Here is a 230,686-nt window from a genome sequence, read left to right as displayed (position 1 = left end):
TCCGAAGTGGAAGAAGTGGACGTAGCACTATTCCATATAGATGAGCGGAAGAAGACAAACGATGTCGAAGTTGTTCAGGAAAAAACAATGCAACAACAAGCAGCAACCGCCGAGAAAGAACAGCGTCCGAAAAGCGTTGAGGCAAATGCAGCGACAAAGCAATCGATACCAGCAAATAAAACGATCCGCGTTAATATCGAACGACTCGATATTTTAATGAATTTATTTGAGGAGCTTGTCATTGACCGCGGGCGTTTGGAGCAAATTTCCCGCGAATTAAATCATCCGGAACTTCATGAAACGGTGGAACGAATGTCGCGCATTTCAAGCGATTTACAAAACATTATTTTAAATATGCGCATGGTGCCGGTAGAAACGGTCTTTAACCGCTTCCCGCGCATGGTTCGAAAGTTGGCGCGCGAATTAGGGAAAAAAGTAAAGCTAGAAATCATCGGGGCGGAAACAGAGCTTGATCGCACGGTTATTGATGAAATCGGCGATCCGCTTGTTCACCTTCTCCGCAATGCAATTGACCATGGCATTGAAACACCAGATGTGCGTCGGGCAAACGGCAAACCGGAAGAAGGAACGGTAAAGTTAAAAGCGTATCATAGCGGTAATCATGTGTTTATTGAAATAGAGGACGATGGTGCCGGCATTAATCGTGATAAAGTGTTGCAAAAAGCGATGGATAAGGGAATTATTTCCCAGCAAAACGCCGCTAATTTAACGGATAGGCAAGTGTATGAGCTTATTTTTGCTCCTGGTTTTTCGACCGCAGACAAAATTTCTGATATTTCTGGACGCGGAGTTGGGCTTGACGTTGTCAAAAGCACGATCGAATCGCTCGGCGGTGCGGTGACAGTGGATTCCGAGGAAGGAAAAGGATCCATTTTTTCGATTCAACTGCCATTAACATTGTCCATTATTTCAGTGCTGCTTGTCGAAATTCAACAAGAAAAATATGCTATTCCATTATCATCCATTATTGAGACAGCGATCATTAAGAAAGAAGATATTTTCCATGCGCATAATCAGCGAGCCATTGATTTCCGTGGAAAAGTTGTCCCGCTTGTATTCTTAAAAGAAATTTTTGAAGTACCAACTATAACGGAAGAGAAAGAATTAGTTTCCGTAGTCATCGTTCGCAAAGGGGAAAAAATGGCAGGCCTTGTTGTTGATTCCTTTATTGGGCAACAGGAAGTCGTATTAAAATCGTTAGGAAACTATTTAACTTCTGTATTTGCTATTTCTGGGGCCACCATATTAGGGGATGGGCAAGTAGCGCTTATTATTGATTGCAATGCGTTAATTAAATAATAGTGTTTTTAATTGGAAGGAGGAATGTAAGATGGTTGACGTTCAGGAGTCGGAATGGAAAGTGATTGTTTTTCAACTAAAAAATGAAGAATATGCACTCCCAGTTCAATACGTTCGTTCCATTGAAAAAATTCAACATATTACTCGAGTTCCGCGTACGGCGCATTATGTGAAAGGAGTTATTAATTTACGCGGTGTAGTAACACCGATTATTGACTTGAGAGAACGATTTGGTTTTCCTTCTTCCCCTTATTCCGAACAAACGCGCATTATTATTGTTGCACTTCAAGATATAGAAGTTGGGTTGATTGTCGATGCTGCTAACGATGTGCTTGATATACCCGCATCAAGCATCGAACCGCCGCCAGAAGCGATTGGCGCTGTGGAAGTGGATTATATTCATGGGGTAGCAAAGGTAGGAAAAAGATTGCTTATTTTGCTCAATTTAGAAAAAGTGTTGGAAACATAATGCCATTGCCGGGAAAGCTTTGCTTTTATCGAGAGGAGTTACAAAATGATGGAACATATCAACAAATTAAGTGGCGCCCATATTGATATTTTAAAAGAAATCGGCAATATCGGAGCAGGGAATGCAGCAACAGCCTTATCAAAACTATTAAATAAAAAAATTGAAATGGCTGTTCCATATGTTCAAATTGCTACATTTGATGAAGTAATGGAGCTTATTGGCGGTGCGGAACAAGTAGTAGCATGTGTGTATTTGCGGATTGAAGGAGATGCTCCGGGAAATATGTTTTTTGTACTTTCATTGGCACAGGCAGAGCGGTTTATACGTCAAATGACGGGAGATGAGGCGTTTACGTTTGATACACATCCATCAGAACTGGGACAATCAGCGCTGCAAGAGCTGGGAAATATACTTGCCGGTTCCTATCTTTCGGCATTGGCTGACTTTACTAATTTAGCATTTTATCCATCTGTTCCGATGCTAACCGTTGATATGATTGGCGCTATTTTGCAATATGGATTATTGGAATTGTCTCGCGTTGGTGATTATGCCATTCTTATTGATACCGCTTTGTATGATGAACGCCGTCCAGAAGATAGTGTCAATGGGCATTTCTTCTTGCTTCCTGATCCAGATTCGTTCGCTTCCATTTTTCGCGCATTAGGTGTGGATCTTCCGTGAGCGAAACCATTCATGTAGTGAAAGTTGGCATTGCCGATATGAAGGTGGTTCATGCGCCAAATTTAATTCGAACATCTGGATTAGGATCATGTGTCGGCGTCGTCATTTTTGACCAATGGAAGGAAGTGGCGGGACTTGCGCATGTGATGCTTCCTGATTCTTCGCTTTCGAGATCGGAAACAATGAACGTAGCGAAATATGCAGATACAGCGATCGAAGCGTTAATAGAACTCGTTGTTCAGGCGGGAGGAAGAAAAGGGATGCTAAAAGCAAAAATGGCCGGTGGAGCGCAAATGTTTTCTCTTCCTTCCAAAAGTACGGATATGATGCGAATTGGAGCAAGGAATGTCGAGGCAGTTAGGCAGCAGTTGAACCGGTTTCATATTCCGATCGTTGCCGAAGATGTTGGCGGCAACAGCGGACGAACGATCGAATTTAATCCGAAAACGGCCATTTTATCGATTCGTACAGTGAATCAAGGGACGAAAGAAATATGAGAGAAATAACAGCGGCATTTTGAAAAAGATGAGGTGGAATCACATGGCGAACGTTTTAACGAGCGAAGAACGCAAATATTGGGATCGTTGGATATATCACCGTGACCCGCAAGCCGGAGATAAGCTCGTGCAAACATATATGCCGCTTGTTCATTATCATGTTCAACGAATAGCCGCTTCGTTGCCAAAAACTATAAGTAAACAAGAATTAATAAGTCTTGGATTAATGGGGCTTTACGACGCGCTCGAAAAGTTTGATCCCTCCCGTGATTTAAAATTTGATACGTACGCCTCATTTCGGATTCGCGGCGCCATTTTCGATGGGCTGCGCAAAGAAGATTGGCTTCCGCGCAGCGTAAGGGAAAAGGCGAAAAAAATTGAGGAAACGATCGAAAAGCTGGAGCAGCGGTATATGCGGTCTGTTACAGCAAAAGAAGTTGCCGATGAACTAGGGATCACAGAAGAGGAAGTATATACGGCAGTAAATGAGAACTTTTTTTCCAACGTCTTATCTTTTCAACATGTTATTACGGAAAACAAGGAAGAAGAAAACGCGCTTCTAGCCATTCGTGATGAAAAAACACCTTCTCCCGAGGAAGAAGTTTTAAAGCAGGAATTGTATGAGAAATTGGAAGAAGTAATCCAGCAGCTAAGTGAAAAAGAGCAGCTTGTTATTAGTTTGTTTTATAAAGAAGAACTTACTTTTACCGAAATTGGAGAAATTTTAGGACTTTCCACATCAAGAATTTCCCAGCTTCATTCAAAAGCCATTTTTAAGCTGCGCAAAATTCTAGAACAAGCGCTTTAGCTTAAAAGGAAGTGGGGACATATGGACATCAAATTAATCGAATTGCAAATAGCGTTCCCAAAAACGTACGATGCTGGAAAAATTCAAAATGCTTTGCACCATCACCCACAGCTTGTGCAATCGCAGCTTGCTGAAGCAACAAAAAAACAAGAGGAGCGAGCGCGAAGGCAAGTGACAGAAAAACGAACAAGCGCCAATATTTGCCGGGAACAAAACAATAAAAATATCCATCCATATAAAGGAAAAACTATTGATATGATAGGATAGAGGGATTCGATGATTGCATTTTTGCTTGTTGTCAGTTTTATTCTTCATGCGCTTTCATTGTTCGTTATTATTTTGCTTTATTTACAATTATCGAGAGTGAAAGAAACAGAAAAACGTCAGCAACAAATGGCTGAGGAGATGGAACAAACGTTTTCTGCATATTTATTAGAGTGGAAGGAAGAAAATGAGCGTTTTCTAAAAGAGTTGTCTGACGTGCTGACAAATCGCACTAAGGCTGATAGAAAGCAATCTCCTTCCAAAGCCAACGCAACATCGACAAAAGAAGAAGCGCTGCCCGACTATTTTCCAAACGTCGACGATGTGAAAGACATCGTTGATATACGTCATCAAGCTATGCCTTCGCTTGTCGAAGAGGCATGGCAGCTTTTCGAACAAGGAAAAACGATTGAAGAAATCGCTAAAATTCTAAAAAAAGGAAAAACGGAAATCGAGTTATTATTAAAATTTCGCCAAAAGTAGGCTAATAATCGCTTGATTGTCACATACAGTTATGATATATTTTACATGGTGTGAATACACACGCCCATCGATTTAAGCAACGGTGCTGACGCTGTCAGTCTTGCTTAAAAATGACGTGGGCGGAGGAATAAAAACCAAGCAAATAGGAGGATCTTGTAATGTCAGTTATTTCTATGAAGCAATTGCTTGAAGCTGGTGTTCATTTTGGACATCAAACTCGCCGTTGGAATCCAAAAATGAAAAAATATATTTTCACAGAACGCAACGGCATTTATATTATCGACTTACAAAAAACCGTCAAAAAAGTGGAAGAAGCATATAATTTCGTAAAAGAATTAGCAGCAAACGGCGGTAAAATTTTGTTTGTCGGTACGAAAAAACAAGCGCAAGAGTCTGTGAAAGAAGAAGCAGAACGTTGCGGCATGTTCTATGTGAATCAACGTTGGTTAGGTGGTACATTAACAAACTTTGTAACGATTCAAAAACGTATTAAACGTTTAAAAGAAATTGAAAAAATGGCGGAAGACGGCATCTTTGACGTACTTCCGAAAAAAGAAGTTATTCGTTTAAAGAAAGAACAAGAACGTTTAGAGAAATTTTTAGGCGGCATTAAAGAAATGAAAGAATTGCCGGACGCATTGTTCGTAATCGATCCGCGCAAAGAGCGCATTGCTGTTGCAGAAGCGCGCAAATTAAACATTCCGATTATCGGGATTGTAGATACAAACTGCGATCCGGATGAAATTGACTATGTCATTCCAGCAAACGACGATGCAATTCGTGCCGTAAAACTTCTTACTTCCAAAATTGCGGACGCAGTGTTAGAAGCAAAACAAGGCGAAGAAGCAGTCGTTGCTGCTGAGTAATGTGTTTTGGGAAAGGTGATAAGAGGGGAAAAGCCTTTTATCACCTTTTTTTGAGACAGAAAATGGCCGTAGTTGGCTATACTAATTACGGGAGAGAGCAAAATTAGCTTCCGCCGATTTTGCTTGAACGATACATATATGCGAGTTTAAAGGAGGATTTTTATTTATGGCGATTACAGCACAAATGGTAAAAGAATTGCGTGAAAAAACTGGCGCGGGGATGATGGATTGCAAAAAAGCGCTCACAGAAACAAATGGTGATATGGAAAAAGCGATCGATTGGCTTCGTGAGAAAGGGATCGCCAAAGCGGCGAAAAAAGCGGATCGTATTGCTGCGGAAGGAATGACGTTGGTCGAAATCGACGGCAACACGGCTGTTATTTTAGAAGTGAACTCTGAAACGGACTTTGTTGCGAAAAACGAAGCGTTCCAAACGTTAGTAAAAGAACTTGCTGCACACTTGTTAAAACATAAACCAGCTACGCTTGAAGAAGCGCTTGGGCAAACAATGGATAACGGGGCAACAGTTCAAGAACATATTAATGCTGCAATTGCAAAAATTGGTGAAAAAATCACGTTGCGTCGTTTTGAAATTGTGGAAAAAGGAGAAAATGATGTTTTTGGTGCGTATTTGCACATGGGAGGCCGCATCGGCGTATTAACATTATTAGCAGGTTCGGCAAACCAAGAAGTAGCGAAAGATGTGGCAATGCATATCGCCGCATTGCATCCGAAATACGTTTCCCGCGACCAAGTGCCGCAAGAAGAAATTAATCGCGAACGCGAAGTATTGAAACAGCAAGCATTAAATGAAGGAAAACCGGAACATATCGTTGAAAAAATGGTAGAAGGCCGTTTAAACAAATTTTATGAAGATATTTGCTTGCTAGAACAAGCGTTTGTGAAAAACCCAGATGTAAAAGTCCGTCAATATGTTGAATCTAACGGCGCGACAGTGAAAACATTTATCCGTTATGAAGTAGGCGAAGGTATGGAAAAACGCCAAGATAACTTTGCTGAAGAAGTAATGAATCAAATGAGAAAGCAATGAATGAAGTCCATAGGGAACACACGCCGTGTTCCCTATTTTTAAAAATAGAACGTTACAACGCTTAGCTTGACAAGGAAGCAATGCGGCATTTTCTTTGCGATGTTTCCTTGGAAATAAACGTTATTTCGCTTTTAATTAGCTGCATGGAGGTTTGACATGGAAAAGCCAAAGTATAAGCGAGTTGTATTAAAATTAAGCGGTGAAGCGTTAGCTGGTGAACAAGGATTTGGTATTAATCCTTCGATCATTCAATCCATTGCAAAACAAGTAAAAGAAGTCGCCGAACTTGGTGTTGAGATTGCGATCGTCGTCGGCGGCGGCAATATATGGCGCGGAAAAACGGGAAGCGAGATGGGAATGGATCGCGCCACAGCGGACTATATGGGAATGCTTGCAACAGTGATGAATTCGCTTGCTCTCCAAGATAGCCTTGAAAATCTCGGTGTTGAAACGAGAGTGCAAACATCCATTGAAATGCGGCAAGTTGCTGAACCTTACATACGAAGAAGAGCGATCCGTCATTTGGAGAAAAAACGCGTCGTTATTTTTGCAGCAGGAACAGGAAATCCATATTTTTCAACCGATACGACTGCCGCATTACGTGCTGCTGAAATTGAAGCAGACGTTATTTTAATGGCAAAAAATAACGTTGACGGTGTTTATAGCGCTGATCCGAAAGTTGATGAAAACGCTGTAAAATATGATGAAGTATCCTATTTAGATGTTATTAAACAAGGATTAGGCGTGATGGACTCCACTGCTTCATCGTTATGTATGGATAACGATATTCCGTTGATTGTTTTCTCCATTATGGAAGAAGGCAATATAAAACGTGCCGTTCTTGGTGAAAATATAGGAACAATCGTAAGGGGGAAATAAAGATGGTACAACAAGTTATCAATACTGCAAAGGAAAAAATGGACAAAGCTGTTCAGGCGTTCACTCGTGAACTTGCGACCATTCGCGCAGGAAGAGCAAACCCGAGTTTATTGGAAAAAGTAACAGTTGATTATTACGGCGTGCCTACACCAATTATCCAGCTGGCAAGCATCAGTGTTCCGGAAGCGCGTCTGCTCGTCATTCAGCCGTATGATAAATCGGTGATCAAAGATATCGAAAAAGCCATTTTATCTTCTGATTTAGGATTAACGCCATCCAACGACGGGTCAGTCATTCGCATCACCATTCCGCCATTAACGGAAGAACGTCGCCGCGAGCTAGTGAAGCTTGTCAAAAAATATTCGGAAGATGCGAAAGTTGCTGTTCGTAACATCCGCCGTGATGCAAATGATGAGTTGAAAAAGCTTGAGAAAAACGGGGAAATTACTGAAGACGAATTGCGCGGTTATACGGACGATATTCAAAAGCTTACCGATGACCATATCGCAAAAATTGATACGATTACGAAAGAGAAAGAAAAAGAAGTTATGGAAGTGTAATGAAATAGGAAAGACCCTCTATTTTCATGGAGGGTTTTTTTGTTATAATGAAAAAGCAAATGAGACAGAGAGTTAAAATAGCTGTTTCGAAACTCACTAGTCGCATGGTACATTAATAATAAAATATCTTCATATGGAGGACTAGTATGTTTAATAAAATTTGGAAAAATAAAGAGGATGTGTCGTCCTCTTCTCTTGTTTACACAAAGGAAGAAATAATGCAAAATCCGATCCCGAAACATGTCGCCATCATTATGGATGGAAACGGGCGATGGGCGAAAAAACGCGCATTGCCGCGGGCGGCAGGCCATTATGAAGGCATGCAAGTCGTTCGCAAAATTACTCGTTTTGCCAACGAACTTGGCATTAAAATATTATCATTATATGCATTTTCAACAGAAAATTGGAAGCGTCCGAAAAGCGAAGTAGATTATTTAATGAAGCTTCCAGAGCAATTTTTAACGACATTTCTTCCTGAATTGGTGGAGGAGAATGTCAACGTTCGCGTGATTGGCAATATCGAGCAGCTTCCAGAGCATACACGGCGAGCGGTAGAAAGAGCCATTGACGAAACAAAGGAAAATACAGGATTAATTCTTAATTTTGCTTTAAACTACGGAAGTCGTGCGGAAATTACATATGCGATGCAACAGATTGCCAAAGAAGTGCAAAAAGGCTGGTTATCTCCAGAGGAAATTACGGAAGAATTAGTGTCTTCATATTTAATGACAAAGGATTTAACAGATCCGGATTTACTCATCCGTACAAGCGGAGAAATACGTTTAAGCAATTTTATGTTATGGCAGCTCGCTTACACTGAATTTTGGTTTACCGATGTGTTATGGCCAGATTTTACAGAGCAACATTTATTAGAAGCGATTGCTGCTTTTCAAAAGCGTAATCGCCGGTTTGGAGGAGTTTAAACAAGATGAAGCAACGGATCATTACTGGAGTCATTGCCGCCGCACTGTTTTTACCGATTGTTATTTTTGGCGGATTTCCGTTTATAATAGTAACATATATATTGGCAACGATTGGGCTGTTTGAATTATTGCGCATGAAACGTCTTCGCGTGTTTTCTATAGAAGGAATCATTGGTTTTCTGCTTTTATGGGGGCTTCTTATTCCGAAAGCCTACACCAATTGGCTCGAGTCCTTCAATATAACGAAAATCGAATTATTAGTAGTTGCCGTATTATTGTTGCTTATATATACGGTGGTGACAAAAAACACATTTACATTTGAAGAAGCGGGATTTATATGTTTATCCATTCTTTATGTTGGCTTTGGGTTTTATTATTTCATGGAAACCCGCTTTATTGGTTTAGCTTATATGGTTTATGCTTTATTTACCATATGGGCGACAGATACGGGAGCGTATTTTATCGGTCGGGCATGGGGAAAACGCAAGCTTTGGCCGGAAATTAGCCCGAATAAAACCGTAGAAGGCTCGATTGGCGGAATTGTTTGTGCGGTTGTTATTGCTATTATATATCAACTATGTACAAACCTTTTTGACAGTTTTGCCCTTTTAATTGTGATGACGATTGTTCTTTCCATATTCGGCCAATTAGGGGATTTAGTCGAATCCGCATTTAAACGGCATTATGGCGTAAAAGATTCAGGAAATATTTTGCCGGGTCATGGCGGTATTTTGGACCGCTTTGATAGTTTATTATTCATTTTGCCGATTTTGCACTTTTTCATCAATGCAGCGTTATAAGGGAGTTAGGAGTGAAGGAATTGAAATATATTAGTATATTAGGGGCGAGTGGTTCCATCGGCACCCAGACGTTGGATATTATTCGTTCCTATCCAGATGAATTTCAATTAACAGCAATATCGATTGGAAAAAATGTGGACATGGCGCGAGCGATTATTGAAGAGTTTGCTCCTCGGCTTGTCGCTGTTGCTGAAGCGGACGCTTATGAGAAGCTTCGCAGCGAATACGCAGGAAAAGTGAAAATCGTTTTTGGCGAGGAGGGATTAATTGAAGCAGCGGCTTTCCCAGAAACGGATATCGTTGTGACAGCCGTTGTTGGAAGCGTAGGTCTTGTTCCGACACTAAGAGCTATTGAAGCAGGCAAAACGATTGCATTAGCGAACAAAGAAACACTCGTAACAGCAGGGCATATTGTAACAGCAGCCGCTAAAAAACACGGCGTTTCTTTATTGCCAGTTGACAGCGAACACTCGGCAATTTTTCAATGTTTACAAGGAGAAAAACGAAACCGTGTGGAAAAAATTATTTTAACAGCCTCCGGCGGCAGCTTCCGTGATAAAACAAGGGAAGAATTAAAAAACGTAACAGTGGAAGAAGCGTTGCGCCATCCGAACTGGTCAATGGGAGCAAAAATTACGATTGACTCGGCGACAATGATGAACAAAGGGTTAGAAGTTATTGAGGCGCATTGGCTTTTCGAGTTGCCATATGAGCAAATTGATGTGCTATTACATCGTGAAAGCATCATTCATTCGCTCGTTCAATTCCGTGATACGAGTGTGATCGCCCAGCTCGGAACGCCAGATATGCACGTACCGATTCAATACGCTTTAACATACCCTGAACGCTTGCCGCTAGCCAATGCGAAACCGCTTGACTTAGCAGAAATTAGCACATTACACTTTGAGCGGGTAGACTTTGAGCGTTTTCGTTGTTTACAATTAGCATATGAAGCAGGAAAAGCGGGCGGGTCGTTGCCAACGGTGTTGAACGCCGCGAATGAAGAGGCAGTTTCCGCCTTTTTGCAAGGCCGTATCGCATTTTTAACTATTGAGGAATATATTGAACGTGCACTAGAGCGGCATGAATTTGTAAAAGAACCATCGCTGGAGGAGATTCGTGAAATTGATGCGGAAACCCGCCGGTACGTTCGGTCACTACTATAAAAAAAGGTGGTTGAAACATTGGAAACGATCATTGCGTTTATTGTGATTTTCGGTGCGCTTGTGTTTTTCCACGAACTTGGCCATTTGATTTTCGCTAAGCGCGCGGGAATTTTATGCCGGGAGTTTGCCATCGGCTTCGGTCCAAAAGTATTTTCATTTAAGAAAAACGAAACCGTATACACGATTCGTTTGCTCCCATTAGGCGGTTTTGTCCGCATGGCCGGTGAAGACCCGGAAATGATCGAAATTAAACCCGGGCAAGTCGTCGGATTAGAACTAGATCGCAACGGCAACGTCGACAAAATTATTGTCAACCATAAAGACGACTATCCAAATGCGAAAATAATTGAAGTAGAACAAGCAGATTTAGAACATCAGATGTACATTACCGGCTATGTGGATCAAAATGAAGATCGCCTCGAACGATTTTCCGTGAACGAGCCAGCCTTTTTCGTCGTCGACCATCAAGAAATTCAAATTGCTCCGTACCATCGTCAATTTGCCGCGAAAACGTTAGGGCAACGGACGATGGCGATTTTGGCAGGGCCGCTTATGAATTTTGTGTTGGCATTTGTTGTATTTTTGCTAATCGGATTGCTTCAAGGATATCCGGTTGACAAACCGATAATCGGCGAACTGACAAAAGACGGTGCGGCAAAAGAAGCGGGGCTCAGGCAAGGTGACATCGTTCTTTCGATCGATGACGAACCGGTCAAGACGTGGACGCAAGTCGTTGATATTATTCGTGCCCATCCAGAAGAGGAATTGCTTTTTAAAATACAACGGAATGGAAAAATTATGGATATTACGGTAACGCCTGACGCGAAAACAATACAAGGAGAAACGATTGGTCTTATTGGTGTGTACGGGCCGATGGAAAAATCGGTTTTCGGCTCATTAAAACAAGGAGTCATTGAAACGTATTATTGGACGAAAGAAATTCTTGTAGGCCTCGGACAGTTAGTCACTGGTCAATTTAAGCTCGATATGCTATCGGGGCCGGTTGGCATTGCCGTTTCAACTGGAAAAGTGGCAGAATCGGGAATTTACTATTTAATGAAATGGGGGGCGATTTTAAGCATTAACCTTGGTATTGTCAACTTATTGCCGCTTCCTGCGCTTGATGGTGGGCGATTGCTCTTTTTCGCCATCGAAGCGCTGCGCGGCAAACCGATTGACCGCCAAAAAGAAGGAATGGTTCATTTTATCGGTTTTGCCCTTTTAATGCTATTAATGCTTGTTGTTACATGGAATGACATTCAAAAGTTTTTCCTATGAAAAGTGAAGGAAAGATGGGAAGTCTTCTTCCTTCTTTCCTTGAACAAAAGAGATAGAGAAAAAGAGGTGCAAGAAGATGAGACAAAGTCAGTCATTTATTCCGACATTGCGTGAAGTGCCTGCAGACGCAGAAGTGAAAAGCCATCAGCTGTTGTTGCGCGCTGGATTTATTCGACAAAGCGCAAGCGGTGTATATACGTTTTTACCGCTTGGCCAACGCGTATTGCAAAAAGTAGAGGCGATCATTCGTGAGGAAATGAATCGTGCCGGAGCGATCGAATTGCTCATGCCGGCGCTGCAGCCAGCGGAATTATGGCAGCAATCCGGCCGCTGGTATTCGTACGGTCCGGAGCTTATGCGCCTGAAAGACCGTCATGAACGCGATTTTGCGCTTGGACCGACGCATGAGGAAATAATTACTGCGCTTGTGCGTGACGAAGTGAAAACATATAAGCGCCTGCCGCTTACGCTTTATCAAATTCAAGTGAAATTCCGTGATGAAAAACGCCCGCGCTTCGGTTTATTACGCGGCCGCGAATTTATTATGAAAGACGCCTATTCGTTCCATACGTCACAAGAAAGTTTGGATGAAACATACAATAAAATGTATGAAGCGTATTCGAACATCTTCCGCCGCTGCGGTTTAAATTTCCGTGCCGTCATTGCTGATTCCGGAGCGATTGGCGGAAAAGATACGCATGAATTTATGGTATTATCGGAAATCGGTGAAGATACGATCGCCTATTCCGATGCCTCTGATTACGCGGCAAATATCGAAATGGCCCCTGTTATTACTACATATGAAAAAAGCGATGAGCCGCTTCGCAAATTGGAAAAAGTGCATACACCGGGGCAAAAAACAATAGAAGAGGTAGCTTCCTATTTACAGGTGACGCCAGAAAAATGCATTAAGTCATTGCTCTTTAAAGTGGACGACCGTTACGTACTTGTACTTGTCCGCGGCGACCATGAAGCAAACGATGTAAAAGTGAAAAACTTATTTGACGCATCGGTCGTAGAGCTGGCAACACCGGAAGAAACGAAGCAAGTAATGAACTGTGAGGTCGGTTCGCTCGGTCCAATCGGTGTTAGCGAATCCGTTACCGTCGTTGCCGATCACGCGGTAAAAGCAATTGTCAATGGTGTATGTGGGGCGAATGAGGAAGGATATCATTATATTGGCGTAAATCCAGAGCGTGATTTTACTGTTTCTGAATATGCAGATTTACGTTTTATTCAAGAAGGAGATCCGTCTCCAGATGGAAAAGGCACGATTCGCTTTGCCCGCGGCATTGAAGTTGGCCACGTGTTTAAATTGGGCACGCGTTACAGCAAAGCGATGAACGCGACTTATTTAGATGAAAATGGACGTTCGCAAACGATGATTATGGGCTGCTACGGCATCGGCGTTTCCCGGTTAGTTGCTGCGATTGCCGAGCAATTTGCCGACGAAAACGGTCTTGTGTGGCCGGCATCGGTTGCTCCTTTCCACGTCCATCTTATTTCGGTGAATGCAAAAAATGAGGAGCAGCGTCAGCTTGCTGACGAATGGTATGAAAAGCTTGGACAAGCCGGCTTTGAAGTATTATATGATGACCGTCCGGAGCGCGCTGGCGTTAAATTTGCCGACAGCGATTTAATCGGAATTCCGATTCGGGTGACAGTTGGAAAGCGCGCTAATGAAGGAATTGTGGAAGTAAAAGTGCGCCAAACAGGCGAATCAATAGAAGTGTCTGTAGACGAACTGATCGACACGATTCGACGTCTTTTACAGCAATAAATATAGATTTTGAAGGGCTGTGCTGGTGGAAAGTAGAAACATTACTTTTCAGACAGCCCTTCTGTTATTATATTAGAAGAGATGTGTAATCATTTTGAGAGGGGAAAGGATCGACGTCATGTTAACGAACGAGCAAAAAGAGCGATTTCAAGTGTTGTTGCAGCAGCTTGAATTGACGTCTGACGAATTTGTTCCGTATTTCTCTGAGGCAGGCATTCAAAAGCTTGTCATTGAAAAGGAGAAAAAATGCTGGCATTTCTATTTTTTGCTGCCGAAAATTTTGCCTTATCGGGTTTATCAACTGTTTACACAAAAGCTTGTTCATGCGTTTCATCATATCGCAAACGTGAAATATACAATACAAACGATCGATGCGCATTTTACGGAATCGGATGTGCGTGACTATTGGACGCTCTGTTTGCAAGAGTTGCAAGAAGGGGCCTCGCCGCTTTTATCATTGCTTCATGAGCAAGTTCCGACTGTGAAAGGAAATAAACTATACGTTACTGCTCGCAATGATGCAGAAGCAATGGCGGTGAAGCGCCGCTTTGCCAAAAAAATAGCTGAAGTATATCAAACGTTTGGTTTTCCGCTTTTGCAGCTGGAAATAGAAGTCAAACAGTCTGAAAAAGATTTTGAGCAATTTTTAGCGCAAAAACAACAAGAAGATGCGGAACGTGCTTTAGCGGCGTTAACGGAGATGACGAAAGAAACGAAATCAGAAACAGCGGGCAATGCGCCGGCAGGGCCGCTTATTATCGGTTATCCAATTAGAGAAGAAGAGGAAATTCGCACGCTAGACAGCATCGTCGAAGAAGAACGCCGCGTCGTCGTACAAGGATATGTGTTTGACGCGGAGATCAATGAGTTAAAAAGCGGACGGACGTTATTAACACTAAAAATTACCGATTATACAAACTCGATTTTAGTAAAAATGTTTTCACGCGATAAAGAAGATGCCGCACTGATGGCGGATGTAAAAAAAGGAATGTGGGTAAAAGTAAGAGGAAGTGTGCAAAATGATACGTTCGTCCGGGATCTTGTGTTAATCGCCAACGATATAAACGAAGTAAAGGCGAAAGAACGCCAAGATACCGCTCCGGAAGGAGAAAAACGGGTGGAACTTCATTTGCACACGCCGATGAGCCAAATGGATGCGGTCACTTCCGTTACGAAGCTCATTGAACAGGCGAAAAAATGGGGCCACCCAGCGATCGCTGTTACGGACCATGCCGTTGTGCAGTCATTTCCGGAAGCGTACAGTGCGGCAAAAAAATACGATATGAAAGTATTGTACGGCGTCGAAGCAAACATTGTCGATGACGGTGTGCCGATCGCCTATAACGAAGCGCATCGCTTGCTTTCCGAGGACACGTACGTCGTCTTTGACGTGGAAACGACCGGTCTATCGGCGGTGTATAATACGATTATTGAACTTGCCGCTGTGAAAGTGAAGGACGGAGAAATTATCGACCGCTTTACTTCATTTGCCAACCCGCATCATCCGTTATCGATTACAACGATCGAGCTGACAGGCATTACCGATGACATGTTGAAAGATGCCCCAGATGTCGAAGAAGTGCTGCGCCAGTTTTACGACTGGATGGGCGATAGCATCCTTGTCGCACATAACGCTAGCTTTGACATTGGATTTTTAAATGTCGGCTTTACGAAACTCGGTCTTGGTAAAGTGACGAATCCGGTTATTGATACGCTTGAATTAGCGCGGTTTTTATATCCAGAATTGAAAAACCACCGTTTAAACACGCTATGTAAAAAATTTGATATCGAGCTAACCCAGCATCACCGGGCGATTTACGATGCAGAAGCGACTGGATATTTGCTTATGCGCCTATTAAAGGACGCGCAAGAACGAGGAATTTTATATCATGACGAATTAAATGAACGTTCGAAGGAAGAAGTGTCGTATCAACGATCCCGTCCGTTCCATGTGACATTGCTTGCGCAAAATGACATTGGATTAAAAAATTTATTTAAACTTGTTTCTTTATCACATGTGAAATATTTTTACCGGGTCCCGCGTATTCCTCGCTCAGTGCTTCAGCAGCATCGTGAAGGAATTTTAGTCGGTTCCGGCTGCGATAAAGGGGAAGTATTTGACAATATGATTCAAAAAGCGCCGGAAGAAGTCGAAGAAATCGCGAAGTTTTACGATTTTCTCGAAGTGCATCCGCCGGAAGTGTACAAACCGCTGATTGAAATGGATTACGTAAAAGATGAAAATATGATTAAGGAAATTATCCGCAAGATCGTGATGCTCGGGGAAAAATTAAACATTCCTGTCGTCGCAACTGGAAACGTTCATTATTTAAATCCAGAAGATAAAATTTACCGAAAAATTTTGATTCACTCCCAAGGCGGAGCAAATCCGCTCAACCGTTATGAGCTGCCGGATGTATATTTTCGGACGACGGACGAAATGCTCAAGTGTTTCTCCTTTTTAGGAGAAGAAAAAGCGAAAGAAATCGTCGTTATGAATACGCAAAAAATCGCTGATCTTATTGGCGAGGTAAAGCCGATTAAAGATAAGCTGTATACGCCGCGCATTGAAGGGGCGGAAGAGGAAATTCGCGAAATGAGTTATCGGCGCGCCAAAGAAATTTACGGTGATCCGCTGCCGGAAATTGTTGAGCAGCGCTTGGAGAAAGAGTTAAAAAGCATTATCGGACACGGCTTTGCCGTCATTTATTTAATTTCCCATAAACTCGTAAAAAAATCGCTTGATGACGGCTACCTTGTCGGTTCGCGCGGATCTGTCGGGTCCTCTTTTGTCGCGACGATGACGGAAATTACGGAAGTAAATCCGCTGCCGCCGCACTATGTTTGTCCGAATTGCAAGCACTCGGAATTTTTCAATGACGGTTCGGTCGGTTCAGGATTTGACTTGCCGGATAAAAATTGTCCAAAATGCGGCACAAAATATAAAAAAGATGGGCATGATATTCCGTTTGAAACATTCCTTGGCTTTAAAGGGGATAAAGTTCCGGATATCGACTTGAACTTCTCGGGGGAATATCAGCCGCGCGCCCATAACTATACGAAAGTATTGTTCGGAGAAGATAACGTATATCGCGCAGGAACGATCGGTACGGTGGCTGATAAAACGGCTTACGGTTTTGTCAAAGGGTATGCGAGCGATTTGAATTTGCAGCTGCGCAGTGCGGAAATCGACCGTCTTGCCGCGGGATGTACCGGGGTAAAACGGACAACCGGGCAGCATCCAGGAGGCATTATCGTCGTTCCGGATTATATGGACATTTACGATTTTACGCCAATTCAATATCCAGCTGACGATACGAGTTCCGAATGGCGCACGACGCATTTTGATTTCCATTCGATCCATGACAATCTTCTGAAGCTAGATATTCTTGGGCACGACGATCCGACGGTAATTCGTATGCTCCAAGATTTAAGCGGCATTGATCCAAAAACGATTCCGACGGACGATCCAGAAGTGATGAAAATTTTCAGCAGTACTGAATCACTCGGCGTCACGCCGGAACAAATTATGTGCAATGTCGGCACGCTCGGTATTCCAGAATTCGGAACGCGCTTTGTCCGGCAGATGCTTGAAGAAACGAAGCCAAAGACATTTTCCGAGCTGGTGCAAATTTCCGGCCTTTCCCATGGAACGGACGTCTGGCTTGGAAACGCTCAAGAGTTAATTCAAAACGGCACTTGCACCCTTTCTGAAGTAATTGGCTGCCGCGACGACATTATGGTTTATTTAATTTATCGCGGGCTTGAGCCGTCGCTTGCCTTTAAAATTATGGAATCGGTGCGGAAAGGAAAAGGGCTAACGCCGGAATTCGAAGAAGAAATGCGCAAACATGATGTGCCGGAATGGTATATTGAATCATGTAAAAAGATTAAATATATGTTCCCGAAAGCGCACGCTGCCGCGTACGTATTAATGGCGGTTCGCATTGCTTACTTTAAAGTGCATCATCCGCTTTTGTACTATGCTTCTTATTTTACAGTGCGTGCGGAAGACTTTGATTTGGACGCGATGATTAAAGGTTCTGCGGCGATTCGCAAACGCATCGAAGAAATTAATGCGAAAGGATTGAACGCGACGGCAAAAGAAAAAAGCTTGTTGACGGTATTAGAGGTCGCTTTAGAAATGTGTGAACGCGGATTCTCGTTTAAAAACATCGACCTTTACCGTTCACAGGCGACCGAATTCGTCATTGACGGCAATTCGCTTATTCCGCCATTTAACGCCATTCCGGGTCTTGGGACAAACGTGGCGCTCAACATCGTCCGTGCTCGCGAAGAAGGAGAATTTTTATCAAAAGAAGATTTACAGCAGCGCGGAAAACTTTCAAAGACGCTCATCGAATATTTAGAGAGCCGCGGTTGTCTTGATTCGTTGCCAGACCATAACCAGCTTTCCTTATTTTAAAGTCATCTGATCGCGTTGTCAGCGCTAAACAGATTAGCAAATAGGCTTTTCGTTTGTAACGGCATATAGTGCAAAACCGATGTCCCATTTTCAGCCGGACCTTAAAAAATCCATGACAAATAGGATCTCGTTTCGTTTTCCCATTGCAATATATTTTCCAATATGTTATAGTTTTAGTGGAAATGGTAAAGATAATGGGTAAGGAAAGAGTGGGGAAACCCACTCTTTCGTCTTGAATGGATGCCAATTGCTTTTCATTCCCCGCAGATTTGCAGGGGATTTTCTCGTTATAACGAACGGATTGCAGTTTCTCTATGTTAGGAGGAAAAGAATGAGCAAAAAAGTGACGAATATAGTAGAAGAACTAGTCACTCCAATTCTTGCCGACATGGATTTAGAACTTGTGGATATCGAGTATGTAAAAGAGGGAAAAAATTGGTTTTTGCGTGTCTTTATTGATTCCGATAATGGTGTTGATATTGAACAATGTGGTATGGTGAGCGAAAAGTTAAGTGAAAAACTAGATGAAGTCGATCCAATTCCACACAACTATTTTCTTGAAGTTTCTTCACCTGGGGCGGAACGACCGTTAAAAAAGCCGAAGGACTTTACAAAAGCGATTGGGAAAAATGTATATATAAAAACATATGAACCAATTGAAGGAGAAAAGGAGTTTGAAGGCGAACTTATCGGTTTTGATGGAACAACAGTGTCTGTCACTGTTAAAGACAAAACTCGCAAAAAAACAATCGATATTCCGTATGAAAAAGTGGCGAGCGCAAGACTTGCTGTTATCTTTTTTTAATGGTAAAAGGGGGATTTTCGTTTCATGAATACACAATTACTCGATGCCCTAGCGGATATTATCCGTGAAAAAGGCATTAGCAAAGAAGTTGTGATGGAAGCGATTGAAGCGGCGATCATTTCCGCGTATAAACGCAATTTCGGCCAGGCGCAAAACGTACGGGTTGATTTAAATACAGAAACAGGAACGATCCGTGTATTTGCTCGTAAAGAAGTGGTTGATGAAGTAAATGATCCGCGCCTCGAAATTTCTTTAGAAGAAGCACAACGAATCAATCCGAATTATCAAATCGGCGATGTTCTTGAGTTAGAAGTAACGCCGAAAGATTTTGGCCGCATTGCTGCGCAAACAGCGAAACAAGTTGTTACACAACGGGTGCGCGAAGCAGAGAGAAGCGTTATTTACGCTGAGTTTGTCGACCGTGAAGAAGATATTATGACAGGGATCGTACAACGTGTAGATTCTCGCTTTGTTTATGTCAGTCTCGGTAAAACAGAAGCGCTGCTGCCGGCTAGCGAACAAATGCCGAACGAAACATACAAACCGCACGACCGCATTAAAGTGTACATTACAAAAGTGGAAAAAACAACAAAAGGACCACAAATTTTTGTTTCACGCACCCATCCGGGGTTGCTTAAGCGTCTTTTTGAACTGGAAGTCCCAGAAATTTATGATGGAACAGTAGAAATTAAATCGATTGCCCGTGAAGCGGGAGACCGCTCGAAAATTTCGGTGCATTCCGACAATCCGGAAGTGGATCCGGTCGGCGCGTGCGTCGGTCCAAAAGGGCAACGGGTTCAAGCGGTTGTGGAGGAATTAAACGGGGAAAAAATTGATATTGTCCGCTGGTCTGCAGATCCTGTTGAGTTTGTCGCAAACGCATTAAGTCCGGCAAAAGTGTTGCGTGTAATCGTCAATGAAGAACAAAAAGCAACGACCGTAATCGTGCCGGATTATCAGCTGTCATTAGCAATCGGCAAACGCGGGCAAAACGCTCGGCTAGCAGCAAAGCTGACAAACTGGAAAATTGATATTAAAAGCGAATCGGAAGCGAGAGAATTAGGAATCGATCCATATGCGCAATCCACTTTTCTTGATTCAGAAGAGACATCGGTCAATAATGAAAATGACAGCAACCAATCATTCGATTTACAAGAAGAGAAAATCGAGTGAGGGGGGAGCGAGATGGCTGGTCAAAAGAAAGTTCCGTTGCGAAAATGCGTCGTGACTGGTGAAATGAAGCCAAAAAAAGAAATGATGCGCATCGTCCGCTCAAAAGATGGTGAAGTTTCCATTGATCCGACAGGAAAAAAGGCTGGTCGTGGCGCGTACATTACACTAGATAAAGAATGCATTTTACTAGCAAAAAAGAAAAATATTTTAGCCCATCATTTAAAAACGGAAATTCCTGATGCGCTGTATGATGAGTTGCTTCAGTTGGCAGAAAAGGAGACTGCTGCTGGAAATGAGCAATAACCGATGGGCATCATTATTAGGATTAGCGAATCGAGCACGGAAAGTAATTTCGGGTGAAGAGCTAACGGTCAAAGAAATTCGCAGCGGCAAAGCAAAACTCGTACTTTTAGCGGAGGATGCGTCAGAAAACACAATGAAAAAAATCAAAGATAAATGCTCTTCCTATGGCGTTCCGCTCCGTAAAGTGTCTGACCGTTATACGCTCGGGCATGCGATTGGAAAAGATGCCCGCGTCGTTGTTGCGATTATAGATGAAGGGTTTGCCAACAAACTACTGACGATGCTCGATTGATCTTTATGGGGGTGAATCTATGTCTAAAATGCGTGTATATGAGTACGCGAAAAAAAACAATGTACCGAGTAAAGACGTCATTCATAAATTGAAAGAAATGAATATTGAAGTTACCAATCATATGGCAACGTTAGAACCAGAAGTTGTCGAAAAGCTTGATCATACGTACAACAAAAAAAATGAGCGGCCACAAGCTTCTGCTCCAAAGGAAAAACAAAAGGCGCCAGTAAAACCGAAAAATTATGTCGATGATTTTGATGACGAAGATGAAGAAGTAGTGAAAACAAAAGTTCCGAAGAAAAAAGGGGCAAACAAAAAGAAAGAAGGAAAAAAACACGATTTGCAATTACAGCAGCAAGAAAAGAAAATTTTCCATCAACATAAAAAGAAAAATAAAGGAAAAGCAAAAGCGAAAGAACAGCAACCTGTACAACAAGAGCAGCCCGTGAAGAAAGAAAAAGAGCTTCCTAAGAAGATTACGTTTGAAGGAACATTAACGGTTGCAGAACTAGCGAAAAAACTTGGGCGCGAGCCGTCAGAAATTATTAAAAAGCTGTTTATGCTCGGCGTTATGGCAACGATCAATCAAGAGTTAGATAAAGATGCGATCGAACTTATTTGTTCCGATTACGGAGTAGAAGTCGAGGAAAAAGTAGTTATTGATGAAACAAATTTTGAATCGATCGAAATTGTCGATGATCCTGAAGATTTAGTAGAACGGCCGCCGGTCGTCACGATTATGGGGCACGTTGACCATGGGAAAACGACGCTATTGGATTCGATTCGTCACTCCAAAGTGACGGAGCAAGAAGCAGGGGGTATTACGCAACATATTGGCGCATATCAAGTGACAGTTAACGATAAAAAAATTACGTTCCTTGATACGCCAGGACATGAGGCGTTTACGACAATGCGTGCAAGAGGAGCGCAAGTAACCGATATTGTTGTCCTCGTTGTCGCTGCGGATGATGGGGTGATGCCGCAAACAGTAGAAGCAATTAACCATGCGAAAGCGGCGAATGTCCCAATTATTGTTGCCATCAACAAAATAGATAAGCCGGATGCCAATCCAGATCGCGTGATGCAAGAATTAATGGAGTATAATCTCGTTCCAGAAGAATGGGGCGGAGATACGATCTTCTGTAAACTGTCAGCAAAAACAGGAGAAGGTATTGACAATTTATTGGAAATGATTTTGCTTGTTAGCGAAATGGAAGAATTAAAAGCAAATCCAAATCGTCGCGCAACTGGAACTGTTATCGAGGCAAAACTGGATAAAGGCCGTGGACCAGTGGCAACGTTGCTTGTTCAAGCAGGAACGTTGCATGTCGGCGATCCGATTGTTGTTGGCTGCACATACGGCCGCGTGCGGGCGATGGTAAACGATACAGGGCGTCGTGTGAAAGAAGCAGGTCCTTCGACACCGGTGGAAATCACTGGTCTTCATGAAGTACCGCAAGCCGGAGACCGTTTCATGGTGTTTGAAGATGAAAAGAAAGCGCGGCAAATCGGAGAAGCGCGCGCACAAAAACAATTAATGGAACAACGCAGCATGAAAGCTCGCGTTAGCCTGGATGACCTCTTTGAACAAATTAAACAAGGTGAAATGAAAGAATTAAATATTATTGTCAAAGCGGATGTTCAAGGATCGGTTGAAGCGCTGGTTGCCGCTCTGCAAAAAATCGAAGTCGAGGGAGTGCGCGTCAAAATTATCCATGCCGCTGTCGGGGCGATTACCGAATCGGACATTCTTTTAGCAACGACCTCAAATGCCATTGTCATCGGCTTTAATGTCCGTCCGGACGCCAATGCAAAACGCGTTGCCGAATCCGAAAAAGTCGACATTCGTCTGCACCGCATCATCTATAAGGTTATTGAAGAAATTGAAGCAGCGATGAAAGGAATGCTTGATCCGGAATATGAAGAAAAAGTCATCGGTCAAGCGGAAGTTCGTCAAACGTTTAAAGTATCGAAAGTTGGAACGATTGCCGGATGCTATGTGACAGATGGAAAAATTACGCGTGACAGCAAAGTGCGCCTGATCCGTCAAGGCATTGTCGTTTACGAAGGAGAAATCGATTCCTTGAAGCGCTTTAAAGACGATGTCAAAGAAGTAATGCAAGGATATGAATGCGGTTTGACGATTAAAAACTTCAACGATATTAAAGAAGGAGACGTTATTGAAGCGTACATTATGCAGGAAGTGGAAAGAAAATGATCGGCTTTGTCGCCTGTGAATGTGTAATTTATGATGCGCAATCATTAAAAGAAAAACGTGCTGTGTTACAACGAATAATGACACGGTTAAAACAAAAATATAATATATCTATAGCCGAAATCGATCACCAAAACGTATGGCAGCGGACTACGCTCGGGATTGTCGCGATTACGTCCAATCGGGTGACAACCGAGCGGGAGCTGCAGCGAGCGCTTGCTTTGATCGATTCCTTTCCAGAATTGGAAAGAACGGTTACGACATTTGAGTGGTTTTAATCGAGGTGATTGTCAATGAATTTACGGGCTACACGTGTCGGTGAACAAATGAAAAAAGAATTAAGCGATATTATTGGTCGCAAATTAAAAGATCCACGTATCGGTTTTGTCACTGTTACTGATGTGCGCGTCACAGGCGACTTACAACAAGCAAAAGTGTATATAAGCGTGTTAGGTGATGAAGAACAACGCCAAAACACTTTAAAAGGGCTGGAAAAAGCAAAAGGATTTATCCGCTCCGAAATTGGACAGCGCATTCGCTTGCGGAAAACTCCAGAAATATTTTTCGAAATTGATGAATCGATCGAATACGGCAATCGCATTGAGCAATTAATCCGCCAAATTTCCGCTGAGCACGAAGGCGAGAAAAAAGAAGAGAGAAACAAAGAGGAATAATGGATAGACAATTTGTCTATCCATTTCCATTATGTACATAATATATAAGCTATTTGTTTATTACTTTACTAAGAAAGGGTGCGCAAATGGACGGAGTATTATTATTGTATAAACCGCCTGGAATGACATCACATGACTGTGTTGCACGCATTCGCCGCATGCTGCAAATAAAAAAGGTAGGGCATACAGGGACGCTTGATCCAAACGTATCAGGAGTATTGCCGATTTGCATTGGCAAAGCGACGCGCATCGCTGAGTTTTTAACAGGGGCCACGAAAACATATGAGGGGGAGGTTACATTAGGGATTGCTACAACAACGGAAGACAGCACAGGTGAAGTTATCGCAAAACAAAAGGTAGACCGCGTCATTTCGCGTGGTGAAATCGAAGCGGTGTTTCGTCAATTGACGGGAGAAGTTGCGCAAACGCCGCCAATGTATTCCGCGGTAAAAGTGAAAGGAAAGAAACTATATGAATATGCGCGTGCGGGCATTGAAGTTGAGCGGCCGACTCGCATTGTGACGATCCATGAACTGACATTGCTCGATGAAAGAGACGCATTTGCAGGAGACATCGTTTCGTTTCGCTTTCGTGTCACTTGTAGCAAAGGTACATATATTCGCACATTAGCAGTGATGATTGGCGAACGTCTTGGCTACCCAGCCCATATGTCCGATCTTGTTCGTACCGCATCCGGCCCATTTTCCTTGCAAGATTGCGTCACATTTGAACAATTAGAGCAGTACATAGAGCGCGGTCAACTGCAGTCGATTTTACTGCCGATTGGCAAAGCACTTTTTCATTTGCCGAAATATGAAATAAATGATAAAGTAGCAGAGAAAGTAAAAAACGGAGCAATATTGCCGCTTCCAGCTTTTTTGCAGTCGCTCGAGGGACCAGTACTAATGATAAGCAAGCAAAGAGAGGCACTTGCCCTTTATATAAAACATCCTACCAAACCTCACTTAATGAAACCGTTAAAAGTACTTCGATGATAAAGAAAGTGTAAAAAAACAGAAGGTGATTATGGAAAATGAAAACATTGTTTATTTCGCACCCCCATCATATAAAAAAAGAAAAGCTGCCTCCTACTGTTATGGCGCTTGGCTATTTTGACGGCATTCATCTTGGACACCAAGAAGTAATTCGCACAGCGGTGAAAATCGCGGCGGAGAAAGGATATAAAAGCGCGGTAATGACGTTTCATCCCCATCCTTCTGTCGTGCTTGGGAAAAAAGAAAAACACGTTCATTTGATTACGCCGCTAAAGAAAAAAGAACAGCTAATTGCCCAACTTGGCGTTGATTATTTATATATTGTTGAGTTTACTCCTGAGTTTGCACAACTGTTTCCGCAACAATTTGTGGATCAGTATATTATCGGTTTACACGTGAAACACGTTGTTGCCGGCTTTGATTTTACTTACGGGCGTCTTGGAAAAGGAACGATGGAGACATTGCCATTCCATTCGCGTGACCAGTTTACGCAGACGGTGGTTCCAAAATTGAGCATTGCCGGAGAGAAAATAAGCTCCACTTATGTTCGAAAGTTGCTGAAAAACGGAGACGTAGATCAACTGCCACGTTTGCTCGGCCGCTTTTATGAAGTGGAAGGAACGGTTGTTAACGGCGAACGCCGCGGAAGAACAATTGGATTTCCAACGGCAAATATTGCGTTAAATGATGATTATTTATTGCCGGCGCTTGGTGTATATGCCGTGAAAGTAAAAATCGGGACGGACGTATTTGAAGGAGTGTGCAATGTTGGATATAAACCGACTTTTCACACCAACCGTGAAGGCATGCCGAATATCGAGGTGCATATTTTCGATTTTGCGAAAGACATTTATGGGGAAACGATGACAATTGAGTGGCATTTGCGCTTAAGAAGTGAGCAAAAATTTGCGAGCGTGGATGAATTGATTGAGCAAATCAAGCTGGATAAAGAAAAAGCGCAAGCATACTTTCGCAATTTCACCGAAAACACTTGCATTTTATCGCAAAAAGAGGTATTCTAATGAATGTATGTAAAATAACCATTGCTTGGCATGTCGAGTCACCGACGCTTGCTAGGTAATTGGGGTTTATAAACGAGGAGGTGAATAAGGATGGCATTATCACAAGAGCGTAAAAGAGAAATTATCGAGCAGTTTAAAATTCATGAGAACGATACAGGTTCTCCGGAAGTGCAAATTGCTATCCTTACAGAGCAAATCAACAATTTAAATGAACATTTACGTGTTCATAAGAAAGACCATCATTCACGTCGCGGATTGCTTAAAATGGTCGGTAAACGTCGCAATTTATTGACTTATTTACGCAATAAAGACATTACGCGCTATCGTGAATTAATTAACAAACTTGGATTACGTCGATAAAAAAAGCGGGAGCATTCCCGCTTTTTTGCTAGTTATATAAGAGATTTTTCGCTATGATTAATAAATAGGAACTGATACATTGCCAATGATTCGTCCATACTAACAGTATATACATTCGTTTAATTTCGACTTGTACATAGAGAGGAGTACTCGTTTATATGGAGCAGGAAAAACACGTTTTTTCCATAGACTGGGCTGGACGGCCGCTTGTCGTGGAAATTGGCCAATTAGCGAAACAAGCGAATGGAGCGGTATTAGTCCGTTATGGCGACACAGTAGTATTAAACACAGCAACGGCATCGAAAGAAGCAAAAAACGTCGACTTTTTTCCACTAACGGTCAACTATGAGGAGCGTCTTTATGCGGTTGGTAAAATTCCGGGAGGATTTATTAAGCGGGAAGGACGTCCTAGTGAAAAAGCGATTTTAGCAAGCCGTTTAATTGACCGGCCTATTCGTCCATTGTTTGCGGAAGGATTCCGCAATGAAGTGCAAATCGTTTCGATGGTCATGAGTGTAGATCAAGACTGTTCTCCGGAAATGGCGGCGTTATTCGGTGCGTCACTTGCCTTAACGATTTCCGATATTCCGTTTGAGGGACCGATTGCCGGTGTTACAGTCGGCCGTGTGGATGGAGAGTTTGTGATTAATCCGACTGTCGAACAATCGGAAAAAAGCGATATTCATCTTGTTGTTGCCGGCACGAAAGACGCGATTAATATGGTCGAAGCTGGAGCGGACGAAGTGCCGGAAGAAGTGATTTTAGAAGCGATTATGTTCGGACATGAAGAAGTAAAACGGCTGATCGCTTTCCAAGAGGAAATCGCCGCCCAAGTAGGCAAAGAAAAAATGGAAGTAGTTCTTTATGAGCTTGATCCTCAACTAGAAGCAGAAATTCGCCAACTGGCGGAAGAGGATATTAAACGAGCTGTTCAAGTGCCAGAAAAATTGGCGCGTGATGCAGCGATTGAGGAAGTAAAAGCTAGTGTCATCGCAAAATACGAAGAACAAGAAGCGGATGAAGAAACATTAAAACAAGTAAATGAAATTTTGCATAAACTTGTTAAAGAAGAAGTGCGGCGGCTTATTACCGAAGAAAAAATACGTCCGGACGGCCGTAAGATTGACGAAATTCGGCCTCTCTCCTCTGAAGTCGGCGTATTGCCGCGCACGCACGGTTCAGGGCTGTTTACGCGCGGACAGACGCAGGTGCTTAGCGTTTGTACGTTAGGAGCGCTTGGCGATGTACAAATATTGGACGGGCTTGGTATTGAAGAAACGAAACGGTTTATGCACCACTATAACTTCCCGCCATTTTCGGTTGGTGAAACAGGGCCGATGCGCGGGCCAGGCCGCCGTGAAATTGGGCACGGAGCGCTTGGAGAACGAGCGTTAGAACCGGTTGTTCCATCTGAAAAAGAATTTCCATATACCATTCGCCTTGTTTCCGAAGTGCTAGAATCGAACGGTTCGACATCTCAAGCTAGCATTTGTGCAAGCACGCTCGCGATGATGGATGCAGGCGTCCCGATTAAAGCACCGGTAGCGGGAATCGCGATGGGACTTGTGAAAAACGATGACAATTATACGATCTTGACAGATATTCAAGGCATTGAAGACCATCTCGGAGATATGGATTTTAAAGTAGCGGGTACGGCAAAAGGCGTCACCGCTTTGCAGATGGATATTAAAATTAAAGGCTTATCTCGTGAAATATTAGAAGAAGCGCTTCAGCAAGCGAAGAAAGGCCGTATGGAAATTTTAGAACATATGATGCAAACGATTCGCGAGCCGCGCAAAGAGTTGTCGAAATACGCTCCGAAAATTTTAACGATGCAAATTAATCCAGAAAAAATTCGCGAAGTCATCGGCCCAAGCGGAAAACAAATTAATAAAATTATTGATGAAACCGGCGTAAAAATTGATATCGAACAAGATGGAACAATTTTCATCTCGTCTGTCAACGAAGCGATGAACCAAAAGGCGAAGCAGATTATCGAAGATATCGTTCGCGAAGTCGAAGTCGGGCAAATTTATTTGGGTAAAGTGAAGCGCATTGAGAAATTTGGGGCATTTGTTGAATTGTTCAACGGCAAAGACGGTCTCGTTCATATTTCCGAATTAGCAGAAGAGCGTATCGGAAGAGTGGAAGATGTCGTTTCGATCGGCGATGAAATTTTAGTAAAAGTAATGGAAATTGATAAACAAGGGCGCGTTAATTTATCGCGAAAAGCAGTATTGCGCGAGCAAAAGGAAAAAAGAGGTAAACGGCCGGAACGGCGTAGAATGAAGCCTTAGGATTTCGCTCCTTAAGGCTTCTTTGTTGTGGGGGAAAGTTCTATCTTGTCCCTTCTTCACATATTTGTAGTATAAAAGGAGGGACAGGTGTGAACAGAAATTATACCCGCTATTTATTGGTGGCGGTTATGTTTTTCTTTGTTTGGGTCATCATCAATCAGCCGCCAGTGAGCCAATATATTGCCGTTTTTTTACACAAAGGGAATATTATGGCTATGAAAGAAACCGATAAGCTGTATGCAGAAATTGTAGAAAAAGCAAAACAGTATGAAATTCCCCCACAAGATGCGGTCATCGATCGAGTATGGAAAGCAACGCCTGGTTATAACGGATTAAAAATCGATGTGCAAGCTTCGTATGAAAATATGAAAAAGGAAGGAAAGTTTGATGAACGGAAGCTTGTGTACAAACAAGTTCCTCCACGTGTTCATTTAGGAGATTTGCCGCCATCGCCGATTTATCGGGGACATCCGGATAAACCGATGGTCGCATTTCTCATCAATGTAGCATGGGGAAATGAGTATATTCCGAAAATGCTCGATATTTTAAAAAAGCATAACGTGAAGGCAACGTTTTTTTTAGAAGGGCGTTGGGTAAAAAATCATCCTAATATGGCAAAAATGATTGTAGATGCTGGCCACGAAATAGGAAATCATTCATATAGCCATCCTGACTTTAAGTCACTAGATAATGAAAAAATCCGCAAGGAACTAGTCAAAACGAACGAAATCATCGAAGCGACAACCGGGGTGAAATGCAAATGGTTTGCTCCTCCAAGCGGGAGCTATCGTGATGATGTCGTGAAAATCGCCGCTGATTTAGATATGAAAACAATTATGTGGAGCGTCGATACAATTGATTGGCAAAAACCGTCTCCATCTGTTATAGTGAGACGGGTAATGTCCAAAGTTCATCCCGGTGCAATGATTTTGATGCATCCAACGCTATCAACGGCCGAGGCGCTTGAGCCGCTTATTATTTCGATTCAGCAAAAAGAATATGAAATTGGTAATGTGTCTACATTATTAGACGAAAAGAGAATTGTACAAAAATAGGAGGAACGCGATGTTGATTAATAAATATACTTGCAAAAACGGAGTACGAATCGTGCTAGAACAAATTCCGACAGTGCGTTCTGTCGCGATCGGGATATGGATTGGAACAGGTTCACGCAATGAGACGGAGCAAAATAATGGAATTTCACATTTTTTGGAACATATGTTCTTTAAAGGGACAAAAACGCGCACGGCAAGAGAGATTGCCGAAGCGTTTGACAGTATTGGCGGTCAAGTAAATGCGTTTACTTCTAAAGAATATACTTGCTATTATGCCAAAGTATTAGATGAGCATGCATCATTTGCTCTCGAAATGTTAGCGGATATGTTTTTCCATTCTACTTTTGTTGATGAGGAATTACAAAAGGAGAGAAATGTCGTACTAGAAGAAATTAGAATGTATGAAGATACACCGGATGATATTGTTCATGATTTATTAAGCAAAGCTTGCTATGCGAACCATCCGCTTGGTTATCCAATTTTAGGAACGGAAGAAACGCTGCGCACGTTTACGAGCGATTCGTTGCGCGGATATATGGCTGATTATTATACTCCGGATCGTGTCGTTATTTCCATTGCCGGTAATGTTGACGAAAGTTTTGTTCAGCAAGTGGAAAGCTATTTTGGTTCTTTCACGGCAAAACAAAAAGCTAGCGAATCACCAGCGCCGTTATTTCAGCCGCGAAAATTAGTGCGGCAAAAAGATACGGAACAGGCGCATTTATGTATCGGATTCAACGGGCTTCCTGTCGGCCATCCGGATATTTACACATTAATTATTTTAAATAATATTTTAGGCGGTAGCATGAGCAGTCGTCTTTTCCAAGAGGTCCGTGAACAGCGCGGTTTAGCATATTCGGTCTTTTCTTATCACTCTTCTTACCAAGATAGTGGATTACTAGCGATTTATGCCGGAACGGGCAACAATCAGCTTGATTTGTTATTTGAAACGATACAAGAAACGATCGATGCATTAAAAGAAGATGGAATTACTGAAAAAGAACTAAAAAACAGTAAAGAACAGATGAAAGGAAGTTTAATGTTAGGTTTAGAAAGCACAAATAGCCGGATGAGCCGCAACGGCAAAAACGAATTGTTGCTTGGGCGACATCGTTCTCTTGATGAAATTATTGAGGAAATCAATAGCGTAACCGTGGAAAAAGTGAATGAACTTGCACGTTGTATTTTTAATGAAGATTATGCGCTTGCCTTAATTAGTCCAAGCGGTCAATTACCGAACCGAATCAGTTCGTAAGCAGTTGATAACAACATCGTTCTGAGAAAATGCCTGCCAAAATGCAGGCATTTTTTTATTTTCCCCATCTTACAATAATAGAAAGAAAAGAAAGGAGGAGGACGCGGTGAGGTTAAGCGAGTTAAGCGGCAAAGAAATTGTGGATGCAAGACGCGCCGAACGGCTCGGGGTGCTAGGACAGACGGATTTGGAAATCAATGAGCAAACAGGGCAAATTCAAGCATTGCTCATTCCGACAGGAAAATGGTTTGGATTTCGGAAAGAGGGAAGCGAAATTCGCGTTCCGTGGAAATATATAAAAAAAGTTGGTACGGATATGATTATTATCGATTTTCCGGATGAATGATCAAGAGTGCATGTGATCGCCAAAGGCGGTCACTTTTTTCTTTTAAACTGGAGATATTCACCTACAATTCCTTTTTTACATAAGATGTGAAAAGAAATAAAGCTAAAATATAAGTTTCGTATAAAGGAAGGTGAGCATACACGATGATGCTAACAGGCATGCATATTGCCATTATAGGTGGGGACGCAAGGCAATTAGAAGTCATACGCAAATTAATTGAGCTAGATGCGAAATTGTCTTTAGTTGGCTTTGATCAATTAGCGCATCATTTTGCGGGAGCGACAAAGTTGAGAATAGATGAAGTCGATTTCGCCGATTTAGATGCGATTATTTTGCCGGTTCACGGAACAACTCCGGAAGGAAAAGTAAATACCGTGTTTTCGCATGAACCAATTCCCTTTACAGAAGAAATGATGTTAAAAACACCGAAGCATTGCACGGTCTATTCCGGGATTAGTAATAGCTACTTGGACAATTTAATGAAAACCGTCGACCGCAAATATGTTCAATTATTTGAACGCGACGATGTAGCGATTTATAACTCGATTCCAACCGCAGAGGGAACGATCATGATTGTCATTCAGCATACCGATTTTACGATTCATGGCTCTCGCGTAGCGGTCCTTGGGTTTGGGCGCGTCGGCATGACGGTTGCACGTACATTTGCTGCACTTGGCGCAAAAGTGAAAGTAGGAGCACGCCGCTCGGAGCATCTGGCCCGCATTACAGAAATGGGTCTTACCCCGTTTCATCTCAATGATTTAGAAAAAGAAGTGCAGGATATCGATATTTGCATTAATACCGTTCCGCATTTAATCGTAACGGCAAGTGTCATCGCGAAAATGCCGGTGCATACGCTTATCGTTGATTTAGCTTCAAAGCCTGGCGGCACCGATTTTCGTTACGCCGAAAAGCGTGGAGTAAAAGCGATCCTCGCACCAGGGCTGCCGGGAGTTGTTGCTCCAAAAACAGCAGGGCAAATTATCGCAAATGTTCTTTCACAACTATTATATACAGATTTAGAAAAAAGAAAGGGGAATGTGTAAATGAGTTTAAAAGGAAAGCGAATCGGATTTGGGCTGACAGGTTCTCATTGCACGTATGATGCGGTCATGCCGGAAATTGAAAAATTAGTAAACGAAGGAGCGGAAGTGTTGCCAATTGTTACGTATACAGTAAAAACGACAAACACTCGCTTTGGCGAAGGAGAAGAATGGGTGAAGAAGCTAGAAGAAATAACAGGAAACGAAGTGATTGATACGATCGTCAAAGCAGAGCCGCTCGGTCCGAAAATTCCGCTTGATTGTATGGTTATTGCTCCACTGACAGGAAACTCGATGAGCAAACTTGCTAACGCGATGACAGATTCGCCTGTATTAATGGCAGCAAAGGCAACGATGCGTAATCACCGCCCGGTTGTTCTTGGCATTTCCACGAATGATGCGTTAGGATTAAATGGGATAAACTTAATGCGCCTAATGGCGGCGAAAAATATTTATTTTATTCCGTTTGGCCAAGACGCCCCGCATACAAAACCGAATTCGATGGTGGCAAAAATGTCGCTGTTGCGTGATACCGTCCTTGCCGCATTAGAAGGAAGACAGCTTCAGCCGGTCATTATTGAAAAATTTCGGGATCAATAAGCAATCGATAGAAAATTCACTCCTATGCATAAAAATTTTCACTCCTTTAAAGTGGAATATGATAAAATAAAAACTATAAATTTACCAATGTGATATTGAGTGACTATGCGGAAGGAGAATGGTTCATGGAACAAAGACGTTTTCATGTTGCAGTCGTAGGAGCAACTGGCGCAGTTGGTCAACAAATGGTGCAAACGCTCGAAAATAGAAATTTCCCAGTCGGAAAGCTGACATTATTATCATCAGAACGTTCAGCAGGAAAAAAAATGCGCTTTCGCGGTGAAGAAATCGAAGTGCAAGCGGCGACACCAGAAAGTTTTGCCGGGGTGGATATCGCCCTATTTAGCGCAGGTGGATCTGTCTCAAAAGCATTGGCACCGGAAGCGGTCAAACGCGGGGCAATCGTGATCGATAACACGAGCGCGTTTCGTATGGAAGAAAACGTCCCGCTCGTTGTCCCGGAAGTGAACGAAAATGATTTAACATGGCATAATGGCATTATCGCCAATCCGAACTGTTCAACGATCCAAATGGTCGTTGCGCTTGAACCGATTCGCCAAGCGTTCGGCCTAAAAAAAGTGATCGTTTCCACGTATCAAGCTGTATCCGGTGCCGGGGCGCAGGCGATTGAGGAATTAAAGGCGCAATCGAAAGCAGTGTTAAACGGTGAGCCGGTGACACCAGAAATTCTGCCAGTAAAATCGGACCGTAAACATTATCAAATTGCTTTTAATGCCATCCCGCAGATTGATAAATTCCAAGAAAACGGCTTTACATTTGAAGAAATGAAAATGATCAATGAAACGAAAAAAATTATGCATATGCCGGAGCTGCAAGTGGCAGCAACATGTGTGCGCATCCCGGTCGTCAGCGGCCATTCGGAATCCGTATATATTGAAATTGAAAAAGATGGAGTCAGCGCAGACGACATTAAAGCGGTATTAAAAGATGCTCCGGGTGTCATTTTACAAGATGACCCAAGCGAACAAGTATATCCAATGCCAGTTGATTGTGTTGGCAAATACGATGTGTTTGTCGGACGAATTCGCAAGGATTTAGATCATGACCGGGCGTTCCATTTATGGGTCGTATCTGATAATTTACTAAAAGGCGCGGCATGGAATTCCGTGCAAATTGCGGAAAGTTTAATTAAACTAGGGCTTGTAAAATAAAAAGAGAAGCGAATTACATCGAGGTGTTAACATGAAAATCATTGTTCAGAAGTTTGGCGGCACATCCGTCCGTGACGAACGCGGGCGTGATTTTGCACGCAAGCATATTGAAAAAGCGCTTGAAGACGGCTATAAAGTAGTTGTTGTCGTCTCGGCGATGGGGCGAAAAGGAGAACCGTATGCGACGGATACGCTCCTTAGCCTCATCGGCGGGGCTAACAATTATGTCACGAAGCGCGAACAAGATATGCTAATGGCGTGCGGTGAAATTATTTCTAGCGTTGTTTTTACGAATCTATTAAATAAGCATGGAATAAAAGCAACTGCGTTTACTGGCGCGCAAGCAGGTTTCCGAACGAACGATGATTATACGAATGCGAAAATTATCGAAATGCGGTGCGAACGCCTGCTTGAAGCATTGAACGAATACGATGTCGTTGTCGTTGCTGGCTTTCAAGGCGCGACAGAAAATGGCGATATTACAACGCTTGGGCGCGGCGGAAGCGATACGTCTGCGGCGGCGCTTGGTGCGGCGTTAAACGCCGAATGGGTCGATATTTTTACCGATGTCGAAGGGGTGATGACTGCAGACCCGCGCATTGTCGAAAACGCCCGTCCGCTCGATGTCGTCACGTATACGGAAATTTGCAATATGGCCTATCAAGGGGCAAAAGTGATTCATCCACGCGCTGTTGAAATTGCGATGCAGGCAAAAGTGCCGTTGCGCGTTCGTTCAACGTATTCCGATTCTTTAGGAACGCTTGTTACATCTGCTATTCGTTCGAAAAAAGGAAGCGATGTAAAAGAGCGGTTAGTCACTGGCATTACTTATGTTTCCAATATTACGCAAATTAAAGTACAGGCGAAAGAGGGACATTATGAATTGCAGTCCGATGTTTTTAAGGCGATGGCGAATGAAGGAATTAGCGTCGACTTCATTAACATCTCGCCAAACGGTGTTGTTTATACGGTTTCTGGTGAAATGACAGAGCGAGCGGTCGCTGCCCTTCGCCGTATTGGTTATGAACCGATCGTTACACCAGGATGTGCGAAAGTATCTACAGTCGGAGCAGGGATTGCTGGAGTCCCTGGAGTGACGGCAAAAATCGTTACGGCTCTTTCTGAGCAAGGAATTCAAATTTTACAATCAGCCGATAGCCATACGACCATTTGGGTATTAGTGAAAGAGGAAGATATGAAAAAAGCGGTGAACGCGTTGCATGATGCATTCCATCTTTCCGAGGAATCGGCGGAAGAGTACGATTTAAAATTGGAGTGAGGAGTGAGGGTATTGATCCAATTTGGCAAAATCGTGACAGCGATGGTAACGCCGTTTGACCACAAAGGGAATATCGATTTTGCAAAAACGACCAAGCTTGTCGATTATTTGCTCGAAAACGGAACAGATTCGCTCGTTGTTGCCGGAACGACAGGCGAATCGCCAACATTAACGACGGAAGAAAAAGTTGCTTTATTCCGTCACGTTGTTTCGGTTGTGAACGGGAGAGTTCCAGTTATTGCTGGGACTGGAAGCAACAATACACACGCATCGATTGAGTTGACGAAGAAAGCGGAAGAAGCTGGCGTCGACGCGGTAATGTTAGTAGCGCCGTATTATAATAAACCGAATCAAGAAGGGTTATATCAACACTTCAAAGCGATTGCCGAAAGCACGTCGCTTCCGGTGATGCTCTATAATATTCCTGGACGTTCTGTTGTGAACATGTCTGTTGACACGGTTGTTCGTTTATCGGAAATTCCAAACATCGTTGCTATAAAAGATGCGAGCGGCAATTTAGATACGATGACGGAAATAATCGCCCGGACGAGAGAGGATTTTCTGCTTTACAGCGGTGACGATAACATCACCCTTCCGGTATTGGCGATTGGCGGTGCCGGCGTTGTGTCTGTTGCCTCTCATATTATTGGCAATGAAATGCAGCAAATGATTGCTGCCTTCGAAGCAGGGGAACTTGCCAAAGCGGCAAAACTGCATCAAAAGCTGTTGCCAATTATGAAAGGGTTATTTGCAGCGCCAAATCCTGTACCGGTAAAAACGGCGCTGCAGTTAAAAGGATTAGACGTCGGTTCTGTCCGTCTGCCGCTTGTCCCGCTCACCGAACAAGAGCGCATCGAGCTAATGAATTTATTAAATACATTATAAAAGCCAAAAGGAAAACCAATCCGCATAGGCGGATTGGTTTTTTGCTGTTATAAAGCGCTTCATAAATCATCTTGTATTCAAAATCTCCCATCAGTTATAATAAAATCAAGTGACTTTGAGCGGGTTAGTATCATCATAGGAGGACGTGACATTGAGAACGAAACAAGTAGAGAAAATAAGGATTTTTTCCCTTGGGGGAGTCGGGGAAATCGGTAAAAACATGTATGTGGTCGAGCTGGATGACGACATTTTTGTGATCGACGCCGGCGTCATGTTTCCTGAGGACGAGATGCTTGGGATTGACAAAGTGATTCCTGACATTAGCTATCTCGTTGAACGCCAAGATCGCATTAAAGCAATTTTTTTAACCCACGGGCATGAGGAACATATTGGAGCCATTGCTTACGTGTTGAAAAAGATTACGGCGGTGCCGGTGTACGGAACAAAGCTTACATTGGGATTGGCAGAATCGATTTTGAAGGAACAGGGGATTACAAACGCAAAACTAATCGAAATTCGCTCCGATTCGGAAATTTTGTTTGATAAAGCAAAAGTGACGTTTTTCCGAACGATTCATAGCATCCCTGATTCGGTTGGGATTAGCATTCATACATCCCAGGGCGCCATTGTCTATACGAGCGACTTTAAATTTGACCAGACTCCATATGGCAAAAATCGAGCGGATTTAGGGAAAATGGCGCAGATTGGCGAACAAGGAGTGCTTTGCCTATTATCCGATAGTACGAATGCGGAAAGACCAGGTTATACGGGATCGGACACGCTTGTAGCCCAGGAAATTGCCGATGTTATTTATAACGCGAATGGTCGGGTTTTTGTTGCTTGCTATGCGTCGAACATCACAAGAATTCAGCAAGTATTACATGCGGCAAAAATGTACGGACGGAAGGTAGCGGTTGTAGGGAAAACGTTGCATAAAGTGATGGATATTGCTGTTCGGCTTGGATATTTACATCTTCCGGAAAAAGTGACTATTTCCATTCATGACATTGGCCGCTATGATGACAAGGAACTTATTATTTTAACAACAGGCGGGCATGGCCAACCGATGAGCGCATTGGCCCGTATGGCTAAACAAGTACACAAGCAGGTCAACATAAAAGAAGGGGATACTGTCATTGTTGCGGCATCGGTGATGCCTGGATATGAATTAGTATTTTCAAAAACCATTGATGCACTGTATCGTGCCGGAGCGAACGTCATTTACCGCGAGAGAAAAGTGCACGTGTCTGGACACGCATGCCAAGAAGAATTGAAGCTAATGCTTAATTTAATGAAACCGAAATATTTTATTCCTGTTCATGGCGAATATCGTATGCAAAAAGCACACGCTAATCTTGCAAAAGCGGTTGGCATCTCCGAAGATAGGACGTTTTTGATTGACAAAGGTGATGTCATTGAATTTCGCAATGGAGTGGCTCGCCCTGGAGGAAAAGTTCCGTACGGCAACATTTTGATTGATGGTCTTGGCATAGGCGATGTTGGCAACATTGTTTTAAGAGACCGGCGTCTTCTTTCGCAAGATGGGATTTTAATTGTTGTCGTTACATTGAGCAAAGAGTCAAAAAAAATTATCGCTGGACCGGAAATTATTTCGCGTGGTTTTGTCTATGTCAGAGAATCAGAATCATTGCTTGATGAAGCAACAAAAATCGTTGCAAATATTGTGAATAAATGCTTGCAAACCTATATGATCGAATGGTCGTCATTAAAATCAAACATTCGCGAAGCATTGAGCCAGTTTTTATTTGAAAAAACAAAACGAAAACCGATGATTTTACCAATTATTATGGAAGTATAATACAATCATGCTCAAAGTCAACGAACATGCCGATAGGAAATTCCTATCGGCATTTTTCTTTTCCAACTCGAGCATACTATATGTATGACGGAAAGAAAGGAGAATATGCATGGAAAAAGAGCGTTACATACAATCGGAATCAGAAGAAAACCAAGAAACGAAAGAGGAACAAGTAACAGCGGCGATTCAACAGCTAGGCCAAACAAACATTCCACAAATGACGCCGGATACAAACATTCATTGTTTAACGATTGTCGGGCAAATTGAGGGACATATTCAACTTCCACCGCAGAATAAAGCGACGAAATACGAACATGTTATTCCACAAATTGTCGCCATTGAACAAAATCAAAATATTGAAGGCCTGCTCGTTATTTTAAATACGGTAGGCGGAGATGTAGAAGCAGGATTAGCGATTGCGGAAATGCTTGCGTCCTTATCGAAACCGACCGTTTCTATCGTATTAGGAGGCGGTCATTCGATTGGTGTGCCGATTGCGGTTTCTTGTGATTATTCATTTATTACCGAAACGGCAACGATGACGATTCACCCTGTTCGATTGACTGGGCTAGTCATTGGCGTTCCGCAGACATTTGAATATTTGGATAAAATGCAAGAGAGAGTTGTTCGCTTTGTTACAAAACATTCCAAAATCACGGAAGAAAAATTTAAGGAACTTATGTTTTCCAAAGGGAATTTAACGCGTGATATCGGCACCAATGTTGTCGGTCCTGATGCGGTAAAATATGGACTTATTGATGAAGTCGGCGGCGTTGCTCAAGCGATGAACAAATTGCGCGAATTAATTGAACTGAACAAATCAGGGGAAAGGAAGATTGTCCAATGATTTTATATACGATCATGCCGGAACATCTTATCTTCCAAACTGCTAAGGAAGAATACGAAAAACGAACAATGGTATACTATGATGGAATTCCATTTCTTGTACAAAAAACGGAAACCAATGAATATGAAATTGTTCAAAATTTAAGTACGAATCCGCTTCATTTTTTAGAACAAAAATATGCACCAGGAACGAGATTTCCGATTTCTTCCGCAACATCGTAATGAATTCCATGTCCATTCGTGATATAATAATAAACAAACGGAAAAAAGCAGCCAAGTATGGCTGCTTTTTTCCAATCTTTCAGTTTGTTTATTGGAGTGAATAGTTGTGGCAAAACGGAAACGACAGAAAAAATCAAGACGGTCAAAGCAACATTGGAAAGAGACATTTCAATTTGAATTGCTTGGTCTTACGATGTTAGCGATTTCCGTCATTGCGATGGCGCGCCTTGGGCTAGTTGGAAAGACGCTCGTATTTATTGCGCGTTTTTTCTTTGGAGAATGGTATATGCTGCTGTTTGTAGCCTTATTTATATTGTCGTTTTATATCATTTGGAAGCGTGCATGGCCTTCGTTTACTCATCGCATTCTTCTCGGTTTATATATTATCGTTTCCGCGCTTTTATTACTAAGTCACGAAACGTTATTCGATTTGTTGTCCCGACGCGGGCAATTTGACCCTAGCATCATTCGAACGACATGGGAGTTGTTTTGGAACGAAGTGCGGGGAGAATCGGCGAATACTGACTTAGGCGGCGGGATGGTCGGGGCGTTTTTCTTCGCGGCAAGCTATCAATTATTTGATGAACTTGGAACAAAATGGATTTGTTTTTTTCTTTTTATCATCGGGGCCGTTTTCATTACCGGAAAATCATTGAGTGAAACAGTGGGAAAAGTGGTGATCATAATCGCTTCTTTTCTCAAGGAGCAATGGCTGGCGTTTGTTGCGGATATAAAACAGTGGGGCGGTAAAAAGCAGGGACGAAAACGGCAAAAAACAAGAACTACACAACCCGACAAGCAGCATGACAGCACAGAAGAGGAACCGATCATACAAGAAGGGGAACCGCTCTCTCCTCCGCCGATTATTTCCGATTTTACTGCCGCGCGTTCGAATGAGATAGAACAAGAACGAGAGCAAGAAAATATAGAAGACACCGAGGAAGAAACATCTGGGCCGTTAGCGTTTTCGGAAATGGAAAATATTGATTATCAGCTTCCGCCTCTTGAGCTGCTCCATCTTCCGAAACAATCAAACCAAGCGAAAGATCACGCAAATATTTATGCAAATGCGCGCAAGCTGGAAAAAACATTTCAAAGCTTTGGCGTAAAGGCGAAAGTAACTCAAGTTCATCTTGGTCCTGCAGTAACGAAATATGAAGTATACCCGGACGTAGGGGTGAAGGTAAGTAAAATTGTTAGTTTGAGCGACGACCTTGCCCTTGCGCTAGCTGCAAAAGACATTCGTATTGAAGCGCCGATTCCCGGAAAATCCGCGATCGGCATTGAAGTTCCAAATGAAGAAATTGCGACTGTTTCTTTAAGAGAAGTGTTAGAAGCGATTGATCATTACAAACAAGAAGCGAAACTATTAATTCCGTTAGGCCGTGACATTTCCGGCGAGGTCGTTGTCGCTGAACTTAACAAAATGCCGCATTTATTAATTGCCGGGGCAACTGGGAGCGGGAAAAGTGTGTGCATTAATGGAATTATCGTAAGCTTGCTTATGCGTACAAAGCCGCATGAAGTAAAATTAATGATGATTGACCCGAAAATGGTAGAATTAAGTGTATATAACGGGATACCGCATTTGTTGGCCCCGGTTGTTACGAATCCGAAAAAAGCGTCACAAGCGTTAAAAAAGGTTGTTCAAGAAATGGAAAGAAGATATGAATTATTTTCACACACAGGCACACGAAATATCGAAGGATATAATGAATACGTGCAGCGCCATAATCAAGAATCGGAAGGAAAACAGCCGCTGCTTCCTTATATTGTCGTTATTATTGATGAGCTGGCAGATTTAATGATGGTTGCTTCTTCCGATGTGGAGGATTCGATTACGCGCTTGGCGCAAATGGCGCGCGCGGCAGGAATTCATTTAATTATTGCGACGCAGCGGCCTTCGGTTGACGTCATTACAGGTGTCATTAAAGCAAACATTCCGTCACGGATCGCTTTTAGCGTTTCTTCCCAAACCGATTCGCGGACTATTTTGGATATGGGGGGAGCGGAAAAACTGCTGGGCCGTGGCGATATGCTGTTTTTGCCGATGGGTGCTTCCAAACCGATTCGTGTCCAAGGAGCGTTTGTTTCCGATGAAGAAGTCGAAGAGGTTGTCAATTTTGTTATTTCCCAGCAAAAAGCACAATACTATGAAGAGATGATGGTCAGCGAAGAGAATGGTGAGAGCGAGGAATTTGACGATGAATTGTATGATGAAGCGGTTCGGCTTGTTGTAGAGATGCAAAGTGCTTCGGTTTCCATGCTGCAACGGCGCTTTCGCATCGGTTATAATCGTGCGGCTCGTCTCATAGATGCGATGGAGGCACGTGGAGTTGTTGGACCCTATGAAGGAAGTAAACCTCGCGCTGTACTTATTCCAAAAGAAAATGTAAAAACATCATAGGGGAGCAGGCAAACTTGTTGCCTGCTCTTTTAAAAAATATATCACATTGAAAACGTTATCAATCGTTTTTTTGCTTTTTTCGACAAAATTTTTATTTACTATTTATTTATCCCAAAAAAAATGGTATAGTAATCTCGAAGAGTCTACATGTCTAACGTCAGAGGTCTGATATCTGTTGAAATGAAAAATGGGGGATTTTTTCATGTCCATCAAGTCAGACAACCGTCACCTATATTTACAAGTGATTGATCGAATTAAGCGTGATATTGAAACAGGCGTGTATAAAGAAAAACAAAAGCTCCCATCGGAATTTGAATTAGCGAAACAACTAGGTGTCAGCCGTGCAACATTGCGTGAGGCATTGCGTGTTTTAGAGGAAGAAAACGTGATTATTCGCCGGCATGGTGTTGGAACGTTCGTCAGTGCAAGACCGCTGTTTACATCGGGGATCGAGCAGTTAAGCAGCGTTACTGATATGATTCGGCAGGCAGGTCGAAAACCTGGAACGATTTTTTTATCTTCTTCCATTCAACAGCCGACGGAAGATGACATCCGGAGATTTCAATGTTCGGCGGACGATGACATTCTTTTGATTGAACGTGTCCGTACAGCTGACGGGGAGCCTGTTGTATATTGTATAGACAAAATTTTATGTAAATATTTGCCAAAAGGAATTTCCTATGAGCAAGAATCCCTTTTTGAAAACTTACACAATCAGGCGAATCGCGATATTGCTTATGCTGTAGCTCGCATTGAACCGCTCGGTTACCATGAGAAAGTGTCGCCGATTTTGCAATGTGAGCCAGAAACTGCGCTTCTTGTGTTAAAGCAAATGCATTTTGATAAAAATGATGAGCCGATTTTTTATTCCATCAACTATTTCCGTTCTGACAAAATCAGCTTTCATGTACTTCGAAAACGCCTTAGTTTTTAAGGAGGTGACATCCATACATAGAAATATAGGGATGATTTTATAATAAGTAAGAAGGCAAAACAATTTTTTTATGGATTAGGGGGTATTTGTAATGAAAAAACGATTTGGACTCGCCCTTTCCCTTGTTTTAGCGGCAGGTACACTATTAAGCGCATGCGGTGGACAAGGGGAAAATAATGCTGGCGGCAAAGACACGTTTAGTGTTGCGATGGTAACAGACGTTGGCGGTATTGATGACAAATCTTTCAACCAATCTGCTTGGGAAGGTTTGCAAAAATTTGGAAAAGATAATGGCTTGAAAAAAGGCCGAGGAGGTTATGATTATTTACAATCGTCAAGCGATGCTGACTATCCGACAAACTTAAATAAGCTTGTGCGCAGCGACTTTGATTTGATTTATGGAATTGGATATTTAATGGGAGATGCAGTAAAAGAAGTTGCAAAACAAAACCCGAAAAAGCATTTTGCGATCGTCGACACGGTTGTTAAAGAACCAAATGTTGCTAGCATTACGTTCAAAGAGCATGAAGGTTCATTCCTTGTTGGTGTCGTTGCCGGCTTAACAACAAAAACGAATAAAATCGGATTTATCGGCGGCATGGAAATTCCATTAATTGAAAAGTTTGAAAGCGGATTCCTTGCAGGAGTAAAAGCTGTTAATCCGAAAGCGAAAGTCGAAGTGCAATATGCCGGTGCGTTTGACCAAGCGGATAAAGGAAAAGCGATTGCATCAAGCATGTATGCTTCCGGAGTCGATGTCATTTATCATGCCGCTGGCGGAACAGGAAATGGTTTGTTCTCTGAAGCAAAAGACTTGAAAAAGAAAGATCCGAACCGTGAAATTTGGGTAATCGGTGTGGATAAAGACCAATCGCCTGAAGGTGTTGTGAAAGTTGGCGGCAAAACGTATAACGTTACATTAACATCGATGGTAAAACGTGTCGATGTGGCTGTATATGACTTGGCAAAACGAGCAAAAGATGGCGATTTCCCTGGCGGAAAAACGCTTGAATATGGTCTTCAAGAAGACGGGGTTGGCATTGCGCCTACACAAGACAACATTAAGCCGGAAGTGTTAAAAGCAGTCGATGAATGGAAGCAAAAAATCATCAAAGGCGAAGTAAAAGTTCCAATGACTCGCAAAGAATACAAACAGTTTGAAGCATCCTTAAAATAATTGAATAAAAAGGCTAGTGGTTACGCTAGCCTTTTTATTCGCAAAAAATCATAAAATGAAAGGCTGCAATCGGATATTGCATCCTTCCATTTTATGATTTTACCTTGCTTAAGTAAGGAGTGAATTTATTTGGAATATGTTATTGAAATGTTGAACATTCGAAAGGTGTTTGGCAATTTTGTCGCAAACGACAACATTACATTGCAGTTAAAAAAGGGGGAAATTCATGCGCTCTTAGGGGAAAACGGAGCAGGAAAATCGACGCTCATGAACGTGCTGTTTGGCCTTTATCAACCGGATGGCGGCGAGATTCGTGTGAAGGGTAAAAAGGTGAAAATTACTAACCCAAACGTTGCGAATGAACTTGGGATTGGCATGGTGCATCAACATTTTATGCTTGTTGATACGTTTACAGTCACGGAAAACATTATTTTAGGCAGTGAACCGAAAAAAGGCGGAATCATTGATATAAAGCGAGCGGAACAAGAAGTACGCGAACTGTCGGAACGGTACGGTCTTGCGGTAGACCCGACGGCAAAAATCGCTGATATTTCGGTTGGAATGCAGCAGCGCGTCGAGATTTTAAAAACGCTATATCGCGGGGCGGACATTTTAATTTTTGACGAACCAACGGCAGTGTTGACTCCGCAGGAAATTCATGAACTGATTCAAATTATGAAAAAATTAGTGAAAGAAGGAAAATCGATTATTTTAATTACCCATAAGTTAAAGGAAATAATGGAAGTGTGCGACCGTGTCACCGTTATTCGCCGCGGAAAAGGAATCGCTACTTTAAATGTTTCAGAAACAAATCCAAATGAGCTTGCCTCTCTTATGGTCGGCCGCGAAGTGCAGTTTAAAACAGAAAAGAAACCGGCACAGCCAGGCAAACCAGTGCTGGAAATTAAAGATTTAGTCGTAAAAGACGCGCGCGGCGTGGCTACCGTCAATCATTTAGACTTAACGGTGCATGCTGGAGAAATTGTGGGTATTGCAGGGGTAGACGGCAACGGGCAGACAGAACTGATTGAGGCGCTTACAGGGCTTGTTAAGGTGGAATCGGGATCGATTTTGTTGAACGGCCGCGATATTACGAACCTTCCGCCGCGAAAAATTACCGAAGCAGGCGTCGGCCATATCCCGCAGGATCGCCATAAACATGGCCTTGTTCTGGACTTTCCAATTGGGGAAAATATGGTGCTGCAAACATATTACAAATCCCCATATTCGAAACGCGGAATTTTAAATTTTAAAGCGATTTACGATAAAGCGCGTCAGCTTATTGCCGAATTCGATGTGCGCACGCCGGATGAATTTACGAAAGCGCGCGCCCTGTCTGGCGGGAACCAACAAAAAGCGATTATCGGCCGGGAAGTAGACCGAAATCCGGACTTGCTTATTGCCGCACAGCCAACACGCGGTCTGGATGTTGGGGCAATTGAATTTATTCATAAACGTTTAATTGAACAGCGTGATCAAGGAAAAGCGGTGCTTCTTGTTTCATTTGAGCTAGATGAAGTCATGAATGTAAGTGACCGTATTGCTGTTATTTACGAAGGAAAAATTGTTGCCATCGTTGATCCGAAAGAGACGACAGAGCAAGAACTCGGATTATTAATGGCGGGAAGTAAACGGAAGGAAGCAGGTGTGTCTTCATGAAGTTGAGTGAACTTAAAAAATTTTTTGTTTCCGCATCGTCTGCCTTTGTTGTTCCTGTATTGGCCGTATTGTTAGGGATGATTGCCGGTGCGATTGTAATGATCGCAAGCGGTTATAATCCGCTCGCCGGATATTCGTCTCTTCTATACGGTGCATTTGGCGATCCATATTACATTGGAGAAACGATTCGACAAACGACACCTTATATTTTAGCAGGTCTTGCAGTTGCTTTTGCATTTCGTACCGGTTTGTTTAACATCGGTGTAGAAGGTCAGCTCATTGTTGGCTGGCTTGCGGCGGTATGGGTCGGCGTGTCGTTTGAACTTCCGAAAGTCATTCACCTGCCGATGGCGATTTTAGCGGCAGCGCTGGCAGGAGCGATATGGGCGCTTATTCCAGGGATTTTAAAGGCGTATTTAAGAGTCCATGAAGTGATTATTACCATTATGATGAACTATATTGCCCTTCATGTGACAAACGCTATTATTCGCTCTGTTTTATCGGATGAAGGGTTTAAATCAAAGCCTGTGCATGAAAGCGCATCGCTTCGTTCGGAGTTTTTAGAATCCATTACGTATCACTCTTCCGTACATTATGGCATCCTTATCGCGATTATCGGTGCGATCGTTATGTGGTTTCTTCTTGAAAAAACGACAAAAGGATTTGAACTGCGTGCTGTTGGGTTTAACCAGCATGCTTCTCAATATGCAGGAATGAACGTAAAAGCAAATATTATTTTATCGATGATTATTTCTGGAGCATTCGCTGGAATCGCTGGGGCGATGGAAGGTCTCGGTACTTTCGGAAATATTTCCGTGAAAGCCGGTTTTACCGGTGTAGGATTTGATGGAATTGCTGTTGCGCTGATTGGCGGAAACAACGCATTTGGAATATTGCTATCGGCATTATTATTTGGCGCGTTGAAAGTTGGGGCGCTTGAAATGCCGTCAAGCGCTGGTGTGCCAACAGAACTAGTGGATATTATTATTGCACTCATTATTTTCTTTGTCGCGTCAAGTTATGTCATTCGTTTATTACTATCTCGTTTGAAAAAGGGGGCGGAATAAGTGAGCGTCTATGAAGTATTGCAAGTAATTATTCCTTCTGCCATTTTCTTTGCTGCTCCCCTTATTTTTACAGCGCTTGGTGGCGTATTTAGCGAACGATCCGGCGTTGTGAATATTGGTTTAGAAGGGTTAATGACCATTGGAGCATTTGTTGGTATTGTTTTCAATTTAACGTTTGCTGACAAATTTGGAGCGCTTACCCCATGGCTCGCTTTACTCGTTGCCATGGTTGTCGGCATCATTTTTTCGCTGTTTCATGCCGTTGCATCTATTTCGTTTCGCGCTGATCAAGTGGTTAGCGGTGTGGCGATTAACTTTTTAGCTCTTGGATTATCGCTCTTTTTAGTCAAAAAAATATACGGAAAAGGGCAAACCGATCAGATTCAAGTTGGATTTGATAAAATAGACGTTCCGGTATTAAGTGATATTCCAGTGATCGGGCCGCTCTTTTTCTCCAATATGTACATTCCATCGTATTTGGCGATTATTTTGGCGTTTGTCGTATGGTATGTCATTTACAAAACGCCATTTGGCCTTCGTCTTCGTGCAGTCGGTGAGCATCCGATGGCGGCGGATACGATGGGAATTAATGTGACGAAAATGCGTTATATTGCCGTTATGATCAGCGGGGCGTTAGGCGGGCTTGGCGGTGCGGTGTACGCGACGATTATTTCTCGCGATTTCAGCCACGCAACGATTTCCGGACACGGCTTTATGGCGCTTGCGGCGATGATTTTCGGAAAATGGCATCCGATTGGGGCGATGGGAGCGGCGTTGTTCTTTGGTTTGGCGCAAAGTTTAAGTATAGTTGGAAAAACGCTTCCATTTCTAAAAGATGTACCGACGGTTTATTTGCTGATTGCTCCATATGTGCTAACGATTTTAGCGCTTGCCGGCTTTATCGGGCGCGCGGAAGCACCAAAAGCTTTAGGTACGCCTTATATTAAAGGAAAACGGTAAAAGACGTAGTGAAAATCGTGAAAAAAGAACTCGATCGTAAAGTTCGAGTTCTTTTTTGCTTTTATTTGCATTTTATGTTTTGTGAAAGGTATATTGTTGATATGATGAACACAACAATAAAATATCGATAAGTTTACAAAGGAGGAGTTCGATTGATCAATGAAAAAATAACGACAATCCAAAACATGAACGTCCATACAATTCCGACCGATAAATATAAAACAAATACACTTGTATGGAAAATGAAAGCACCGCTTACAAAAGAAACGGTTACGTTACGCGCGCTTTTGCCGTATGTGCTTCAAAGCGGCACGGCGGAGTACCCAAGTGTAAAACAATTGCGCACATATTTAGATGAACTATATGGCGCAACATTAAATGTGGATTTATCGAAAAAAGGTGAAAGTCATATTATTACGATTCGAATCGATGTGGCAAATGAAGTGTTTTTACAAGAGAAAATTCCGCTTCTTCGCAAAGCGCTCAAGCTGTTAAGCGATGTTGTTCTTCGTCCTGCTTTACAAGACGGCCGGTTTGTCGATCATATTGTCGCGCAAGAAAAGCGAGCGCTTAAGCAACGTATTCAAGCCGTGTACGACGATAAAATGCGGTATGCCAACTTGCGGCTTATTCAGGAAATGTGCAAAGGAGAACCGTATGCCTTGCACGCAAATGGCGAGCTAGACGATGTGGATCGCATTACTGCAGAGCAGCTGTTTCAATATTATAAAAAAACGCTGGAAGAAGATGAAATCGATTTATACGTCATTGGTGATGTACAAGAAGAGACAGTATTGGAAGCAGTTGCATCGCATTTTTTACTGCCAAACCGCACGGTTCGCACATCTGTGAAAGAAACAGTTTCAACTAAAACGCGCGATAAAGTAAATGAAGTGATCGAAAAACAAGATGTCAAACAAGGAAAATTGAACATCGGTTATCGGACGAACGTCACGTATGAAGACGATGACTATTACGCTCTCCAAATGTTTAATGGCATTTTTGGCGGTTTTTCTCATTCGAAATTGTTTATCAATGTTCGTGAAAAAGCAAGCTTAGCGTATTACGCCGCTTCGCGTTTAGAAAGCCATAAAGGGTTATTAATGGTGATGTCCGGCATCGAACCGTCCAATTATCAAAAAGCGTTGCAAATTATTGAAAAACAAATGGAAGCGATGAAAAACGGTGATTTTACCGATGAAGAAATCACGCAAACGAAAGCGGTTATTCGCAATCAATTGTTAGAAACGATCGATACGCCGCGCGGATTGGTGGAAGTGCTTTACCATAACGTTGTCTCAAAGCGGAAACGGCCGATTGAAGAATGGCTATCAGGTGCAGATCGCGTATCGCGGGAGGAAATCGTGCGCGTTGCGGGCAAGGTCGAGCTCGACACGATTTACTTCCTGACCGGAATGGAGGGAGCGGAATAATTATGGAGAAAATTGTATACGAACAGCTGCAAGAACAACTGTTTTATGAAAAAATGGAAAACGGTTTAGATGTGTACATTTTGCCAAAAAAGGGGTTTCATAAAACGTATGCAACGTTTACGACCAAATATGGATCGGTCGACAATCAATTCGTTCCGCTCGGAAAGACCGAGATGAAGCAGGTGCCGGATGGAATCGCTCACTTTTTAGAGCATAAACTGTTTGAAAAAGAAGATGGCGATGTGTTCCAGCAGTTCAGTAAACAAGGAGCATCCGCAAACGCCTTCACCACGTTTACGCGTACGGCCTACTTGTTTTCCAGTACAGCAAATGTGGAAAAAAATTTAGAAACGCTCATCGATTTTGTGCAAAGCCCATATTTTTCCGATCAAACGGTAGAAAAAGAAAAAGGAATTATCGGCCAAGAAATTCGCATGTATGATGACAATCCGGATTGGCGCGTTTATTTCGGTGTCATTGAAAGCTTGTATCAAAACCATCCGGTGAAAATTGATATTGCCGGTACGGTTGAATCCATTTCTCATATTACGAAAGAATTGTTATATGAATGTTACGAAACGTTTTACCATCCGAGCAATATGTTGCTTTTTATCGTTGGACCGGTTGATGAACAAAAAATAATGCAGCAAATTCGCGATAACCAAGCAAAAAAATCGTTTCCGCAAGCTAGTGAGATTCAGCGCTTTGTATACGATGAACCGAAAGAGAGAGCGGAAGAAAAGAAAGTCATTCCGATGCACGTGCAAACGAGTAAATGTCTTGTCGGAATTAAGGCGCCAACTGTTCACCCAGCCGGCAAAGAAAAATTAATTCATGAGTTAGCGTTCAATGTTTTGTTAGATTATTTATTCGGAAAAAGTTCTCCGCATTATGAACGGTTGTATCAGCTTGGGCTTATTGATGAAACATTTATGTACGATTATACAGAAGAGCGGGAGTTTGGCTTTGCCATGGTCGGCGGGGATACGAGCGATCCAGATCGGCTTAGCGAAGAAGTGAAACAAATATTGTTGTCCTTTTCCGGTGATTCCATGACAGATGCAGAATTAGAGAGGGTGAAAAAGAAAAAAATTGGTGCGTTTTTACGCTCGCTTAACTCTCCAGAATATATCGCCAACCAGTTTACGCGATACGCATTTAACGAAGTAAGCCTGTTTGATGTTATTCCAGTATTACAATCATTAACGATCGAACAGATGGATCAAATTGCAAAACAATGTTTCCGCGAATCCCAAATTGCGGTATGCCAAGTTGTTCCAAAAGAAAGAAAGTAGCATCCTTCATTATGGAGGGTGCTTTTTTAGGGGGATTATCATGAAATACGCGCTTATTACTGGAGCAAGCGGAGGAATTGGGACAAGCATTGCCCGCCAACTTGCTTCTGATGGTTACGGGCTTTTTTTGCATTATCATCGCCGGTATGAACGAGTAGAAAAACTGAAAAACGAGTTAGCAAATGTCCATGTCATTCCTGTCCAAGCGGATCTTTCGGATGAAAATGGAGTAAGCATGCTTCTTTCTCAAATCAATCGTCCTATCGATGTCATTATTCATAATAGCGGAAACAGCTATTACGGCCTCATTACGGATATGAGCGATGAGCTTGTTAGGAAAATGGTTCAGCTTCATGTGACAAGTCCGATTTTATTGACGAAAAAACTACTGCCGCGGATGATTGCGAACAAGCGGGGAAACATCGTTGTTATTTCTTCGATTTGGGGACTCACAGGCGCTTCTTGCGAAGTCGTCTATTCCATGGTCAAAGGCGGACAAAATGCGTTTGTAAAAGCGCTCGCAAAAGAACTGGCGCCCAGCGGAATTCGTGTGAATGCCGTCGCTCCAGGGGCCATTGATACAGATATGCTGCGCCGGTTCAGTGATGAGGAATTGCAATCCATTGCGGACGATATTCCGATCGGGCGTATCGGCACACCCGATGAGGTTGCGAAAACAGTGTCATTTTTGCTTTCGGATGCTGCTTCATACATAACGGGACAAATTATTTCCGTCAATGGCGGTTGGTACTGTTAAGTATATTTTATCAAAAAGCAGGCAAACTATCCTTGAAAGAAAATGAAGGAGGTTAAACATATGTCTGTATTAGATAACTTTGAACAATGGAAAGACTTCCTGGCAAATCGTCTTGAACAAGCGCAGCAACAAGGATTAAGCCAACAAGTGATTTCAGACGTTGCTTATCAAATCGGTGATTACCTAGCAAAACAAGTAGATCCAAAAAACCCGGAAGAACGGTTGCTTGCGGACCTTTGGAAGGTTGCAGACGAACAAGAGCAGCACGCTATCGCCAACATGATGGTAAAATTAGTGCAACAACAATAACGTGTAGAGAGGGGTTCCCTCTCTTTTTTCATTCCAGTCCCTTTTCTGTTGCTTTTCCATTCGATATTATAGTAGTATGAATTTATCATAGGGAGTTTGTGCGGGCATTAAGGATGAGGGAGGAAAGATGGGATGGGGAAGCAAGAGTGGTATTTGGAATATGAGATACATATTAACCGACCGGGTTTGTTAGGCGATGTTGCTTCATTATTAGGAATGCTGTCTATTAACATCGTTACGATTAACGGTGTCCGCGATTCGCGGCGCGGCATGCTTCTTCTTTGTGATAATAACGAACAAATCGAGCGATTGTCTACCATTTTGCAAACGATGGATAATATTACAGTGACGAAGCTGCGCCAGCCAAAACTGCTTGATCGCCTTGCCGTCCGCCACGGCCGTTACATTCAGCGGGATGCCGATGACAAAAAAACGTTCCGCTTTGTCCGTGACGAGCTCGGGCTGCTTGTCGATTTTATGGCGGAAATTTTTAAAGAGAAAGGCCATAAACTTATTGGCATCCGCGGAATGCCGCGCGTCGGCAAAACCGAGTCGATCGTTGCGGCAAGTGTTTGTGCGAATAAACGATGGCTTTTCATATCCTCAACGCTGATTAAGCAGACGGTGCGCAGCCAGCTGATCGAAGGCGAATATAGCGAAGATAATATTTTTATTATTGACGCCATCGTGTCTACTCGCCGGGCAAATGAGAGACATTGGCAACTGATTCGCGAACTGATGCGCCTTGAGGCGACAAAAGTGGTAGAGCACCCAGATATTTTTGTCCGCCATACCGAATACACTCTTGACGATTTTGACTATATTATTGAGTTGCGCCATGATCCAAATGAAGAGATTACGTACGATGTCATTGATCAGCCGCCACTGTTTGGAAACGATGGTTTTTCAGAATTTGATTTTTAATCAAAAAATGGAAGGTGTTTGTCGTTGACGGAATTAGGTAAACGTTTGAAGGAAGCAAGAGAAGCGAAAAACATTAGTTTGGATGAGTTGCAAGAGATGACGAAAATTCAAAAGCGCTATTTAATCGGTATTGAAGAAGGAAATTATGCGATTATGCCGGGGAATTTTTATGTTCGGGCGTTTATTAGGCAATACGCCGAAGCAGTTGGGCTTGACCCGGATGAAATATTTGAAGAGTACAAACAAGATATTCCACAATCATATGATGAAGAAATCCCTCAGCAATTATCGCGGGTAAAAACGCGGCAACAAATTTCACCGAACAGCACGAAATGGTTAGATTTACTTCCAAAATTGCTTATTGCTGCAGGGATTGTCGGCATTGCTGTTGTGATTTGGCTGTTTTTGCAACATAATAACGCAGGGGACAAACAGCAAAATCAAATTGCCGGGGAGACGACGGAGGTAGAACGCCCGAAAAATTCACCGCTTGAAAAAGCGAAAAAAGAAGAAAAAGAGAAAAAACAAGAAACTGAGGACAAACAACCAAAAGCGGAAAAAGAAACGGAAAAATCACCTTCTTCAGCTTCGACGCTTACTGTTGTCGAAACACGCGGTAATTTATCGACAATCGAATTAACAAATACAAACGAATTTGTTATTGAATTGACGTCAAAAGGAAACTCTTGGGTAGAGGTATATAATACAAAAGGCCACTCCTTTTTCAAAGGAAATTTAACAAACGGGCAAACGCAAACGTTTGACTTATCAGCAGAGACGGAAGTGTTTGTAAAAATCGGGAGAACGCTCGATGTTGACATAAAAGTAAATGGACAACCTTTCACCTATCCAATGAACCCAAAAGACGAAGTATATCAAAAAATGAAATTTATCTTTAAAAAATCATAAAGTCATCTTTCCTGTAGATGGCTCTTTTCACATGTTTACTAGCGGAGGTATTCAGAGTGAATTTACCTAATAAAATAACAGTAGCAAGAATTATGCTAATACCGTTATTTTTGATTGTCATGTTAGTTCCGTTTGGATGGGGCAGCGTGAAAATAGGAACAGAAACGCTGCCAATTGCCCATCTGATCGGTGCGCTTATTTTCATTATTGCCTCAACGACTGACTGGATTGACGGATATTATGCCCGTAAATATCGGCTAGTAACTAATTTAGGAAAGTTTTTAGATCCGCTTGCGGATAAACTTCTTGTATCGGCAGCGCTCATTGTGCTTGTCGAACTAAAGGCCGCTCCTTCATGGATGGTGATCATCATCATTAGCCGTGAATTTGCGGTTACGGGGCTTCGGCTTGTGCTTGCAGGAGAAGGGGAAGTAATGGCTGCCAACATGCTTGGTAAAATTAAAACATGGACGCAGATTGTCGCCATTTCTGCTCTTCTTTTACATAATTTCCCTTTTTCTCTTATTTCGTTTCCGTTTGCCGATTTAGCGCTTTGGGTTGCAGTCATTTTTACGATTTGGTCCGGATGGGATTACTTTGCGAAAAATAAACATGCTTTTTCGCATTCAAAGTAGAAAGATGTACGCAGTCAAACAAAGGGGGCATTTTCATTGAATGCGGAGATTATTGCTGTCGGCTCTGAGTTATTGCTTGGGCAGATTGCCAACACGAATGCACAGTTTTTATCTGAAAAGCTTGCTGAACTTGGAATCAATGTCTATTTTCATACCGTTGTAGGCGACAATGCCAGCCGGCTCGAACAGGCGGTAAGAGTGGCGCAGGCGCGTGCCGATCTCATTATTTTTACTGGCGGGCTTGGGCCGACGAAAGATGATTTAACGAAAGAAACGATCGCCCGCCTGTTAGGGCGCGAGCTTGTGATCGATGAGGAAGCGCTTCGTTCCATTGAAGCATATTTTGCCCGCACAAACCGGACCATGACAGAAAATAATAAAAAACAGGCACTTGTATTACAAGGATCTACTATATTGAAAAACGAACACGGAATGGCACCTGGAATGGCAATTACGCTGAATTCAATTACGTATATGCTTCTTCCTGGCCCTCCAAAAGAAATGCAGCCGATGTTTCTCAAATATGGCCGCCCATTTTTGATGGAACAGCTTGGCCGTCATGAGCGCATTGAATCGCGTGTATTACGCTTTTTCGGAATCGGTGAGTCGCAGCTGGAAACAGACATTGAAGATCTTATTGATCAACAATCAAACCCGACGATTGCCCCTCTTGCTGGTGACGGAGAAGTAACGTTGCGCTTGACCGCGAAACACCATTCCGAAATCGAAGCAAAAAAACTTTTAGATAAAACGGAACAAGCGATTTTAGAGCGAGTCGGCCGCTATTTTTATGGCTATAATGACGAAACGTTGTTTAAAAAGACCGTGAAGATGTTGAAGGAAAAAAAGAAAACGATCGCGGCGGCAGAAAGCCTCACAGGCGGACTTTTCTTAACCGAATTAACGGCCATTCCCGGCGCTTCTCAAGTTGTCCGAGGCGGAGTTGTCTGCTATGCCAATGAAGTAAAAGAGAAAGTTCTTCACGTTCCTGCTTCTGTTTTGACAACAGATGGAGCAGTAAGCGAACGTTGTGCGCAGCTATTAGCGGAAAATGTCCGCACACTTTGTCATGCTGATATTGGCATCAGTTTTACAGGCGTAGCAGGACCAGACCCGCTTGAAGGAAAGCCAGTCGGCACTGTATATATTGGCATTTCCACCTCTGAAAACGAGACAGAAGTCTATGCCCTTACATTACCCGGTCAGCGTGATGCGATTCGAATTCGTACCGCGAAATATGGTTGCTCCATTATATTAAAAAAATTGGCGGCTGCATATGAAGGGTAGCTGCCTTTCCTCTTTGATGTTCCCCCTCTTTTTATTTCATCACAAATGGAGAATGTTTCTATTTTCGCCACAAGAAAAACGAATGAACGTTCGATTTTTTTCTTGGCAACTGCCCTGAAAAACGGTATAGTATAAGTAGTTGAGAAAAAGGAGGAGTTTGTTAGTGAATCAAGACCGTCAAGCCGCCTTAGAACAGGCGTTAAAACAGATCGAAAAGCAATTTGGAAAAGGCTCGATCATGAGACTTGGAGAACAAACAGACCGGAAAATTTCCACTGTATCAAGCGGATCGCTTGCACTGGATATCGCTTTAGGAGTCGGCGGATATCCGCGTGGACGCATTGTTGAAATATATGGGCCTGAATCTTCCGGGAAGACAACAGTTGCGCTTCATGCGATTGCCGAAGTGCAAAAACAGGGGGGACAAGCTGCGTTTATTGATGCGGAGCACGCGCTTGATCCAGTTTATGCACAAAAGCTAGGCGTAAACATCGATGAGTTGTTGCTTTCCCAGCCGGATACAGGAGAACAGGCATTGGAGATTGCCGAGGCATTAGTAAGAAGCGGCGCGGTTGATATTATCGTTATTGACTCTGTCGCGGCGCTTGTACCGAAAGCGGAAATTGAAGGAGAAATGGGCGATGCCCACGTTGGTTTGCAAGCGCGTCTTATGTCACAAGCATTGCGCAAATTATCCGGAGCGATTAATAAATCAAAGGCAATCGCTATTTTCATCAACCAAATTCGCGAAAAAGTCGGAGTGATGTTTGGAAATCCGGAGACGACACCAGGCGGACGCGCTCTAAAATTTTACGCTTCGGTCCGTTTAGAAGTGCGCCGTGCCGAACAAATTAAACAGGGCAATGACATGGTTGGAAATAAAACAAAAATTAAAGTAGTAAAAAATAAAGTTGCCCCTCCATTTAAAACGGCTGATGTAGATATTATGTACGGAGAGGGAATTTCCCGAGAAGGCGAAATTATCGATATGGCATCAGAGCTGGATATCGTGCAAAAAAGCGGTTCTTGGTATTCGTATAAAGACGAGCGTCTAGGTCAAGGACGCGAAAATGCAAAACAGTTTTTAAAAGAAAATCCGCATATCGCTGAAGAAATTGCACAAGAAATCCGTAGACATTACGGAATTGAATCGCCTTCTGTTTTGAACAACGCAAACGAGACGCAACAAGAGGAGCTTGGATTTTTAGAAGACTAAACTAGGGAGGAAATGCTGTTTCCTCTCTTTTTTATTTCTTCTTTTGCGACAGGGAGAAACTTCTATATCTTGACAATAAATTTTGCCACCTTTAAAATTAACATGTATATTTTATACAAAGAATCAGCCACGAAAGTCCGTGACTCCGGCTAAATGAAAGTGGCTCATGCAAATGTATTTTGGATTGAGCCAACTTTATAAAAACACCAATGATGTTTTTTTATTGTCTGTAAACATTTAGCAGAAACTGGAGCGCGTCCGCATGAAAAATGGAAAGAAAGTTCTCGCTTGATCGGCTTTAGCGGCGCATACGTTCGGCTAATGGGCGGATATATGTGTTGCTGATTTCGATGTCAGTAAGTATGGTACTGTATGTTGAAACGTTTGTAACAACGTACATGCCGACAGTTATTTCGAAATAATTTTATAGCAAGAGGAGGTGAAAAAAATGGGATCAATCATCATCTCCGCTTTGCTTGCCTTAGTTGTCGGTGCCGTTGTCGGCTTTTTTATTCGAAAATCCATTGCAGAAGCGAAAATTGGCGGTGCACAAGCAGCTGCAAACCAAATCATAGAAGATGCGAAACGAGAAGCTGATGCGCTGAAAAAGGAAGCGCTTCTTGAAGCAAAGGATGAAATTCATAAACTTCGTACAGAGGTTGAACGTGAAATTCGCGATCGAAGAAGCGAGTTGCAAAAACAAGAAAACCGATTGCTGCAAAAAGAAGAAAATCTTGATCGAAAAGATGAGGCGCTGAATAAACGAGAAGCGCTCTTAGAATCGAAAGAGGAAGCACTGAATCAAAGACAACAACATATTGAACAGATGGAAAGCAAAGTGGAAGAGCTCGTTCAAAAGGAACAAATGGAATTGGAACGAATTTCTGGTCTAACACGCGAAGAAGCACGCCAAGTTATTTTGGAACGTGTCGAAAAAGAGCTATCTCATGAAATTGCAATGATGGTGAAAGAAGCCGAGACCCGCGCGAAAGAAGAGGCGGATAAAAGAGCAAAAGCAATTTTATCGCTGGCGATTCAGCGCTGTGCGGCTGACCATGTCGCCGAAACGACCGTATCTGTCGTTAATTTGCCAAACGATGAAATGAAAGGCCGGATCATTGGCCGTGAAGGACGGAATATTCGTACGCTTGAAACGCTCACCGGTATTGATTTAATTATCGATGATACGCCGGAGGCAGTTATTTTATCGGGATTTGATCCAATCCGCCGTGAAACGGCTAGAATTGCCTTAGACAAACTTGTTCAAGATGGACGCATTCACCCGGCAAGAATTGAGGAAATGGTCGAAAAAGCAAGACGTGAAGTGGATGAGCATATTCGTGAAGTCGGCGAACAAACCACCTTTGAAGTTGGCGTTCACGGGTTACATCCGGATTTAATAAAAATTTTAGGACGCCTCAAATTCCGGACAAGCTACGGGCAAAACGTCTTGAAGCATTCAATTGAAGTGGCGTTTTTGGCCGGGTTGATGGCGGCGGAACTTGGCGAAGATGAAATGTTAGCAAGACGTGCTGGCCTCCTGCATGATATTGGCAAGGCCATTGACCATGAAGTGGAAGGAAGCCATGTTGAAATCGGTGTAGAATTGGCGACAAAATATAAAGAACACCCGGTTGTCATTAACAGCATCGCTTCCCATCATGGTGATACGGAGCCAACTTCCGTCATTGCCGTGCTCGTTGCAGCGGCTGATGCACTTTCTGCGGCAAGACCGGGAGCGCGCAGCGAAACATTGGAAAACTATATTCGCCGCCTCGAAAAATTGGAGGAAATCGCTGAATCATATGAAGGTGTGGAGAAATCATATGCGATTCAAGCAGGCCGAGAAGTGCGTATTATGGTGAAGCCGGATATGATTGATGATTTAGAAGCGCATCGATTGGCGCGGGAAATTCGTAGACGGATCGAGGAGGAACTCGATTATCCGGGGCACATTAAGGTTACCGTTATTCGTGAAACAAGAGCGGTAGAATATGCAAAATAAAGTGGCGATATTGCCACTTTATTTTTTTTATATTTTATGCCAAACTTGAACTAGTTAGATTTCAGCTTAGAAAGGGATATACAATGAAATTTTTGTTTATTGGCGACGTTGTCGGTTCACCGGGAAGAAAAATGATAGAACAATATTTGCCCAAGTTAAAAGAAAAATATAAACCGAACATCATTGTCATTAATGGGGAAAATGCCGCAGGCGGAAAAGGAATTACGGAAAAAATTTATCGTACGTTTCTTGAGCAAGGCGCCCATGTCGTCACGCTTGGCAATCACGCATGGGATCAACGCGATATATTTGAATTTATCGATGATGCAAAGTCATTGATACGGCCGGCTAATTTTCCGGAAGGTGTCCCAGGAAAAGGGATTGTATATGTACAAGTAGAGCAAATGGAAGTTGCGGTTATTAATTTGCAAGGGAGAACGTTTCTGCCCGCCATCGATTGTCCATTTAAAAAAGCAGATGAGCTAATTGAAGAAGCAACCAGGCGCACGCCGATGATTTTGATTGATTTTCACGCGGAGGCAACAAGTGAAAAGCAGGCGATGGGTTGGTATTTGGATGGACGTGTTTCTGCAGTTGTTGGTACACATACGCACGTTCAAACTGCCGATGCTCGTATTTTGCCGAAAGGAACGGCGTATATTACTGATGTTGGGATGACTGGTCCGTATGATGGAGTTTTAGGAGTGGATCGTGAGGCGGTGTTGCGGAAATTTTTAACATCATTACCCGTTCGTTTTGAGGTAAAAGAAGGGAGAAGCCAATTAAACGCTGTGCTCATTGATGTTGATGAGAAAACGGGACGAGCAAATAAGATCGAAAGAATTGTGATAAATGATGACAATCCTTATTTTGAATAGTCGTTGTTTTAGGAATTTTTAAAAAATATTTATAAACTTAGCAGGAATACTCGCTAAAACAGTGAATATAGTAACAGTAGAACTATTTTTGAGGAAATGAGGGAGGAGCTAGAAATGGAAATATTAAAAGTTTCAGCAAAGTCGAATCCTAACTCTGTAGCTGGTGCACTTGCCGGGGTATTGCGTGAACGCGGATCAGCAGAAATTCAAGCAATCGGCGCAGGTGCATTAAACCAAGCCGTTAAGGCAGTAGCTATTGCACGAGGATTTGTGGCACCGAGCGGCATGGACCTTATTTGTATTCCTGCATTTACGGATATTATTATTGACGGGGAAGAACGTACGGCGATTAAATTAATTGTAGAACCTCGTTAATAGTAGTAACGCTTTTATGATAGAAACATAACCTGTTTGTGCCTTCCATTGGAAGGCAGGCAGGTTATTTTACTTTATAAAGGGGGATATGTATGATTTTTGATGCGCATTGTGACGCGCTGATGAAATTATGGATGGATCGGTCTTTATCGTTCCAAGATGGCAAAAGCCTTCATGTCACCTTTCCATCACTTCTAGAGGCGAAAATAAAAGTTCAATGTTTTGCCATTTACATACCGGAAACTGTTCCGGAAGAAGCTCGTTTTACGGTTGCGCTAGAAATGATAGACATTTTTTTTGAACAAATGATTGAGCGATTTCCAATGATGAAATTTGTTCGTTCGAAACGCGATATTGACGCATTGGGAGAAAATGAAATTGGGGCGATGTTAACGCTTGAAGGATGCGACGCGATTGGGACAAGCCTTGTAAAATTAAAAACATTGCTTCGCCTTGGCGTCTCGTCTGTTGGACTGACATGGAATTGGTCCAATGCTGTGGCAGATGGTGCTTGGGAAGTGCGCGGTGCCGGATTAACGGAATTCGGAAAACAAGTGGTGCGGCATCTTAACGAGGCAAAACGTTGGGTCGATGTTTCCCACTCATCGGAAAAAGCATTTTGGGACGTGATGGAAATCGCGCAATTTCCGATTGCTTCTCATTCTAATACATATCGCTTTTGCCCACATCCGCGTAATTTGCGAGATGAGCAAATTCGCGCGTTGGTTGAGAAAAATGGGATGATTGGAATTACGTTCGTTCCGTACTTTTTAACGAAAGAAAAAGAAAAAGCGGCGATTTCTGACGTTCTCCGCCATTTGGAACACATTTGTTCACTCGGGGGAGCAAGGCACGTTGGGTTTGGCTCTGATTTTGACGGGATGGAAGAAACGGCAAAAGGACTCGAAAATGTGCGGTGCTATACAAATTTAGTCAACGAGCTGCAAAAACACTACTCAGAAGATGAGGTAGAACGGTTTTTATTTCGCAATTTTTATGACCATTTGCCGCAGTAAAATAAGAGATTGATGGCAATAGAAAAGAGTTTTTTTATAAGTAAGGTTGCATTTTTTTTCATATAGGTCTAGAATGAAATCGTTTGATATATTTTTATATGTTTAAATTTTTGTGAAAATCATTGCCTGCAAGTCTAGTGATTTTATTGGAAAAGTGCTACACTTATAATTGTAATTTTTGACCGAACTTAAAGGGGTGTAAGAAATGATTAGTCAACTTTCATGGAAAGTTGGAGGGCAGCAGGGAGAAGGAATTGAAAGTACCGGTGAAATCTTCTCCATTGCGTTAAATCGTCTAGGCTATTATTTATATGGGTACCGTCATTTTTCTTCACGGATTAAAGGCGGTCATACGAATAACAAAATTCGTGTAAGTACAACACCAATTCGTTCGATTGCCGATGATCTTGATATATTAGTGGCGTTTGACCAAGAATCGATTGATTTTAATTTTCATGAACTTCGTGATGGCGGCATCGTGATCGCTGATGCGAAGTTTAATCCAACGATTCCGGAAGGTCAAAATGTAACGTTATATGCAGTTCCGTTTACAGATATAGCGACAAATTTAGGAACATCGCTTATGAAAAACATGGTCGCTGTTGGAGCGTCAAGCGCAGTTCTTGGCCTTGATATTAACGTATATCAAGAAGTGGTACAAGAAATTTTCGGAAGAAAAGGCCAGCAAGTTGTCGAAAAAAACATGGAAGCGATCCGAGCAGGCGCTCAGTATATGAAAGAACAGCTTGGCGATCATGTTCAAACAATGAAACTAGAAAAAGCGGATGGGAAAAAGCGGATGTTCATGATCGGCAACGACGCGCTTGCATTGGGCGCATTAGCCGGCGGTGCGCGTTTTATGGCGGCATATCCGATTACTCCGGCTTCGGAAATTATGGAATATTTAATTAAAAAACTTCCGGAACTAGGAGGAGCTGTTATACAAACGGAAGATGAAATAGCCGCATGTACGATGGCGATTGGTGCCAACTATGCTGGGGTGCGGGCATTCACCGCATCAGCAGGTCCGGGCCTTTCCCTTATGATGGAGTCGATCGGGCTTGCTGGAATGACAGAAACACCGCTTGTTATCGTTGATACACAACGTGGCGGCCCAAGTACAGGATTGCCGACAAAACAAGAACAATCTGACTTAATGGCCATGATTTACGGAACGCACGGTGAAATTCCAAAAATCGTCATGGCGCCAAGCACAGTGCAAGAAGCGTTTTACGATATGGTGGAAGCGTTCAACCTTGCCGAAGAATATCAATGTCCGGTGATCGTTTTATCTGATTTGCAACTTTCCCTTGGCAAACAAACGGTTGAACCGTTAGAGTACGATAAAATAGAAATTCGCCGTGGTAAACTGGTAACAGACGAACTCCCGCCGTTGGAGAAAAAAGATAATTTTAAACGTTACGAAGTTACCGAAGATGGCATTTCTCCACGCGTAATTCCAGGAACACCAAACGGCATCCACCATGTAACAGGAGTAGAACACGCAGAAACAGGAAGACCGTCTGAAGTTGCGGCAAATCGGAATGCACAGATGGATAAACGTCTGCGCAAATTAAAACATATTCGCTTCAACACACCAGTTCATAAAAATGTTAAACACGATGAAGCAGATTTGTTAATTATTGGTTTTATTTCTACGCGCGGTGCGATCGAAGAAGCGATCGACCGTCTTGAGCAAGACGGCGTGAAAGTCAATCACGCGCACATCCGTCTTCTTCATCCGTTCCCAACGGAGGAAGTGTTGCCGCTTGTCGAATCAGCGAAAAAAGTCGTCGTCGTTGAGCAAAATGCAACAGGCCAACTTGCAAACATTCTTAAAATGAATGTTGGACATGCTGAAAAAATTTCTAGTGTATTGAAATATGACGGTAATCCGTTCTTGCCGAACGAAGTTTATACAAAATGCAAGGAGTTGTTATAAATATGGCGACTTTTAAAGATTTTCGTAACGATGTAAAACCGAACTGGTGTCCAGGGTGTGGCGATTTCTCCGTTCAAGCTGCCATTCAGCGCGCTGCGGCAAACGTCGGGCTTGAACCTCATCAATTAGCGGTTATTTCTGGAATCGGCTGCTCGGGACGTATTTCCGGTTATATTCATTCGTACGGCTTTCACGGCACCCATGGCCGCGCGTTGCCGCTTGCCCAAGGAGTGAAAATGGCGAATCGTGATTTAACGGTCATTGCCGCAGGCGGTGACGGAGACGGATTTGCGATCGGCATGGGTCATACCATTCATGCGATTCGCCGCAACATCGATATTACGTACATTGTCATGGACAACCAAATTTACGGCTTAACAAAAGGGCAAACATCGCCGCGCAGCGATGTTGGCTTTAAAACGAAAAGCACTCCGCAAGGTTCGGTCGAACCGGCTCTTTCGATTATGGAAATCGCGCTAAGTGCTGGCGCAACGTTCGTAGCGCAAAGCTTCTCGAGCGATTTAAAAGAATTAACGAGCTTAATTGAAGAGGGGATTAAACATAAAGGGTTCTCGCTTATTAACGTATTCAGTCCATGTGTTACATATAATAAGGTAAACACATACGACTGGTTTAAAGAAAATCTTGTGAAAGTAAGCGAGATTGAGGGATATGATCCATCGGACCGCACCATGGCAATGCAAACGGTAATGAAATATAAAGGATTAGTAACAGGGCTGATTTATCAAAATAAAGAACAAAAATCGTACCAAGAACTGCTTCACGGTTATAGCGAAACACCGCTTACGGAGGCAGATCTTCAACTAAGCAAAGAAAAATTCGATGAATTAATTTCTGAATTTATGTAATTTGGAAATGATTCACTCCCAATTAGGTATTGCCTAGTTGGGAGTGATTTTGTTATGATGACTTGTTCAGCGTTAAACTGAATAAGAAAAGTATTGTTTAAATTTGTGATCAATTATATACTATGATAATGTGTATGATGAAAAGAAAACAATTGTTTTCTATAGCTATAGAAAGGAGATTATTATGAACGAAAAACAACGTTTAGAGCAAACAGGACAAATTCAAACAGCTGATCATCCAACGGACAAAAAATCCGCTTTGGATGCGTTAAAGAAAAAAACGAGCAAAGATTACGAAAAATATTTTACTAGCGTATTTATTCCGCCAAATTTAAAAGAAGCGAAAAAACGCGGAAAAGAAGAAGTAAAATATGTTAAAGACTTCACTATACCGGAGCAATTCCGCGGCATGGGCGAAGGCCGCAAGTTTTATATTCGCACGTATGGCTGTCAAATGAACGAACATGACACTGAAGTAATGGCGGGAATTTTTATGGCGCTCGGATATGAGCCGACTGACCGCCCAGAAGATGCGAATGTCATTTTATTGAATACGTGCGCGATCCGCGAAAACGCGGAAAACAAAGTGTTCGGCGAGCTCGGCCACTTAAAGCCGCTGAAGCAAAACAATCCGGATTTGCTTCTTGGGGTATGCGGCTGTATGTCGCAAGAAGAATCGGTCGTCAATAAAATTTTGAAACAATATCAATACGTTGACATGATTTTCGGTACGCATAACATTCATCGCCTTCCATACATTTTACATGAAGCATACATGTCAAAAGAAATGGTTGTGGAAGTTTGGTCAAAAGAAGGCGATGTGATCGAAAATCTTCCAAAAGCGCGCAGAGGCAACATTAAAGCATGGGTAAACATTATGTACGGCTGCGATAAGTTCTGTACGTACTGTATCGTTCCGTATACGCGCGGGAAAGAACGAAGCCGTCGTCCGGAAGACATTATTCAAGAAGTGCGCCATCTCGCCGCCCAAGGATATAAAGAAATTACGCTTCTTGGCCAAAACGTCAACGCCTACGGGAAAGATTTCACCGATATGAAATACGGTCTTGGCGACTTGATGGACGAACTTCGCAAAATTGATATTCCGCGCATTCGCTTTACGACTAGCCATCCGCGCGATTTTGACGATCGTTTAATCGAAGTGCTCGCCAAACGCGGCAATCTAGTCGAGCATATTCACCTGCCAGTGCAATCCGGCAGCACGGAAATATTGAAATTGATGGGCCGGAAATATACGCGTGAGGAATATTTAGAGCTTGTTCGCAAAATTAAAGCAGCGATTCCAGACGTTGCGTTAACAACGGATATTATTGTCGGCTTCCCGAACGAGACGGAAGAGCAGTTTGAAGAAACGCTGTCGCTCTACCGCGAAGTCGAATTTGATTCTGCATACACGTTCATTTATTCACCACGTGAAGGCACACCGGCAGCAAAAATGGTTGATAATGTACCGATGGAAGTGAAAAAAGAACGCTTGCAGCGGCTAAACGCGCTTGTCAATGAAATTTCAGCGCGAAAAATGAAGGAATATGAAGGGAAAGTTGTCGAAGTATTAGTTGAAGGTGAGAGCAAAAACAACCCGGATGTCCTTGCTGGATACACGCGGAAAAACAAGCTTGTCAACTTCATCGGTCCGAAATCGGCGATTGGCAAACTTGTCAAAGTGCGGATTACCGAAGCGAAAACATGGACATTAAACGGGGAAATGGTAGAAGAAGCGATCGAGGTGAAATGAGATGGCAAAATATACACGTGACGAGATTTTAGCACAGGCGAAAGAGCTCGCCAAAATGATTGCCGAGACAGAAGAAGTTGATTTTTTTAAACGCGCGGAAGAAAAAATACACCAAAACGAAAAAGTGCGCGCGATGATCGATCAAATTAAATCATTGCAAAAACAGGCAGTCAACTTAAAACATTACGGGAAATATGAAGCGCTGAAAAAAGTAGAAGCACAAATTGATGCGATTTACGAAGAGCTTTCGCAAATTCCGATCGTTAGCGAATTCCAGCAATCGCAAACGGAAGTGAACGATCTGCTTCAATTAGTCGCTTCTACCATCTCCAATACGGTGACCGATGAGATTATCGCATCAACAGGCGGCAACGTGTTGCGCGGGGAGACAGGTGCACAAATACGCTGTAGTGGAAACGGCGGCTGCGGCTGCCATTAAAATTTGACTGACGTCCTTGGTTTTCAAGGGCGTTTTTTTTTATTGCGGAAAAAGTAGGCACATCATACAGGAACCCCGCATACAATGAACTATAAGGAATAATTTATAAACTTATGTGCACATTAGGCGAAATCATGCATAGGATGAAATGAAGATTCATTTGAGGAGGGTTTCTTTATATGTCTGAATACAGAGAAATTATTACAAAGGCGGTCGTCGGGAAAGGTCGTAAATTTACGCAATCTACTCATACGATTACTGCTCCGAATCGTCCATCAAGCATTTTAGGATGCTGGATTATTAACCATCGTTACGATGCGAAAAAATGTGACAAGACAGTAGAAATCCATGGGAAATATGACGTTAACGTTTGGTATTCATATGACAACAATACAAAAACAGAAGTTGTCACAGAAACAGTAACATATGCGGATGTAGTGAAATTAAAATACCGTGACGATGATGACATTATTAGCGATGATACAGACATTATCGTTCGTGTCATTCAGCAGCCGAACTGCCTAGAATGCACCATTTCGCCAAACGGAAATAAAATTGTGGTAGATGTAGAACGCGAATTTATTTCCGAAGTCATTGGGGAAACGAAAATATGTGTCGCGATCCATCCAGACGGCTGCGGCAATGATGACGATGATTTTGATTACGGTGACCTAGATGAAGAACTAGAAGATTTAAGCCCAGATTTGCTTCTTGGCGATGAAGAGTAAAACTAGGAAGGAAGATCTTCCTAGTTTTTTTTGGTTGAAAAGGGATGGAATGGAGCTTAACTTTTTTATTTATCTGTTTCGTATCAATATTTACATCATATTCATCACTTTTTTATATATATTCACTATTCAAAACAATAAAAAAATTATAAAAAATTAAAATTTTTTTGTAGACATGTGATTTTATATGTGCTATTCTATTTAACAAATAAACCATACTAATTGTGAATTAATATATTTAGAGATTTTAAAACGTGTTAAATTTATCCTCTGTTTTCTATCAAAAGCTAGAAATTGATGAGGCAAAAAACGCTTTTGATGGAGCATGCGTTGATGTTCTTCAGTTGTTTTAGTCGTTGAAGCAACGTTTCCACTCATTGAAATACCTCAACCATCTCTTCATGATTTAACATCAGACATAATGATTCTCCTATTCTCTGCCTACACGAAGCAACGGTCCTGCACACTGAATATGTTCCAGTCCAAACAGCGATTTTCGGTTATTCGTTCACTATAATTACAAAAGTATATAGCTATGAAAGCCCGCGATTGGAGCCATCGGTGAAGTAGAAAACAGTTTTGTTTGAACCGTGCAGACAGGCACCAAATACCAGTGATTAGTCGTGCAGAGGTTCAGACTTTTCACTGTTTGTTTCTTTCGGAACGTGCATGGCCTTTCCTTGATGGTCTTTCCGGCCCTTTAACCATTTTTTAACATAAATAAAGAAAAAATACTAAAAAATGATATTTTCCCATTTTATCTTCAGATACACGGTCATCCTTATTTCTAAATATCCATTAAAGGAGGTGATGAAATTTAGTTGCAGGGTGAGATCATAGGCGAACCATTTTGCACAGATTGCTCTGTGACAAAGGAAGATGCGGGGGTGACACGAAAAGGTTTTGCGTGTAAGTAAAATATTCTGCCATTATGCTTTCTAGTCTAGATTTTAGATCTATCATTTATAACTACTATAAAATATCACAATACTATCAAATTAAACATGTAGGAAGGGGATGAAGAAATGAAAACAGCGGTAAAAAGAAAAGCGCAAATTCTTGCGATTGATGCTGGGGGAACGATGACAGACACATTTATCATCGATGAAAACGGAGAGTTTGTCGTCGGGAAAGCGCAATCTACACCGGAAGACGAATCGGTAGGTCTCTTAAATTCGGCGAAGGATGCGCTTTCTTACTGGGAAACGACCGTTGATGAGCAATTTCCGCAGCTGCTTGCCGGAGTCTATTCGGGAACAGCGATGCTGAACCGACTCGTTTCAAGGAAAGGACGCCGGGTCGGACTGATCGTTAACAAGGGTATGGAAGATTTTCATCGAATGGGCCGAGCGATCCAATCATATCTTGGTTATTCTTACTCGGACCGTTTGCACATCAATACTCACCGTTATGATCCGCCGCTTGTGCCGAGAGAGTTAACGAGAGGTGTAACTGAAAGAGTTGACTTATTTGGAAACGTTGTCATTCCGCTTTATGAGCATGAAGTGGAACCGGCTGTTAGGGAACTTCTTGAACTAGATGTAGAAGCCATTGTTATCAGCTTGCTTCATTCTTACAAGTATCCTCATCATGAGAGAAGAGTGAGGGATATAGCCAAAGAAGTCATGAAGAAAGTCGGTAAAGAAGTTCCTGTATTTGCGTCCGTCGACTATTATCCGGTTAGAAAAGAGTCGCACCGGACAAACACGACAATCATTGAGGCGTATGCGGCCGATCCTTCGCGCGAAACGTTAACAAAAATTAATAATATGCTAAAAGAACATGGAGCTAACTTTGATTTGCGTGTGATGGCAAGCCATGGAGGGACGATCAGCACACGGGCAAACGAATTGGCAAGAACGCTTGTCTCTGGTCCGATCGGCGGCGTCATTGGCGCAAAATACCTTGGAGAGAAGCTTGGCATTCGCAATATTGCCTGCTCGGATATTGGTGGAACGAGCTTTGATATAGCGCTCATCACCCAAGGGGATTTGAGCATCAACACAAGTCCGGATATGGCTCGTCTTGTGCTCTCACTGCCGCTTGTCGCAATGGATACCGTCGGAGCGGGAGCCGGAAGCTATGTCCGAATCGATCCGAACTATAAAACGTTGACACTTGGTCCGGACAGTGCCGGATCGAGAGTCGGTGTGTGCTATCCGGAAGGCGGCGTGGACACGGTAACGGTAACGGACTGCCACGTTGTTCTCGGGCTGATCAACCCGGATAACTTCCTTGGCGGGGAAGTCAAGCTCTATCCAGAGCGCGCGTACGAAGCGGTTAAGAAACAGATCGCTGATCCGCTCGGATTATCCGTCGAAGACGCGGCGTACGGCGTGATTGACCTGCTTGAATCACAGCTTCGCAACTACCTGGAATCCATGATTTTAGGAAAAGGGTATTCGCCATCTCAGTATGTATGCTTCTCATACGGAGGAGGAGGTCCGCTACATACCGCCGGTTATACGAAAGGACTAGGTTTTGAAGATGTGCTCGTACCGGCGTGGGCGGCAGGATTTTCCGCGTTCGGCTGTGGTGCTGCGGATTTCGAATATCGTTATGATAAAACGCTTGATATTAACGTCAATGACGGCGCCAGTGATGATGAAAAACTAAAAGCTGGAAAAGAACTGCAGGCTGCGTGGGATGAACTGAAGGAGAAAGTGGCAGCCGAATTTGAGAAGAACCAGTTCAGCAAAGAAGAAGTTGATTTCCGCCTCTATTTCCGCATGCAATACCAAGGACAATTAAACGATTTGGAAATTGAAGCGCCGATTGAAGCATTCAAGAACGTGAATGACTGGTATGAACTTGTGAACGCGTTCGAAGACACGTATGCGAGGGTTTACGCCAAGGCGGCGAAATCGCCAGAGCTCGGTTACAGCATCACAGGTGCAATCGTTCGGGGAATCGTCGAAGTGCCGAAACCGAAAATCCCGGTAGAACCGTTTGCGGGTGAAACACCACCGAAAGAAGCGTACCTTGGCAAGCGCAGAGTGTATTGGAAAGGCCAATGGATCGAAGCGGATATTTGGGAAATGGAAAAACTGAAACCGGGCAACAAAATTAAAGCGTTCTCGATCATTGAATCTCCGGCTACGACATTTGTCATTCCGCCGGGATTTGAAACATATCTTGACCAACATCGCATTTTCCATTTGAAAGAAGTTTAAAAAAATTTAAAAGGAGGTTGATCGATCATGGCGATGAACGTAAAAGAGGTAAAACAACGCAAAACTATCGGGTGGAATGGAAAAACACTCAAAGAAATGCGGGAGGAAATCGATCGGCTTAGCCAGTTGACTGGACATTACGCAGGATTGAAAGAACTTCCGCTGAAAGAAAGCGATCCGATCCGTTATGAAAAGATCTTTTCCAAACTGCGCGGGGGTGTGGTGCACGCGCGGGAAACGGCGAAAAGGGTTGCCGCATCGCCGATTGTCGAGCAGGAAGGCGAATTATGCTTTACACTTTACACTCCTGAAGGTGATTGCGTTGTTACTTCCACTGGAATCATCATTCACGTTGGCACGATGGGCGCCGCCATCAAATTTATGATTAAAAATGATTATGAAGAGAACCCTGGCATTGAAGATGGCGATATTTTCTGCAACAATGACTGCCAGATCGGAAACGTCCATCCATGTGACGTTCATACGATCGTGCCAATTTTCTACGATGGAGAACTGATTGGCTGGGTTGGCGGAGTTACTCACGTTATCGATGTTGGAGCGACAGCTCCTGGAAGCATGACTGTCGGTCCGGTCACTCGTTACGATGACGGCTATCAAGTGGCCTGCCGCAAAATCGGGAAAAACGATACACTGCTAAAAGACTGGTTAATTGAAAGCCAGCGTTCGGTCCGTACGACAAAGTACTGGCTGCTTGACGAACGGACGCGCATAGCCGGATGCCATATGATTCGCGATCTTGTTCTTGATATTGTAAGAGAGGAAGGAATCGATACGTACAAACAATTTATCCGCGAAGTGATCGAAGAAGGACGCCGCGGCTTTGTCAACCAAGTAAAAACGCTGCTTATTCCAGGCAAATATCGTCAAGTTTCCTTTGTAGACGTACCGTACAAAAATCTTGATGTACCTCCATATGCCCGTGTGAACACAATCATGCACGCGCCGACGGAGATCATCGTTCATAAGGATGGCAAGTTTGAAATCGACTTTGAAGGGGCTAATCGTTGGGGCTGGCATAGCTACAACGCGACACCGGTTTCAATTACAAGTGGAATATGGGTTATGATGTCGCAAACGCTTATCCCGAACGACCGGGTCAACGATGGAGCGTATTATGCGAGCAAGTTTGACTTGCCGTACGGTTCATGGCTAAACCCAGATGATATTCGCACCGCGCACAGCTATGCATGGCATTTCCTTGTATCCGCGTGGAGCCCGTTATGGCGAGGACTCAGCCGCAACTATTTCGCCCGCGGTTATCTCGAAGAAGTCAACGCAGGTAACGCCAATACATCCAACTGGCTGCAAGGCGGAGGCTACAACCAGTTCAATGAAAACCATGCTGTCAACAGCTTCGAGTCAGCCGCTGAAGGGGTTGGCGCGAGCGCGGTAAGAGATGGGATCAGCCACGCCGCGGCGATCTGGAACCCGGAAGGCGATATGGGCGACATGGAAATCTGGGAGCTGGCAGAACCGCTCATTTATCTTGGAAGAAGCATTAAGCCGAATACAGGCGGCCACGGAAAATACCGTGGTGGAAACGGCTATGAATCGTTGAGAATGGTGTATGGGGCAAAAGACTGGACGATGTTCTTCATGGGCAACGGTTACATCTCGAGTGACTGTGGATTGATGGGAGGTTATCCGGCCGCATCAGGATACCGTTTTGAGGCCCATGGCACGAACTTAAAAGAACGGATCGAAAAGAGACTGCCGATTCCGACTGGCGGTGATCCTGATCCGGATAACCCACAATATGAAAAACTGATGGAAGCAAAAGAAATTATCCGTGACAAGCAGGCGATTACAACGGAAACGATTTTTGAAAACTATGATCTATATTTAAACTATTTGCGTGGGGGTCCAGGATTCGGCGATCCGCTAGAGCGGAAACCAAAAATGATTGAAAATGATTTAAACGAAGGCCATATTCTTCCTCGTTTCGCTGAAAGTGTTTATGGAGCGGTCTTCACTCAAGATGAAAAAGGTCGATATATCGTTGATGAAGAAGCAACGAAGAAACGCCGTGAGGAAATGAGAAAAGAGCGGCTGAAACGAGGAGTGCCGACAAAACAATGGATGCAAGAGGAAAGAAAGAAAATTATCAACAAAGAAGCAGCGATACAAGTGCGTCACATGTATGCGAGCACCTTCGCGTTAAGTGAAAAGTTTTATAACGAGTTTAAGTCATTCTGGAATTTGCCGGAAGATTGGAAATTAACAGAAGAAGAATTGAGCATCCCGGTATTCGGAAGAAAAATTAATAAGTTGAAATGAGGTGAAAATATGGAAAAATACGATAAATACGATCGCAAGACGATAGAGGAATTAATCGACGGTACGATAGATTTTGTCAAATTAAAAGAAATGCTCTCCAATTATAAAGACACTGACCGATTTGACAAATATATTAGCATCCTTCAAGAAAGGGTGCCGTGGGATGATCCGATTTTGCTTCCGGCCGGCCTTCATCTCTATATTGTTCAAAAGCCGGATGGCCGGCGCATCGTAAAATGCGATTGTGGATATGAATTTTGCGAGGCAAGCGACAACTGGAAGCTTCATGCGCTCATCTATGTTCGTGATACAGTAGAAAAAATGGCGGAACTGTATCCGAAATTGATGGCGCCAGATCCGGAATGGCAGGTGCTTCGCGAGTACTATTGCCCTGGCTGCGCAACACAGCTTGAGGTAGAAGCGGTGACACCGTGGTATCCGGTCATCAAAGACTTCGAGCCTGATATCGATACATTCTATAAAGAATGGTTAAAGCGCCCGCTTCCGCAGGCGAAATAAAAATAAAAACAGACGGCGGCGAAAAGCTGCCGTCTGTTTTTATGCATTGCATTTTCTGAAATGGAATGCAAGAGAGAAGCTCATTATTGGAAAGGTGGACATAGGAGCCGCCGGACTGCTTAACGCTTTAGCGATGCCAGAATTTGAACTTTCTCTTTTTCTTCTTTAAAATATGTTATAATGAAACGTGTTGAAACGCAGATGCATTAATGTATTCAAAAAATCTCCATATTGGTTCGAAACTAGATACATAGATGAAAACAAGATTTTGCGAAATTTAGCGGCTTTATGTTGATGGCGATACACGGATTGAAACGCCAAAATGACAGGGTGGCCGCTAATTTTATTGATAAAACGTAAATTTGCAAGGTTGGAGGAGAACGATGGCTACATATACGCCGATGATTCAGCAATACTTGGACATTAAGGCACAATATCCGGATGCCTTTTTATTTTTTCGCCTTGGCGATTTTTACGAAATGTTTTTTGACGACGCGATCAAAGCGGCGCAGGAACTGGAAATTACGCTGACAAGCCGCGATGGCGGTGGCGAAGAGCGGGTGCCGATGTGCGGCGTTCCGTATCATTCGGCGCAAGGATATATTGAACAGTTGATTTCAAAAGGATATAAAGTCGCGATTTGCGAACAAGTCGAAGACCCAAAAACGGCAAAAGGGGTCGTCCGCCGCGAAGTCGTTCAGCTCATTACCCCTGGAACAGTGATGGAAGGGAAAGGGCTGTTAGATAAAGAAAACAACTACTTGGCGACGGTGACCATGTTTGATGATGGTACGTATGGTTTTGCTTATACGGATTTATCAACAGGGGAAAATCGCATAACTCTTCTTGCTTCATTGGATGATGTGATGAATGAGCTGTATGCGATCGGTACGAAAGAAATTGTCATTTCTTCTCAATTTCCAGAACAGTATCAGCAGCTATTAAAGGAACGCTATGATGTGACGATTTCATACGAGGATGAGACAGTGATTCCTGAAGGATTTACGTCGATCGTCGAAGCGCTTCAGCAAGATAAGCTAAAAACGACGTTCGGCCGTCTGCTTCATTACATTATTCGCACACAAAAACGACGCCTCGATCATATGCAGTCTGTTCAAGTGTATCAAGTCGATCATTATATGAAAATCGATTTGTATTCGAAGCGAAATTTGGAATTAACTGAGACAATCCGTTCCAAAGGGCGGAAAGGCTCGCTGTTGTGGCTTCTTGATGAAACAGTGACGGCAATGGGCGGACGGTTGCTGAAACAATGGCTTGATCGCCCGCTTTTGGATCGCAAACAAATCGAACGGCGCTTGCACATGGTCGAAACACTGATCCATCATTATTTTGAACGGCAGGAGCTGCGCGAACGTCTTCGCGAAGTGTACGACGTCGAGCGCCTCGCTGGCCGCGTTGCCTACGGAAATGTAAACGCGCGCGATTTAATTCAACTGAAAAAATCGCTTCAGCAAATCCCGGCGTTAAAAGATATTGTTGAAAACCTCTCGGATGATGAAGCGAAGCAGCTTGCCGACAAACTCGATCCATGTTCGGAACTTGTCGATCTGTTAGAGCGGTCGATTCAAGAAAATCCGCCGTTGTCTGTCAAAGAAGGAAACATCATTAAAGACGGGTATAACGAAACGCTTGATCGTTATCGCGATGCAAGCCGCAATGGAAAAGCATGGATTGCCCAGCTAGAAAGCAAAGAACGGGAATTAACCGGGATTAAATCGCTAAAAATCGGCTATAACCGCGTGTTCGGTTATTACATTGAAGTGACGAAGCCGAATCTTCATTTGTTGCCAAAAGGGCGTTATGAGCGAAAACAAACACTAGCAAACGCTGAACGTTTTATTACCCAGGAATTAAAAGAAAAAGAAGCGCTCATTTTAGAAGCGGAAGAAAAAAGCATCGAACTAGAATACGAATTGTTTGTGGACATTCGCGAACGCGTAAAACAATATATTCCGCGTTTGCAATCATTAGCGAAAACGATTAGCGAACTTGATGTCTTGCAGTCGTTTGCAACCGTAAGCGAAGAGCGTCATTACGTAAAACCGCAGTTTTCCGATAATCGTGAGCTGATCATTCAAGCGGGCCGCCATCCAGTAGTGGAAAAAGTGCTTGGGGCGCAAACGTATGTACCGAACGATTGTTATATGAATAAAGAGCGGGAACTGTTGTTAATTACGGGACCGAATATGTCCGGAAAAAGCACGTACATGAGGCAAATTGCCCTTACTGCCATTATGGCGCAAATTGGCTGCTTTGTACCGGCAGATAAAGCAGTGCTCCCAATTTTTGATCAAGTGTTTACGAGAATTGGTGCGGCGGATGATTTAGTATCTGGGCAAAGTACGTTTATGGTCGAAATGCTCGAAGCGCGCAATGCGATCGTTCACGCGACACAAAACAGCTTAATTTTGTTTGATGAAATCGGACGCGGCACGTCCACGTACGATGGGATGGCATTGGCACAAGCGATCATCGAATACATTCATGATCATATTGGCGCGAAAACGTTATTTAGCACGCACTATCATGAATTAACGGATCTGGAGCAATCGCTTGCCAAGCTGAAAAACGTTCATGTGAGAGCCGTTGAGGAAAATGGAAAAGTCGTGTTTCTTCATAAAATTGAAGAAGGACCAGCCGACCAAAGTTACGGCATTCATGTTGCTGAGCTTGCTGAGCTTCCGGCTTCTCTCATACAGCGCGCCAAAGAAATTTTAGACGAGCTTGAGCAGCAAGAACAGCGAAAAGAACAGCCAAGCGGCAAGAACGAGGCGGTCTTCGAACAACTCAGCATGTTTGCCGAAGAGCAGCCTTCAAAAGAAGAATCCCATCTATCGAAAAAAGAGAAAAAGGCGGTTGAGGCATTAAAATCGGTCAATTTGTTGGAAACAACGCCGCTTGAAGCGTTAAACAAATTATACGAAATTCAAAAACTATTAAAGTAAAGGAGGCATAGCGATGGGAAAAATTCGTAAGCTCGATGACCAATTGTCCAATAAAATCGCCGCGGGGGAAGTCGTCGAGCGTCCTGCCTCCGTCGTTAAAGAGCTCGTTGAAAACGCGATTGACGCCAATAGCACCATTATTGAAATTGAATTAGAAGAAGCAGGACTAACGAAAATTCGCGTCATCGATAATGGGGACGGAATGGAAGAAGATGATTGCCTCGTTGCTTTTGAAAGGCATGCGACAAGCAAAATTAAAGATGAGCACGATTTGTTTCGCATCCGCACGCTTGGCTTTCGCGGCGAAGCGCTGCCGAGCATCGCCTCCGTCTCGGAAGTTGAGATGAAAACAAGCACGGGAGATGGTCCAGGGACGAAAGTGGTTCTAAAAGGCGGAAAACTCGTTGTACACGAACGGACAACAAGCCGCAAGGGAACCGATATTACCGTATCTAACTTGTTTTTCAACACCCCGGCCCGTTTAAAATATATGAAAACGATTCATACCGAGCTTGGCCATGTCACCGATGTTGTCAACCGCCTTGCCATGGCGCATCCTGATATTTCGTTTCGCCTGCGCCATCACGGGAAGCAGCTGCTTTACACGAGCGGCAACGGCGATGTGCGCCATGTGCTTGCCGCGATTTACGGCATGGATGTCGCGAAAAAAATGATTCCAATTCAAGCGGAATCGCTCGATTTTACCGTTCAAGGCTACATTTCGCTTCCTGAAGTGACGCGCGCTTCGCGAAATTACATTTCCACGATCGTCAACGGGCGATATGTGCGCAACATTCCGCTCGCAAAAGCGATCGAAGCGGGATATCATACACTGTTGCCGATCGGCCGCTATCCGGTTGTATTTTTATCGATTTCGATGGATCCGATTTTAGTCGATGTCAATGTCCACCCGGCGAAATTAGAAGTACGTTTCAGCAAAGAAGCGGAATTAAACGAACTCGTCACCCAAGCGATTCGCCAGGCTCTTCAAGCGCGGACGCTTATTCCTGAGATGACGATCAAGCAAAAAGAAACTCCAAAACCAAAAGCAGAACAAACGGCTTGGACGTTTGAACATGTCGTTAAAGAACCATTTGTTTCTCCACTTGTTCATGTAGATGAACCAAAACAAGTAGATGAGCCAAAACAATCAAGTCCAGTGGAAGAACAGAAGGAGGAAATCCCTTCGTTTTTGCCGGCAGTGGAATCAAAACAAAATGATGTCGATGATGAATTAGTCGAAATAGACGAACAAACGGAATCATCAGACGAACAAGAGCATGTGAATGACCGGCTTCCGCCGCTTTATCCAATCGGGCAAATGCACGGAACGTACATTTTGGCGCAAAATGAGAGAGGGCTTTACATCATTGACCAGCATGCTGCCCAAGAGCGCATTAAGTATGAATATTTTCGCGAAAAAGTTGGCGAAGTAATAAACGAAGTGCAGGAATTGCTTGTTCCGCTTACGTTTCATTATCCGACAGATGAATATGTGTTAATTGACGCACATCGTGAAGAATTGGCGAAATGCGGCGTCTTTTTAGAACCGTTCGGGCACAATACGTTCATCGTCCGCTCCCACCCATCGTGGTTTCCAAAAGGGGAAGAAGCGGAGATTATTGAAGAAATGATCCAGCAAGTGATCGATATGAAAAAAGTCGATATTAAGCAGCTTCGCGAAAAAGCAGCAATTTTAATGAGCTGCAAACGTTCGATTAAAGCGAACGAGTATTTGCGCGATGATGAAATCTTCGCACTCTTGGAATCATTGCGCAAAACTACCGATCCATTCACCTGCCCGCACGGCCGCCCAATCATCATCCATTTTTCCACGTATGAGCTGGAGAAAATGTTTAAGCGGGTAATGTAAACATAAAAGCGCAACGCCTTGTTCCATCAAGGTGTTGTGCTTTATTTTTCCGTTTGCCCTGTTTGTAAGCACAAATTACTTTACGGATTGCTTTCTGGGGAATTGTGTATGCAAGCAAAAATACAGTAATTTGTTGTTCCGGAAGGGCGAACAGTAGATTAGGTAACGAAACAAAAGAGTAATTATGTTTCCAAAGAGGTGATAACGAATGAACGATAAAGAGCGGTTGAATGAAATTATAATTCGCTACAAGACTGTTAAACCGTTTGAATTTTATAACGACATCGGTGTTATCGCGATGGATGAAAAGGAGAAAGATTGGCTCATTGAACAAGCGAAGAAAGCTGTGATATCTGAAGATTATTAGACCAACAACGAGCAATTAAAAAGAGAATTCAAAAATTTCTTTGGCTCTGTTGAGGTAATCAAAGCAAAACGGATTGAGGTAGATAGAAAAATTAAGGACTTTACGAAAAGGGTTTATCGAGCGTTTCCGTGGGTTTTTCTTTAAGGAGCAACTAGAGAGTATGCGAGTAGCTTTTAGAAACAAAATAGCGAGTGGTGAGAACGTGCAGCAACTCATGATTTTTGATTTTCTTGAAGAAGTTGTCGAGAATGAATCGAGATATACCTTTGATAACGAAAAGGGATCATCGATGCAATGCGGGGGAATTTTGATTCCCCCGTTGGAACAAAGAACAAGGTCATTATGATTCTGTTTGTGCGCATTGCTTTTCAACTAAAGAACGTTTTTATCCAGCGAACATGTGTCAAAGATGCGGCTGCACAACGAACGTCTATCAAGTATGGCTGTACGACTATAACGCGGAAAATGTATGCAAATATTGCATAAGACAGGACATGTTGCTTTCGAAATTTTTTAAGCCGTCAATAAAAGAAGTAATCTGAAGTAAACAAAATAGCAAGGTGAGTTTCAAAAAAGAACTTCTATAAAGAAGCGCATAATTACCTAAATAAATTATTTAAAGCCGGAATTAATTTGTTAAAATAAGGCTTGATTATGAAATCCTTAGCGCCTATTTGAAGAGCATCAATAATGAAACTTTTTTGCCCCATCGATGAACAAATTATTACTTTTGCTTTTGGATCAAATTTTAAAATATTTTTTAAAGCATCTAATCCGTTCATAATAGGCATCATTAAGTCAAGTATAACAATGTCAGGTATTTTTTCTTTGTAAAGAGATACAGCATTACTACCATCAGAAGCTTCAGCGATAACTTGGTAGCCATTAGCGGTTAAGAGATTCTTTAATAAGTTTCTCATAAACATTGAATCATCAGCAACTAATACAGTTTTATACATTTAAACCACCTTTGACTAAAAAAGTAAATATATATCCTTAAAAATGTGCATAAGACAGTGCGCCTAATAAGGAACCTTTTAAAAAATTACAATGATTTTTCATGGGAAAGACAACTGGCTGGCATGTCTATTGAAAATAGATTTAGCTCCTTTCGCTTTGCGTTTTACCCTTTCGAGTAGTTTGGTGATGCAATATTAAATTTTTGTATATATTTGTCGAAACTTGTCTAATAATCTAAAGAAATATTAACAAGTTTTATAGTTAAATTTACATAGGAAAAATCGATTATTTTTTGATGTTGAAAGTTATTAAATAGTACTATTGATCTATTAAACAAAAAATATTCAGAATGGTAGTTATGTTTTCCAAGAAGGGGGGAGATGAGAGAAATTAAGCTTCAAGTACTCGTTTAAAGAGTCCTTATAACGCGACGGTTATCATTGAGGAGAAATAATCAAAAAAGGAACAAGGTCATTCTATAGAAATACGATTCTTTAAGCGGGCAGATTGGCCTTGTTCCATTAAAATTATTTCCGCTATTGAAGTGTCTGATACAAAAAATAAAAAAAGCCAGGACTTCTCCCAGCTTAGAAAAGAGGGGTCAATTACATTATAACACACGGGAGAGGTCCGAGTGGGCAAACGGTTTTATCAACTTTCTTTTTTGCATGACACGGACGGAGAAAAAACAAAAGAAGCAGTCGAGGCAGCACTTGAAAAATATCGCATGTATATGTTGACGGTTGAGGTTAAAACCGCGTTTAAAAAAATTCTACATTTATTTTGTGCTCTATCAGTTACATTAATGCTTTGTGGGATAGCTTATGCTCTAAATAACAACATTGACATCGATAACAATACAAACAAAATAACTCACATGGCTCAAAATACGGACGTTGCTGATAACGATGGTGATAATGATGACGATACAGATTGGGGTTGGATTGGTTTAGTTGGTTTAGCAGGACTGTTAGGGTTGAGAGGAAGAAATGACAGAAGAGATTAGAACCAATAATTAATTTTTCTGATAGAAAAATGAAAGAAAAATGACAGAAAGATGATAGAAAGATGACAGATTATTTTGTTTCGGACATGCTATGATTGTATCGTGGAATATGTTGAAGCAGGGCGTCACTCCGATGATATGATCCCCTTATAGTAGACAGAAAAAAGAAAGCCAATTAATCTGTCTACTATGGAGGGGATTTTTCTATGGGAAAATACGAAAAACATATGATGCAAAGTTTAAAAAGAAAGCTGTGGATTTATATTTGAAAGAGGGCATGAGCCATAAACATAAAATGGCGGTGAAAGAATTAGGGATTGATGAGTCCATGGTACGTCGATGGGTGAAACGCTATGAAATCGAAAGGACCAAATAAAGGAAGAACGAGAACTCGTCCGGAAGATCCTGAAACAAAAATCAAACGCCTTGAGGCGGAAGTAGAGATGCTAAAAAAGCTCTTAATTGATATGTTCTCTGAAGGATTTTTCAATAAATATGATTTATCTAGCCTTAGTTTAACTGATCGTATATTTGGATATCATTTTTTGTGAGTCATTTGTCTTGTTAAATAGGGGTTTTCTTCCTTTTAAATTGCAACAAGTACGATCCAATCATAGCGGCTGTAGTGTTAAATATATTGATAAAATAGAGAAACTATGATAAATTAGTGTAGAAACACATTTTATTCATAAATATAAAAATAATACCCCTATTATAATTATAAAACATAATTTCCCTTCAGTCAATCCCAATTTTTTATTTTTTGAAGGAGTGATTGAAATGACAGAACTTCGGCGGGAGCAAGAACGATTGAACAGCATAATGGAGATTATTGCGAAGCAAATCGGCATGCTCGAAGACGAAACCCTCCGGCGCCGGAAAGAAGTGATTGATATCCGCAAACACTTTTGGGATGACGTCAAGGTTAATATAGATACCTTCGACGATTTTCTTGAGACGATCATCAGCTTGAGACAACAAGCTCAGGCCCTGTCCGTAAGCCAAAGCACCCATAGACAAGCCTTCAAGAGGTTGTTCACACTGCGCCGCATGCAGGAGGTGCCTTATTTCGGCCGAATCGATTTCACTGAAGAAGGGACTTCAACTGCTGAACGAATCTATATCGGCATCTCCACGCTCACGGATACAAGCGGAGAGAACATTCTTATCTACGACTGGCGGGCGCCGATCTCGAGTATCTACTACGATTACCCTCCCGGTCCGGCCGAATATGCTACGCCCGAAGGCGTAATCCGCGGCATGCTGGAGAAAAAGCGGCAATATATCATCCGCGGCGGTGTTATCAAATCGATGTTTGATACCAGTCTCACCATTGGAGACGAGATTTTACAGCAGGTGCTTAGCAAAGGCGCAGACAAATATATGCATAACATCGTGGCCACCATTCAACGGGAACAAAACCGGATCATCCGGCATGATCGTGGGCGGATGCTCATTGTGCAAGGCCCCGCTGGCAGCGGCAAGACGTCTGCCGCCCTGCAGCGGATCGCTTATTTGCTCTACAAGTATCGGGACAGGCTGAAAGCCGATCAAATCATTCTATTTTCACCTAATTCGATATTCAACAGCTACGTATCCAATGTGTTGCCTGAACTTGGCGAAGAGAATATGCAGCAGGTCACATTCCAGGAGTACTTGAACCATCGGCTGAGCAACGAATTTCAAGTAGAGAGTCCTTACGAGCAATTGGAATATGTACTGACTGCATCGGATGACCCTTCATACCGGACTAGGATTGAGAGCATTCGATTCAAGGCATCGACACGTTTTTTCGAGGCGATCAAAACATACTGGAAGTTGCTGGAACACTCCGGCATGCTATTCAAAGATATTATTTTCAGAGGTAAGCCGATCGTCACCGCCAAACAAATCGAGGAAAGGTTTTATAGCAGCGACACCTCGCTCCGCTTTCACAACAGACTTGAGAAGTTGAAAGATTGGCTAAACAAGCAAATAGATGAAGCTGAGAAGCTTGAGCGGACCAAGCCATGGGTGCAGGAAGAAATCGAGCTGCTTAGCAACGAGGATTACCATAAGGCTTATACCCATTTACGGAAAAAACGCCGCTTCAAAGGAGAATCGTTAAACAATTATGAGAACGAGATCGAAGCGCTAGGCGAATTGATCGTCCGCCAAAAATTGAAGCCGTTGCGCAAACGGATCCGGACGCTCCGTTTCATTGACTTTAAGGGAATATACAAACAGCTTTTCGCCGATCCAACGCGGATCAAACTGTGGATGGAGGGGGAAACACCCGAGGAGTGGGAGGATATTTGCCGATTGACTGTGAAAATGCTAGACGAAGGCAAACTGTTTTACGAAGATGCAACTCCGTTTTTATTTTTGAAAGATCTGATTCAAGGCTTTCAGACGAACATCTCGATCAAACACGTGCTTGTAGACGAAGCGCAAGATTATTCTCCGTTTCAATTCGAGTATTTGAAATGTTTGTTCCCTTCGGCAAGGATGACCGTGCTCGGCGACTTTAACCAGGCGATCTTCGCCCATGCCAGCGAAATGACCGATTTTCACACACTTACCAGATTATACGGACCGGATGAAACGGATGCGATCACCTTGACCCGCAGCTACAGATCCACAAGACCGATCGTCGAATTTACGCGCGGGCTTGTGCCCGGCGGCGAACGGATTACTGCTTTTGAACGCGACGGCGATAGACCTGTGCTGACGAGAGTGTCCGATCAAGCCGAACTGCACCGCGGCATTGCTTCCAAAATCTCAGAATTGCGGAATCGGGGGTATAATACGATTGCGATTATATGCAAATCCGCTGCGGAAAGTACAGCTGCATACGAAGCACTGAGCAATGTTGAAGAAATTAAGCTTGTGAAGAGTGGATCTACTGAATATGAACAAGGTGTTGTCGTCATACCGGCGTACTTGGCCAAGGGCATCGAATTCGACGCCGTCATCATTTATAACGCATCGGCGCAAGTATATGGCGATGAGAGCCTGCGCAGATTGTTCTACACCGCCTGCACCCGGGCTATGCATTACCTGCAGCTTTACAGTGTAGGCGAACCGAGCCCCTTTTTGCGCAACGTTGAGCCGGGGAGTTTACTTTTGATCCAGAGTTAACACGTGACTGGTCTGGAGTCTTAAATGTATCACTGTAATTAAATTTTGTCGGCGGCGGTCGAATTCAACGTGATAAGAAGAAAGAGGTCCATGCCATTACAGAATAAAGGTTGAGCAACATGACATAAGCCGGAGCGCAAGTGTAGCAGCTGCACACGTCGTTCCGGCTTATTCCGTTTCAGTGGAACAACTGCCTCCGGGTAACTCCTAGCTGGTTGGTTGCTTTCAAGGCTTTCCATACTTCCATAAGGACCGATACATTCTGCAGCAATCTTCAACAATCGGACGCTTGAGTTGATGAAGGTATCCCTTCTGGTACTGCATCTGATTTATGAAGCAACATAGGCTTCAGAGGCTGGTTTAACACGCGATCCCCTCCATGCTTCCACAATACCATTAAGAAAATAACCATCAATATGAGAGTGATGGCAAAAATATAACATATATTTTTATATAACAGTAGTTGCATTTAGTCATCTGTTATAATACAATACTAACAAAAAATAAATATTCGGAAAATTTTTTGAAGGTTCGTTCGACTTGAATGAGCGTCTTGTATCCGGTTACCACGTCGGCTGAGGATAAGTCGGTATTCGTCTTAATCAGGAACTTCCCATTCCGTAACACCTCCTTGGCTATGTTGCTACATTGCGATGAAACGTTAAGGTTTGTCCATCATAATCGACCTCGAATAGGCTTGCATGTTCTTTCGGGTCAGGATTTCCGCGACCTTTACGATGGTATTTTTCGGATCGAGTTTTCTTCCCCGTTTACCAGGTTTGATGAGACATTCAGTATAGTGCTCTTTTAATTTTTTAGAGATGAGGTTTGTAACACCAAAAATGGTCCTTAACTGTCAAAGGTGAGTTATAATCCTCATTTCTCACTTTTTGAATTCGTTGATATATTCTTTAAAGAAAGCGAGGTAATGGAGATGAATGTAAAATCCCTCGAACAAGTATTTACCCAGACAGTAAAATTTTTCGAATGGCTGCTAGCGGGAATCATTATTGTAGCGGTAATTGCAGAAGGAACAATGCTCGTCCATGATCTATTCAGCTACATCATGGAAGGGGAAATCATGGAGAAATTTCAGGATTTTTTAGCTCATGCACTCTTGTATATTATTGGATTAGAGGTTGCACTTATGCTCATCAAGCACGATATGACACTCGTCATCGATATAATCATTTTTGCCATTGCCCGTAAGATGATCATCTTGAATGTGCATATGTGGGAGATTCTAGTCGGAATCTTAGCCATCTTTATCCTCTACTACCTTAAATGTTACGGACTGAGTTGCCGCTTTTTCCCCAACCGACCTTAATTTTTAACAATCAGAGTTAATTTTTTTCACAGCGTAAACGTTCCGAATTCATAGGATCAAATTTTTTACATTTACTCGTTCAACGTCAGTTCGCTTTTTAGCTCTTTGTAACTCTGATAGATTTTGAGCAATAAATTCAATTAAAAACTAGTAAGTTTTCGGTCAGGGGCATCCAGCGAATAATTGAAAGCTACAGCCTGCCGAATAAAAAACTTACGCTCTATACGTTTTGGCAGTGAATGCTGAAGGTCACGGAACAACGACATTGAAAAAGTACGGCGGCTTGCCGACATAGCAATATCGCCACGACATCTCGATACTTAAAAGACAGCTATAGTGATTTGGCGGATGCGGTGGAGGCGTTGCTGAAATTTTAACAAAGTTGGTTGTGCATAGGTGTACCGATAACAATTGGTCTAACAATTGGTCCAGTACGGCCATGGCATCTTTGAATCTTTCTTCGAAGATTGCTATGGTCTTTGGCGTTTTCTTATCCCATTAGCCAGCACTTACTCCAGTTAAAGATAGTCAAATCGCTGGCGTCTGCTTAATTGAGTGATTCAAAAAAATTTTTATTTTTCATATTTCACTATTTGTTCATTTAATGGTAAAATAATCAAGCCTAGGTCAACTTCCTCACTTAAATACTGTAGGTGAGGAACTAAATGAATGAGAATGCTTTTATAAATTTGATTCATTTGATAATGGATATTATTACAGCGATGATAGAAACTCAAAATATTATGGTGGAATAGGAGATTGCCAAATGTTACCCCTCCTACTACCACCATTTTTGAAAGGATTATTACTTATAAAAAATGTCAACAATAACATCCTATAAAATATCCCCATTTTATTATCCTTGAGTGTCTTCGTCACTTTTGTATTCTAAAATATCCCCAGGTTGACAATCTAGTGCCTTACAAATAGCTTCTAAAGTTGAGAATCTAATAGCTTTTGCCTTTCCATTTTTCAATATAGAACGTGTTGCAAAACGCATAACGAATGCATAAATGCACATAAAAAATCCACCACCTTGGAAATCATATACAGTGACCAAAAAACAACTCTCCAAGGGGTGGACACTATCATGATTTCCCATTTAAACAACGAACATGCATGGTCTTACGAAATGGATCCACTTTTAGCATCCTTATTTCGATATATTGACTCTCTGTCGTTGCCAGAAACACCGTATGTGACAGGAAGGCCGCCAGTGTTTGGATAATTATACTATATAGTTATTAAACAGTTTAGTAAAATTTGTTGCGTTAGGGGAGAGGAAACATAATATGCACAATCATGAATTTAACGAAGCATCTGCTTTTGTTATAATAAAAAAATGTACAGAGTCATTTTATAGAAAAAGGAGGAAAAACATGACTGAATTGAGCAAGGTGCAGATTCAACATCAACGGTTATCTAGAGCTAAAATCATTAAAAGAGCAACTGCTATTTTCATCGGGGCTGTTTTAATGGCAGTAGGACTTGAAATCTTTTTAGTCCCTAATAACGTTATCGATGGGGGCATAACAGGCATTTCAATTATGCTTTCTCATATTACGGGTTTTCGTCTTGGAATTTTTATTTTTCTTTTAAACCTTCCGTTCTTTTTTATGGGTTATAAACAAATTGGAAAAACTTTTGCTATCTCCACATTGTTTGGGATTATCGTTTTATCCATTTTTACCTCTCTGTTTCATCCTATTCCAGCCTTCACAGACGACCTCTTATTAGCTACCATTTTTGGCGGAATGATTCTAGGTACGGGCGTAGGTCTTGTCATTCGTTATGGCGGCGCTTTGGATGGTACAGAAATACTCGCTATACTCATGAACAAAAAACTCCCTTTCTCTGTTGGCGAGATCATCATGTTTTTTAATATTTTTATTCTTGGTACTGCTGGGTTTGTTTACACTTGGGATAGAGCAATGTATTCAATTTTAGCCTATGCGATTGCTTTTAAAACGATTGATGTTGTCATTAAAGGATTAGATGAATCGAAGTCGGCATGGATTATTAGTGATAATCCTGTAGCCATTGGGAATGCTATCATGAACCGATTAGGGCGCGGTGTTACATATTTGAGCGGAGAAGGAGCATTCTCTGGTGACGGTAAAAAAGTGATATTTTGTGTGATTACTCGTCTTGAGGAGGCCAAACTTAAAGAAATCGTCGAAGAAAATGACCCAAATGCTTTTTTAGCTATAGCAGATATGGCTGAAGTACGCGGTGGACGTTTTAAGAAAAGAGATATTCATTAAGGTGTCTTTTTCTAAATTATAATGGAAAAAAATTTAATATGTCCAAAAACGAGAGCGTGAGGACACTGATTGTGCAGAGTAGCATGGCTATCTCTGTATGGTTGGTGTCCTCTTTTCTTTTTAAAGATGGAAGGAATGTGCCATGAGAACATTCAGCAGCAATTGCAAAAATGGCTTAAAGACAAATAAGGTTATGCACCGAGCGGATAAGTATAAGAAAGAGCCCAAAACAAAACGTCTAAAAGTACGACTAACAAAGCGCGAATTAAAAGAGTTAAAGGGTGGGTATTAATCGACCTGTTTATCGTTGTGCTAAAATCATTCAGAAGTTTTCGTACAAAACACACTGTTTTTCTAATAACACAATAAATTTTTTGAAAACTCCTTTTTTCTTTGCATAATTATATTTCAATCAATCCATATTATCTAAAGAAAATATGATTTTGTTAGGAGCATTCCTTCTGCATAGCCTCAAAAATTTTTTTACCTTAAGGAATCAAAATGATTAATCTCCATATATTTGAAATTGAAGTTCATTTTCTAATCTAAGGGGGGCAGAGATGAGCATAAGTTTATCGGTTTCAAAATGGTTATTGACAGTTTTATCAATTTTATCTTTAGCGGCGGCATTTATCTTTGGTACGGTTTCCAATGCATCAGCAACGATTAACTATGGGGAGGAAGTCGCGGCAGTAGCAAAGGATTATGTAGGAAGCCCTTATAAATATGGGGGTACAACACCAAAAGGATTTGATGCGAGTGGTTTTACTCAGTATGTGTATAAAAATGCAGCAACAAAAATGTCTATTCCGCGAACGAGTGCCGAACAGTATAAAATCGGCAAATTTGTTAAACAAAATGAGTTGCAACAAGGCGATTTAGTGTTTTATGCAACAGGGGCAAAAGGAAAAGTATCCTTTGTGGGAATTTATTATGGAAACGGTACGTTTATTGGTGCAACATCAAAAGGTGTAAAAGTTGTTAAAATGAGTGATAAATATTGGAAAGACCGATATATAGGTGCTAAGCGAGTCATTAAGTAAATAAAAGGCTATATAAAGCTTCTTGTTAATTGGCAGAAAAGCGGCAGACTTTTAGTGGATATTTTGTTTGAAGCAGGGCGTCACTCCGATCGGGGTGGCGCTTTTATTTTTAGGATAAAGCATGGAGTTTTATAAAGAAGCGAACGAAATGGAGTTTTCTGAATAAACTGGCTAAAAAAGAATAAGTCCAAACTTAGTGAAGAGTATTATGGCAAACTTGAAAAGGAAAAAATATTTGTATGGATAAAAAATGGAGAAGCAAGTGATCCATCACTGGATATTATTCAGTCATTTCGTGTTTTATCAAATGCTGTTGGCAAATATATACAAGAGCAAACACAATAGCAATTTTTTGTTAATTAAGGGTGATAAGTATGGAAAAATTAAAAATCGGCGATTGGGTTTATTATGCAGGGGATGAATATCAATTAGAGGGTGCATTGGGTTATGTTGATCGAGTTGTTGATTCTTATTGTGTTGTCGAATTTATACAAGACCGCAAAGGGAAACGATTAAAAAGGCGAAAAAGTTGCTCGATAGGGGAATTAATCCCGGCCAAAAGTAAGTCACCGATGACGAAAGAGGATTTTGATACATTGATGGATTTGGCGCTGGCGACCAAAGATTTTGAATGGTGTAAACAGTTGCTCGAACAGTTGAAAGGGCAAAAAAGCGGCAAAGTAGGTTGATTTCATTAGGCACAAATTTGTCATTCAAAGCGAAAGCCACGATAAAAATTTGTTGGAAGAACTACACAGGTGCAAGCTCGTTGGCCATATGGATGGGTAGATAAAAATCATTGTAAATTAGTCAGTTGATATGGATAAGGAAACAAAACGACCGTTTTGTTTCCGAGGAGGGAACAGGATGAGAAAAATTAAGTTTCAAGAAATTGCTAAAGGCTCTTCCCCAAGAGAATATTTAGAATTCATCAATATATGCAGGACGAAAATGATCCGAATATTTACTGGGAAGAGCCTTCCAGTTTATCTGAACTTGCTGATTTAAGTAATTTTTAGGATGTATACAGGTTTAAAAGACGAGAACAGAGATTTATGCGGGGGATATTGTTAGGTGCGGATTCAGAGGATAGTTGCTGGGGTAAAGTTGGCATCGAGCGGACAAGCATAAGAAAGAACTTAAAACAAAACATCTAAAAGTGCGACTCAGGGGATGTGAATTTAAAGATGCTTCTAAAGTTGATTGGAAAGATAGACCAGATGAATGTCTGGCATTATGGATTTGTAATTATAATTAACCTTGATTGGTTTCATGCCTTTCGAGGTTTCTTTTTTTATTGGAGGATCTTTCGAAGATATTGCTCAATTTCTTGTTCAAGTAACAGGCAGAACAGTTGAAAAAAGATTGACATGCAACCAAAAGGTTTCTTATATTAAAATAGGAAACCAAAAGGTTTCTTATTAATTTAACATGGGGGTATATTATATGCAAGTAAATCATCAAGGCAAAGTTCCAGAAATCCGAAAAACTGCCGTATTTAATGCACCGATTCAGAAAGTGTGGGAAGCAGTAGCAACTTCAGAAGGCATCGCTGCATGGTTTATGCCAAATAATTTTGAGCCGAAGGTTGGGCATGAATTCATTTTGCAGTCACCTTTTGGGCCATCGCCTTGCAAAGTTCTTGAACTCGACCCGCCGAATCGACTTTCCTTTTCGTGGGATACATTCGGTTGGCGTGTTTCTATTGAATTAAAGGAACTAGATGGAAAAACGGAATTTATACTCATTCATTCCGGCTGGGGAGACCCAGACGAAATTATTCCAGGGCCGGGAGAAACACATTCAGTAATAAGAGATCGAATGGACAATGGTTGGGAGTCTCTCGTTAAAGAGAAACTTCGCAAGGTAGTTGAGGCTTAATGTCGGCTGCGCAAAAACATGATATTTTTCAAGCCATCGCTGATCCTACTCGGCGTAAAATACTTAGACTTCTCGCTGATAAGAAATTGCCTGTCACTGTGATAAGCAAGCACTTTCCTATAAGTCGTACAGCTGTTTCTAAACATTTACGCATTCTATCGGAATCGAAACTTGTAAGTGTGGAGAAAGTGGGAAGGGAGAAGCTGTACAAGCTTCAGCCGGAGGCGCTGCTCGAACTAAAAGACTGGCTTTCCTTTTTCGAGAAATTTTGGGACAATAAGATTTCAATGCTTCAACATTTTGTAGAAAACGAAGAAATAGGCAATCTAAACCTTATCATCCCTGAATCCAATAAAGAATCTAAGGATTCATGATAAGAAAACGAAAAACGGTTGGTGCTAACCATTTTGTAGAAATGATTAGGAAAATCTTAATTTCACTAACGGATAGCGATAGTTGAGCAAGACGGATAAAAGAGACCGATTTATTTCGGTCTTTTTTCATTGGTTTGGAACCAACACTGAAATGTAACAAGGCTATTGCTAAAAAAGGGGAGGATAATACATTTACACATCAAACTTTTTTCTTGCCATCAAAATATCCCTCCTGTGTAAAGCTGTATGGCCTTCACACAAGAGGGATAATTACCAGCTGTCGTCATCATCGTTTTTACACAGTCATGATGAATACTAAATGGAGTTTTCATTAGGCAAAAACCATTTGCACCCAATAGAATAGTAAAAACAATGTGACAACGGTTGTGAATGGTATGACAATCAACGAGACGCTTAAATAATCTTTCCATGTTACTTTTATCTTATTTTGTTTTAGGATATGCATCCAAATGAGGGAGGCAAGCGTCCCAATAGGCAATAACAACGATCCCATGTCACTGCCAATAATATTGGCGAGATAGATCGTTTTTAATGTAATAGGATCCAATCCCATTTCCGTCAAGGTGATGGTTCCGATCATTAAAGCGGGATGATTATTAAAGAAGTTGGATAGAACGGACACTAATCCCCCCATGATAAAGCTCGCGTAGAACAATCCCTGGTTTACAATCGGTTCGCATATTTTCACCAGCATCGCTGTCAGCCCCGCATTATGGAGCCCGTAAATAATGACATACATAGAGAAGGCAAAAATAAGAATGTGCCAAGGAGTCTTTTTCAAGATGTCAACGGAATTGGTGCGCAAATGATACCATCTCCATACAAGCAGGATGAATGATCCAAGCACCGCAACGATTTCAATGGGAATAGAGAAATAAGAAGCGACAAAGAGCAGGCAGCGAACCACAAAGACAAACAGCAAGACCTTCAACATAAATTGGGTGCGTTTGCGTTTCGTTTCCACGGAAATGGTGTTCTTCAATGGATGAAAATGTTTAGTAAAAAAGATTCCCTCTATATCATCGGAGAAATTTGGCAATGTTTTTGGCAATTTATTCTTTACCACTACGTACATCAGACAAGACATAAACAACAACCCTAACGTTGCCGGCACAAACATCATGGCCGTGTGCATATAAAGCGTCATATCCACAATATTCAATGCGATTAGATTAACGATATTGCTTACCCCAATCGGCGCGCTGGAAGCTGTTGCGATCAACGCTCCGCTTAAGAGATACGGGATCTGCTCACGCGGTTTTAGCCGGAGGTTTTTTAGGAGTAAAATTAAAATCGGGGTCGTAATCAAGATGCTGCCATCGTTATTGAATAAAAGGGTCATCAAAAAACATAGAAGTTGAATGTACCAATATAGACGATAGCCCGAACCCTTGGCCAAACTGGCAAGCCGCGCGGCTGCCCAGTGGAAAAAACCGAAACTTTCCAAGATGACGGCCATGACAATCGTTGCGATAATGGTAATCGAGGCGCCAGCGATTTTATGGATAATATCCAAAATATCACTGCGGGATACAATGCCTGTTAGTAGAATAATCCCCGCGCCAATCGACGCCGGCCATGCTTCGTTTAAGCCTCTTGGCCTCCAAAAGATGACGAGCATCGTCATGATGAACACGAAAATTGTCATTGGAATTTCGAAACTCATGATTCTTCCTCCTTGTTTTTTTAAGGGTCTGAGCTATTTGACCCTATCAATCGGATTTACCACATTTATATTCATCCCTATCAGAAAGGACTTGGATGATAGACCTAATTTCGCTAATATGTACTCTTGTCTCTCTAGTAAAAATGTACGGTAGAGATTAATGACTATAGATGAATGCATAGAACTATAGATGATCGAAAATAATGAAGCCAAGGCTATTCATTTTCTGAGAAAAATGATAATATTCTTATGGAAATTCTACATACTGGTGGTGCATATATGTTTTCGTCGTTAAAACGATTTTTAATTGGCAGACCGTTGAAATCAACCGAACTGGGAGAGCAAAAGTTAAACAAATTAAAAGCATTGGCTGTCTTATCTTCTGATGCTCTATCTTCGGTTGCGTACGGTACGGAACAGATTTTGCTTGTTCTCGCAACGATTGGAGCGATTGCATTTTGGTATTCCATTCCTATTGCGATTGGAGTTCTTATTCTATTGGTGGCGCTTATTTTATCGTATCGCCAAATCATTTACTCTTATCCGCATGGAGGAGGGGCTTACGTCGTTTCCAAAACGAACTTAGGCATAAATCCGGGGCTCATTGCCGGAGGTTCTTTATTGGTCGACTATATTCTAACCGTGGCAGTAAGTGTGTCCGCGGGAACGGATGCCATTACATCCGCGTTTCCAGTTTTGCATCAATACACAGTAGGAATTGCTATCACAATGGTTGTGTTTATCACAATTCTTAATCTGAGAGGCGTAACCGAATCCGCTACTGTTTTGGCATATCCCGTTTATTTGTTTGTGTTGGCGCTCGTAATTCTCATTATTGTTGGGATTTTTCGTATCGTAAATGGAGAAGTACCGTCTACCTTGCATACACCTATCGGTACTGCGGTGCCTGGAATTACATTATTCTTGTTGCTTCGGGCGTTTGCATCTGGTTGCTCTGCGTTGACAGGGGTAGAAGCGATCTCCAACGCCGTTCCAAATTTCAAGGAACCGGCGGCAAAAAACGCTGCTAAAACGTTAGTGATGATGGGGTTCATTCTCGCTTTTCTATTTGTAGGAGTCACTTTTTTAGCATACTGGTATGGAATTGCTCCAAAAGCAGAAGAGACCGTTGTTTCCCAGCTCGCTTCCGAGGTGTTTGGAAGAGGCTTTATGTATTACTTTATCCAAGGCACAACTGCCCTTATCTTAGTCTTGGCTGCAAATACGGGGTTTTCTGCCTTTCCTCTGCTGGCATATAATCTGGCATCCGATAAATACATGCCAAGAATGTATCTTATCCGCGGTGACCGCTTAGGATATTCAAATGGAATCATCACGCTTGGTCTTGCTTCTATTTTGCTGATTATAGCTTTTAAAGGGCAAACGGAACAGTTAATTCCTTTGTATGCGGTTGGTGTATTCATTCCTTTCACTTTGTCACAAACAGGAATGATTGTAAAATGGGTGCGCGAAAAACCAGCGGGGTGGATACCGAAGCTGCTTACAAACTTGCTGGGAGCGATTATTACACTAACTGTACTGTGCATTTTCTTTATTACAAAATTTACTCAAGTATGGTCTGTGCTTGTATTTCTTCCGATAATCGTATTTGTTTTTCATCAAATCCATAAGCACTATGATGCTGTGGCAGAACAGCTGAGGGTCAATCCAAATGAGATTCCGGATAAAATAGAAGGAAATGTCGTCATTGTACCTGTTGCGGGAATCACAAAGGTAGTGGAGCAATCCTTAAATTACGCCCAAGCCATTGGAGATTATGTATTGGCTGTATACGTGGCATTTGACCGGGAAAGCATGCTTCGAATGGAAGAGAAATGGAAGAAATGGAGGCCGGATGTTCGCCTTGTTACACTAATTTCTTATTATCGCGATCTTATAGCACCAATTTCCAAGCTAGTAGATATGATTGAAAGCAAGGCGGAGAAAAGAAACTATACAGTAACGGTTCTGATTCCTCAATTTATACCGAAAAAGGGATGGCATAACTTTTTGCATAACCAATCCAGCGTTTTGTTGAGATTGTACCTTCTATATAAGAAAAATGTGATTGTCTCAACCGTTCCTTATCGACTTCATAAGTAGAAGTTCATATTCGATTGTAAGCGGGGATGATTACTGAATGATCATCCCCGTTTTTATTAATGGCTTCGTTCAGAGACGGAAGTATTCTTGGTTAAAATGATAAAACTTCTATTTAATCCAAAAATAATAATTACTAGGAAAAAGATACTGAAAACAAAATGATATTTTTAACCTGTAATGTAACTGTAATAGATTTGTAACCACTTCTTATTCTTTTTGTTATAGATTAGCAACTTTTTTTAAATATAATGATTGACGTCAATAGAAACGAATACCAAAAATACATCTGTGGGGGAGCACAAAATGAAAAAATCATTTATTCTTACAGGTACAATCATAAGTTCTTTATTAGCAGGCCAAACTGCTTTCGCTAGTAATTATACCGTCCAAAAAGGCGATACGCTTTGGGGAATATCGAAAAAATACAATACTACTGTAGAAACATTAAAACAAATGAATCATTTAACTTCTGATTTTATTTTCCCTGGCCAAATATTAAAAGTTAACGAAAAAGAAGATACATATGTAGTGAAGGCTGGCGACACCTTAAGTAAAATTGCAAAGCAATTTAATACGACTGTTGCTGCGTTATTAAAGATGAATCCCGAAATTTCTAATCCAAATTTTATTAAGGCAGGCCAAACTATTCGTTTGTCAGGATCAGCTTCAGTTCCTTCTACTAAGGAATCAGGTGCTAGCGGTTATTACATCGTTAAAGAAAGAGATACTCTTTCTGGCATCGCTAAAATGTTTCATACAACAGTTAGTTCATTGCTCGCTTTAAACCCGGAAATTACGGATCCTAATTTTATTCGAGCGGGACAATCTATTAAAGTTACTGGAGAAAAAGCTCCTGCTCAATCTTCCAATCAAAAAACTTCCCCGGGTTCGATGTCTACCACTCCTTCCAATAGCACAAAAGCTGTGAATTCTTCTTTGGCTGATCGAGTCATTCAAATTGGTGAAAAATATTTAGGCGCTAAATATTTATATGGTGCCAGCCCATCTCGCACAGATGCATTTGATTGCTCATCTTTTACTATGCGGGTGTTTGGTGAAGCTGGAATTTCTTTGCCACGCACTTCGACAGCACAATCACAAGCAGGCACGGCGGTTTCTTTCAATCAGCTTCAAAAAGGAGATTTAGTCTTCTTTGATACAGACTTCGATGGAGCGATCAATCACGTTGGAATTTATGCGGGTAACGGCCAAATGTTAAATGCTTCAACTTCTAAAGGCGTTTCTTATACATCGATTAATTCTTCTTATTGGCAAGAACGATTTGTGAAAGCAGTACGTGTAATCAATTAATCTATGAAAAAGAGGCTGACTTCAAAAAGTCGATTCAGCGACTTTTGAGTCAGCCTCTTTTTTGTCAGTCTTATTCAACAAGCGCCCTCGTTCGTTCCATAAAGTTCTCACACGAATGTGATGTTATCTCAATCACGAATGCGGCAAGTAAACAGATAAAAAAGGCCGACATCTTAGTCGGTTTTCTTGCGCTCCCCCTGTCCGCTGGTGAAATAAACTTTATGCTTAAGATAGTCCTGCAAACTTGTTTTCAAATCTGCAAAATCATCTTTATTGACAGTAATTTTGGGCTCGACCCATGAGAAACCATCATCTTTATATCGAGGTATAACATGCATATGGTAATGTTCTACATCTTTAAAAATACCATTGTTTTGCATAATGGTTATTCCGTCAGTTTCGAGTAAAGCCCCAATTGCTATAGCTGCTTTCTGAGCTGCAAGAATAACTTCAATCAAACTTTTTTCATCGACTTCGCTAAATTCTTGGTAATGTTTTTTGGGGACAACTAAAACATGCCCTTTATTGATTGGGAATTTGTCTAAAAAACAACACACCCAGTCGTTTTCATAAATGATATAAGCCTCTGATTTTTTAGATACAATCTGGCAGAAAATGCACGCTTCCATTTTACTCCCTCCCATTTCCTGCATTTATCATTTTTCGATTTTCTTATTGCAATATCCTGCCAGTAAGCACAATAAGGATTCTTGCTTTAACTTTAAGAAAATATTCAAAGCTACCTGACCAGCCATTTTCTGCTTGTCTTTGAATCCCAGTGAGCGATTTTATTTGCTAGTATTTTGCGGCAATCGTCATTTGGAAAAAGTCAAACAAGCTAACTCCTGTTGGTAGCGTCAAAAACATCATGATCAAAAGGCAAATCGAATTTTTGATTTACAACGTAACATTGTTATGTTACATTATATTGCAAGGAGGTGCGTGTGATGGAGGAATTAATCTCGAAAAAAGAATTGCTCGAGCGGACAGGAATCTCTTATGGCCAGCTTTATCGGTGGAAACGGAAAAAATTAATTCCCGAAGAATGGTTTATTCGCAAATCGACATTCACGGGTCAAGAAACGTTTTTTCCAAAAGAAAAAATACTAGCGAGAATCGAAAAAATTAAACAGATGAAAGATGATCTGTCGCTCGATGAACTAGCAAATATGTTTTCGCCGAACCCTGCTGCGATTACTCTCCATAGAGACGAAATTATAAAACGTAACATTGTTTCGGAAATGGCGCTGCAATTGTATATGGAACAAAAAGGAGAACAGCACACTTTTTCCTTTACTGAACTGCTGCAGCTTTATATTCTTGATCAATTGCTGCAAACCGGAGAAATTAGTTTGGAAGAAGGAAAAAGTGTATTCGACGTATTTGAGAAACATTATTCCGCGCTTCAAGGACGAAGTTGTGAATTGCTTTTCCTGCGGAAAATGGGAGTAGCCATATGTCTATTAGTAGCAAGCGGAAATGACGTCTATGTCGAAGAAAGGGCGAAAATCATTGTTCGCCTTCATGTGCCTACTTGCGTAGAGCAATTAAAACTGATGATATCGGAGGGATAAACAGATGGAAAGGAAGGATTTAGTTATCTCTGGCGCTGGAAGTGCTTCGGGTGGTCTATACAATTTGGTTAAAATTTCTGGAACCGGTAAGGTGCATGGAGATATCGACTGCAACGATATGGCGATTCATGGTACGGCAAAAATGGAAGGGAACGTAGAAGCAAAGGCGGCGCATATATCCGGGAAAGCCCGCATTACGGGATCATTAAAAACGGAACATGCAAAAATTCATGGAAGGGCACAAATCGGCGCGGGTGTACAATGCAGACAATTTGATTGTCATGGGAGCGCAAATGTAGACGGGAATTTATCGGCAGACGAAGTGCATATTCATGGAGAAGCAGTCATTAAAGGAGACTGTGATGCGGAACAATTTCAAGCGAGAGGGGAGTTTTTCATCGGCGGCTTATTAAATGCGGGGACCATTCAAATAAAGCTTTTCGGACATTGCCAAGCAAAAGAAATCGGCGGGGAGCGCATCGAAGTCAAGCAGCCGGGAAGGACATGGCTGAAGAAACTGATCTTTCCTGTTGGCTTGACCGCTGAAAGCATTGAAGGAGATGAAATTTATTTAGAGCATACGAGCGCGAAAGCAGTCAGAGGCAATCGAGTGACGATCGGGCCTGGATGCGACATTGAAGTCGTGGAGTATCAAGATGAGTTTCAGTGCGATCCGGGAGCGAAAGTCGGTGCTTATAAAAAAGTGTGAAGGAGGAGGAAATGTGGGAAATAATGTGCGCCATTTAACCATAAACGGATCTGCTCTTACTTCGGGAGGAACGTTTCATAAAGTGACGATTCGCGGGGACGCAACGATTAACGGTGATTTATGGTGTGATCGCTGCAAGGTGTTTGGCAATGCCGATGTGAGTGGCAACATCAAGACGAAGTTGTTCAAGATTTTTGGCCAAGCGAACATACGGGGAAATGTTCAAGGTGAAACGATCAAGCTATTTGGGGAAATAAATCTGCGCGGAAATGCTATGGCATCCGATTTTCATCTCCGCGGCGCCGCCCATGTGGATGGCGATGTAACAGGGGGAACGATTCACGGTTACGGAGAAATGAAAGTGTCCCGCGATTGTGAGGCGGACGTTTTTTCTGTCAAAGGCGCGGTGGAGATTGGCAGCACCCTAAACGCCGAGCAGGTCGAATTGTATCTCCATTTTGCGGATAGCCGCATCGCCGAAATTGGCGGGAAAACGATTCAAGTCAAACGGAGTAAAGCGTTGAATATGCTTCACTTTTTAAAACGATTTGCTCCCGATTCGGCAAAGTTAAAAGCGGAAATGATTGAAGGGGATGATATTTATTTAGAGCATACCGACGCCAAAATTGTCAGAGGCGACCGCATCATCATTGGCCCAGGCTGTAACATTGATCTTGTGGAATATCACACAAGCTTTCAGCAAGACGAAAAAGCGACCGTGAAAGAAAAAAGAAAACGATCATAAGAGAGGAAGAGAAAGATGGCGGGGAACGAAACAAGCATAAAATGGGCAGTGCTCGGGCTGCTCATTGGCATTTTTGTCGCGTCGATGGACAATACGATCGTTGCGACGGCGATGGCGACGATTATCGCGGATTTAGGAGGACTTGATAAGTTTGTTTGGGTGACGTCCGCGTATATGGTGACGGAAATGGCAGGGATGCCGATTTTCGGGAAACTTTCCGACATGTACGGACGGAAACGGTTTTTTATCTTCGGATTGGTCGTCTTTCTAGTTGGCTCGATGCTGTGCGGAATCGCACAAAATATTGTGCAGCTCAGCGTTTTTCGGGCGATTCAAGGGATTGGCGGCGGCGCCTTAGTGCCGATTGCGTTTACGATTATGTTTGACATTTTTCCGCCACAGCAGCGTGGGAAAATGGGCGGTCTTTTCGGAGCGGTGTTTGGGCTGTCGAGCATTTTCGGTCCGCTCTTGGGAGCGTATATTACTGACTACTTGACGTGGCGTTGGGTGTTTTATATTAACATTCCGCTCGGCATTGTTGCTTTCTTGCTTATCGCTTTCTTTTACCGGGAGTCGCCAAAGCATGCGAAGCAAAAAATCGACTGGCTTGGCGTGATCACGCTCGTTCCGGCGATTGTATGCTTGATGTTTGCGCTTGAACTCGGCGGCAATCAATACGAATGGGACTCTTCGGTGATCATTAGTTTATTTTCTGCTTTTGCCGTGCTATTTTTGTTGTTTCTTTATGTCGAGACAAAAGCGCAAGAACCGATTGTGTCGTATCATATGTTCCGTAAGCGTTTATATGCCGCAAGCAACCTCATTGGCTTTTTCTCGGGAGCAACCTTTATCGTTGCCACCGTTTACATTCCGATTTTTATTCAAGGGGTAACGGGCGGCTCGGCGACGAACTCCGGATTAATTTTGCTTCCGATGATGTTGGCGACTACCGTCTCTGCGCAATTAGGCGGGTTTTTAGCGGGAAAAACGAGCTATCGGAACGTCATGATTCTTTTCATGTCGGTGTTTGTGATTGGCATGTTTTTGCTTAGCACGATTACGGAGGACACGTCCCGCTTCACTGTAACTTGTTATATGATTATCGTAGGATTAGGAGTTGGAGCCTCATTTTCCGTGTTAGGAATGGCGGCTATCCACCATTTCTCAGAAACAGAAAGAGGAGCGGCAAGTTCGACGAACTCGTTTTTACGGTCGCTCGGCATGACGATCGGCATTACGATCTTCGGCATCATTCAACGCAATTTGTTTACGGATCGATTAAAAGAGGCGTTTCACGGAATGGCAAACAGGGCTCCGGCCATGAGCGTTCATGACCCTCGTGCGATTCTTTCGCCGGAAGCACGCGCGCACATTCCGGCGCCTATACTCGAAAAAATAACGGCCGAGTTAGCTTCTTCCATCGCGCATACGTTCTTATGGAGTTTAATTCCAGCTGCACTGACGCTTCTGTTTGTCTTTTTCATGACAAACGATCGGCTTGCATCGATGCATGTCGCCCAAAGCGGCAAGGTGCTGGTCGGGAAGGAATAAATTTCGCGTAATGAAAAAGCGAATGCCGGCAATACACGGCATCCGCTTTTTATTTATACTCTTTTTTTGGCAATCGATTCTTTTTGAAACGAATGAATTAATGAGATGACGATCAAAATCATAATGATCGCAAACGGAAACGCAGCGATGATTGAGGCGGTTTGCAGTGCTTCTAAGCCGCCTGTCCAAAGCAAGATAGCAGCTGCTGCTGATTGAACGATTCCCCAAATAAATTTTACCGAATTTGGCGGATTCAACATTCCTTTTGTTGTTTGCATACCGAGAACGAACGTAGCGGAATCGGCTGATGTGACGAAAAATGTACAAATTAATAAAATAGCTAATCCCGACAAAATAGTGCCAAATGGGAATTGCTGCAGTGTGAAAAACAGTGCTGTTTCCATCCCTTTTTCGTTAATGACATCGATGATGCTGATATGTTGAAACCGTTCTAGATATAACGCCGAACCGCCAAAGACAGAAAACCATAAGGCACTAAATACGGTCGGAACGGCTAACACACCGATCATAAATTCACGTATGGTACGACCTTTTGAGATGCGGGCGATGAACGTTCCAACAAACGGCGCCCACGCGATCCACCATGCCCAATAAAATATTGTCCACGATTTGGGCCAGTCGCTTTGTTCAAACGGCGACAGCCAGAAACTCATGGACGGCAAGTTTTGCAAATAGGAACCAATCGTAGTTGTAAACACATCCATAATAAAATTCGTCGGGCCAACAAAAAGCAAAAAAAACATCAACAGGACGGCAAGAATGATGTTTATGTCACTCAATATTTTAATTCCTTTATTCAATCCTGTTTGAGCGGAAAGCATAAATAAAAACGTAACAACGATAATGATCAACAATTGAGTTGTAAAGTTGTTTGGTATGGATGGAAATAAATGTGATAATCCTCCGCCAATTTGAATTGCTCCAAGCCCTAACGAAGTTGCAACACCAAAGATCGTTGCGTATACAGAGAGCGTATCAATCGCGACGCCGACAGCGCCATTTATTTTATCGCCAAATATTGGCCGCAATACACGGCTAATAATCCCAGGTTCTTTTTTGCGGAATTGGAAATACGCAAGCGCTAGAGCAATTACACAATAAATCGCCCACGGATGAAGCCCCCAATGAAAAAAGGCATATCGCATCGCCATGCGGGCTGCTTCCGGCGTTTCCCCTCCTCCGGCAGGTGGCGCATAATAGTGGGAAACTGGTTCAGCCACCCCCCAAAACACTAACCCGATTCCCATACCGGCACTAAACAACATCGCAAACCATGTGATGTTGCTATACTCTGGCTTTTCATTGTCTCCGCCAAGACGAATATTTCCGTATTTAGAGAAAATTAAGAACAAACCAAAGGCAAGAAATATCGTTGCTGCCAATAAATAAAACCAGCCGAATTTATCAATTAAAAAGGAATGCATTGCTGTACTAACAGCACCTAAGTTATAATCGGGCAGTTTATTGGCAGGAATCACTCCCCAAAAAATAAATAAAATAGCAATCGCTATTGAAAAATAAAACACGCTTGTTGTTTTTTTCATTCAATTCCTCCTTTAGTATTAGTATATGCCGATGAGGATCGTGTTAGCGTTTTCGGGTACCGGAGAGGGAAAGAAAAAAGTTTTCCATTTCTATGGTAACGAAAAAATACAGAAATGGCAATGGATTTGCTTTTATTAACAGGAGACAAGCATTTTTTTTGTAGGGAAACGGTTATGTCATGTAAAATAAAATATTCATGGCAGATAAAAAGGAGGATAGACAATAGTGAATAACAGAATATCCGTAATGGTAAGCATTGTGCTCGCGATGCTCGTGGCATCGATGGATACAACAATCATGAATACGACGATGCCGATTATTGCCAAAGAACTTGGAGGATTTTCTCTTTACGCGTGGTCGTTTGCTTCCTACATGATCACGACGACCGTTCTTTCTCCAATCGCCGGGAGACTTTCCGACATATTTGGGAGAAAGAAAGTATTTAGCTTCGGCATTATTTTATTTCTAATCGGTTCTCTTCTTTGCGGGATGTCGCAAAATATGGTCCAGCTTGTTGTATTCCGCGCGCTGCAAGGGATTGGCGCCGGTTTTATGATGCCTTTTCCTGCCATCATTGCCGGGGATTTATTTCCAATTGAAAAGCGCGGAAAAATTCAAGCGTTTTTTACGGCAATGTGGGGGATTTCCGCAGTTCTCGCGCCAATGTTAGGAACCTTGTTTGTCGAATACGCATCATGGCGCTGGATTTTTTATGTGAATATCCCGCTTTGCTTGCTTTCCTTGCTCACACTATTGCCATATAAAGAAGTGTACGAACCAAAACGGGCGGTGATTGACTATATTGGAGCGGTATTATTTGCGACCGCGATCAGCCTTTTTCTATTGACGACGGTAGTCGAAAGCAACCATTGGATGTATGGCGGCATTGGCGCTGTGTTATTAGTTATTTTTTACTTATATGAAAAAAAGCAAACGTCTCCGCTTGTTCCATTGACGCTCGTGCAGCATAAAACGTTAAAATGGATGAACATGAACGGATTTGTCAGCTGTGTCGCTTTATTTGGCACGTCTAGCTACATTCCGCTATTTTTGCAAAATATCGCCCATCAATCGGTGTTTGTGAGCGGTGTCGCCCTTTTAGGCATGTCGATTGGTTGGATGATTGCGGCGGTGCCGGCGGGAAAATGGATTTTGCGCTATGGGTATCGCATTTTATTGATTATCGGAAACGTTCTTCTTGTGCTTTCTGGACTGTTGCTTGCACTTTTAAATGAAAACCACGGATTTTTGTATGTCTTTTTTGTCATGTTCATTCAAGGGCTGTCGTTTGGATTAACATCTACCGTCGGTGTCATCGGCTCGCAGCAGCTTGCTGATGCACATGAAAAGGGAATTGCGACTTCGTTCTTCATGTTTTGCCGCAACATCGGCACAGCCATTGGTGTAACGATTATGGGCGCCTTTTTAACGAAAGCGGCTGATTTTATGACTGGCATCCATCATCTGTTTTTATTTGGATTTATCGGCAGCATTGTGGCTTTATTCACATCGTTTTTCATTCGTGATGAGTCGGAACAGAAAAAAAATAATTTGCTTCGTTCCGGGGAAATGGCCTAAATATTTAACATGATATACCGATAATAAAGAAGGGAGGGTCATTTCCTTCTTTTTTTGTAGATGGGTTGTTAGATGTGAATAAACGGGGGGATCAGATGATGAAGATGACAGTCCGAAAAAAATTGTATGCAGTATTTGCCGCCGTATATATGCTGTTAATCGCGCTCGTTGGTATAGCTTATTATCAGATTTCTACTATTAATGCTAGTTATACGCGTCTTTTAAATGATAAAGTTTCAGATCTTATCAATGTTAAACAGCTAGAAGTTCTGATCCGGCGTGAGCAAGGGAGCATGCGCGGTTATCTGCTTACCGGCGATCAAACGTCATTGACAAATTTTACGAAAGCGCACGATGAATATGAAAAACTAAGCGATGAACTGGAAAAAATGTTGACAAAGACGGAAACAAAAGAGTTGCTAGCACGATTGAATGAGCTGGAACAACAGTTTTACGAACTAGGGCAAAAAACGTTTCAATTAAAACGGGAAAATAATGTGGAGGCTTATACACAGTTAATTACAACAACAGGAAGGGATATTACTACACAATTTGATGAAGCGGCACGACAACTAGTGGAAATCCAGCAAAAAGATATGAATCAGGCTGACAAGGATGCAACGTCAAAAGTGGCATCTATTAAAGTATGGATGATTATTATCGGAGTCATTGCGCTCGCTATTGGCAACCTCCTTACCATTTACATGAGCCGCAATCTTTCTCGTCCGCTCCTCACCCTTTCTAAAGCGGCAAAACGAATCGCCGATGGTGATTTGACTGGGGAGAAAGTTATAATTCGCAACCGCGATGAAATCGGGGAACTGGCGGCATCTTTTAACCAAATGACGAAAAATTTACGTGATGTATTAGAGCAAGTAGCGATGAATGCCGAACAAGTTGCGGCGTCTTCCGAACAATTGACGGCAAGTGCGGAACAGACGAGCAAGGCGACAGAACAAATTGCATTAACGATTCAAAATGTTGCTGCAGGTGTGGAAAAGCAAGTGCAGAGCGTAGAAGAAACATCGGAAACGATCGATCAAATGTCTGAAGGAATTCAGCAAATTTCCGAGCGTGCCCAAAACGTGTCGAAAATTGCGATGCAAACGTCGGAAAAAGCATCGGAAGGCGGAAAAACGATTCAAACAGCTGTTGCGCAAATGAATACAGTAAATGACACCGTTGAACGCCTTGCCGGGATTGTGAAAGGATTAGGAAACCGATCCGAACAAATCGGAAAAATTATCGAAGTGATCAGTGGAATTGCCGAGCAGACGAACCTTTTGGCGTTGAATGCGGCAATTGAAGCGGCACGGGCGGGCGAACATGGACGAGGATTTGCTGTGGTGGCTGATGAAGTTCGGAAATTGGCGGAACAATCCGCACAGTCGGCGCAACAAATTGCTTCATTAATTGCGACGATTCAAGAGGAAACAAATGAGGCGGTTCGCTCGATGGAGACAGTACTGAAAGAAGTAGAAACTGGTACTGGAGCCATCCGCACTTCTGGTGAAGCATTTCAACAAATTCAAACAGCTGTCCACGAAGTCGCGGCACACATTCAAGACGTTTCCGCTTCTGTTCAACAAATGTCAGCCGCTGCGGAACAAGTAGTGCAATCGATGCAGCTAGTGACGCAAATTGCTGAATCTGCCGCGTCTGGAACCCAAGAAGTATCCGCCGCAACAGAAGAACAACTCGCTTCCATGGAGGAAATTTCTGCTTCTGCCGCTTCCTTATCGAAAATGGCGGAAGACGTAAAATCACTTTTAAAACGATTCAACATGTAACGAACGTCCATAACGACGTTCGTTTTATTTTTGAAACGTTTTACCGGACCGACTAACACATTAAATTTTTTTCTATATGTAAATCTTTTGTCCATTTGGATATAATAAATAAATGTACATATTACTGATGGAAGAAAGTAGTGGAATTGCAAATGGGAGAGAAGCTTGTCGTCATCATTGGACCGACCGCTGTAGGAAAAACAAAACTAAGCATCGCTTTAGCCAAGCGGTTAAATGGGGAAATCATCAGCGGGGATTCGATGCAAATTTATAAAGGAATGGATATCGGAACAGCAAAAATTAAACCGGAGGAAATGGAAGGGATTCCGCATCATTTGCTTGACATTAAAGAACCGTGGGAATCGTTTTCCGTCGTCGAATTTCAACAAATTGCCCGCTCGCTTATTCACGAAATTTCCGGGCGTGGGCGTCTGCCGATGATTGTTGGTGGTACAGGGCTTTACATTCAATCCGTCATTTATGATTACCGTTTTTCGGACGCCCCTTCCGATGAAGCGTATCGTCGTCGTTTGCGACAGATCGCCGAGGACAAAGGAGAAATGGTTCTTTATGAGATGCTTAGTGCTATTGATCCGGAAAGCGCAGCGCGAATTCATCCGCGCAACATTCGCCGCGTCATCCGCGCATTAGAAATATATCATTGCACAGGCAAGACGATGACGGAATGGCAGCGCGGGCAAACGAAAAAACTTCTTTATGATGTGGCAATTATTGGGCTAACGATGAAACGCGAGCAGTTATATCGTCGTATTAATGAACGGGTAGATCAAATGATTGCCGAAGGGCTTCTGGAAGAAGCGAAAGCATTATACGACCGTGGCATTCGCGATTGCCAATCCGTCCAAGCGATTGGTTATAAAGAGCTGTATGACTATTTTGATGGGCGAGTTTCCTTAGAAGAAGCGATTGAGCGGCTAAAACAAAATTCACGCCGCTATGCGAAACGTCAGCTGACATGGTTTCGCAATCAAATGCCTGTTCAATGGTTCGATATGACTGATGCAGCAAAGTTTGATGAGAAAGCGGAGGAAATTTTTCAGTACATAGCAGGAAAGCTTCAATTAGAAGCGAATATATAAAAATTAGGTAGAGAGAAAAAGAGGAGGACGTCTCATGAAAAATTCCATTAACATTCAAGACCAGTTTTTAAATCAGTTGCGCAAAGATGGAACACAAGTCACCGTATTTTTGCTAAATGGCTATCAGCTAAAGGGTTACATCAAAGGGTTTGACAATTTTACCGTTTTGTTGGAAGTCCAAGGAAAGCAGCAGCTTATTTATAAGCATGCGATTTCTACGTTCGCGCCGGAAAAAAACGTTCAGTTTGAAACAGAATAATCGGCGTGTCTAAAATTTTTGGACAACAACGCGAACAGCGAAGTGCCCGCCTTTTTAGACGGGCACTTTTTTACGCGTAAAAATCGACCGTGCTGAATAAAATATACAAACTTTTATTTCTTCGGAAATCGCAAAAATAGACAATCGTTAGTAGATGTTGTCGTTTGGTTTCTTTCATTTGGGCGATTGTCACGAATTGGTGATGATGAACGTATACTGATAAAGAACGAGGCGACAAAAAAGGTAGCCATGAAAATGGTGAGGTGAGGTGACGCTCCATTGTCTGAATTAACAATGAACAAGGCAAAAGGTCAAATTAATATTGTGCTCAATTCGAAAAATATTAATCATCTAGTCAAAGAAGATCGGAATGATTTTATTAATTATGAAGAACATCACATATTAAAGGATATTCAAAAAGAACTTGATCAACTTATCGGCCTTGATCATGTAAAAAAAATCATTAAAGAAATTTATGCGTGGCTATATATTAACAAAGTTCGCAAAGAAAATGGGTTAAAATCGAATAAACAAGCACTTCATATGATTTTTAAAGGAAATCCCGGCACAGGAAAAACGACGGTAGCACGTTTATTGGGAAAACTGTTTTTTGAAATGAACGTTCTTTCAAAAGGGCATTTTATTGAGGCAGAACGGGCCGATTTAGTCGGAGAATATATCGGACATACAGCAAACAAGACGAGAGATTTAATTAAAAAGGCGCGCGGCGGCATTTTGTTTATCGATGAAGCGTACTCGCTTGCCCGCGGCGGAGAAAAAGACTTCGGAAAAGAGGCAATCGACACTCTTGTAAAGGGAATGGAAGATTATTGTGATGATTTAGTGGTCATTTTAGCGGGGTATCCGAAAGAGATGGACTATTTTTTATCATTAAATCCAGGTTTGCCTTCCCGCTTTCCATTGACCATCGAATTCCCTGATTATACGGTCGACGAACTAGTGAAAATCGCAAAACAGATGTTGCGTGAACGGGAATACGAATTTACACCGGAAGCGGAACGAAAACTATATTATCATATCGAAGAAGTGTTGGAGGATAAACATCGCGGAAAATTTAGCAACGGGCGCTACGTGCGCAACTTGATTGAAAAAGCAATTCGCAAACAGGCAGTGCGCCTGTTGCGTGAAGGGCGATATGATAAAAAGGAACTAATGTTGATCCGCGATCGGGATCTTATAGTTGGTTCGTAAGCAAGAAGGGGAGTATCTCCCCTTTCTTTTTTTATGCAAAATGAAGGAGTTTTTTATAATATGTAGAATAAAATAAGTAAAGAAAGTGGATTATTAATTTTCAGAATAGTTAGTATATTTATTCCATTATGTATATTCTTTCTATTAATCCAGTAAGATAATAAAGATACTTTAGAACGATAAAGGGGGTATGGCGCTTGTACATGACGATTGGAGAAGTGTTTGCCCAGACGGTGCGGAAATTTCCGAAAAAAGAAGCGGTTGTCGATATGGCGAAGGGACGACGCTATACGTACGAACAGTGGGAAAAAGAAGTGCATCGCCTTGCGAACGCGCTTTTAGAAGCTGGTGTTCAAAAAGGCGATCGTGTATCGACCGTTTTGTTCAACACATTGGAACTTGGCACGGCATTTTTTGCTTGCGCAAAAATTGGCGCGATTTTCAATCCGGTTAATTTTCGTTTGAAATCAAAAGAAATCGCTTACATTTTAGAAGATGCGACACCGAAAGTCGTGTTGTTTGAAAAAGCGGTCGAACCGCAAATTGCAAGCATTCATCATGAGTTCCCGCACATTTTGTTTTGGTACATCGACGATGATACGCCATCTTATGCCGCCAACTACCACGCTCTGGTCAGCAATGCGCAAACAACAGCTCCATCGATTGAAGTGTTCGAAAGTGACATTTACGCGATGATGTATACGAGCGGAACAACCGGCAGACCAAAAGGAGTGCTGCACCGCCATCGTGATATGATTGAACAAAGCATGATTTGCAATGCGGTCATGCGCATTCGCGATGCGGACCGCGGGCTTGTCAGCGCCCCAATGTTTCATTGTGCGGAGTTGCATTGCTGCTTTTTGCCGCGCGTTCACGCGGGTGCCGCGAATATCATTCTTCATCATTTTGATCCGAAGCTGGTATTAAAAACGATTGAACAAGAAAAAATTACGTTGTTGTTCGCCGCACCGACGATGTGGAATATGCTTTTGCAAGAGAATCTTAACGATTACGATTTATCATCGCTTCGCCTCGGATTGTACGGCGCCGCCCCAATGGCTCCTGTTCTTGTCAAAGAATGTAAAGAACGGTTAGGCATTGACCTTATTCAAGCGTACGGCATGACGGAAATGGGGCCGGCGGTGACGTTTTTGCTGGAAGATGAACAGTTGACAAAAGCCGGTTCTGCCGGGCGCGCCTGCCTAAATCATGAAGTTCGTATCGTCAAGCCGCGGGAAGATGGCCCATCCGACCCGGATGACGTGCTTCCGCCGGGAGAAGTCGGCGAAATTATTATGAGAGGACCGTGTATGATGGTCGGCTATTACAATCGGGAGGAAGCGACCGCAAAGGCGATGTATAAAGGCTGGTATCATTCCGGAGATTTAGGCTATATGGATGAAGAGGGATATTTGTATGTCGCGGACCGCGTCGATGACATGGTTATCAGCGGCGGGGAAAACGTTTACCCGCGTGAAGTCGAAGATGTGTTACACGAACATCCTGGCGTGCTCGATGTCGCTGTTGTCGGCGAGCCGGATGAAATATGGGGAGAAAAAGTCGTTGCGTTTGTTGTGAAGAAAGATCCGAATGTAACGGAGGAGGACTTGGAGCAATTTTGCAAAAATAGCGATCGTCTTGCCCCTTACAAACGGCCGCGCGCATATTATTTTGTCGATGCCTTGCCGCGAAACGCAAGCGGGAAAATCCAAAAGTTTTTGCTTCGCGAGCAAATGAAAAACGCTGCCAAAAGCTGAAAGCGAGGGGATGTGATGACAGCCTCATATTTACGCGAAGAACATCATATTTTCCGTGATGCCTTTCGCAAATTTTTAGAAAAAGAAGCATACCCATACTATGACGAATGGGAAAAGAAAGGAATCATTCCCCGTTCGTTTTGGACGAAAATGGGGGAAAACGGCTTTCTCTGTCCGTGGGTTGATGAGGAGTACGGCGGTTTCAACGCTGATTTTGCGTATTCGGTAGTGATCAACGAGGAATTAGAAAAAGTTGGGGCGAGCATGGTCGGCATCGGCTTGCATAACGATATTGTCGTTCCGTATCTCGCTTCTTACGGTACGGAAGAACAAAAGCGAAAGTGGCTTCCAAAATGTGTATCCGGTGAAATCATTACCGCGATCGCGATGACCGAGCCGGGAGCAGGGTCGGATTTGGCGGGGATTTCCACAACGGCAATTAAAGACGGCGATTACTATATCGTCAACGGGCAAAAAACGTTTATTACAAACGGCATTCATGCGGACTTAGTGGTCGTTGCCTGCAAAACGAATCCAAATGCTAAACCACCGCATAAAGGCATCAGCCTTCTTGTTGTTGAGCGCGATACCCCAGGATTTACGCGCGGACGAAAGCTTGACAAAGTCGGGCTGCACGCACAAGATACGGCAGAATTGTTTTTTAATGACGCAAAAGTGCCAAAAGAAAACTTGCTTGGAGAAGAAGGAAAAGGATTCTATTACTTAATGGAAAAGCTGCAGCAAGAACGGCTTGTTGTGGCGATTGCCGCGCAAACGGCAGCGGAAGTAATGTTTGAATTGACAAAGCAGTACGTAAAGCAGCGGTCCGCATTTGGAAAACGAATTAGCGAGTTTCAAACCGTCCAATTCCGACTTGCCGAAATGGCAACGGAAATTGCCATTGGCCGAACGTTTGTCGACCGTGTCATTGAAGAGCATATGCAAGGGAAGAATGTGGTGACACATGTTTCGATGGCGAAATGGTGGATTACGGAAATGGCGAAACGAATCGCTGCGGAAAGCATGCAGTTGCATGGCGGCTATGGGTATATGGAAGAATACGAGATTGCTAGACGCTACCGAGATATTCCGGTCAGCGCGATTTACGCTGGGACGAATGAAATGATGAAAACGATTATTGCAAGAACCTTAGATTTATAGAAAGAAGGTGACGATGTGTTAGACGGAGTAACGGTCATCGATTTTTCCCACTACCTTCCCGGTCCATTCGCCAGCCTGCGTTTGGCTGATTTAGGAGCAGAAGTCATCAAAATTGAACCGAAAACGGGAGATATGATGCGTTCACTTTCGGAGGAGTGTGTGTTTCGCGCAAACAATGCAGGCAAAAAAAGCATTGCCCTTGACTTAAAAAACGAAAAAGATTTACAGATGGCAAAACAGCTTATCCGCAAGGCCGATGTCATCATTGAAAGCTTCCGTCCGGGAGTGATGAAACGGCTTGGTTTAAGTTACGAAGATGTCTCTGCAATCAACGAAACGATCATTTACTGTTCGATTAGCGGCTTCGGTCAACAGAGCAAGTATAGTTTACTTGGAAGCCACGATTTAAATTATATGGCGATTACCGGCGTGTTGGCGCAGCTAAAAGACAAAGACGGGCGCCCTGTTCATCCGGCGATTACGCTTGCCGATTTGATCGGGAGCATCCATGCTGTCGAACAAATCGTCGCCGCGTTATATCACCGTGAACGAACCGGAAAGGGAACGTATATTGATCTTTCGTTAGTCGATGGATTGCTTTCGATAATGACGAATCATTTTGTCATCGAGCATGATACAGGGAGAAAAAACGGCATCGATGTGCTTGCCGGCACGATCGTTTGTTACCACTTGTATGAAACGAAAGATGGACGATATGTGAGCCTTGCGGCGCTTGAGAAAAAATTTTGGGAAAACTTTTGCCATGCTGTCGAAAAGCCAGAATGGATCTCCTACCATTATTCGCCCGCAAGCGAAGAAAATCCAATTTTTCGTGAGATTGTTCATCTATTTCAAACAAAAACGCTTCAAGAATGGATCGAATTTAGCCAAACGGTCGATTGCTGCCTTGCTCCTGTGTTGGAAACAGATGAAGCGAAATCGTTATTTGCAAGCGACAGCTACCGGAAGATGATTCATATTGCCGGCCGGCGCATAGAAGTGGCGATCCGTTATGACGAAACATTATTACAAAAACGAAAAAAGGCGCCGTCACTGAATGAACATGGAGACCAATTACGAAAGAGGGAGTGATGCATGATGATGAATGTGCCATTAAACATTTCGATGATGTTAGAAAGAGCGGAAATGTTCTTTCCGGCTAAACAAGTCGTTTCCCGTATGAAACGTGGCATTGTCCGCCATACATATAAAGAAATCGGTGAGCGGACAAGAAGGCTTGCCAGCGCACTGGCAAACTTGGGCGTTTCCGTCGGCGACCGCGTCGGGACGTTTGCCTGGAATCATCATCGTCATTTGGAAGCGTATTTTGCGATACCAGGAATCGGTGCGGTGCTGCATACGATTAATATCCGTCTGTCGCCGCAGCATATCGCCTATATTATTAACCATGCTGATGACCGCGTGCTGCTGATTGATGATGATTTGCTTCCGTCCATTGAAGCGGTGAAAGAGGATATTCCAAACGTTCGTGCGTTTATCATCATGACAGATGACAAAGAGCTTCCAGAAACGACTCTTTCTCCGGTTTACCATTACGAAAAACTATTGGAACAAGGAGATCCGAAATTTCCGTTTAAAAAAGATCTAGATGAATACCAGCCGGCCGGAATGTGTTATACATCAGCAACAACTGGAAATCCAAAAGGGGTTGTATATACGCATCGCAGCACGGTACTGCACAGCATGGCGCTTGGATTAGCAGATACAAAAGGATTATCGGAAAAAGACGTAGCGATGCCGGTTGTACCGATGTTCCATGTCAATGCATGGGGCATTCCATTTGCAGCGACATGGTTTGGTGCAACATTAGTCATGCCTGGACCGGCATTTACGCCGAAAGTATTGGCAGAATTAATTGAAACAGAAAAAGTGACCGTGACTGCGGGAGTGCCGACTATTTGGCTCGGTTTGTTGCAAGAATTAGAAAAAGGAAACTATGATGTAAGCAGTTTAACGCGGATCGTATGCGGCGGTTCGGCGGCGCCAAAAGGAGTGATCCGCGCGTTTGAAGAAAAATATAAAGTTCCGTTTATTCACGCCTATGGCATGACAGAAACAAGCCCGCTCGTTCTAGTATCGCGTCCAAAAAGCTATCAGCAAAACTTGCCTTATGAGGAACAATTAGAATTCCGTGCAAAACAGGGCATTCTTGTCCCAGGTGTGGAAATGAAAGTGATTGGCAAGGACGGGGAGGTGCGCTGGGACGGAAAAGAAATGGGTGAGCTATGTTTGCGCGGCCCGTGGATTGCCGCTGAATATTATAATGACGACCGGACAAAAGAGGCGTTCCGTGACGGATGGCTGCATACAGGGGATGTCGTCAATGTCGATGAAGAAGGGTTTGTCAAAATTGTGGACCGCACGAAAGATGTGATTAAAAGCGGTGGAGAGTGGATTTCTTCCGTTGATTTAGAAAATGCGTTAATGGCGCATGAAGCGGTGTTTGAAGCGGCGGTTGTCGCCGTGCCGCATCCGAAATGGCAAGAACGCCCGATTGCATGTGTCGTTTTAAAAGAAGGGAAAACAGTGACGAAAGAAGAACTTTATGACTTTTTGCGGCCGCAGTTTACAAAATGGTGGCTGCCGGATGACATTGTCTTTATGAAAGAAATACCGAAAACGAGCGTCGGGAAATTTTTAAAACGGAAGCTGCGTGAAGAACTGCAAAACTATTATTCTAGTACGAATGCTCAATAATGAAAACGTTTTACTAACAAAAATGATGCGGATCAACTCGACTTTGAATGGAGGGGACGTTATGGCAAAAACGATTGCAGTGGTTGGTGCTGGATTAATGGGAAGCGGCATTGCCCAGTCGGTAGCGATGGCGAAAAAAAGCGTCCGTTTATACGATATTTCCGAAGAGGCCCTTGAGAAAGGGCTTGCTTCGATTCAAAAAAGCTTGTCCCGGTTTGTGAAAGCGGGAAAATTATCCGAACAAGATGCGCAGCAAACGTTGCAGCGCATTCGCACTGGCACTGATTTGCAAGAAGTGGTGGAGGAGGCGGATGTCGTCATTGAAGCGGTGCCGGAAGATTTATCGTTAAAGAAAGACGTATTTCAGAAGTTAGACCGTTATACGAAGCGGGAGGCCATCTTAGCGACGAACACATCAGAATTAAGCGTGACAGCGATTGCCGCGGCGACGGCAAGACCGGATAAAGTGATCGGCATGCATTGGTTTAATCCGGCCCCTGTTATGAAGCTGATTGAAATCGTTAAAGGAGAGACGACATCGGATGAAACGGTAGCTGCTATTCAACAGTTGTCCGAAGAAATCGGCAAAGAAACGGTCGTTGTCAAAGACCGACAAGGGTTTGTCACGACAAGAGCGATTGCCGCACATATGATCGAGTGCATCCGCATGTATGAAGAAGGGGTCGCATCCGCCGAGGATATTGATAAAGCGGTTCGCCTTGGGTTGAACTATCCGATGGGGCCGCTGGAGCTAGCCGATATGGTCGGGTTAGACACAATGCTGTTTGTTAGCGAAAATTTAACCGAAGCTTACGGAGACCGTTTCCGGGCGCCGCAAATTTTGCGCAAGCTTGTCGAAGCAGGACATTTAGGAAGAAAAACAGGAAAAGGATTTTATACGTACAACGAATAGACGCAAGGAGGAACACTGATGAGAGAAGTTGTCATTGTCGAAGCGGTGCGCACGCCAGTCGGCAAGCGAAACGGCGTGTTCCGCAACGTACATCCCGTTCATTTAGCGGCGATTGTGCTCGATGAAGTCGTAAGAAGAGCGGGAATCGAAAAACGGCTTGTCGAAGATATTGTGATGGGATGTGTCACGCCCATTGCAGAGCAAGGATACAATATTGGGCGGCTTGCTGCGCTGGAGGCGGGATTTCCGATCGAAGTGCCAGCCGTGCAAATCAATCGGATGTGCGGGTCAGGACAGCAGGCGATTCATTTTGCTGCCCAAGAAATTCGCTCTGGCGATATGGATATTACGATTGCTGCCGGCGTCGAAAGCATGACGAAGGTGCCGATTTTAAGCGATGGAAACGAAAAAACGATTCCGCCGTCGCTGCATGAAAAATATGAATTTGTTCATCAAGGAATTTCCGCGGAATTAATCGCCGAAAAGTACGGGCTGACGCGCGAGCAGCTGGACGCATATGCATACGAAAGCCATCAGCGCGCGATTCGGGCGCAAGAACAAGGAATATTTGATCAAGAAATCGTGCCTGTGGAAGGTTTGGATAAAGAAGGGAACGCCATAATGGTAACAAAAGATGAAGGGCCGCGTCGGGATACATCGCCAGAAGCGCTCGCTTCACTGCAGCCTGTCTTTCGTAAAAATGGAAAAATTACAGCCGGCAATGCGAGTCAAATGAGCGATGGGGCGGCTGCGGTGCTATTAATGGAAAAAGAAACAGCGTGGAAGCTTGGCGTAACGCCAAAAGCGAAGATCATCGCGCAAACGGTCGTCGGCTCCGATCCGACATATATGCTTGACGGTGTGATTCCGGCAACAAAAAAGGTGCTTCAAAAAGCGGGGTTAACGATTGATGATATCGATTTAATCGAAATTAACGAAGCATTTGCTCCTGTTGTATTAGCGTGGCAAAAGGAAATCGGCGCTCCGTTTTCCAAAGTGAACGTAAACGGCGGCGCCATTGCGCTCGGCCACCCGTTAGGAGCGACCGGTGCGAAATTAATGACATCGCTCGTTTACGAACTCAAACGGCGAAATGCCAAATACGGATTGCTGACGATTTGTATCGGTCACGGGATGGCTACCGCAACCATCATCGAACGGCTGTAACAAAAACCGGCGCTATCAATGCGCCGGTTCTTTTTAGTACTGATCCATGGATTGATTCCGCAATGAACGATGCGGAAGTTTCCAATTATACGTGTACGATAAAATTCTTAAAATCGTGACAACAACAAACAATATATAAAGCTCGACGGGGGTGGAGGCAAGTTTTGTTCCGACCGCTGCGCCGGCGACAATCGCCCATGCCGCGTAAATCTCCGAGCGGAGCACTAGCGGTTTTCTGCCGGCAAGGATGTCACGGATAATCCCGCCGCCGCTTCCCGTGAGCACCGCGGCAACAATCACCGCGCTTAACGGATGGTTCATTTTTACAGCATAAAGCGCTCCTTGGATGGCAAACGCCGAAAGACCGAGCGCATCAAAAAAATTTCCCCACCGTTTCCAATGTACCAATGTTTTTTGTGGAAATAAATAAACGATGGTCATTGCCAATAACGCGATAAGAAACAACGTTCCTTGCTCCCATAACGCTGATACTGGCACGCCGATTAACAAATTGCGAATGGCGCCGCCGCCAAACGCGGTGACGATGCCAAGAATGTAAACGCCAAGTAAATCATACTCTTCTTCCATAGCGACAATCGCACCGCTAATCGCAAAGGCAATCGTGCCAATGATGCTTAACACTTCCCATGTCATAAGTGCATTCCTTTCATTCTCGTTGTACGGTAACATTGTACGGTGATATAAACGGAAAATCAATCCTTCAAACTACATCGATATGATGACAAGTGTATGCTCGTTATAATAGCGATTTGCGGCAAGATTTGTTATGATGGATGCAGGTTGAGTTACGCTGATGGAAAGAAGGTGCTGCATTGAACGAACGCGAAAAAGTGATTTTAGTCGGGTGTCAACTTCCCCATATCGATGATGAACGGTTTTTTTATTCCATGGAAGAATTAGCGTCGCTAGTGCATACCGCTAACGGCGAAGTCATCATGACCGTTACGCAAAAGCGGGAAGCGATCCATCCAGCGACATATATCGGAAAAGGAAAAGTAGAAGAACTTGCTCACCTTGTCGAACAATTAGAGCCAGATGTCGTTATTTTTAATGATGAATTATCACCGAGTCAAAACCGTAACTTGTCAAGGCAGCTATCCGTACGCATTATTGACCGGACACAGCTTATTTTAGATATATTCGCGCAACGCGCACGTTCCAAAGAGGGAAAACTGCAAGTAGAGCTTGCTCAATTGCAATATTTATTGCCGCGTTTAAGCGGACAAGGAGCGGAGTTGTCTCGCCTTGGCGGCGGGATCGGAACAAGAGGACCGGGGGAAACAAAGTTAGAAACGGACCGCCGGCATATTTATCGGCGCATCGATGAAATTAAAACACAATTGAAATTGGTTGCCGAACATCGCGAGCGATACCGGGAACGCCGCAAAAAAAATCACGTTTTTCAAATTTCTCTTGTCGGTTATACGAACGCGGGAAAATCGACGCTGTTTAATCGCTTGACTGATGCGGATTCATTCGAAGAAAATTTATTGTTTGCCACCCTTGACCCGCTGACGAGAAAAATAACACTTCCAAGCGGCTATACCGCGCTCTTAACGGATACGGTCGGTTTTATTCAAGATTTGCCGACAACGTTAGTAGCGGCGTTTCGTTCCACGCTCGAGGAGGTAAAAGAAGCAGACTTAATTTTGCACGTTGTCGATTCATCGAATCCAGATTATTACAATCATGAACAGACGGTTTACGAATTGCTCGATGAGCTGGGCGTCTCCTCCATTCCGATCGTTACCATCTACAACAAACGGGATATTGCTCATCGCAACTTTGTGCCAAGTACAAAAACAGATGCAATTATCATCAGCGCTTTTAACGAGCACGATTTACACAGACTGCGGCAATTTATCGAAGAGACGATGATGAAGCAAATGGTTTATTATCATGTATCGATTCCGAGCAATGAGGGGAGACTGCTTGCTCAGTTAAAAGCGGAAACGATTTTACGTGAGTTGCATTATAATGAAGAAAGCGGTATGTATGAATGTAAAGGCTATATGATGCCAAAACATCCGTTATATGGACAATTGCGACAATATCAATAATAGAAAGGGTCATCATATGTTCACACAGTTACGACATGGAGAAAAAATCTCTGCACTGGTGAAAGAAATCGAAGCACAAATTGCACCAATCCACAAAGAAATTGATGAACGGATCGATATTAATCAATATCGGGTATTAGAAAGTTTTCGGCGTCATAAAGTGAGTGACAGTCATTTCATTCCATCAACAGGGTATGGATATGATGACATCGGCCGAGATACGCTCGAACAAATATATGCGGACGTATTCGGCGCCGAAGCGGGAATTGTCCGCCCGCAAATTATTTCAGGAACACATGCGATTTCCATTGCTTTATTCGGCATTCTCAGACCGGGCGATGAGCTGCTTTATATTACCGGAAACCCATATGATACGTTAGAAGAAATTGTTGGCATTCGCGGCAGCGGTGTCGGCTCATTAAAAGAATTTCATATTCATTATCAAAGTGTGCCGCTGACAACAGAAGGCCGAGTTGACTTTGATGCTGTCAAAAACGCGATTAATGAGCGGACAAAAATGATCGGCATTCAGCGTTCGAGAGGATATGCTACGCGGCCATCATTTACGATTGAAGAAATAAGCGAAATGATCTCGTTTGTAAAAGCGATCAAGCCGGATGTCGTTGTCTTCGTCGACAATTGTTATGGCGAATTTGTCGAAGAAAAAGAACCATGCCACGTTGGTGCAGACTTAATGGCGGGATCGCTGATTAAAAATCCCGGCGGAGGACTTGCGAAAACGGGAGGATATATCGTTGGAAAAAAACAATATGTGCAGGCATGCTCGTATCGCATGACTTCTCCGGGCATCGGCGCCGAAGCGGGCCCTACTTTATATAGCTTACATGAAATGTATCAAGGGTTTTTCTTAGCCCCTCATATCGTTGGCCAAGCGTTAAAAGGAGCGGTTTTTACAGCGGCGATGCTTGAACGAATTGGTTTAAACACGCAGCCGTCTTGGGATGCGAAGCGGACTGATTTAGTTCAGTCAGTACAATTTGAGGATCCAGAACAAATGATCGCGTTTTGCCAAGCGATACAATTTTCCTCTCCGGTAAACGCACATTTTACTCCGTACCCAAGCTATATGCCCGGCTATGAAGACGACGTCATTATGGCGGCAGGAACGTTTATTCAAGGAGCGAGCATTGAATTAACTGCGGACGGTCCGATTCGGCCTCCATATGTTGCTTATGTACAAGGAGGATTAACATATTCTCATGTGAAAATCGCTATTTGTACGGCGATTGATCAGCTAATGGAAAAACGATTAATTTCTTTGTAAGGAAATCTAACATTTCATTGACATATATTCTAACGTGATGTAAAATTAAATATCATAAGCGAGGAGGAATTGGCATGAATAGCAATATTCGTCGTTCCATGCCATTGTTTCCGATTGGGATAGTGATGCAATTAACAGAATTGTCTGCCCGTCAAATCCGTTATTACGAGGAGCATGGCCTTGTTTCTCCAGCACGCACAGAAGGGAATCGCCGTTTATTTTCACTAAACGATATCGATCGTCTTCTTGAAATTAAGGACTTGATTGATCAGGGAGTAAACTTGGCCGGCATCAAGCAAATTTTTGCAGCGCGACAATCGGATAAGAATAAAGAACAAACGGAAAAAGTGGAAAAAGTGGTGAACCAAAGATTATCCGATGAGGAATTGCGCGAAATTTTGCGAACGGAACTCATGCAAGCGGGCCGATTTCATCGTGCATCACTACGCCAAGGAGATCTCGCTCGCTTCTTTCATTAATAATCGTTCGTCATAAAATTGGGAGCCGGGGAGGAGTTTAGAAATGGCAAAGTACACAAGAGAAGACATTATGCGCATCGTCAAAGAAGAAAACGTCAAGTATATCCGTCTGCAATTTACCGATATTCTTGGCACTGTCAAAAACGTAGAAATTCCAATCAGCCAGCTAGAAAAAGCGCTAGACAACAAAATGATGTTCGACGGTTCATCGATCGAAGGATTTGTCCGTATCGAAGAATCGGATATGTACTTATATCCTGATTTAGATACGTTCGTTATTTTCCCATGGACGGCGGAAAAAGGAAAAGTAGCCCGCTTTATTTGTGACATCTATAATGCAGATGGTACTCCGTTTGAAGGGTGTCCGCGCTATAACTTAAAGCGGATGTTAAAAGAGATGGAAGCGCTCGGATTTACCGCTTTCAATCTAGGTGCAGAACCAGAATTCTTCCTATTTAAACTCGATGAAAATGGGCGTCCTACCCTTGAATTGAACGACCAAGGCGGTTATTTTGACTTGGCGCCAACCGATTTAGGAGAAAACTGTCGTCGTGATATCGTTCTCGAATTAGAAGAAATGGGATTTGAAATTGAAGCTTCACACCATGAAGTGGCGCCTGGCCAGCACGAAATTGACTTTAAATACGCCGATGCGGTAAAAGCGTGCGACGACATTCAAACATTTAAGCTTGTTGTCAAAACCATTGCACGCAAACACGGTCTTCACGCGACATTTATGCCGAAACCAATCTTCGGCATTAACGGTTCTGGAATGCACTGCAATTTATCTTTATTTAGAAATAATGAAAACGCGTTTTTCGATCCAAATGGCGACTTGCAATTAAGCGATACGGCGCTTCAATTTATTGCCGGTGTGCTGAAACATGCGCCAAACTTTACGGCAGTGACAAACCCAACGGTGAACTCATACAAACGTCTTGTTCCTGGATATGAAGCGCCATGTTATGTTGCATGGTCCGCTCGCAACCGCAGCCCGCTGATCCGTATTCCAGCTTCACGGGGAATGAGCACGCGCATTGAGGTGCGCAGCGTGGATCCATCGGCAAACCCTTATTTAGCAATGGCGGTATTGTTAGCAGCTGGACTAGACGGAATTAAAAACAAATTAACTCCTCCGGCTCCAGTGGACCGCAACATTTACGTGATGACAAAAGAAGAACGCCTAGAAGAAGGAATTGTTGACTTGCCAGCGACATTGGCGGAAGCGCTCGAAAACTTAAAATCGGACGAAGTAATCGTTCAAGCCCTCGGAAAACATCTATTCGAACATTTCGTCGAAGCGAAAGAAATCGAATGGGATATGTTCCGAACTGCTGTTCATCAATGGGAACGCGATCAATATATGGAACTCTATTAAAAGGCAAAAGGCTATCTCGCTTCATGCGAGATAGCCTTTGTTTGTATAAATGCTTAGTGAATGACGCGATAGACGCCGATTACTTTGCCGAGAATCGTGCAATCGCGGACGATAATTGGTTCTAAATTAGAGTTTTCCGGCTGCAGGCGAATATGATCTTTCTCTTTAAAAAACCGCTTTACCGTTGCCTCATTGTCTTCCGTCATTGCTACAACGATATCTCCGTTATCCGCGGATTGCTGTTGGCGCACAATCACATAATCTCCATCTAAAATACCTGCTTCAATCATGCTGTCTCCCATCACTTCAAGCATAAAAACGTGATCTCCCGATGAAACGAGCCGTTTCGGCAGCGGAAAATAATCTTCAATGTTTTCAATGGCTGTAATCGGCTGACCGGCCGTCACTTTGCCGATGATCGGCACTGAGATGACATCGTCTGTTTGATTGGAAGTAGAAAAATCTGCATCCAAAATTTCAATGGCTCGCGGCTTTGTTGGATCGCGGCGAATATATCCTTTGCTTTCGAGACGTGCTAAATGCCCGTGTACGGTGGAGCTGGAAGCAAGTCCGACTGCTTCGCCGATTTCGCGGACAGAAGGAGGGTAGCCCTTTGTTTTTACTTCTTTTTTAATAAAATCCAAAATTTGCTGTTGCCGCTTTGATAGTTTCGTCATCCTACACACCTCTTACCACATCATTTGTTTACATTATAGCATGCAGGCATAAAAAAAACAAACATAAGTTCGAAATTTATATTGACACAAACAAATGTTCCTCATTATAATGAGGATAAAACCGAACAAACATTCTTAAGAGGTGGGATAACATGAAACGCATGTTTGTGCATTATATTATTTTTTCGGCGCTTTTATTGATGGTAATTGGGGCATTTTTATACGCGAATAAACCGATAGAAAAAGACAAATATATGGAAATTACGGTCGCATCGGGAGACACGCTATGGAAGCTGGCAAAGGAATATGAAGGACAACATCAACTTTCGACAACGGAATTTATTAACTGGGTGATCGATGTCAATCATTTGTCGAGCCAACGAATTGTCGCCGGTGAAAAAATTGTTATTCCTGTGTTAAAATCAAAAGAAGACAAATCGTTAGTCGTCAGCAAATAAAATCATGGAGTGGTTAAAGTGAAAGCGGTTATTTACTGTCGTGTCAGCACAGATAAGGGAGAGCAGGAGACATCGCTGGAACGCCAGAGAGAAGAGCTGGAGCTTCTTGCGGAAAAGCACGGCTTTGAAGTAGTGAAAGTCATTATGGAACAAGCAAGCGGCTATGAAGTAGACAGAGACGGTGTGTTTGACTTGCTTTCCACGTTGAAAGAGCAGCGGATTGATGCGCTTCTTATCCAAGATGAAACAAGATTGGGACGCGGCCATGCAAGAATCGCACTTCTCCACTGCATTCAAAAAGAGGGAGTAAAAATATATACGATCACCCATAACGGCGAAATGCAGCTATCAGAGGCGGATTCGATGGTATTAAACATTCTTAGCATTGTCGAAGAGTATCAGCGGAAAATACATAATTTAAAAATTAAGCGCGGAATGAGGCGGGCGATTGAGCAGGGGTACCGGCCTGAGCGAAATTTAAAGCACATTGGCGAAAATGCTGGGAGGGAGCGAATCGATCTCCCTGTCGAAGAAATCGTCCGCCTTCGCCATAACGGTTTGACGTTTGCGGAAATTGCTGCGACATTGCGCGGGTTTGGTTACGATGTTTCGAAAGCGACCGTTCACCGCCGCTATCGAGAATATGTGGATTCTCATTCATCGTCCATATGAAAGTATCGTTAATAAACAATCTTTTCCGTTGCTTTTTTATATAAAGATGCATCCGTTCTTCGTTTGCGGCGGATCTTTTTGCATTCATGGATTTTAAACGTCTTGTCGCAATATGCCCAAGCGTGTGATGAAGCAAGATAGTTGCGATTTCTATTTATGTCCTATAAGATGAGAGCGTAACAATACAATAATAGGTGGAGGCAAACATGTTATCAAAGCAAAAAATGGCACGAATTAACGAGTTGGCCAAAAAGGCGAAATCATCTGGTTTAACAAAGGAAGAAGCGCTTGAACAGCAGCAGCTTCGCCGCGAATACATCCAAGTGTTTCGCAAAGCGATGGAGGATATGTTGCATTCCGTAACGGTTATCGATCCCAATGGCAATGATGTGACACCAAAAAAATTAAAAGAAAGTCAAAAAAGCCGGTTTCATTAAAAGGCAAAAGAAAGCATCTTAAAACATAAAGATGCTTTCTTTTATAAACTAAAGAAATAAGTTGTACATTTCCTTTCATTTTCTATATGATAGAATTGACACTACGTTGATGAAAGGATGAAAAACATGACGCATACAATCGAAGAATTAGCGATTACGACGATTCGAACATTGTCGATCGATGCCATCGAGAAAGCGAAATCCGGTCATCCAGGAATGCCGATGGGAGCGGCACCGATGGCATATACACTTTGGACGAAATTTATGAATCACAATCCAAGCAATCCGAAATGGTTTAACCGCGACAGATTCGTGTTATCCGCAGGGCATGGATCGATGCTGTTATACAGCCTGCTTCATTTAAGCGGTTACGATGTTTCCATGGAAGATATTAAACAATTCCGTCAATGGGGCAGCAAAACGCCAGGACATCCAGAATATGGTCATACACCAGGGGTAGAAGCAACGACTGGTCCGCTCGGCCAGGGGATTGCAATGGCCGTTGGTATGGCAATGGCAGAGCGCCATTTAGCAGCTACATATAACCGGGAAAATTTTGAAATTATAAACCACTATACGTATGCGATTTGCGGCGATGGCGACTTAATGGAAGGGGTTGCATCTGAAGCTGCATCATTAGCTGGACATTTAAAACTCGGCCGCCTTATCGTTCTTTATGACTCGAACGATATTTCGCTTGACGGAGAATTAAACCTTTCCTTTTCTGAAAATGTAGAACAGCGCTTTAAAGCGTACGGCTGGCAATATTTGCGCGTAGAAGATGGAAATAATATTGAGGAAATCGCTAAAGCCATTGAAGAAGCGAAAGCGGACACGACTCGTCCGACATTGATTGAAGTGAAAACGACCATTGGCTACGGTTCGCCAAATAAAGCCGGAACATCTAACGTACACGGCGCTCCGCTTGGGGCGGAAGAGTTAAAACTTACGAAAGAAGCGTATAAATGGACATTTGAAGAAGATTTTTACGTTCCGCAAGAAGTATATGATCACTTCCGTCAAGTAGTAAAAGAAGCGGGAGAGAAAAAAGAAGCGGAATGGAATGAACTATTTGCCCAGTACGAAAAAGCGTATCCGGATTTGGCGAAACAATTGAAATTAGCGATGAACGGAGAACTTCCAGAAGGATGGGAAAAAGCTCTTCCGGTATATGAAGAAGGAAAAAGCCTGGCAACACGCGCATCTTCTGGAGAAGTGCTAAACGCAATTGCTAAAACGGTTCCGCAATTGATCGGCGGTTCAGCCGACCTTGCAAGTTCCAATAAAACATTAATTAAAGGCGCCGGAAACTTTACTCCAGAAAGCTATGAAGGGCGAAACATTTGGTTTGGCGTGCGTGAATTTGCGATGGGCGCAGCAATGAACGGAATGGCATTACATGGCGGTCTAAAAGTATTCGGCGGTACGTTCTTTGTTTTCTCTGATTATTTGCGCCCTGCCATCCGTCTCGCTGCATTAATGGGCTTGCCAGTGACGTACGTTCTTACGCATGACAGCATCGCTGTTGGCGAAGACGGGCCGACGCATGAGCCAATTGAGCATTTGCCATCGTTGCGCGCGATGCCGAATTTATCAGTCATTCGCCCGGCTGATGCGAATGAAACGGCGGCTGCATGGCGTTTAGCCGTAGAGTCAACCGATCAACCGACCGCATTAGTGTTAACGCGGCAAAATGTCCCGACATTGCCAAATACGGCAGAACGGGCATACGAGGGCGTGAAAAAAGGTGCTTATGTCCTATCTGAGGCGAAAAACGGCAATCCAGAAGCATTATTGCTTGCGTCTGGATCTGAGGTAAGCCTTGCGGTGAAAGCACAACAAGCATTAGCGGAAGAAGGCATTCACGTTTCCGTCATCAGCATGCCATCATGGGATCGTTTTGAAAAACAACCGGATGAGTATAAACAACAAGTGCTTCCGCGTGCAGTGAAAAAACGTTTAGCTATTGAAATGGCAGCTTCGCTCGGTTGGGAGCGTTATGTCGGTGATGAAGGCGATATTTTAGCCATCGACCGCTTCGGAGCTTCCGCACCAGGAGAAAAAATCATGGAAGAATACGGATTTACAGTAGAAAATGTGGTTAAACGAGTAAAAGCATTGCTTGACAAATAACAAGAAAAAGCTGTCTTCGCCTTTTCGGTGGAGACAGCTTTTGTTATGTGAAAAATCGACAATGTTAGCAAAAAAATTTTCCGTTAATAGACATATTTTTCCCTTTTGTTTTCTTATAATAGAAATAAACGAATAGAAGGAACGGGGGATGGGAAATGGTACGCTATTGGATTTATTTGCTAAATGAAGAAGTGGCAAGCTATTATCGCGATCGTACGGAAAAGATTGTCGGACTATTGCGTGAGCATCAATGCGCGAAAGCGCCGTTGAAAAGCATTTGTCGAAAACAAGTCGAATTTATTACCGAACGGTTATCGTTTTCCCGATTGGAATTAGGATTGAAACAATATTTTTCCGGCAACGTCGGCAAAAATTTAGAGCGCAATATGTTTATATTGAAAAATGAAATCGAGGATGAAGCGCTGCTTATCGTGCAAAAGCGCCGCCTACTTCTCGTCACCGACAGTTCATCGATCGCTGACGACATTTTTCGCGCGCTTGCGCAAATTTCCCCTTCTTTTTTAGCGGTCGGCGCTGATTTTGACGACTATGGTTGGCTGACTCCGTTGATGGGCGGAAGAAAATTTGCGTAAATAAAAGATTTTTGTAAGGAAATATTGTATAATACCACATGGTTTAGTACACTGTTAGATAGACAACACGAAGGAGGAAGTAATAGTATGTGGACAACGATTCTCGTTGGTGTTCTAGCGCTTATTGCAGGAACAGCGCTAGGATTTTTCATTGCCCGTAAAACGATGATGAACTACTTAAAGAAAAACCCGCCAATTAATGAACAAATGATTCGGATGATGATGATGCAAATGGGGATGACACCATCCCAGAAAAAAATCAATCAAATGATGAAAATGATGAACAATCAGCTAAAATAAACACGGACAGGCACTCGGAACGGAGTGTCTTTTTATTTTAAATAAACTTTCAAAATTTTTTTATTTTTGCTACAATAATATAGCGCATTTTACGTGACGATGGGAGAGGTTCGATGACGGTATTTCGTGATTTATTTTGGTTTTTTCGTCAGGAGAAAAAAGCATATATAACAGGAATTATTGTACTTTTGATCGTTGCTTTTTTCGAAACGATTCCGCCGAAAGTCATCGGAATTATGATTGATCATATAAAAGAAGGAACGATTACAAAAGCAATTCTCATTCGCTGGATGGTTACTTTGCTTGTTGTTGCCATCGTCCTATATGTATTGCGTTATTGGTGGCGCATTTTAATTTTTGGTTCGGCTGTGAAGTTATCGCGGCAGCTTCGCAATGAGCTGTATGCCCATTTTACGAAAATGTCGCCGTCTTTTTACCAACGGAAACGTATCGGTGATTTAATGGCACATGCGACAAACGATTTACAAGCAATTCAACAAACAGCTGGAATCGGGATATTGACGCTTGTCGATTCATTGGCGTTAGGCAGTTTCGTGCTGGCGACGATGGCATTTACGATAAGTTGGAAATTAACGATCATTAGTTTATTGCCGATGCCGATTATGGCGATTGCGACAAGCCGCTATGGCACGCTTCTGCATCAGCGGTTTTTAAAGGCGCAGGAAGCATTTTCTTCCTTAAACGATAAAGTACAAGAAAGCATAAGTGGAATTCGTGTAATCAAAGCGTTTGGCTATGAGCAAGACGACATTGATTCATTTCGCAAGCAGTCGGAAGATGTCGTTTCGAAAAACATGGCGGTTGCGAGAATCGATGCTCTGTTTGACCCGACGATTTCATTGATCGTTGGCATTTCGTTTTTCTTAGCCGTTATGTTCGGCGCAAAGATGGTCCTTGCCGGTGAATTAACCATCGGCAAGCTCGTATCGTTTACGACGTATCTCGGTTTGTTAATTTGGCCGATGTTGGCGTTTGGTTGGCTGTTTAACATTGTCGAGCGCGGGCGGGCATCGTATGACCGTGTCCGAGCGCTGCTTGACGAGAAAGAGGAAATTCAAGAGGCGGAAAATGCGATTGCTACCCCTCCAACAGGGGATATTGTTTACGATATTCAACAATTTACGTATCCGAATGAAGAAAAACCTGTTTTACGGAATATTCGCTTTCACTTACGGCGGGGTCAGACGCTTGGCATCGTCGGAAAGACAGGGGCGGGAAAGACGACGCTGCTTAAGCTATTGATTCGCGAGTTTGATCAATACGATGGGGAAATTCGTTTCGGAGATCACGAAATTAGCGAATATACATTACATGCGCTTCGTTCGTCGATTGGCTATGTACCGCAAGACCATTTTTTGTTTTCTGCTACGGTGCGGGAAAATATTGCATTTGCCTGCCCGGAAGCGAGTGAAGAAGATGTGATAAAAGCGGCAAAATTAGCGAATATTCACGAGGATATCGAACAGTTTGCCGACGGCTATGAAACGATTGTTGGGGAAAGAGGAGTTTCGCTTTCCGGCGGACAAAAGCAGCGCATTTCGATCGCTCGTGCTTTACTTTTAAATCCGGAAGTGCTTATTTTAGATGATTCGTTATCAGCGGTGGATGCTAAAACGGAAGAGCGGATTTTGACAGCTTTAAAAGAAAATCGCGCTGGAAAAACGACGATTATTACCGCACATCGGCTTAGCGCGATTCAGCACGCTGATTTAATTCTTGTGTTAGAAGAAGGGTGCATCGCGCAAATGGGAACACACGAAGAACTAATGAGAGAAGGCGGCTGGTACCGCAATATGTATGAACGGCAACAGCTTGAGTCATTAGTGGAACAGGGAGGGGAAGTATGGAAAATAAATCGTTAACACCAAAAGAACAACGGCAAGTTTTATGGAGATTGTTATCGTACATGAAATTATACAAACAAGATACCATGCTTGCCTTTATATTGCTTGTGCTGGCAACGGCCGGAGAACTCATCGGACCGTATTTAGTAAAAATATTTATCGACGATTATTTAACACCGCGGCGCCTTGATTTTGCGCCACTATTTTGGCTTTCGGCAGCATATATCGGTGTTTTGCTCCTTAAAACGATCATTTCCTACTTTCAACTCGTTAAATTTCAAGAACTGGCGTTAAAGGTCATCCAGGCGCTAAGGATGGACGTGTTTACGAAAGTGCACCAGCTCGGGATGCGCTATTTTGATCAGACGCCAGGCGGAAGCATTGTGTCGCGCGTGACGAACGATACGGAAGCGATCAAAGACATGTTTGTTAGTGTACTTGCCGCTTTTATTCAAAATGGCGTATTTGTGATTGGCGTATTTATTGCGATGTTTGCGTTAAACGTACAACTAGCCGTATATTGTTTATTTATCTTGCCGGTTATTATTTGGATTATGAAATTGTATCGTCATTACAGCTCGATTTTTTATAAAGACATGCGTGAACGTCTCAGCGAATTAAATGCGAAACTAAACGAATCGTTGCAAGGGATGGCAGTTATTCAAGTGTTTCGCCAGCAAAAACGGCTTCGCGAAGAATTTTCGCAAATTAACGACAAACATTACGCCGCAGGCATGAAAAATATTAAAATCGACGGTTTGTTATTGCGTCCTGCGATCGATTTCGTTTACATCGTATCGATTATGGTTGTTCTTAGCTTTTTTGGAATTTCCGCGATGGAAAGCCCGGTGGAGATCGGGGTGTTGTATGCGTTTGTCAACTATTTGGAGCGTTTTTTTGAACCAGTGACGCAAATGATGATGCGTCTTTCCCTATATCAGCAGGCAATCGTTTCCGCTTCACGCGTATTTGCGCTTCTTGATCATGAAGAGTTGGCGCCGAAGAACGCGGAAAAATCGAAAGCATCGATTACAGAAGGTAAGATTGAGTTTCGCGATGTTAGTTTTTCGTATGACGGAAAACGGGATGTGCTCAAGCATATTTCGTTTGCCGCCAAACCAGGTGAGACCGTTGCGCTTGTTGGTCATACCGGCAGCGGAAAAAGCTCGATTATTAATTTGTTAATGCGGTTTTACGAATTTGACCGCGGTGATATTCTCATTGATGGTGTATCGATTCGCGATTACACGAAGGAAGAGCTCCGTAAAAATATCGGCCTCGTTCTACAAGATCCATTTTTGTTTTATGGAACCATTAAAGACAACATTCGCATGTACAACCAATCTTTAACGGATGAACAGGTGAAAAGCGCTGCTCGTTTCGTGCAGGCGGACTCATTTATTGAAAAACTTCCGGACAAATACGATCACCAAGTAGTAGAAAGAGGATCTACTTTTTCTAGTGGGCAGCGGCAGTTAATTTCGTTTGCCCGAACCATTGCGGTAAATCCAAAAATACTCGTGTTGGATGAAGCGACTGCCAATATCGATACAGAAACAGAAGAAGCGATCCAAGAAGCGCTCGCAAAAATGCGGAAAGGTCGAACGACGATTGCGATTGCCCACCGTCTTTCCACGATTCAAGATGCTGACCAAATTCTCGTCCTTCATCGCGGGGAAATTGTGGAGAGGGGAACACATCAAGAGTTGCTAGCACAAAAAGGGTTATATTATAAAATGTATTTATTGCAAAACGGACTAATAGATGTCGAAGAATATGCGTAAAAAAGCGCTTCTCACGCTATGGACGAGGAGCGCTTTTTTGCTTATAGTTTTGTTTGTTATACGTGTTTAAAAGTGAATCAAGCTCCCGGCTCACTTGAATCGTCACGGTTGAGTTCAATCCGTTTTTTGCGACTGCTTCAATCAATTCCATCCGCTTTTTTTCAATTAAAATTAAAATTTCTTTGTTCGGCACAGAGGAACAAGTCCTTTCTTTTAAAATTTTTACAGGTGTATTGTATACTATTTTACCAATAAATTCAAAAGAGCAAAATTGAAAAAGAAAAAAGCATGGTCGTTCATAGGTTACTAATAATGATATTTTTGCTACAATAAAAATAAAAAATCAAGCAGGAGTTGAAATAAGATGGCCGATGTTAATCTATTTTTAGCATTTGGTGCCGGCTTTTTATCGTTTATTTCTCCGTGTTGTCTGCCTTTATACCCGGCGTTTTTATCGTATATTACCGGCATATCGGTGAGTGAGCTGAAGACGGAGAACGCGTTGATGCAGCGGCGAAGTTTATTGCATACATTATTTTTCTTGCTCGGTTTTTCTCTTATATTCATTTCGATTGGATTCGGAACGTCGCTTATTGGCAAATGGTTTAGTGAATACCAAGATTTTATACGACAAATCGGTGCGCTTCTCATTATTATTTTTGGCCTTGTGATTGTCGGAATATGGAACCCGGCTTTTTTAATGAAAGATCGTCGTCTTTCGTTTCAAGAGCGGCCTTCTGGCTACATTGGCTCGATCATCATTGGCATGGCTTTTGCGGCCGGTTGGACTCCGTGCACTGGCCCGATTTTAGTGTCGGTCATTGCGCTGGCGGCGACAAACCCAAGTTCTGGAATGCTATATATGCTTGCTTATTCGTTGGGGTTTGCCGTTCCGTTTTTTATTCTTTCGTTTTTTATCGGAAAGCTGCAATGGATCCGTCGCCACAGTGAAAAAATGATGAAAATCGGCGGTTATGTGATGATTGCAATGGGTGTTGTTCTCTTTTTTGACTGGATGACAAAAATTATTACGTATACGACAAGTATTTTTGGAGGATTCACCGGCTTTTAAATTAGTTTGTTATTAAGGGGAGTAAAGGAGTCATGGCAAAAATTCTCATTGTTGATGATGCAAAATTTATGAGAATGACGTTATCCACCATTTTGAAAAAAGCGAACCATGAAATTATTGGAGAAGCGGAAAACGGGAAAGAGGCGGTGGAACTGTATCAGAGATTAAAACCGGATATCGTCATGATGGATATTACGATGCCTGTGATGAATGGGATCGAAGCTGTGCGTGCGATCAAACAAGAAGATGCAAATGCGAAAATTATTATGTGTTCAGCAATGGGGCAGCGGCGCATGGTTGTAGAGGCGATCGAAGCAGGAGCGGCTGATTTTATTGTGAAGCCGTTTGAAGAAAGCCGCGTGATCGAAGCGGTGGAGCGTTTATTATAAGCAATATGTATATGCAAGATTTGTTGCTTTTTGTTATAATACATTATCATACACTTGAATGAAGAGGATGATGTGTTTGGCTATCGTAAGTTCAATCGTTGCAGTATTCATGGCATTGCTCGTTTTGTTTGTGAGGATGAAAGCATCGAATAAACCGACAAACGCCAAAAAAATTATTTTACCTCCAATATTTATGAGCACAGGGGCTTTGATGTTTATCGACCCAGTATTTCGCGTAACGAAAGGAGAACTGATTGAGGCGGTCGTTTTAGGAGCATTTTTTTCCATCTTCTTAATTAAAACGTCGAAATTTGAAATCATAAATGGAAAAATTTACTTAAAGCGCTCGAAAGCGTTTATCTTCATTTTAGTCGGTTTGATTGTCATTCGTCTTGGCTTAAAAACATACTTAGGAAGAACCATTGACTATCGCCAATTAAGCGGGATGTTTTATTTGCTTGCTTTTTCAATGATTGTGCCGTGGCGTGTTGCAATGTATATTACGTATAAAAAATTAGAACGGCGTTTAAAACACCAACCGCCCATTTTAATAACATAATAAGAGAAAAAAGCGGGAGATGCGTCCCGCTTTTTTCTTGCAATCAGCTTACTTGCTTTGCAGCAAATGTTCATAAGGAGCGATATTAATTTGTTTTTCTTTTAATGTTTTTATTAAAAATTTATGGTCGCGTTTTGGGGTTGCTATAATGTAACCGCGAATAATTAAATCTTTTGTAATTCGAGAAGCGTTTTCTTGAAGCGCGAGTTCCCCGATTTTTCCAGCAATTTTTTGCCGAGCGACATCGCGAAACAATTCAGGAACCGGTTTTACTAATTCCTCTAAAAGCGCCTTTTCTTCTTCTCCCCATAAATGCCGTGTCTGCTCAATATAATATTCCTGCCAATCTAGTTCCGATTTCCCATCTTCTTTTGGCAGCCGTTTTAAAAATTTGCGAAACATAAAAAAACCACCGATCGACATGGTGACAAGCAAAAAAACGCTCCAAAACAATATAAACCAAAGAAACCAACCTTTTAGCATCATTCCCACCTCAACGAATTCCAATCTATCAACCATTATTGCGAAAAAAGCGGTTTTTGGCAAGATAAGCATGTTTTTATCACATTGTTACGAAAATGTAATGCAAATGTAAAGAAATGCCGCAATCCTTTATGTGTCAATAGCTGGACTATTGCTATAGCAGTCAAATGGAAATAGAAACCAGTGATATGTATCTATAAACATGCTAATCTATTACAAGCAGACGACAAACCAAAAGGCAACTATGAGGAGGATAGAATGATGAAGAAAACTCTTGCAACACTCGCGGTAGTTTGCTGTATGGTCGTCGGCTTTACCTCTTATTCAACAGATGCGGCAACAACTTATACATACTATAAGGTGAAGAAAGGCGACTCGCTTTACAAGATTGCGAAAACATATAAAACAACCACTTCTGCGTTAAAATCATTAAATCATCGAAAAAGCGATGTTCTTATTGTCGGCGAAACAATCAAAGTGCCGCAGCTTGTAAAAACTCAAGCGGCGAAGCAAGCAGAGAAACCTGCTTCCCAAAAGCCGAAATTTTCTATTTGTGCAGAAGAACGAAAACTAATGGCACAGCTTGTCCATGCGGAAACCGGTTTTAGCGAGCCATTTGCCGGGAAAGTGGAAGTTGCGCTCGTTATTTTAAATCGCGTGAAACATCCTGCTTTTCCAAAGAGCATTAAAGGTGTCATTTACCAAAAAACAAAATCGGGTTATGCGTTTGTTCCTGTAAAAACAGGAAAACTAACGCGCATTCAGCCGACGAAACAAGATTATGCTGCGGTCGATCAAGCACTATCGCTATTCCCGAACGACCGCCGCGGTTCGCTGTACTTCTATAACCCTAAAATTACGAAAGATAAATGGATGTTATCAAGACCGGTAACGATTCGTATCGGGAATCATGTATTTGCAAAATAAATGAGGATATTCCCTAGATTGGGAATATCCTCATTTTTTTGCAACAACGAGCTTATCTCTTTCATAGAGGAGAGTGTGGAACGGAACGGCTCGATTTTATCTATGAAAATTAAAAGAATGGACAATTCAATAAAAATATTATGTAAACAAAAAAGCCCTTTTTGTAAGAGCTTACTCACTTATATCTATTACTGTGATATGATTTTGAGGTGAATGGTTTTGTAGAGCAACTTTACTAATCCGAACTTCTAAAATTGGCGGTGAAAAATGGGCGGAAATATTTTTGTCCAGAAGCGAGAATGGCAGTAAAATATTCCGCTGTTTTTCCGTTACCCCATTTTTCTGTATTTGAATCGTCAGCGAATGGTTTTCGCATAGTACGACAATGTTTTCTTTTTGACAATGCGAAAGCTCGGCCTCAACAATATAGTCTTCTGCCGTCTCCAACACATCGACGTGAAAAATTGTTTCATCTAATATGGATGCATAAGGGTCGTTGCATAACAATTCCAGCCATTGCCGCAGTTCGCTTTGCTCTTCCTTTTGATTTTTGTGCACTTGGATAGCTCCCCCGCATTCGTAGTATCGCTGTTGTTTATCGTATGCATGATCGCGGGAAATGTTCGCGGTGGGAGCGGAAAATAGTTAATTACATATCATGGCTGGAATTATGTTTTTGCCGCGTATGGTTGCGGTTTTTAACCTTTTTGGATCCGCTTAGCGGCTCCGGCTGCCCCGGATTGTCTCCTTTTGGAGCGTTTTTTCGCATATCTGTGCTTGTATTTTTATTTGTCATGTTTGGTTATCCTCCTTTTGTTCATTAGTATGGCATCATTGTCTTTCATTTATTCGCGGTATAATTTATGGCATCTTTGAAAAGATAATAAATGTGTGGCCGTATTTATAAAAGGAGGAAGTAACGATGGCTTACCATAAAAATAAACAGGAAGCATTTCAAGCGGCACAAAAAGGAACGATGGAAGCGAAGGAATGGTATGATCATTTAGTGCGCGACCAAGCCGATTATGGCCATCAATTAAGTCATTTAAAGAAAGAAGTAAACGAAGCGTTTGAACAAATTAATAATGCGATGGAAGTGGCTTCAGAAAAACAGCGCGTTCAATTGGAAAAGTTTCGCAACGATTTGCAAGCGATTGTCGATGAAGTGAATGAAATTCAATAAAGGGAATGTCGCGACAGGACATTCCCTTTTTTATTTGTACAAAAATTTACGGTAGTCCAGGATGACGAAACGGACGTATCGTTATTGATTCTTTTTTCTGTTATTGATTCTTTTTTCTTTTTTTGTTGTTTTGGCGTTGTGCTTCTGTCAGCGGTTCATTAGAAAATTCTTCGTTGTAGCCGGCACCTTTTCCTTGAGCGCTTGCCGCGTTCATTCCAGGGATAACATGGTTCGCTTTCCGCTTTGCCATTTTGTTCACCTCCGCTACTAGTTTGCAACTGATCAAGAAGTTTATTCTTTTTTTCCATGCGAGAAATTGATAAATATGACAAAACCTTCGAAATTCTATTTACAACTTTTCTACCTTATAATAAGATAAAAGCGTACCAATTTTACGGGAGTTGGGAGAATTCATGCTATTTTTTCGACTTTGCTTCGAAAAAATAGTATAGTATTGAATTGAGGGGGTAATACATATGGCAAAACAAGACGTTTTCAACGCACGTTCTTCATTTGAAGTGAACGGTAAAAAATATAATTATTACCGTTTACAAGCACTTGAAGAAGCTGGGATCGGTAACATCTCCCGTTTACCGTATTCAATTAAAGTATTGCTAGAATCGGTACTTCGACAAGTAGACGGACGTGTGATCACAAAAGAGCACGTCGAAAACCTTGCAAAATGGGGAACACCGGAGATGAAAGACATCGATGTCCCATTTAAGCCGTCGCGCGTTATTTTGCAAGACTTTACGGGTGTACCAGCAGTCGTTGACTTAGCATCGATGCGTAAAGCGATGGCGGATATGGGCGGGGATCCATATGAAATTAATCCGGAAATTCCGGTTGATCTCGTTATTGACCACTCTGTGCAAGTTGACAAAGCTGGAACGGACGATGCGCTTGAATACAACATGAACTTAGAGTTCAAGCGCAACGCAGAGCGTTATAAATTTTTAAAATGGGCGCAGAAAGCATTTGACAATTATCGGGCTGTTCCGCCAGCAACTGGAATTGTCCATCAAGTAAACTTAGAATATTTAGCAAATGTCGTTCATACTGTGGAAGAGGAAAATGGAGAATACGTAGCGTTTCCAGACACTCTAGTCGGTACGGACTCCCATACAACGATGATTAACGGCCTTGGCGTTCTCGGTTGGGGTGTCGGCGGAATTGAAGCAGAAGCTGGCATGCTCGGACAGCCTTCATACTTCCCTGTACCAGAAGTAATCGGTGTCCGTTTGACTGGAAAATTGCCAAATGGCACAACAGCAACAGACCTTGCTTTAAAAGTAACGCAAGTGCTTCGTAAAAAAGGTGTTGTCGGCAAATTTGTTGAATTCTTCGGACCAGGTGTGGCAACATTGCCGCTTGCAGACCGTGCAACCATTGCAAACATGGCTCCAGAATACGGTGCAACATGCGGTTTCTTCCCAGTCGATGCGGAAGCGCTTGATTATTTGCGCTTAACTGGCCGCGATGAGCACCATGTACAAGTGGTTGAAGCATACTGTAAAGCAAACGGTTTATTCTACACACCGGATGCTCCAGAGCCAATATTTACGGATGTTGTAGAAATTAACCTATCCGAAATCGAAGCAAATCTTTCTGGACCGAAACGTCCGCAAGACTTGATTCCTCTTTCGAAAATGAAAGAAGCGTTCCGTGAAGCGGTAAAAGCTCCGCAAGGAAACCAAGGCTTCGGTTTAACAGAAGCGGATCTCAATAAAGAAATTACGGTGACGTTAAACGGCGAAGAAGTAAAAATGAAAACAGGCGCCGTTGTGATTGCAGCGATTACAAGCTGTACGAATACGTCGAACCCGTACGTATTAATCGCCGCTGGTTTAGTAGCGAAAAAAGCGGTGGAAAAAGGATTGCAAGTTCCGAAATATGTGAAAACATCGCTTGCGCCAGGTTCGAAAGTCGTAACTGGTTACTTGCGGGATTCCGGATTGCTTCCATACCTTGAAAAAATCGGCTTTAATATCGTCGGTTACGGATGCACGACATGTATTGGCAACTCCGGACCGCTTGCGCCAGAGCTTGAAAAAGCGATTGCGGAAAACGACTTGCTTGTGACAAGCGTACTTTCCGGTAACCGTAACTTTGAAGGCCGCATTCATCCGCTAGTCAAAGGCAACTACTTGGCATCGCCGCCGCTTGTTGTCGCATATGCGCTAGCAGGTACGGTAGACATTGACTTGTTAAAAGATCCGATCGGCAAAGATAAAGACGGCAACGATGTTTACTTTAACGACATTTGGCCTTCAACGGACGAAGTCAAAGAAGTCGTTAAGCAAACGGTGGTACCGGAATTGTTCCGCAAAGAATATGAGCGCGTGTTCGACGGAAATCCGCGTTGGAACGAAATCGAAACGACAGACGAGCCGCTTTATCAATGGGACGAAAACTCGACTTACATTCAAAATCCGCCGTTCTTTGAAGGATTATCTCCAGATGTTCGCAAAGTCGAACCGCTTAAAGGCTTGCGCGTCATCGGAAAATTCGGCGATTCTGTCACAACCGACCATATTTCGCCAGCCGGAGCGATCGGTAAAAACACGCCAGCTGGCCAATATCTCATCTCTAAAGGTGTGGAACCAAAAGATTTCAACTCTTACGGATCACGCCGTGGCAACCATGAAGTCATGATGCGCGGTACGTTTGCGAACATTCGCATTCGCAACCAAATTGCCCCTGGCACAGAAGGCGGTTATACGACTTACTGGCCGACAGGCGAAGTCATGACGATTTATGATGCGTGCATGAAATACAAACAAGACGGCACAGGGCTTGTCGTTATTGCCGGCAAAGATTACGGAATGGGAAGCTCCCGTGACTGGGCGGCAAAAGGAACATTCTTGCTTGGCATTAAGACAGTCATCGCGGAAAGCTTCGAGCGCATTCACCGTTCGAACCTTGTATTAATGGGCGTATTGCCGCTTCAATTCAAAGAAGGGGAAAACGCAGAAACGCTAGGTTTAACAGGCAAAGAAGTGTTCGAAGTGCATATTGACGAAAACGTCAAACCGCGTGATTTAGTCAAAGTAACGGCAACAAATCCAGATACAGGAGAAACAAAAGAATTCGAAGTAATCGTTCGTTTTGATAGCGAAGTCGAAATCGACTACTATCGCCATGGCGGAATTTTACCTATGGTGTTGCGTGAAAAACTCGCAAAAACAAAAAAAGTAAAATAAAATAACGAAGCAGGCTCTTACTTGCCAAGAGCCTGCTTTTTTTATTTTGTATTCGATTTTTTTGCTGCATTTTCTAATTGGCTTTTTGGATCCGGAGTAAATGCCGCATCTTGACCGAACCCTTGTGGATTCACGCCAGGAGCTTTTGTCCCGCGGTTTTTTCCGCCATTCTTTGCCATCGCGCTCACCTCCGTGGCCATAGTTTCACCTTTATTGCACAAAAATATGAAACAAAAAAGAAAATCACTTCGTTTGTCTTAGTGAGTTAACCTCCGTTTTGCACGCCGCCATTTTACGAGCAGTAATGGGAAGCTCCGCGAAAATCATTCCGCACAAAATGCCGATGCAGCCGATGATTGCGGAAGCCGTTAGCTGTTCTTTCGCCCATATGTATGCGGTCAGCGCGGCAAATACAGGCTCCATCGCAAAAATAAGAGCGACGCGGGTAGCTGTCGTATATTTTTGAAATTTGGTTTGAATTAAAAACGCTGCCGTTGTTGCAAGCAATGACGTAATGAGAAGGGCTGTCCATACTTCACGTTTTTGTAAAATCGCTACATTCCACATTTGCGTTTCGTCTTCAAAAAGAAAGGCAAAAATCGTACACAACACCGCAACGGTGAAAATTTGCGTCATTGTTAATAACATGGTGGAATAACGCGCCGAATATTTTCCTGTAGTAATAATGTGCATCGCAAACGAAATCGCGCAAAAAAAGACAAATACGTCTCCGCGGTTTAACATCCATTTGCCATCGCCGATGGTTAAAAAATAAAGGCCGACTGCCGCCATCACCGCACCAATGGCCGCATTGACGGATGGTTTTTGTTTTAGAAAGAGAAAAGAAAATAACGGCACGAGCACGACGCTAAGTCCGGTAATAAATCCCGCTTTTGACGAGGTTGTGTATAGTAAGCCGATCGTTTGAAAAGCATAGCCGCTAAACAGCCAAAACCCCATCCATATACCGGCGCGGGCAAGCGGCAAGGTATAATGACGAAAAAGCGAACGATGAAAAATGATGAGCCATAAAAATAAAAATAATCCCGCCAAAATAAAGCGAATCGCGTTAAAAGAAAGAGGCTCAAGAAAAGAAATCGCGTTTTGCACGATGACAAATGTTGCCCCCCAGACGAACGTGACGGCAAGAAGGCTAAAATCCGCTATCCACTGTTTTTTCAATCCAATCCCCCCGTTTTGTTCATTTTGTTGCATCATTTCCGCTTCACTTTTAATAAATTATAGTCGAACGGTAGTGTATCATAAATCAATGAAAAAAGACACATTTTTTTGAAAAAATATACAACAGCATAAAAAGATAATGAAACATGTACAGAAAACGTTGATGTGATAACAAAAGTTGCATAATAATAGGTAATAAGAAAAGTTATCGCTTCACATGTTTTTTTTGCTATATTGTATAATAAAAATATGGACTGTACACGGAATCGATTACGGAAGGGTGACGAGGGCTTGGACGTTATGATCCAATGGACATATATTACGCCGAAAAAACAGGAAGTGGTGCTTACTTCCGATTTTTTGCCTGCTGAGGAAGCGCTCCGATTAGCCGAGGATTTTGAAAAAACAGGTCGTGTAAAGGAATTATGCTTTATTGACCAAAATCATGTTACATGGTCGAAAAAAGAACTGAACAAGCTATTAAAAGAAATAGAAACGGAACCGCATGATGTCATCGCTTACTTTGACGGCGGCTTTGATAACGAAACATTGCAGGGCGGAGCCGGAGCAGTGATTTATTATAAGCAAAACAATGAACAATATCGCCTTCGTGCCAACCGCCAGCTTGATGAACTGAAGTCGAATAACGAAGCGGAATACGCCGCGTTTTGGTTTTTAATGCAAATGCTCGAGGAGCTCGGTGTTCATCATTTGCCGGTTATTTTCCGGGGCGATTCACACGTCGTCTTGAAGCAATTGTCCGGCGATTGGCCGTGTTTTGAAGATGACCATAACGCATGGCTGGACCGTATTGAAGAAAAGATCAACGAATTAGGAATTCAGCCAATTTACGAGCCGATTTCACGCAAGCAAAATAAAGAGGCCGACCAGCTTGCCCGTCAAGCGATGGAAGGCCAAACGATTACTAGCATGATGGAACTTACAGAGAAAGGGTAGGCAATGAAATGAGGGAGAAAAAAGTGAACAAACGAAAGGAAATATTAGATAAACTAAATGAATTACAGCAAATGTATTGTGACGGCTGTTTTTTAAAAAGCACATTTCGAAAAGAATACGGCAAAACATATGCACAATCATTTTGCATTAACCAATGCACGGTCGGCGAGAAAATGCGGCAGTACGGTGCCATGTTGATGGCAACTTCTCCTCGTTCATCAAAATAACAAAGGGCTTCACACAGCAGGAAGCCCTTTTTTCTCCTTATCGCAATGCCTCATTTAATTGATGTTCCGCCTTAGCAAGTTTTTGTTCATAATGTGATAAAAATTCTTCATCAACGCCAGTTGCTTGCCGGCGTGCGCGCGAAAGCTGATCGTGGGCGTTGGCAATCGCTTGTTTGGCGCCTTCGAGCATGTCTCTATCCAAGCTCATCGTTGCTTGACCTACCATTTTTTCCGCTGTTTCCACAAACATTTCTACTTGTTTTAAATCGTTATAGCCAGAATGAATGTCACGTTCCATTTGCAAACACCTCCTAGCGGATAGTGTTTGTCAAAAAGGAAGGAATATGCGCATAAAAAACAAAAAAGACCAGCGTGTTGCCGGCCTTTTTTGTTTCACTTACGTTCTTTCGTTTATGTCAACGAACGCCTTATAATTTCACAACGTTAGCAGCTTGAGGTCCACGGTTTCCTTGAACGATTTCGAAAGAAACTTCTTGACCTTCTTCCAAAGTTTTGAACCCTTCACCTTGGATCGCTGTGAAGTGAACGAATACGTCAGAACCACCTTCTACTTCGATAAAACCGTAACCTTTCTCATTGTTAAACCATTTAACTTTACCGCGTTGCATAATACTGAATTCCTCCTAATACCTTTAGCCCTCAGGCTAACTTAAAGATTTTTTATCAAATAACGGAATATACTTCACAGCAATCTAAGGTGAGCAAACATGATGAATGCTTGAAATATATTCTGTTATATGATGACTTTACTATACACTAATGTAAGGGCATCGTCAAGAAAAAGAAGGCGAAATTCAGAAAAAAATTACAAAATGTTAAAAAAACAGGGATTTTCTGCTCGCATCTCGAAATAGTTTGGTTAGAAAGCAAAAAAGTAAGAATGAATGGAAGAAATATACCATACATTGGAATAGTAGGAGCATAAAGGGGGATGAATGGGATGTACCGCGGAAAAATCGCTGGTAAAGAAGTGATCGTTCGTTTAGGAAATCGGGTCAGTCGGCGTTATTTTTCCGATAACAAAATTTACAACATGATTCTTTCTTATGGTGAAACGGCGTTTAGAAAAGGGCAAGAAACGTTTTGCATTTATAATGACCGCATTGGCTTGATTGTCGCAGAAGTGGAAAGAAACGATATTCCAGTCATTCGTGTCGACTATATCATTGAAAACGAAAATGTATATGAATAATAGTTGACAAACAGAACACGATGCTATAACTTAATTGTAAGCGGTATCAAAATAGGGTTTCTCTGCAAAAGCATATAGTCATGAAAGTCCAGATACGGTGTTGAACCGAGCCGACAGGGCGTTAAACACGAATAAGGTACTAGGATGCTTAACGGAACAAGAGTGAGTATCTGCACGCAGGTGTTGGAAAAACTCTTTAGTACGTCAGAACCTGCCGACTTTAGCCGTGCAGAGGTTCAGGGATAGGTGTAGCAGACCTTTGCTTCCATAAGGCATAGGTCTGTTTATCTTTATAATAGGCAAATGATGAAACAACATTCGAACCTGCATCGTACTATAGGATGAACAACAAGAACAAGAGATAAGAGGTGTAGCATATGTTATTGCGTAAAATGATGTCAAGAATCGGAGTCGGATCGGCGTATGTCGATTTGATTTTAAATAAAACCACATTTCAGCCGGGAGAGTGCATTGAGGGGGTTCTTCATATTCTCGGCGGCACGGTGGAACAAAAAATTGAAAAACTGGATGTAGAATTTATCCAAAAAACGCTTCGCGATGGGAAAGAAATCGATAATGTCATCGCGACGATTCCGGTTGCAGGAGCGTTTCAGATCGAGGCAGGACAAAGGAAGCAGATACCGTTTACGTACCAGATACCAGATTCGCTTCCTCCTTCACAGCCTGGAATTTCGTATCGGTTTATCACCCGCTTGGATATTGAGGATGGAGTGGATACGCTAGATTTTGACTATATTCAAATTTTGCCGAGATAAATAAAAATTGTAAAAAATCTATTGACAACGCTTACATTTTCTATTAACTTTATAAGTAAGTTAATAATGGTGGCGGAGATGTTGGAGACCCACACATATTCCCTTTTTTCGTAGGGAAAATGTGTGGGTTTTTGTGTTTTCCGCTGAAAAATGTAACTGCTTTTAAAAAAGATGATGTTTTGCCTACGGAGGGATAAAGCAGGGAAGCAGTTACAAAAGTTATGTGATAAGGGGGAAGAAGAATGACCGCGTTTGTTGCTGAACTTGTTGGAACTGCCTTACTTATTATTTTTGGCGGCGGGGTCTGCGCAGGAGTAAACTTAAAAAAATCATTTGCGCAAAACTCCGGCTGGATCGTTATTACAATGGGATGGGGGCTGGCTGTAGCGGTAGCGGCATATGCGGTTGGCCGATTTAGCGGCGCTCATTTAAATCCAGCGTTAACGCTTGCATTAGCGTTTAACGGGGATTTTCCATGGACAGATGTGCCAAAATACATTGTTGCACAACTGCTTGGTGCAATGATTGGCGCTGTCATTGTATATCTTCATTATTTGCCTCATTGGAAAGAAACGGACGACCCTGGCGCAAAACTTGGCGTATTTGCAACAAGTCCTGCTGTTCCAAATTATTTCGCAAACTTGATCAGCGAAATAATTGGCACGTTTGTATTAGTGCTTGGCATTTTAGCCATTGGCGCCAATAAATTTGCCGATGGGCTAAATCCGTTTATCGTCGGGTTTCTTATTGTCGCCATTGGTCTTTCCCTTGGCGGAACGACAGGATATGCCATTAACCCGGCGCGTGATTTAGGACCGCGTATCATTCACTTTTTGCTTCCGATACCAAAAAAAGGATCATCCAATTGGTCTTACGCATGGGTTCCGGTTGTCGGACCGATTCTTGGCGGTTCGTTTGGCGGTTTATTTTACAAAGCTGTCTTTCTAGGAAAAATGACAGCGGCATTTTGGTATGTGCTTATTGCTATAATAGTAGTACTCACATTGACATTCATCAGCCAAGGAAAAACATCGAATAGCTATAATAAACCAAAAAATGCATTCATGTAATTAGGGGAGGAATTGGTGATGGAACGATACATTTTGTCACTGGATCAAGGAACAACAAGCTCACGGGCGATTTTGTTTAACAAAAATGGCGAAATTGTTCATATCGCGCAACGGGAATTTAAACAATATTTTCCAAAGCCAGGATGGGTCGAACATAGCGCTAATGAGATTTGGGGCTCGATTTTGGCGGTAATTGCTACCGTCTTGTCAGAAGCATCGGTGCAGCCGGAGCAAGTAGCAGCCATCGGCATTACGAACCAGCGGGAAACGACAGTCGTATGGGATAAACATACGGGGCTGCCAATTTATAATGCCATTGTTTGGCAATCTCGACAAACGGCCGATATTTGCGAACAACTCAAACAACAAGGATATGATGACTTATTCCGCAAGAAAACAGGGTTATTAATTGACCCTTATTTTTCCGGAACAAAAGTAAAATGGATTTTAGACAACGTCGATGGAGCGAGAGAGAAAGCGGAAAAAGGAGATTTATTGTTCGGTACGATCGACACATGGCTCATTTGGAAACTTTCCGGCGGACGCGCACATGTGACGGATTATTCAAACGCTTCACGGACGCTTTTATTTAATATTCATACATTACAATGGGATGATGAGATTTTAAACATTTTAGGCATTCCAAAATCAATGCTTCCAAAAGTGCGCCCATCCTCGGAAGTGTACGCTAAAACGATACCACATCATTTCTTTGGTGTCGAAGTGCCAATCGCTGGAGCGGCCGGCGACCAGCAAGCAGCGTTGTTTGGCCAAGCGTGCTTTGAGGAAGGAATGGCGAAAAACACATATGGCACTGGCTGCTTTATGTTGATGAATACAGGGGAAAAAGCAGTACAATCGAAACATGGTTTGTTAACAACGATCGCATGGGGAATCGACGGAAAAGTCGAATATGCGTTAGAAGGAAGCATTTTCGTCGCCGGCTCAGCGATTCAGTGGCTTCGTGATGGGCTTCGAATGATTAAGCAAGCGTCAGACAGTGAAGCATATGCGGAAAAAGTCGATTCAACGGATGGCGTTTATGTTGTACCGGCATTTGTCGGCCTCGGAACACCGTATTGGGATAGCGATGTACGCGGTGCGGTATTTGGTTTGACGCGCGGTACGACAAAAGAACATTTCATTCGCGCAACACTAGAGTCGCTTGCATATCAAACAAAAGATGTATTAACAGCGATGGAAGCGGATTCAGGCATTGGCTTGAAAACGTTGCGCGTCGACGGCGGAGCGGTGAAAAACAACTTCTTAATGCAATTCCAAAGCGATATGCTCGGCGTGCCAGTAGAGCGTCCAGTCATCAATGAAACAACAGCCCTAGGCGCGGCATACTTAGCTGGGCTTGCCGTCGGCTATTGGAAAGACCGGAAAGAAATCGCATCTCAATGGCAATTAGAACGCCAATTCGAACCGCAAATGGCAAAAGAGAAACAAGAAGCGCTTTATGCAGGATGGAAAAAAGCAGTGAAAGCCGCGATGGCGTTTAAGTAAACAGAAGGGGCTCTCCGATGAAAAAGAGCCCCCTTTTTCTTTGTTTTTCTGCATGCAAAAGCAGCTCCAATCTTAAGAAATAGTACGCTCTACTTATATATCACGCTTCAAAAATTTTGTCTAAAAAAGTCGAAAAAATAGAATAATGACGACAAGTGGCAAATAATATATTCTATTGAAAATATTATGTTATTATTTTATGATAAAAAAGTCATGCATCCATTTTCTTATTAAACCAAACTATGTGCTAAATAATCAATTAGAAATAAGAAAAATTATGCATAAATAGCAAAAAGCAATTGAATTTGTAAAAAACATGTAATAAAATATTCGTAAAATTCGATAAATTTTATAAAGGGGAGAATATATTGACCGGAAAACCAATCTTAGAAATAGATCATTTACGCGTTTCGTTTCGAATTCAAGATCAGTATTATGCAGCGGTTGATGATGTTTCCCTTACGGTGAATGAAAACGAAGTAGTGGCGATCGTTGGAGAGTCGGGGTGCGGAAAAAGCGCTCTGGCACTTGCGGTGATGGGATTGCATCCGCCACAAAAGACAAAATTAGAAGGAAGCATTACATTTAAAGGAACGAATTTATTATCTTTATCTACTTCACAGTTGAACAAAATTCGCGGTAAAGACATCGGAATGATTTTCCAAGATCCATTAACGGCATTGAACCCATTGATGACGATAGGACGACAAATTGAAGAGAGCATGGACTATCATACGAAATTATCTTCGGCGGAAAAACGGCAGCGCACGTTAGAACTGTTAAAACGTGTCGGCATTCCGAATCCGGAAAAAACATATCATCGTTACCCTCATGAACTTTCAGGGGGAATGAGACAGCGGGTTGTGATTGCGATCGCCATTGCTTGCGAACCATCGCTTATCATTGCAGATGAGCCGACAACTGCCTTGGATGTGACGATTCAAGCGCAAATTATGGGACTATTGAAAGAACTGCAGCAACAAATGAAAACCGGCATTATTTTGATTACCCATGATTTAGGGGTAGTTGCGGAAATGGCCGATCGCGTAGCGGTCATGTACGCTGGGGAAATTGTTGAACTGGCAGATGTGGAAACATTGTTCCACCATCCGCTTCATCCATATACACGCTCATTATTGCAGTCGATTCCTTCCGCGCAAACTCGTAAAGAAAAACTTCACGTCATTCAAGGAATTGTTCCTTCCTTGCAAAAAATGCCGCGGACGGGCTGTCGATTCAAATCGCGAATTAGCTGGATTGATGAGTCAAAACATGAACCAAATCCAATTTTGCGAGAAGTCGAACCAGGACATTGGGTTCGCTGTACATGTTATCAGCATTTCTATTTTCCACATGATCATATAGGGGACGTGGGCCATGGCATTTCTTAAAGTCAATCATTTAAAAGTGTATTATCCAGTACGCGGAGGATTTTTTCGCCGCATCGTCGATTATGTGAAGGCGGTAGACGATGTTAGCTTTGAGCTGAGGCAAGGAGAAACGTATGGGCTTGTCGGAGAGTCAGGATGCGGAAAAACGACGACGGGGCGTGCGATTATCGGGCTCATTAAAGCGACAGCAGGTGAAATTTTATTAGAAGGCACCGATTTAACAAAACTAAGCCGCAGGCAGTTTTATCCGTATCGAAAAGACATTCAAATGATTTTTCAAGACCCGTATTCTTCGCTTAATCCGCGCAAACGTGTGCTTGATATTATCGCCGAACCGATCCGCAATTTTGAAAAGCTATCGCCGCAAGAAGAAAAACGGAAAGTGCAATATTTTATCGAAAGAGTAGGATTGAATCCAGAGTCGATTTATAAATATCCGCATGAGTTTTCCGGAGGACAGCGGCAGCGGATTGGCATTGCACGGGCGCTTACGCTCAATCCAAAGCTCATTATTGCCGATGAGCCAGTGTCCGCATTGGATGTATCGGTGCAGGCGCAAGTGTTAAATTTTATGAAAGAGATTCAAAAAGAATTTCAGCTTACATATTTATTTATTAGCCATGACTTAGGCATTATCCGTCATATGTGTGACCGCATCGGTATTATGTATCGCGGCAGATTTGTCGAAGAAGGAACGAGCGAAGAAATTTTTAATAATCCGCAGCACATTTATACAAAGCGTCTCCTTTCGGCAATTCCAAACGCGGATCCGCGGCAGAGAAAAAAGCAGTTTCAGCTTCGCGAAGAAGTCGAAAGGGAATACAAGCAGTCGTACCATCGCTACTTTGATGATGAAGGCAAGGCGTATCCGTTAAAGAAAATCTCCAAGACGCATTCCGTTGCGATTCCGTAAAGAGGGGAAGACGACACGATGCTGAAATTTATATTGCGACGAATCATAATGATGATTCCGCAACTATTTCTTTTAAGTGTTCTCGTATTTTTGCTGGCAAAGGCTATGCCAGGGGATGCATTGACAGGACAATTGGCAGGCAATCCAAAAATGGATGCGCAAACATTAGAGGAAATGAAAGAAAAGCTCGGACTTAATGATCCGATACATATTCAATATGTACGTTGGATTAAAAACTTGCTGCATGGAGATCTTGGCATGTCCTATACTCATCAGCAGCCTGTCAACGATTTGCTAGCTGGGCGAATGTGGAATACGATTTTGTTATCTGCCGCGATTTTAATACTAACGTATATAATCGCGATTCCTTTAGGAATTATTTCGGGAAGATGGACCGACTCTTGGGCGGATAAGTTAATCGTTGGATACAGCTACGTTAGCTTTGCAACACCGTTGTTTATTTTTGCGTTAATTATGTTGTTTATTTTTGGGTTCAAACTAGGATGGTTTCCGACGGGAGGAAGCGTCGATATTCAAGTGGAAAAAGGAACGTTTGACTATTATGTAAGCAAGCTGAACCATCTTTTGCTTCCGGCTCTGTCTGGAGCGCTGATCAATACGGTCGGGACGATTCAATATTTGCGCAGTGAAATTATCGATACAAAGCTGAAAGATTTTGTTAAAACCGCGCGCGCAAAAGGAGTGCCGGAATCAAGCATTTATTGGCGTCATATTTTACGAAATTCGTTTTTGCCGATTGCTGCTTTCTTAGGATATGAGATTACAGGATTAATTGGCGGATCGATCTTTCTCGAATCTATTTTTAGTTATCCAGGGATTGGACAATTGTTTTTGCAATCGATTCTGCAGCGGGATTACAGCGTTGTTACCGCACTCGTGATGATTTCCGGCCTTGCTACCTTAATCGGGACGCTTTTATCCGATATTATCTTAAGCGCTGTTGATCCACGTATTCGCATTGAGTAATGGAATGGGGGACACAATGATGAAAGCGGAACTAGGCGATATCCATGCAAAAAATGAAAAAAGTCCTTCAAGTCTCTCTATTATGTGGCGTGAATTGGTGAAGGATAAGTTAGCTTTTGGTTCTCTCATTCTTCTTTCCTTGATTTTGATCGTTGTATATGGAGCTTCATTATTATTAGACCAAGACGAAATTGTCAAAGTGGACCTGCTGGCTATCTACTCCCCGCCGTCCGCAGAGCATTGGCTCGGCACGGATTATGGGGGAAGGGATATTTTCGGGCAGCTTATTATCGGTGCAAGAAATTCATTTACCATTGGTTTAGCAATCACGCTGATCACTGGTTTGATCGGGCTTACGGTTGGCCTTATTGCCGGATATTATGGGGGAGTTATTGATAATATTATCATGCGTATTATCGATTTTATCCTTGTGCTGCCATTTTTAATGATTGTGATCGTATTTGTGGCGATTGTGCCTAAATATAATGTTTTTACGTTTATTCTGATTATGAGTGCCTTTTTATGGACAGGAAAGGCGCGGCTTATTCGAGCGAAAACGCTGGCGGAGAGGGAATTGGACTACGTAAGTGCATCGAAAACGCTCGGTACGCCAGATTGGAAAATTATTATTTTTCAAATTCTACCTAATTTAAGTTCGATCATCATCGTAAACTTAACATTAAACCTTGCCGGGAATATTGGAATTGAATCAGGCTTAAGCTATTTAGGCTTTGGATTGCCGGAAAGCACGCCAAGTCTAGGGACGCTGGTCAGCTATGCAATGAATCCGGATGTTTTGCAAAATAAATGGTGGGTTTGGCTGCCAGCATCATTGCTTATTTTAGTAATGATGTTGTGTATAAATTTTATCGGCCAAGCGTTAAAACGCGCGGCGGATGCAAGACAACGATTAGGATAAAGGGGGAGAAAAACAGTGAGAAAAAAATGGCAGTGGAAGTTTTTTGTGGTGCTCGTTGTCCTTTTATTAGGATTAACGGCGTGCAGCAGCAACTCCACAAACAACAAAGACAACAAAAATCAAACGGCGCAAAAGGAAGACATCAGCAAATTCCCAATGACCGTCAAAAATGACGGAAAAATCGTAGATGATGGTGTATTAAAATATGGATTAGTATCCGATACACCATTTGAAGGAACGCTTAGCTATGCGTTTTACACAGGGCAACCGGATGCAGAAATTTTGCAGTTTTTCGATGAATCACTTTTCCGTACAAACGGAGACTATGAAATTACGAACGATGGCGCGGCGACATACGAACTTTCCGATGATAAAAAAACGATAACGATCAAAATTAAAGATAATGTCAAATGGCATGACGGTGAGCCTGTGAAAGCGGAAGATTTAGAATACGCTTACTTAGTCATCGGCCATAAAGATTATACGGGCGTCCGCTACGGAGACGCGCTCATTCAAGATATTGTCGGCATGGAGGAATACCACAGCGGAAAAGCGGACAAAATTTCCGGAATTAAAGTCATTGATGACAAAACATTAACCATTACATGGAAACATGCCAATCCATCTGTGCTGACAGGCATTTGGGCATATCCGCTTCCAAAACATTATTTAAAAGATGTTCCGATTAAAGATTTGGCGAAATCGGATAAAATCCGCAAAAACCCAATTGGTTTTGGTCCATTTAAAGTGAAAAAGATCGTTCCAGGCGAATCGGTCGAATTCGTCCGCAACGACGATTATTGGGCCGGAAAGCCGAACTTAAAAGGCGTTATTTTAAAAGTCGTCAGCCCGCAAGTCGTATTGCAAGCTCTTAAAAAAGGCGAGATTGACATTGCGGAATTCCCGACAGATCAATATGTCAACGCGAAAGGGACAAAAAACATTCAATTTGTCGGCAAAATTGATTTAGCTTACAACTACATCGGTTTTAAACTCGGCCACTGGGATGCGAAGAAGCAAGAAAACGTGATGGATAATCCAAAATTCCAAAACAAAAAGCTTCGCCAAGCGATGGCATACGCGATTAATAACAAGGAAGTCGCAGACAGACTTTATCACGGTTTACGCTTCCCGGCAACGACGTTAATTCCGCCATCCTTCCCAGGATACCATGATAAAAACGCAAAAGGATATACGTATGATCCAGAAAAGGCGAAAAAATTGCTGGATGAAGCAGGATATAAAGATGTCGATGGCGACGGCTTCCGTGAAGATCCAAACGGCAAGAAGTTTACGATTAACTTCCTGTCAATGAGCGGCGGGGATATTGCCGAACCGCTGGCGAAATTTTACATGCAATGCTGGAAAGACGTCGGTTTGAATGTGCAACTGGTTGATGGCCGCTTGGCGGAATTCAACTCGTTCTATGACATGGTTGAAAAAGATAACCCGAAAGTCGATGTGTTCGCCGCGGCGTGGTACACTGGAACCGATGTGGACCCGTATGGATTATATGGACGCGATGTGATGTTTAACTATTCTCGATGGGTGAACGAGAAAAATGATGAATTGTTAGAAAAAGGACATTCCGAGCAAGCATTCGATAAAGAATACCGCAAGAAAATTTACAACGAATGGCAAGCGCTGATGAATGAAGAAGTACCTGTCATCCCGACTCTGTACCGCTCGATTATTTATGCGGTAAACAATCGTGTGAAAAACTTTACCGTCGACCCTAGCTCAAAATTAACATGGAAAGATGTTGGTGTCACTTCCGAAAAACCAGAAGTAGCGCAATAATAAAAAGAGGGGAGAGCGCCTTTGCTCTCCCTTCCTCGTTTGTGAAAATCAAAAAATGATTGTCATCACAATGGCACCATGATAAGATAAAAACAAACTGCATACAGTCTTATCAAGAGTGGACGAGAGATCGGGCTCTATGACTCCACAGCAACCTGCGTATTACGCAAGGTGCTCCAACCCGCAAAGCGTCTTTCGCTTTGGATGATAAGAACGGTTACCCCCTTTCGCATCATTCATGGCGAAAGGGGTTTTTATGTATGTGCAAAGAAGGAGGTGGGAATGTCGATTGCGCGAAAATGATTTGATTCGCAGCTATATGGCGGCACACTTAACGGTAGCATCGTTTGCTTCCCATGTCGCCCGTTGTGTCCAAAAACAGCTTTTGCAATTTGACCGACAGGCAGCGATTCATTTTGATAGCAGCCAAAATGTTTTCCATCTATACGGATATACGCAAGGGAAGATGTTTTCGCTTCTTCTGACATTTGCGGAAGTGGAAGAATGGAAAGCCGCTGGCCCTTATGCGCTTGACCGCTACATTTTTTGCGAATTAGAGGAAAAAGGAATTTCGATCGTACATATGACTCCATATTTGCGATCGGTATTTTCACAATCTTGAAAATAATGGAAAAAGGGGAGAAACATAATGGCAGTAAAAAAATTTGAACACGTCGGCATTCAAGTAAAAGACATCGAAACATCGAAAAAGTTTTATCAAGAGGTAGTCGGATTGGAACTACTTAGCGAGATGACGCATACGAACGGTACAATGAAATTGGCGTTTTTAGGGTTGGATGGCTCAGTCATTGTCGAATTGATCGAAGGGTATAATCCGAATTTGCCGACGGAAGGAAAAGTGCATCACGTCGCCTTTACCGTTGAAGGAATTGAACAAGAAAAAGAACGGATTCAATCGCTCGGCGTTCCGCTTGTATGGGAAGAGATTACGACGCTGCCAAACGGGGCGAAATATTTGTTCTTTCTTGGACCGGATGGTGAATGGATCGAATTTTATGAACCGGCTAAGTAAGAAAAGCGGAGATGCTTGTTGGACTCTTAACAACTAAAACCGCTCTGTTCAGCTTTAAACAGAGCGGTTTTTTCATGATGTTTCGGTGATATATGGAAATTTTCGAAATACCCATTTCAGCACGTTCGGTACGACGATAATGACAAGAAGAAGACGTACAAATTGCAAGGAGCTGACAATCGCTGGATCTCCTCCGACCGTTTGCGCCGTTAATACCATTTCCACAAGTCCTCCTGGCGCAAGACTCAACAGCGCGGTCGACAGCGGAAGATCGGTTAATTCCGCAAATACGTAGCCACATCCGAACGATAGAGCAATTAATACTAACGCAAGCAAGAAATATACCCAGCTAAATTTTCCGCCAAGCTTAATATCTTCTAAGGTAATGCGTTCTCCCATGTTTATTCCGACACTAATTTGCGCCAAAATAATCAACCATACAGGCAGTAACGGCAGGTTCACACCAGCCGCATGCATAACTGCCGTTACGGCAAGCGGCCCGACGACGTATGCTGCCGGAATGATGTTTCGTAAAAGAAGCGCACCGAAAATACTTAACAAAAACCAAGTGTAATGACCATCGGAAGAGACAGCTGCCGCCTGAGCGGTTGCGTTTCCTGGCGACGCGTGTCCGTTCAACCAATGGACAACGACTGTTGGCACAAGAAAAACGACCGTTAATAAACGAATCGTTTGGAAAATGGTTACTAAAGCAGTATTCGCGTTCAACGACTCACTTGCGGCAACCATTTCCGACAGCCCGCCAGGAACAGATGCAAACACACTTGTCACTTTATCAATATGTGTCCATTTCGTCACCGCGATGCTGTTTATAATGTTAATAGCAATTAGCAATGCGGTGGCAACGAGAAACGGAACAATATATGGCGCAATCGTTAATAGCGTTTCTTTTGTAAACGACAGTCCAAAATAAGTGCCTAACACAATCAATCCACTATTCGACAACGCTTTCGGCGCCGCTACTGGGCGCTTGATGACCGTTTTCCAAACAAGCATTCCAGTAATGGCTCCGAGCATCCATGGAATTGGGGAATGGAGATGATAAAACAGCAAACCGGTCAGTCCTGCGACGATATATGTTTCTAACACTTTCATTGCTGTAGTCCTTTCCATTCTCTGTAAACCTATCACTATTGTAAAGAAAAATAAAAGAAAAAGGAAGTAATGTGCTCATTGTGATATACTGAAAAGGAAAGGGGAGGGAGAAATGATGGAAGAACAAGTAAAACATGCCATTCAAGACGAATACCCAGAGGAATTTGCCTGGTGCTACGGATGCGGGCGGATGAATGAGCACGGCCACCATTTCCGCACCGGATGGCAAGGGGAGAAAACGGTCACGATTTATACGCCACGTCCCGAGCATATCGCTATTCCCGGCTTTGTTTATGGCGGGTTGATCGCGTCATTAATCGACTGCCACGGAACTGGTTCCGCCGCACTGGCGCTGCATCGCAAAAACGGACACGAACCAGGAGATGGAGAAGTGCCACCGCGGTTTGTAACTGCTTCTTTGAACGTAGAGTTCTTGAAACCGACGCCGCATGGAGTTCCGTTAAAGGCAATCGGTACGGTCGAAGAAATTCATCCGAAAAAGTGGAAAGTAAAGACGGAAGTATTCGCCGATGGAGAACTTTGCGCGCGCGGAGAAGTAGTGGCCGTTGTGATGCCAAAAACATTTTTACAAAAGTAAAATGTAAGCGTGTACATTTTAAAAAAAACGCCCACTCCACCATGAGGGAACGGGCGTTTTTGTGTTATCGTTTTGTCCTAATCATGACGGAGGAAACGGCGCTTGTCCTCTTAGTGTGAGGAAAACGCTGTTTTCTATGCATTATTCTCTTTCTAATTGTTGTTTTTTTAACAAATCGCGTATTTCTGTCAATAGTTCTTCTTCTTTTGTCAACGTTGGCGAAGCTTCTTCTTCTTTTTTGAGCCGGTACAATTTGTTCAATACTTTCACAAACAAGAAAATCGAAAACGAGATAATGAGAAAGTCGACAACGGTTTGAATAAACATGCCATATTTGATCACTGCGTCACCGATTTTTAAAGATAAACCGCTAAAATCGATGCCGCCAAGCAATAGTCCGATAAGCGGCATAAGAATGTCATTGACAAGGGAGGAAACGATTTTGCCAAACGCTCCGCCGATGATGACCCCGACGGCTAAGTCCACGACATTTCCTCGCATCGCAAACTCTTTAAATTCTTTCCACATAAAATCACCCTGTATTTGAATTTCACGTACAAAGAAATATAACATATTAGTTTGATCAGATTCTAGTCATTTTGATTTATTGGAATAAAATAACAAATTAATTTGTATAGCATTATTGACCGTTGAAACTTACAAACAAAAGCCCTAGAAAATCCATCAAATTTATTGTATTATTAATTTATCAAAGTAAAGGGGGAAGATAAGTTGGATATTGTTGTGAAAAAACAAACGAATATACAAGTAAAACAAGAAGCGAATGCCCCGAAAAATCCGACTTCGTTTATTATCGCCGTAGCGTTAGTCGCATTAATCGGTGGTGCTTTGTTTTTATATAGCCGCGTTTCTTGGCAACAAGCGCTTTTATATGTGTTAGGAGCTTTTGGAGGTTTCGTGTTATATCAAGCTCGTTTTGGCTTTACGACCGCTTGGCGCAAATTCATTTTGTATCGTGAAGGTGAAGGCATTCGCGCACAAATGATTATGATGTTAGTAGCAAGCATTTTCTTCATGCCGCTATTGTTGAAAGGGTCGATATTTGGTCATCCGGTTGCGGGAAACGTTCATGATGTCGGCATTTCTGTCATTGTCGGCGCGTTTATTTTCGGAATCGGCATGCAGCTTGGCGACGGATGTGCTTCAGGGACGCTTTACCATATTGGCGGAGGGGACGTAAACGGAATCGTCACATTAATCGGATTTATTGCCGGTTCTGTTATTGCGACGACTCATTTTGATTTTTGGATGAATACACCGCATTTTGCGCCAATTTCACTCATTCATCAACTTGGCGCTGTCGGAGGCTTTCTCCTTCAACTTGTGCTATTGGCGTTCGTTTATTACGTCGTGACCGTTATCGAAAAACGCCGTCACGGAAAGCTGATTTCAGCGAAAACCGAAAACAAAAACGGCTGGAAAGCAATTTATAAAGGACCATGGTCGCTTCTTGTCGGCGCGCTTTTACTCGCCGTTATGAATGCTCTTGTATTAATGATCAACGGCAAACCGTGGGGCATTACCTCCGCGTTCGCTCTTTGGGGAGCGAAATTCGTGCAATTGTTTGGCGTCGATCCAACCGAGTGGGCATATTGGCAGGATCCAGCGAAATTAAAGGCGCTAAAAAGCCCGTTATATCAAGACACAACAACAGTAATGGATATTAGCTTGATGTTCGGCGCGCTATTAGCCGCGGCCTTTGCGGGACGATACGCAAAACCGATTCAATGGAAGCGCCCATCGCGCATGACTATCGGCGCCCTTATCGGCGGATTGATGATGGGTTACGGCACTCGTCTTGCGTTCGGCTGCAACATCGGCGCTTACTTCAGCGGCATCGCCTCTTTCAGCGTCCACGGCTGGATTTGGTTTGTCTTCGCCTTTCTCGGCAGCATCATCGGCGTCAAACTGCGTCCGTATTGTGCGTATAAAAACTGAAAAAGGACGGAAAAGAGAAAGCGCGAGGGCGCTTTCTCTTTTTTAAATCAGCTTTTGCGGTTTTCGATCTGTTTCCTAGATGAATGAAGAAAATTAATTGTTTGTATAGCATAATCAGAACATGTGTGCTAAAATTTAAAAAATAATGATAAAACCTACAACTTTCTCCTACTGGTTAAGACGAAAATGACGATGTGAAGAAAGAGGATTACTATGAGACTATTCGATGTTAGTCAATGGGAGAAGGATGAGAAAAGGCAAGCATCTGGTACTAGACAAAAATTTTGGCTAATTCATCCAGAAGATAACCGTCGATATTTATTTAAGATTCCTAAAGAAAACACAGGAGAAGCTTGGGCAGAAGTAGTCGCATCGAAGGTTGGACAAAAATTGGGTTTAAACATGATGAAAGCTGAATTAGCCATATATAATGGAATATTAGGAATTTTATCTGAAAACTTTATTCAGGAAGATGAGGAATTTTATGAGGGTGGCGATTTATTTTTTACCATTGCAGAAGATTTTGATAGATATAGCTTAAAGTATATTATAACTTTGATAATATAATAAAAGTACTATCGGAATTTAACCTCAATCGAGAGTTCATTCCAATTCCTGTATTCGATGCTTTTATTGCGAATCAAGATCGACACTGTGACAATTGGGGAGTTATCGTTTCTTCATTCCGCAATTATGATCTTGCGCCTATATATGATAATGGAGCATCCTTAGGATATCAGTTGCAGAAGGAACGTATTCTAAAAATGTTTCAAGATCAAAGGATGTTTGAAGCTTTTACAAATAGGAGTTTTTCTTTAATTGGGTTGCCAAATACAAAGAAGCCTAAATACAGACAATTATTAGGCTATATTTATGAGTTATATCCTCAGGAGGTAAAAGAAATATTAGAGCGAATAAATGAAATAAATAAGGAGAAAATATTAGACGTTTTAAACCAAATTCCAGACGAAGCAATGTGTATAGTTCAAAAAGAATGGGTATTAAAATTATTACAGTATCGAAAAGAGTGGCTAATTCAATGGTATATGGAGGTGAGATGAATGACTCGCCCTTTTGTGCTTTGGCTCATTTGGCAAAATGAACGAACTCGTCAGCGATATCATGTCGGAAATTTAGTTCATCACGAAGGTCAATATGTATTTTATTATGAAAAAACGAGACAAAGACGTGGTGTAAGGGAAGCATTGGAAAATGGATATCAACTCCATTTAGCATTTCGTGATTTAAATAAGGTATATGTATCTGACAAGCTGTTTGGTCCGTTTGCACGTCGTTTGCCTGATCGTCGTCGTCCGGATTTTCCAGAAATTTTGCGCGCTCATGGGTTGTCAATGGATTATACAGAAATGGATTTATTGCGGGCAACTGGCGGAAGATTGGCAACCGATCCCTATGAGTTTGTTGCGCCGATTTATGTGGATGGGGATCACTTTGATTTTCAGTTTTATATTGCTGGCTGGAGATATTATGAAGGGGAGAAAGTCATAAACCAGTTGCAAGTCGGGGAAGAAGTGCGATTTCGGCTAGAGCCCGAGAATAAACAAGATTCAAAAGCGGTAATGGTGCTCACCAAACAGGGACATAAGTTAGGCTATATTCCGGCCTTTTATAGCGACTTTATGTTCCACACTATTGAAAATCGCCATCACTATCAAGCAACGATTCACGCTGTTCATATGGAAGCGCATCCACATTTAAAAGTGAATATTAATGTATGGGGGACGATCACCCCTTCATTAAAAGATGCTCACTTAGATGTGCTCCATGATTTGCAGTTAGAAATAGTATAATGGGAGAACTGTTCATTTGTGGATTCAAAGTTCAGGATCGTTTTGATTATACTGTTTGGCGAAGAAAAAACTGGCTTCTCTTCATCGCACATTAGCGATGGGGAAGCCAGTTTCTTATTATATTCAATATTGGAAGGTCTATTATTGTTTTTGTAAAATATAAGGTAAATGTTAGAATTTTAGTACATCAGTAAAACGGTTTGCAAAAGAGCATTCCAAATGTCGCTGCGCGATCTTTTTTTACAAGTGATGAAAGCGTACTTGCAAGAAAAACGGGAAAAGTTTTCCAAAGAGCAGCCAGTGTTCCAATTAGTGATGAAAGCGATTCCGTAAGCAATCGAAAAGTTGCCTTTTATCACGAAAGATTGCTACGTGATTAAAGGATCGGTTGGCCAAGGGGTATGGACGGATGTCCCTTGGGTCGCCATTATGAATAAAGAAGTCACTACTTCCACGCAACGCGGATATTATATTGTTTATCTATTTAGCGACGATATGAGCAAATTGTATCTGACGTTCGCCCAAGGCGTTACCGAAACGCCAAAAGAAGAAATGATACGCATTAATCAAGAAATCCGGCAAACGATTCCGATGAGCGGCAATGTGAAAAAAGATGATGAAATCGATCTTGGGGAAAGCAAAAAGGCAAAAGAGTATAAAGCCTCTGTCGCCGCCTATATCGCCTATTCGATCGACGATATGCCTTCGGACGAGCAATTGCGGCATGATTTGCGGCGAATGATCGAATACTACGAAAAATATGTGGAGACTAAAATGGGCATGAAACCAGTATCTGAATCGCATTCGTATGAAACGATTGTTAATCATGTTCATTCTTACATATCTAGTAAAGGTTTTTATTATACGAAAGAAGAAGTGATGAATCTCTTTTTGTCTTTAAAAACGAAACCGTTTGTCATTTTATCGGGGATTTCCGGAACCGGGAAAACAAAAATCGTTCAATGGCTTGCCGAGAGCGTTGGCGCGACGGAAGAAAACGGACGGTTTACGTTAATTCCTGTCCGCCCTGATTGGAACGACGGATCGGATTTGCTTGGATATGTAGATATTAAAGGAGAATTTAAGGCGGGGCCGCTGACGAAAGTGGTGTTAGAAGCGGAACAAAATCAAGAAGAGCCGTATTTCGTCTTGCTTGATGAAATGAACCTGGCGAGGGTGGAGCATTATTTCAGCGACGTCCTTAGCGTGATGGAAAGCCGGCGTTGGGAAAACGGGAAAATCGTTTCTTCTAAACTGCTTCCGAAAGAAATAGCAGGGCGGGATATTTATCTTCCTGCCAATGTGTATATTATTGGTACGGTCAATATGGATGAAACGACGCATCCTTTCAGCAAAAAAGTATTGGATCGCGCCAATACGATTGAATTCAACCGTGTTCAGCTTGACCATCTTGATTTTTTAAAAGAGTTAAAGCAAGTGGAACCGATGAAGCTGAGTCAAGAAGCATTTGCCGCTAAATATTTGCATTTAAAAGACGTGTATCAACGGTATCCACATGTTGTTGAAAGAGCAACGAGCGAGCTGGTGAAAGTCAATACCTATTTACAGCCTTTAGGAGCGCACATCGGTTATCGCGTCCGCGATGAAATTTGCTTTTATCTCGCTTGCAACGAAGAAGGAAAGCTGATGGAATTTGAAAACGCGTTTGATCATTGCCTCTTGCAAAAAATTTTACCGCGCGTCTCTGGAAGTGATGCGAGAGTGCAACGCGCCCTGGAGCAACTATTTACGTTCTGCACTGGCATTGAATTAAATGGGGAATACGATGCCTTGCTTGATTTTACATACGCTAAATATCCGAAAAGCGCGGATAAAATTTTACACATGTTAAGGAGGTTAGCGGACGATGGCTTTACCTCCTTCTGGATTGGCTCGTGAGGATGTAGAGCTGGTCCATATTGAAACGAAACATTTAACACTCGTAATCAAAGGAAAGCCATATCACGAGCAATACAAAGGACTCCAGCAATACCGCAAACTCGACTTTCACGAATCGATGGAGTTTTTTGTCAAAGGAGAAGACATTTTCGAAGTAAAAATATTTGATATTGATCAACAAAGACTTGTAGAATGGTCTGCGGGCCACCGGCCAATCTTTTTTGAAAATGGCATTTATCAAATCATCGTTTCTCCGAAAAACGATGTTGAATTAACGTTTTATCATGAATATCCATCGTTAAGAAGAGCGGTCGACCGAGTCAACATCGGCAGTCAATACGTACTAATGGGAAACCTCTATTTTCAAAATGAAGTGGGATTATCGACATTTGAAATCCGAAATGGGGATAAAGTCCTGTTAGAAGTGACGATCGAAATCTTTCCGACAAAATTAAATTATAAAGAAGACTATCAAAAGCTTCTCCAAGAAGTAAGCGATGAAATTTATAATCTCGCCTTTCATTTTATTAAGAAAACGTATCAGCGGGCGAAAGCAAAACTAGACGGCACTCCTTCCCGAAGCGAATTTTTCCGGCTGATGGAGGCGCATTTTTACGACTTCCTCCAAGCCATTCGGCAAATCGAGCGGCAGCCGCACCATCAGCTTGTGACGACCCATGTAAAAGCGAGGGGAGATCAGCTTGGCCGCTTGGACCAAAAAGGAAGAAACTATTTACGGAAAAGACCGCAATTATTTTGTGAAGTCCATAACGAAATAAGGATTCAACACCGTTCACTGATGCCGGTATCCGGCTTAAAAGCGAAAAAAGAATTGACGTATGATACGCTAGAAAACCGGTTTGTAAAATGGATGATGACACGTTTAATCGATAAATTGCACGATTTATGGGAAAAAGTGCAATCGAAAAACAAACGATACGAAGTAGAAGCGGATCCGGACTTGCTAGCGAAAATCATGGATATGAAACGCGTGCTCGAAGCGAAAACAAACAATGCGTTTTGGCGGACGATCGGGAAACTCGACCGTTCGATCATGAGCCTTGTCTTGCAAATGGCGCCGGGATATCGTGATGCGTATCAAATATTTTTAATCGTAACGCGGGGGCTTGCGCTGCAGGGGAAGCTGTATCACATGTCCGTCAAAGACGTCGCGACATTGTACGAGTATTGGACGTTTCTAAAGCTGGGACAACTGTTAGGCAAAAAATATAAATTGATCAGCCAGGACATTATTCAAGTGAATCGAACGGGATTATTCGTTAACTTGGAAAAAAACCGCTCCGCCAAGCGGGTATACGAACATCCGTACACGGGCGAAAAAATTATTTTGACGTATCAAAAATACGAAGGAAGGCTGCCAACCATTCCGCAAATTCCGGATACGATGCTGTCGATTGAAAAGAAAGGGAAAGATTATACGTTTAATTACATTTTCGACGCGAAATATCGGATTGATTTCGCGGTGGAAGGAAGCAGCTATCAAAAACGCTATCACATTCCTGGCCCGATGGAAGATGACATCAATACGATGCATCGTTACCGCGATTCGCTTGTTGTCCGCCACAACGGCCCTTATGAAAGAACCGCCTTTGGCGCTTATGTGTTATTTCCTTGGTACGATGAGGATAGCTATCAAGAGCACAAGCTGTACAAAAGCATTAATGAAGTCAATATCGGCGGGCTGCCGTTTTTGCCAAACGCGACCCGGTTAGTCGAACAATTGATCGAGCGGCTGATCGAAAAAAGCCCGGAGGAACTGCAAAAAGAAGGAATTTTGCCGCAAGGAATTATGGAGGAATGGCGGTCTTCTTTCGATGAAAAAGTGCTTGTTGGGATGGTCCCAAGCGCGCAAAACTATCACGCCTATCTGAAGCACCGGTTTTATCATATTCCGGTCAAACGGCTGAAAAAAGGATGGCAGGAAGCGAAATACATCGCTCTTTATCCAAAACAAGGAGCGGCACCGGTCAATGGAGTTACTTGCTTTGGAAAGATCACTGATGTAAAGTTTGTAAAACGATACGAAATCAACGAAATGCCAAAAAACAGTTCAGAGGAGTACGTGAGATTCGAGATCGAAAGCTGGCATTTTTTAAAGGACATTATCCGACCGGTCGGCTATGGAATATCGGTCTATACGATGTCGACTTTAAACACATTAAAAGAAGCGAAAGAACTTCCTGAATTGTTCATGAAATCAAAAGAAGAAATCACTTTATGGAGAATGCTGCGGAGACTGTCCGACCGCATTCGCTTTGACCTAGATGACCGATACTTAGATAAAGCGTCTAAAATTACAGCGTATCGAATCAAAGATATTGTCATAAAACTCGAAGGAGAGCAGCTAGCCATCACACGAGGAACCGAACGCAAAACACTTCCGGTAGAGGCTTTGCTTAAACAGCCATCGATGGTGTTTAAGGAGATGGTGAGATTGATGGATAGCGATAACATATGAACCTCTCCCACCTTCATTCCATGAAGAGGTGGGAGTTTCTTACCATCTCCACCAAAGAAGCTTCTGCGCGGAAGAAGGTGGTCTCCTTCCACTCGATGAATTCATCGGAAGCCTCCCTGATGGGTCCAGTAAGCAACATCGGCATCACACCGATGGGGCGGTCCAACCCTTCTACTACTTCTTGCTTACGCAATCCGTAGATACGTCAGCTTCGTTTGTACGTTCCAGTGTTTGAAGGCGCCATGCAGCGCCTTGCTTAAGATATTTCTTGCACCGTGAACGTCACGATGCTCCTCATACCCACACCGGCACACAAACAGGCGGGAAGATGCTTTTTTTCTCTTTTGGCAGACAGGACATATCTGACTCGTATACGACTCCTCGATTTCATGCAAGCGAATGCCATGTGGAGCCAGCTTATAAGTGAGATACCGTTTCACTTTCCCGAATGACCAATTCGAGAGCTTTTGCGCTTGTTTGCGGCTTGCCCGCTTTTTCTTTCTCGTGTTGCGCTGCACTCCTTCGACGTTTCCGATATACACATCGGAGGCAGATTGCTTCAAACACCAGTCGACAAACTGTTTGGTCGTTTTATGGAGCGCATCCCGCAGCTGTCTTTCGGATTTCGACAACACGTATTGTTTCGCCCGCTCATACTTTTTCCATCGGCGGGATCCTTTTTGACATTTCGATTGACGTCGCTGGATCTCTGTCAGTTTTTTATTCCGCAATCGGTGAAGGGAGCGGATTTTTCTTCCCGTGATGAGGAGGGCTTGCCCATTTTCGCAAAAAGCACCTATGGTGTGTACTTCTCCAAGATCGACTCCGACGGAGGAACCCGGTTTGTACGCTGTTGCCTTTTGCCCATCTTCATACGTCACGGCCAAATAAAGACCATGATCAAAGCAGCATTCAATTTCTTTGATCGTTCCTTTTGGCAGATGCGACGCATACACGACAATTGGCTTTTCCCGTTTTCCGTGATGAATGCCCATCGACAGTTCGATTTTTCCGTTTTCGTAAACCTTGAAACCGTCTTTCACCCATTTCGTTGGGAAGTATTTCTTTTTCTTGTAGGGGTAGCGGGCAACATGTCCTTGTTGGATCGCGTGTTGAGCAGATTGTCTTGCGAAGAGGTATTTGTGGCAAACTGCTTGAATCGATTGGCTGTGAAGATGGAACTTTCTTTTCGTTTGCTTTTGCAACTCGCTTTTGGTGATCCAGCACCCATGCTGGAGGAAGTGTTCTTTGGCTAAGCGGAGGCATTCATTCCAAACACGGGCGGATTCCCTATTACAAGCGTACAAGCGATCCAAATCCGCTTTCGATGCCCGGAAGAACACTTTTTGGCCACGAAGCATGAGCATTCCCTTCTTTCTTTGTTTGATAGTTTGATTATAGCACATATGTTCGTTTTTGGGAATCAAAAAACTCCCGATTCATCTCCCTCCTTCACTCCGTTTAGAGGAAGGGAGACTTCTCGGGAAAAATGTTAAAGAAAAATAGCACTAACGGAGGTAATGATTATGAAACATTTACAACAAAAAATCATTGAATTTCGCGATGCGCGCAATTGGAAACAGTTCCATACTCCAAAAGACTTAGCGATTTCATTATCTCTAGAAGCAGGAGAGTTGCTGGAAAATTTCCAATGGAAAAGCAGCGAAGAAGCTGTAAAAACAAACTTGGAAAATATAAAAGACGAAATTGCCGATGTAGTCATTTATGCACTCCTGCTTTCACATGAATTAGGAATTGACCTAGAAAAAGCTGTTATCGATAAAATAAAGAAAAATGAACAAAAGTATCCAATTGAGAAATCGTTTGGGTCAAAAAAGAAATATACTGAATTATAAAATTGAAATAAGTATTGGTGATTTGTTAGATGCATGTTCGCGGTTCCGATTGGAAATCATGATCATGTCCACCCCTTGGAGAGTTGTTTTTTGGTCACACTGTATATGACTTCCAAGGTGGGTGGTTATGCATTCGTTATGTGTTTTACAGCACGTCCTAGGAGGAAACAAAGGTATAAAAATAGATCATGATAGAGAAAAATAGTTAAACCATTCAAAAATAATAAAAAGCCTTTGGTTAATCAACTAAAAGGGGCATCGTAAAATTCGTTTTGCCTAGAAAAGTTGACTCCTGTTCACTGAACGGGAGTCGGCTTGTTTTTTAATTATTGGACGAGTTAGGAAGATTTGATTATATTACGACAAAATTCGACAACATTTTTTCTTCTTGTTTTAGTAAAATAGCATTATGTCATTAACGATTGAAGGAGCATGGATCGCATGGGATCTAAAGGAATGATTGACAATAAGCAGAGTGGTTTAGTGGGAGATGTCTTAAAAGAATATATAACCAAAGGAAGTAAACTGTCGATTGCCGCGGCACATTTGACATTATACGCTTTTGTGGAGCTGAAAAAAGAGCTGTCACAACTCGATGAATTTCGTTTCATTTTTACAGAGCCTGCTTTTGTGCGCGGAGACCGTTCGTTAAAAGGACTAATGGAGAAAAACGAATCGGCACTGTATGGAGTGGAAGAAGAGCGAAAATATAAAGTAGAGTTAAATCAAGCATACATAGCCAAAGAATTAGCGAAATGGCTGAAACGAAAAGCACAAATTAAATCAGTCACCAATCAGCGCATTCAAGGCGGTTTGTATCATGTCAAAAACAACGATGGAACGCAAATCGGCTTAATCGGCGGTGCGCCGTTTTCCAGCCCAGGTCTAGGCTACAGCAACTCTTCCAATATTTATATTAACCATATTGTCGACGATGAGCATTCAAATACCCAACTGCTTCGTCAGTTTGACGCCATTTGGCAAGATGAACAAGCACTGCAAGATGTGAAAGACGAAATATTGCGGCGCTTAGAAGTGATGTATAAAGAAAATTCGCCAGAGTTCATTTACTTCGTGACGCTCTACAATCTATTTAAAGGCTTCTTGCAAGATGCGAAAAACTACGAATCGCTACAAACAAGAACGGGATTTGAAAATACGGTCATTTGGAACAAACTTTACGATTTTCAGCGCGATGGGGTAATTGGCGCCATCAATAAAATCGAAACGTATGGAGGATGCATTATCGCCGACAGCGTCGGGCTCGGAAAAACGTTTGAGGCGTTAGCGGTCATTAAATATTACGAACTGCGCAATCATCGCGTTCTCGTGCTGGCACCAAAAAAATTGAGGGAAAACTGGGCTATTTACCGTTTAAACGATAAGCGCAACATTTTGGCGGAAGACCGCTTTTCCTATGACTTGCTCAACCATACCGATTTATCGCGTGAGCGCGGATATAGCGGCGATATTAATTTGGAGCATGTGAACTGGGGAAATTATGACCTAGTCGTCATCGATGAATCACACAACTTTCGCAATAATGATCCGCGCAACGATCGGGTGACGAGATATTCCCGCTTGATGAACGACATTATTAAAGCGGGAGTGAAAACGAAAGTGTTAATGCTTTCTGCCACCCCTGTCAATAACAAGCTCGATGACTTAAAAAACCAGATAGCTTTCATTACGGAAGGAAATGACAAAGCGCTAGCGGAAACGGCGAACATCAAAAGCATCAGCCAAACGATCCGCCGCGCGCAGTCGCAGTTCAAAAAATGGAGCAATCTTCCTGAAGAAGAGCGGACTACTGAGCGGTTGTTAGATATGCTAAACTGGGATTATTTCACCTTGCTTGACTCATTAACAATCGCCCGTTCGCGCCGCCATATTGAAAAATATTACAATGTGAACGCGATCGGCTCGTTTCCGACCCGCCTGAAGCCAATCAATATTAAAGAAACAATTGACGCTAAAGACGAATTTCCGCCGCTGGAGAAGATTAATAATGAAATATTGCGGTTGCGGTTGGCGGTATATTCGCCGATGCAATATATTTTGCCTCATAAAAGGGCTATTTATAACGAAAAGTACGATACGAAAGTAGCAAACGGAAGAATTTTTAAACAAACCGACCGGGAAAATAACCTTGTCTATTTAATGAAATCCAACTTGTTGAAACGATTAGAAAGCAGCATTCATTCCTTTTCTTTAACATTGGAAAACATTATTCATCAGATCGATTCGCACATTCAAAAAATAGATCAATATGATCCGAAAAACGAAACGATCGGAGATATTAATGATATAGATATGGAAGATCCTGACTTAGAAGACGCGTTAATCGGCTCGAAAGTGAAAATTTTCATCAAAGATATGGATCTAATCCGATGGAAGCAAGATTTATTATATGACCGCGAGATTTTAGCGAAGTTGCTTGCGCAAGCGAGAAGGATAACGCCAGATCGCGATAAAAAATTATTGGCATTGAAAAAAGTCATTCAAAACAAAATCGAGAATCCGATTAACGGCCAAAACAAGAAATTGCTCATTTTTACTGCGTTTGCGGATACGGCGAAATATTTATATGAAAACTTGCACAAGTGGATTTATCGCCATTTTGGTTTGCACTCTGCCGTAGTAACTGGCTCGGATCATCCAAAAACTACATTAAAAATGAAAAAAGTCGACTTCAATAATGTCTTAATGAACTTTTCACCTATTTCGAAAGAGCGGGCAAAAGTAATGCCCGAGATGAAAGAGGAAATTGACATACTGATCGCTACCGACTGTATTTCCGAAGGGCAAAACTTGCAAGACTGTGATTATCTCGTTAACTATGATATCCATTGGAATCCGGTCCGTATTATTCAACGTTTTGGTCGTATCGATCGGATTGGCAGCAAAAATGAACGAATTCAACTCGTTAACTTCTGGCCATCGATAGAACTTGATGAATATATTAATCTCGTCAACAGGGTAAAAGACCGAATGACGATTCTCGATATTTCTTCCACCGGGGAAGAAAATGTTATTGCCGACAACAGCAATGAAATGAAAGATTTGGAATACCGCCGCAAACAACTCGAAAAACTGCAAAACGAAGTCATTGATTTAGAGGACATTTCCGGAAATATTTCTTTAACCGATTTTACGTTAGACGACTTCCGCATGGATTTATTAAATTTTATGAAGGAACATAAAGAAGCGGTGGAAAAAGCGCCGCTAGGGCTTTTTAGCATTACCGTGAACAAAAATGAAAAACTAAAAGACGAAATTAAGCCTGGGGTTATTTTCTGTCTAAAACAAATCGATCACGTCACATCATCGAACGAACAAAACGCGCTCCATCCATATTACTTAGTGTATGTGCGGGAAGACGGCACGGTGTTGTATAACCATGTCCACGTAAAGAAAATTTTGGATTTATACCGTTCGCTATGCAACGGAAAAAAAGAAGTGGAGTGGGATTTATACGAAACGTTTTACCAAGAGACGAAAAACGGAAAAGACATGGGGCAATATAAGGCGCTGCTGGAGAAAGCGGTAGAAGATATCGTTGGCAAAATCGATCAGCAAATAACGCTGAACATATTTAGCCTCGGAAACTTGGACAGCTTAGTGACGAACGCGAATACGAGTTTGCAAGACTTTGAAATTATCTCTTATCTTATCATTAAAGGGTGAGAGCGGTGGCTGGATTCACATTTTATGCTAGAATAGGGCTGGACGATAAAGTCCGCCCTTTACATAAGAAGTTGGATAAAAAAATGTTTTACGATTTCGCTGATTTAACGAAAAAGGAAAAAGACTATATTACGAAATACGTCGATCGGATCGAGCTAACGTATTTATTAACTCCAAGTGTGATTAATATCCAGCCATTTATTAATGAAGATTATCATTATGAAGGAGTTATGTTTATCACGATTCGATTAAGAAACGAAACAAAAGACGCTTGCCTTCCTGTCATTGGAGAGATTATTCAAGGATCGTTGCCAAACCCTGTCGTCATCGTATTTGAAAAAGAAGGAAACGTTCAGGTTGGTACGTGTTTAAAGCGATTAAACAAAATCGATAAAACGCAAGTTGTTTTGGAGGAATTTGCGTATACTCCGTGGTTTTCATCCGACAGTGACGATGAAACGGTTCGGCAATTTATTGATGCGGTTCACATAACAGCGTTATCTTTTTCTCACTTCTTCCGGTTTTATCAAGACATTCATATCGCGGTACAGGCGTTTCAGCATGCGAAAGCGATCGGTGCTTTTTACATCGCTACCGATATAGAATCGCGTCAACTGATTGCGCAAATTGAACAAGCGGAAGCGGAAATTGCGAAATGGAAAAACAAAATTAAAAAAGAAACGCAGTTTAACCGAAAAGTAGAGTACAACATGAAAATTCAGCAATTAACGACGCAAATCGAGCAGTGGAAACAACAATTGCGATGAAAGGGGAAGCACGATGGAAAAACTAGATGGAAAATCAATGGATATTGTAAAAGCGAACATCGAGGCGTTAAAGCAACTATTTCCGGAAGTGGTTACCGAAGGAAAAATTGATTTTGAAAAACTAAAACTGATTCTTGGCGAAGAGATCGAAACGCGCAATGAAAAATATGAATTCACATGGCACGGCAAAACACAGGCGATGAAACTCGCGCAAACGCCATCCACCGGCACGTTGCGGCCAGACAAAGCATCAAGCAAAAATTGGGATACGACCGAAAACCTTTATATTGAAGGCGACAACCTCGAAGTATTGAAGCTGTTGCAAAAATCGTATTTCGGAAAGATTAAAATGATCTATATCGACCCGCCGTATAATACAGGGAAGGATTTTGTGTATAAAGATGATTTTCACGATAACATTAAAAATTATAAAGAAATAACTCAACAAACGGCAAAGGCTAATACGGAGACGAATGGTAGATTCCATACAGATTGGCTGAATATGATGTATCCACGTTTAAAATTAGCCAGAAACCTTTTAGCTGAAGAAGGGGTAATCTGCGTTTCGATTGATGATAATGAATTTAAAAATTTAAAATCTATATTAGATGAAATTTTCGGTGAGATAAATCATTTTGCAACGTTTATATGGGAGAAAACTTTTGCGCCAAGGAATGACGCTAAAACGGTTTCTTATAGACACGAATATATTCTTGTGTTTGCTAAGAATATTGAAAAAGTTCAACGAAATTTGTTACCAATGACTCCTGAACAGTTAGAGCGCTATAAAAATCCAGACAATGATCCTCGTGGTCCATGGACTTCAGGTGATTTGTCTGTTGGACGCTACACACCAAAAGATATATATGAGATTGAAACTCCTTCAGGCAAAAAGGTATTACCTCCAGCTGGATATAGTTGGAGATTTTCAAAAGAGAAAATGCAAGAGTTAATAGCTGATAATCGTATTTGGTTTGGTGAGGATGGTAATAATACTCCTCGTTTAAAAAGATTTTTAAAAGAAACTCAACAAGGAAGAGTTCCTGAAACAATTTTATTTCATAAAGATGTGGGACATACGCAATCGGCAACGCAAGAAGTTAAGAGTTTATTTAACGACAAATTTTTTGATTATCCTAAACCTATCAAACTGATTAATCATCTTCTCTTGTTATTTACTGGTAAAGAAAAAGATATTATACTCGATTTCTTTTCAGGCTCAGCTACAACAGCTCACGCAGTAATGCAATTAAATGCGGAAGACGGCGGCAATCGTAAGTTTATTATGGTGCAGCTTCCTGAGAAGACAGATGAAAAGTCAGAAGCGTATAAAGCGGGATATAAAAATATTTGCGAAATCGGTAAAGAACGCATCCGCCGCGCGGGCGAGAAAATCGTTCAGGAAACGGGAAAAACGGATTTAGATATTGGCTTTAAAGTGTTTAAGCTCGATTCTTCGAATGTGAAGACATGGGAGCCTGATTTTGATAACTTGGAGCAAACCCTTTTCGATTTGCAGGATAACATTAAAGAAGACCGCACGAAAGAAGATTTGTTGTATGAGATTTTACTGAAAATCGGCCTGCCGCTCACCACACCGATTGAAGAAATTGATTATAACGGCAAAACGATTTATAACGTTGCCTATGGTTCCGTGTTAGTATGTTTAGAAGATGACATCGATTTGGATATCGTTCAGGAGATGTTGAAATATCAATCCGAGCATATGCCGCCGAAAGTCATTTTCAAAGAGTCTGGCTTTATTAGCGACGCCGTGAAAACGAACGCGATTCAAACATTGAAAAAGCACGGAATCACGGATGTTAGGAGTGTGTAACCGATGAAGCTGAAGTTTATCGCGGACTTGGATTATCAAAAGCGGGCGATTGATTCCGTTGTGCAAATTTTTAAAGGGCAAGAAATGAGCCAGTCCAACTTCACCGTTTCGTATGGACCAAACGCGGGGATGATTCAAACGGATTTAGGCGTAGGGAATCGTTTAGACCTTACGCCGGAAGAAATTTTAAAAAACGTGCAGGACATTCAAATGAAAAACGGCCTGCCGCGCAGCGAGCGGCTTGATGGCATGCATTTTACCGTTGAAATGGAGACAGGTACGGGGAAGACATATGTCTATTTACGGACGATTTACGAATTGCATAAACATTACGGATTTACGAAATTTGTCATTGTCGTTCCGTCCGTGGCGATTCGCGAAGGGGTGTACAAGTCGCTGCAAATTACGAGAGACCATTTCAATGAACTGTATGACCATACGCCAGTAGAATACTTTATTTACGATTCGCAAAAACTCGATCAAGTCCGTAACTTTGCGACAGCGACAACAATCCAAATCATGATCATTAATATTGACGCGTTCCGAAAAAGCTTTGAAGACCCTGATAAAGAAGATAAAGCGAACGTTATCCACCGTCCGAACGACCGTTTGAATGGCTATCGCCCGATCGAATTTATTCAACAGACGAACCCGATTGTTATTATTGACGAGCCGCAAAGCGTCGATACGACGCCGAAATCAAAAGAAGCGATCGCTTCGCTCAATCCGCTTTGCACGCTACGCTACTCGGCGACGCATGTGGAAAAATATAATATGGTGTATCGCCTCGATGCAGTCGACGCGTATAATCAAAAACTCGTCAAAAAAATCGAAGTGATGTCTGTTCGTTCTGAACCGTCTTTTAATGTGCCGTACATAAAACTAATCGAGGTAAAGGAAAGAAAAGCGAAGATCGAACTGGACGTCGAATCGCGCGGAAAGGTGAAGCGGACGACGAAAACGGTGAAATACGGAGACGATTTGTACGATATTTCCGGGGAACGAGAATTGTATCGTGGCTATATCGTCGAGCAGATTGATTGGACGGAAGGAAACGAAGCGATTGAAGTAAATGGCTATCGTCTGCGGGTCGGTGATGCGATCGGCGATATTGACGATGATGCGATAAAGCGGTATCAAATCCGCAAAACGATCGAAGAGCATTTGAACAAAGAGCTGCAGCTTCGCCCGCGCGGAATTAAAGTGTTAAGCCTTTTCTTTATCGACAAAGTCGCCCATTACCGTGATTATGATAAAGATGGCAATCCGATTAAAGGAAAATATGCGGTGATGTTTGAGGAAGAATATAAGGATTTGATCCAAAAACCGAAATACCGCCCGCTCTGGGATGACCCAGGCATTGATAAGGATGTGGAAAAAGCGCACAACGGGTATTTCGCGCAAGACAAAAAAGGACGGTTGAAAGATACGAAAGGAAATACGGAAGCGGACACCGATGTGTACAACCTTATTATGAAAGACAAAGAACGGCTGCTTAGCCTCAATGAGCCGCTTCGCTTCATTTTCTCCCATTCGGCGCTTCGCGAAGGATGGGACAACCCGAACGTCTTTCAAATTTGCACGTTGAAAGACTCCGCGGGAACGTACGTATCGAGACGCCAAGAAATCGGACGCGGATTGCGTCTGGCTGTCAACCAAAACGGGGAGCGTGTGCAGGACTATCATATCAACACGCTAACGGTCATGGCGAACGAATCGTACGAAGAGTTTGTTGCGACGCTGCAAAAAGAAATAGAAGAAGAAACAGGAGTCAAATTCGGCAAAATCGAAAAACATATATTTGCTAAACTCGTCTATGTCGATGAGAAGACGGAAGAGCCGGTGCAAATGGGCTATGACTTATCGGTAAAATTATATGAAGAATTAAAACAAAACGGTTATATTGACAAGCATAGCATGGTTACCTCTGAATTAAAGAAAGCGATAGAAAACTATGATTTGCGCTTAAGCGCGGAGTTTCAGCCATGGCTTCCGGCGATCGTCAAAGAAATAAAACGCCATTTGCAAGCATTGCCGATCAAAGACGCAACCAAAAAGCAAAAAGTGAAATTAAATATGTCTGTATTCAATCAGGAAGAATTCAGACAGTTATGGGATAAAATCAAATATAAAACGGTCTATTCCGTCGATTTCGACAGCGAACAATTGATTCAAAAGTGCATTGAAAGCATTCAAACGATGCCGCGCATTGAGAAAATTCGCATTTTAAGCCGCAAGGGAAAAGTTGAAATCGACCGCGTGACAGGAGTACAGGCGCAAACGGTAAGCGAAAGCGTCGAAGATTACGTCAGCTTGCACCATACGCTTCCAGACGTCATTACCGAGCTGCAAAACCGCACGAATTTAACACGCAAGACGATTGTCCGCATCTTAACCGGCTGCAAGCGGCTTGAGGATTTCAAAAACAATCCGCAAAAATTTATCGAAGAAGTGACAAAGATCATCCAGCGTGAAATGAAGCAACTGTTAAAAGACGGGGTGAAATATTATAAAATCGGCGACGATGCGTATTATGCGGTGGAACTATTCCAAAACGAAGAACTGCTTGCCTACTTGAATGACAACGCAATTCCGAGTGAAAAATCGTTGTTTGACCATGTCGTCTATGATTCAGATGTGGAAGAGCGTTTTGCCAAACGCTTTGAAAACGACGAAAAAGTAAAAGTATATGTCAAACTGCCAAGCTGGTTTAAAATTGACACGCCAATTGGCTCCTACAACCCTGACTGGGCGCTTGTCATTGAGAAAGATGGGGAAGAAAAGCTGTACTTCGTCCTTGAGACGAAAGGACAGGAATGGGAAGGAGAATTGCGCCCGGGTGAATCGGCAAAAATCGAGTTTGCCCGCAAGCACTTTGAAGCAATCGGCACGGATATTGAATTTGTCGGTCCGGAAAATGACGTCGATGCGTTTATGCTGCGGGCGCTCAGTTTATAATATAATAAGCTTATATTAAGACAGAAGCCACTCAGGTTTCTGTCTTTTTTTGTTTTGCGACACAATTTGACAAAATTTTTAGTTAAGTATAGTTAGGATAAACAGTAGGAAGCTTTTTGGTGTAGTAGAAAAGTATCAATTTTAAGGCGAAAGGAGTAAGAGGATTTTGCCGAAATATAACATATATAAGATCATTCGTTCTAAGTTAGACGAGTTGATTTTCAAGTTTGAAAGTGTAGGTTTAAAAAAGGTGAGTTCCAGAAAGATTGATAACTACTGTTTTGACTTTTACTTTTCTAAGGAACCACCTGAAATATCAATTTGGTGGGTAAAGGTATATAACGACTTTATACCTAAGGAAGAAACTCCAAAAAATTTGGCCTATTTTTCTTCCTTACTAATATATAATAATGATGTTTGTTATGCCGTTAGTATGGGAAAATCACATTTTTATTTAAAAAATTATTGTGATTTAGATTTTGGTTTAAATCTAGCCGAACGGATTATAGATGAAACAAAGTTAACAATTAAAAACGCTAAATATTTTAGTATTAATAAGAGCAAAACAATCACAACATATAGAGGTCCTAGCCGGATTGATTATGATAGCGGTGAATCGTTTCACTATATTAAAGCTAAGACAATAGACGAAAAAAAATGGGGGAGAACTGTAAGCTTTGGGCATTCAGTTTGTTTTAATCTAAATATAAAACCAGATCAGCTTGCGCAGCTAATTTCCTTAATTGAAGAGACTTTAAAGAAGCCAAAGATACTGACATTGCCGAGAATTGAAATGATTAAAGACAAAGAGTCTATAAAAGCGCTAGATCGCAAATTAGCTTTGGCTATTGAAAAAAAAAGAACCAAATATTCAAATAGATGAGGTAACAATGAGCGGTGTGGATTTTATATTTAGTGATAAAAGCAGCTATACGATTTACTTAAAGGGAAAACAAGAATGCAAATTAGAAACAGAAGAACTAACAATGCCAGTTTTACATGCATTTTTAAAGAAGTACAACATTAATTTATACGAAGAACTGGAAAACATTAAAATAAAAGCAATAAATGAAAATCAAAAACCTTATACAGAAAGCCTAAAACATTATATTGACTTTGTTGATGCAGAAAAACATTGCTTAATGGATGGGAAATGGTACAAGTTTAATCAGGACTATGTAGCTTATTTAGAAAAGGAAGTAAATGGAATTTTGAATGAGTATGATCCAAAGGATGATTTGATAATAGATGAGTATAATGAATACCTCGCAAGAACGGGACAAGATAGTAAAAAAATGTATAAAGAAAAATATTTCAATATGATGCAAGAACAAAAAGGATATCGACTTTTAGATAGGGAGATTGAAAAGTTTAAAAATAAATATAGTGTTGAAAAGATGGATTTGTATAAGGACGGTACTTTATTTTTTGTAAAAATCGGAACTCCACAAAAGCTAAGCTATGTAATTAATCAATCACTTGCTGCACTTGAAATACTAAAAAACGAAAAAGAATTTATGAAAGTTGACGGTGAAATAATCAATCCAAAAAGATTTTGCTTATGGCTGGTTTTGGATAGAACACGTAGGCTTAGTTTGTTGCCTAATGGTCAATGCAAAATTTCTGAAATTGAATCATTAATTTTCCATATGAAACTTGTTGAATGGAAAAAAGAGGTTATAAGAGCTGGTTTGGAGCCTTATATTAAGATAAATTATGTAGTCAAATAAAGAAATTCTATGACACATAAAACAGTAGTGGAAATTTCTTTTTGATTGATATTAATTAAGAGGCAATAAGTGTATTCTGTGATTCTTACTATAATTTGGGGGGAGTAGATTGAAAATTATATCTATCTTTAACAATAAGGGTGGCGTCGGGAAAACCAATTTAACATATCATTTGGGTTACGCGCTTGCAGAGATGGGAAAAAATGTTCTGTTAATGGACCTGGATCCACAATGTAATTTAACTATATATGGTATGGAAATTGAAAAACTACATGATATCTGGAAAAAAGAAGATATTTTTATTGAAGATTTTGATTATGCAAAACAAACGATTTCAAGAGAAGAGTTTATAGCTTTAAATAATGAACCAAGAACGATACATTATCTCTTAAAGCCAACGGAGGAAGGGACAGGTGAACTGGAAATTTTGCCTCCACCTGTAAAGCTAGCAAGTAATTTATCTTTAATTCCAGGTAGGCTAACATTGCATATGTATGAAGATAAAATTGCAAGTCGATGGAGCGATGCATACAAAGGAGATCCACTTGCATTAAGAACAGTAACAAAAATAAGATTATTGGCTATACAATATGCCAAAAGAGAAAATTTTGATCTTATCATTGTGGATACCTCTCCGAGTCTAGGAGCATTAAATAAAACAATAATTTCAACAGCTGATGGTTTTCTTATTCCTTGTATGCCAGATATGTTTTCTTTATATGGAATAAGAAATATTGGTAATGCACTGACACAATGGAAAAAAAGTTTTGATATTATACGTAGTTTAATTTCTGAAAATAAACGGGAGATGTTTCCAGAAAAGTTTGTTAGGTTTCTAGGTTTTACTATTTATAATGCTAAAAAGTATTCTGGTAAAAATGCAGTTGGAAGATGGGATTTAGCTCAAGCTCATTATAACTATGTAAAGCAAATCCCAGATACCATAAAGGAATATATAAAGCCAGATATTAGAGAACATTTAACAGAGGATATGCTTAACAATCCTATAGGATTAACAGAAGTTATGTATTCTCATAACACTCTTCCGAGTATGGCGCAAAAATATAAAGCTCCAATATGGAAAATCCCTTCAATGGAATCTCTTTCTAAAGAGGATGCTAGAACAATAAAAGGAAACCGGGCAAATTATGAAGCTACTAAAGAAGCTTATATATCTTTTGCTAAAGACCTTTTAATGAGAATAGAAATGTAAATTGAGAATAAAAATTATGCAATAATTGTCACAAAAGTATGGAAATTATATGGTGATAATTATGATCATTGATAAAGTTATAAGAAAACAGATTGCAATTACATTAAAACAAATACAAAAGTACATGAAAGATATTACTGATAAAGAAATAAAACTAACCCTAAGAGATTTAGATGATATTGGAAAATTGGTTATTGAGAGGCATAATAATAGTAAAAAGAAAATAAATCAGTATATGAAAAGTGAAATTAGTTTGTCATTTTTAGGAATAGTTTGTATTGCACATTTCAGCTTGGCAATAAACCAAAAGGAGGACAGTAGTAGGCCTTTACCTAGTTCTTGGATAAAGTCAGAGCAGCAGCCAGATCCAAATTATATAATTTCTAATCTATTGGTTCACGTAACAAATCATTCTTTAGCAATATTAAAATTGGTATGTAATGGGCTAGATCCTTCAGCTAGGGTACTTCTTAGAGTTTTGAATGAATTATCTTGGTTAACGATTATTTTGTCAGCTGATAGGGATAAAATTGTTTTATACCACAAAGCATTTCAAGATGGAGAAGAAGAAAATGTGTGGTATAAACATTTTAGATTGAAGAATCTTAACAAAAATTTAAGTGACATTGAAAAAAAATTAGGCTTAGATGTTGACCAAGAATTATTAAAAATTTTAAAAGAGAATCGAGAAAAAGCATACAAATTTTATTCGAAATATTTACATAACTGTTATTCCAATATTATGATCCAAAGTTATGCCCAGTCTTTTGAAAATGAAGAGCATCTTGATTTTGCTTTATTTGGAAAAGAAACAGTTTGGTCTCTTGATACTTTGAACAACTTAAACTGGATATTATTTTATTTAATCGGTATTTTAATTCCATTATTTAAAACTATGCACAACTTTATTCCACCTGTTGATAATGAGCTTTGGAGATATACTGTCTATTTAAGGCATCTTTTCACAGAAATTTATTTATATGTTATTCAACTCCATGAAAGAAATGGATTATTTTTAGATCAAGTGTCTGTGCATAGTAGCAAGAAAAGTTGAGAGGACTACTTCCGTTAGTCAGAAGAAATCAAAGTTGAAACGAAAAGAACGAACCAAAATTAAATTCACTTGCAATATATTGAGTTAGAATGGTGCTTTTCGTTACCTGCCAATAAAGCGACTCCCACAGCATGAATGGATATAAAAGAGAAGGGTTTGAATGTGAAAATTATCAAAAAGAGGGAAAAGGGCACCAAGTTGAGATTATCTATCTCACAAAACAACTTCTTATAATCTAGAAAAAATAGATATAATGTTACACATTTTTTATTTCCGGATTCCAAGTGTGGTGGCTCTTTTTGTGATCGCTAATTCACTCTCAGTTGCTTCGTAATAGCATGGATTCATAACCCTATTGGATATATCTATTTAAGACAAAACTATCCATCTTTTCTATTCTTCTCGATATTTTATCGTTGTTACATCATGTAGGGAGGTTAATGGATATTTGGAGGGCTAGCAAGGCTCTTTTTTATGGTAGCGATTCTGTAATTCTACACCGATCTAAAACAATCTAAGAGTACTTTAAACAAAGAAGTGCAGATGCGTCCGTGCGACATTAAAGTATTGAGTCTCTTCTTTACCGACAAAGTACACGTTATCAGATTTTGATAAAGATGGTAACTCGATTAAAGAAAAGTATGAACATATGTGATTATGTTTGGTACAAGAGTACAAGGAATACAAGGTTCAGAAATCGAGAATTTTTTCTCCCTGAAAAGAAGGAAAAAATTGAATTTGCTTGCCGATATTTTGCACCAACTAGCACAGATATTTAATTGATCGGTCCAGAAAACGATGTGAACGCATTTATGCTTTGAGCAATCAGCTGCTAATTCTTTCATTACGACAGAAGCCGTTTTGGCTTCTTTTTTATTTCATTTGACAACATTCGACAGCATTTTTTGGCAAATGTTGATACAATCAAATTAACTAAGTCTTTCTATCTATGACAAAGGAAGGGTAATGTTATGACAACGATTTGCAAAGCTGACTACTATTACGGAGCGTTGCTTTCCGCGCTGGTTAATGGAGGGCTAGCGCCTGCACTGTTTGAAAAAGAAAACGACAATCGGCAAATATACGAAGTCACGACGAATAAAGCGAGTTATATCATTTATACGAAGTACAATACCACTCCATCAGGCTCCAAAGATTTTACCTGGTCTTTTTCATTTAGCGACAATGAGATCGAGGAAATTGCCAAGATTCATCAAGGAAATAAAGAAAAAACATTAATCTTTGCCTTTATTTGTAGCCAGAAGCAATTAAGCGACTACAATCAAGTCATTGCCATCGTCTACTGGGACGAATTTCTCGAATGCGTGGATATCGAAAAAGAACAAGTTCGCGGAACGGCGCGGCTGTCCGTGAAAGCAGTCAAAGGCTCTCCATGGCTGCGCATTTACGGCAGCAAACGTGCTGATATGTTGGATGGGAAAGATAACACGATTAAGATTGAAAGAAATCGGTTAGTGGATTTGTAACAGAATATGATGCGGAGGAAAGTCACGTGGGAGTAAAAATCAATATACCCGTCCAAATCGTAACGTTTCGTCCCGAGGAATTAGATAAGTGAGAAGCGGGGAAAGGGCAGATTGCCAGGATTCGTATTGCAGAAAACTGCCTGGTACGAAGGGATTTGGCGAGTTTGTAGTAGGCCGTTATTTCGAATCATTGGGATACCGATGGATTCATCATGATTACAATGTATTTGGTGGCAACCGGCTCGGTAAATATCCTGCCGCTGAAGAAGTGTTGCGGAAATATTTTGGGGATGAGCGATATGAACAGGGAAGGCAGTTTTTTTCGCCTTACATCCACGTTCAGGAACCCGATTTGTTAATTTATCGCCCCGATTTTTCCGAAGTGCGGTTCGCGGAAGTGAAGCGAATGGATACGAACGATCGTTTAAACGAAGCACAAATAAGAGGATTGGCGTTGTTAAAATTACTATATGATTGTGAGGCAGAAATTTTCTACGTCGCGGAAGAAGGAAAGGATGTACCAGACCGCTCGTTTGTATGGGAGTTTTAAAAAATGTTTTCTGTATACAACTTGATACATTACAACAATGATAGGTACGTTAGCAATATTGTCTATTGATAAGGAACGAGTTGCAAAAAAAGAGATCCATAAAAAGAAAAAGAGAGCCGTTGATAGATGCTAGCTTTCATCTCGGGGCAAGCAAATAGGTCTATATATTGATGCTAGATCTCCAGTAAACAATCTCAGTGCATAAATTTCGTTTAAATAATGTTTTATCGCCCATCATCTCGTGATACATGATGATGGGCGATTTGTTTGGTCGGTGATTACCAAACTTGAAGATTATTTGCGCATGGAAAACGTTGTCATGTGTTAACCACAATGTTGTTAACTTAGCTCGTAGTGATGTAAGGATAATTTGCTATTGTTTGTATTGACTAAGTTTCGCTCTTTGAGATCTTGTATAATGCGATTTAATTTGTCTTCATGAATGCCGTTTGTATCATCGGTTGTAATTAGTCGATCGATCAAACCTAGGTATTCATAATCTTTTCTTCTTTGCAGCCATTTGTTGTAATAGCTTCGGTCGTTCAACATGCCAAGGTGCTCCCAGTAATACTTGCTTCCGTCTGAGAGAGTAATCGTAAAATCTGGTTTTATATTATACGAACGATGTGGAAGTGATAATGGCTCTTCGTATTGAAATGATAAACCGCTTTTTTCTAGAGCTTTGTAAATGATATATTCGACTTTTGACTTGACGAAAACCCCTTTTTTTGGCTGAAGCATCGCTTTCTTATCTTCAGGATTTTTAAAAATAGATGTATTGCGACAGTCAATAGCAGAACGGTTTTTTGCCATTTCTAAAAGACTAATTCCCTCATTCCCTTGCACAAACAGGAACAGCTTTTTTCTTGCTCTTGTCAAACCAGTGTAAACAAGTTCTTTGGACAAAAGGCTGTATTTGCGAGGTAAGATAAAAAAGACATAATCGAAATCGCTGCCTTGCGATTTATGAACCGATATTGCATAAGCTAATTCAAAATTTTCTTCCTCATCAATGTAAGGAAGGTATCGGTCTAACTCTCGAAAGAAAAATTTTTTCTCTTTTCCATTGTTATGAAATGTCACTAAGCCTATGGAGCCGTTTGACAATAACAACTCACGCCGCTTATACCAGTTATTCAAACGAATGATTTTGTCGCCGTTCACAAACACGGATGCAGGCCAATGAGGAGGATTCGGCTTTCTCCAAGACGCTTGAATGTTTTTATTTAAAGCAATGGTTCCGTAATGTCCGGTTCGATAAGGACTAATAATTTGTAAGCGATCAAGTACGATAGATTTTGGATCATGTCCTTTGACATAGCCACTTTCATATAATCCTAGTTCGAGATTCATCGCTTTTATGTTATCTTGATCATGTGTATGGAGGATATTTCCAAGGACGTTGTTTAATGTTGTATGTAAATCGTCTTTTGTTCTCCAATGATATACTTCCAATGTTTCAGATTGATACCCGTCGCGATGGATTTCGTGCAAAATTTCTTCATGAAATTTGCCTGAGGCCGTAAAAATTTCGGCGAGCTCAAGCGTTTTATTCGTTTGGTCTGATTCTTGTCTGTTGGCCATTCGGCAATTGCTTTCTAATCGGATATAATGTTGATGTTTAAATTGCGGCGATTCCGTTACAAAATCAATAAAATCCCGAAACGGCTTTCCAAATCCAATAGGCGGCAGTTGGTAAGGATCTCCGATTAAAATGATTCTTTTTACTTTGTCAATCCGGATAATGGAAAACAAAAGAGCCATTTTAAACAAGTCTATCATCGAGCACTCATCAATCAAAAGATTTTCTACATAAACTTTTTGTTCCAAAGGAATTTCAAACATTTTATGATAATCTTCGTTTATGATGATATCCCCAAAGCCATGTTGAAAAATAAAGCGGTCAATCGTTTGAGGACGGACTTTCAGAGACGGATACAGTTCTTTTATTTTTTCATCCAAGCGAAGTGCTGCTTTTCCAGTTGGAGCTAGCACACAGACTTGTTGTTGTAATTGTGTTGTAAGTGTATGGATAATTTTGGTTGTTTCCTGAGTTTTTCCTGAACCAGCTTTTCCAGTTAACAAATAAATGGATTTTTTAAAAACATGTTCATATAACGTTTTTCTCTCTTGCTCAAAAAGAGCTGCATCAATATTTTTTAGTTTTTGAATACTTTGTTGAATATAGTCATCAAAATGAAGTATCATTGGATGATCAGGCCGATGTGATAAATTGAGAAAAACGTCTTTTAATAACATTTCTGCTTTTTTTGCTTCCTGTAAATAGTAATAGTATGTCGAGCCAACGCGTTCTATATGTAATCGTTCAATAAAGTGGTCACGATATTCTGTATCAAGCTCAAGAATAGCATTTTCATCGATCTTTATATCATTTTTATAAAATAGAGGGTTTTGTTTAATAGCTTTTAGAATGTTTGTAACGCTGTCATAGCAGTCTCCTTTCGATTCGCCGATATTACGTAAATGCTGTATAATCACTGCCCGCAAACGTTCAGGGCAGTCAAAGCTTCCGTTTTGCACTTTGCGGTCGCGCTTGACGAATTTTTTGTCAGGGATGCAGGCAATGTCAATTTTGAAAATATCAATAGGTTCGTCTTGCAAATCGGGTTCGTCTAAATAATCTTCGATATTTTCAGCGACATATGTTTCGTATAATAAGTAAGGGTTGTCGGCCAATCCTTGATAGTTGGAAACGTTATCTAATATTTTACGAATTTGAAAGTCGGTTAACTGCAAGATAGATAATGTTTTAATTAAATCGATATTTCTTTGAAACAAACGTTGTTCGCACACTTCAAACAGTTCATCTTCATATTCTTCTAATTCGTTTGGAATTTGTTTCGTTTTTAAATGCTCTAATAAAGGATAAAGTCCTTTATTTTCTTCAGTCCATTTCGAAATGGCAAGTGCGGTGTCTTTTTCCAGCCCAAAATACTCTAAAATTTTTGGCAATGATGGGTATAAACCGCGTTTTTTCCATGTCATGTTAATTAATGTATTGATTTTTTCAAGTTGCTCTTCCACTTTTGTTTGGTCGGCAATAAAGCCGTGCTCTTGAATCGTTAATAATGATTTTCTCAATTTGTATAACAAGTATAAGCACTTATCATCATCTATATCCATCGCAACATATTTAAAAGATGGTATAAGGGAAGGTTCGCTAATCGTTACTTTCATTTCGTGAAGTTTTTCTTCATCATCTGGGTTTTGTTCAACATATTGCAAATATTCTTTATAAGGAAGTAACACGCCGTATTCCTCAAACAGATGGGTAAATTGCAGTGCCCAATTGATGCGTGGGAAAAATTTCATTTTATGGCTTTTTGACCGCCATCGTTGCAGTTCCTCGTCTGAAAAAGGAAAATAAGTAGGTACCGGCGTTTCCGCAATAACAGAGCAGCCTAGTAATAAATATTGCATGTCATCTCCGGAAACGGGATTATCATAGTTGGCATAAAAGAAAATAATGGATTGTTTAGGTGTGAATTTTTGAATGAAATGTTGTATTCTTTTTTCTAAATCAGGCGGATAATTTCCATACATATTTTGTTTTTCTTTGCTATGAACAAATGATAGTTTAAATGGCCAGGTAAATACAGAATATGGTTTCACTTTTTCTTGAATAGTATGTTTGATCCTTTTAAAAGCGTGAGAGTGTGTAATTGTAAATTCATTTTTACCGAAAGCATTAATAGACCAATAACAAGGAACGGTATATGCTTCTGGAAGATTTTGAACCAGTTCATTGTGGTAGTCTTGTTCCAATGCTGTGTTACGTTGAGTAGCAATACGGTCTGATAAAAGGGAATGAGTACCGACACAATACGTATTCCCTTCCGGATTTAAGCAAACTTTTCCATTCCAATTATTATCATGCCATGCCATTCGTACTGTTAAATGCACGTATGTCCCCCCTATGGCGAAATATATCATTATTTTAGCATATAAAATTTGGATGATGAGTTAAAATTTATATAAATCCAATTTGACTTCTCAACATGTTGAAGACATGATACGAATTTACGAAGATGAGAGTCATATTCGTGATTACCAGACTCTTTCTATGCCAATTGGAACGTAAAAAAACAAGTCCCTACTTATGGTCATCATGCCATCGTTTCTTTGGCTGACATACTCAATGTCAAGATGGCAAATTTTTGTGCATGGAAGCAGTAAAGTGTAATGCACAGTCGTTTCAACAATTTTTAGAGTATGTTCTGTCTCAATATCCGGACAATCGGGTTGTCATGATTCTGACTGCTTGTTAACTTTGTCGACAAGCTGAAATGTTGCTAACAGCATTCTTAATTAGACGAAAAAATCTTTTTTCAATCTGATAATAGCATCCATTTTTGTTCCGTTTTCATTCAAGTTGTTCATTGTATATTCACTTTATATGTGTTTCCGAAAGGTACCGTCAAGAATTTTGTGTAATGTAAGATAGATAGGGTATCTCTGAAATGGATTTGGAATGGATAGGGAACCGGTTTCCTTCACACAGGAGACTGAATATTCAGTCTCTTGTGTGGAAAGGGAGAATCCCCTTATTTTGTTTATTTACAATACTTGGTTAACAATAACGTTCTTCAAACATTCGTTGAAGGGCTTCTTGCGCTTCGGCAAATCCTCGCAACTTTCGCCCTGCCCATTTCTCGTTAAAGTCCTGTATCGTCAAATATACGACTTTTTCAGCGGCTTCTAAACTGCTCAAACTGTTCATCGGTTTTAGGCGTTTCCGAATCTCCTTGATCGTTCGTTCGATGGCATTGGTCGTATAAATCACACTTCGAATACTGCTTGGATAGTCCATAAAGGTGAGAAGGACATCCAACTCATTGGCCCACGATTGGACTTCCCTTGGGTATTTGTGAGACCATTTGGATTGAAACTGTTGAAACATCTCCAATGCGATTTCTTTATTCGGAGAACGATAAATGAGTTTCAGGTCCTCCGCCATTTCGAATTGATCTTTTTTCCGAACACGGCTGAGGGTGTTGCGGACTTTGTGCACGACACAGCGCTGCACATCGGCTTTCGGATACACCGCCTTAAAGGCTTCCTCCAGCCCCGGAAGGCCATCGAAGACGCCAAGAAGCACTTCCTTGACGCCTCTTTTGTAGAGCTGTTGGAGAATCTCCTGCCATACATAGGCGCTTTCTTGTCCTCCTACGAAGAAATCAAGAATTTCACGATACCCTTCTTCGTTCACCCCCAATACCACATAAATAACTTCTTTCTCTACCGTATCCCGGCGAAGTTTCACGTACAAGCCGTCCAAATATAAGACCGAATAACGCTGGTGTAGTGGACGAGCGTGCCATTTCTCGATGTCTTCCTTCACGACATCGGTAATCCGGCTGATCGTCGCAGGAGAATAGGTGCTTCCTAGAATTCGTTCGATAAACTTGCCAATTTCACGCGTGCTCATGCCACTTTGGTACATCCTAATGATTGCTTCCTCCAGCCAGCCCGTGTGCCGTTGGTAAGGGGCAAACAACTGTGTTTGAAATTCCCCGTTTCGGTCTCTTGGAACCAAAAGACCCTCAATCCGGCCATATTGCGTATCTAGATTTCGCTGATAGTAGCCGTTTCTCATATTCGGCGTTCCAGCCTGTTCGATTTCGAGGAAATTTTTGATTTCTTCCCGCATAATCAGTTCTAATTTTTCTTTTACAAACTGACGAATGGCATTTTCCAGTTGATTTGCCCAGTCGACATTCGGTATACTTCTTTTAGACATAGGTAGGGTACTCCTTTCTCTGGAATGTGTTGTGGTCCAAATCAGAGAATACCCTACCTTTTTTCTTTTGTTCTAGCAAAATGCTTTACACAAAATTTTATACATCATCTTCCGAAACGCTCCAACATGAATCAACTAAGCTTAATGGGATAAATATAATTATTAGGAATAAAAAACAAAACATTCTGAATATATTGACTTGAAAGATTTTTTATTATATAATCTCCTCAACTTAGTTAGACTAACTAACTAAATACAAAACAAAATAGGGGGAATCTGATGAGTCTTACTTCGAGAAAAGCTAGTCCGAAACTTGTAAAGGCTATGAACAGGAAATTGATAATAGACGAATTAAAAAGGAATCCCCGTCAATCAAGAGCAGATATTGCTAAAAAAACAAAACTTAGTCGCCCTTGTGTTTCAGAACTTGTAAAAGAGCTGATTGAAGAGGGATTGGTTGTTGAGGTAGGAATAGGCACATCAACAGGTGGTAAACGCCCTATTTTGTTGGAGTATAATGCCAAATCGAACTTTGTTATAGGATCTGTAATAGAAGGTAACAGCCTGTCTATTATTCTAGCTGATATGAATGGTGACTGGGTAGATACAACAATTGAATATTTCCAAATTCCTACAAATGGATATTATATAATTAATTTAATTGAAAAAAGTGTTAAGACTTTACTAAAACAACAGCAAGTATGTGAAGAAGATATATTAGGAATGGTTATTGGTATTTCAGGCATTTCCCTAGGGTCAGATAAAAAGTTTGGGTTTTCACCTGAAGTTGATTGGTCAGATATTCATCTAAAAGAAGAAATAGAATCTCGGTTAGGGTTTCCAATTATCGTTGATAATGACGTGAATGTAATGACGATTGGGGAGTTTTATCAAGGGAATGAGAAATATATAAAGAATCTCGTTTATTTGTTTGTAGGCAATGGAATAGGGAGTGGTATTGTTATAGATGGGAAATTTTACAAAGGATTTCATTCTGCTGCGGGAGAAATAGGCTACATGATGATAGGTAATCAAATAGTAACTAAACCTAACATGGGAGTATTCGAGACAAACTACGGTTTGTTAGGAATGAGAAGAAAATTAGAGAATGAAGGCTTTAAGTTACCTGATTATCAGTCTCCTATACAGTTTTTGCAAGAAAACGAGTTAACTAATGAAAAGGCAAAGCAACTATTAGAAGAAGTTTTATATTACTGGGCTGTAGCCATTATCAATTTATCTAGTGTCCTCGATCCTCAGTTAGTAATCGTTGCTGGAGAAATGGAAAAGTTAAATCAAAAATCGTTATCCTATCTTGTAAGTATAGTAAATAAATACTTGCCAAAGTCGCCGGAAATTAAAATTACTTCTCTTGGTTCTAAAGCTGGCTTGTATGGAGCTGTTCATTTAGCTTTGGACAATTATAGCCATAATCAAGTCAGCTTTTAAATAAAATTTATTATTAAAAATGCAAGGGGGTAAAAATGTTGAGAGTAAGGAAATTTGCAGCAGTTTTTATTGCTTTGTTTATGCTATTAATGACTGCTTGTAGTGGAAACACAAGTAGTACGAATGAAGGGAGTGAAGATAAACAAAAAGGTGGAGAGGGAAAGCTAGTAATTTATACTGCACGTGATCAAACAGTAGTAGATAAAGTAATGGAGATGTTTAAAAAGAAATATCCGAATATTGACGTTGAAGTATTGACGATGGGGGCACAGCAAATTTTAGAACGAGTGCGTGCAGAAAAAGCAAATCCACAAGCAGATTTTTGGTGGGGCGGTACACAATCTGCACTTTCAGTAGCTGCTAAAGAAGATTTATTAGAGCCATATAAACCAAGTTTTGATAAATATATAAAACCGGAACATAAAGATCCAAAACATCGATGGTATGGTGAAATGCTGTTGCCGGAGGTAATTATGATTAATAGCGATGTTTTAACTCCGGAAACTGCTCCCCAAGATTGGGATGACCTTTTAGATTCAAAATGGAAAGATAAAATTCTTATTCGAGGTGTTCTCGCTTCTGGAACAATGAGAACTATCTATGCTTCCATGATTTATCGCCAAGATCCTAATGATCCAAAAAAAGGATATGAATGGCTGAAAAAATTAGACGCAAATACAAAAGAATATACTCAAGACCCGACTAATCTATATCTAAAATTGGCCCGTCAAGAAGGGATCATTTCTTTGTGGAATCTCCAAGATATTTTAATTCAAAAATACGAACATAATCAACCTTTCGATTATGTTTATCCAAAAAGTGGGGCTCCAATTCTTGTTGATGGAGTTGGGATTGTAAAAGGAGCGAAAAATAAAGAAAATGCAAAATTATTTTACGAATTCCTTTTTGATCCAGAAGTAAGATCTGTTTTAGCTAAAGACTTATACCAAATCCCAACAAGAACTGACATTTCTAAGGAAGAAATGCCAGATTGGTATAAAAAATTAGATTTAAAAACTTTTGAAATTGATTGGAATGTACTAGCAGAAAAAGAAGCGGAATGGATGCAATACTGGGACGAAAATATTAAAGGTAAAAACTAATTTTTTCATAAGTTTATGGAGCAGGGTGAAATTTTGCCCTGCTCTGTATACAAGAGGGGTGTGGAAGTTGAAAAGTGTGAAGTTGGAAAATGTTAGTAAATTATTTAGAACAAAAAAAGGAGTAGAAAATATCAATATTAATATAGCGCCAGGAGAATTTTTCACGCTCCTTGGACCCAGCGGTTGTGGTAAAACCACTACTCTTCGAATGATAGCAGGGTTTTATTTCCCTACAGAAGGGAGAATTTATTTCGATAATGAAGATGTTACATATGTTAATCCGGACAAAAGAAATATAGGGATGGTTTTTCAAAACTACGCATTGTTTCCTCATATGACTGTTTTTGAAAATATTGCTTTCGGACTTGAAGTAAGAAAAGTTCCTAAATCAGTTATTAAAGAAAAAGTGATACGTGCTCAAAAACTTGTTCATTTAGACGGATATGGAGATAGAAAAATTACAGAGCTTTCTGGAGGGCAGCAACAACGAGTTGCTCTAGCTAGAGCATTAGTCATTGAACCGAGTATTTTACTTCTTGATGAACCTCTATCGAACTTAGACGCAAAATTGCGTGAAGAAACAAGATTAGAAATTAAACGTCTGCAAGTTGAATTAGGTGTTACTACTATATATGTAACCCATGACCAATCAGAAGCGATGGCAATGTCTGACAGAATTATGGTTATGAAAGATGGCAAAGTGCAACAAATAGGCACTCCTCAAGACATTTATAATAGACCTGTAAATCATTTCGTTGCTTCTTTTATCGGAGAATCGAATATTTTAAATGGGGAAATTTTAGATATTGAAGGAGAATATGTTGTTATAAAAATAGAAGATGGAACGATTGTTAAAGGAAAAACAAATAATATATCTCCAAAAGCAAAATTAACAAAAAGAAGTTATGTAAACCTTTCTATTCGACCAGAAGCCATTTTAGTAGAGGATGGACCTAATTCTTTAAATGGAACAGTGGAATTTGTTGAATTTACAGGAGTAAGTATTAATTATATTGTAAAAATAAATAATCATATATTAAAGGTAATGGTTATTAATAAAGGTGAGAAAATTTTAGAAAGAGGAGACTCTATTTCGATACATATCCCTCCACAAAGTGTATACATTATCGGAGAATAAGAGAGGTGAGAAAATGAGCTCTCAAAAAATCAACAAATTGAAAAATAGCAAATGGGATAGATTAACACAATCAAAGTACTTTATTTACGTATTAATCTCACCGTTATTTTTAGTTTTATTAGCTTATGTTATATATCCGTTTTACCAAACTTTCTTACAAAGTATTTCAGGAGTTGATAATACATTTAGTTTAGAAAATTATAAGAAATTTTTTAGCATAGAGAGCAAAGCAAACTTAGAAGCTTTATGGACAAGCGTTTATATTTCTATTATTAGCGTAATAACATGTGCAATTGTTGGGGTTAGTATGGCTTTTCTACTTGAAAGATATGATTTCCCAGGAAGAAAAATATTATCTGTTTTAGTTCTTGTACCGATGGCATTGCCTCCATTAATCGGTGTATTGTCTTTTTGGTTTTTATACGGCGAAAGCGGTATTATACCAAGGGCGCTACAGGCTCTATTTCATTTGGATAAAGTTCCTTTTGCTTTGAAAGGAATTTTTGGTGTTATTGTTGTCCATACATTTACAATGTATACTTATTTCTATTTAACAGCTTCTGCTGCTATTAGAGATTTAGATCCCTCTTTAGAGGAGGCTGCTACTAGCCTAGGAGCTAAAAGAATTCATATATGGCGAAAAGTAATTTTGCCAATGCTAACTCCTGCTATGGTGGCGGCATCTCTGCTTGTATTTATGATATCGATGGCGTCATATACTGCTCCATTAATGTTTGGCGTAGAAAGAACAATGACTATGCAAATTTATCTTTCGAGGACAAATGGAAATTTAGATATGGCGGCAACACAATCGACCATTTTGTCTATTGTATCCATTTTATTTTTAATTACAATGAAATGGTATCAAAATAGGAGAAATTACCAAAATCAAAGTAAAGGTGTAGGAGTACATCGGAGAGAAGTGCGCACATCATGGATGAAATACATTTCTCTGATACTGTCAATGACTGGCGTTATTATTTTAATGTTACCTATTCTTGTAATTGTATTAATCTCATTTTCTGTAGATGGAGAATGGAGAACACAAATTATACCTACTGCATACACTTTTGACCATTATATCGCATTATTTACTGATGAGAAAACGTGGAGACCTATATGGAATAGTATTCAGATGAGTTTTATCGCGACTGTAGGAAATATTATTTTTGGTGTTGCTGCTGCTTATGCAATAGTTCGGTTTCAATTTAAAGGAAAAACATTGTTGGATATTTTAATTATGGTGCCTTGGGCATTACCTGGTACAGTGGTTGCGGTTAATTTAATCGCTGCTTTTAGCGAACCAAGTATTTTTAGCTTTAATCAAGTATTAATAGGGACTTTTTGGATATTGCCGCTTGCATATTTTGTGAGACATTTACCTTTGGTATTCCGTTCAACTTCTGCAAGCTTAATGCAAATGGATCAATCCATTGAAGAAGCAGCAAGGAGTTTAGGCGCAAGTTGGTGGTATACATTTCGACGGATTGTTTTACCTTTAATGATGGGAGGAATTTTAGCGGGTACTTTATTGGCGTTCGTCGAGGGAATTGGTGAATTTGTTGCATCTATTCTAATTTATAGTACTTCGACGATGCCTTTATCTGTAGCTATATTTCAAAAAATGTATGCGTTTCAATTCGGAACAGCATGCGCTTATGGTGTACTACAAATATTGCTCATTATGATTGTACTATTCATATCACAAAAATTAACTGGCGGCAAAGCTGGATCCGTTATATGAAACGGGGGATAGAAAGTGAGAGCTACTGATATACACGGTAGAGACTTTAATAAACTAATTCAAGCTGACTTTGCGGTTGTTCCGCTAGGAAGTTTTGAGTACCACGGTCCACATTCTCCATATGGAACAGACATTATTTTAGCTGATGGCTTTGCAAATAAAATCGATTCTAGTTTTAATGCTGTCATTTATCCGACAATTCCTTTCACGGCATGTCCTGGAAAAACAGCGAAATATCCTGGCACTATTTCCATTCGCCCTTCTGTTATTCAAGAATACTTGATTGATGTGTTAGAGGGAATTTTAAAACAGGGAATTTTCAATATTATTTTGTTAAATGCTCACGATGGGAATATAGGAATTTCACGGACTGTTGCTGAGTATGTGACTGCCAATTATAAGGATGCTAGTATTCTGTTAATAAATTGGTGGCAGATGGTTGAAATTGATAAAGCGGAGGAGCTAGGGTTCATTAATACGAAGGGCAGAGGACACGGAGGACCTTATGAAATGTCAGCAACTAAAGCTTTCCGACCGGATCTTGTTCATATAAAGAATGAGGATCGTGAATTTAAAGAAAATTCTTTATTATCTAAATTACCGTATGTTTTAGTTGAAGGATCTCCAAATTCTTGGGACGGATATACAGGGATGATTCAACAAACGTCATTAGAATCGGGAAATAAAATAGTTGAAGAGGCAATAAACAATATGAAATCACTAATAAAAAATTGGTTAATACAAGTAAAGAATAAGAAAGGAATGGAATCATGAAGACATCACTTCGTGAGCAGTTAATTGCAAAAGAAGGAGAAACTTTTCCATCTAAAACATATATGGAGTTAGTTTTAGAGCCTGCTTATAACGAAGCAAAAGTGCATTTTTTAGAACCAATGATTCAAATTCATCTGGCACATCTAATTATGCTTGTAGATGTTGGATTAGTTACTAAATCGGATGCAATAAAAATTATTAAAGGGATTAATAACCTAAAGATAGATGAAATAAAAAAAAGTAAGTATGAGCCAAAATTTGAAGATTTGTTTTTTAAAATTGAGAAACTGCTTATTGAATCAGTAGGAGATATAGCTGGTAACCTACACATAGCCAGAAGTAGAAATGATATGGGAATTGCAATATATCGTATGACACTAAGGAAAAAAATTTTAGAGCTTTTAGAAAGTAGTCTTCTACTTAGAGAAGTTTTAATACAATTGACAAAAGAACATATAGACACAATAATGATTGGTTATACTCATACGCAACAAGCTCAGCCAACTACATTAGCTCATTATTTTAATGCAATGACCGATATGCTTACAAGAGATATTCAGAGATTACAATCTGCTTTTAAAACAGTAAACAGAAGTAGTATGGGATCTGCAGCTTTAACTACGTCAGGTTTTAAAATTAATAGAAAACAAGTTCAACGTTTATTAGGTTTTGAAGAGATAATTGATAATGCATGGGATGCAGTAGCTGGGGCTGATTATATTGCAGAGACCGCCACAGCTGTACAACTATCGGCATTAAATTTAGGAAGGTCGATTCAAGATTTTCTGCTTTGGGCAACTCAAGAATTTGATGTTTTCACATTAGCTGCTCCTTATGTTCAAATTAGTTCCATTATGCCTCAGAAGCGAAATCCTGTATCCATTGAGCACATGAGATCGCTGTTATCTAGTGTGGCAGGAGACTCACAAACAGTCCTATTAATGCTACATAATACTCCGTTTGGAGATATTGTTGATACAGAAGATGATATGCAGCCATATATATGGAGAGCCATTCATAAGCTACAAGGCATATACCATTTATTGTCCAGTGTTTTAATAACTATGGAAGTAAATAAAGAAAAGCTGTTCAATCGAGCAAAAGAAAGTTTTGCCAACGTAACGGAATTAGCAGATTCTATTGTCAGAAATGATAAGTTGTCATTCCGTCAGGCTCATCAAGTTGTGAGTTTGGTTGTAAAAGAACTCGTTCAAAATGAACAACCAATATCTTCACTTACATTAGATTTATTGAATAAGCATGCAATTGAAGTTGTTGGAAGAAAATTAAAATTAACTCAAGACCAACTAAATAAATCTATTAATCCAATTTATTTTGTTCATGTTCGCGCTTTAGAGGGAGGACCAAGCCCTGAAAGAATGAAAATAGCTATTGAACAAAGATGGAAAGAACAAGAAAGTTTGCGAGAGTGGATAGAAGAAAAGAAAACTTTACTTTATAACGCAAACAAAGAGATAGAAACAATTATCAAGAAATGGATGGAAGATAATGAATAAACAAGTTTATCCCTTGCTAGCTGTTGATGGTGGCGGTACAAAAACAATAGCTGTGATTACTAATTATGAAGGTGAAATTTTAGGAAAGGGAAATGGAGCAGCATCAAATTATCAAGTAGTAGGTCAAGATATAGCTCTTCAATCTATTCAAATGGCAGTGCAAGAAGCACTCAAATCGATTAATCAATCTTTACTTTCATGTCCCTTATATTTTAAAAAGGCAGTATTCGCCTTAGCCGGTATAGATACAAAAAAAGACAAGATTATTGTAAATGATATTGTACAGGAAGCTATAAGCAGTTTGTCAATAGAGGTTAATCATATGGTAGTTGAAAATGACTGCCTTGCAGCTTTGTTGGGGGTTACACCAAAAAACCCTGGAGCGTTACTTATTTCCGGTACAGGATCAATTGTTTATGCGCATAATGGTAAGGGAAAAATTGTCCGTGTAGGCGGTTGGGGGCATCGGGTAGGGGATGAAGGAAGTGGATATTGGATAGGGAAAGAAGCCATTCGTTCAGTTCTAAAAATGTATGATGGTCGTGAAAAGAACACCATTCTTGCTCGATTACTGCTTCAACATTTCCAATTTAATTCCTTAGAGGATTTATACAATTGGGTGTATAGCGAACATTACTCAGTAGACGATGTAGCTGCTTTGACAATGGTAGTGGAACAGGGATTGAATCAAGGAGATGAAGTAAGTCAAAAAATATTAGATCAAGCTTCTTATGAACTAGAAAAGCTCCTATTAGTTGCTATATCTCATGTTATAGAAGAAACAGACAATAACTTTTCATTAATTTTACAAGGGGGTGTTTTACAAAATAATTCCTATATTCGTAATAAGATATTGAAAAGTTTAAAAAGAAGGTATCCGAATTTTAATCTTCTCAGTACCCACAGGGAACCAATCTATAATATTATTCAATGGGGTTTGCAAGATGAAGATTGCTGGGAGTTTTAAACAAGTTACGATAAAATGTGTCTTTACTGTCTACTATGATTGTTAAAAGTAAAAAGTGCTTCTTAATATTTGAAAGGGGGTGTATTTTTTGGTAATTCAATAAACATCTCTACGTATTGTAGAAATCGTTTTATAACTTATATGTTGCGATGTAATAGCGGTTTATTAGCAAGGAAAGCATAAATCATTTGGGGGAGAGGAAAATATGAAAAAATTTATATGTATTCTTCTCACAGTTTTATTGTTTGTTCCTTTTATACCACTGGATATTAATGCGGAACAATTGGAACAACCAGATGTTGAATTATGGAATGCTGTAACACCTTTGAAAACAACTGTTACGTTCTTAAATGTTGGAGCACATCCAGATGATGAGAGAAGCGACTTCCTTGCGTATTTGTCCAGAGGACTTGGTGTGAAAACAGCTAGTTTGATTGCAAATCGTGGCGAAGGGGGGCAAAACGAAATTGGAAATGAACTAGGAAATGCATTGGGAATAATTAGAACACGAGAAATGATAGAAGCAGCTAAAATTACGGGGGTAAAGGCATACCATCTTAGTGAGACAACGTCAGATCCCATTTACGATTATGGATTTGAAAAGACACCTGAAGAAACTTTGAAAAAATGGGGTGAACAGTTAACGTACGAGCGTTTGATTAAATTTATTCGTACTTACCAGCCCGACATTGTAATGCCATCTTTTCGCGATGTAAATAGCGAGCACGGACATCATCGAACGATGACAATCCTTAGTGAGAGGGCATTTAAAGATGCAGCTGATCCTAGCGTTTTTCCAGAACAATTAAAAGAAGGACTAAAACCATGGCAAATTAAGAAATTTTATTTACCTGCCTATTCAAAAGAAGATGCGACTACGTCTATCGAAATTGGTATATATGATCCGATTTATGGTATGACCTATCCGCAATTGGGGGAACAGTCACGCTATATGCATAAGAGTCAGGGGATGGGAAGAGATATTCCAGCTGAACCTAGACAAATTTATTTGGAGTTAGTCCATTCATCAGTGGATGATAAAGGGAAAAACGATCTTTTTGCAGGAATTCCTTATAACTTTAAAGAATGGTCTGAACTTCTCCCGAAAACAGCAAATGATTTAAAAGTTCGCCTCACACACCTCCAACAAGAGCTAGATTCTATCGTTGCAGCATATCCCGATCGACATACTGTATTTAACAAATCCCAAAAAGCTTTGAAAGATGTTCGGAATATACAAAGAAAAATCCAAAACTCGAAACTGAAGGAAAATATAAAGAATGATTTACTCCATAAACTAAGGATTAAGGAAGAACAGTTACAAGTTGTCAGTTTTGTATCTTCTAGTATTAAGGTAAAAGCTACTGCTGCTTCGAATATCTTAACAAAAGGTCAACAAACTACAGTGTCTGTTGAAATTAAAAATAATGGAAAAGAAAAGATAAATCATCTAGATGTTTCCTTAATTGTTCCTGACGGATGGAAAGTTAGTTCGCATAGCAAACATTTAACATTATTTCCTGGAAAAACTATAAATAAAGAGTTTACTGTGATTGTACCAGAAAATGCGGAGTACTATCATGCCTACAAAGATCCTGTTATTCGAACAAAGATTCAATTTGAAGAAAATGGAACAAAAACAGAGCAAATTCAGGAGTTAGAAGGGACCGTTGCTGTATTACCAGATATTAGCTTGACATTAGACCCTGAAAATATAGTCGTTAATACAGCTGATATTCAAGATGAGATACCAGTTACTGTTAAAGCAAAAAATTATTATGAAGGAAAATTAAATGCATCTGTCTCTTTAAAAATACCAAAAGGGTGGACAGTTAGTCCTCGTCAAGCAAATGTTACATTAGATAAAAAGCTGGATGAAAAGGAAGTTACATTTACTCTCGTACCACCACGGGATATACAAGATGGGAAGTTTGATATTGAAGTAATAGCTAGCGTAAAAGGAAAATTATACAATTCTACTATTCAAGAAATTAGCTACGATCATATAGGGACTTTTTATTATCAATATCCGTCAAACATTTACGGAGTTGCCTTTGAGCTTTTAAAGCCAGATGATCTAAAAATAGGATATATTGAAAGTGGATTTGACAAAGTTGCTGATTATCTCATCAATGTAGGATTTAATATTACCAAACTGACATCAGAAGATTTAGCCACAGGAGATTTAAGTCAATATGATACCATTATTACAGGGATACGGGCATACTTATCACGTGATGATTTATATAAATATAACGACAGACTTCTCGAATATGTAAAGAATGGTGGGCATTTAGTCGTTCAATATCATAAACCTAGCGACCGCTGGGATCCTTTAAAAACAGCACCGTACAAACTGGTAATTGGAGATCCTTCTATTCGTTGGAGGGTTACTGATGAAAATGCAAAGGTAACGATAACACAACCAGATTCCCCTTTGTTCCATTATCCTAACGAAATTAAAGATAGTGATTGGAATAATTGGGTACAAGAACGAGGATTGTATTTTCCAATGGAATGGGATTCAAGATTTGAAACATACGTAAGTATGGCTGATCCAAATGAAAATCCATTTGAAAGTGGAATTTTAATAGCAAGATACGGGGAAGGAACGTATGCTTATACTAGCTTAGTATTTTATAGACAAATTCAAAACCAAGTACCGGGAGGTTATCGAATATTTACTAACTTAATTAGTTACGGAAAAAGTCAAAAGTAAATTTACACAATAATAAATTACCATAGGCAATTATGCTGCGATCTCCTACAAGTAGACGGTCAAAAAGACATTGTGATGTTCTTGAGAGTCTGCTTGGGAGGCGATTTTTTTCGATTGTCATCATACATGCATGCACCGATTATAAACGAAACAAGAATAATATTTGGCGGCATGATATAATGGAAACAAAAAGCAAATGGAGTGAAGGCGCGGTGAAAACTCCAGAGTTTCCAAATCACAACTACACGTATGAAGATTATCTGAAATGGGACGGACAATGGGAATTGATTGACGGTGTGCCATATAGTATGGCTCCTTCTCCTTCGTTTACCCATCAATATATCATCGGTGAGCTTTATGCGGCGTTGCGGGATTATTTTCAACAACAAGGATGCATAGTGGTCATGGCACCGTTTGATGTCATATTCGCTTCAAATCTTGATGACAAATCTGTGAAAAATGTGGTGCAGCCCGATATTTCCGTTATTTGTGATCGAGAGAAAATCACAGAAAAGGGATGCGTAGGCGCACCTGACTTAATCGTAGAGGTGTTGTCTCCGAGTACGGCGTTAAAAGACCGAAATGAAAAATACAAATTATATCAACGGTTTGAAGTAAAAGAATACTGGATGGTTGACCCGCTGCATCGAACTATCGAGGTGTACGGATGGCATAACGGAGTATATGAAAAAAGGGAAGTATTTGGAGAACAAGATGTGCTAGTTTCTTTTCTGCATCCAGACTTAAAGATTTGCCTAAAAGATGTGTTTCAACGGTTATAATAAACACGTATAAGCGCACATGTTTAGGCGAATTATGGAAACAAACACCCCCATCTGTTCGGTGATGGGGGCAAATTCACGTGGAAAGAATACGGAAGCCACATAGCTGGAGGGGTTATTGTTGCTGGGAGAGCTTGCGGATTTTTCGGTCATGTTGGGCGATTTTGGCTGAGTGGAAATCGACGGTTTCTTGTGTTTCAATAATTTCGATGCGCAAGTTGTCGATTTTGTTTCTAATCGGATGAACCTCTCCCACCTACATTTCATAGAGAGGTGGAAGTTTCTTACCATCTCCACCAAAGAAGCTTCTGCGCAGAAGAAGGCGGTCTCCTTCTACTCGATGAATGCATCGGAAGCCTTCTTCATGGGTCCAGTAAGCAACATCGGCATCACACCGATGGGGCGGTCCAACCCTTCTACTACTTCTTGCTTACGCAATCCGTAGATACGTCAGCTTCGTTTGTACGTTCCAATGCACAAAGGTGTTATGCAGCGCCTTGCTTAAGATATTTCTCGCGCCGTGAACGTCACGATGCTCCTCATAACCACACCGGCACACAAACAGGCGGGAAGATGCTTTTTTTCTCTTTTGGCAGACAGGACATGTCTGGCTCGTATACGACTCCTCGATTTCATGCAAGCGAATGCCATGTTGGGCCAGCTTATAAGCGAGATACCGCTTTACTTTCCCGAATGACCAATTCGAGAGCTTTTGCGCTTGTTTGCGGCTTGTCCGCTTTTTCTTTCTCGTGTTCCGCTGAACCCCGTCGACGTTTCCGATATACACATCGGAGGCGGGCTGCTTTAAGCACCAATCGACAAACTGTTTCGTTGTTTTATGCAGCGCATCCCGCAGCTGTCTTTCGGATTTCGACAACACATATTGCTTCGCCCGCTCATACTTTTTCCAACGGCGTGATCCTTTTTGGCATTTCGATTGGCGCCGCTGGATCTCCGCCAGTTTTTTATTCCGCAGCCGGTGAAGGGAGCGTATTTTTCTTCCGGTGATGAGGAGGGCTTGACCGTTTTCGCAAAACGCTCCGATCGTATGCACTTCCCCAAGATCGACTCCGACGGCTTTCCCTGGTTCATAATCTTTGGTTTCTTGCCCATCTTCATACGTCACAGCCAAATAAAGACCATGATCGAAGCAGCATTCGATTTCTTTGATGGTTCCCTTGGGCAGACGCGACGCATACACGACAATTGGCTTTTCTCGTTTTCCATGATGAATGCCCATCGACAGTTTGATTTTTCCGTTTTCGTAAACCTTGAAACCGTCTTTCGCCCATTTCGTTGGGAAGTACTTCTTTTTCTTATAGGGATAACGTGCAGGATGTCCTTGTTGGATTGTGTGGTGAGCAGATTGTCTTGCGAAGAGGTATTTGTGGCAGACGGCTTGAATCGATTGGCTGTGAAGATGGAACTTTCTTTTCGTTTGTTTTTGCAGCTCGCTTTTGGTAATCCAGCACCCATGTTGGAGAAAATGTTCTTTGGCTAAGCGGAGGCATTCATTCCAAACACGGGCGGATTCGCGATTGCAGGCATACAATCGGTCCAAATCCGCTTTGGATGCACGGAAGAACACTTTTTGGCCCCGAAGCATGAGCATTCCCTTCTTTCATTGTTTGATGGTTCTATTATAGCACATATGTTCGTTTTTTGGGAATCAAAAACTTCCCGATTCCTCTCCCTCCTTCACTCCGTTTAGAGGAAGGGAGACTTCTCGGGAAAAATGTTAAATCGTTCGTTCATTTCATTTTCCAGCCGATCGATTCTGCCTTCCAACCGGTCGTCCATCTCTTGTATCCGCTTGTCTATTTCCACAAACTTTCTTCTAAATTCACCATTCATCGCTTCGACTTTTTTATCTATTGCTTCAACCTTTTTGTCTAATGCTTCGACTTTTTTGTCTAATGCAGCGATTTGCGAGCGAAAATCAGATGCATGCAGATCGAGCGCCTTTAAAATTTCTTTTAACATCGTTTGTTGTTCCACGTCATTCACCTCCTCACTAAACAGTATAACCCGATCATATAGACAAGAAAAGACAAAAAGGTGTAGGGCAGAAGCCTAATGCATCTGTCTTTTTGTTACTATCCCCTATAAGTAGACAGCAAAAAAGACATTGGATATGATGTTCTTGAGCGTCTGCTTTTATGGAGAAGAAAAGTTCAAATTTTTTTATTTGTCTAAAAGACACGTCTCAACAGTTATAATATGATTGTTGCTTATTTACTAATGGATGCTTCTTATTTTTTAAAAATGATGATAAGGAGAAAAGAAATGAAAGTAGGAAGAAACGATCCTTGCTCTTGTGGAAGCGGGAAAAAGTATAAAAAGTGTTGTATGAAAAAGGATGCTGTTGTAGAAATCCGAAAAGTGAGGGAGGAGCGCTTTTTTCAATTAAAAAATGAGTTATCGGAAGAAATTTACCAATTTTTAGAGCGGTCGTTGCCTTTTTCGGAAAAACTGCGCGCGGAAACAGTGTTCGATCAAAAAATAAACTCAACACAAAATGGTGATATGTTTGGACCTTTGTTTCGTCTTTGGTATTTATTTTTCCATCGATTTGACAACGGATTGCGCGGAGTCGAATGGTTTTATCAAGAGAAAAAAACTGGTTTAAAGGCGGAGAAAGCGCGATTGCTTGAAACATGGGTATCACTTGTCCCACGCCTTATTCAAATTGTAGATATGGATGACAATGGAATAACGGTGGAAGATGCGTTTACGCACGAACGGTTTCATATGCCGTTTTGTGAAACGATGAGTAAGCCTATTCCGTGGGGAGGAACGTTTTGTCTGCTTGAGCCATTCGGCGAAGGTTATTATGTTCATGGTGTGGCAATTATTGAAGGACCACGTGGAGTCAAGCGCGCATATGCAAAGATCAACGAATTGATGTCAGAAACGAGACAATCATATGAACAAATCGCGATGACCTGCTTTTTAGAAATTGTGAATGAATTAATGGATCCGTATGATTTTCGGCATCGCGAAATGACAAAAATTGATGAAGTGACATTGCATTATGAAGTGGATGATGGAAAAAAGCTGGTTCATTCTTTAGAAAAACAAGACGTCGTTATCGTGGATGAACAGAAAGGAAAAATAACAAAGTTAAGTTTTGCAGGCAAACAGTATATATATGAGGACAATCTAGCTTCAAGTCCGGTGTATATGCGCGAAGTGTTAGGATTTATAGAAATCAATAAACACCACCTAAAGTTTGTGACTTTTTTGCCAGATGCGGTGGAATCGTTTATAAAAGTGATGGAGAAAGCGGGATCTGTTGCCCGTTTTATCAAAAAAACGGTACGCAAATTGGACGCGCCGAAAAACGTCGAATTTCGCTCTTATGCGATGCAGTTAGGAGAAAATGTACCGCTTTATTTTGGCGCACTGGCGAATCAGACGCTAGATATTTATCAGTCATTGCACACTCCGCAAGAGGAATGGGACGGGAAAACCGTGATGCAAATGGCAGAACAAGGGAAAAAAGAAGAAGTCGAGCGATGGCTGCAAGAACGCGAGTATATTAGTTTTATGAACGCCGAGCGGCTGGAATGTCCGGTTACGGTTGATTTTAATACAATTCGCCGGGAGTTTGATCTTCCTTTATCTCCATTTGTCACATTAGGGGAAAAACGAATGACGCGATTGCTGGAGAAGCAGCGAACAGACGAAATGGAACAATATGATCAATATGACATGCCGCTTGAATGGATGGATTCTTTCTTTGGAAAGGATATAGCGGAGTTTTTTATCGAAAAAACGAGAGGAAAATCAGAAGCAACGGTATCGAAATATGGAACAGGGCTATCCATTGTCGCCCAATATTTGTTACAGTCTCGTCTTTCGTCATGGACAAGCATCACAAAAGACCATTGGCAGCAATGCATCGTTTATCATTATTTAGAAATGAACGGTGATGCGAGCATCAATCAAGCGAAGTCGTTTTTCAGCACGGTAAAAGCGTTGGCAAAGTGGATTGACGCGCGATATGGAACGAATCATGATAAAACGGTTCGATCCATCATCCAGACGGTGGAAGAAGAGATATATGACGCGATTCGTTTGCTTGATTTATACGTTCCGTATACAACGAGAAAATACCATTATTGGTTACAGGAAATAGAAAGAGATGTAGTTGAAAACGCATTAGCGAACCATCAAGTAAGCGGTCTGTTTCAAATTACCGATGTTTCCGCTGCGACGATGAGATGTAAACATGCAGAAAGCGGAAAGCAATATACGATATCCGTCACTTCATTTGTTCGTTCTTATGCGAAAGCAGGGATGATCATTCGCGGAAACATTGTCAAAACGGCAAATTCTGGCCGTTGGAAATTCATCTATGTGTCACGGGTGTTCCCAAAAGAGGCGGGGCAGTATTTGAGTTGAAAATGGAGTTTGCTTCAAGAATAGAAAAGATTGCTTAGTTGGTTGACGGACAGTGATAGGCACTGTCCGTCTTTTTCCAATCAATAGAGAGCCGTCGATGCAATTGGAATGGAGCGGCTCTCTTTTCATGTGAGATTGATAGGGAGTGCGTGTTTTAAATTGTTATTCCAAACTATCGCGATATTGATCTCGGATTAATGTCGTAAGGCCAATATTGTCTAAATAACGGACAGGACATAGGAATGTGACAGTGACGACTCCTGGGTGTCTGCCGATTTCGATCGCGCCGGTGATCGTTGCGCGGTTCATCACTTCAGGGACGGAAATGCCTAACACATTCGCCGCTCTTTGTAATCCGTTTTCCGTCGCTTCATTCAAGTTTGCGCCTGTTCCGATAAAGGAAATCGGAAGGGATTCTTCTAGCTTTTTCACGCCCCATGTTTGCGCGAGGTCAAGCGCAATTTCTTTTTCTTTTTTCGTTATTGGCTTTGCTAAATACGGAAGATCTTCTTCGACAGGAAGAAGGATCGGACCTTCAATCGTTAAACCTTTAATCACTTTTACTTGAAGCGTGACGATACCAGCTACATCTGTTGTATGTCCCGCGATTTCCCCATCTCCTTGCATGGCGTGCATGTCACCGAGATAAACGCCGCCGCCCGGCACTTTCACAGGGCAGATCAAGACGGCGCCTTCCCGCACGCGATTAATATCCATATGTCCGTCTGTGCGGTCTTCAAGCTGTTCTTTGGTGATCCCGTATTCATGCGGGGCATCAACGAGAAACTGCCCGAAGTCCCCTGCGTTGTGCGAGTCTGGAAACGGCCGTGCCGGCGTTGTGCCAAGTTGTCCAAGGAAAGGTCGAAGTCTGGCGACAGTTCCGACTAAATCGTGAGGTGCAAAAGTGACGATCGGGTTTTGCACCGAGTTGTCAGGGGTCGCCATGTAATAGCGCCCTTGTTGGGCGATATGTTCTGCCGCTTCTTTATGCAGCGTGATGCCGACTTTTTTATTGGAATCAAACGCCATCGTATAACCGTTCGCAAACACAAATGGAGTGACGTCCGCGCCGCAATTGGCGCAACGAATTGCTTCTTGGCCTATTCCTTCTATTTTTGTCTCTGGATACATCGTTCCGCATTCAGGACATTTCACGGCGACAAATGGGTCTCCTACAAATCTTCCTTCCATCGGCTTATCATTTCCGGAGGACGTAGCAATGGAAGTGACGCGGATCGATTTAATTTTGATCGCGATCGCGTCTCCCACTTCTGCGCCTTCTACGAAAACAGGCTTTGTGACTTCATGGCCGCCGCGAATACAAGGAGTGATCATCGGTCCCCAGCATCCAGGGGCCGTATTGGCCACAATATATCCGCCATCTTGCACAGGACCTAGCATTTCACCGTTAGGATCTAAAATTCCGTTCGTGAACTCGTTGACAAATACGGTTTGTTTCGCTTCCATCGCTTTCCATTCCCTTCATGATAAATATTTTCTATGCAAATTATAAGAGATAATAGAAAGCGATTTCAAACAAACAGCTTGATAATTCCAAAAATAACTCAATAGATTGACTAATCAGTAATTATCATAAAAAATATAATATTATGAATATTGGTAATTTTACGTATAATATTGTATAATTCGATTTTAGAAGGGGGGAAATGGAAAAGAAGTGAATTTTCTTGACCATATTATTCGTTTTACTGGTCCGTTCAATTTGACGGGCTTGCCAGCTGTAACGGTACCGTGCGGTTTTGCACAAGGTCTTCCTATAGGCATGCAAATAGTCGGCCCGGCCTTCCAAGAAGGAAAAATATTAAACATTGCCGACGTGTTTGAAAAGCTGCATCCAGAGTTAAAACAAAACCCGATTGCTCTTAAACAGTAAGAAAACGGCCTTCCCTTTCCGATGGGAGAGGGGAGGTTTTTATGTATGGATGGATATCCCCGAATAACGTGAAGCAGGGGTAATGCAACACGACTTGGACAACAAAAATATTTTGACCAGCAGGAATAATTTTGTTATCGTTAAGACAAGAATATGGAAAAATTTTGAGGGGGATGTCTTGTGAGCGAATTCAAAGCGTTAGTAGTAAATAAAACCGAAACAGATTTTACCGTCAATGTACAAACTGTTTCCATGGATGACCTTCCAGAAGGGGATGTCTTGATCAAGGTCCAATATTCCAGCGTCAACTATAAAGACGGATTGGCGTGCATCCCCGATGGCAAAATTGTGAAAACGTATCCGTTTATCCCGGGGATTGATTTGGCTGGTATTGTCGTTTCTTCGAGCGATCCACGTTTTAAAGAAGGAGACGAAGTCATTGCGACTGGCTATGAAATTGGGGTGTCGCATTACGGAGGATACAGCGAATACGCCCGTATTCCTGGAGATTGGCTCGTCCCGCTTCCAAAAGGATTGACATTAAAAGAGGCAATGGCTTTAGGAACAGCTGGCTTTACGGCGGCACTATCGATTCACCGCTTGGAGGAAAACGGCCTGTCCCCGGAAAAAGGGAAAGTGCTTGTAACCGGGGCAACCGGCGGTGTCGGCAGTTTGGCGGTTTCGATGCTGGCAAAACGGGGCTATGAAGTGGTCGCAAGCACTGGCAAAGAAACAGAGCATGAATATTTGCGCGAGCTTGGCGCGAAAGAAATTCTTTCCCGAGAAGATGTATGTGCCGAGAAGATCCGCCCGTTAGATAAACAACAATGGGCAGCGGCGGTGGACCCTGTCGGCGGGAGAACACTTGCGACTGTTTTAAGCCGCATCCAATATAATGGCGCCGTGGCAGTCAGCGGGCTGACAGGCGGCACGGACGTTCCAACAACCGTTTTCCCATTTATTCTTCGCGGTGTAAGTTTATTAGGCATTGATTCGGTCTATTGCCCAATGGAGTTAAGAAAGCAAATTTGGGAACGAATGGCCAGCGATTTAAAACCGGATAAACTATTAGAATCGATTGCGCAGGAAGTTACTCTCGAACAGCTTCCTGAGGCGTTATCGAATATTTTAAAAGGCAAACTACGCGGAAGAACGGTGGTAAAACTATCATAATGGTTAACCATTCGAATTATAAAACCCTATTCCGAGGATTCGGACATAGGGTTTTTTATTTTGGATTGAACGTGTGATCGGCCTGTTAGAATGTGGGAAATACCATCGTACCTGTTCAAAATAAGAAAAAACCCCGGCAAGACTCAAAGCGATAAACAAAAGGAGTGTAACAACCGGTTGTTGTATCCCTTTCTTTATCCATTGCATCTGATACACGCTCCCCTGAAAAGTGCTCCTCACTTACAGTAATAAGCATGGAAGAAAAGGCATTATTTTTTCTTTTTTAACAATCCGATCCCCAGCGCAATTAAACCGGTCGCCAGTAACACCGCTCCGACATAAGCCAAATAAATAAAAGCATTTGGTTTTGTCGCATTTGGTGAAATCACTGAAAAGAAAAATGCGGCTGGAAGGAATATAGCTGACGTCGGTATACTGGAGCGAATAAATCGTTTCCAACCATCAGATAAGCCCGTTTCATCAACATACCTCAAGGTAATTAATGATAAAACCAATAAAACACCTGCATGGGCATGGCCGGCTCGAAATAAATCCTGTCGGAGGGGATTCTCCACATATCCGGATCCAGGGTCTGTTAACAGCAGCAGTAAGCTAACTCCACCATATAGAACGGTTGGTAAAATAATTAGTAAAAGACCTGCCATACGACGCGACTCGCTACTCATTGCTTATCTCCCCCAAAAACCTAAAAAGTTCTATGCTCCATAACGCGGAGTATGAGAAATGGTAAGCGACAATTGTTTTATAAGTTGGTCAAGTCCTAATTATCGTGTAAAATTCCACTCTCAGTTTAGTGAACTTGGGTCACCGGAAAATAAAATCGCTTTTTGCTGTTTTCTTTTTACACAATTTCCGGAACTTAATCGGCCATTGTACCACTCTTCTTTCGTTTTTATTAAATTTTCAAGCGTAAATTACGCATTTCTTCTTTCTACCAAATTAATGCCAAGCCCCATCAATACGATTCCCATAAAAAATAAAATGCTGATTGGATATAATAAATCGCCGATGGAATTTCCATAAACCGCTGCTCCTTTTAAGAGTTCCATGCCGTAAGTAACAGGGACGAATTTAGAGAGAGCCAATAAAATTTTAGAGGAGACGATTTCCAAAGGCCAGTACGCTCCGCCGATCATCGCCATGCTAACCGATACAATCGAAATAATCGCTCTAAACTGTTGCTCGTTGTTCACAAGTCCTGTTAGAAAAATAGATAACGCAACAAGCGCGAAAACATAAGGGACTAATAACAAAAGTGTTTCTGCGAATTTTCCATGAAAATCGACGCCGATTCCAAAATGAAAGACAGAGAATATGAGCGCCACTTGAATATATCCGACTACAAAACTATATAATAAATTACTTGTATATATTTCCCATTTTTTTAACGGCGAAAGAATCATGCGATCCCATATTCGTTCTCTTTTTTCGACGAGGATTTGGAGAACGTTAAAAGCAATCGTGTAAATGACAAAATATAAAGAGAATCCAAATATTGGCTGCAATTGACTATCAATCATAACCGGTTTTTCTCCGTGGAAACTTTTCTTTTCAAAAGTAAAAAGGGGCTGTTCCTTTGCTTCGTTTAGTATCTTTTTGACCTCTTCCGCGCGCATATTCGAATGCGTAGAGGCATGTTCGATGATGGCTTTCGTTTGCATATGATCTACATATACTTTTTGAACATATTGACGAATAAAGTTTACATTTGCCGTCTCTGATGAAATGATTAAACGAAAATCATTTTTTTCTAGCTCTACTCCCGCTTCGACTTTTCCTTCACTCACAAGCTTGCGAACTTCGTTTTGATCCGTCAGTTCAAAGTCAAACAAATCAGAATGTTGGAGAGCACGAAATATTTCGTTCGTTTCCTTTTTAGGAAGATGGCTGTAGACAGGAACTTTTACTTTGCTTTGATTTGCTGTTCCTATGATAAAAGCCATTAAAACGCAAATGGCGGTCATAATAATAAACATCCATGGTTTGCGAAGAAAAAGGCGAAGTTTTGCTATTAAAATGCTACTCATGATAATTCCCCCTTTTTTGGGAAGGTGAATACGGCTGCTATTATCATCGTCATGCTAAATAAGCATAAATACAAAATCGAACCGGTGACTTCTGCCAAACCATACCCCTGAAGTATTTTTAAATACGCTGTCATCCCTGAACCGTTAGGGGTAAGATTTCCAAGTGTATGAATCCAGCCTGATAGTTGGTTCGAAGGAAAAAAACTTCCTCCGAGAAGCGAAAAAACGGTAACAACGATACTTGCAAAAAAGTTTGACATATGTTCTGAATTCAATCGGTAATTTAAGGATGTTAACAAAACGGATAATCCTCCAACAGCAAAACATAGGGCAAGAGTTACTGCAAAAAAGGCAGTAATATGAGGCCATCTAATGTGATAGATGATCGAAGTGACCCCATACAGCAAACTTAGCTGTAAAAACGCAAGAAGTACAGATGAGATAAAAATCCCTATCATGTAAGACCATTTCGATACATTGGCAAGCAATATTCGGTTAAACACATGAAGTTGTTTTTCTTGAAATGCATAAGAACCGATATTTGATGCAATATATAAGACAAACATGACACTCATTCCCACCATATAATAAGTAACGGCATTAATAGGTTCTCTCTTTGTGACCGTTTCGACTTTGCCTTGGACATGGACGGCGGGCATGCTAAATGAACTGTTTAGCAAGCCTGATTTTCCGAGAGCAGAAAAAGTGGAGTAGCGCTCTTGAAATGTTGTGACTATATCTTCTACTATTTTCGATGAGACTTCCTTTTGCTCATTTGTGTAGAAGGAAAGCGTTGGTTGTTGCTTTTTTCCTAGAAAGACGCTTTGTAGAACCGAATACGTAAATTGTTGAGGAATCTCGATCATCGCTGTGTAGCTTTTATCTTTCCTAATTTTTTCGAGTTCAGATGGCTTTGCCGTCACTAGCGTGATATATGGTTTTAATTCTTTAGAACCTAATACATCGTTTTTTAATGCAGCAACGGGAAGCATTTGTTTTGCTGCGTTCGTCATCATTTGCTTCTGTTCAGGTGGTATGCCTAGATTTTCTAAATCATGAACAAATTTTTGTAAATCTGCTTGTTCGTTTCCTCTCTCAATGAGAGCGACTTTTGCGCGAAAGGCAGGAGCGTCATTCTTCATTATGTTTCCGAGCGCTAAGCCTAATATCGTAATTAAAAGAAACGGCATTCCAAGAAGAACAAGCAATTCATGCCGGTTTCGAATAAACAATAGGAGCTGCTTCTTTATAAATTGTCCAATCATCGCGATCCTCCTTTAATCCCGTAGTGCTCGGCCGGTTAGATGCAAGAACACATCTTCCAATGTAGGGGTTTGGATTTCCACCGAAGTTAAAACGGTGTCAGTCTTTTCTGCTAACTTAAATAACATATTGAACACATTTGCTTCTTTAGGAGTTAAAATGGTAATCGATCGATCTTGGACGGTTACACGGTTAATGATTGGTTCCGCGCGCAACGCGTCAATAAATGGCTCGTGAACCCTTTCTACTTTTATTTGAACGGTATTTTCCGATGATAAAATATTTTTGATTTCTTCTTTCGTACCCGATGCGATAATGCTGCCTTTATCCATAATGTAAATCCGGTCACATAAGAATTCGACTTCTTCCATGTAATGGCTCGTATATAAAACGGTCATTTGTTTTTCTTGATTTAATCGTTTGACCGTTTCCAAAATATAATTTCTTGACTGAGGGTCAATGCCGACAGTCGGTTCGTCCATAATAATAAATTCCGGTTCATGTAAAAGCGCGACTCCGATATTCAATCTTCTTTTCATTCCGCCAGAAAAATGTTTCACTAAATCGTTTTGCCGTTCAGTCAAACCGATTTGTTCCAATATTTCATCGACTTTCTTTTGTAAGCTCGCTCCGGATAGGCGATACATTCTTCCGAAAAAATATAAATTTTCTTTTGCGGACAATTCAGTGTATAAAGCAATTTCCTGCGGAACCACTCCCAATACCTTTCTTAATTTCGTTGGGTTTTTGAGGACGCTCTCGTTGTTAAAGCGGACATCTCCGCTTGTAGGTGGAATTAAAGTAGAGATCATGGAAATCGTTGTGGATTTCCCAGCTCCGTTTGGACCTAATAATCCTACGATTTCACCTTTTTCTAAAAATAAGTTAACGCCATTCACCGCTTTCGTTTGTTTAAACTGTTTCGTTAATTCTACCGCTTCTAATATCATTCTCTCTCTCCTTCTTCTTTTTTGATTTTCATGTTACGCCATTGCTTGGGAAAATCATACTATCGCAAGTCATTACTTCAAATAAAAAACATGACTTTAGTCATTTTTCATTCCGCTCTTGCGTTCATAAGCCCATAAAAAAATGACCGTATGTTTCGGTCGATATTTACTAGGTGATATCATGTTTAATGGCATAAATGGCAAGCTGGGTGCGATCGCGCAGCTGAAGTTTTTGGAGGATTTGTGTAATATGATTTTTTACCGTTCCGATGGATAAATGAAGCTCTGCTGCAATTTCTTTGTTCGTTTTTCCTTCTCCTACTAATTTTGCAATCATGAGTTCACGAGGGGATAAAGGGATGTCAACATGGGCTTGTTTCGATTTTTGCAATAGCTTTGGCACCATTTTTGCCGCGACATCCTCATGAATGGTCATTCCACCTTTCATACAGCTATATATCGCTTGAATCAGTTTTTGCTGTTCAGCCGTTTTCAATAAAAAGCCATTGGCCCCATCTTTCAATGCCTGGACAGCATATTCATCATCATTGAAAGTGGTTAAAATTAAAATTTTGACATTCGGCCATCGTTCTTTCATTTTCCTTGTTGCCTCCAAGCCGTTCATCACAGGCATGCGGATGTCCATAATAACGATATCGATAATATGTTGTTCCATTTCGTGCAATGCTTCCAATCCATTTTCCGCTTCTGCAACGACTTTTAGTTGCGGATCCTGTTCAATCATCATTTTTAATCCTTGTCTGACAAGCGCTTGATCTTCTACAAGCAAAATGTTAAACACGATGATCCCCCTTTACCGGAATCGTTCCTTGGACAATAAATTCCTCATTCGTTTGGAAAATGTGCAAAGTTCCTCCGACTTCCTCTACACGTTCTTTCATGCTCGTTAAACCAAATCCCATTTGAAAAGGTTTCGGCTCAAAAATACGGTTTTTAATAGAAAAATGAACATCGCCTACTGCTGATTTTCCTAATACGACAAATACTTCTCTTGAATGGGCGTGCCTCATTGCATTGGTCAATGCTTCTTGAATGACGCGATATAACACAACACTAAGTTGATTGGAAATCTTCGTAGATAGCACCCCTTGTTTCGTCGTAAAGTGAACCATAATATGGCTTTCCGATTCTAATTTTCGAATCAATTGAATCACAGAGGCGATCCCTTCATTTTCTTCTGTTTTTAACGCTTTTACGGCTTGTCTTGTTTCCTCCAAACTATCGCGGACTAAACGTTTTAATTGCTCATATTCTTGTTTCGGTTCTTTGATGGACAACATTTCTAGCTGCATAAGAAGGGCGGTTAATTTATGTCCTACGGAATCGTGAATTTCGCGGGCAATTCTTGTTCGTTCCTCGAGTCTTGTAGACCGTTCTGTTTCATAATGTAAACGCTTTAAACGCCGGTATTCTCCTAATAACTGTTCATAAATCTCTCGTTGCTCTTTTCTTTCCAACACATATTCGTTTAACAGAGCAGAGATAATCGAAAAAAGAATGAAAGCGATGAGCCATTCCATTTCTCCGCTTTTTAAGCCAATAACGATCACTGCTGAACACAGAAATGTAATGATGGTCAATAAGCGGAATTTTTTTATCGATAGTTGAAAAATTGCTTCTAAATAAATGTATAAAAATAACAAAAGACTATACATATTTTTAGGAAGCGGATAACAAAATTCAGCTGCTATAATCAAAAAATGAATGATTATATATAAGACAAGCGGCTCTTTCACAATAGAAAGTAAAAAATAACTTAAAATCGCAAGTGAGCTAATCAACCATAGAAGAGTAGGTTGATTTGAATGTTGGCTATGTTCATATAAGTACCCTATCCATAAAACCGCAAACATAAGCGAGCGAAAGATAAACAGTTTCACAACATCTCCATCCTGCATATTTAATTTATTTTTAACTTACTGGAGCAAAAAAAAGGATGTCAATGGATTTTTAGGTAAAATATGCTTGACCGTAACAAAAAGCGTGTAACATTGTATGTTGAAAATAGCTATGAGGTTATAAAAAGGGATCTGAAACATCGCAAACAAAACAAACACTTAATCACAAGTTGTGGTAAAAAAGATGAAAATTATGCTCTTCACCACAAATGTACTTAGCAACTTCATTTATTTGTGCATAAGGGTAAAAAAAACGAAATTTCCTGCACTTTTTTACGTAAAAATCGAGTGCATCTTTTGGCGATGAGCCAGTAGGTGGATAAATGGGAATATCTTGATATTTTTGAGAAAATAAGCTATTAATAGAGGTAACAAGCTTGTCATCCCTCTGAGCTGCCTCCATTAAAGATCGATGGGGTGACAAGTTTTTTATTTTAGAAACTGGAATTATCATTCTATATCAACCTTTGATAATACCCAAACTAATGAGGGGGAGAGAATGATGAAAAAACTAATTAACGATCCGAACCAAGTCGTTAACGATATGCTAGAAGGAATGGTCGCGGCTTATCCAAATCGGGTGAGACGATTGCCGGGTACGAATGTGATGGTAAGAAATGACGCTCCAGTAAAAGGAAAAGTCGGAATCGTAAGCGGCGGCGGCAGCGGACATGAGCCGGCGCATGCAGGCTATGTCGGAAAAGGAATGTTAGATGCGGCAGTATGCGGGGAAGTGTTTACCTCTCCGACTCCTGACCAAGTGCTAGAGGCCATCAAAGCGGTCGATAGCGGAAAAGGCGTATTGCTTATTATCAAAAATTATACGGGGGACGTGATGAATTTTGAAATGGCCGCGGAGTTGGCGGAAGCAGAAGGAATTCGTGTTGCGAAAGTCATTGTAAATGACGACGTAGCGGTGGAAGACAGCACGTTTACGACAGGACGGCGCGGCATCGCGGGAACGGTGTTCGTTCATAAAATCGCAGGGGCACTATCAGAACGCGGCGCATCGCTTGAAGAAGTCGAAGCGGTGGCAAAAAAGGTGGTGCAAAATGTTCGCTCCATGGGGATGGCGCTTACTCCGTGCACCGTGCCGGCAGCGGGAAAACCTGGATTTGAACTTAGTGAAAATGAAATCGAAGTCGGCATCGGCATTCACGGCGAACCGGGAATTGAAAAAACAACGATCAAAACAGCGGACGAAATTGCGGAAACGCTGCTAGACAAAATTTTCGATGACATGAAACTAGAAAAAGGCGATCGCGTCGCAGTGATGATTAACGGACTTGGCGCAACACCGTTAATGGAGCTATATATTGTGAATAAAAAAGTATCAGAAATGTTAAAGGAAAAACAAATTCACGTCCATGAAACATTTGTTGGAGAATATATGACCTCGCTGGAAATGGCCGGCTGTTCCATATCGCTATTTAAATTGGATGATTCCTTGATCGAATTGCTAGATGCGCCTGCGGATACGATTGCGTTGAAAAAATAAGAGTGAGAGGAGAAATTGTCATGGCGTTTGGCGTAGCACAGGTAAAACGATGGATGAGCATCGCAAACGATCACATTCAACAACAAAAACAATATTTAACGGAGCTCGATCAAGCGATCGGCGACGGCGACCATGGGTTAAATATGGCGCGGGGATTTCAAGAAGTAGTTAAAAAAATTACTTCTACCAATTACGAAGACCTCGGTTCGCTTTTCAAAGATGTAAGCATGACGCTAATCGCGAAAGTCGGAGGAGCGTCAGGACCGTTATACGGCACTGCTTTTTTGAAAATGTCGCTTGCGCTCGCGGGAAAAAAGGAAGCGGATGATAAAGAGCTGATCGCAGCGTTAGAGGCGGCGTTAGACGGAATCAAAGCGCGCGGAAAAGCAAACGTCAGCGAGAAAACGATGGTGGACGTATGGGAGCCGGTCATGGAATTTTTGCGGGAGAAAGGAAGCATGCAAGCGAAAGAAGCAGCACTTCTCGCGAAAGAAAAAATGGAACATACAAAAGAACTCGAGGCGAAAAAAGGTCGTGCCGCTTATTTAGGAAAGCGGTCGGTTGGCCACATCGATCCAGGTTCCGCTTCTTCGTATTTATTGTTTGCCGCTTTAGCGGAAGTGCTCGAGGGATAAAGGAGAGATCATTCATGAAGTATGTCAGCCTTGTATTAATTTCGCACAGCGAGGAAATTGTAAGCGGTTTAAAGAAACTATTAAATCAAGTCCAGCCTGATGTCAACATCGCAGTTGCCGGTGGAAACGATGGGGAGATCGGGACGAACGCTTTCCGCATCAAAGAAGCGATTGAATCCGTCTATTCGGAAAAAGGGGTTGTCATTCTGTTTGACCTTGGCAGCGCTTTGATGAACGCGGAATTGGCGATCGAGATGCTCGAGAAAACAGATCATATCGCCATTGCTGATGCTCCGTTGGTGGAAGGAGCGTATATCGCCGCGGTGGAAGCGGGATTGGGAAAATCGCTCGATGAAATCGTCCGGGCGTGCGAACAGGCGAAACAGATGGTGAAAGTGGCGCGTTCATAGGCTGAATGAGCAAACTATGGCAATAATGGAAAGCGAAAACATGAGGAAATATTGATAGAAAATCCCCGGAATCACAATGATTTCCGGGGATTTTATTTGCTTGACCGCGAAAAAATTTTGCTGCTGCCGATGTTGGTACATTTTCTTTTTCAGATGGTTCTGTTAAATGTTAATGTTGATAAATTGGATAAAATTAAGGGGAACCCAATCTAGAAGGGTTTTCTCTCTCTTATTAAACTTGCACACTTGTTACTCAAATAAGTTAATGTGTATTCAAATATCTATTCTTTAACTACTACTTTGTAATTTTGAAGTTGTTTTGCAATATTTACTATCGAGCCATATTCCTCTAATCTTCCTTACTATAATTATCTGGGTAAAAGTAAACATTCGTCATCAAGTTCACCTTCTTTTATTATAAAAAAGCTGGACAATGTTTTTTATTGATACCGCTCCAACTGGGCGAAAAAGTCTTTCACAAACCGATAAAACACTTTGACCGACGGCGCCAGTTCGTGATGGTCAGAGATGATAATGCCAACGTTTCGTTTGACTTGCGGTATTTCGATTGGCACTTTTACCGCAAAGCGGGGCACCGTTTCATAAAAGGCGCTTTCCGGAAGAAGAGTGACGCCAATCCCCGCGGAGACGAGACCTTTAATTGCGTCTAAATCTTCGCCTTCCGATGAGATGATCGGGGAAAATCCTGCTTGCTGGCAGGCATCGAGAACAATTTGATGCAAAATGTACCCTTCAGGAAATGTCACAAACGGTTCGTTGCGCAGTTCATTTAGTACTAAGCTGTCTCGTTTGGCAAGCGGATGGTTGCTTGGAAGAAGGGCGGCAAACATTTCCGAAAACAAAATCTCCCCTTTAATGCCTGGTTCACCAGTTGGAACAGGTCCGAGAAACGCCAAATCGATTTCTCTTTTTTTCACCGCTTCGATTAAATATTTGTAAGCTCCTTGCCGCAAATGAAACGACACGTTTGGATGCTCTTCTTTAAAAGCGGAGATGACCATCGGCATCGTATGGCTTGCTAGACTCGTTGGGAAGCCGATTCTGATCGTTCCGCGTTCTGGGTCTAAGTATTCTTCGATTTGCTGCTTGGCGTATTCAATTGCTTTCAACGCTGTCTCCACATGAGGTAAAAAGTGGCGGCCGACCGGGGTGAGTTTTACGTTTCGTCCTTCCCGTTCAAATAACTGTACGCCAAGTTCGGCCTCTAAATTAGCAATTTGCCGGCTGATGGCGGATTGTGCGACATGAAGAGCTTCCGCCGCTTCGGAAACGTGCTCCCGTTTGGCCACTTCTAAAAAATATTGAAGTTGTCTTAGCTCCATTTTCCTCACCTCCCTGCTATTAATCTCAAAATGTGATTAATTTAATCTAAATTATATATTGTTTATATTATTTTTGAAAACTACAATTATATACACAGAGCAAATGGAACGGGAGGGAAGCAAGATGAAACATTACGGATTGCCGAAAGCGCAAGGGCTTTATCGTCCTGAATTTGAGCATGATGCGTGCGGTATCGGCTTTTACGCCCATTTAAAAGGAAAGCCGTCCCACGATATTATAAAAAAAGGTCTTCATATGCTTCGTCAGCTTGAACATCGCGGCGGGCAAGGAAGTGATCCAGAAACAGGCGATGGCGCGGGTATTATGGTACAAATTCCGCACGAATATTTCCAAGTGGCGTGCGGAAAAATGAAGCTTCCGCCAAAAGGGCGTTATGGCGTCGGCATGGTCTTTTTGCCGGAAGATGAGGAAAAACGATTGTATTATGAAAGAGAAATCAATAAAATCATCAAAAAAGAAGGACAGACGCTGTTAGGCTGGCGCACTGTGCCTGTAAATATCGAAAAACTCGGAAAACTCGCAAAACAAAGCAAGCCGTTTATCCGCCAAGTGTTTATCGCAGCAAGCGACGATATTCAAGATGAGCTTGCATTTGAACGAAAATTGTATGTCATTCGCAAACAGGCGGAAAAGCTTGTTCAAAATAATGAATGTTATTTCGCCAGCCTCTCAAGCCGGACGATTGTATATAAAGGATTGCTTACACCGGAACAATTAGATGAATTTTACGTCGATTTGCAGGACGAACGGTTTCAATCGGCGTTTGCCCTCGTTCACTCCCGCTTTAGTACAAACACATTCCCTAGCTGGGAAAGAGCGCATCCAAACCGCTATTTAATTCATAACGGCGAAATCAATACGCTAAGAGGAAACGTCAATTGGATGATGGCGCGGGAAAAGCAATTTGTATCTGAACTTTTCGGTGAGGATTTGCAAAAAATTACGCCGATTTTAGATATGAACGGCAGTGACTCATCCATTTTAGATAATGCGTTTGAGTTTTTCGTCTTAGCCGGGAAAAAATTGGCTCATGCGGCGATGATGCTCATTCCGGAACCATGGTTCTGGGACAACGAAATGGATGATGACAAAAAGGCGTTTTACGAATACCATAGCTGCTTAATGGAACCGTGGGACGGCCCAACAGCGATTTCGTTTACGGACGGTAGACAAATCGGCGCGATTTTAGACCGTAACGGCTTAAGACCAGCGCGTTATTATGTGACAAAAGATGACTATATTATTTTCTCATCGGAAGTCGGTGTCATTGATGTAGATCCAAATAACGTGCTATATAAGGATCGCTTAAGCCCAGGGAAAATGCTTTTAGTCGATTTAGAGCAAGGCCGGATTATTTCTGATGAGGAAATTAAAGAAGAAATCGCTAAAGAAAAGCCGTACCGCAAATGGTTGAACGAAAAAATGATGACGTTAAACGATTTGGATATTCCAGAAGATACGGAGCCGGTCAAAAATCTTGTCACATTGCAAAAAGCGTTTGGCTATACGTATGAAGATGTAGAAAAAACGATCATCGCGATGGTGAAAGAAGGAAAAGACCCGACAGGCGCGATGGGAATGGATGCGCCGCTTGCGGTGTTGTCAGACCGTCCGCAAAGCTTGTTTAACTATTTTAAACAGCTGTTTGCGCAAGTCACCAACCCGCCGATTGATGCGATTCGCGAATATATTGTGACATCGACGATGACGCTTCTTGGAAAAGAAGGAAATATTCTTCATCCGGATGCATCGGCCGCCCGCCGTATTCGCTTGGATACACCGATTCTTTCGAACGAAGAACTTGCTGCGTTAAAGTCGAACCCATATCCTGAGTTTAAATGTGTGACGATTCCGACATTATTTACCGACGACTTGCAAAAAGCGCTTGATGAAATGTTTGAAAAAGCGGAAAAGGCGATGGAAAACGGCGCGGTGCTTCTTGTATTGTCTGACCGAGGCGTTGACGAACGTCATGTCGCCATTCCGACGCTTCTTGCCGCAAGTGCGCTTCATCAATATCTTGTACGAAAAGGAACGCGCACGAATGTAAGCATTATTGTCGAATGCGGCGAAGCGCGGGAAGTGCATCATTTTGCCGCTTTAATCGGATACGGCGCGGATGCGGTAAATCCGTATTTGGCGCTGGAGACGATTCGCAGCGCTGTGGAAAACGGAGTCATTTCGCTTTCCTATCATGAAGCTGTGAACAAATATAAAAAGGCGGTTACCGATGGCGTTGTCAAAGTCATGTCGAAAATGGGAATTTCGACGGTGCAAAGCTACCGCGGTGCGCAAATTTTTGAAGCGGTCGGCATCGGTGAAGAAGTGATCGAACAATATTTCACAGGCACGGCATCCCAAATCGGCGGCATCGGTTTAGCGGAAATTGCTAAAGAAGCGAAAATGCGCCATGAAGCCGCATTCCAAACGACATACAAAGACGATACATTAGACCCAGGCAGCGAGCTGCAATGGAGACGAAACGGGGAACATCACGCGTTCAATCCGAAAACGATTCATCTGCTTCAATGGGCGTGCCGGAAAAATGATTATCAGCTTTATAAAGAGTATTCCAAATTGGCAAATGAAGAGCGCATGACCTTTTTGCGAAATTTGTTTGAATTTGATGAAACGAGAACGCCGATTCCGATTGAGGAAGTCGAGCCGGTTGAATCGATCGTGCGCCGCTTTAAAACAGGTGCGATGTCTTATGGTTCATTAAGCAAAGAAGCGCATGAAGCTCTCGCTATCGCAATGAACCGCATCGGAGGAAAAAGCAATAGCGGCGAGGGTGGAGAAGATCCGAGCCGTTATGTGCCAGATGAAAATGGAGATTTGCGCAGAAGCGCGATTAAGCAAATCGCTTCCGGCCGTTTTGGCGTCAAAAGCCATTATTTAGTCAACGCCGATGAATTGCAAATCAAAATGGCGCAAGGGGCAAAACCTGGCGAAGGCGGACAGCTGCCTGCCAATAAAGTGTATCCGTGGATCGGAAAAGTGCGCGGCTCTACGCCTGGAGTAGAATTGATTTCTCCTCCTCCGCATCACGATATTTATTCGATTGAAGATTTGGCGCAGCTTATTTACGATTTGAAAAATGCCAATAGAGATGCACGGATCAGCGTGAAACTTGTTTCCAAAGCAGGTGTCGGTACGATTGCGGCCGGCGTTGCGAAAGGAAATGCGGATGTTATTGTCATCAGCGGTTACGACGGCGGTACAGGAGCGTCGCCAAAAACGAGCATTAAGCATGCTGGGCTTCCGTGGGAGCTCGGTCTTGCGGAAACGCACCAAACGTTAATGTTAAATGGCTTGCGTGACCGTGTTGTGCTTGAAACAGACGGAAAATTAATGACTGGCCGCGATGTTGTGATGGCCGCATTGTTCGGCGCTGAAGAATTTGGTTTTGCGACAGCCCCGCTTGTTGTTTTAGGCTGTGTGATGATGCGGGCATGCCATCTTGATACATGTCCGGTTGGCGTGGCAACGCAAAATCCAGAGCTTCGCAAAAAGTTTATGGGAAAACCGGAACACGTGATCAACTTCATGTATTTCGTTGCCCAAGAAGTGCGTGAAATAATGGCACAGCTCGGTTTCCGCACCATCGATGAAATGGTCGGAAGAGTCGATGTCTTAAAAGTGAGCGAGCGTGCGAAAAAACATTGGAAAGCGAAGCATTTGGATTTGTCGCGTTTACTTTATCAAGTAGACGGTCCACGGACATTTGCTCGTCCGCAACAGCATAAAATCGAACAAACGATGGATTATAACGAAATTTTGCCAGCGGCAGTACCTGCGTTAGAGAAAAAAGAACAAGTCGAGCTTCATCTTCCTATTCGAAATGTTCATCGCACCGTCGGAGCGATTACGGGAAGCGAAATATCGAAACGATATGGAGAAGAAGGGCTTCCGGAAGATACGATTCGACTGCATTTCACAGGCTCTGCCGGACAAAGCTTTGCCGCTTTCGTTCCAAAAGGAATGACGATGACGCTTGTTGGCGATGCGAACGACTATGTCGGAAAAGGCCTTTCCGGCGGAAAAGTGATCGTCCGTCCGCCAGAAGAAGCGGAGTTTGCTTCTGCGGATAACGTCATTATCGGCAACGTCGCTTTCTATGGGGCGACGAGCGGAGAAGCATATATTCGCGGACGCGCCGGCGAACGGTTCTGCGTGCGGAACAGCGGCGTGAACGCTGTCGTTGAAGGCGTCGGCGATCACGGCTGTGAGTATATGACAGGAGGACGTGTCGTGATCCTTGGTTCCGTCGGGAAAAACTTTGCCGCAGGAATGTCCGGGGGAATCGCTTATGTTCTATCCGATGATGAAAACGAATGGCAAAGAACTGCGAATAAAGAATTAGTGTTGTTCGAACGTCTCGAAGAGGAAGAAGAGATCAATGAAGTGCGTCAAATGATTGCAAAACATTATCAATATACCGGAAGCATAAAAGCTTCTCACATTTTGGCGCATTGGAATGAGTATGTCGGAAAATTTGTGAAAGTCATTCCGAGAAACTACAAATTGATGATCGAAACCATTAAAGCGATGGAACAATCCGGGCTTTCTCAAGATGAGGCGATGATGGCTGCTTTTGAAGCGGTAGCCAAACGAAAAAAAGTTGCGGGAAACGAATCATTCGCATTGCAAGCGGTCGCTAAATAAGCGATCGCTTCCTCGTTCGTTTTTTCGTAAAAAGGAGGGTGAGATGAAAAATGGGGAAAATAACCGGATTTATGGAATATACACGCGAAGCAGAAACAAAACGTGATCCGCTTTCTCGCCTGGAGGATTGGAAAGAATATACGTTTCCGTTTTCCGATGAAACGCTCGCAAGACAAGGCGCCCGCTGTATGGATTGCGGGACTCCGTTTTGTCATATGGGAATGGAATTGAACGGGTTGACATCGGGCTGCCCGATTCATAATTTGATCCCAGAGTGGAACGATTTAGTCTATCGAGGCAGATGGAAAGAGGCGCTCGAGCGGTTGTTGAAAACGAACAACTTCCCAGAATTTACCGGAAGGGTTTGTCCGGCGCCTTGTGAAGGTTCCTGTACGGTAGCGATTTCCGACTCGGCTGTCGCCATCAAAGGAATCGAGAGGGCGATTATTGATAAAGGGTTTGCCGAAGGATGGATTCAGCCACGGATTCCGCAAAAACGAACAGGAAAAAAAGTGGCGATTGTCGGTTCTGGGCCTGCCGGTCTTGCTTGCGCCGACCAACTCAATCAAGCGGGCCATTCGGTAACGGTGTACGAGCGGGCTGACCGAGTCGGCGGGTTATTAATGTATGGCATTCCAAATATGAAACTAGAAAAAGAAATTGTCGAGCGGAGAGTTCGGCTTTTAGAACAAGAAGGGATTACGTTCATAACCAATACGGAAGTTGGAAAAGACATCACCGCCGAAGAGCTGCGTTCTCAATATGACGCCGTCGTATTATGCATCGGCGCGCAAAAACATCGTGACCTTGCGATTGAAGGAAGAGAGCTTGAGGGCGTTCATTTTGCCATGGATTATTTAACCGGGGTCACAAAAAGCCTGCTTGATTCCGACTTTGCCGACGGCAACTTTATCGACGCCAAAGACAAGCGTGTCATTGTCATCGGCGGCGGCGATACAGGGGCGGACTGTGTTGCGACTGCATTAAGGCAAGGGTGCAAAAGCGTTGTGCAGTTTGGCAAGCACCCGGCATTGCCGGAACAACGATCGGAAAATAATCCATGGCCGCAATATCCGCTTGTATTTACACTGGATTACGCCTATGAAGAAGCGAAAGCGAAATTCGGTGCTGACCCGCGGCAATATTGCATTCAGACGAAAAAAATTGTTGGCGATGAGCACGGGCGAGTCAAAGAGCTTCATACGATTCAAATGGAAAAAATCATCGATGAAAACGGCAAAGCGATATTTAAAGAGATTCCGGGCACCGAACAAGTTTGGCCATGTGATTTAGTATTTATCGCCATCGGCTTTGAAGGTCCGGAGCAGCCGATTTTGCAACAGTTTGGTGTCGAGACTGTCAACAATAAAGTCAAAGCGCCGTACGGTAAATACACAACCAATGTCGAAGGAGTATTTGCGGCCGGAGACGCCCGCAGAGGCCAAAGCTTAATCGTTTGGGCGATTCACGAAGGCCGGGAAGCAGCAAGAGAAGTCGATCGTTTCTTAATGGGAACAACGAATTTGCCGTGATGTGGAAAATCCTCTTGAAAACAACTGGTTTTCGAGAGGATTTTTTCATGTAAAAAACGAATGTAAACATTATCTGATATTCAGTGTTGGAGGGGATGGATATGAATATCATAGATCCATCTAGACGCGAAATTTGGCAGCGCTTTGTTCGTGAAGGAATTTTGGACCATGCAAGGATGAATAAAAGAATTGCGGAATCATGGCATCTCTGTCGCCAGAAAAATGTGAACCCTTATGACGGAAAAGGAAAGATGATTTTAGAGCCGCATGTGCTGGCAGAAAGAAAAAAGAGGAATCAACGATTGCTTCATATTGCCGTACCTATTTTAGAAAAGCTGCAAAAATATTTTCAAGAAACCAAGTCTATTTTTCTTCTTGTCGATCGAGAAGGATATGTTTTATATGCAAAGGGACATAAACAAACAATGAAAATGGCTGAAGGAATAAAATTTGTGGAAGGTGTAAAGTGGACAGAAGATGAAGTCGGGACAAATGCCATTGGCACATCTTTGCGAATCCATGAGCCTATTGCGATTGTTGGCTTAGAACATTATTCCGTTGCTTCCCATCAATGGGTTTGTTCCGCAACACCCATTTATGACGAAAAGAGAGAACTTGTCGGAATTATCGATGTTTCTTACCCCATCAATCATTATCCGTTTCACGACCATGTTTTAGCCACTGTGGTTGCCGCGGCATATACCATCGAGCAACGATTCCACATTCAAGCAAAAGAAGATGAATTGGAGTTGTTTAAGTATAGTCGTAATATGGAAAATACAAATTCCCCTGTAGTGATATGCAATCATAAAGGGCGTATTGTCTGGGTGAATCATTGTTTGCGCTCTTCCTTTTCAAACATGCTTGATCGATCGCTGGAAGATGTTTGTGGCGATCATTGGATTATCAAATCCCAAACTCCCATTTATTCTTCTATTCATCATGATATTATTGGTTATCAAGTTACTCTTCAAAAGGCAAAAAATAATGATTTTAAATTTGTTTCTACGACATTTCATTTTGAAGGAGTAACCGGTAGGAGCAAATCATTTGCAAATGTAATAAAAAGTTGTGAAAAGGTAGCAAAAACAGATGCCACTGTTTATATCACCGGAGAAACTGGAACAGGGAAAGAATTGATTGCTCGCGCTATTCATCAAAACAGTGCCAGAAAAAACGGCCCGTTTGTTGCGATTAATTGCGGTGCGATACCAAAGGAACTAATTGGCAGCGAACTGTTTGGTTATGTGGAAGGGGCATTTACGGGAGCGAAACGTACGGGACATAAAGGAAAATTTGTCCAAGCAAACGGTGGAACCATTTTTCTCGATGAAATTGGCGAAATACCTTTGGAAATGCAAATCGCGCTTTTAAGGGTTTTGCAGGAAAGGGAAGTCATTCCTATTGGCGGAACGAAACCAATTCCTATTGACGTGAGAGTAATAACAGCGACACACTGCGATTTATATCAATTAGTAAGAGAAGGAAAGTTAAGGGAAGATTTATTTTATCGCATTTATGTATATCCGATTAAAGTTCCGGCGTTAAGAGAACGAAAAGAGGATATACCGTTTTTGATTCAGTACTATTGCCAAAAAAACAATTGGTCTGTTTCCTTTCCTGATGAAGTGATGCAACTATTTATGACCTATCATTGGCCAGGAAATATTCGAGAATTATTTAACGTGTTAGAGCGAGTTCGAATTGAATATGGAGATCATATTCCATCTATTCCGGAGCTCAAATCGATGTTCATTGGATGGGAAAGTCAGGGAGAAAATATGAAGTCAGATCAAGAAACTTTATCCTATCGGGAACAGATTGAAAAAAATCATATTATGGATATGCTGCAGAAAACAAAAGGCGATATTGCTAGAGCGGCAGCTGAGTTGAATATTCCTCGCAGTACATTTTACCGAAAATTAAAGAAGTATCATTTGATATGAGACAAAATGAGAAAGAATGAGAAAAAATGAGATTAGTTAAAATTTAATTTTTTAAAAACGCTTACAACAATATTGTTGTAAGCGTTTTTTTGTTGGCACATTACTTGCATGGTTAGAAAATGAGAAGAATTCACTTTAATTAAGGAGGATGGAAGCATGACAGTGACAAAACCAGAATCCAAGAGTATTACGAAAGAAAAAGCAAAGTGGATGTATCAGAAAATGTGTGAAATTCGTCAGTTTGAGGACAAAGTTCACGAAATCTTCAGCAAAGGTATTTTGCCAGGATTTGTTCATTTATATGCCGGCGAGGAAGCAGTAGCTGTAGGAGTTTGTGCTCATTTGAATGAAAAAGACTATATTACGAGTACACACCGCGGGCACGGCCACTGTATTGCAAAAGGTTGCGACTTGAATGGAATGATGGCGGAGATTTACGGAAAAGCAACAGGATTATGCAAAGGAAAAGGAGGATCCATGCATATTGCGGATGTAGAAAAGGGAATGCTTGGTGCTAACGGAATAGTCGGCGGCGGTTTTCCATTGGCGGTCGGAGCTGGTTTGACGGCGAAATTGAAGAAAACAGGTGCTGTGACCATTTGTTTCTTTGGCGATGGAGCGAATAACCACGGCACATTTCATGAAGGAATCAATCTTGCGGCTATTTGGAAACTGCCGGTTGTTTTTGTCGCGGAAAACAATGGTTATGCTGAAGCAACTCCTTTTGAATACGCATCGAGTTGCAAAAACATTGCAGACCGGGCGGCCGCTTATAACATTCCGGGAGAGATAGTCGATGGCAAAGACGTCATTGCCGTATATGAGGCGGCAGAAAGAGCAATAACACGAGCTCGCAATGGGGAAGGACCAACTTTAATTGAATGTAAAACATATCGAAATTATGGCCATTTTGAAGGGGATGCACAAACGTATAAACCAGCGGAAGAAAAAGAAAAACATTTAAAAGAGTTAGATGCCATCGTAAGATTTCGCAACTATATTCTTTCCAATCAGCTGTTATCAGAACAAGAACTATTGGAAATAGAACAGAATGTAGCAGAAGCGATTGAGAGAGCGGTAGATTTTGCGGAAAAAAGCCCATTCCCATCGGAAGAAGATCTTTTAAAAGATGTCTATGTATCCTATTAATCATAAAAGTTAGGAGGTAAAAACCATTATGACAAGAACAATTTCTTTCTCACAAGCAATTAATGAAGCTATGAAGCTTGCGATGCGCAAAGATGAAAATGTTATTTTGATGGGAGAAGATGTTGCTGGCGGTGCAGCCGTTGATCATTTGCAAGATGAAGAAGCTTGGGGAGGAGTAATGGGTGTAACAAAAGGTCTCGTTCAAGAGTTTGGAAGAGAAAGAGTATTAGATACGCCGATTGCGGAAGCTGGGTATATTGGTGCAGCGGTTACAGCGGCGGCAACGGGGTTAAGACCGATTGCAGAATTGATGTTTAATGATTTTATCGGAAGTTGTTTAGATGAAGTAATGAACCAAGCAGCGAAACTTCGCTATATGTTTGGCGGAAAAGCGAAAGTGCCTTTAACCATACGAACGATGCACGGTGCTGGATTTCGCGCGGCCGCACAACATTCACAAAGTTTATATGCGCTTTTTACCCATATACCAGGGTTAAAAGTCGTTGTTCCTTCTACCCCGTCTGATGCAAAAGGCCTTTTACTTGCCTCTATTTTTGATGATGATCCGGTCATCTTTTTTGAAGATAAAACACTTTATAACATGAAAGGAGAAGTGGAAGAAGGATTTTATACCATTCCTCTTGGAAAAGCAGATATTAAAAGAGAAGGCAGTGATTTGACCATTGTGGCGATCGGAAAACAAGTGCATACGGCCTTAAAGGCAGCAGATATGTTGAAAACAAGAGGACTGGAAACAGAAGTCATTGATCCAAGAACGTTGTCCCCGCTGGATGAGGAAACAATTTTATCTTCTGTAGCTAAGACAGGACGATTGATTATCATTGATGAAGCAAATCCGAGATGCAGTGCAGCGACAGATATTTCTGCTCTTGTAGCAGATAAAGGATTTGATTATTTAGATGCTCCGATTAAGATGATTACTGCTCCGCATTGTCCTGTTCCGTTTTCACCAACATTAGAAGATCTTTACTTGCCAACTCCAGAAAAGGTGCTTCAGGCAGTAGCTGAAATGATAGGAGATGAAACAATTGTAGCAGTTTAATAAATTCAAGCGTGTTGCTAAAAGCAATTTTGAGCAACACGCATTCCTTGTATCAATCGAAAAAGGGGAGAGATAGGAATGGCGGTTGAAATCTTCATGCCAAAGCTAGGAATGAGTATGAAAGAAGGTACGGTTGTAGAGTGGTTAAAGAAAAAAGGAGATAAGGTGAAAAAAGGGGAATCGGTCGTTGTTATTAGCTCTGATAAGATTGAGACAGATATTGAAGCACCGCAAGATGGGGTGTTATTAGAGATCCTTGTCGAACAAGATGAAACGGTGGAAGTAGGGAAAGTAATTGGCTACATTGGCCAGGAAGGAGAAGAAGCGGGTGATCAGTCCAATGAAGCACCGCAAGAAACACCACAACAAGCAATGCAAGAAGTAGCCGTGTCTGTTGGAACCATCGAACCAAAAGCAATATTAAGACAAACATCTAGACATATGTTGCGCGTTTCTCCTGCCGCTAGAAAATTAGCTCGCGAAGCGGGAATCGATTTAAGCAATATTAAAGGTTCGGGTCCAAAGGGACGAATAACAAAAGCAGATGTAGAAAAAGCCATTCAACTAAAACAAGCATCCTTACAGCCAGTGAGCGAGAAGCAAACGATCGAAGAAACAGGCCAGATAACGATCGCAGAAACAAGCCAGATCACAACGGAACAAAAAGGCGTCACCGTAAAACCGGTAACCGGCATGCGAAAAGTAATTGCCACAAGAATGTTTGCAAGCCTGCAGCAAACGGCTCAGCTAACGATTCATATGAAAGCAGATGTGACAGAATTGCTTGAATTACAGAAAAAACTAAGGGAAGAGCTGCAAGACGAACCGGATATAAAACTTACAATCACCGATTTTATCGCACGGGCAACAGTTTTAGCATTATGTGCCCATAAACAAATGAACAGTCTTTATCAAAATGGGAATATTCATACGTATGATTCCGTGCATTTAGGAATTGCAGTCGCATTGGAGAACGGTCTAGTCGTTCCGGTCATCCCTTATGCAGAGAAACTTTCTTTAAAAGAAATTTCGAAAAAAATTAAGGAATTGAGCGTACGGGCAAGGGAAGGAAAATTAAGCAGTGAGGAAATGAAAGGTTCTACTTTTACGATTACAAGTCTCGGTGCATATGGTGTTGAATTTTTTACACCAGTATTGAATCCGCCGGAGGTAGGAATTCTTGGGGTAGGAACGGTCACAGATACTCCGGTTTTTGTAGGAGATGCTATTCAGAAGAGAAAGATTTTACCATTGAGTTTAACGTTTGATCATCAAGTGATAGACGGTGCACCGGCTAGTCAATTTCTTACTACCATTAAAAATTATCTGGAAAAGCCATATAAAATGTTATTGTAGCATGTATTATTTAGCTGGAAATGTTTTTATCACGGCGTTCGGGAAAGAAAGCAGTCCAATTCGGATTGCTTTCTTTTTTTCTGATGATAGATGCTTAGTTTAGGTAGGAAGAAAAGGTGCATGTTTAAAGTAAGTGTCTCATATTGCAATGGTATACGCTATTCTTTTGACAATCATATCATCCTTATCGATTAAATGGCTTTTCCATTATAAAACGATCTTCATTGTTTGATTCAGAAAATAAAAATATGACTTGAAATTTTTCTTTACACCCGAACATTAATTTTTTATAATTTAATTAATTCCGATAAATTTACTTAACTAAAGGAGGAAAGGGCATGGCTAAAGCTTCTACATTGTTTAAAGTGTCCGCTAAAGGTAAATGGGAATCAGGCGTCAAAACCAATATTTCTATACGAAATTTTCCTACTTTTTCTATGGATGAACCAGCAGAATTAGGAGGAGTGGATGCAGCGCCAACTCCACTGGAATATGTAGTTGCAGCTTTGAACGGTTGTAATGGAGTGATGATTCCATTAGTTGCGAAAGAATTAGGATTTACTTTCTCGGGAATTGATTTTGAAGCGACAGGCATCATCGATACCCGGGGACTAATGGGGGAAGAAGGCGTTCGCACGCATTTCCAAAAAGTTCGTTTCCAAGTGAATATACAAACCGAAGAAAGTGAAGAAAGAATTGAGCAGCTGAAAAATGAAGTGGAGAGAAGATGTCCTGTATTGAATCTTTTGCTGGATGCCGGGATTCAAGTGGATACAAAATGGAGCAAGAAATAATAAGATCTAAAAAAGGGGTGGATGTGTGCCATCCCTTTATTTTTTCGTGCGCTCAGCTAAGGTAGGGGATTGATGTTAGTCGAGATATAGGCACAACAATAGGGATGCAAATTATTTTCAAAGTTTCGGCCACAGGGCAAAGAAAATGGAGCTCTTTGGAAAAAGAGCCCCGATTCATTGCCTTTCTTAAGTAGTTTTAACTTCATTTAAATAGCGCCGCTCGTTACAACAAATATCGGGCATCCAATGGCAACGAGCGCGATCATTATTATTCCATGATATCTCCATGATAACCGCTTATCCATTGTTTTTACATAAAAAGTGATTCCAAGGATTTTGGAACAATCTCTCACCCTCCGCTTACCGGTGGGATAAAGGCAACGATATCGCCAGGCTGAAGTGTTTGATCATCTCGGGCATATTCCTCATTCACCGCGACCATCACTTGTTTCAGGTCAATGTGATAACGCTTTTCTACTTCCTGCTTTAATGCATTTACCGTTTGAGGAACGTTAGGCAGCACAACGCGCTCCTCTCCAATTGCTTCCTGTAAATGCGCAAAAAAGAGCAGGGTGATCATCGTAAATCCTCTCCTTCCGGCTTTCCTGTTGGATACGCTTTCGTTCCTAATTGATTGCCAACCCATTCCGTTCCATCTTCCCAATGTTCTTTTTTCCAAATCGGAACGATTTGTTTAATGCGCTCAATCGCGTATCGGTTTGCCTCATACGCGTCGCTACGGTGCGGCGACGAAACGGCGATGGCGACAGCGATATCGCCGATATCCAGCCTGCCGATTCGGTGCGTAATCGCCACTTTCGTTTCCGGCCATTTTTCGCGAATTTCTGCCCCAATTTGCTCTAGCATTTTTTCCGCCATCGATACATATGCTTCGTATTGTAAAAATAAGGTCCGCTTTCCGTTTGTCCATTCGCGCACTGTTCCCAAGAACGTTGTCACTGCTCCGGCTTCGGGGCGCATCACTTTTTTTACCACATTCTCAATGGAAATCGGCTTGTCCGTAATCATAAAAAGACGTTCATTCATTGTTTTTCTCACCTCATCAACCAAATAACTTTCTTCATCATTAATCGGAAAGATAGCTTCGAAGAAGATTCCTACGTAATAATATTAGATAACTGTGCCAGCGAATCCCAATCATCTTCGTTTCACAGCATTATAACTTTATATGATTCATGTTTGCAACCCTCGACAAACACGAAATCAAGCGGCAAAAGTTCATATTAATATTGGCTGCTGTTTTTTTTTTGTTTATTGCATGCTTGTTCCGACTATGTGATATTATCAAACTTTTCCGTCAACTTTTCAACTAATTCTCCTAACATATTTATTTCCGCGTGTTCTCATGAAACAGAAGCATCTCAATAAACAACAACTGGACTGCTCCACATAACGAGCAAGTCCGGTTTGTTTATCCGCCAATATAAGACATTTCAATTTTTTTCCGCGTTTTTGCTGTTTGCTCCGTCCGTTCATCCGAGTAGCGGTCTGTCCGCATGTTCCATGTCGATGCAATCATTTTCTTTATTTCTTCTTTATCGGCCCCGGAACGCAGTTTTTCTTTTAACGAAACGCCGCTTGCAGCAAACAAGCACGTATACAGCGTGCCATCGGCGGAAATGCGCGCTCGGGTGCAGCTGCGGCAAAACGATTCGGTCACCGAAGCGATAAAGCCGACTTCCACGTTCGTGCCAACATATCGGTAGCGGCTTGCCACCTCGCCGAAGTAGGCTTTTTCCACCGGCTCAAGCGGATGCATTTGCTGCAGGCGTTCATACATTTCTTTTTTCGTTACCACATGGGAAAAATCCCATCCGTTTGTCGTGCCAACGTCCATATATTCAATAAAGCGGAGGGTAATGTCTCGTTCTTTAAAATAGTTCGCCATCGGAATGATTTGCGAGTCGTTCATTCCCTTTTTGACGACCATGTTCACTTTGACGCCCAGCCCGGCTTCCCGAGCTGCTTCAATCCCTTTTAACACCGGTTTGACCCCGACGCCAACCCCGTTCATCTTTTTAAATACTTCGTCATCTAACGCGTCCAGGCTGACATTGACGCGCTTTAGCCCCGCTTCTTTCAAACGTTTTGCCCATTTCACTAAATGAATCCCATTCGTAGTAAGAGCGATATCGCGAATGCCGGAAATGTGCGCCAGCCGTTCTACTAATAAGTCTAAGTCGCGTCTTAACAGTGGTTCTCCCCCGGTGATGCGAATTTTTTCCACCCCAAGTTCCGCAAAACTTTCCGCAAGCAGCACCATTTCCTTGATTGTTAATAATTCGTCTTCACGCAAAAAGCGGAAATTCGGGCCGAATATTTCTGCCGGCATGCAATATACGCATCGGAAATTGCACTGGTCTGTTACTGAAATGCGCAAATCGCGAAGCGGACGGTTCCATTGGTCGACAATCACCGATTGACATTTTCCCATACCGCCTCCTCCTTTCATTCAATTGGACTTAAAGATTCTCGCACATATAAGAAAAACAACGACATCATCATCATGGCCACCCATGCCTGCGCTAAATTCATTTCTCTCAATTCTATTGACACAAAATGGCTGTCGAAATCGTTTGTGTCTTTCCTAGAATATTTCTCGCAAATATCAATGACTGCGGGCAAATGACAAAATTGCTCCCGAATAATAGCTTTCTTCGCAAGTGGGACCGATATATGCCAAAAAACTTAATATTTTATTCGCTCTATCGACACGGGCTGCCCTTTCAATCATTTTATCCACTTCCTCAAATCCCGCTTTTGCCGATTGGTACATAAGCGGAAAAGAGACGATGATGGATGCGATGACCGCCGTACATGATCGACGCATGAAACAATCGATAACCCAACCAGTGACCGAAATTCAATCATGTTAAAAATCTCTTTCAACAAAACTATGACATTTTCCTGTTTACTATAAAAAATATATAGATAATGTTGCGACGTTACTCACATTGTAACGCATGATGGTGTTGCAAAACTAGTGTAAAAAATCGAAGTTATTTATATGGATGCAACATAACAAATGCAATAAACACAATGAAATCCTAGTATGATGAAAAATAAAATCGAATGTTATATAGAGGTGACTATCCGTCATTTGTTGTCTGTACTCAAATGCCGGTTCTTTTTATTAATTAAAACCGAAAATTCAAAAAAAGAAAAAAATTTAAAAATAAAAAAATGAAATTTTAAAACAACTGAAAGGTGTTATTATCTATCATATAACCAAGGAGGGGAATAATGGCAGAAATATTAATTGTTGATGATGATAAATATGCAAGAAAGGAAATTAGAGCATTCATCGAGGAAAGTAAATTTCGTTTTCTTACCATTTATGAGGCAAATACAGCTCAAAGAGGTATGATCCTTCTGAAGCAAAATCGTCCGAGCATACTAATTTTGGATATCACATTACCGGATATGGACGGGATTAAATTTGGAAGATCAGCGTTGCAATTGTATTCGGACTTGCCAGTTATTGTTGTGACACAGTTAAAAATGTTTGAGTTTGTGCAGAAGGCGATTAATTCAGGTTTTTCTGCATATTTATTGAAACCGCTTTCCAAAAATGAATTGTATGAAACGCTTGATCGGGTTTTGCCTATGGGACTCAATCGAGAGATCAATCAAACTATCAATGGAAATAGTAAATTCTCTTCGGATTTAAAAAATCCGATTGAAAGTGCTATTCAGTTCATTCAGATGAACTATGGATACTCTCTTACATTAAAAGAGGTGGCGGATCAGGTATACTTAAGTCCATCCTATTTCAGCCGATTATTTAAAGAAGAAGTCGGTATGACATTTGTGGAATATTTGACGTTTGTTAGAGTACAGAAAGCGAAAAGTTTACTTCGGTTTTCCAGTCTGCCGATTGAAATCATAGCTCATAATACGGGATTTTCTAATCCTAGCTACTTTGCGACCACCTTCAAAAAAATTGTAGGAAAAACACCGAGTGAGTATCGGGATCAATTCTATTTTCAGGAAAGGGGGGTGAAGTCGTGATTGCTATAAAAAAAGAATTAGAACGTTGTAGAGTTGCAGAAAGGAAGGACTTTCAGGTGTACTTGGAACGATCATTTCGACAGAAGGTTCTACTTATCAAAAAACGGGAGCAAAATGTTTTATTTCAGAAGACCGGAAGCTCACTAGGCTTTTAGACGATGAAGACGCGAGATATGTTTTAAAATTGTTCTTAAACAATCTGTTTTGCTAAACCATTCCTGGGCGATATTGATACACCAGAAGTCTATGAGCAGCTTCTTAGGAAGGAGGTAAGTGAAATGAGTAAAGTGATTGGTAAAATGGTAACACGTATAGAAGATAAAAGACTACTGACAGGGCAGGGAAAATATATCGATGATATCGGAACACCGCCTAATACAGCTCATGCGGCTATTTTAAGAAGTCCTCATCCTCATGCAAAGATCATTTCCATCGATTATTCTGAAGCATTGGAAATTCCGGGAGTAAAAGGGGTAGTGACAGGCAAGGATGTTCAACCATTGTTAAATCCTTTCAGTGTTGGAGTAAGCGCGCCTGTCAAATACTATCCAATTGCTATTGATAAAGTGCGCTACGTCGGAGAGCCGGTAGCGGTTGTGGTGGCAAAAAACCGTTATATTGCGGAAGATGCTCTAGAAAAAATTAAGGTGAAATACGAAACGCTCGAACCGATTGTAGACATTGAGCGTGCACTCGAAGATGGAGCGCCTATTTTACATGAAAATGTCGGTTCGAACATAGCCAATCATCGAACGTTTCACTATGGAGATGTCGATAAGGCATTTCAGCAAGCGGACAGAATCATAAAACACCGCTTTCATTTTCCGAAATATTCCGCAACACCAGTTGAAACATACGGTGTTATTGCGCAATATGAGGAAAGTACGGATAGTTACACGGTTCATGCGAATTTCCACGGTCCGTTTGTTCTTCATTCGATTATGGCCGGTGCGTTAAAAGTACCAAGTAACCGGTTGCGGATCATCATTCCAAAAGATATCGGCGGCAGCTATGGAATTAAAGCAGGTGTATTCCCTTACATCGTACTTTGTTCTGTAGTCAGTCGTCTTGTAGGATGTCCGGTAAAATGGATAGAAGATCGGCAGGAACATTTGGCAGCCAGTTCAAGTTGCACAGATCGCGTGACGTACATTGAAGCAGCAGTGAAAGATGATGGAAAAGTGCTCGGTTTAAAAATGAAAATCATGGACAACGTCGGTGCCTATATCCGTGCGCCAGAACCTGCTTGTCTATATCGGAACCACGCAAATACAACAGGCGCCTATGACATTCCAAATTTAATGATCGACGCCTATGCGGTAATGACGAATAAATTGCCGACTGGTCTTATCCGAGGATACGGCGGACAGGAAACGTATTTTCCTCTTGAACGGATTATGCAAATAATTGCTGATGAATTAGAAATGGATCCAGCCGATGTTATTAGGCGGAATTTAATTAAAAAAGATCAGTTCCCTTACAAAACTGCATCTGGCGGAGTGTATGATAGCGGCGATTATGAAAAAGCGTTTGATCTGTTGTTGAAAACTGGGAAATACGAAGAGTTTCGAAAAAAACAAATGGAAGCGAGAAAGAAAGGAAAACTGCTTGGCGTTGGTTTAGCGGTCATCGTTGAACCATCCGGTTCCAATATGGGATACATTACGATTGCACTGACGCCGGAAGAAAGGAAAGCGGGATTACCAAAATCAGGTTGTACGGAAGCAGCGACGATTTCG

General features: G+C 41.7%; 204 protein-coding genes, 4 pseudogenes and 2 riboswitches (2 of these 210 cut by a window edge). Of the genes and pseudogenes, 172 read left to right on the top strand and 36 right to left on the bottom strand.

Features of this window, described 5'->3' with window-relative positions:
* The 69 genes from QSJ37_RS05495 to QSJ37_RS05155 form a co-directional block, all read left to right on the top strand.
* Positions 1-1,320, top strand: the 3' portion of a protein-coding gene (locus QSJ37_RS05495; protein WP_285754263.1) for a chemotaxis protein CheA. The gene continues 708 nt to the left of window position 1, outside the view; 1,320 of the gene's 2,028 nt are visible here — the last part of the coding sequence; its start codon lies beyond the left edge, outside the window; its stop codon occupies positions 1,318-1,320.
* Positions 1,321-1,351: 31 nt separating this feature from the next.
* Positions 1,352-1,789 (top strand): chemotaxis protein CheW, encoded by a 438-nt coding sequence (locus QSJ37_RS05490; protein WP_285754262.1) that lies wholly within the window; start codon positions 1,352-1,354, stop codon positions 1,787-1,789.
* 48 nt (positions 1,790-1,837) lie between these two features.
* A complete protein-coding gene (locus QSJ37_RS05485) occupies positions 1,838-2,470 on the top strand; it encodes a chemotaxis protein CheC (RefSeq protein ID WP_285754764.1) in 633 nt (210 codons plus the stop codon).
* Positions 2,471-2,508: 38 nt separating this feature from the next.
* Positions 2,509-2,967: a chemotaxis protein CheD gene (locus tag QSJ37_RS05480; protein WP_285754763.1), complete on the top strand. Its 459-nt coding sequence runs from the start codon at positions 2,509-2,511 to the stop codon at positions 2,965-2,967.
* A 43-nt stretch (positions 2,968-3,010) separates the two neighbouring features.
* Positions 3,011-3,775 (top strand): FliA/WhiG family RNA polymerase sigma factor, encoded by a 765-nt coding sequence (locus QSJ37_RS05475; RefSeq protein WP_285754261.1) that lies wholly within the window; start codon positions 3,011-3,013, stop codon positions 3,773-3,775.
* Positions 3,776-3,796: 21 nt separating this feature from the next.
* A complete protein-coding gene (locus QSJ37_RS05470) occupies positions 3,797-4,042 on the top strand; it encodes a hypothetical protein (protein ID WP_285754260.1) in 246 nt (81 codons plus the stop codon).
* A 9-nt stretch (positions 4,043-4,051) separates the two neighbouring features.
* Positions 4,052-4,522 (top strand): hypothetical protein, encoded by a 471-nt coding sequence (locus tag QSJ37_RS05465; protein WP_285754259.1) that lies wholly within the window; start codon positions 4,052-4,054, stop codon positions 4,520-4,522.
* A gap of 158 nt (positions 4,523-4,680) precedes the next feature.
* A complete protein-coding gene (gene rpsB, locus QSJ37_RS05460) occupies positions 4,681-5,388 on the top strand; it encodes a 30S ribosomal protein S2 (RefSeq protein WP_285754258.1) in 708 nt (235 codons plus the stop codon).
* 166 nt (positions 5,389-5,554) lie between these two features.
* A complete protein-coding gene (gene tsf / locus QSJ37_RS05455) occupies positions 5,555-6,439 on the top strand; it encodes a translation elongation factor Ts (protein WP_143415837.1) in 885 nt (294 codons plus the stop codon).
* A gap of 156 nt (positions 6,440-6,595) precedes the next feature.
* A complete protein-coding gene (gene pyrH, locus QSJ37_RS05450) occupies positions 6,596-7,318 on the top strand; it encodes a UMP kinase (protein ID WP_285754257.1) in 723 nt (240 codons plus the stop codon).
* Between the two features lie 2 nt (positions 7,319-7,320).
* Positions 7,321-7,878: a ribosome recycling factor gene (gene frr / locus QSJ37_RS05445; protein ID WP_285754256.1), complete on the top strand. Its 558-nt coding sequence runs from the start codon at positions 7,321-7,323 to the stop codon at positions 7,876-7,878.
* Positions 7,879-8,024: 146 nt separating this feature from the next.
* Positions 8,025-8,801, top strand: coding sequence for an undecaprenyl pyrophosphate synthase (locus tag QSJ37_RS05440; protein ID WP_285754255.1), 777 nt, complete (start codon positions 8,025-8,027; stop codon positions 8,799-8,801).
* 5 nt (positions 8,802-8,806) lie between these two features.
* On the top strand, positions 8,807-9,601 hold the full coding sequence (locus QSJ37_RS05435) for a phosphatidate cytidylyltransferase (protein ID WP_285754254.1): 795 nt from the start codon (positions 8,807-8,809) through the stop codon (positions 9,599-9,601).
* A gap of 20 nt (positions 9,602-9,621) precedes the next feature.
* Complete coding sequence (gene dxr / locus QSJ37_RS05430; RefSeq protein ID WP_285754762.1) at positions 9,622-10,767, top strand: 1-deoxy-D-xylulose-5-phosphate reductoisomerase; 1,146 nt, start codon at positions 9,622-9,624, stop codon at positions 10,765-10,767.
* 18 nt (positions 10,768-10,785) lie between these two features.
* Positions 10,786-12,045, top strand: coding sequence for an RIP metalloprotease RseP (rseP, locus tag QSJ37_RS05425; protein WP_285754253.1), 1,260 nt, complete (start codon positions 10,786-10,788; stop codon positions 12,043-12,045).
* 76 nt (positions 12,046-12,121) lie between these two features.
* Positions 12,122-13,825, top strand: coding sequence for a proline--tRNA ligase (locus QSJ37_RS05420; RefSeq protein WP_285754252.1), 1,704 nt, complete (start codon positions 12,122-12,124; stop codon positions 13,823-13,825).
* Positions 13,826-13,943: 118 nt separating this feature from the next.
* Positions 13,944-18,251 (top strand): PolC-type DNA polymerase III, encoded by a 4,308-nt coding sequence (locus QSJ37_RS05415; protein ID WP_285754251.1) that lies wholly within the window; start codon positions 13,944-13,946, stop codon positions 18,249-18,251.
* A 331-nt stretch (positions 18,252-18,582) separates the two neighbouring features.
* Positions 18,583-19,056 (top strand): ribosome maturation factor RimP, encoded by a 474-nt coding sequence (gene rimP, locus QSJ37_RS05410; protein WP_015863483.1) that lies wholly within the window; start codon positions 18,583-18,585, stop codon positions 19,054-19,056.
* A 24-nt stretch (positions 19,057-19,080) separates the two neighbouring features.
* Positions 19,081-20,229: a transcription termination factor NusA gene (gene nusA, locus QSJ37_RS05405; RefSeq protein WP_285754250.1), complete on the top strand. Its 1,149-nt coding sequence runs from the start codon at positions 19,081-19,083 to the stop codon at positions 20,227-20,229.
* Between the two features lie 12 nt (positions 20,230-20,241).
* The gene (rnpM, locus tag QSJ37_RS05400; RefSeq protein ID WP_015863485.1) at positions 20,242-20,532 is read left to right on the top strand and encodes an RNase P modulator RnpM; all 291 of its coding nucleotides are present in this window, start codon (positions 20,242-20,244) and stop codon (positions 20,530-20,532) included.
* On the top strand, positions 20,522-20,824 hold the full coding sequence (locus tag QSJ37_RS05395; RefSeq protein WP_285754249.1) for a YlxQ family RNA-binding protein: 303 nt from the start codon (positions 20,522-20,524) through the stop codon (positions 20,822-20,824). Before rnpM ends, QSJ37_RS05395 begins: the two co-directional genes overlap by 11 nt.
* Positions 20,825-20,843: 19 nt before the next feature.
* Positions 20,844-23,042, top strand: coding sequence for a translation initiation factor IF-2 (gene infB, locus QSJ37_RS05390; RefSeq protein ID WP_285754248.1), 2,199 nt, complete (start codon positions 20,844-20,846; stop codon positions 23,040-23,042).
* Positions 23,039-23,317 carry a DUF503 domain-containing protein gene (locus tag QSJ37_RS05385; RefSeq protein WP_015863488.1) on the top strand — a complete coding sequence of 93 codons (279 nt, stop codon included), beginning with the start codon at positions 23,039-23,041 and terminating at the stop codon, positions 23,315-23,317. Before infB ends, QSJ37_RS05385 begins: the two co-directional genes overlap by 4 nt.
* Positions 23,318-23,332: 15 nt before the next feature.
* Positions 23,333-23,713, top strand: coding sequence for a 30S ribosome-binding factor RbfA (gene rbfA / locus QSJ37_RS05380; protein ID WP_285754247.1), 381 nt, complete (start codon positions 23,333-23,335; stop codon positions 23,711-23,713).
* A gap of 86 nt (positions 23,714-23,799) precedes the next feature.
* Positions 23,800-24,708, top strand: coding sequence for a tRNA pseudouridine(55) synthase TruB (gene truB, locus QSJ37_RS05375; RefSeq protein WP_285754246.1), 909 nt, complete (start codon positions 23,800-23,802; stop codon positions 24,706-24,708).
* A 38-nt stretch (positions 24,709-24,746) separates the two neighbouring features.
* Complete coding sequence (gene ribF, locus QSJ37_RS05370; protein WP_285754245.1) at positions 24,747-25,730, top strand: bifunctional riboflavin kinase/FAD synthetase; 984 nt, start codon at positions 24,747-24,749, stop codon at positions 25,728-25,730.
* Positions 25,731-25,820: 90 nt separating this feature from the next.
* Positions 25,821-26,090: a 30S ribosomal protein S15 gene (rpsO, locus tag QSJ37_RS05365; protein WP_285754244.1), complete on the top strand. Its 270-nt coding sequence runs from the start codon at positions 25,821-25,823 to the stop codon at positions 26,088-26,090.
* A 158-nt stretch (positions 26,091-26,248) separates the two neighbouring features.
* Entirely contained in the window at positions 26,249-28,387 is a 2,139-nt protein-coding gene (gene pnp / locus QSJ37_RS05360) for a polyribonucleotide nucleotidyltransferase (RefSeq protein WP_285754243.1), read from the top strand.
* An 89-nt stretch (positions 28,388-28,476) separates the two neighbouring features.
* Entirely contained in the window at positions 28,477-29,442 is a 966-nt protein-coding gene (locus QSJ37_RS05355; RefSeq protein WP_285754242.1) for a polysaccharide deacetylase family protein, read from the top strand.
* 13 nt (positions 29,443-29,455) lie between these two features.
* Positions 29,456-30,697, top strand: coding sequence for a M16 family metallopeptidase (locus QSJ37_RS05350; RefSeq protein WP_285754761.1), 1,242 nt, complete (start codon positions 29,456-29,458; stop codon positions 30,695-30,697).
* Between the two features lie 106 nt (positions 30,698-30,803).
* Complete coding sequence (locus QSJ37_RS05345) at positions 30,804-31,043, top strand: YlmC/YmxH family sporulation protein (protein ID WP_015863496.1); 240 nt, start codon at positions 30,804-30,806, stop codon at positions 31,041-31,043.
* Positions 31,044-31,186: 143 nt separating this feature from the next.
* Positions 31,187-32,089, top strand: a complete 903-nt coding sequence (gene dpaA, locus QSJ37_RS05340) for a dipicolinic acid synthetase subunit A (protein ID WP_285754241.1) — start codon at positions 31,187-31,189, stop codon at positions 32,087-32,089.
* A complete protein-coding gene (locus QSJ37_RS05335) occupies positions 32,090-32,686 on the top strand; it encodes a dipicolinate synthase subunit B (protein WP_285754240.1) in 597 nt (198 codons plus the stop codon).
* A 125-nt stretch (positions 32,687-32,811) separates the two neighbouring features.
* A complete protein-coding gene (gene asd, locus QSJ37_RS05330) occupies positions 32,812-33,858 on the top strand; it encodes an aspartate-semialdehyde dehydrogenase (RefSeq protein ID WP_285754239.1) in 1,047 nt (348 codons plus the stop codon).
* A gap of 31 nt (positions 33,859-33,889) precedes the next feature.
* A complete protein-coding gene (dapG, locus tag QSJ37_RS05325; RefSeq protein WP_285754238.1) occupies positions 33,890-35,137 on the top strand; it encodes an aspartate kinase in 1,248 nt (415 codons plus the stop codon).
* 12 nt (positions 35,138-35,149) lie between these two features.
* The gene (dapA, locus tag QSJ37_RS05320) at positions 35,150-36,022 is read left to right on the top strand and encodes a 4-hydroxy-tetrahydrodipicolinate synthase (RefSeq protein ID WP_015863502.1); all 873 of its coding nucleotides are present in this window, start codon (positions 35,150-35,152) and stop codon (positions 36,020-36,022) included.
* A 151-nt stretch (positions 36,023-36,173) separates the two neighbouring features.
* Positions 36,174-37,841 carry a ribonuclease J gene (locus QSJ37_RS05315; RefSeq protein WP_285754237.1) on the top strand — a complete coding sequence of 556 codons (1,668 nt, stop codon included), beginning with the start codon at positions 36,174-36,176 and terminating at the stop codon, positions 37,839-37,841.
* 109 nt (positions 37,842-37,950) lie between these two features.
* A complete protein-coding gene (locus tag QSJ37_RS05310; protein ID WP_015863504.1) occupies positions 37,951-38,688 on the top strand; it encodes a ClpP family protease in 738 nt (245 codons plus the stop codon).
* The gene (locus QSJ37_RS05305) at positions 38,685-38,909 is read left to right on the top strand and encodes a YlzJ-like family protein (RefSeq protein WP_285754236.1); all 225 of its coding nucleotides are present in this window, start codon (positions 38,685-38,687) and stop codon (positions 38,907-38,909) included. Before QSJ37_RS05310 ends, QSJ37_RS05305 begins: the two co-directional genes overlap by 4 nt.
* A 106-nt stretch (positions 38,910-39,015) precedes the next feature.
* Complete coding sequence (locus tag QSJ37_RS05300) at positions 39,016-41,316, top strand: DNA translocase FtsK (protein ID WP_285754235.1); 2,301 nt, start codon at positions 39,016-39,018, stop codon at positions 41,314-41,316.
* A gap of 202 nt (positions 41,317-41,518) precedes the next feature.
* Complete coding sequence (locus tag QSJ37_RS05295; RefSeq protein ID WP_285754234.1) at positions 41,519-42,250, top strand: GntR family transcriptional regulator; 732 nt, start codon at positions 41,519-41,521, stop codon at positions 42,248-42,250.
* Positions 42,251-42,341: 91 nt separating this feature from the next.
* Positions 42,342-43,427, top strand: a complete 1,086-nt coding sequence (locus QSJ37_RS05290) for a BMP family lipoprotein (RefSeq protein WP_285754233.1) — start codon at positions 42,342-42,344, stop codon at positions 43,425-43,427.
* A 129-nt stretch (positions 43,428-43,556) separates the two neighbouring features.
* Positions 43,557-45,086 (top strand): ABC transporter ATP-binding protein, encoded by a 1,530-nt coding sequence (locus QSJ37_RS05285; RefSeq protein ID WP_285754232.1) that lies wholly within the window; start codon positions 43,557-43,559, stop codon positions 45,084-45,086.
* Positions 45,083-46,153 (top strand): ABC transporter permease, encoded by a 1,071-nt coding sequence (locus tag QSJ37_RS05280; RefSeq protein WP_285754231.1) that lies wholly within the window; start codon positions 45,083-45,085, stop codon positions 46,151-46,153. The genes QSJ37_RS05285 and QSJ37_RS05280 overlap by 4 nt, the downstream gene beginning before the upstream one ends.
* Positions 46,154-47,113 (top strand): ABC transporter permease, encoded by a 960-nt coding sequence (locus QSJ37_RS05275; protein ID WP_285754230.1) that lies wholly within the window; start codon positions 46,154-46,156, stop codon positions 47,111-47,113.
* Positions 47,114-47,265: 152 nt separating this feature from the next.
* The gene (gene yfmF, locus QSJ37_RS05270) at positions 47,266-48,546 is read left to right on the top strand and encodes an EF-P 5-aminopentanol modification-associated protein YfmF (RefSeq protein WP_285754229.1); all 1,281 of its coding nucleotides are present in this window, start codon (positions 47,266-47,268) and stop codon (positions 48,544-48,546) included.
* A gap of 2 nt (positions 48,547-48,548) precedes the next feature.
* Positions 48,549-49,841: an EF-P 5-aminopentanol modification-associated protein YfmH gene (yfmH, locus tag QSJ37_RS05265; RefSeq protein ID WP_285754228.1), complete on the top strand. Its 1,293-nt coding sequence runs from the start codon at positions 48,549-48,551 to the stop codon at positions 49,839-49,841.
* A gap of 40 nt (positions 49,842-49,881) precedes the next feature.
* Entirely contained in the window at positions 49,882-50,598 is a 717-nt protein-coding gene (gene ymfI / locus QSJ37_RS05260; RefSeq protein ID WP_285754227.1) for an elongation factor P 5-aminopentanone reductase, read from the top strand.
* A 60-nt stretch (positions 50,599-50,658) separates the two neighbouring features.
* Positions 50,659-50,907, top strand: coding sequence for a DUF3243 domain-containing protein (locus QSJ37_RS05255; protein ID WP_285754226.1), 249 nt, complete (start codon positions 50,659-50,661; stop codon positions 50,905-50,907).
* Between the two features lie 132 nt (positions 50,908-51,039).
* Positions 51,040-51,831, top strand: coding sequence for a DUF3388 domain-containing protein (locus tag QSJ37_RS05250; protein WP_285754225.1), 792 nt, complete (start codon positions 51,040-51,042; stop codon positions 51,829-51,831).
* 24 nt (positions 51,832-51,855) lie between these two features.
* Positions 51,856-52,740 (top strand): helix-turn-helix domain-containing protein, encoded by an 885-nt coding sequence (locus QSJ37_RS05245; RefSeq protein ID WP_285754224.1) that lies wholly within the window; start codon positions 51,856-51,858, stop codon positions 52,738-52,740.
* Between the two features lie 56 nt (positions 52,741-52,796).
* On the top strand, positions 52,797-53,375 hold the full coding sequence (pgsA, locus tag QSJ37_RS05240; RefSeq protein ID WP_285754223.1) for a CDP-diacylglycerol--glycerol-3-phosphate 3-phosphatidyltransferase: 579 nt from the start codon (positions 52,797-52,799) through the stop codon (positions 53,373-53,375).
* Positions 53,376-53,411: 36 nt separating this feature from the next.
* A complete protein-coding gene (locus QSJ37_RS05235; RefSeq protein WP_285754222.1) occupies positions 53,412-54,662 on the top strand; it encodes a competence/damage-inducible protein A in 1,251 nt (416 codons plus the stop codon).
* Between the two features lie 163 nt (positions 54,663-54,825).
* Positions 54,826-55,878, top strand: a complete 1,053-nt coding sequence (gene recA, locus QSJ37_RS05230; RefSeq protein ID WP_285754221.1) for a recombinase RecA — start codon at positions 54,826-54,828, stop codon at positions 55,876-55,878.
* A gap of 448 nt (positions 55,879-56,326) precedes the next feature.
* Positions 56,327-57,883 (top strand): ribonuclease Y, encoded by a 1,557-nt coding sequence (gene rny, locus QSJ37_RS05225; RefSeq protein ID WP_285754220.1) that lies wholly within the window; start codon positions 56,327-56,329, stop codon positions 57,881-57,883.
* A gap of 83 nt (positions 57,884-57,966) precedes the next feature.
* The gene (locus QSJ37_RS05220; protein WP_285754219.1) at positions 57,967-58,761 is read left to right on the top strand and encodes a TIGR00282 family metallophosphoesterase; all 795 of its coding nucleotides are present in this window, start codon (positions 57,967-57,969) and stop codon (positions 58,759-58,761) included.
* 114 nt (positions 58,762-58,875) lie between these two features.
* Complete coding sequence (spoVS, locus tag QSJ37_RS05215; RefSeq protein ID WP_015863525.1) at positions 58,876-59,136, top strand: stage V sporulation protein SpoVS; 261 nt, start codon at positions 58,876-58,878, stop codon at positions 59,134-59,136.
* Positions 59,137-59,228: 92 nt separating this feature from the next.
* Positions 59,229-60,152 carry a dipeptidase gene (locus QSJ37_RS05210; RefSeq protein WP_285754218.1) on the top strand — a complete coding sequence of 308 codons (924 nt, stop codon included), beginning with the start codon at positions 59,229-59,231 and terminating at the stop codon, positions 60,150-60,152.
* 205 nt (positions 60,153-60,357) lie between these two features.
* Positions 60,358-62,094 carry a 2-oxoacid:acceptor oxidoreductase subunit alpha gene (locus tag QSJ37_RS05205; RefSeq protein WP_285754217.1) on the top strand — a complete coding sequence of 579 codons (1,737 nt, stop codon included), beginning with the start codon at positions 60,358-60,360 and terminating at the stop codon, positions 62,092-62,094.
* 2 nt (positions 62,095-62,096) lie between these two features.
* Complete coding sequence (locus QSJ37_RS05200; RefSeq protein ID WP_062753326.1) at positions 62,097-62,963, top strand: 2-oxoacid:ferredoxin oxidoreductase subunit beta; 867 nt, start codon at positions 62,097-62,099, stop codon at positions 62,961-62,963.
* Between the two features lie 184 nt (positions 62,964-63,147).
* A complete protein-coding gene (gene miaB, locus QSJ37_RS05195) occupies positions 63,148-64,719 on the top strand; it encodes a tRNA (N6-isopentenyl adenosine(37)-C2)-methylthiotransferase MiaB (RefSeq protein WP_285754216.1) in 1,572 nt (523 codons plus the stop codon).
* Between the two features lies 1 nt (position 64,720).
* Positions 64,721-65,158 (top strand): YlbF/YmcA family competence regulator, encoded by a 438-nt coding sequence (locus QSJ37_RS05190; RefSeq protein ID WP_285754215.1) that lies wholly within the window; start codon positions 64,721-64,723, stop codon positions 65,156-65,158.
* Positions 65,159-65,337: 179 nt separating this feature from the next.
* Positions 65,338-65,886 (top strand): outer spore coat protein CotE, encoded by a 549-nt coding sequence (locus tag QSJ37_RS05185; protein WP_015863531.1) that lies wholly within the window; start codon positions 65,338-65,340, stop codon positions 65,884-65,886.
* A gap of 1,025 nt (positions 65,887-66,911) precedes the next feature.
* Positions 66,912-69,059 carry a hydantoinase/oxoprolinase family protein gene (locus QSJ37_RS05180; protein ID WP_285754214.1) on the top strand — a complete coding sequence of 716 codons (2,148 nt, stop codon included), beginning with the start codon at positions 66,912-66,914 and terminating at the stop codon, positions 69,057-69,059.
* Between the two features lie 27 nt (positions 69,060-69,086).
* Positions 69,087-71,357 carry a hydantoinase B/oxoprolinase family protein gene (locus QSJ37_RS05175; RefSeq protein ID WP_285754213.1) on the top strand — a complete coding sequence of 757 codons (2,271 nt, stop codon included), beginning with the start codon at positions 69,087-69,089 and terminating at the stop codon, positions 71,355-71,357.
* Between the two features lie 9 nt (positions 71,358-71,366).
* A complete protein-coding gene (locus tag QSJ37_RS05170; protein ID WP_062678181.1) occupies positions 71,367-71,876 on the top strand; it encodes an acetone carboxylase subunit gamma in 510 nt (169 codons plus the stop codon).
* A 383-nt stretch (positions 71,877-72,259) separates the two neighbouring features.
* Entirely contained in the window at positions 72,260-74,842 is a 2,583-nt protein-coding gene (gene mutS, locus QSJ37_RS05165) for a DNA mismatch repair protein MutS (RefSeq protein ID WP_285754212.1), read from the top strand.
* 13 nt (positions 74,843-74,855) lie between these two features.
* Complete coding sequence (gene mutL / locus QSJ37_RS05160) at positions 74,856-76,715, top strand: DNA mismatch repair endonuclease MutL (protein WP_285754211.1); 1,860 nt, start codon at positions 74,856-74,858, stop codon at positions 76,713-76,715.
* Between the two features lie 208 nt (positions 76,716-76,923).
* Complete coding sequence (locus tag QSJ37_RS05155) at positions 76,924-77,082, top strand: hypothetical protein (protein ID WP_285754210.1); 159 nt, start codon at positions 76,924-76,926, stop codon at positions 77,080-77,082.
* Positions 77,083-77,681: 599 nt separating this feature from the next.
* Here the strand turns inward: QSJ37_RS05155 and QSJ37_RS05150 are convergent.
* A complete protein-coding gene (locus tag QSJ37_RS05150; RefSeq protein ID WP_285754209.1) occupies positions 77,682-78,041 on the bottom strand; it encodes a response regulator in 360 nt (119 codons plus the stop codon).
* Positions 78,042-78,147: 106 nt separating this feature from the next.
* Positions 78,148-78,237: riboswitch (cyclic di-GMP riboswitch) on the bottom strand.
* A gap of 439 nt (positions 78,238-78,676) precedes the next feature.
* Between QSJ37_RS05150 and QSJ37_RS05145 the strand changes: the two genes are divergently transcribed.
* The 6 genes and pseudogenes from QSJ37_RS05145 to QSJ37_RS05120 form a co-directional block, all read left to right on the top strand.
* Positions 78,677-79,048 (top strand): WGxxGxxG family protein, encoded by a 372-nt coding sequence (locus QSJ37_RS05145; protein WP_285754208.1) that lies wholly within the window; start codon positions 78,677-78,679, stop codon positions 79,046-79,048.
* Between the two features lie 277 nt (positions 79,049-79,325).
* Complete coding sequence (locus QSJ37_RS05140) at positions 79,326-79,424, top strand: hypothetical protein (protein ID WP_285754207.1); 99 nt, start codon at positions 79,326-79,328, stop codon at positions 79,422-79,424.
* Positions 79,402-79,599, top strand: coding sequence for a hypothetical protein (locus tag QSJ37_RS05135; RefSeq protein ID WP_285754206.1), 198 nt, complete (start codon positions 79,402-79,404; stop codon positions 79,597-79,599). The genes QSJ37_RS05140 and QSJ37_RS05135 overlap by 23 nt, the downstream gene beginning before the upstream one ends.
* A gap of 229 nt (positions 79,600-79,828) precedes the next feature.
* A complete protein-coding gene (gene helD / locus QSJ37_RS05130) occupies positions 79,829-82,168 on the top strand; it encodes an RNA polymerase recycling motor HelD (protein WP_285754205.1) in 2,340 nt (779 codons plus the stop codon).
* A gap of 934 nt (positions 82,169-83,102) precedes the next feature.
* The gene (locus tag QSJ37_RS05125) at positions 83,103-83,495 is read left to right on the top strand and encodes a phosphate-starvation-inducible PsiE family protein (RefSeq protein WP_285754204.1); all 393 of its coding nucleotides are present in this window, start codon (positions 83,103-83,105) and stop codon (positions 83,493-83,495) included.
* 143 nt (positions 83,496-83,638) lie between these two features.
* Positions 83,639-83,872, top strand: a pseudogene (locus QSJ37_RS05120) (site-specific integrase); the annotation flags it as partial.
* 479 nt (positions 83,873-84,351) lie between these two features.
* Here the strand turns inward: QSJ37_RS05120 and QSJ37_RS05115 are convergent.
* Entirely contained in the window at positions 84,352-84,516 is a 165-nt protein-coding gene (locus tag QSJ37_RS05115) for a helix-turn-helix domain-containing protein (RefSeq protein ID WP_285754760.1), read from the bottom strand.
* Between the two features lie 69 nt (positions 84,517-84,585).
* Between QSJ37_RS05115 and QSJ37_RS05110 the strand changes: the two are divergent.
* From QSJ37_RS05110 to QSJ37_RS05085, 6 genes and pseudogenes are all read left to right on the top strand, one after another.
* Positions 84,586-84,714, top strand: a pseudogene (locus tag QSJ37_RS05110) (ISNCY family transposase); the annotation flags it as partial.
* Between the two features lie 160 nt (positions 84,715-84,874).
* Complete coding sequence (locus tag QSJ37_RS05105) at positions 84,875-85,759, top strand: YitT family protein (RefSeq protein WP_285754202.1); 885 nt, start codon at positions 84,875-84,877, stop codon at positions 85,757-85,759.
* A gap of 560 nt (positions 85,760-86,319) precedes the next feature.
* Positions 86,320-86,802 (top strand): C40 family peptidase, encoded by a 483-nt coding sequence (locus tag QSJ37_RS05100; RefSeq protein WP_285754201.1) that lies wholly within the window; start codon positions 86,320-86,322, stop codon positions 86,800-86,802.
* Positions 86,803-87,176: 374 nt separating this feature from the next.
* On the top strand, positions 87,177-87,491 hold the full coding sequence (locus QSJ37_RS05095) for a hypothetical protein (RefSeq protein ID WP_062753305.1): 315 nt from the start codon (positions 87,177-87,179) through the stop codon (positions 87,489-87,491).
* A 757-nt stretch (positions 87,492-88,248) separates the two neighbouring features.
* Positions 88,249-88,683, top strand: a complete 435-nt coding sequence (locus QSJ37_RS05090; protein WP_285754200.1) for an SRPBCC family protein — start codon at positions 88,249-88,251, stop codon at positions 88,681-88,683.
* The gene (locus tag QSJ37_RS05085) at positions 88,683-89,057 is read left to right on the top strand and encodes an ArsR/SmtB family transcription factor (protein WP_285754199.1); all 375 of its coding nucleotides are present in this window, start codon (positions 88,683-88,685) and stop codon (positions 89,055-89,057) included. Before QSJ37_RS05090 ends, QSJ37_RS05085 begins: the two co-directional genes overlap by 1 nt.
* 331 nt (positions 89,058-89,388) lie before the next feature.
* Here the strand turns inward: QSJ37_RS05085 and QSJ37_RS05080 are convergent, their stop codons facing one another.
* Positions 89,389-90,744, bottom strand: a complete 1,356-nt coding sequence (locus QSJ37_RS05080) for an arsenic transporter (protein ID WP_285754198.1) — start codon at positions 90,742-90,744, stop codon at positions 89,389-89,391.
* 279 nt (positions 90,745-91,023) lie between these two features.
* On the opposite strand from QSJ37_RS05080, the gene QSJ37_RS05075 reads away from it, so the two are divergent.
* Together QSJ37_RS05075 and QSJ37_RS05070 are read left to right on the top strand one after the other, a co-directional pair.
* Positions 91,024-92,847, top strand: a complete 1,824-nt coding sequence (locus QSJ37_RS05075; protein ID WP_285754197.1) for an APC family permease — start codon at positions 91,024-91,026, stop codon at positions 92,845-92,847.
* Positions 92,848-93,150: 303 nt separating this feature from the next.
* Positions 93,151-94,158 (top strand): C40 family peptidase, encoded by a 1,008-nt coding sequence (locus QSJ37_RS05070; RefSeq protein WP_285754196.1) that lies wholly within the window; start codon positions 93,151-93,153, stop codon positions 94,156-94,158.
* Between the two features lie 173 nt (positions 94,159-94,331).
* Here QSJ37_RS05070 and QSJ37_RS05065 read toward each other — a convergent pair whose 3' ends face one another.
* Positions 94,332-94,787 carry an HIT family protein gene (locus QSJ37_RS05065; protein WP_285754195.1) on the bottom strand — a complete coding sequence of 152 codons (456 nt, stop codon included), beginning with the start codon at positions 94,785-94,787 and terminating at the stop codon, positions 94,332-94,334.
* Between the two features lie 315 nt (positions 94,788-95,102).
* On the opposite strand from QSJ37_RS05065, the gene QSJ37_RS05060 reads away from it, so the two are divergent.
* The 4 genes from QSJ37_RS05060 to QSJ37_RS05045 are packed head-to-tail and all read left to right on the top strand — an operon-like array spanning position 95,103 to position 98,737.
* Positions 95,103-95,732 (top strand): YhbD family protein, encoded by a 630-nt coding sequence (locus tag QSJ37_RS05060; RefSeq protein ID WP_285754194.1) that lies wholly within the window; start codon positions 95,103-95,105, stop codon positions 95,730-95,732.
* Positions 95,733-95,736: 4 nt separating this feature from the next.
* The gene (locus QSJ37_RS05055; protein WP_285754193.1) at positions 95,737-96,441 is read left to right on the top strand and encodes a polymer-forming cytoskeletal protein; all 705 of its coding nucleotides are present in this window, start codon (positions 95,737-95,739) and stop codon (positions 96,439-96,441) included.
* Between the two features lie 13 nt (positions 96,442-96,454).
* On the top strand, positions 96,455-97,186 hold the full coding sequence (locus tag QSJ37_RS05050) for a polymer-forming cytoskeletal protein (protein ID WP_285754192.1): 732 nt from the start codon (positions 96,455-96,457) through the stop codon (positions 97,184-97,186).
* Between the two features lie 15 nt (positions 97,187-97,201).
* Positions 97,202-98,737: an MDR family MFS transporter gene (locus tag QSJ37_RS05045; RefSeq protein WP_285754191.1), complete on the top strand. Its 1,536-nt coding sequence runs from the start codon at positions 97,202-97,204 to the stop codon at positions 98,735-98,737.
* Between the two features lie 53 nt (positions 98,738-98,790).
* On the opposite strand, the gene QSJ37_RS05040 is transcribed toward QSJ37_RS05045, so the two are convergent.
* A complete protein-coding gene (locus QSJ37_RS05040; protein ID WP_285754190.1) occupies positions 98,791-100,302 on the bottom strand; it encodes a glycine betaine uptake BCCT transporter in 1,512 nt (503 codons plus the stop codon).
* Positions 100,303-100,528: 226 nt separating this feature from the next.
* On the opposite strand from QSJ37_RS05040, the gene QSJ37_RS05035 reads away from it, so the two are divergent.
* The 11 genes from QSJ37_RS05035 (at position 100,529) to QSJ37_RS04985 (ending at position 113,958) form a co-directional block, all read left to right on the top strand.
* Entirely contained in the window at positions 100,529-101,881 is a 1,353-nt protein-coding gene (locus tag QSJ37_RS05035; protein ID WP_285754189.1) for an MDR family MFS transporter, read from the top strand.
* A gap of 98 nt (positions 101,882-101,979) precedes the next feature.
* Positions 101,980-103,671 (top strand): methyl-accepting chemotaxis protein, encoded by a 1,692-nt coding sequence (locus QSJ37_RS05030; RefSeq protein WP_285754759.1) that lies wholly within the window; start codon positions 101,980-101,982, stop codon positions 103,669-103,671.
* Positions 103,672-103,823: 152 nt separating this feature from the next.
* Positions 103,824-104,771 carry a tRNA (adenosine(37)-N6)-dimethylallyltransferase MiaA gene (miaA, locus tag QSJ37_RS05025; RefSeq protein ID WP_285754758.1) on the top strand — a complete coding sequence of 316 codons (948 nt, stop codon included), beginning with the start codon at positions 103,824-103,826 and terminating at the stop codon, positions 104,769-104,771.
* Between the two features lie 34 nt (positions 104,772-104,805).
* Positions 104,806-105,030, top strand: coding sequence for an RNA chaperone Hfq (gene hfq, locus QSJ37_RS05020; protein WP_062753294.1), 225 nt, complete (start codon positions 104,806-104,808; stop codon positions 105,028-105,030).
* Between the two features lie 279 nt (positions 105,031-105,309).
* The gene (spoVK, locus tag QSJ37_RS05015) at positions 105,310-106,242 is read left to right on the top strand and encodes a stage V sporulation protein K (protein WP_285754188.1); all 933 of its coding nucleotides are present in this window, start codon (positions 105,310-105,312) and stop codon (positions 106,240-106,242) included.
* 197 nt (positions 106,243-106,439) lie between these two features.
* Complete coding sequence (locus QSJ37_RS05010) at positions 106,440-107,999, top strand: fatty acid--CoA ligase (RefSeq protein WP_285754187.1); 1,560 nt, start codon at positions 106,440-106,442, stop codon at positions 107,997-107,999.
* 15 nt (positions 108,000-108,014) lie between these two features.
* Positions 108,015-109,160, top strand: a complete 1,146-nt coding sequence (locus tag QSJ37_RS05005; protein ID WP_285754186.1) for an acyl-CoA dehydrogenase family protein — start codon at positions 108,015-108,017, stop codon at positions 109,158-109,160.
* A gap of 15 nt (positions 109,161-109,175) precedes the next feature.
* On the top strand, positions 109,176-110,252 hold the full coding sequence (locus QSJ37_RS05000) for a CaiB/BaiF CoA transferase family protein (protein ID WP_285754185.1): 1,077 nt from the start codon (positions 109,176-109,178) through the stop codon (positions 110,250-110,252).
* Positions 110,253-110,258: 6 nt separating this feature from the next.
* A complete protein-coding gene (locus QSJ37_RS04995) occupies positions 110,259-111,878 on the top strand; it encodes a long-chain fatty acid--CoA ligase (protein WP_285754757.1) in 1,620 nt (539 codons plus the stop codon).
* Between the two features lie 61 nt (positions 111,879-111,939).
* Positions 111,940-112,791 carry a 3-hydroxyacyl-CoA dehydrogenase family protein gene (locus QSJ37_RS04990; protein ID WP_285754184.1) on the top strand — a complete coding sequence of 284 codons (852 nt, stop codon included), beginning with the start codon at positions 111,940-111,942 and terminating at the stop codon, positions 112,789-112,791.
* Between the two features lie 18 nt (positions 112,792-112,809).
* Complete coding sequence (locus tag QSJ37_RS04985) at positions 112,810-113,958, top strand: thiolase family protein (protein WP_285754183.1); 1,149 nt, start codon at positions 112,810-112,812, stop codon at positions 113,956-113,958.
* Positions 113,959-113,991: 33 nt separating this feature from the next.
* On the opposite strand, the gene QSJ37_RS04980 is transcribed toward QSJ37_RS04985, so the two are convergent.
* On the bottom strand, positions 113,992-114,612 hold the full coding sequence (locus tag QSJ37_RS04980) for a trimeric intracellular cation channel family protein (RefSeq protein WP_285754182.1): 621 nt from the start codon (positions 114,610-114,612) through the stop codon (positions 113,992-113,994).
* A gap of 179 nt (positions 114,613-114,791) precedes the next feature.
* On the opposite strand from QSJ37_RS04980, the gene hflX reads away from it, so the two are divergent.
* The 4 genes from hflX to glnA all read left to right on the top strand — a co-directional run bounded on the left by hflX (position 114,792) and on the right by glnA (position 119,181).
* Positions 114,792-116,039 carry a GTPase HflX gene (gene hflX, locus QSJ37_RS04975; RefSeq protein WP_285754181.1) on the top strand — a complete coding sequence of 416 codons (1,248 nt, stop codon included), beginning with the start codon at positions 114,792-114,794 and terminating at the stop codon, positions 116,037-116,039.
* A gap of 16 nt (positions 116,040-116,055) precedes the next feature.
* Positions 116,056-117,324 (top strand): methionine gamma-lyase family protein, encoded by a 1,269-nt coding sequence (locus QSJ37_RS04970; RefSeq protein WP_285754180.1) that lies wholly within the window; start codon positions 116,056-116,058, stop codon positions 117,322-117,324.
* 74 nt (positions 117,325-117,398) lie between these two features.
* Positions 117,399-117,803 (top strand): MerR family transcriptional regulator, encoded by a 405-nt coding sequence (locus QSJ37_RS04965; RefSeq protein ID WP_285754179.1) that lies wholly within the window; start codon positions 117,399-117,401, stop codon positions 117,801-117,803.
* A gap of 43 nt (positions 117,804-117,846) precedes the next feature.
* Entirely contained in the window at positions 117,847-119,181 is a 1,335-nt protein-coding gene (gene glnA / locus QSJ37_RS04960) for a type I glutamate--ammonia ligase (protein ID WP_285754178.1), read from the top strand.
* A gap of 53 nt (positions 119,182-119,234) precedes the next feature.
* Here the strand turns inward: glnA and lexA are convergent, their stop codons facing one another.
* Complete coding sequence (lexA, locus tag QSJ37_RS04955) at positions 119,235-119,858, bottom strand: transcriptional repressor LexA (protein WP_285754177.1); 624 nt, start codon at positions 119,856-119,858, stop codon at positions 119,235-119,237.
* Positions 119,859-120,010: 152 nt separating this feature from the next.
* Between lexA and yneA the strand changes: the two genes are divergently transcribed.
* The 8 genes from yneA to QSJ37_RS04915 all read left to right on the top strand — a co-directional run bounded on the left by yneA (position 120,011) and on the right by QSJ37_RS04915 (position 128,100).
* Positions 120,011-120,316, top strand: a complete 306-nt coding sequence (gene yneA, locus QSJ37_RS04950; protein WP_285754176.1) for a cell division suppressor protein YneA — start codon at positions 120,011-120,013, stop codon at positions 120,314-120,316.
* Positions 120,317-120,334: 18 nt separating this feature from the next.
* Positions 120,335-120,988, top strand: coding sequence for a YneB family resolvase-like protein (locus QSJ37_RS04945; RefSeq protein WP_285754175.1), 654 nt, complete (start codon positions 120,335-120,337; stop codon positions 120,986-120,988).
* A 206-nt stretch (positions 120,989-121,194) separates the two neighbouring features.
* The gene (locus tag QSJ37_RS04940; protein ID WP_089097110.1) at positions 121,195-121,425 is read left to right on the top strand and encodes a DUF896 domain-containing protein; all 231 of its coding nucleotides are present in this window, start codon (positions 121,195-121,197) and stop codon (positions 121,423-121,425) included.
* Between the two features lie 126 nt (positions 121,426-121,551).
* A complete protein-coding gene (tkt, locus tag QSJ37_RS04935) occupies positions 121,552-123,558 on the top strand; it encodes a transketolase (protein ID WP_285754174.1) in 2,007 nt (668 codons plus the stop codon).
* Positions 123,559-123,713: 155 nt separating this feature from the next.
* Complete coding sequence (sirA, locus tag QSJ37_RS04930; RefSeq protein WP_285754173.1) at positions 123,714-124,151, top strand: sporulation inhibitor of replication protein SirA; 438 nt, start codon at positions 123,714-123,716, stop codon at positions 124,149-124,151.
* Between the two features lie 87 nt (positions 124,152-124,238).
* A complete protein-coding gene (locus QSJ37_RS04925; RefSeq protein ID WP_015863568.1) occupies positions 124,239-124,451 on the top strand; it encodes a YneF family protein in 213 nt (70 codons plus the stop codon).
* Between the two features lie 113 nt (positions 124,452-124,564).
* On the top strand, positions 124,565-126,334 hold the full coding sequence (locus QSJ37_RS04920; protein ID WP_285754172.1) for an ABC transporter transmembrane domain-containing protein: 1,770 nt from the start codon (positions 124,565-124,567) through the stop codon (positions 126,332-126,334).
* Positions 126,316-128,100 carry an ABC transporter ATP-binding protein gene (locus QSJ37_RS04915; RefSeq protein ID WP_285754171.1) on the top strand — a complete coding sequence of 595 codons (1,785 nt, stop codon included), beginning with the start codon at positions 126,316-126,318 and terminating at the stop codon, positions 128,098-128,100. The genes QSJ37_RS04920 and QSJ37_RS04915 overlap by 19 nt, the downstream gene beginning before the upstream one ends.
* A 16-nt stretch (positions 128,101-128,116) precedes the next feature.
* Here QSJ37_RS04915 and QSJ37_RS04910 read toward each other — a convergent pair whose 3' ends face one another.
* Positions 128,117-128,293 carry an aspartyl-phosphate phosphatase Spo0E family protein gene (locus QSJ37_RS04910; RefSeq protein WP_285754170.1) on the bottom strand — a complete coding sequence of 59 codons (177 nt, stop codon included), beginning with the start codon at positions 128,291-128,293 and terminating at the stop codon, positions 128,117-128,119.
* A gap of 171 nt (positions 128,294-128,464) precedes the next feature.
* On the opposite strand from QSJ37_RS04910, the gene QSJ37_RS04905 reads away from it, so the two are divergent.
* The 3 genes from QSJ37_RS04905 (at position 128,465) to QSJ37_RS04895 (ending at position 130,120) form a co-directional block, all read left to right on the top strand.
* The gene (locus tag QSJ37_RS04905; RefSeq protein ID WP_285754169.1) at positions 128,465-129,172 is read left to right on the top strand and encodes a cytochrome c biogenesis CcdA family protein; all 708 of its coding nucleotides are present in this window, start codon (positions 128,465-128,467) and stop codon (positions 129,170-129,172) included.
* A 32-nt stretch (positions 129,173-129,204) separates the two neighbouring features.
* A complete protein-coding gene (locus tag QSJ37_RS04900) occupies positions 129,205-129,561 on the top strand; it encodes a response regulator (RefSeq protein ID WP_015863573.1) in 357 nt (118 codons plus the stop codon).
* A gap of 70 nt (positions 129,562-129,631) precedes the next feature.
* Positions 129,632-130,120, top strand: coding sequence for a CcdC family protein (locus QSJ37_RS04895; protein ID WP_373467268.1), 489 nt, complete (start codon positions 129,632-129,634; stop codon positions 130,118-130,120).
* Positions 130,121-130,168: 48 nt separating this feature from the next.
* Here QSJ37_RS04895 and QSJ37_RS04890 read toward each other — a convergent pair whose 3' ends face one another.
* Positions 130,169-130,603: a DUF2621 domain-containing protein gene (locus QSJ37_RS04890; protein ID WP_015863575.1), complete on the bottom strand. Its 435-nt coding sequence runs from the start codon at positions 130,601-130,603 to the stop codon at positions 130,169-130,171.
* A gap of 258 nt (positions 130,604-130,861) precedes the next feature.
* On the opposite strand from QSJ37_RS04890, the gene QSJ37_RS04885 reads away from it, so the two are divergent.
* Positions 130,862-131,530, top strand: a complete 669-nt coding sequence (locus tag QSJ37_RS04885; RefSeq protein WP_081189011.1) for a cell wall hydrolase — start codon at positions 130,862-130,864, stop codon at positions 131,528-131,530.
* A 171-nt stretch (positions 131,531-131,701) separates the two neighbouring features.
* On the opposite strand, the gene QSJ37_RS04880 is transcribed toward QSJ37_RS04885, so the two are convergent.
* The gene (locus QSJ37_RS04880; RefSeq protein ID WP_285754168.1) at positions 131,702-132,088 is read right to left on the bottom strand and encodes an Hsp20/alpha crystallin family protein; all 387 of its coding nucleotides are present in this window, start codon (positions 132,086-132,088) and stop codon (positions 131,702-131,704) included.
* Between the two features lie 91 nt (positions 132,089-132,179).
* Positions 132,180-132,326, bottom strand: coding sequence for a small acid-soluble spore protein P (locus tag QSJ37_RS04875; protein ID WP_015863578.1), 147 nt, complete (start codon positions 132,324-132,326; stop codon positions 132,180-132,182).
* A gap of 126 nt (positions 132,327-132,452) precedes the next feature.
* Here QSJ37_RS04875 and QSJ37_RS04870 point away from each other — a divergent pair, with 126 nt between their 5' ends.
* Entirely contained in the window at positions 132,453-132,713 is a 261-nt protein-coding gene (locus QSJ37_RS04870) for a hypothetical protein (RefSeq protein WP_015863579.1), read from the top strand.
* Positions 132,714-132,813: 100 nt separating this feature from the next.
* Here QSJ37_RS04870 and sspO read toward each other — a convergent pair whose 3' ends face one another.
* On the bottom strand, positions 132,814-132,963 hold the full coding sequence (sspO, locus tag QSJ37_RS04865) for a small acid-soluble spore protein O (protein WP_062677517.1): 150 nt from the start codon (positions 132,961-132,963) through the stop codon (positions 132,814-132,816).
* A gap of 226 nt (positions 132,964-133,189) precedes the next feature.
* On the opposite strand from sspO, the gene acnA reads away from it, so the two are divergent.
* Entirely contained in the window at positions 133,190-135,916 is a 2,727-nt protein-coding gene (gene acnA / locus QSJ37_RS04860) for an aconitate hydratase AcnA (protein ID WP_285754167.1), read from the top strand.
* A 41-nt stretch (positions 135,917-135,957) separates the two neighbouring features.
* On the opposite strand, the gene sspL is transcribed toward acnA, so the two are convergent.
* Complete coding sequence (gene sspL, locus QSJ37_RS04855) at positions 135,958-136,095, bottom strand: small, acid-soluble spore protein L (RefSeq protein WP_285754166.1); 138 nt, start codon at positions 136,093-136,095, stop codon at positions 135,958-135,960.
* A gap of 64 nt (positions 136,096-136,159) precedes the next feature.
* The gene (locus QSJ37_RS04850; protein ID WP_285754756.1) at positions 136,160-137,098 is read right to left on the bottom strand and encodes a DMT family transporter; all 939 of its coding nucleotides are present in this window, start codon (positions 137,096-137,098) and stop codon (positions 136,160-136,162) included.
* A 291-nt stretch (positions 137,099-137,389) separates the two neighbouring features.
* Here QSJ37_RS04850 and QSJ37_RS04845 point away from each other — a divergent pair, with 291 nt between their 5' ends.
* Both QSJ37_RS04845 and QSJ37_RS04840 read left to right on the top strand, forming a co-directional pair.
* Complete coding sequence (locus tag QSJ37_RS04845) at positions 137,390-138,055, top strand: ribonuclease H family protein (protein WP_285754165.1); 666 nt, start codon at positions 137,390-137,392, stop codon at positions 138,053-138,055.
* Positions 138,056-138,063: 8 nt separating this feature from the next.
* Entirely contained in the window at positions 138,064-138,282 is a 219-nt protein-coding gene (locus QSJ37_RS04840; RefSeq protein WP_285754164.1) for a zinc-finger domain-containing protein, read from the top strand.
* A 37-nt stretch (positions 138,283-138,319) separates the two neighbouring features.
* Here QSJ37_RS04840 and QSJ37_RS04835 read toward each other — a convergent pair whose 3' ends face one another.
* Together QSJ37_RS04835 and cspD are read right to left on the bottom strand one after the other, a co-directional pair.
* Positions 138,320-138,580, bottom strand: coding sequence for a DUF2564 family protein (locus tag QSJ37_RS04835; protein WP_015863586.1), 261 nt, complete (start codon positions 138,578-138,580; stop codon positions 138,320-138,322).
* 130 nt (positions 138,581-138,710) lie between these two features.
* Positions 138,711-138,911, bottom strand: coding sequence for a cold-shock protein CspD (gene cspD / locus QSJ37_RS04830; RefSeq protein ID WP_003251474.1), 201 nt, complete (start codon positions 138,909-138,911; stop codon positions 138,711-138,713).
* Positions 138,912-139,243: 332 nt separating this feature from the next.
* Between cspD and QSJ37_RS04825 the strand changes: the two genes are divergently transcribed.
* The 11 genes from QSJ37_RS04825 (at position 139,244) to QSJ37_RS04775 (ending at position 149,893) form a co-directional block, all read left to right on the top strand.
* Positions 139,244-139,495: a hypothetical protein gene (locus QSJ37_RS04825; protein ID WP_285754163.1), complete on the top strand. Its 252-nt coding sequence runs from the start codon at positions 139,244-139,246 to the stop codon at positions 139,493-139,495.
* A gap of 377 nt (positions 139,496-139,872) precedes the next feature.
* Entirely contained in the window at positions 139,873-140,271 is a 399-nt protein-coding gene (locus QSJ37_RS04820) for a sporulation protein (protein ID WP_089097123.1), read from the top strand.
* Positions 140,272-140,513: 242 nt separating this feature from the next.
* The gene (locus tag QSJ37_RS04815; RefSeq protein ID WP_285754162.1) at positions 140,514-141,341 is read left to right on the top strand and encodes an MIP/aquaporin family protein; all 828 of its coding nucleotides are present in this window, start codon (positions 140,514-140,516) and stop codon (positions 141,339-141,341) included.
* 18 nt (positions 141,342-141,359) lie between these two features.
* On the top strand, positions 141,360-142,850 hold the full coding sequence (gene glpK, locus QSJ37_RS04810) for a glycerol kinase GlpK (RefSeq protein ID WP_285754161.1): 1,491 nt from the start codon (positions 141,360-141,362) through the stop codon (positions 142,848-142,850).
* A gap of 368 nt (positions 142,851-143,218) precedes the next feature.
* Positions 143,219-144,241, top strand: a complete 1,023-nt coding sequence (locus QSJ37_RS04805) for an ABC transporter ATP-binding protein (RefSeq protein WP_015863592.1) — start codon at positions 143,219-143,221, stop codon at positions 144,239-144,241.
* Entirely contained in the window at positions 144,228-145,154 is a 927-nt protein-coding gene (locus QSJ37_RS04800; RefSeq protein WP_062753254.1) for an ABC transporter ATP-binding protein, read from the top strand. Before QSJ37_RS04805 ends, QSJ37_RS04800 begins: the two co-directional genes overlap by 14 nt.
* 18 nt (positions 145,155-145,172) lie before the next feature.
* The gene (gene opp4B / locus QSJ37_RS04795; protein WP_285754160.1) at positions 145,173-146,141 is read left to right on the top strand and encodes an oligopeptide ABC transporter permease; all 969 of its coding nucleotides are present in this window, start codon (positions 145,173-145,175) and stop codon (positions 146,139-146,141) included.
* A gap of 16 nt (positions 146,142-146,157) precedes the next feature.
* A complete protein-coding gene (locus tag QSJ37_RS04790; RefSeq protein ID WP_089097134.1) occupies positions 146,158-147,060 on the top strand; it encodes an ABC transporter permease in 903 nt (300 codons plus the stop codon).
* A gap of 15 nt (positions 147,061-147,075) precedes the next feature.
* The gene (gene opp4A, locus QSJ37_RS04785; RefSeq protein WP_285754159.1) at positions 147,076-148,860 is read left to right on the top strand and encodes an oligopeptide ABC transporter substrate-binding protein; all 1,785 of its coding nucleotides are present in this window, start codon (positions 147,076-147,078) and stop codon (positions 148,858-148,860) included.
* A 106-nt stretch (positions 148,861-148,966) separates the two neighbouring features.
* Positions 148,967-149,074, top strand: a riboswitch (SAM riboswitch).
* Between the two features lie 75 nt (positions 149,075-149,149).
* A complete protein-coding gene (locus QSJ37_RS04780; RefSeq protein WP_285754158.1) occupies positions 149,150-149,482 on the top strand; it encodes a hypothetical protein in 333 nt (110 codons plus the stop codon).
* Positions 149,483-149,509: 27 nt separating this feature from the next.
* On the top strand, positions 149,510-149,893 hold the full coding sequence (locus tag QSJ37_RS04775; RefSeq protein WP_015863598.1) for a VOC family protein: 384 nt from the start codon (positions 149,510-149,512) through the stop codon (positions 149,891-149,893).
* Between the two features lie 72 nt (positions 149,894-149,965).
* Here QSJ37_RS04775 and QSJ37_RS04770 read toward each other — a convergent pair whose 3' ends face one another.
* Entirely contained in the window at positions 149,966-151,027 is a 1,062-nt protein-coding gene (locus QSJ37_RS04770) for an AbrB family transcriptional regulator (RefSeq protein ID WP_285754157.1), read from the bottom strand.
* 97 nt (positions 151,028-151,124) lie between these two features.
* On the opposite strand from QSJ37_RS04770, the gene QSJ37_RS04765 reads away from it, so the two are divergent.
* The gene (locus QSJ37_RS04765) at positions 151,125-151,607 is read left to right on the top strand and encodes a PaaI family thioesterase (protein ID WP_285754755.1); all 483 of its coding nucleotides are present in this window, start codon (positions 151,125-151,127) and stop codon (positions 151,605-151,607) included.
* A gap of 141 nt (positions 151,608-151,748) precedes the next feature.
* Here the strand turns inward: QSJ37_RS04765 and mscL are convergent, their stop codons facing one another.
* A complete protein-coding gene (gene mscL, locus QSJ37_RS04760) occupies positions 151,749-152,135 on the bottom strand; it encodes a large conductance mechanosensitive channel protein MscL (RefSeq protein WP_285754156.1) in 387 nt (128 codons plus the stop codon).
* 204 nt (positions 152,136-152,339) lie between these two features.
* On the opposite strand from mscL, the gene QSJ37_RS04755 reads away from it, so the two are divergent.
* The 6 genes and pseudogenes from QSJ37_RS04755 to QSJ37_RS04730 all read left to right on the top strand — a co-directional run bounded on the left by QSJ37_RS04755 (position 152,340) and on the right by QSJ37_RS04730 (position 159,755).
* A complete protein-coding gene (locus QSJ37_RS04755) occupies positions 152,340-153,566 on the top strand; it encodes a YeeE/YedE family protein (protein WP_285754155.1) in 1,227 nt (408 codons plus the stop codon).
* Between the two features lie 213 nt (positions 153,567-153,779).
* A complete protein-coding gene (locus QSJ37_RS04750; RefSeq protein WP_285754154.1) occupies positions 153,780-154,133 on the top strand; it encodes a HipA domain-containing protein in 354 nt (117 codons plus the stop codon).
* A gap of 197 nt (positions 154,134-154,330) precedes the next feature.
* The gene (locus QSJ37_RS04745) at positions 154,331-154,627 is read left to right on the top strand and encodes a HipA domain-containing protein (protein WP_285754153.1); all 297 of its coding nucleotides are present in this window, start codon (positions 154,331-154,333) and stop codon (positions 154,625-154,627) included.
* The gene (locus QSJ37_RS04740; RefSeq protein WP_285754152.1) at positions 154,628-155,377 is read left to right on the top strand and encodes an HIRAN domain-containing protein; all 750 of its coding nucleotides are present in this window, start codon (positions 154,628-154,630) and stop codon (positions 155,375-155,377) included.
* Positions 155,378-155,596: 219 nt separating this feature from the next.
* Positions 155,597-157,276 (top strand): annotated as a pseudogene (locus QSJ37_RS04735) (MrcB family domain-containing protein).
* Positions 157,245-159,755, top strand: coding sequence for a restriction endonuclease-like protein (locus QSJ37_RS04730; protein WP_285754150.1), 2,511 nt, complete (start codon positions 157,245-157,247; stop codon positions 159,753-159,755). Before QSJ37_RS04735 ends, QSJ37_RS04730 begins: the two are co-directional and overlap by 32 nt.
* 185 nt (positions 159,756-159,940) lie before the next feature.
* Here the strand turns inward: QSJ37_RS04730 and QSJ37_RS04725 are convergent, their stop codons facing one another.
* A complete protein-coding gene (locus QSJ37_RS04725; RefSeq protein WP_285754149.1) occupies positions 159,941-161,116 on the bottom strand; it encodes an RNA-guided endonuclease InsQ/TnpB family protein in 1,176 nt (391 codons plus the stop codon).
* A 165-nt stretch (positions 161,117-161,281) separates the two neighbouring features.
* Between QSJ37_RS04725 and QSJ37_RS04720 the strand changes: the two genes are divergently transcribed.
* The 11 genes from QSJ37_RS04720 to QSJ37_RS04670 all read left to right on the top strand — a co-directional run bounded on the left by QSJ37_RS04720 (position 161,282) and on the right by QSJ37_RS04670 (position 176,894).
* Positions 161,282-161,611 carry a nucleotide pyrophosphohydrolase gene (locus QSJ37_RS04720; RefSeq protein WP_285754148.1) on the top strand — a complete coding sequence of 110 codons (330 nt, stop codon included), beginning with the start codon at positions 161,282-161,284 and terminating at the stop codon, positions 161,609-161,611.
* A gap of 441 nt (positions 161,612-162,052) precedes the next feature.
* Positions 162,053-165,298: a helicase-related protein gene (locus tag QSJ37_RS04715; protein ID WP_285754147.1), complete on the top strand. Its 3,246-nt coding sequence runs from the start codon at positions 162,053-162,055 to the stop codon at positions 165,296-165,298.
* Positions 165,299-165,303: 5 nt separating this feature from the next.
* On the top strand, positions 165,304-166,065 hold the full coding sequence (locus tag QSJ37_RS04710) for a DUF4391 domain-containing protein (protein WP_285754146.1): 762 nt from the start codon (positions 165,304-165,306) through the stop codon (positions 166,063-166,065).
* Positions 166,066-166,078: 13 nt separating this feature from the next.
* Positions 166,079-167,902 carry a site-specific DNA-methyltransferase gene (locus QSJ37_RS04705; protein WP_285754145.1) on the top strand — a complete coding sequence of 608 codons (1,824 nt, stop codon included), beginning with the start codon at positions 166,079-166,081 and terminating at the stop codon, positions 167,900-167,902.
* Positions 167,903-167,905: 3 nt separating this feature from the next.
* Positions 167,906-170,860 carry a type III restriction-modification system endonuclease gene (locus QSJ37_RS04700; protein WP_285754144.1) on the top strand — a complete coding sequence of 985 codons (2,955 nt, stop codon included), beginning with the start codon at positions 167,906-167,908 and terminating at the stop codon, positions 170,858-170,860.
* Between the two features lie 166 nt (positions 170,861-171,026).
* Complete coding sequence (locus QSJ37_RS04695) at positions 171,027-171,743, top strand: DUF6119 family protein (protein ID WP_285754143.1); 717 nt, start codon at positions 171,027-171,029, stop codon at positions 171,741-171,743.
* A gap of 7 nt (positions 171,744-171,750) precedes the next feature.
* Positions 171,751-172,590: a DUF6119 family protein gene (locus QSJ37_RS04690; protein WP_285754142.1), complete on the top strand. Its 840-nt coding sequence runs from the start codon at positions 171,751-171,753 to the stop codon at positions 172,588-172,590.
* A gap of 109 nt (positions 172,591-172,699) precedes the next feature.
* Positions 172,700-173,803 carry a ParA family protein gene (locus QSJ37_RS04685; protein ID WP_285754141.1) on the top strand — a complete coding sequence of 368 codons (1,104 nt, stop codon included), beginning with the start codon at positions 172,700-172,702 and terminating at the stop codon, positions 173,801-173,803.
* 61 nt (positions 173,804-173,864) lie between these two features.
* The gene (locus QSJ37_RS04680; RefSeq protein ID WP_285754139.1) at positions 173,865-174,857 is read left to right on the top strand and encodes a hypothetical protein; all 993 of its coding nucleotides are present in this window, start codon (positions 173,865-173,867) and stop codon (positions 174,855-174,857) included.
* 971 nt (positions 174,858-175,828) lie between these two features.
* Positions 175,829-176,344: a hypothetical protein gene (locus tag QSJ37_RS04675; protein WP_285754137.1), complete on the top strand. Its 516-nt coding sequence runs from the start codon at positions 175,829-175,831 to the stop codon at positions 176,342-176,344.
* 88 nt (positions 176,345-176,432) lie between these two features.
* The gene (locus QSJ37_RS04670) at positions 176,433-176,894 is read left to right on the top strand and encodes a hypothetical protein (protein WP_285754136.1); all 462 of its coding nucleotides are present in this window, start codon (positions 176,433-176,435) and stop codon (positions 176,892-176,894) included.
* A gap of 339 nt (positions 176,895-177,233) precedes the next feature.
* Here QSJ37_RS04670 and QSJ37_RS04665 read toward each other — a convergent pair whose 3' ends face one another.
* Entirely contained in the window at positions 177,234-180,818 is a 3,585-nt protein-coding gene (locus QSJ37_RS04665; protein WP_285754134.1) for an ATP-dependent DNA helicase, read from the bottom strand.
* 667 nt (positions 180,819-181,485) lie between these two features.
* Positions 181,486-182,655 (bottom strand): IS256 family transposase, encoded by a 1,170-nt coding sequence (locus tag QSJ37_RS04660; RefSeq protein WP_008880572.1) that lies wholly within the window; start codon positions 182,653-182,655, stop codon positions 181,486-181,488.
* A 279-nt stretch (positions 182,656-182,934) separates the two neighbouring features.
* Here QSJ37_RS04660 and QSJ37_RS04655 point away from each other — a divergent pair, with 279 nt between their 5' ends.
* From QSJ37_RS04655 to QSJ37_RS04615, 9 genes are all read left to right on the top strand, one after another.
* The gene (locus QSJ37_RS04655) at positions 182,935-184,104 is read left to right on the top strand and encodes an ROK family transcriptional regulator (RefSeq protein WP_205423878.1); all 1,170 of its coding nucleotides are present in this window, start codon (positions 182,935-182,937) and stop codon (positions 184,102-184,104) included.
* A 35-nt stretch (positions 184,105-184,139) separates the two neighbouring features.
* Positions 184,140-185,207, top strand: a complete 1,068-nt coding sequence (locus tag QSJ37_RS04650; protein ID WP_205423877.1) for an extracellular solute-binding protein — start codon at positions 184,140-184,142, stop codon at positions 185,205-185,207.
* Positions 185,208-185,274: 67 nt separating this feature from the next.
* Positions 185,275-186,345, top strand: coding sequence for an ABC transporter ATP-binding protein (locus QSJ37_RS04645; protein WP_205423876.1), 1,071 nt, complete (start codon positions 185,275-185,277; stop codon positions 186,343-186,345).
* A gap of 13 nt (positions 186,346-186,358) precedes the next feature.
* On the top strand, positions 186,359-188,089 hold the full coding sequence (locus QSJ37_RS04640) for an ABC transporter permease (RefSeq protein WP_205423875.1): 1,731 nt from the start codon (positions 186,359-186,361) through the stop codon (positions 188,087-188,089).
* 15 nt (positions 188,090-188,104) lie between these two features.
* Positions 188,105-188,863, top strand: a complete 759-nt coding sequence (locus QSJ37_RS04635) for a creatininase family protein (RefSeq protein WP_205423874.1) — start codon at positions 188,105-188,107, stop codon at positions 188,861-188,863.
* A complete protein-coding gene (gene argH / locus QSJ37_RS04630) occupies positions 188,860-190,380 on the top strand; it encodes an argininosuccinate lyase (RefSeq protein ID WP_205423873.1) in 1,521 nt (506 codons plus the stop codon). The genes QSJ37_RS04635 and argH overlap by 4 nt, the downstream gene beginning before the upstream one ends.
* Positions 190,373-191,347: an N-acetylglucosamine kinase gene (locus QSJ37_RS04625; protein ID WP_285754110.1), complete on the top strand. Its 975-nt coding sequence runs from the start codon at positions 190,373-190,375 to the stop codon at positions 191,345-191,347. The genes argH and QSJ37_RS04625 overlap by 8 nt, the downstream gene beginning before the upstream one ends.
* Before the next feature lie 205 nt (positions 191,348-191,552).
* Positions 191,553-194,066, top strand: coding sequence for an NEW3 domain-containing protein (locus tag QSJ37_RS04620; protein ID WP_205423871.1), 2,514 nt, complete (start codon positions 191,553-191,555; stop codon positions 194,064-194,066).
* A gap of 179 nt (positions 194,067-194,245) precedes the next feature.
* Positions 194,246-194,848: a Uma2 family endonuclease gene (locus tag QSJ37_RS04615; protein ID WP_015863648.1), complete on the top strand. Its 603-nt coding sequence runs from the start codon at positions 194,246-194,248 to the stop codon at positions 194,846-194,848.
* Positions 194,849-195,278: 430 nt separating this feature from the next.
* Here QSJ37_RS04615 and QSJ37_RS04610 read toward each other — a convergent pair whose 3' ends face one another.
* Together QSJ37_RS04610 and QSJ37_RS04605 are read right to left on the bottom strand one after the other, a co-directional pair.
* Positions 195,279-196,454 carry an RNA-guided endonuclease InsQ/TnpB family protein gene (locus QSJ37_RS04610; RefSeq protein ID WP_285754106.1) on the bottom strand — a complete coding sequence of 392 codons (1,176 nt, stop codon included), beginning with the start codon at positions 196,452-196,454 and terminating at the stop codon, positions 195,279-195,281.
* Between the two features lie 101 nt (positions 196,455-196,555).
* Entirely contained in the window at positions 196,556-196,846 is a 291-nt protein-coding gene (locus tag QSJ37_RS04605; protein ID WP_285754104.1) for a hypothetical protein, read from the bottom strand.
* Positions 196,847-197,134: 288 nt separating this feature from the next.
* On the opposite strand from QSJ37_RS04605, the gene QSJ37_RS04600 reads away from it, so the two are divergent.
* Positions 197,135-199,255 carry an SEC-C metal-binding domain-containing protein gene (locus tag QSJ37_RS04600; RefSeq protein WP_285754102.1) on the top strand — a complete coding sequence of 707 codons (2,121 nt, stop codon included), beginning with the start codon at positions 197,135-197,137 and terminating at the stop codon, positions 199,253-199,255.
* A 162-nt stretch (positions 199,256-199,417) separates the two neighbouring features.
* Here QSJ37_RS04600 and QSJ37_RS04595 read toward each other — a convergent pair whose 3' ends face one another.
* The gene (locus QSJ37_RS04595; protein WP_285754100.1) at positions 199,418-200,722 is read right to left on the bottom strand and encodes an acetamidase/formamidase family protein; all 1,305 of its coding nucleotides are present in this window, start codon (positions 200,720-200,722) and stop codon (positions 199,418-199,420) included.
* Positions 200,723-200,921: 199 nt separating this feature from the next.
* Here QSJ37_RS04595 and QSJ37_RS04590 point away from each other — a divergent pair.
* Together QSJ37_RS04590 and QSJ37_RS04585 are read left to right on the top strand one after the other, a co-directional pair.
* A pseudogene (locus QSJ37_RS04590) lies at positions 200,922-201,149 on the top strand (amidase family protein); the annotation flags it as partial.
* 180 nt (positions 201,150-201,329) lie between these two features.
* Positions 201,330-202,322, top strand: coding sequence for an NADPH:quinone oxidoreductase family protein (locus tag QSJ37_RS04585; protein WP_285754097.1), 993 nt, complete (start codon positions 201,330-201,332; stop codon positions 202,320-202,322).
* 269 nt (positions 202,323-202,591) lie between these two features.
* Here QSJ37_RS04585 and QSJ37_RS04580 read toward each other — a convergent pair whose 3' ends face one another.
* The 7 genes from QSJ37_RS04580 to QSJ37_RS04550 form a co-directional block, all read right to left on the bottom strand.
* Complete coding sequence (locus QSJ37_RS04580; RefSeq protein WP_285754095.1) at positions 202,592-203,008, bottom strand: hypothetical protein; 417 nt, start codon at positions 203,006-203,008, stop codon at positions 202,592-202,594.
* A gap of 249 nt (positions 203,009-203,257) precedes the next feature.
* On the bottom strand, positions 203,258-204,370 hold the full coding sequence (locus QSJ37_RS04575) for an ABC transporter permease (RefSeq protein ID WP_285754093.1): 1,113 nt from the start codon (positions 204,368-204,370) through the stop codon (positions 203,258-203,260).
* On the bottom strand, positions 204,367-205,635 hold the full coding sequence (locus QSJ37_RS04570) for an ABC transporter permease (RefSeq protein WP_285754091.1): 1,269 nt from the start codon (positions 205,633-205,635) through the stop codon (positions 204,367-204,369). Before QSJ37_RS04570 ends, QSJ37_RS04575 begins: the two co-directional genes overlap by 4 nt.
* Before the next feature lie 12 nt (positions 205,636-205,647).
* Positions 205,648-206,583 carry an ABC transporter ATP-binding protein gene (locus tag QSJ37_RS04565; RefSeq protein WP_285754089.1) on the bottom strand — a complete coding sequence of 312 codons (936 nt, stop codon included), beginning with the start codon at positions 206,581-206,583 and terminating at the stop codon, positions 205,648-205,650.
* Positions 206,584-206,752: 169 nt separating this feature from the next.
* Positions 206,753-207,385 (bottom strand): response regulator transcription factor, encoded by a 633-nt coding sequence (locus QSJ37_RS04560; RefSeq protein ID WP_285754087.1) that lies wholly within the window; start codon positions 207,383-207,385, stop codon positions 206,753-206,755.
* Positions 207,378-208,484 carry a sensor histidine kinase gene (locus tag QSJ37_RS04555; protein ID WP_285754084.1) on the bottom strand — a complete coding sequence of 369 codons (1,107 nt, stop codon included), beginning with the start codon at positions 208,482-208,484 and terminating at the stop codon, positions 207,378-207,380. The genes QSJ37_RS04560 and QSJ37_RS04555 overlap by 8 nt, the downstream gene beginning before the upstream one ends.
* A 181-nt stretch (positions 208,485-208,665) precedes the next feature.
* The gene (locus QSJ37_RS04550) at positions 208,666-208,956 is read right to left on the bottom strand and encodes a hypothetical protein (protein WP_285754082.1); all 291 of its coding nucleotides are present in this window, start codon (positions 208,954-208,956) and stop codon (positions 208,666-208,668) included.
* A 48-nt stretch (positions 208,957-209,004) separates the two neighbouring features.
* Between QSJ37_RS04550 and dhaK the strand changes: the two genes are divergently transcribed.
* Genes dhaK through dhaM form a run of 3 tightly spaced genes read left to right on the top strand, consistent with a single transcriptional unit; the run spans position 209,005 to position 211,045 of the window.
* Positions 209,005-210,000, top strand: coding sequence for a dihydroxyacetone kinase subunit DhaK (gene dhaK / locus QSJ37_RS04545; protein WP_285754754.1), 996 nt, complete (start codon positions 209,005-209,007; stop codon positions 209,998-210,000).
* Positions 210,001-210,020: 20 nt separating this feature from the next.
* Positions 210,021-210,635: a dihydroxyacetone kinase subunit DhaL gene (gene dhaL, locus QSJ37_RS04540; RefSeq protein ID WP_285754080.1), complete on the top strand. Its 615-nt coding sequence runs from the start codon at positions 210,021-210,023 to the stop codon at positions 210,633-210,635.
* 14 nt (positions 210,636-210,649) lie between these two features.
* Positions 210,650-211,045, top strand: a complete 396-nt coding sequence (gene dhaM, locus QSJ37_RS04535) for a dihydroxyacetone kinase phosphoryl donor subunit DhaM (RefSeq protein WP_143415763.1) — start codon at positions 210,650-210,652, stop codon at positions 211,043-211,045.
* 440 nt (positions 211,046-211,485) lie between these two features.
* On the opposite strand, the gene gltC is transcribed toward dhaM, so the two are convergent.
* A complete protein-coding gene (gene gltC, locus QSJ37_RS04530; protein ID WP_089096692.1) occupies positions 211,486-212,388 on the bottom strand; it encodes a glutamate biosynthesis transcriptional regulator GltC in 903 nt (300 codons plus the stop codon).
* Between the two features lie 124 nt (positions 212,389-212,512).
* Between gltC and gltB the strand changes: the two genes are divergently transcribed.
* From gltB to QSJ37_RS04495, 7 genes are all read left to right on the top strand, one after another.
* Entirely contained in the window at positions 212,513-217,075 is a 4,563-nt protein-coding gene (gene gltB, locus QSJ37_RS04525; protein WP_285754077.1) for a glutamate synthase large subunit, read from the top strand.
* A 50-nt stretch (positions 217,076-217,125) separates the two neighbouring features.
* Positions 217,126-218,607 (top strand): glutamate synthase subunit beta, encoded by a 1,482-nt coding sequence (locus QSJ37_RS04520; RefSeq protein ID WP_285754075.1) that lies wholly within the window; start codon positions 217,126-217,128, stop codon positions 218,605-218,607.
* 101 nt (positions 218,608-218,708) lie between these two features.
* Positions 218,709-220,553, top strand: a complete 1,845-nt coding sequence (locus QSJ37_RS04515; protein WP_089096689.1) for a sigma-54-dependent Fis family transcriptional regulator — start codon at positions 218,709-218,711, stop codon at positions 220,551-220,553.
* Between the two features lie 156 nt (positions 220,554-220,709).
* On the top strand, positions 220,710-221,702 hold the full coding sequence (locus QSJ37_RS04510) for a thiamine pyrophosphate-dependent dehydrogenase E1 component subunit alpha (protein ID WP_285754072.1): 993 nt from the start codon (positions 220,710-220,712) through the stop codon (positions 221,700-221,702).
* 28 nt (positions 221,703-221,730) lie between these two features.
* Positions 221,731-222,765 carry an alpha-ketoacid dehydrogenase subunit beta gene (locus QSJ37_RS04505; RefSeq protein WP_285754069.1) on the top strand — a complete coding sequence of 345 codons (1,035 nt, stop codon included), beginning with the start codon at positions 221,731-221,733 and terminating at the stop codon, positions 222,763-222,765.
* 78 nt (positions 222,766-222,843) lie between these two features.
* On the top strand, positions 222,844-224,121 hold the full coding sequence (locus QSJ37_RS04500; protein ID WP_285754067.1) for a dihydrolipoamide acetyltransferase family protein: 1,278 nt from the start codon (positions 222,844-222,846) through the stop codon (positions 224,119-224,121).
* Positions 224,122-224,459: 338 nt separating this feature from the next.
* Positions 224,460-224,915 carry an OsmC family protein gene (locus QSJ37_RS04495; protein WP_015863660.1) on the top strand — a complete coding sequence of 152 codons (456 nt, stop codon included), beginning with the start codon at positions 224,460-224,462 and terminating at the stop codon, positions 224,913-224,915.
* 349 nt (positions 224,916-225,264) lie between these two features.
* Here QSJ37_RS04495 and moaD read toward each other — a convergent pair whose 3' ends face one another.
* From moaD to QSJ37_RS04475, 4 genes are all read right to left on the bottom strand, one after another.
* Positions 225,265-225,495 (bottom strand): molybdopterin converting factor subunit 1, encoded by a 231-nt coding sequence (gene moaD / locus QSJ37_RS04490; protein WP_015863661.1) that lies wholly within the window; start codon positions 225,493-225,495, stop codon positions 225,265-225,267.
* Complete coding sequence (locus QSJ37_RS04485) at positions 225,492-225,962, bottom strand: molybdenum cofactor biosynthesis protein MoaE (RefSeq protein WP_285754061.1); 471 nt, start codon at positions 225,960-225,962, stop codon at positions 225,492-225,494. The genes moaD and QSJ37_RS04485 overlap by 4 nt, the downstream gene beginning before the upstream one ends.
* Positions 225,963-226,347: 385 nt before the next feature.
* Entirely contained in the window at positions 226,348-227,370 is a 1,023-nt protein-coding gene (gene moaA, locus QSJ37_RS04480; protein ID WP_285754059.1) for a GTP 3',8-cyclase MoaA, read from the bottom strand.
* A 174-nt stretch (positions 227,371-227,544) separates the two neighbouring features.
* The gene (locus tag QSJ37_RS04475) at positions 227,545-227,766 is read right to left on the bottom strand and encodes a hypothetical protein (RefSeq protein ID WP_285754057.1); all 222 of its coding nucleotides are present in this window, start codon (positions 227,764-227,766) and stop codon (positions 227,545-227,547) included.
* Positions 227,767-228,179: 413 nt separating this feature from the next.
* Here QSJ37_RS04475 and QSJ37_RS04470 point away from each other — a divergent pair, with 413 nt between their 5' ends.
* The 3 genes from QSJ37_RS04470 to QSJ37_RS04465 form a co-directional block, all read left to right on the top strand.
* Complete coding sequence (locus QSJ37_RS04470; RefSeq protein ID WP_285754055.1) at positions 228,180-228,947, top strand: response regulator transcription factor; 768 nt, start codon at positions 228,180-228,182, stop codon at positions 228,945-228,947.
* Positions 228,948-229,017: 70 nt separating this feature from the next.
* Entirely contained in the window at positions 229,018-229,158 is a 141-nt protein-coding gene (locus QSJ37_RS17935) for a hypothetical protein (protein ID WP_352177029.1), read from the top strand.
* A 67-nt stretch (positions 229,159-229,225) separates the two neighbouring features.
* Positions 229,226-230,686, top strand: the 5' portion of a protein-coding gene (locus QSJ37_RS04465; protein WP_285754053.1) for a xanthine dehydrogenase family protein molybdopterin-binding subunit. It continues 957 nt past the right edge of the window; 1,461 of the gene's 2,418 nt are visible here — the first part of the coding sequence; the start codon lies at positions 229,226-229,228; its stop codon lies off the right edge, out of view.

The organism is Parageobacillus sp. G301 (assembly GCF_030268025.1).
Classification (GTDB): Bacteria; Bacillota; Bacilli; order Bacillales; family Anoxybacillaceae; genus Parageobacillus_B; species Parageobacillus_B toebii.
Note: the sequence above shows the minus strand (reverse complement) of the source record. Positions and strands in the feature narration are given on the sequence as shown.

Bases quoted from the DNA above. Each gene is read 5' to 3' on its own strand.
- QSJ37_RS05435 (WP_285754254.1), top strand. From the start codon at position 8,807: ATGAAGCAACGGATCATTACTGGAGTCATTGCCGCCGCACTGTTTTTA.
- QSJ37_RS05200 (WP_062753326.1), top strand. From the start codon at position 62,097: ATGGCGACTTTTAAAGATTTTCGTAACGATGTAAAACCGAACTGGTGT.
- QSJ37_RS05415 (WP_285754251.1), top strand. From the start codon at position 13,944: ATGTTAACGAACGAGCAAAAAGAGCGATTTCAAGTGTTGTTGCAGCAG.
- gltC (WP_089096692.1), bottom strand. From the start codon at position 212,388: ATGGAGCTAAGACAACTTCAATATTTTTTAGAAGTGGCCAAACGGGAG.
- cspD (WP_003251474.1), bottom strand. From the start codon at position 138,911: ATGCAACGCGGTAAAGTTAAATGGTTTAACAATGAGAAAGGTTACGGT.
- QSJ37_RS05170 (WP_062678181.1), top strand. From the start codon at position 71,367: ATGGAAAAATACGATAAATACGATCGCAAGACGATAGAGGAATTAATC.
- QSJ37_RS04510 (WP_285754072.1), top strand. From the start codon at position 220,710: ATGACAGTGACAAAACCAGAATCCAAGAGTATTACGAAAGAAAAAGCA.
- QSJ37_RS04690 (WP_285754142.1), top strand. From the start codon at position 171,751: ATGAGCGGTGTGGATTTTATATTTAGTGATAAAAGCAGCTATACGATT.
- QSJ37_RS05040 (WP_285754190.1), bottom strand. From the start codon at position 100,302: ATGAAAAAAACAACAAGCGTGTTTTATTTTTCAATAGCGATTGCTATT.
- QSJ37_RS04715 (WP_285754147.1), top strand. From the start codon at position 162,053: ATGGGATCTAAAGGAATGATTGACAATAAGCAGAGTGGTTTAGTGGGA.
- asd (WP_285754239.1), top strand. From the start codon at position 32,812: ATGGAACAAAGACGTTTTCATGTTGCAGTCGTAGGAGCAACTGGCGCA.
- QSJ37_RS04640 (WP_205423875.1), top strand. From the start codon at position 186,359: ATGAGCTCTCAAAAAATCAACAAATTGAAAAATAGCAAATGGGATAGA.
- QSJ37_RS04900 (WP_015863573.1), top strand. From the start codon at position 129,205: ATGGCAAAAATTCTCATTGTTGATGATGCAAAATTTATGAGAATGACG.
- tkt (WP_285754174.1), top strand. From the start codon at position 121,552: ATGACGCATACAATCGAAGAATTAGCGATTACGACGATTCGAACATTG.
- QSJ37_RS04550 (WP_285754082.1), bottom strand. From the start codon at position 208,956: ATGATAATTCCAGTTTCTAAAATAAAAAACTTGTCACCCCATCGATCT.
- spoVS (WP_015863525.1), top strand. From the start codon at position 58,876: ATGGAAATATTAAAAGTTTCAGCAAAGTCGAATCCTAACTCTGTAGCT.
- QSJ37_RS05080 (WP_285754198.1), bottom strand. From the start codon at position 90,744: ATGAGTTTCGAAATTCCAATGACAATTTTCGTGTTCATCATGACGATG.
- sspL (WP_285754166.1), bottom strand. From the start codon at position 136,095: ATGGCAAAGAATGGCGGAAAAAACCGCGGGACAAAAGCTCCTGGCGTG.
- rpsO (WP_285754244.1), top strand. From the start codon at position 25,821: ATGGCATTATCACAAGAGCGTAAAAGAGAAATTATCGAGCAGTTTAAA.
- QSJ37_RS04700 (WP_285754144.1), top strand. From the start codon at position 167,906: ATGAAGCTGAAGTTTATCGCGGACTTGGATTATCAAAAGCGGGCGATT.
- QSJ37_RS04895 (WP_373467268.1), top strand. From the start codon at position 129,632: ATGTGTTTGGCTATCGTAAGTTCAATCGTTGCAGTATTCATGGCATTG.
- QSJ37_RS05395 (WP_285754249.1), top strand. From the start codon at position 20,522: ATGAGCAATAACCGATGGGCATCATTATTAGGATTAGCGAATCGAGCA.
- frr (WP_285754256.1), top strand. From the start codon at position 7,321: ATGGTACAACAAGTTATCAATACTGCAAAGGAAAAAATGGACAAAGCT.
- QSJ37_RS05075 (WP_285754197.1), top strand. From the start codon at position 91,024: ATGTTTTCGTCGTTAAAACGATTTTTAATTGGCAGACCGTTGAAATCA.
- dhaM (WP_143415763.1), top strand. From the start codon at position 210,650: ATGAAGTATGTCAGCCTTGTATTAATTTCGCACAGCGAGGAAATTGTA.
- QSJ37_RS05305 (WP_285754236.1), top strand. From the start codon at position 38,685: ATGATTTTATATACGATCATGCCGGAACATCTTATCTTCCAAACTGCT.
- tsf (WP_143415837.1), top strand. From the start codon at position 5,555: ATGGCGATTACAGCACAAATGGTAAAAGAATTGCGTGAAAAAACTGGC.
- mutS (WP_285754212.1), top strand. From the start codon at position 72,260: ATGGCTACATATACGCCGATGATTCAGCAATACTTGGACATTAAGGCA.
- QSJ37_RS04485 (WP_285754061.1), bottom strand. From the start codon at position 225,962: ATGAATGAACGTCTTTTTATGATTACGGACAAGCCGATTTCCATTGAG.
- moaA (WP_285754059.1), bottom strand. From the start codon at position 227,370: ATGGGAAAATGTCAATCGGTGATTGTCGACCAATGGAACCGTCCGCTT.
- QSJ37_RS05310 (WP_015863504.1), top strand. From the start codon at position 37,951: ATGGAAAAAGAGCGTTACATACAATCGGAATCAGAAGAAAACCAAGAA.
- QSJ37_RS05290 (WP_285754233.1), top strand. From the start codon at position 42,342: ATGAAAAAACGATTTGGACTCGCCCTTTCCCTTGTTTTAGCGGCAGGT.
- sirA (WP_285754173.1), top strand. From the start codon at position 123,714: ATGGTACGCTATTGGATTTATTTGCTAAATGAAGAAGTGGCAAGCTAT.
- QSJ37_RS05420 (WP_285754252.1), top strand. From the start codon at position 12,122: ATGAGACAAAGTCAGTCATTTATTCCGACATTGCGTGAAGTGCCTGCA.
- rpsB (WP_285754258.1), top strand. From the start codon at position 4,681: ATGTCAGTTATTTCTATGAAGCAATTGCTTGAAGCTGGTGTTCATTTT.
- QSJ37_RS04775 (WP_015863598.1), top strand. From the start codon at position 149,510: ATGGCAGTAAAAAAATTTGAACACGTCGGCATTCAAGTAAAAGACATC.
- QSJ37_RS04765 (WP_285754755.1), top strand. From the start codon at position 151,125: ATGGAAGAACAAGTAAAACATGCCATTCAAGACGAATACCCAGAGGAA.
- yneA (WP_285754176.1), top strand. From the start codon at position 120,011: ATGAAACGCATGTTTGTGCATTATATTATTTTTTCGGCGCTTTTATTG.
- QSJ37_RS05125 (WP_285754204.1), top strand. From the start codon at position 83,103: ATGAATGTAAAATCCCTCGAACAAGTATTTACCCAGACAGTAAAATTT.
- acnA (WP_285754167.1), top strand. From the start codon at position 133,190: ATGGCAAAACAAGACGTTTTCAACGCACGTTCTTCATTTGAAGTGAAC.
- QSJ37_RS04580 (WP_285754095.1), bottom strand. From the start codon at position 203,008: ATGAGTAGCGAGTCGCGTCGTATGGCAGGTCTTTTACTAATTATTTTA.
- QSJ37_RS05070 (WP_285754196.1), top strand. From the start codon at position 93,151: ATGAAAAAATCATTTATTCTTACAGGTACAATCATAAGTTCTTTATTA.
- QSJ37_RS05030 (WP_285754759.1), top strand. From the start codon at position 101,980: ATGAAGATGACAGTCCGAAAAAAATTGTATGCAGTATTTGCCGCCGTA.
- QSJ37_RS04905 (WP_285754169.1), top strand. From the start codon at position 128,465: ATGGCCGATGTTAATCTATTTTTAGCATTTGGTGCCGGCTTTTTATCG.
- QSJ37_RS04840 (WP_285754164.1), top strand. From the start codon at position 138,064: ATGAGGGAGAAAAAAGTGAACAAACGAAAGGAAATATTAGATAAACTA.
- QSJ37_RS05155 (WP_285754210.1), top strand. From the start codon at position 76,924: ATGAACGATAAAGAGCGGTTGAATGAAATTATAATTCGCTACAAGACT.
- lexA (WP_285754177.1), bottom strand. From the start codon at position 119,858: ATGACGAAACTATCAAAGCGGCAACAGCAAATTTTGGATTTTATTAAA.
- QSJ37_RS04705 (WP_285754145.1), top strand. From the start codon at position 166,079: ATGGAAAAACTAGATGGAAAATCAATGGATATTGTAAAAGCGAACATC.
- QSJ37_RS05190 (WP_285754215.1), top strand. From the start codon at position 64,721: ATGGCAAAATATACACGTGACGAGATTTTAGCACAGGCGAAAGAGCTC.
- dhaK (WP_285754754.1), top strand. From the start codon at position 209,005: ATGAAAAAACTAATTAACGATCCGAACCAAGTCGTTAACGATATGCTA.
- QSJ37_RS05100 (WP_285754201.1), top strand. From the start codon at position 86,320: ATGAGCATAAGTTTATCGGTTTCAAAATGGTTATTGACAGTTTTATCA.
- QSJ37_RS04725 (WP_285754149.1), bottom strand. From the start codon at position 161,116: ATGCTTCGTGGCCAAAAAGTGTTCTTCCGGGCATCGAAAGCGGATTTG.
- QSJ37_RS05480 (WP_285754763.1), top strand. From the start codon at position 2,509: ATGAAGGTGGTTCATGCGCCAAATTTAATTCGAACATCTGGATTAGGA.
- infB (WP_285754248.1), top strand. From the start codon at position 20,844: ATGTCTAAAATGCGTGTATATGAGTACGCGAAAAAAAACAATGTACCG.
- QSJ37_RS04925 (WP_015863568.1), top strand. From the start codon at position 124,239: ATGTGGACAACGATTCTCGTTGGTGTTCTAGCGCTTATTGCAGGAACA.
- QSJ37_RS04885 (WP_081189011.1), top strand. From the start codon at position 130,862: ATGATGAAGAAAACTCTTGCAACACTCGCGGTAGTTTGCTGTATGGTC.
- QSJ37_RS04990 (WP_285754184.1), top strand. From the start codon at position 111,940: ATGGCAAAAACGATTGCAGTGGTTGGTGCTGGATTAATGGGAAGCGGC.
- glpK (WP_285754161.1), top strand. From the start codon at position 141,360: ATGGAACGATACATTTTGTCACTGGATCAAGGAACAACAAGCTCACGG.
- QSJ37_RS04800 (WP_062753254.1), top strand. From the start codon at position 144,228: ATGGCATTTCTTAAAGTCAATCATTTAAAAGTGTATTATCCAGTACGC.
- QSJ37_RS05150 (WP_285754209.1), bottom strand. From the start codon at position 78,041: ATGTATAAAACTGTATTAGTTGCTGATGATTCAATGTTTATGAGAAAC.
- QSJ37_RS04965 (WP_285754179.1), top strand. From the start codon at position 117,399: ATGAATAGCAATATTCGTCGTTCCATGCCATTGTTTCCGATTGGGATA.
- QSJ37_RS04650 (WP_205423877.1), top strand. From the start codon at position 184,140: ATGTTGAGAGTAAGGAAATTTGCAGCAGTTTTTATTGCTTTGTTTATG.
- yfmH (WP_285754228.1), top strand. From the start codon at position 48,549: ATGGAGAAAATTGTATACGAACAGCTGCAAGAACAACTGTTTTATGAA.
- rny (WP_285754220.1), top strand. From the start codon at position 56,327: ATGGGATCAATCATCATCTCCGCTTTGCTTGCCTTAGTTGTCGGTGCC.
- ribF (WP_285754245.1), top strand. From the start codon at position 24,747: ATGAAAACATTGTTTATTTCGCACCCCCATCATATAAAAAAAGAAAAG.
- QSJ37_RS04835 (WP_015863586.1), bottom strand. From the start codon at position 138,580: ATGGAACGTGACATTCATTCTGGCTATAACGATTTAAAACAAGTAGAA.
- opp4B (WP_285754160.1), top strand. From the start codon at position 145,173: ATGCTGAAATTTATATTGCGACGAATCATAATGATGATTCCGCAACTA.
- QSJ37_RS04720 (WP_285754148.1), top strand. From the start codon at position 161,282: ATGAAACATTTACAACAAAAAATCATTGAATTTCGCGATGCGCGCAAT.
- QSJ37_RS04890 (WP_015863575.1), bottom strand. From the start codon at position 130,603: ATGCTAAAAGGTTGGTTTCTTTGGTTTATATTGTTTTGGAGCGTTTTT.
- argH (WP_205423873.1), top strand. From the start codon at position 188,860: ATGAAGACATCACTTCGTGAGCAGTTAATTGCAAAAGAAGGAGAAACT.
- QSJ37_RS05115 (WP_285754760.1), bottom strand. From the start codon at position 84,516: ATGTGCATTTATGCATTCGTTATGCGTTTTGCAACACGTTCTATATTG.
- QSJ37_RS05485 (WP_285754764.1), top strand. From the start codon at position 1,838: ATGGAACATATCAACAAATTAAGTGGCGCCCATATTGATATTTTAAAA.
- QSJ37_RS04625 (WP_285754110.1), top strand. From the start codon at position 190,373: ATGAATAAACAAGTTTATCCCTTGCTAGCTGTTGATGGTGGCGGTACA.
- QSJ37_RS04575 (WP_285754093.1), bottom strand. From the start codon at position 204,370: ATGAGTAGCATTTTAATAGCAAAACTTCGCCTTTTTCTTCGCAAACCA.
- QSJ37_RS05255 (WP_285754226.1), top strand. From the start codon at position 50,659: ATGTCTGTATTAGATAACTTTGAACAATGGAAAGACTTCCTGGCAAAT.
- pyrH (WP_285754257.1), top strand. From the start codon at position 6,596: ATGGAAAAGCCAAAGTATAAGCGAGTTGTATTAAAATTAAGCGGTGAA.
- QSJ37_RS04750 (WP_285754154.1), top strand. From the start codon at position 153,780: ATGAGACTATTCGATGTTAGTCAATGGGAGAAGGATGAGAAAAGGCAA.
- QSJ37_RS05095 (WP_062753305.1), top strand. From the start codon at position 87,177: ATGGAAAAATTAAAAATCGGCGATTGGGTTTATTATGCAGGGGATGAA.
- QSJ37_RS05045 (WP_285754191.1), top strand. From the start codon at position 97,202: ATGGCGGGGAACGAAACAAGCATAAAATGGGCAGTGCTCGGGCTGCTC.
- QSJ37_RS04655 (WP_205423878.1), top strand. From the start codon at position 182,935: ATGAGTCTTACTTCGAGAAAAGCTAGTCCGAAACTTGTAAAGGCTATG.
- QSJ37_RS05055 (WP_285754193.1), top strand. From the start codon at position 95,737: ATGGAAAGGAAGGATTTAGTTATCTCTGGCGCTGGAAGTGCTTCGGGT.
- rimP (WP_015863483.1), top strand. From the start codon at position 18,583: ATGAGCAAAAAAGTGACGAATATAGTAGAAGAACTAGTCACTCCAATT.
- QSJ37_RS05440 (WP_285754255.1), top strand. From the start codon at position 8,025: ATGTTTAATAAAATTTGGAAAAATAAAGAGGATGTGTCGTCCTCTTCT.
- QSJ37_RS04985 (WP_285754183.1), top strand. From the start codon at position 112,810: ATGAGAGAAGTTGTCATTGTCGAAGCGGTGCGCACGCCAGTCGGCAAG.
- truB (WP_285754246.1), top strand. From the start codon at position 23,800: ATGGACGGAGTATTATTATTGTATAAACCGCCTGGAATGACATCACAT.
- QSJ37_RS05085 (WP_285754199.1), top strand. From the start codon at position 88,683: ATGTCGGCTGCGCAAAAACATGATATTTTTCAAGCCATCGCTGATCCT.
- gltB (WP_285754077.1), top strand. From the start codon at position 212,513: ATGAAACATTACGGATTGCCGAAAGCGCAAGGGCTTTATCGTCCTGAA.
- QSJ37_RS05140 (WP_285754207.1), top strand. From the start codon at position 79,326: ATGAGCCATAAACATAAAATGGCGGTGAAAGAATTAGGGATTGATGAG.
- QSJ37_RS04470 (WP_285754055.1), top strand. From the start codon at position 228,180: ATGGCAGAAATATTAATTGTTGATGATGATAAATATGCAAGAAAGGAA.
- dapG (WP_285754238.1), top strand. From the start codon at position 33,890: ATGAAAATCATTGTTCAGAAGTTTGGCGGCACATCCGTCCGTGACGAA.
- QSJ37_RS05250 (WP_285754225.1), top strand. From the start codon at position 51,040: ATGGGGAAGCAAGAGTGGTATTTGGAATATGAGATACATATTAACCGA.
- dpaA (WP_285754241.1), top strand. From the start codon at position 31,187: ATGATGCTAACAGGCATGCATATTGCCATTATAGGTGGGGACGCAAGG.
- QSJ37_RS05135 (WP_285754206.1), top strand. From the start codon at position 79,402: ATGAAATCGAAAGGACCAAATAAAGGAAGAACGAGAACTCGTCCGGAA.
- QSJ37_RS04790 (WP_089097134.1), top strand. From the start codon at position 146,158: ATGATGAAAGCGGAACTAGGCGATATCCATGCAAAAAATGAAAAAAGT.
- sspO (WP_062677517.1), bottom strand. From the start codon at position 132,963: ATGGCAAAGCGGAAAGCGAACCATGTTATCCCTGGAATGAACGCGGCA.
- rbfA (WP_285754247.1), top strand. From the start codon at position 23,333: ATGAATTTACGGGCTACACGTGTCGGTGAACAAATGAAAAAAGAATTA.
- helD (WP_285754205.1), top strand. From the start codon at position 79,829: ATGACAGAACTTCGGCGGGAGCAAGAACGATTGAACAGCATAATGGAG.
- QSJ37_RS05005 (WP_285754186.1), top strand. From the start codon at position 108,015: ATGACAGCCTCATATTTACGCGAAGAACATCATATTTTCCGTGATGCC.
- QSJ37_RS04745 (WP_285754153.1), top strand. From the start codon at position 154,331: ATGTTTCAAGATCAAAGGATGTTTGAAGCTTTTACAAATAGGAGTTTT.
- QSJ37_RS05185 (WP_015863531.1), top strand. From the start codon at position 65,338: ATGTCTGAATACAGAGAAATTATTACAAAGGCGGTCGTCGGGAAAGGT.
- QSJ37_RS04660 (WP_008880572.1), bottom strand. From the start codon at position 182,655: ATGTCTAAAAGAAGTATACCGAATGTCGACTGGGCAAATCAACTGGAA.
- QSJ37_RS05280 (WP_285754231.1), top strand. From the start codon at position 45,083: ATGAAGTTGAGTGAACTTAAAAAATTTTTTGTTTCCGCATCGTCTGCC.
- QSJ37_RS04740 (WP_285754152.1), top strand. From the start codon at position 154,628: ATGACTCGCCCTTTTGTGCTTTGGCTCATTTGGCAAAATGAACGAACT.
- nusA (WP_285754250.1), top strand. From the start codon at position 19,081: ATGAATACACAATTACTCGATGCCCTAGCGGATATTATCCGTGAAAAA.
- QSJ37_RS04675 (WP_285754137.1), top strand. From the start codon at position 175,829: ATGACAACGATTTGCAAAGCTGACTACTATTACGGAGCGTTGCTTTCC.
- QSJ37_RS05175 (WP_285754213.1), top strand. From the start codon at position 69,087: ATGGCGATGAACGTAAAAGAGGTAAAACAACGCAAAACTATCGGGTGG.
- ymfI (WP_285754227.1), top strand. From the start codon at position 49,882: ATGAAATACGCGCTTATTACTGGAGCAAGCGGAGGAATTGGGACAAGC.
- QSJ37_RS04565 (WP_285754089.1), bottom strand. From the start codon at position 206,583: ATGATATTAGAAGCGGTAGAATTAACGAAACAGTTTAAACAAACGAAA.
- QSJ37_RS04730 (WP_285754150.1), top strand. From the start codon at position 157,245: ATGGCTTTACCTCCTTCTGGATTGGCTCGTGAGGATGTAGAGCTGGTC.
- QSJ37_RS04595 (WP_285754100.1), bottom strand. From the start codon at position 200,722: ATGGAAGCGAAACAAACCGTATTTGTCAACGAGTTCACGAACGGAATT.
- QSJ37_RS05105 (WP_285754202.1), top strand. From the start codon at position 84,875: ATGACTGAATTGAGCAAGGTGCAGATTCAACATCAACGGTTATCTAGA.
- pnp (WP_285754243.1), top strand. From the start codon at position 26,249: ATGGAGCAGGAAAAACACGTTTTTTCCATAGACTGGGCTGGACGGCCG.
- QSJ37_RS04680 (WP_285754139.1), top strand. From the start codon at position 173,865: ATGATCATTGATAAAGTTATAAGAAAACAGATTGCAATTACATTAAAA.
- miaB (WP_285754216.1), top strand. From the start codon at position 63,148: ATGAACGAAAAACAACGTTTAGAGCAAACAGGACAAATTCAAACAGCT.
- QSJ37_RS04875 (WP_015863578.1), bottom strand. From the start codon at position 132,326: ATGACAAATAAAAATACAAGCACAGATATGCGAAAAAACGCTCCAAAA.
- QSJ37_RS04500 (WP_285754067.1), top strand. From the start codon at position 222,844: ATGGCGGTTGAAATCTTCATGCCAAAGCTAGGAATGAGTATGAAAGAA.
- QSJ37_RS05295 (WP_285754234.1), top strand. From the start codon at position 41,519: ATGTCCATCAAGTCAGACAACCGTCACCTATATTTACAAGTGATTGAT.
- QSJ37_RS04940 (WP_089097110.1), top strand. From the start codon at position 121,195: ATGTTATCAAAGCAAAAAATGGCACGAATTAACGAGTTGGCCAAAAAG.
- QSJ37_RS05475 (WP_285754261.1), top strand. From the start codon at position 3,011: ATGGCGAACGTTTTAACGAGCGAAGAACGCAAATATTGGGATCGTTGG.
- QSJ37_RS04970 (WP_285754180.1), top strand. From the start codon at position 116,056: ATGTTCACACAGTTACGACATGGAGAAAAAATCTCTGCACTGGTGAAA.
- QSJ37_RS04520 (WP_285754075.1), top strand. From the start codon at position 217,126: ATGGGGAAAATAACCGGATTTATGGAATATACACGCGAAGCAGAAACA.
- mutL (WP_285754211.1), top strand. From the start codon at position 74,856: ATGGGAAAAATTCGTAAGCTCGATGACCAATTGTCCAATAAAATCGCC.
- QSJ37_RS04615 (WP_015863648.1), top strand. From the start codon at position 194,246: ATGGAAACAAAAAGCAAATGGAGTGAAGGCGCGGTGAAAACTCCAGAG.
- QSJ37_RS04870 (WP_015863579.1), top strand. From the start codon at position 132,453: ATGGCTTACCATAAAAATAAACAGGAAGCATTTCAAGCGGCACAAAAA.
- glnA (WP_285754178.1), top strand. From the start codon at position 117,847: ATGGCAAAGTACACAAGAGAAGACATTATGCGCATCGTCAAAGAAGAA.
- QSJ37_RS04475 (WP_285754057.1), bottom strand. From the start codon at position 227,766: ATGCGTCGATCATGTACGGCGGTCATCGCATCCATCATCGTCTCTTTT.
- QSJ37_RS05490 (WP_285754262.1), top strand. From the start codon at position 1,352: ATGGTTGACGTTCAGGAGTCGGAATGGAAAGTGATTGTTTTTCAACTA.
- QSJ37_RS04770 (WP_285754157.1), bottom strand. From the start codon at position 151,027: ATGGAAAGGACTACAGCAATGAAAGTGTTAGAAACATATATCGTCGCA.
- QSJ37_RS04920 (WP_285754172.1), top strand. From the start codon at position 124,565: ATGACGGTATTTCGTGATTTATTTTGGTTTTTTCGTCAGGAGAAAAAA.
- QSJ37_RS05335 (WP_285754240.1), top strand. From the start codon at position 32,090: ATGAGTTTAAAAGGAAAGCGAATCGGATTTGGGCTGACAGGTTCTCAT.
- QSJ37_RS05065 (WP_285754195.1), bottom strand. From the start codon at position 94,787: ATGGAAGCGTGCATTTTCTGCCAGATTGTATCTAAAAAATCAGAGGCT.
- QSJ37_RS05470 (WP_285754260.1), top strand. From the start codon at position 3,797: ATGGACATCAAATTAATCGAATTGCAAATAGCGTTCCCAAAAACGTAC.
- QSJ37_RS04600 (WP_285754102.1), top strand. From the start codon at position 197,135: ATGAAAGTAGGAAGAAACGATCCTTGCTCTTGTGGAAGCGGGAAAAAG.
- QSJ37_RS05220 (WP_285754219.1), top strand. From the start codon at position 57,967: ATGAAATTTTTGTTTATTGGCGACGTTGTCGGTTCACCGGGAAGAAAA.
- QSJ37_RS05205 (WP_285754217.1), top strand. From the start codon at position 60,358: ATGATTAGTCAACTTTCATGGAAAGTTGGAGGGCAGCAGGGAGAAGGA.
- QSJ37_RS04980 (WP_285754182.1), bottom strand. From the start codon at position 114,612: ATGACATGGGAAGTGTTAAGCATCATTGGCACGATTGCCTTTGCGATT.
- QSJ37_RS04505 (WP_285754069.1), top strand. From the start codon at position 221,731: ATGACAAGAACAATTTCTTTCTCACAAGCAATTAATGAAGCTATGAAG.
- QSJ37_RS04915 (WP_285754171.1), top strand. From the start codon at position 126,316: ATGGAAAATAAATCGTTAACACCAAAAGAACAACGGCAAGTTTTATGG.
- QSJ37_RS04995 (WP_285754757.1), top strand. From the start codon at position 110,259: ATGATGAATGTGCCATTAAACATTTCGATGATGTTAGAAAGAGCGGAA.
- QSJ37_RS04825 (WP_285754163.1), top strand. From the start codon at position 139,244: ATGTACCGCGGAAAAATCGCTGGTAAAGAAGTGATCGTTCGTTTAGGA.
- QSJ37_RS04515 (WP_089096689.1), top strand. From the start codon at position 218,709: ATGAATATCATAGATCCATCTAGACGCGAAATTTGGCAGCGCTTTGTT.
- QSJ37_RS05385 (WP_015863488.1), top strand. From the start codon at position 23,039: ATGATCGGCTTTGTCGCCTGTGAATGTGTAATTTATGATGCGCAATCA.
- miaA (WP_285754758.1), top strand. From the start codon at position 103,824: ATGGGAGAGAAGCTTGTCGTCATCATTGGACCGACCGCTGTAGGAAAA.
- dhaL (WP_285754080.1), top strand. From the start codon at position 210,021: ATGGCGTTTGGCGTAGCACAGGTAAAACGATGGATGAGCATCGCAAAC.
- QSJ37_RS04820 (WP_089097123.1), top strand. From the start codon at position 139,873: ATGTTATTGCGTAAAATGATGTCAAGAATCGGAGTCGGATCGGCGTAT.
- moaD (WP_015863661.1), bottom strand. From the start codon at position 225,495: ATGATCACCCTGCTCTTTTTTGCGCATTTACAGGAAGCAATTGGAGAG.
- QSJ37_RS04495 (WP_015863660.1), top strand. From the start codon at position 224,460: ATGGCTAAAGCTTCTACATTGTTTAAAGTGTCCGCTAAAGGTAAATGG.
- hfq (WP_062753294.1), top strand. From the start codon at position 104,806: ATGAAAAATTCCATTAACATTCAAGACCAGTTTTTAAATCAGTTGCGC.
- QSJ37_RS04620 (WP_205423871.1), top strand. From the start codon at position 191,553: ATGAAAAAATTTATATGTATTCTTCTCACAGTTTTATTGTTTGTTCCT.
- QSJ37_RS04570 (WP_285754091.1), bottom strand. From the start codon at position 205,635: ATGATTGGACAATTTATAAAGAAGCAGCTCCTATTGTTTATTCGAAAC.
- QSJ37_RS05210 (WP_285754218.1), top strand. From the start codon at position 59,229: ATGATTTTTGATGCGCATTGTGACGCGCTGATGAAATTATGGATGGAT.
- mscL (WP_285754156.1), bottom strand. From the start codon at position 152,135: ATGTGGAAAGAATTTAAAGAGTTTGCGATGCGAGGAAATGTCGTGGAC.
- QSJ37_RS05180 (WP_285754214.1), top strand. From the start codon at position 66,912: ATGAAAACAGCGGTAAAAAGAAAAGCGCAAATTCTTGCGATTGATGCT.
- QSJ37_RS04610 (WP_285754106.1), bottom strand. From the start codon at position 196,454: ATGCTTCGGGGCCAAAAAGTGTTCTTCCGTGCATCCAAAGCGGATTTG.
- QSJ37_RS05465 (WP_285754259.1), top strand. From the start codon at position 4,052: ATGATTGCATTTTTGCTTGTTGTCAGTTTTATTCTTCATGCGCTTTCA.
- QSJ37_RS04815 (WP_285754162.1), top strand. From the start codon at position 140,514: ATGACCGCGTTTGTTGCTGAACTTGTTGGAACTGCCTTACTTATTATT.
- QSJ37_RS05090 (WP_285754200.1), top strand. From the start codon at position 88,249: ATGCAAGTAAATCATCAAGGCAAAGTTCCAGAAATCCGAAAAACTGCC.
- rnpM (WP_015863485.1), top strand. From the start codon at position 20,242: ATGGCTGGTCAAAAGAAAGTTCCGTTGCGAAAATGCGTCGTGACTGGT.